The organism is Amycolatopsis nalaikhensis (genome assembly GCF_030264295.1).
Lineage (GTDB): Bacteria > Actinomycetota > Actinomycetes > Mycobacteriales > Pseudonocardiaceae > Amycolatopsis > Amycolatopsis nalaikhensis.
This window is the reverse complement of the sequence record NZ_CP127173.1, coordinates 4929507-5157284: the sequence shown is the minus strand read 5'-3', so window position 1 is coordinate 5157284 and position 227778 is coordinate 4929507. Positions and strand designations below refer to the sequence as shown.

The 227778-nt window shown below is 71.9% G+C and carries 207 protein-coding genes and 8 pseudogenes (2 of these 215 running past the window's edge); 90 read left to right on the top strand and 125 right to left on the bottom strand.

Annotation, left to right across the window (positions count from 1 at the left end):
• Both QP939_RS25505 and sigK read right to left on the bottom strand, forming a co-directional pair.
• Positions 1-72, bottom strand: the start of a protein-coding gene (locus QP939_RS25505; protein ID WP_285459358.1) for an anti-sigma factor. It extends 597 nt beyond the left edge of the window; 72 of the gene's 669 nt are visible here — the first part of the coding sequence; its start codon is at positions 70-72; its stop codon lies off the left edge, out of view.
• Complete coding sequence (sigK, locus tag QP939_RS25500; RefSeq protein WP_285459357.1) at positions 69-665, bottom strand: ECF RNA polymerase sigma factor SigK; 597 nt, start codon at positions 663-665, stop codon at positions 69-71. The genes QP939_RS25505 and sigK overlap by 4 nt, the downstream gene beginning before the upstream one ends.
• A 673-nt stretch (positions 666-1338) precedes the next feature.
• Between sigK and QP939_RS25495 the strand changes: the two genes are divergently transcribed.
• Together QP939_RS25495 and QP939_RS25490 are read left to right on the top strand one after the other, a co-directional pair.
• A complete protein-coding gene (locus tag QP939_RS25495; protein WP_285459355.1) occupies positions 1339-1752 on the top strand; it encodes an SsgA family sporulation/cell division regulator in 414 nt (137 codons plus the stop codon).
• 14 nt (positions 1753-1766) lie between these two features.
• Positions 1767-3149 (top strand): class I adenylate-forming enzyme family protein, encoded by a 1383-nt coding sequence (locus QP939_RS25490; RefSeq protein ID WP_285459354.1) that lies wholly within the window; start codon positions 1767-1769, stop codon positions 3147-3149.
• Here QP939_RS25490 and ilvD read toward each other — a convergent pair.
• Positions 3139-4830, bottom strand: coding sequence for a dihydroxy-acid dehydratase (gene ilvD / locus QP939_RS25485; RefSeq protein ID WP_285459353.1), 1692 nt, complete (start codon positions 4828-4830; stop codon positions 3139-3141). The genes QP939_RS25490 and ilvD overlap by 11 nt on opposite strands.
• A 115-nt stretch (positions 4831-4945) precedes the next feature.
• Between ilvD and QP939_RS25480 the strand changes: the two genes are divergently transcribed.
• Both QP939_RS25480 and QP939_RS25475 read left to right on the top strand, forming a co-directional pair.
• Positions 4946-6022 (top strand): NAD(P)H-dependent amine dehydrogenase family protein, encoded by a 1077-nt coding sequence (locus tag QP939_RS25480; protein ID WP_285459351.1) that lies wholly within the window; start codon positions 4946-4948, stop codon positions 6020-6022.
• Positions 6019-6504 (top strand): carboxymuconolactone decarboxylase family protein, encoded by a 486-nt coding sequence (locus tag QP939_RS25475; protein ID WP_285459349.1) that lies wholly within the window; start codon positions 6019-6021, stop codon positions 6502-6504. The genes QP939_RS25480 and QP939_RS25475 overlap by 4 nt, the downstream gene beginning before the upstream one ends.
• A 43-nt stretch (positions 6505-6547) precedes the next feature.
• On the opposite strand, the gene QP939_RS25470 is transcribed toward QP939_RS25475, so the two are convergent.
• Positions 6548-8092: a GMC oxidoreductase gene (locus QP939_RS25470; protein WP_285459348.1), complete on the bottom strand. Its 1545-nt coding sequence runs from the start codon at positions 8090-8092 to the stop codon at positions 6548-6550.
• Between the two features lie 208 nt (positions 8093-8300).
• Between QP939_RS25470 and QP939_RS25465 the strand changes: the two genes are divergently transcribed.
• The 5 genes from QP939_RS25465 (at position 8301) to QP939_RS25445 (ending at position 12475) form a co-directional block, all read left to right on the top strand.
• On the top strand, positions 8301-8666 hold the full coding sequence (locus QP939_RS25465; RefSeq protein ID WP_285459347.1) for an RNA-binding S4 domain-containing protein: 366 nt from the start codon (positions 8301-8303) through the stop codon (positions 8664-8666).
• A gap of 367 nt (positions 8667-9033) precedes the next feature.
• Positions 9034-10344, top strand: a complete 1311-nt coding sequence (dctA, locus tag QP939_RS25460; RefSeq protein WP_285459346.1) for a C4-dicarboxylate transporter DctA — start codon at positions 9034-9036, stop codon at positions 10342-10344.
• A 15-nt stretch (positions 10345-10359) separates the two neighbouring features.
• On the top strand, positions 10360-10863 hold the full coding sequence (locus QP939_RS25455; RefSeq protein WP_285459345.1) for a carboxymuconolactone decarboxylase family protein: 504 nt from the start codon (positions 10360-10362) through the stop codon (positions 10861-10863).
• Positions 10860-11660 carry an SDR family NAD(P)-dependent oxidoreductase gene (locus QP939_RS25450; RefSeq protein WP_285459344.1) on the top strand — a complete coding sequence of 267 codons (801 nt, stop codon included), beginning with the start codon at positions 10860-10862 and terminating at the stop codon, positions 11658-11660. The genes QP939_RS25455 and QP939_RS25450 overlap by 4 nt, the downstream gene beginning before the upstream one ends.
• A complete protein-coding gene (locus tag QP939_RS25445; RefSeq protein WP_285459343.1) occupies positions 11660-12475 on the top strand; it encodes an amidohydrolase family protein in 816 nt (271 codons plus the stop codon). Before QP939_RS25450 ends, QP939_RS25445 begins: the two co-directional genes overlap by 1 nt.
• Here QP939_RS25445 and QP939_RS25440 read toward each other — a convergent pair.
• Complete coding sequence (locus tag QP939_RS25440; protein WP_285459342.1) at positions 12472-13242, bottom strand: IclR family transcriptional regulator domain-containing protein; 771 nt, start codon at positions 13240-13242, stop codon at positions 12472-12474. The genes QP939_RS25445 and QP939_RS25440 overlap by 4 nt on opposite strands.
• Positions 13243-13283: 41 nt before the next feature.
• On the opposite strand from QP939_RS25440, the gene QP939_RS25435 reads away from it, so the two are divergent.
• The 3 genes from QP939_RS25435 to QP939_RS25425 all read left to right on the top strand — a co-directional run bounded on the left by QP939_RS25435 (position 13284) and on the right by QP939_RS25425 (position 14875).
• Positions 13284-13967: a hypothetical protein gene (locus tag QP939_RS25435; protein WP_285459341.1), complete on the top strand. Its 684-nt coding sequence runs from the start codon at positions 13284-13286 to the stop codon at positions 13965-13967.
• Between the two features lie 79 nt (positions 13968-14046).
• Positions 14047-14556, top strand: coding sequence for an RNA polymerase sigma factor ShbA (shbA, locus tag QP939_RS25430; RefSeq protein WP_285459340.1), 510 nt, complete (start codon positions 14047-14049; stop codon positions 14554-14556).
• A gap of 22 nt (positions 14557-14578) precedes the next feature.
• The gene (locus QP939_RS25425) at positions 14579-14875 is read left to right on the top strand and encodes a cupin domain-containing protein (RefSeq protein WP_285459339.1); all 297 of its coding nucleotides are present in this window, start codon (positions 14579-14581) and stop codon (positions 14873-14875) included.
• Between the two features lie 3 nt (positions 14876-14878).
• Here QP939_RS25425 and shbA (QP939_RS25420) read toward each other — a convergent pair whose 3' ends face one another.
• Together shbA (QP939_RS25420) and QP939_RS25415 are read right to left on the bottom strand one after the other, a co-directional pair.
• Positions 14879-15520: an RNA polymerase sigma factor ShbA gene (gene shbA, locus QP939_RS25420; protein ID WP_285459337.1), complete on the bottom strand. Its 642-nt coding sequence runs from the start codon at positions 15518-15520 to the stop codon at positions 14879-14881.
• A gap of 258 nt (positions 15521-15778) precedes the next feature.
• Complete coding sequence (locus tag QP939_RS25415) at positions 15779-16588, bottom strand: hypothetical protein (RefSeq protein WP_285459335.1); 810 nt, start codon at positions 16586-16588, stop codon at positions 15779-15781.
• A gap of 476 nt (positions 16589-17064) precedes the next feature.
• Here QP939_RS25415 and QP939_RS25410 point away from each other — a divergent pair, with 476 nt between their 5' ends.
• Positions 17065-17223, top strand: coding sequence for a hypothetical protein (locus QP939_RS25410; protein ID WP_285459334.1), 159 nt, complete (start codon positions 17065-17067; stop codon positions 17221-17223).
• A gap of 30 nt (positions 17224-17253) precedes the next feature.
• Entirely contained in the window at positions 17254-17487 is a 234-nt protein-coding gene (locus QP939_RS25405) for a hypothetical protein (RefSeq protein WP_285459333.1), read from the top strand.
• Here QP939_RS25405 and QP939_RS25400 read toward each other — a convergent pair.
• A complete protein-coding gene (locus tag QP939_RS25400) occupies positions 17484-18116 on the bottom strand; it encodes a TetR/AcrR family transcriptional regulator (protein ID WP_285459331.1) in 633 nt (210 codons plus the stop codon). The genes QP939_RS25405 and QP939_RS25400 overlap by 4 nt on opposite strands.
• Before the next feature lie 118 nt (positions 18117-18234).
• On the opposite strand from QP939_RS25400, the gene QP939_RS25395 reads away from it, so the two are divergent.
• On the top strand, positions 18235-19038 hold the full coding sequence (locus QP939_RS25395; RefSeq protein ID WP_285459329.1) for an SDR family NAD(P)-dependent oxidoreductase: 804 nt from the start codon (positions 18235-18237) through the stop codon (positions 19036-19038).
• On the opposite strand, the gene sigJ is transcribed toward QP939_RS25395, so the two are convergent.
• Entirely contained in the window at positions 18995-19879 is an 885-nt protein-coding gene (gene sigJ / locus QP939_RS25390) for an RNA polymerase sigma factor SigJ (RefSeq protein WP_285459327.1), read from the bottom strand. The two genes, QP939_RS25395 and sigJ, sit on opposite strands and share 44 nt — an antisense overlap.
• 134 nt (positions 19880-20013) lie before the next feature.
• On the opposite strand from sigJ, the gene QP939_RS25385 reads away from it, so the two are divergent.
• On the top strand, positions 20014-20499 hold the full coding sequence (locus QP939_RS25385) for a carboxymuconolactone decarboxylase family protein (protein ID WP_285459326.1): 486 nt from the start codon (positions 20014-20016) through the stop codon (positions 20497-20499).
• Here the strand turns inward: QP939_RS25385 and QP939_RS25380 are convergent.
• The gene (locus QP939_RS25380; RefSeq protein ID WP_285459325.1) at positions 20414-21274 is read right to left on the bottom strand and encodes an amidohydrolase family protein; all 861 of its coding nucleotides are present in this window, start codon (positions 21272-21274) and stop codon (positions 20414-20416) included. The two genes, QP939_RS25385 and QP939_RS25380, sit on opposite strands and share 86 nt — an antisense overlap.
• Positions 21275-21618: 344 nt before the next feature.
• Here QP939_RS25380 and QP939_RS25375 point away from each other — a divergent pair, with 344 nt between their 5' ends.
• From QP939_RS25375 to QP939_RS25360, 4 genes are all read left to right on the top strand, one after another.
• Positions 21619-22161: a hypothetical protein gene (locus QP939_RS25375; protein ID WP_285459324.1), complete on the top strand. Its 543-nt coding sequence runs from the start codon at positions 21619-21621 to the stop codon at positions 22159-22161.
• The gene (locus tag QP939_RS25370; protein WP_285459323.1) at positions 22070-22963 is read left to right on the top strand and encodes an ABC transporter ATP-binding protein; all 894 of its coding nucleotides are present in this window, start codon (positions 22070-22072) and stop codon (positions 22961-22963) included. The genes QP939_RS25375 and QP939_RS25370 overlap by 92 nt, the downstream gene beginning before the upstream one ends.
• Positions 22953-23771 carry a DUF2705 family protein gene (locus tag QP939_RS25365; protein ID WP_285459322.1) on the top strand — a complete coding sequence of 273 codons (819 nt, stop codon included), beginning with the start codon at positions 22953-22955 and terminating at the stop codon, positions 23769-23771. The genes QP939_RS25370 and QP939_RS25365 overlap by 11 nt, the downstream gene beginning before the upstream one ends.
• A gap of 126 nt (positions 23772-23897) precedes the next feature.
• Complete coding sequence (locus tag QP939_RS25360) at positions 23898-26207, top strand: putative bifunctional diguanylate cyclase/phosphodiesterase (protein ID WP_285459320.1); 2310 nt, start codon at positions 23898-23900, stop codon at positions 26205-26207.
• A gap of 43 nt (positions 26208-26250) precedes the next feature.
• Here the strand turns inward: QP939_RS25360 and QP939_RS25355 are convergent, their stop codons facing one another.
• The gene (locus QP939_RS25355; RefSeq protein WP_331663731.1) at positions 26251-27072 is read right to left on the bottom strand and encodes a cyclase family protein; all 822 of its coding nucleotides are present in this window, start codon (positions 27070-27072) and stop codon (positions 26251-26253) included.
• Positions 27073-27173: 101 nt separating this feature from the next.
• On the opposite strand from QP939_RS25355, the gene QP939_RS25350 reads away from it, so the two are divergent.
• The 3 genes from QP939_RS25350 to QP939_RS25340 all read left to right on the top strand — a co-directional run bounded on the left by QP939_RS25350 (position 27174) and on the right by QP939_RS25340 (position 29586).
• A complete protein-coding gene (locus tag QP939_RS25350; RefSeq protein ID WP_285459844.1) occupies positions 27174-27599 on the top strand; it encodes a DUF5709 domain-containing protein in 426 nt (141 codons plus the stop codon).
• 122 nt (positions 27600-27721) lie between these two features.
• Positions 27722-28522 (top strand): polysaccharide lyase, encoded by an 801-nt coding sequence (locus QP939_RS25345; RefSeq protein WP_285459318.1) that lies wholly within the window; start codon positions 27722-27724, stop codon positions 28520-28522.
• Between the two features lie 107 nt (positions 28523-28629).
• On the top strand, positions 28630-29586 hold the full coding sequence (locus QP939_RS25340) for a LuxR C-terminal-related transcriptional regulator (RefSeq protein ID WP_285459317.1): 957 nt from the start codon (positions 28630-28632) through the stop codon (positions 29584-29586).
• Between the two features lie 363 nt (positions 29587-29949).
• Here QP939_RS25340 and QP939_RS25335 read toward each other — a convergent pair whose 3' ends face one another.
• On the bottom strand, positions 29950-30120 hold the full coding sequence (locus QP939_RS25335) for a hypothetical protein (protein WP_285459315.1): 171 nt from the start codon (positions 30118-30120) through the stop codon (positions 29950-29952).
• Positions 30121-30292: 172 nt separating this feature from the next.
• A complete protein-coding gene (locus QP939_RS25330) occupies positions 30293-30661 on the bottom strand; it encodes a MerR family transcriptional regulator (protein ID WP_285459314.1) in 369 nt (122 codons plus the stop codon).
• Positions 30662-30715: 54 nt separating this feature from the next.
• Between QP939_RS25330 and QP939_RS25325 the strand changes: the two genes are divergently transcribed.
• The gene (locus QP939_RS25325) at positions 30716-31885 is read left to right on the top strand and encodes an MFS transporter (protein ID WP_285459313.1); all 1170 of its coding nucleotides are present in this window, start codon (positions 30716-30718) and stop codon (positions 31883-31885) included.
• Positions 31886-31931: 46 nt separating this feature from the next.
• Here QP939_RS25325 and QP939_RS25320 read toward each other — a convergent pair whose 3' ends face one another.
• Positions 31932-33128: a glycoside hydrolase family 18 protein gene (locus QP939_RS25320; RefSeq protein WP_285459311.1), complete on the bottom strand. Its 1197-nt coding sequence runs from the start codon at positions 33126-33128 to the stop codon at positions 31932-31934.
• Between the two features lie 157 nt (positions 33129-33285).
• Here QP939_RS25320 and QP939_RS25315 point away from each other — a divergent pair, with 157 nt between their 5' ends.
• Positions 33286-33678 (top strand): hypothetical protein, encoded by a 393-nt coding sequence (locus QP939_RS25315; RefSeq protein ID WP_285459310.1) that lies wholly within the window; start codon positions 33286-33288, stop codon positions 33676-33678.
• Here the strand turns inward: QP939_RS25315 and QP939_RS25310 are convergent.
• Both QP939_RS25310 and QP939_RS25305 read right to left on the bottom strand, forming a co-directional pair.
• Positions 33672-35012, bottom strand: coding sequence for a pyridoxal phosphate-dependent decarboxylase family protein (locus tag QP939_RS25310; RefSeq protein WP_285459843.1), 1341 nt, complete (start codon positions 35010-35012; stop codon positions 33672-33674). The two genes, QP939_RS25315 and QP939_RS25310, sit on opposite strands and share 7 nt — an antisense overlap.
• Positions 35005-35622 carry a YdeI/OmpD-associated family protein gene (locus QP939_RS25305; RefSeq protein ID WP_285459308.1) on the bottom strand — a complete coding sequence of 206 codons (618 nt, stop codon included), beginning with the start codon at positions 35620-35622 and terminating at the stop codon, positions 35005-35007. Before QP939_RS25305 ends, QP939_RS25310 begins: the two co-directional genes overlap by 8 nt.
• 85 nt (positions 35623-35707) lie before the next feature.
• Between QP939_RS25305 and QP939_RS25300 the strand changes: the two genes are divergently transcribed.
• On the top strand, positions 35708-36241 hold the full coding sequence (locus tag QP939_RS25300) for a GNAT family N-acetyltransferase (protein ID WP_285459307.1): 534 nt from the start codon (positions 35708-35710) through the stop codon (positions 36239-36241).
• Here QP939_RS25300 and QP939_RS25295 read toward each other — a convergent pair.
• Together QP939_RS25295 and QP939_RS25290 are read right to left on the bottom strand one after the other, a co-directional pair.
• Complete coding sequence (locus tag QP939_RS25295) at positions 36231-36698, bottom strand: nitroreductase family deazaflavin-dependent oxidoreductase (protein WP_285459842.1); 468 nt, start codon at positions 36696-36698, stop codon at positions 36231-36233. The genes QP939_RS25300 and QP939_RS25295 overlap by 11 nt on opposite strands.
• A 105-nt stretch (positions 36699-36803) precedes the next feature.
• A complete protein-coding gene (locus QP939_RS25290; protein ID WP_285459306.1) occupies positions 36804-38729 on the bottom strand; it encodes a glycosyl hydrolase family 28-related protein in 1926 nt (641 codons plus the stop codon).
• 144 nt (positions 38730-38873) lie between these two features.
• Here QP939_RS25290 and QP939_RS25285 point away from each other — a divergent pair, with 144 nt between their 5' ends.
• From QP939_RS25285 to QP939_RS25260, 6 genes are all read left to right on the top strand, one after another.
• Entirely contained in the window at positions 38874-39503 is a 630-nt protein-coding gene (locus QP939_RS25285; protein WP_285459305.1) for a class I SAM-dependent methyltransferase, read from the top strand.
• A 126-nt stretch (positions 39504-39629) separates the two neighbouring features.
• On the top strand, positions 39630-40769 hold the full coding sequence (locus tag QP939_RS25280) for a PucR family transcriptional regulator (RefSeq protein WP_285459304.1): 1140 nt from the start codon (positions 39630-39632) through the stop codon (positions 40767-40769).
• An 81-nt stretch (positions 40770-40850) separates the two neighbouring features.
• Positions 40851-41213, top strand: coding sequence for a hypothetical protein (locus tag QP939_RS25275; RefSeq protein WP_285459303.1), 363 nt, complete (start codon positions 40851-40853; stop codon positions 41211-41213).
• A gap of 52 nt (positions 41214-41265) precedes the next feature.
• The gene (locus QP939_RS25270; RefSeq protein ID WP_285459302.1) at positions 41266-41661 is read left to right on the top strand and encodes a hypothetical protein; all 396 of its coding nucleotides are present in this window, start codon (positions 41266-41268) and stop codon (positions 41659-41661) included.
• 31 nt (positions 41662-41692) lie between these two features.
• A complete protein-coding gene (locus tag QP939_RS25265; RefSeq protein ID WP_285459300.1) occupies positions 41693-42172 on the top strand; it encodes a DUF2975 domain-containing protein in 480 nt (159 codons plus the stop codon).
• Positions 42172-42384 (top strand): helix-turn-helix domain-containing protein, encoded by a 213-nt coding sequence (locus QP939_RS25260; protein WP_285459299.1) that lies wholly within the window; start codon positions 42172-42174, stop codon positions 42382-42384. Before QP939_RS25265 ends, QP939_RS25260 begins: the two co-directional genes overlap by 1 nt.
• Here the strand turns inward: QP939_RS25260 and QP939_RS25255 are convergent.
• Entirely contained in the window at positions 42381-42848 is a 468-nt protein-coding gene (locus QP939_RS25255) for a MarR family winged helix-turn-helix transcriptional regulator (RefSeq protein ID WP_285459298.1), read from the bottom strand. The genes QP939_RS25260 and QP939_RS25255 overlap by 4 nt on opposite strands.
• Positions 42849-42942: 94 nt before the next feature.
• Between QP939_RS25255 and QP939_RS25250 the strand changes: the two genes are divergently transcribed.
• Complete coding sequence (locus QP939_RS25250; protein ID WP_285459297.1) at positions 42943-43350, top strand: RidA family protein; 408 nt, start codon at positions 42943-42945, stop codon at positions 43348-43350.
• 157 nt (positions 43351-43507) lie between these two features.
• Here QP939_RS25250 and QP939_RS25245 read toward each other — a convergent pair whose 3' ends face one another.
• Positions 43508-44017 (bottom strand): hypothetical protein, encoded by a 510-nt coding sequence (locus tag QP939_RS25245; RefSeq protein ID WP_285459296.1) that lies wholly within the window; start codon positions 44015-44017, stop codon positions 43508-43510.
• A 254-nt stretch (positions 44018-44271) separates the two neighbouring features.
• Here QP939_RS25245 and pgfA point away from each other — a divergent pair, with 254 nt between their 5' ends.
• A complete protein-coding gene (gene pgfA / locus QP939_RS25240; RefSeq protein ID WP_285459295.1) occupies positions 44272-45342 on the top strand; it encodes a cell envelope lipid trafficking protein PgfA in 1071 nt (356 codons plus the stop codon).
• A gap of 1 nt (position 45343) precedes the next feature.
• Here pgfA and QP939_RS25235 read toward each other — a convergent pair whose 3' ends face one another.
• A complete protein-coding gene (locus tag QP939_RS25235) occupies positions 45344-46039 on the bottom strand; it encodes a class I SAM-dependent methyltransferase (RefSeq protein WP_285459294.1) in 696 nt (231 codons plus the stop codon).
• 137 nt (positions 46040-46176) lie between these two features.
• Between QP939_RS25235 and QP939_RS25230 the strand changes: the two genes are divergently transcribed.
• On the top strand, positions 46177-47331 hold the full coding sequence (locus QP939_RS25230; RefSeq protein WP_285459293.1) for a glycosyltransferase family 4 protein: 1155 nt from the start codon (positions 46177-46179) through the stop codon (positions 47329-47331).
• Here QP939_RS25230 and QP939_RS25225 read toward each other — a convergent pair.
• The 3 genes from QP939_RS25225 to QP939_RS25215 are packed head-to-tail and all read right to left on the bottom strand — an operon-like array spanning position 47298 to position 50269.
• On the bottom strand, positions 47298-48392 hold the full coding sequence (locus QP939_RS25225) for a hypothetical protein (protein ID WP_285459292.1): 1095 nt from the start codon (positions 48390-48392) through the stop codon (positions 47298-47300). The genes QP939_RS25230 and QP939_RS25225 overlap by 34 nt on opposite strands.
• A gap of 8 nt (positions 48393-48400) precedes the next feature.
• The gene (locus tag QP939_RS25220; protein WP_285459291.1) at positions 48401-48583 is read right to left on the bottom strand and encodes a hypothetical protein; all 183 of its coding nucleotides are present in this window, start codon (positions 48581-48583) and stop codon (positions 48401-48403) included.
• Between the two features lie 3 nt (positions 48584-48586).
• Positions 48587-50269: an MmpA family trehalose lipid delivery protein gene (locus QP939_RS25215; RefSeq protein ID WP_285459289.1), complete on the bottom strand. Its 1683-nt coding sequence runs from the start codon at positions 50267-50269 to the stop codon at positions 48587-48589.
• Between the two features lie 69 nt (positions 50270-50338).
• On the opposite strand from QP939_RS25215, the gene QP939_RS25210 reads away from it, so the two are divergent.
• The gene (locus QP939_RS25210; protein WP_285459288.1) at positions 50339-51544 is read left to right on the top strand and encodes a lipopolysaccharide biosynthesis protein; all 1206 of its coding nucleotides are present in this window, start codon (positions 50339-50341) and stop codon (positions 51542-51544) included.
• Positions 51545-51576: 32 nt separating this feature from the next.
• Here the strand turns inward: QP939_RS25210 and QP939_RS25205 are convergent, their stop codons facing one another.
• On the bottom strand, positions 51577-55569 hold the full coding sequence (locus tag QP939_RS25205; RefSeq protein ID WP_285459286.1) for an alpha-(1->3)-arabinofuranosyltransferase: 3993 nt from the start codon (positions 55567-55569) through the stop codon (positions 51577-51579).
• 107 nt (positions 55570-55676) lie between these two features.
• Here QP939_RS25205 and QP939_RS25200 point away from each other — a divergent pair, with 107 nt between their 5' ends.
• Complete coding sequence (locus tag QP939_RS25200) at positions 55677-56351, top strand: class I SAM-dependent methyltransferase (RefSeq protein ID WP_285459284.1); 675 nt, start codon at positions 55677-55679, stop codon at positions 56349-56351.
• Between the two features lie 40 nt (positions 56352-56391).
• Here the strand turns inward: QP939_RS25200 and QP939_RS25195 are convergent, their stop codons facing one another.
• Entirely contained in the window at positions 56392-58125 is a 1734-nt protein-coding gene (locus QP939_RS25195; protein ID WP_285459841.1) for a hypothetical protein, read from the bottom strand.
• An 11-nt stretch (positions 58126-58136) separates the two neighbouring features.
• Positions 58137-59717 (bottom strand): substrate-binding domain-containing protein, encoded by a 1581-nt coding sequence (locus QP939_RS25190; RefSeq protein ID WP_285459282.1) that lies wholly within the window; start codon positions 59715-59717, stop codon positions 58137-58139.
• A 261-nt stretch (positions 59718-59978) separates the two neighbouring features.
• Here QP939_RS25190 and QP939_RS25185 point away from each other — a divergent pair, with 261 nt between their 5' ends.
• Positions 59979-60779, top strand: coding sequence for a glycoside hydrolase family 25 domain-containing protein (locus QP939_RS25185; RefSeq protein WP_285459281.1), 801 nt, complete (start codon positions 59979-59981; stop codon positions 60777-60779).
• 41 nt (positions 60780-60820) lie between these two features.
• Positions 60821-61954 carry an IS701 family transposase gene (locus tag QP939_RS25180; RefSeq protein WP_285459280.1) on the top strand — a complete coding sequence of 378 codons (1134 nt, stop codon included), beginning with the start codon at positions 60821-60823 and terminating at the stop codon, positions 61952-61954.
• Positions 61955-62129: 175 nt separating this feature from the next.
• Here the strand turns inward: QP939_RS25180 and pdxR are convergent, their stop codons facing one another.
• Positions 62130-63512, bottom strand: a complete 1383-nt coding sequence (gene pdxR, locus QP939_RS25175) for a MocR-like pyridoxine biosynthesis transcription factor PdxR (protein WP_285459278.1) — start codon at positions 63510-63512, stop codon at positions 62130-62132.
• 47 nt (positions 63513-63559) lie between these two features.
• Between pdxR and QP939_RS25170 the strand changes: the two genes are divergently transcribed.
• Complete coding sequence (locus QP939_RS25170) at positions 63560-64015, top strand: carboxymuconolactone decarboxylase family protein (RefSeq protein ID WP_285459276.1); 456 nt, start codon at positions 63560-63562, stop codon at positions 64013-64015.
• Between the two features lie 91 nt (positions 64016-64106).
• On the opposite strand, the gene QP939_RS25165 is transcribed toward QP939_RS25170, so the two are convergent.
• Positions 64107-65564, bottom strand: coding sequence for an MFS transporter (locus QP939_RS25165; protein WP_285459274.1), 1458 nt, complete (start codon positions 65562-65564; stop codon positions 64107-64109).
• Between the two features lie 86 nt (positions 65565-65650).
• Between QP939_RS25165 and QP939_RS25160 the strand changes: the two genes are divergently transcribed.
• Positions 65651-66025, top strand: coding sequence for a MarR family winged helix-turn-helix transcriptional regulator (locus tag QP939_RS25160; protein ID WP_285459273.1), 375 nt, complete (start codon positions 65651-65653; stop codon positions 66023-66025).
• Between the two features lie 4 nt (positions 66026-66029).
• On the opposite strand, the gene QP939_RS25155 is transcribed toward QP939_RS25160, so the two are convergent.
• The gene (locus QP939_RS25155; protein ID WP_285459272.1) at positions 66030-67313 is read right to left on the bottom strand and encodes a S1C family serine protease; all 1284 of its coding nucleotides are present in this window, start codon (positions 67311-67313) and stop codon (positions 66030-66032) included.
• A 131-nt stretch (positions 67314-67444) separates the two neighbouring features.
• Here QP939_RS25155 and QP939_RS25150 point away from each other — a divergent pair, with 131 nt between their 5' ends.
• Positions 67445-67831 (top strand): hypothetical protein, encoded by a 387-nt coding sequence (locus QP939_RS25150; protein WP_285459270.1) that lies wholly within the window; start codon positions 67445-67447, stop codon positions 67829-67831.
• Between the two features lie 55 nt (positions 67832-67886).
• Here the strand turns inward: QP939_RS25150 and QP939_RS25145 are convergent, their stop codons facing one another.
• From QP939_RS25145 to glyA, 8 genes are all read right to left on the bottom strand, one after another.
• Positions 67887-68309 carry a hypothetical protein gene (locus QP939_RS25145; protein ID WP_285459268.1) on the bottom strand — a complete coding sequence of 141 codons (423 nt, stop codon included), beginning with the start codon at positions 68307-68309 and terminating at the stop codon, positions 67887-67889.
• A 90-nt stretch (positions 68310-68399) separates the two neighbouring features.
• Positions 68400-70826, bottom strand: a complete 2427-nt coding sequence (locus tag QP939_RS25140) for a GcvT family protein (protein WP_285459266.1) — start codon at positions 70824-70826, stop codon at positions 68400-68402.
• Between the two features lie 10 nt (positions 70827-70836).
• Positions 70837-71679 carry a formyltetrahydrofolate deformylase gene (purU, locus tag QP939_RS25135; protein WP_285459264.1) on the bottom strand — a complete coding sequence of 281 codons (843 nt, stop codon included), beginning with the start codon at positions 71677-71679 and terminating at the stop codon, positions 70837-70839.
• Positions 71676-72161 (bottom strand): sarcosine oxidase subunit gamma, encoded by a 486-nt coding sequence (locus QP939_RS25130; protein WP_285459263.1) that lies wholly within the window; start codon positions 72159-72161, stop codon positions 71676-71678. The genes purU and QP939_RS25130 overlap by 4 nt, the downstream gene beginning before the upstream one ends.
• Positions 72151-74745 (bottom strand): 2Fe-2S iron-sulfur cluster-binding protein, encoded by a 2595-nt coding sequence (locus QP939_RS25125; RefSeq protein WP_285459261.1) that lies wholly within the window; start codon positions 74743-74745, stop codon positions 72151-72153. The genes QP939_RS25130 and QP939_RS25125 overlap by 11 nt, the downstream gene beginning before the upstream one ends.
• Complete coding sequence (locus QP939_RS25120; protein ID WP_285459259.1) at positions 74742-75020, bottom strand: sarcosine oxidase subunit delta; 279 nt, start codon at positions 75018-75020, stop codon at positions 74742-74744. The genes QP939_RS25125 and QP939_RS25120 overlap by 4 nt, the downstream gene beginning before the upstream one ends.
• Before the next feature lie 9 nt (positions 75021-75029).
• On the bottom strand, positions 75030-76244 hold the full coding sequence (locus QP939_RS25115) for a sarcosine oxidase subunit beta family protein (protein WP_285459258.1): 1215 nt from the start codon (positions 76242-76244) through the stop codon (positions 75030-75032).
• The gene (gene glyA, locus QP939_RS25110; protein ID WP_285459257.1) at positions 76241-77497 is read right to left on the bottom strand and encodes a serine hydroxymethyltransferase; all 1257 of its coding nucleotides are present in this window, start codon (positions 77495-77497) and stop codon (positions 76241-76243) included. Before glyA ends, QP939_RS25115 begins: the two co-directional genes overlap by 4 nt.
• 57 nt (positions 77498-77554) lie before the next feature.
• Between glyA and QP939_RS25105 the strand changes: the two genes are divergently transcribed.
• Positions 77555-78202 (top strand): GntR family transcriptional regulator, encoded by a 648-nt coding sequence (locus QP939_RS25105; protein WP_285459255.1) that lies wholly within the window; start codon positions 77555-77557, stop codon positions 78200-78202.
• 48 nt (positions 78203-78250) lie between these two features.
• Here the strand turns inward: QP939_RS25105 and QP939_RS25100 are convergent, their stop codons facing one another.
• Entirely contained in the window at positions 78251-79369 is a 1119-nt protein-coding gene (locus QP939_RS25100) for an aromatic ring-hydroxylating oxygenase subunit alpha (protein ID WP_285459254.1), read from the bottom strand.
• Positions 79370-79495: 126 nt separating this feature from the next.
• Complete coding sequence (locus QP939_RS25095; RefSeq protein WP_285459253.1) at positions 79496-80074, bottom strand: TetR/AcrR family transcriptional regulator; 579 nt, start codon at positions 80072-80074, stop codon at positions 79496-79498.
• A gap of 91 nt (positions 80075-80165) precedes the next feature.
• Here QP939_RS25095 and QP939_RS25090 point away from each other — a divergent pair, with 91 nt between their 5' ends.
• From QP939_RS25090 to QP939_RS25070, 5 genes and pseudogenes are all read left to right on the top strand, one after another.
• On the top strand, positions 80166-81632 hold the full coding sequence (locus QP939_RS25090) for an aldehyde dehydrogenase family protein (RefSeq protein ID WP_285459252.1): 1467 nt from the start codon (positions 80166-80168) through the stop codon (positions 81630-81632).
• Between the two features lie 35 nt (positions 81633-81667).
• Positions 81668-83237 (top strand): annotated as a pseudogene (locus QP939_RS25085) (amino acid permease).
• 8 nt (positions 83238-83245) lie between these two features.
• A complete protein-coding gene (gene betA, locus QP939_RS25080; protein WP_285459250.1) occupies positions 83246-84913 on the top strand; it encodes a choline dehydrogenase in 1668 nt (555 codons plus the stop codon).
• 182 nt (positions 84914-85095) lie between these two features.
• On the top strand, positions 85096-85416 hold the full coding sequence (locus tag QP939_RS25075; protein WP_285459249.1) for a bifunctional 3-phenylpropionate/cinnamic acid dioxygenase ferredoxin subunit: 321 nt from the start codon (positions 85096-85098) through the stop codon (positions 85414-85416).
• Positions 85413-86552: an NAD(P)/FAD-dependent oxidoreductase gene (locus QP939_RS25070; RefSeq protein WP_285459248.1), complete on the top strand. Its 1140-nt coding sequence runs from the start codon at positions 85413-85415 to the stop codon at positions 86550-86552. The genes QP939_RS25075 and QP939_RS25070 overlap by 4 nt, the downstream gene beginning before the upstream one ends.
• A gap of 73 nt (positions 86553-86625) precedes the next feature.
• Here QP939_RS25070 and QP939_RS25065 read toward each other — a convergent pair whose 3' ends face one another.
• The 5 genes and pseudogenes from QP939_RS25065 to pdhA form a co-directional block, all read right to left on the bottom strand.
• The gene (locus QP939_RS25065) at positions 86626-87612 is read right to left on the bottom strand and encodes a coiled-coil domain-containing protein (RefSeq protein WP_285459247.1); all 987 of its coding nucleotides are present in this window, start codon (positions 87610-87612) and stop codon (positions 86626-86628) included.
• Positions 87609-88157, bottom strand: coding sequence for a hypothetical protein (locus tag QP939_RS25060; RefSeq protein ID WP_285459246.1), 549 nt, complete (start codon positions 88155-88157; stop codon positions 87609-87611). The genes QP939_RS25065 and QP939_RS25060 overlap by 4 nt, the downstream gene beginning before the upstream one ends.
• 55 nt (positions 88158-88212) lie before the next feature.
• On the bottom strand, positions 88213-89415 hold the full coding sequence (locus tag QP939_RS25055; RefSeq protein ID WP_285459245.1) for a dihydrolipoamide acetyltransferase family protein: 1203 nt from the start codon (positions 89413-89415) through the stop codon (positions 88213-88215).
• A complete protein-coding gene (locus QP939_RS25050) occupies positions 89408-90403 on the bottom strand; it encodes an alpha-ketoacid dehydrogenase subunit beta (RefSeq protein ID WP_285459244.1) in 996 nt (331 codons plus the stop codon). Before QP939_RS25050 ends, QP939_RS25055 begins: the two co-directional genes overlap by 8 nt.
• A pseudogene (gene pdhA / locus QP939_RS25045) lies at positions 90403-91474 on the bottom strand (pyruvate dehydrogenase (acetyl-transferring) E1 component subunit alpha). Before pdhA ends, QP939_RS25050 begins: the two are co-directional and overlap by 1 nt.
• Positions 91475-91599: 125 nt before the next feature.
• Between pdhA and QP939_RS25040 the strand changes: the two are divergent.
• The 3 genes from QP939_RS25040 (at position 91600) to QP939_RS25030 (ending at position 96953) form a co-directional block, all read left to right on the top strand.
• On the top strand, positions 91600-92070 hold the full coding sequence (locus QP939_RS25040; protein ID WP_352252723.1) for an Lrp/AsnC family transcriptional regulator: 471 nt from the start codon (positions 91600-91602) through the stop codon (positions 92068-92070).
• A 536-nt stretch (positions 92071-92606) separates the two neighbouring features.
• Entirely contained in the window at positions 92607-95204 is a 2598-nt protein-coding gene (locus QP939_RS25035) for a glycoside hydrolase family 3 protein (protein ID WP_285459840.1), read from the top strand.
• Between the two features lie 114 nt (positions 95205-95318).
• Complete coding sequence (locus QP939_RS25030) at positions 95319-96953, top strand: DUF885 domain-containing protein (RefSeq protein ID WP_285459242.1); 1635 nt, start codon at positions 95319-95321, stop codon at positions 96951-96953.
• On the opposite strand, the gene QP939_RS25025 is transcribed toward QP939_RS25030, so the two are convergent.
• The 3 genes from QP939_RS25025 to QP939_RS25015 all read right to left on the bottom strand — a co-directional run bounded on the left by QP939_RS25025 (position 96935) and on the right by QP939_RS25015 (position 99033).
• Complete coding sequence (locus tag QP939_RS25025; RefSeq protein WP_285459241.1) at positions 96935-97348, bottom strand: hypothetical protein; 414 nt, start codon at positions 97346-97348, stop codon at positions 96935-96937. The two genes, QP939_RS25030 and QP939_RS25025, sit on opposite strands and share 19 nt — an antisense overlap.
• An 8-nt stretch (positions 97349-97356) precedes the next feature.
• Positions 97357-97824: a hypothetical protein gene (locus QP939_RS25020; RefSeq protein ID WP_285459240.1), complete on the bottom strand. Its 468-nt coding sequence runs from the start codon at positions 97822-97824 to the stop codon at positions 97357-97359.
• Between the two features lie 90 nt (positions 97825-97914).
• A complete protein-coding gene (locus QP939_RS25015; RefSeq protein WP_285459239.1) occupies positions 97915-99033 on the bottom strand; it encodes a PucR family transcriptional regulator in 1119 nt (372 codons plus the stop codon).
• Positions 99034-99146: 113 nt separating this feature from the next.
• On the opposite strand from QP939_RS25015, the gene QP939_RS25010 reads away from it, so the two are divergent.
• On the top strand, positions 99147-100007 hold the full coding sequence (locus tag QP939_RS25010) for an esterase/lipase family protein (RefSeq protein WP_285459238.1): 861 nt from the start codon (positions 99147-99149) through the stop codon (positions 100005-100007).
• Between the two features lie 79 nt (positions 100008-100086).
• The gene (locus QP939_RS25005; RefSeq protein WP_285459237.1) at positions 100087-101283 is read left to right on the top strand and encodes an IS30 family transposase; all 1197 of its coding nucleotides are present in this window, start codon (positions 100087-100089) and stop codon (positions 101281-101283) included.
• Positions 101284-101313: 30 nt separating this feature from the next.
• On the opposite strand, the gene QP939_RS25000 is transcribed toward QP939_RS25005, so the two are convergent.
• Positions 101314-104448, bottom strand: coding sequence for a GH92 family glycosyl hydrolase (locus QP939_RS25000; RefSeq protein ID WP_285459236.1), 3135 nt, complete (start codon positions 104446-104448; stop codon positions 101314-101316).
• 155 nt (positions 104449-104603) lie between these two features.
• On the opposite strand from QP939_RS25000, the gene QP939_RS24995 reads away from it, so the two are divergent.
• Positions 104604-105299, top strand: a complete 696-nt coding sequence (locus QP939_RS24995; RefSeq protein ID WP_285459235.1) for a response regulator transcription factor — start codon at positions 104604-104606, stop codon at positions 105297-105299.
• On the top strand, positions 105289-107193 hold the full coding sequence (locus tag QP939_RS24990) for a sensor histidine kinase (protein ID WP_285459234.1): 1905 nt from the start codon (positions 105289-105291) through the stop codon (positions 107191-107193). The genes QP939_RS24995 and QP939_RS24990 overlap by 11 nt, the downstream gene beginning before the upstream one ends.
• Positions 107194-108939: 1746 nt before the next feature.
• Here QP939_RS24990 and QP939_RS24985 read toward each other — a convergent pair.
• The 7 genes and pseudogenes from QP939_RS24985 to QP939_RS24960 all read right to left on the bottom strand — a co-directional run bounded on the left by QP939_RS24985 (position 108940) and on the right by QP939_RS24960 (position 115797).
• Complete coding sequence (locus QP939_RS24985) at positions 108940-109767, bottom strand: carbohydrate ABC transporter permease (protein ID WP_285459233.1); 828 nt, start codon at positions 109765-109767, stop codon at positions 108940-108942.
• Entirely contained in the window at positions 109757-110641 is an 885-nt protein-coding gene (locus QP939_RS24980) for a carbohydrate ABC transporter permease (protein WP_285459232.1), read from the bottom strand. Before QP939_RS24980 ends, QP939_RS24985 begins: the two co-directional genes overlap by 11 nt.
• Entirely contained in the window at positions 110638-111930 is a 1293-nt protein-coding gene (locus QP939_RS24975; protein WP_285459231.1) for an ABC transporter substrate-binding protein, read from the bottom strand. Before QP939_RS24975 ends, QP939_RS24980 begins: the two co-directional genes overlap by 4 nt.
• A 72-nt stretch (positions 111931-112002) precedes the next feature.
• The gene (locus tag QP939_RS51860; RefSeq protein WP_352252720.1) at positions 112003-112296 is read right to left on the bottom strand and encodes a substrate-binding domain-containing protein; all 294 of its coding nucleotides are present in this window, start codon (positions 112294-112296) and stop codon (positions 112003-112005) included.
• Positions 112297-112405: 109 nt separating this feature from the next.
• Positions 112406-113059: pseudogene (locus QP939_RS51855) on the bottom strand (LacI family DNA-binding transcriptional regulator); the annotation flags it as partial.
• A 48-nt stretch (positions 113060-113107) separates the two neighbouring features.
• Positions 113108-114727, bottom strand: a complete 1620-nt coding sequence (locus tag QP939_RS24965; RefSeq protein WP_285459229.1) for an FAD-dependent oxidoreductase — start codon at positions 114725-114727, stop codon at positions 113108-113110.
• Between the two features lie 503 nt (positions 114728-115230).
• Positions 115231-115797: a TetR/AcrR family transcriptional regulator gene (locus tag QP939_RS24960; RefSeq protein ID WP_285459228.1), complete on the bottom strand. Its 567-nt coding sequence runs from the start codon at positions 115795-115797 to the stop codon at positions 115231-115233.
• 84 nt (positions 115798-115881) lie between these two features.
• Between QP939_RS24960 and QP939_RS24955 the strand changes: the two genes are divergently transcribed.
• The gene (locus QP939_RS24955) at positions 115882-117021 is read left to right on the top strand and encodes a YbfB/YjiJ family MFS transporter (RefSeq protein ID WP_285459227.1); all 1140 of its coding nucleotides are present in this window, start codon (positions 115882-115884) and stop codon (positions 117019-117021) included.
• Here the strand turns inward: QP939_RS24955 and QP939_RS24950 are convergent.
• The 8 genes from QP939_RS24950 to QP939_RS24915 all read right to left on the bottom strand — a co-directional run bounded on the left by QP939_RS24950 (position 116987) and on the right by QP939_RS24915 (position 125410).
• On the bottom strand, positions 116987-117931 hold the full coding sequence (locus tag QP939_RS24950; RefSeq protein ID WP_414641764.1) for an RNA polymerase subunit sigma-70: 945 nt from the start codon (positions 117929-117931) through the stop codon (positions 116987-116989). The genes QP939_RS24955 and QP939_RS24950 overlap by 35 nt on opposite strands.
• A gap of 4 nt (positions 117932-117935) precedes the next feature.
• Positions 117936-118532, bottom strand: coding sequence for a maleylpyruvate isomerase N-terminal domain-containing protein (locus QP939_RS24945; RefSeq protein WP_285459225.1), 597 nt, complete (start codon positions 118530-118532; stop codon positions 117936-117938).
• Positions 118516-119286, bottom strand: a complete 771-nt coding sequence (locus QP939_RS24940) for an isocitrate lyase/PEP mutase family protein (RefSeq protein WP_285459224.1) — start codon at positions 119284-119286, stop codon at positions 118516-118518. Before QP939_RS24940 ends, QP939_RS24945 begins: the two co-directional genes overlap by 17 nt.
• 3 nt (positions 119287-119289) lie before the next feature.
• The gene (locus QP939_RS24935; protein WP_285459223.1) at positions 119290-120630 is read right to left on the bottom strand and encodes an MFS transporter; all 1341 of its coding nucleotides are present in this window, start codon (positions 120628-120630) and stop codon (positions 119290-119292) included.
• 139 nt (positions 120631-120769) lie between these two features.
• On the bottom strand, positions 120770-121921 hold the full coding sequence (locus QP939_RS24930; protein WP_285459222.1) for a 4-hydroxybenzoate 3-monooxygenase: 1152 nt from the start codon (positions 121919-121921) through the stop codon (positions 120770-120772).
• 73 nt (positions 121922-121994) lie between these two features.
• On the bottom strand, positions 121995-122732 hold the full coding sequence (locus QP939_RS24925) for an IclR family transcriptional regulator (RefSeq protein WP_414641763.1): 738 nt from the start codon (positions 122730-122732) through the stop codon (positions 121995-121997).
• Between the two features lie 43 nt (positions 122733-122775).
• The gene (locus QP939_RS24920) at positions 122776-124542 is read right to left on the bottom strand and encodes a chitinase (protein WP_285459221.1); all 1767 of its coding nucleotides are present in this window, start codon (positions 124540-124542) and stop codon (positions 122776-122778) included.
• 313 nt (positions 124543-124855) lie between these two features.
• Positions 124856-125410, bottom strand: a complete 555-nt coding sequence (locus QP939_RS24915) for an AAA family ATPase (protein ID WP_285459220.1) — start codon at positions 125408-125410, stop codon at positions 124856-124858.
• Between the two features lie 289 nt (positions 125411-125699).
• Between QP939_RS24915 and QP939_RS24910 the strand changes: the two genes are divergently transcribed.
• The gene (locus QP939_RS24910) at positions 125700-126122 is read left to right on the top strand and encodes a hypothetical protein (RefSeq protein ID WP_285459219.1); all 423 of its coding nucleotides are present in this window, start codon (positions 125700-125702) and stop codon (positions 126120-126122) included.
• On the opposite strand, the gene QP939_RS24905 is transcribed toward QP939_RS24910, so the two are convergent.
• Both QP939_RS24905 and QP939_RS24900 read right to left on the bottom strand, forming a co-directional pair.
• Entirely contained in the window at positions 126100-127932 is a 1833-nt protein-coding gene (locus tag QP939_RS24905) for a serine/threonine-protein kinase (protein ID WP_285459218.1), read from the bottom strand. The genes QP939_RS24910 and QP939_RS24905 overlap by 23 nt on opposite strands.
• Positions 127929-128702, bottom strand: a complete 774-nt coding sequence (locus tag QP939_RS24900) for a hypothetical protein (protein ID WP_285459217.1) — start codon at positions 128700-128702, stop codon at positions 127929-127931. Before QP939_RS24900 ends, QP939_RS24905 begins: the two co-directional genes overlap by 4 nt.
• Before the next feature lie 273 nt (positions 128703-128975).
• On the opposite strand from QP939_RS24900, the gene QP939_RS24895 reads away from it, so the two are divergent.
• The 5 genes from QP939_RS24895 to QP939_RS24875 all read left to right on the top strand — a co-directional run bounded on the left by QP939_RS24895 (position 128976) and on the right by QP939_RS24875 (position 134737).
• A complete protein-coding gene (locus QP939_RS24895; protein WP_285459216.1) occupies positions 128976-129659 on the top strand; it encodes a hypothetical protein in 684 nt (227 codons plus the stop codon).
• 77 nt (positions 129660-129736) lie between these two features.
• Entirely contained in the window at positions 129737-130513 is a 777-nt protein-coding gene (locus tag QP939_RS24890) for an ArsR/SmtB family transcription factor (protein WP_285459215.1), read from the top strand.
• A 210-nt stretch (positions 130514-130723) separates the two neighbouring features.
• The gene (locus tag QP939_RS24885) at positions 130724-131881 is read left to right on the top strand and encodes an EfeM/EfeO family lipoprotein (RefSeq protein ID WP_352252717.1); all 1158 of its coding nucleotides are present in this window, start codon (positions 130724-130726) and stop codon (positions 131879-131881) included.
• Positions 131878-133077, top strand: coding sequence for a Dyp-type peroxidase (locus QP939_RS24880; protein WP_285459213.1), 1200 nt, complete (start codon positions 131878-131880; stop codon positions 133075-133077). The genes QP939_RS24885 and QP939_RS24880 overlap by 4 nt, the downstream gene beginning before the upstream one ends.
• Positions 133078-133114: 37 nt before the next feature.
• Complete coding sequence (locus QP939_RS24875) at positions 133115-134737, top strand: phospholipase C (protein ID WP_285459212.1); 1623 nt, start codon at positions 133115-133117, stop codon at positions 134735-134737.
• Between the two features lie 98 nt (positions 134738-134835).
• Here the strand turns inward: QP939_RS24875 and QP939_RS24870 are convergent, their stop codons facing one another.
• From QP939_RS24870 to QP939_RS24850, 5 genes are read right to left on the bottom strand one after another with little or no spacing between them, the layout of a single operon-like run.
• A complete protein-coding gene (locus tag QP939_RS24870; RefSeq protein WP_285459211.1) occupies positions 134836-135246 on the bottom strand; it encodes an ATP-binding protein in 411 nt (136 codons plus the stop codon).
• Positions 135243-135602 (bottom strand): STAS domain-containing protein, encoded by a 360-nt coding sequence (locus QP939_RS24865; protein WP_285459210.1) that lies wholly within the window; start codon positions 135600-135602, stop codon positions 135243-135245. Before QP939_RS24865 ends, QP939_RS24870 begins: the two co-directional genes overlap by 4 nt.
• 34 nt (positions 135603-135636) lie before the next feature.
• On the bottom strand, positions 135637-136071 hold the full coding sequence (locus QP939_RS24860) for a response regulator (RefSeq protein WP_285459209.1): 435 nt from the start codon (positions 136069-136071) through the stop codon (positions 135637-135639).
• Positions 136068-137588 carry a sensor histidine kinase gene (locus tag QP939_RS24855; protein WP_285459208.1) on the bottom strand — a complete coding sequence of 507 codons (1521 nt, stop codon included), beginning with the start codon at positions 137586-137588 and terminating at the stop codon, positions 136068-136070. Before QP939_RS24855 ends, QP939_RS24860 begins: the two co-directional genes overlap by 4 nt.
• Complete coding sequence (locus QP939_RS24850) at positions 137585-138781, bottom strand: PP2C family protein-serine/threonine phosphatase (RefSeq protein ID WP_285459207.1); 1197 nt, start codon at positions 138779-138781, stop codon at positions 137585-137587. The genes QP939_RS24855 and QP939_RS24850 overlap by 4 nt, the downstream gene beginning before the upstream one ends.
• Before the next feature lie 384 nt (positions 138782-139165).
• On the opposite strand from QP939_RS24850, the gene QP939_RS24845 reads away from it, so the two are divergent.
• A complete protein-coding gene (locus tag QP939_RS24845) occupies positions 139166-139561 on the top strand; it encodes a hypothetical protein (RefSeq protein ID WP_285459206.1) in 396 nt (131 codons plus the stop codon).
• Here QP939_RS24845 and QP939_RS24840 read toward each other — a convergent pair.
• The 12 genes from QP939_RS24840 to QP939_RS24785 all read right to left on the bottom strand — a co-directional run bounded on the left by QP939_RS24840 (position 139548) and on the right by QP939_RS24785 (position 151449).
• Positions 139548-140717 carry an RNA polymerase sigma factor gene (locus tag QP939_RS24840; RefSeq protein WP_331662635.1) on the bottom strand — a complete coding sequence of 390 codons (1170 nt, stop codon included), beginning with the start codon at positions 140715-140717 and terminating at the stop codon, positions 139548-139550. The genes QP939_RS24845 and QP939_RS24840 overlap by 14 nt on opposite strands.
• A gap of 50 nt (positions 140718-140767) precedes the next feature.
• Positions 140768-141106: a YciI family protein gene (locus QP939_RS24835; RefSeq protein ID WP_285459205.1), complete on the bottom strand. Its 339-nt coding sequence runs from the start codon at positions 141104-141106 to the stop codon at positions 140768-140770.
• Positions 141107-141142: 36 nt separating this feature from the next.
• On the bottom strand, positions 141143-142201 hold the full coding sequence (locus QP939_RS24830; RefSeq protein ID WP_285459204.1) for an MSMEG_0565 family glycosyltransferase: 1059 nt from the start codon (positions 142199-142201) through the stop codon (positions 141143-141145).
• The gene (locus QP939_RS24825) at positions 142201-143031 is read right to left on the bottom strand and encodes a carbon-nitrogen hydrolase family protein (RefSeq protein WP_285459203.1); all 831 of its coding nucleotides are present in this window, start codon (positions 143029-143031) and stop codon (positions 142201-142203) included. The genes QP939_RS24830 and QP939_RS24825 overlap by 1 nt, the downstream gene beginning before the upstream one ends.
• Positions 143032-143862 carry a carbon-nitrogen hydrolase family protein gene (locus QP939_RS24820; protein ID WP_285459202.1) on the bottom strand — a complete coding sequence of 277 codons (831 nt, stop codon included), beginning with the start codon at positions 143860-143862 and terminating at the stop codon, positions 143032-143034.
• The gene (locus QP939_RS24815; RefSeq protein ID WP_285459201.1) at positions 143859-145229 is read right to left on the bottom strand and encodes an MSMEG_0567/sll0787 family protein; all 1371 of its coding nucleotides are present in this window, start codon (positions 145227-145229) and stop codon (positions 143859-143861) included. Before QP939_RS24815 ends, QP939_RS24820 begins: the two co-directional genes overlap by 4 nt.
• 1 nt (position 145230) lies before the next feature.
• Positions 145231-146301, bottom strand: coding sequence for an MSMEG_0568 family radical SAM protein (locus tag QP939_RS24810; protein WP_285459200.1), 1071 nt, complete (start codon positions 146299-146301; stop codon positions 145231-145233).
• 8 nt (positions 146302-146309) lie between these two features.
• Entirely contained in the window at positions 146310-146822 is a 513-nt protein-coding gene (locus QP939_RS24805) for an MSMEG_0572/Sll0783 family nitrogen starvation response protein (protein ID WP_020638179.1), read from the bottom strand.
• Positions 146823-146826: 4 nt separating this feature from the next.
• Positions 146827-147663: an amidohydrolase family protein gene (locus QP939_RS24800; protein WP_285459199.1), complete on the bottom strand. Its 837-nt coding sequence runs from the start codon at positions 147661-147663 to the stop codon at positions 146827-146829.
• On the bottom strand, positions 147663-148982 hold the full coding sequence (locus QP939_RS24795; RefSeq protein WP_285459198.1) for an MSMEG_0569 family flavin-dependent oxidoreductase: 1320 nt from the start codon (positions 148980-148982) through the stop codon (positions 147663-147665). Before QP939_RS24795 ends, QP939_RS24800 begins: the two co-directional genes overlap by 1 nt.
• Before the next feature lie 98 nt (positions 148983-149080).
• The gene (locus QP939_RS24790; RefSeq protein ID WP_285459197.1) at positions 149081-150154 is read right to left on the bottom strand and encodes a DUF6801 domain-containing protein; all 1074 of its coding nucleotides are present in this window, start codon (positions 150152-150154) and stop codon (positions 149081-149083) included.
• A 65-nt stretch (positions 150155-150219) separates the two neighbouring features.
• On the bottom strand, positions 150220-151449 hold the full coding sequence (locus QP939_RS24785) for a DUF6801 domain-containing protein (RefSeq protein ID WP_285459196.1): 1230 nt from the start codon (positions 151447-151449) through the stop codon (positions 150220-150222).
• Positions 151450-151767: 318 nt separating this feature from the next.
• Here QP939_RS24785 and QP939_RS24780 point away from each other — a divergent pair, with 318 nt between their 5' ends.
• Together QP939_RS24780 and QP939_RS24775 are read left to right on the top strand one after the other, a co-directional pair.
• Positions 151768-152331 carry a hypothetical protein gene (locus QP939_RS24780; RefSeq protein WP_285459195.1) on the top strand — a complete coding sequence of 188 codons (564 nt, stop codon included), beginning with the start codon at positions 151768-151770 and terminating at the stop codon, positions 152329-152331.
• Positions 152328-153519: pseudogene (locus QP939_RS24775) on the top strand (lipase family protein). Before QP939_RS24780 ends, QP939_RS24775 begins: the two are co-directional and overlap by 4 nt.
• Here QP939_RS24775 and QP939_RS24770 read toward each other — a convergent pair.
• Entirely contained in the window at positions 153520-154098 is a 579-nt protein-coding gene (locus tag QP939_RS24770; protein ID WP_285459194.1) for a hypothetical protein, read from the bottom strand.
• Between the two features lie 39 nt (positions 154099-154137).
• Between QP939_RS24770 and QP939_RS24765 the strand changes: the two genes are divergently transcribed.
• Entirely contained in the window at positions 154138-154674 is a 537-nt protein-coding gene (locus QP939_RS24765; protein ID WP_285459193.1) for a GtrA family protein, read from the top strand.
• Positions 154675-154890: 216 nt separating this feature from the next.
• On the opposite strand, the gene QP939_RS24760 is transcribed toward QP939_RS24765, so the two are convergent.
• Positions 154891-156087, bottom strand: coding sequence for a PucR-like N-terminal domain-containing protein (locus QP939_RS24760; RefSeq protein ID WP_285459192.1), 1197 nt, complete (start codon positions 156085-156087; stop codon positions 154891-154893).
• Between the two features lie 191 nt (positions 156088-156278).
• On the opposite strand from QP939_RS24760, the gene QP939_RS24755 reads away from it, so the two are divergent.
• The 4 genes from QP939_RS24755 (at position 156279) to QP939_RS24740 (ending at position 161822) form a co-directional block, all read left to right on the top strand.
• Positions 156279-157490, top strand: a complete 1212-nt coding sequence (locus QP939_RS24755; RefSeq protein ID WP_285459191.1) for a PucR family transcriptional regulator — start codon at positions 156279-156281, stop codon at positions 157488-157490.
• Positions 157491-158104: 614 nt separating this feature from the next.
• Complete coding sequence (locus QP939_RS24750; RefSeq protein WP_285459190.1) at positions 158105-159028, top strand: alpha/beta fold hydrolase; 924 nt, start codon at positions 158105-158107, stop codon at positions 159026-159028.
• Between the two features lie 382 nt (positions 159029-159410).
• On the top strand, positions 159411-160601 hold the full coding sequence (locus QP939_RS24745; protein WP_285459837.1) for a PucR-like N-terminal domain-containing protein: 1191 nt from the start codon (positions 159411-159413) through the stop codon (positions 160599-160601).
• 27 nt (positions 160602-160628) lie between these two features.
• On the top strand, positions 160629-161822 hold the full coding sequence (locus QP939_RS24740; protein WP_285459189.1) for a PucR family transcriptional regulator: 1194 nt from the start codon (positions 160629-160631) through the stop codon (positions 161820-161822).
• 151 nt (positions 161823-161973) lie between these two features.
• Here QP939_RS24740 and QP939_RS24735 read toward each other — a convergent pair.
• The 17 genes and pseudogenes from QP939_RS24735 to QP939_RS24660 all read right to left on the bottom strand — a co-directional run.
• Positions 161974-162660, bottom strand: a pseudogene (locus QP939_RS24735) (alpha/beta hydrolase); the annotation flags it as partial.
• Complete coding sequence (locus QP939_RS24730) at positions 162657-164582, bottom strand: KR domain-containing protein (RefSeq protein WP_352252714.1); 1926 nt, start codon at positions 164580-164582, stop codon at positions 162657-162659. The pseudogene QP939_RS24735 and the gene QP939_RS24730, both read right to left, overlap by 4 nt.
• A 99-nt stretch (positions 164583-164681) precedes the next feature.
• Positions 164682-164882: pseudogene (locus tag QP939_RS51850) on the bottom strand (polyketide synthase dehydratase domain-containing protein); the annotation flags it as partial.
• Positions 164883-165192: 310 nt separating this feature from the next.
• A pseudogene (locus tag QP939_RS24725) lies at positions 165193-168051 on the bottom strand (beta-ketoacyl synthase N-terminal-like domain-containing protein); the annotation flags it as partial.
• Positions 168048-169460, bottom strand: a complete 1413-nt coding sequence (locus QP939_RS24720) for an AMP-binding protein (protein ID WP_285459187.1) — start codon at positions 169458-169460, stop codon at positions 168048-168050. The pseudogene QP939_RS24725 and the gene QP939_RS24720, both read right to left, overlap by 4 nt.
• Before the next feature lie 145 nt (positions 169461-169605).
• The gene (locus tag QP939_RS24715) at positions 169606-170058 is read right to left on the bottom strand and encodes a hypothetical protein (protein WP_285459186.1); all 453 of its coding nucleotides are present in this window, start codon (positions 170056-170058) and stop codon (positions 169606-169608) included.
• A gap of 161 nt (positions 170059-170219) precedes the next feature.
• Entirely contained in the window at positions 170220-170717 is a 498-nt protein-coding gene (locus tag QP939_RS24710) for an Rv1363c family protein (protein ID WP_285459185.1), read from the bottom strand.
• Complete coding sequence (locus QP939_RS24705) at positions 170714-171820, bottom strand: MlaD family protein (protein WP_285459184.1); 1107 nt, start codon at positions 171818-171820, stop codon at positions 170714-170716. The genes QP939_RS24710 and QP939_RS24705 overlap by 4 nt, the downstream gene beginning before the upstream one ends.
• Positions 171820-172791, bottom strand: a complete 972-nt coding sequence (locus QP939_RS24700; protein WP_285459183.1) for an MCE family protein — start codon at positions 172789-172791, stop codon at positions 171820-171822. Before QP939_RS24700 ends, QP939_RS24705 begins: the two co-directional genes overlap by 1 nt.
• Positions 172788-173786 (bottom strand): MCE family protein, encoded by a 999-nt coding sequence (locus QP939_RS24695; RefSeq protein WP_285459182.1) that lies wholly within the window; start codon positions 173784-173786, stop codon positions 172788-172790. The genes QP939_RS24700 and QP939_RS24695 overlap by 4 nt, the downstream gene beginning before the upstream one ends.
• Complete coding sequence (locus QP939_RS24690; RefSeq protein WP_285459181.1) at positions 173786-174796, bottom strand: MCE family protein; 1011 nt, start codon at positions 174794-174796, stop codon at positions 173786-173788. The genes QP939_RS24695 and QP939_RS24690 overlap by 1 nt, the downstream gene beginning before the upstream one ends.
• Positions 174793-175809, bottom strand: a complete 1017-nt coding sequence (locus tag QP939_RS24685) for an MCE family protein (protein WP_285459180.1) — start codon at positions 175807-175809, stop codon at positions 174793-174795. Before QP939_RS24685 ends, QP939_RS24690 begins: the two co-directional genes overlap by 4 nt.
• The gene (locus QP939_RS24680) at positions 175806-177011 is read right to left on the bottom strand and encodes an MCE family protein (RefSeq protein WP_285459179.1); all 1206 of its coding nucleotides are present in this window, start codon (positions 177009-177011) and stop codon (positions 175806-175808) included. The genes QP939_RS24685 and QP939_RS24680 overlap by 4 nt, the downstream gene beginning before the upstream one ends.
• Entirely contained in the window at positions 177008-177823 is an 816-nt protein-coding gene (locus tag QP939_RS24675) for an MlaE family ABC transporter permease (RefSeq protein ID WP_285459178.1), read from the bottom strand. Before QP939_RS24675 ends, QP939_RS24680 begins: the two co-directional genes overlap by 4 nt.
• Complete coding sequence (locus tag QP939_RS24670; RefSeq protein WP_285459177.1) at positions 177824-178618, bottom strand: MlaE family ABC transporter permease; 795 nt, start codon at positions 178616-178618, stop codon at positions 177824-177826.
• Complete coding sequence (locus tag QP939_RS24665) at positions 178615-179361, bottom strand: hypothetical protein (protein WP_285459176.1); 747 nt, start codon at positions 179359-179361, stop codon at positions 178615-178617. Before QP939_RS24665 ends, QP939_RS24670 begins: the two co-directional genes overlap by 4 nt.
• 115 nt (positions 179362-179476) lie before the next feature.
• Entirely contained in the window at positions 179477-181045 is a 1569-nt protein-coding gene (locus QP939_RS24660) for a DUF6801 domain-containing protein (protein ID WP_285459175.1), read from the bottom strand.
• 253 nt (positions 181046-181298) lie between these two features.
• Between QP939_RS24660 and QP939_RS24655 the strand changes: the two genes are divergently transcribed.
• Both QP939_RS24655 and QP939_RS24650 read left to right on the top strand, forming a co-directional pair.
• Positions 181299-182234 carry an ATP-binding cassette domain-containing protein gene (locus QP939_RS24655; RefSeq protein WP_285459174.1) on the top strand — a complete coding sequence of 312 codons (936 nt, stop codon included), beginning with the start codon at positions 181299-181301 and terminating at the stop codon, positions 182232-182234.
• Positions 182231-183064 carry an ABC transporter permease gene (locus QP939_RS24650; protein WP_285459173.1) on the top strand — a complete coding sequence of 278 codons (834 nt, stop codon included), beginning with the start codon at positions 182231-182233 and terminating at the stop codon, positions 183062-183064. Before QP939_RS24655 ends, QP939_RS24650 begins: the two co-directional genes overlap by 4 nt.
• A gap of 69 nt (positions 183065-183133) precedes the next feature.
• On the opposite strand, the gene QP939_RS24645 is transcribed toward QP939_RS24650, so the two are convergent.
• The 5 genes from QP939_RS24645 to QP939_RS24625 are packed head-to-tail and all read right to left on the bottom strand — an operon-like array spanning position 183134 to position 194889.
• Positions 183134-184246 carry a glycosyltransferase gene (locus QP939_RS24645; protein WP_285459172.1) on the bottom strand — a complete coding sequence of 371 codons (1113 nt, stop codon included), beginning with the start codon at positions 184244-184246 and terminating at the stop codon, positions 183134-183136.
• The gene (locus QP939_RS24640) at positions 184243-185019 is read right to left on the bottom strand and encodes an alpha/beta fold hydrolase (RefSeq protein WP_285459171.1); all 777 of its coding nucleotides are present in this window, start codon (positions 185017-185019) and stop codon (positions 184243-184245) included. The genes QP939_RS24645 and QP939_RS24640 overlap by 4 nt, the downstream gene beginning before the upstream one ends.
• Entirely contained in the window at positions 185007-185294 is a 288-nt protein-coding gene (locus QP939_RS24635) for an acyl carrier protein (protein ID WP_285459170.1), read from the bottom strand. Before QP939_RS24635 ends, QP939_RS24640 begins: the two co-directional genes overlap by 13 nt.
• Positions 185291-189136, bottom strand: a complete 3846-nt coding sequence (locus QP939_RS24630) for a beta-ketoacyl synthase N-terminal-like domain-containing protein (RefSeq protein ID WP_285459169.1) — start codon at positions 189134-189136, stop codon at positions 185291-185293. The genes QP939_RS24635 and QP939_RS24630 overlap by 4 nt, the downstream gene beginning before the upstream one ends.
• Positions 189133-194889 (bottom strand): type I polyketide synthase, encoded by a 5757-nt coding sequence (locus QP939_RS24625; RefSeq protein ID WP_285459168.1) that lies wholly within the window; start codon positions 194887-194889, stop codon positions 189133-189135. Before QP939_RS24625 ends, QP939_RS24630 begins: the two co-directional genes overlap by 4 nt.
• Positions 194890-195095: 206 nt before the next feature.
• Here QP939_RS24625 and QP939_RS24620 point away from each other — a divergent pair, with 206 nt between their 5' ends.
• Entirely contained in the window at positions 195096-195881 is a 786-nt protein-coding gene (locus QP939_RS24620; RefSeq protein WP_285459167.1) for an SDR family oxidoreductase, read from the top strand.
• A 1-nt stretch (position 195882) separates the two neighbouring features.
• Positions 195883-196848, top strand: a complete 966-nt coding sequence (locus QP939_RS24615) for an aldo/keto reductase (RefSeq protein WP_285459166.1) — start codon at positions 195883-195885, stop codon at positions 196846-196848.
• Here QP939_RS24615 and QP939_RS24610 read toward each other — a convergent pair.
• The 3 genes from QP939_RS24610 to QP939_RS24600 form a co-directional block, all read right to left on the bottom strand.
• Positions 196840-199449 carry a CHAT domain-containing protein gene (locus QP939_RS24610; RefSeq protein ID WP_285459165.1) on the bottom strand — a complete coding sequence of 870 codons (2610 nt, stop codon included), beginning with the start codon at positions 199447-199449 and terminating at the stop codon, positions 196840-196842. The genes QP939_RS24615 and QP939_RS24610 overlap by 9 nt on opposite strands.
• Positions 199450-199549: 100 nt before the next feature.
• Positions 199550-199696, bottom strand: coding sequence for a hypothetical protein (locus QP939_RS24605; RefSeq protein ID WP_285459164.1), 147 nt, complete (start codon positions 199694-199696; stop codon positions 199550-199552).
• 655 nt (positions 199697-200351) lie between these two features.
• Positions 200352-201482 carry a serine hydrolase domain-containing protein gene (locus QP939_RS24600; RefSeq protein WP_285459163.1) on the bottom strand — a complete coding sequence of 377 codons (1131 nt, stop codon included), beginning with the start codon at positions 201480-201482 and terminating at the stop codon, positions 200352-200354.
• A 101-nt stretch (positions 201483-201583) separates the two neighbouring features.
• On the opposite strand from QP939_RS24600, the gene QP939_RS24595 reads away from it, so the two are divergent.
• The 4 genes from QP939_RS24595 (at position 201584) to QP939_RS24580 (ending at position 204540) form a co-directional block, all read left to right on the top strand.
• Positions 201584-201985 (top strand): hypothetical protein, encoded by a 402-nt coding sequence (locus QP939_RS24595; protein ID WP_285459162.1) that lies wholly within the window; start codon positions 201584-201586, stop codon positions 201983-201985.
• Positions 201986-202016: 31 nt separating this feature from the next.
• The gene (locus QP939_RS24590) at positions 202017-202385 is read left to right on the top strand and encodes a VOC family protein (RefSeq protein WP_285459161.1); all 369 of its coding nucleotides are present in this window, start codon (positions 202017-202019) and stop codon (positions 202383-202385) included.
• A gap of 76 nt (positions 202386-202461) precedes the next feature.
• Entirely contained in the window at positions 202462-204129 is a 1668-nt protein-coding gene (locus QP939_RS24585; RefSeq protein WP_285459160.1) for a hypothetical protein, read from the top strand.
• A gap of 15 nt (positions 204130-204144) precedes the next feature.
• Entirely contained in the window at positions 204145-204540 is a 396-nt protein-coding gene (locus tag QP939_RS24580) for an NUDIX hydrolase (RefSeq protein ID WP_285459159.1), read from the top strand.
• Positions 204541-204639: 99 nt separating this feature from the next.
• Here QP939_RS24580 and QP939_RS24575 read toward each other — a convergent pair whose 3' ends face one another.
• The 3 genes from QP939_RS24575 to QP939_RS24565 form a co-directional block, all read right to left on the bottom strand.
• Positions 204640-205377 carry a dihydrofolate reductase family protein gene (locus QP939_RS24575; RefSeq protein WP_285459835.1) on the bottom strand — a complete coding sequence of 246 codons (738 nt, stop codon included), beginning with the start codon at positions 205375-205377 and terminating at the stop codon, positions 204640-204642.
• Complete coding sequence (locus QP939_RS24570) at positions 205374-205961, bottom strand: dihydropteroate synthase (protein ID WP_285459158.1); 588 nt, start codon at positions 205959-205961, stop codon at positions 205374-205376. Before QP939_RS24570 ends, QP939_RS24575 begins: the two co-directional genes overlap by 4 nt.
• A gap of 129 nt (positions 205962-206090) precedes the next feature.
• The gene (locus QP939_RS24565; RefSeq protein ID WP_285459157.1) at positions 206091-206390 is read right to left on the bottom strand and encodes a YciI family protein; all 300 of its coding nucleotides are present in this window, start codon (positions 206388-206390) and stop codon (positions 206091-206093) included.
• A 213-nt stretch (positions 206391-206603) separates the two neighbouring features.
• Here QP939_RS24565 and QP939_RS24560 point away from each other — a divergent pair, with 213 nt between their 5' ends.
• From QP939_RS24560 to QP939_RS24540, 5 genes are read left to right on the top strand one after another with little or no spacing between them, the layout of a single operon-like run.
• Entirely contained in the window at positions 206604-207512 is a 909-nt protein-coding gene (locus QP939_RS24560) for a hypothetical protein (RefSeq protein WP_285459156.1), read from the top strand.
• A gap of 20 nt (positions 207513-207532) precedes the next feature.
• Positions 207533-208726, top strand: a complete 1194-nt coding sequence (locus tag QP939_RS24555; protein WP_285459155.1) for a pyridoxal phosphate-dependent aminotransferase — start codon at positions 207533-207535, stop codon at positions 208724-208726.
• Between the two features lie 11 nt (positions 208727-208737).
• A complete protein-coding gene (locus QP939_RS24550) occupies positions 208738-209655 on the top strand; it encodes a phosphotransferase enzyme family protein (protein WP_285459154.1) in 918 nt (305 codons plus the stop codon).
• 28 nt (positions 209656-209683) lie between these two features.
• The gene (locus tag QP939_RS24545) at positions 209684-210373 is read left to right on the top strand and encodes a TetR/AcrR family transcriptional regulator (protein ID WP_285459153.1); all 690 of its coding nucleotides are present in this window, start codon (positions 209684-209686) and stop codon (positions 210371-210373) included.
• Positions 210374-210427: 54 nt separating this feature from the next.
• Entirely contained in the window at positions 210428-211270 is an 843-nt protein-coding gene (locus QP939_RS24540; RefSeq protein WP_285459152.1) for an LLM class F420-dependent oxidoreductase, read from the top strand.
• Here QP939_RS24540 and QP939_RS24535 read toward each other — a convergent pair whose 3' ends face one another.
• Both QP939_RS24535 and QP939_RS24530 read right to left on the bottom strand, forming a co-directional pair.
• A complete protein-coding gene (locus QP939_RS24535; RefSeq protein ID WP_285459834.1) occupies positions 211271-211987 on the bottom strand; it encodes a nitroreductase/quinone reductase family protein in 717 nt (238 codons plus the stop codon).
• A gap of 174 nt (positions 211988-212161) precedes the next feature.
• Positions 212162-212983, bottom strand: coding sequence for a hypothetical protein (locus QP939_RS24530; RefSeq protein WP_285459151.1), 822 nt, complete (start codon positions 212981-212983; stop codon positions 212162-212164).
• A 224-nt stretch (positions 212984-213207) separates the two neighbouring features.
• On the opposite strand from QP939_RS24530, the gene QP939_RS24525 reads away from it, so the two are divergent.
• The 3 genes from QP939_RS24525 (at position 213208) to QP939_RS24515 (ending at position 216442) form a co-directional block, all read left to right on the top strand.
• A complete protein-coding gene (locus QP939_RS24525) occupies positions 213208-214734 on the top strand; it encodes an AMP-binding protein (RefSeq protein ID WP_285459150.1) in 1527 nt (508 codons plus the stop codon).
• A 23-nt stretch (positions 214735-214757) separates the two neighbouring features.
• A complete protein-coding gene (locus tag QP939_RS24520) occupies positions 214758-215480 on the top strand; it encodes a hypothetical protein (RefSeq protein WP_285459149.1) in 723 nt (240 codons plus the stop codon).
• A 242-nt stretch (positions 215481-215722) separates the two neighbouring features.
• Positions 215723-216442 (top strand): hypothetical protein, encoded by a 720-nt coding sequence (locus QP939_RS24515; RefSeq protein WP_285459148.1) that lies wholly within the window; start codon positions 215723-215725, stop codon positions 216440-216442.
• A 2-nt stretch (positions 216443-216444) separates the two neighbouring features.
• Here the strand turns inward: QP939_RS24515 and QP939_RS24510 are convergent, their stop codons facing one another.
• The 8 genes and pseudogenes from QP939_RS24510 to QP939_RS24475 form a co-directional block, all read right to left on the bottom strand.
• On the bottom strand, positions 216445-217548 hold the full coding sequence (locus tag QP939_RS24510; protein WP_285459147.1) for an epoxide hydrolase family protein: 1104 nt from the start codon (positions 217546-217548) through the stop codon (positions 216445-216447).
• Positions 217545-218090, bottom strand: coding sequence for a dihydrofolate reductase family protein (locus tag QP939_RS24505; protein WP_285459146.1), 546 nt, complete (start codon positions 218088-218090; stop codon positions 217545-217547). The genes QP939_RS24510 and QP939_RS24505 overlap by 4 nt, the downstream gene beginning before the upstream one ends.
• Before the next feature lie 53 nt (positions 218091-218143).
• Positions 218144-220459 (bottom strand): molybdopterin-dependent oxidoreductase, encoded by a 2316-nt coding sequence (locus QP939_RS24500; protein WP_285459145.1) that lies wholly within the window; start codon positions 220457-220459, stop codon positions 218144-218146.
• Positions 220456-221481, bottom strand: coding sequence for an LLM class flavin-dependent oxidoreductase (locus tag QP939_RS24495; RefSeq protein WP_285459144.1), 1026 nt, complete (start codon positions 221479-221481; stop codon positions 220456-220458). The genes QP939_RS24500 and QP939_RS24495 overlap by 4 nt, the downstream gene beginning before the upstream one ends.
• Positions 221478-221970, bottom strand: a pseudogene (locus QP939_RS24490) (SRPBCC family protein). Before QP939_RS24490 ends, QP939_RS24495 begins: the two are co-directional and overlap by 4 nt.
• Before the next feature lie 68 nt (positions 221971-222038).
• The gene (locus QP939_RS24485; RefSeq protein WP_285459143.1) at positions 222039-222542 is read right to left on the bottom strand and encodes a winged helix-turn-helix transcriptional regulator; all 504 of its coding nucleotides are present in this window, start codon (positions 222540-222542) and stop codon (positions 222039-222041) included.
• A 32-nt stretch (positions 222543-222574) separates the two neighbouring features.
• On the bottom strand, positions 222575-223150 hold the full coding sequence (locus tag QP939_RS24480) for a GNAT family N-acetyltransferase (protein WP_285459142.1): 576 nt from the start codon (positions 223148-223150) through the stop codon (positions 222575-222577).
• Between the two features lie 9 nt (positions 223151-223159).
• Positions 223160-223549, bottom strand: a complete 390-nt coding sequence (locus tag QP939_RS24475; protein WP_285459141.1) for a cupin domain-containing protein — start codon at positions 223547-223549, stop codon at positions 223160-223162.
• A gap of 43 nt (positions 223550-223592) precedes the next feature.
• Between QP939_RS24475 and QP939_RS24470 the strand changes: the two genes are divergently transcribed.
• Positions 223593-224558 carry a GlxA family transcriptional regulator gene (locus QP939_RS24470; protein ID WP_285459140.1) on the top strand — a complete coding sequence of 322 codons (966 nt, stop codon included), beginning with the start codon at positions 223593-223595 and terminating at the stop codon, positions 224556-224558.
• Between the two features lie 104 nt (positions 224559-224662).
• On the opposite strand, the gene QP939_RS24465 is transcribed toward QP939_RS24470, so the two are convergent.
• Positions 224663-225256, bottom strand: a complete 594-nt coding sequence (locus QP939_RS24465; RefSeq protein WP_285459139.1) for a TetR/AcrR family transcriptional regulator — start codon at positions 225254-225256, stop codon at positions 224663-224665.
• Positions 225257-225343: 87 nt separating this feature from the next.
• Here QP939_RS24465 and QP939_RS24460 point away from each other — a divergent pair, with 87 nt between their 5' ends.
• The 3 genes from QP939_RS24460 (at position 225344) to QP939_RS24450 (ending at position 227530) form a co-directional block, all read left to right on the top strand.
• Complete coding sequence (locus QP939_RS24460; protein ID WP_285459138.1) at positions 225344-225790, top strand: GNAT family N-acetyltransferase; 447 nt, start codon at positions 225344-225346, stop codon at positions 225788-225790.
• A 40-nt stretch (positions 225791-225830) separates the two neighbouring features.
• Positions 225831-226898: an NHL repeat-containing protein gene (locus QP939_RS24455; RefSeq protein WP_285459137.1), complete on the top strand. Its 1068-nt coding sequence runs from the start codon at positions 225831-225833 to the stop codon at positions 226896-226898.
• 332 nt (positions 226899-227230) lie between these two features.
• Positions 227231-227530 (top strand): hypothetical protein, encoded by a 300-nt coding sequence (locus QP939_RS24450; protein ID WP_285459136.1) that lies wholly within the window; start codon positions 227231-227233, stop codon positions 227528-227530.
• On the opposite strand, the gene QP939_RS24445 is transcribed toward QP939_RS24450, so the two are convergent.
• Positions 227519-227778, bottom strand: the 3' portion of a protein-coding gene (locus tag QP939_RS24445) for an EamA family transporter (RefSeq protein ID WP_352252710.1). It continues 79 nt past the right edge of the window; the window shows 260 of its 339 coding nt (coding positions 80-339); its start codon lies beyond the right edge, outside the window — the gene reads right to left on this strand; the stop codon is at positions 227519-227521. The two genes, QP939_RS24450 and QP939_RS24445, sit on opposite strands and share 12 nt — an antisense overlap.

The window sequence follows — 227778 nt, the reverse complement described above, 5'->3', positions numbered from 1 at the left end:
CTCGGCCCGGTCCACATCGGACACGGCGTCGAGCGCGTAGGCCCCGGTGAGCATGTGCAGCTCGGCGGTCATCGGTCCACCCCCAGGCAGTCACGCAGCCGGATGAGGCCGTCGCGGATCCGGGTCTTGACGGTGCCCGGCGCGACTTTCAGCACCTCGGCCACTTCGGGGTAGGTGTAGCCGTTGTAGTAGGCGAGCACGATGGATTCGCGCTGCAGCTCGGTCAGTTCGCCGAGGCACTGCCGCACGCGCTGCTGGTCGAGACCGGCCAAAGTGGACTCGGTGACGTCGTCGAAGGGCCGCCGGACATCCATCCGGCCGGCCCGTTCTTCCCGGTCGAGAACGGCCTGGTGCGAGCGAACGCGGTCGACGGCCCGCCGGTGCGCGATGGTCAGCACCCACGAGAGGGCGCTCCCGCGTTCCGGGACGTACCGAGTGGCCTTGCGCCACACCTCCACCAGCACCTCCTGCGCGACTTCTTCGGCTTGGGCGTGGTTGCGCAGAACGCGAGTCACGAGGCCGAGAACGGGCCCGGCAATGAGGTCGTAGAGGGCTTCGAAGGCGGCCTCATCCCCGGCGGCGACGCGCGCCAACAGCTCTTCGGCGCTCGCCGCGGGAGCCGGTGCCGCCACCGGATGCAGCCGTAACCGCCCACGCTCACCCATGCCCGGACCCTCCACCTCACCCACCACGGTCTGCGAGGGATTCGCGGTCGCGGCGGAAGTGGACTGGTGCGCCCACCCGGACGGCGCAACTCCGGCGGCGGGACCCATCCGGGGGTGGGGCGGCTCCGAAAGCTCGGGACGGGTGCGGCACGTGTCGCGAATGAGTCATTGGGGACGGCAGGGGTCCCGAATGAGTCATTCGCGACGCCGGAGGCGGGCGGGCGGGGCGGCGAGGTGGGGCGGCGGGGCGCTGGCGGAGGAGGGCGGCGCACCGGCGGCAGTGCAGCGCGGCGGCGGCGGTGCAGCGGCGCGGGGCTGAGCGGGCGGGGCGGCCCCGCACCCGAGCGGCGGCGCGGGTGGGCTGCGCTGCCAGGCCCGCCGCAAGGTCGCGAATGAGTCATTGGCGACCTCTGGCGTCCCGAATGAGTCATTCGCGACGCCGGAGGCGGGCGGGGCGGAGGCGGGAGCGAGATCTGACAGCACGCAGCAGCCACCGTCACTGGTGCTTACCCTCCGTCAGCAAATTGCCCGTTCGGCCATGCTGACGGTGACCTCCGCCACTTCTTGATCACCCCTGCGTGTGAAAGTTTTTCGGATCGCTGGGCGTTGAACTCACCATGGGTTATCCCTTGAACAAGATCAATGTGACCGACGAGTAGCAAAGGGGCCATCCATGGCCGACCCGCACAGCGTGACCAGCGCCGGCATCGACTTCGCCCTGCGCACGTTCGGCGCCGGGCCGCGGCCGGTGCCCGCCGAACTGGAGTACGACACCCGCGATCCCTATGCCGTCGCCGTCGTGCTGCACGCCGGGGCCAGCGCCGTCCGGTGGCTCTTCGGGCGCGACCTGCTCGCCGACGGCCTCCTCGCCCGCTGCGGCGACGGTGACGTGCGCATCGGCCCCGGTGCCGATCCCGCCCTGGTCGTCGTCGAACTGAACTCGCCCGATGGTGCCGCCGTGCTCGAGGCGCCCGCCAAGGAGATCGCCGCCTTCCTCGACCGGACCTACGACGTCGTCCCCGCCGGGAGCGAGAGCGACTGGTTCGACTTCGACGAGGAACTGGCGAAACTGTCCTACCAGGACTGAGTACCGTCTCGGCGGTGAGCTTCTTCCTGAGCAAAGTGCTCGCCGCCCTGGACGCGGGTGGTGACCAGCCCCTCTTCCACCACGACGGCCGGGTCACCACCTTCCACGACGCCCGCGCACGCCTCCGCCGCCTGCACGGCGGCCTCGGTCGCACCGGGACCGTCGCGCTCGACCTGCGCAACCGGCCCGAGACCGTGCTCGTGCAGCTCGCCGCCCTGCTCCGCGGCGCGACCGTCCTGCTCGTCCCGGCTTCGGCGCCACACCGCGACCGGCTGGCCGCCGTCGACGCCGCGGGCGTCACCACCGTCGTCACCGACCGGCCCGGCGCCTGGCCCGGCCGCGACGTCCGCACCCTCGACGACCTCGACGGCGAGCCCGAGCCACTCGAACTGCCCGAAGCCGTCCGCCTGCTCTTCCCCACCGGTGGCACCACCGGCACCCCGAAGCTCATCCGCCACAGCGGCATCTACGACGGCATGGCCCACATCTTCACCCCGAGCCCCGGCAACCCCGGCGGCCCCAGACGCACCCTGCTCGTCGCCCCCATGACGCACATGACCGGCAACGCCACCGTCCTCGGCGCCCTCCTCCGGCGCGACACCGTCGTCCTGCACGACGGCTTCGACGCGAAAGCCGTCCTCGACGCGATCCAGGAACACCGGATCGACACGCTCTCGCTCACCCCGCCCCGGCTCGCCGCCGTCCTCGACCACCCCGCGCGGGAGAGCACTGCTCTCGAAAGTGTGCGGTCGCTCTCGCTCGGCGCCGCGCCCCTGCCACCACAGCGGCTCGCCCAGGCCCTCGACGCCTTCGGTCCCGTCGTCGGCCAGGGCTACGGCCTCACCGAAGCCCCGATGATCGCCAGCATCTCCGCCGCCGAACTCGTCGCGCGCCCGGAACTGCGCACCTCCGTCGGGCGGATCGTGCCCGGCATGGAAGCCCGCGTCGAAGACGGCGAAGTCCTCGTCCGCGGACTGTCCATGATGGACGGTTATCTCGGCGCGCCCCCGATCGGCGACGGCTGGCTCCGCACCGGCGACCTCGGCCGCTTCGACGACGACGGCTACCTCTACCTCCTCGACCGCGCCGACGACGTCGTCGTGGTCGGCGAGCACGGCACCAAGGTCCCCTCGACCGTCGTCGAACACGCCCTCGCGACGCACCCCGCCGTCACGAGCGCGGCCGTCTTCGGGCGCGACACCGAAGACGGACAGGAGTTGCACGCCGTCGTGGTCACCACCGCGGCGATCACCAGCGAAGAACTTCGCGAGCACGCCCGAAAAGCCTTCGGCCAGGACCACTACGTCCCGAGCGGCGTGGACTTCGTCGACGCGCTGCCGCTCACCGAGGTCGGCAAGGTCGACAAATGCGCGCTCAGAGCCGCCTTCAGCTCGTGACCGCGCCGTAGGACGACGACCGGACCAGCTTCGCGTACTTCCCCAGCACCCCTTCCGGGAACTTGTTCGGCAGCGGCTCCCAGCCTTCGCGGCGCCGGGCCAGCTCGGTCGCGTCGACCAGCAGGTCGATGCTGCGGCCCTTGATGTCGACGGCGATCCGGTCGCCGTCGCGGACGAACGCGATCGGCCCGCCGTCGACCGCCTCCGGCGCGACGTGGCCGATGCACAGCCCGGTCGTGCCGCCGGAGAACCGCCCGTCGGTCAGCAACAGGACGTCGCGGCCCAGCCCGGCGCCCTTGATCGCCGCCGTGATCGCGAGCATCTCGCGCATGCCCGGGCCGCCCTTGGGGCCCTCGTAGCGGATGACGACGACGTCGCCGGCCTGGATGCGGCCTTCGTTCAACGCCGCCATCGCCTCCTGCTCGCGCTCGAACACGCGCGCCGGGCCCTCGAAGTTCGCCGTGTCGAAGCCCGCGGACTTCACGACCGCGCCTTCGGGGGCGAGCGAACCGCGCAGGATGGTGATGCCGCCGGTCGGGTGCAGCGGGTTGTCGAGGCGCCGCAGCACTTCGCCGTCGATGGGATCCGGGTCCAGCTCGGCGAGGTTCTCCGCGACCGTGCGGCCGGTGACCGTCAGCGCGTCGCCGTGGATCAGGCCCTCGTCGAGCAGCGCCTTCATCAGCACCGGGATGCCGCCGTGGCGGTCGATGTCGTTCATGACGTACTTGCCGAACGGCTTCAGGTCGCCCAGGTGCGGGACGCGGTCGCCGACGCGGTTGAAGTCGTCGAGCGTCAAGGGAACCTTCGCCTCGTGCGCGATGGCCAGCAGGTGCAGCACGGCGTTCGTCGAGCCGCCGAGGGCCATCACGACGGTGATGGCGTTCTCGAACGCCTCGCGCGTGAGGATGTCGCGCGCGGTGATGCCGCGTTCGAGGAGCCCGACCACGGCTTCGCCGGACAGGTGCGCGTAGTGGTCGCGACGGCGGTCCGCGGACGGCGGCGCGGCCGACCCCGGCATGCTCATCCCCATCGCCTCGGCCGCCGACGCCATCGTGTTCGCCGTGTACATCCCGCCGCACGCGCCCTCACCAGGGCAGATGGCGCGTTCGATGCGGTCCATGTCGGCCTCCCGCAGCCGGCCCGCCCGGCACGCGCCGACCGCCTCGAAGGCGTCGATCAGCGTGACGTCCTTCTCGGTGCCGTCGGTGAGCTTCACCCAGCCGGGGGCGATCGTGCCCGCGTACAAGAACACCGACGCCAGGTCCAGCCGCGCCGCCGCCATCAGCATGCCCGGCAGGGACTTGTCGCAGCCGGCCAGCAGGATCGAGCCGTCGAGGCGCTCGGCCTGCATCACCGTCTCGACCGAGTCGGCGATGACCTCGCGGGACACCAGCGAGAAGTGCATCCCGTCGTGGCCCATCGAGATGCCGTCGGACACCGAGATCGTGCCGAACTGCAGCGGATAGCCGCCGCCGGCGTGCACGCCTTCCTTGGCCGCCTGCGCCAGCCGGTCCAGCGACAGGTTGCACGGCGTGATCTCGTTCCACGAGCTGGCCACGCCGATGATCGGCTTGGACCAGTCGCCGTCCCCCATCCCGACGGCGCGGAGCATGCCGCGGGCGGGCGCGGCCTCGATCCCGTCGGTCACCGTGCGGCTGCGGGGCTTCGGATCGATCGTCATCGCGGGCCCTCCGATACGACGTTCGGACGCACTGCATGCTACCCGGCTTCGCGCGGTCCGCTGGCCGGAACGAAAGCCTTCCCGCACCCGGGCGAACCGGCGAAAACTCGGCGAAATGATCGCCACAGTGGTGTGGGGCACGGGCAACGTCGGCCGTGCGGCAATCCGGGCCGTCGACGCCCACCCGGCGCTGAAGCTCTCCGCGGTGCTCGTCCACGACCCGGCGAAGGTCGGCAAGGACGCGGGCGCGCTCGCGGGTGTCGCAGACCTCGGCGTGACCGCGACCGACGACATCGAGTCCGTGCTGGCGGCGAGCCCGCGGGCGGTCGTCTACGCCGCCTCGGGCGACGTCCGGTTCGACGACGCCCTCGCCGACATCGTGCGCGCGGTCCGGGCGGGCGCGGTCGTCGTGACGCCGGCGCTCTACCCCCTCTACGACCAGCGCAACGCGCCGCCGGAACTGCGCGAGCCGGTGCTGAAGGCGATCGAGGACGGCGGCGGCTCGCTGTTCGTCTCCGGCGTCGACCCCGGCTGGGGCAACGACGTGCTGCCGCTGCTGATCAGCGGGCTAGGCACGGACGTCGACGCCATCCGCTGCCAGGAGATCTTCGACTACTCGACCTACGAGCAGCCCGACTCCGTCCGGTACCTGGTCGGGATGGGCCAGCCGATGGACTACGACCCGCCGATGCTGATGACCGGCGTGCCGTCGATGGTGTGGGGCGGGCAGGTCCGGCTGATCGCGCGCGGCCTCGGCGTCGAGGTGAGCGAGCTGCGCGAGACGCTCGACCGGCGTCCGCTCGAGGAAACCGTGTCCACGCGAACGATGGGTGAGTTCGAAAAGGGCACGCAGGGCGCGGTGCGGTTCGAGGTGCAGGGCATCGTCGACGGCGAACCCCGGATCGTCATCGAGCACGTCACGCGCATCCACCCGTCGTGCGCGCCGGACTGGCCGTCGCCGCCCAGCGGCGACGGCGCGCACCGCGTGATCATCGAAGGACGGCCGCGCATCGAGGTCACCGTCGAGGCCGACGACGAAGGCGAAAACCGGTCGGCGGGCGGCAACGCCACCGCCGTCGGACGGCTCGTCGGCGCCATCGACTGGCTGGCCGCCACGAAGCCCGGCCTCTACGACGCACTCGACGTCCCGCTGCGCCCGGCAGCCGGCAAGCTCGGAAGGAGGCGTCCGTGAACATCGACATCCCCGAGGGCAAGGACCCGATCGGGTACGTGTGGGGCGAACTGGTGCCCGGCATCGGGATCGCCGCGTCGCAGTTCTCGCTGGCGGTGTACGAGCACACCACGTTGGGGCTGCGCGAGTTCGAGGCCGCGCGGCTGCGGATCGCGCAGATCAACGGCTGCGTCTTCTGCCTGGACTGGCGCACCGAACGCGACGGCGTCAAGGTCGAGGCGGAGTTCGCGGACGCGGTGTCGGAGTGGCGCACGACGGACCGCTTCGACGAGCGCACGCGCCTCGCGGCCGAGTACGCCGAGCGGTACGCGCTGGACCACCACAACCTCGACGACGAGTTCTGGAAGCGGATGTCCGCCTGCTACAGCCAGCGGGAGATCGTCGAGCTGAGCATGAGCCTGGGCGCGTGGCTGGCGTTCGGGCGCCTCAACCACGTCTTGGGCCTGGACACGGTCTGCGTCCTGCCGTCCCACCGCTCGTGAGTGGAAAACAGTGTTCTAACACTGTTTTCCACTCACGAGGGCTTTAGAAGTCCGTGGCGATGATCTTTTCGATGTTGCGTTCGGCCAGGGCCGTGATCGTGACGAACGGGTTGACGCTCGTGTTGCCGGGGATCAGGGACCCGTCGATCGCGTACAGGCCCTGGTACCCGGCGAGCCTGCCGTAGTTGTCGGTCGCCTTGCCGAGGACCGCGCCGCCGAGCGGGTGGTAGGTGAGATGGTCACCCCAGATCTTGTACGTGCCGAACAGGTCGGTCCGGTAGATCGTGCCCTCCTTGGCGTTGATCTTGTCGAAGATGGACTTCGCCATGTCGATGGACGGCTGCTTCCACGCCGTCTGCCAGTTCAGGTCGACGCTCTGGGTCGCCGGGTTCCAGGTGAACTGCGCGCGGTTCGGGTTCTTCGTGATGGACAGGTAGAACGACGCCCACGTCTCGATCCCGGTCGGCAGCGGCGCGACCTCCGCGAACGCGCCGCCCGCGGCCCAGTTGTCGATGCCGCCGCACGGGATCGACGACTGGAGGCTGCCGGTCGGGTCCCAGATGTGGTTGGCGCGCCCGCACATCACGTTCCCGTTGTCGCCCCAGCCCTTCCCGACCTCGCCGTTGAGGTTGGGCAGCGCGCCGGTGGCCTTCAGCTTCACCAGCAGCTTGCTCGTGCCGACGCTGCCCGCGGCGAAGAACACCTTGTCCGCCGTCACCGACTTCGTCGCGGACACCGTGCCGCTCGTGGTGAGCTGTTCCAGCATGACGGTGTAGCCCCCGCCGGACGCGGGCGTCACAGACGTCACCCGGTGCAGCGGCGAGATGGTGACGCGGCCGGTCGCCGCGATCCGCGGCAGGTAGGTCTTCTGCAGGGACTTCTTGCCGTAGTTGTTGCCGTACAGGATTTCCCCGGCCAGCGCCGACCGCGGCACGGTGTTCGCCTGCTCCTGCTCCATGTAGCGCCAGTCGTAGACGTCCGGGACGAACACGAACGGGAACCCGGACCGCTGCGCGTGCTTCCGGCCGACCCGCGCGTACTGGTAGCACTCGGCGGTGTCGAACCAGCCGGGGTCGACGAGACCGACGCCGAGGCCGGCGTTCGCGCGCGGGTAGTAGGTGCTGTACATCTCGTCGGCGTTGACGGTCGGGAGGATCGAGCCGAAGTTCTCCCGCTTCGGCGTCACGGCCATGCCGCCGTTGACGAGCGACCCGCCGCCGACGCCGCGGCCCTGGTACACCGTGATCCCGCTGAACTCCTCCGCGTCGAGGATGCCGGTGTAGCGCGGGATGTCCTTGTCGATCGGGAAGCCGAGGAAGTTGGACAGCGGCTGCTTCGTCCTGGTGCGCAACCAGAACGAGCGCTGGTCGGGGCTGGTCGTGTTGGCGAAGATCTTGCCGTCGGCGCCGGGGGTGTCCCAGGCCATGCCCATTTCGACGAGGTGGACGTCGATCCCGGCTTCGGCGAGCCGCAGCGCGGCGACCGAGCCGCCGTAGCCGGAGCCGATGACGAGGGCGGGCACGCGAGCCGCGTCGGCGATGACGGGCGATGCCGCGGCGGCCCGTCCCCCGACGGCGGCCGCCGCCAAGATAGAACCGGTTCCAGCAATGAAGAGACGACGGGAAACAGCGCCAGAAGTTGTTCTCCACACGGGTTCGTCACTCATGTGATAGTCCTCACCGTTGAGGTATTTAGAACAAGTTATAGCGGGATGGTGTAGACAAGTCGATATATACCCACGAGTAACCTGCCGGGGTGGCGCGGGCGTGCCGCTGAATGGGCCATGATGGACGACTGTGGAGTCGACCCGAGTGGACCGCTGGCTCTGGGCGGTCCGGCTGACGAAGACGCGTCCGGACGCCGCGGCGGCGTGCCGGGGCGGACACGTGCGCGTGAACGACAAGCCGGCCAAGCCCGCGACGACGGTGGTACCGGGCGACGAAGTCCGCCTGCGCGTCGGCGGGACGACCAGGATCCTCGACGTGGTACGGGTGATCCAGAAACGCGTGGGCGCGGCGGACGCGGCCACGTGTTTTGTGGACCGGACACCCAAGCCGCCGCCGGAGTCGGTGATCCCGGTGGCGCGGCGGGACCGCGGGGCCGGTCGTCCGACCAAAAAGGAACGCCGGGTCTTGGACGCGTTGCGGCAGCAGGACCTCTGAGCGGCTGGGTGGGCTGAAGGGTCCTTTCCTGTCGTCAGATGCGAGGAAAGGGCCCTTCAGCGCATCAGATGGGATGAAGGTCCCCTTCAGCACGCGCAGGTGGAGTGGCAGACGTGGGCGCGGCTGGGCGCAGGCAGGCCGGGTGCAGGCGCAGCGGGACGCGCCGGGCGGGCCGCATGCGCGGGCGCGGCCAGGCCGGGTGCGGGCGGAGCGGAGCGCAGGCGCGGCCGACCCGAGCGGCACTTTCACGTGAAAGTGCCGGAGCGGGGCGAAGGCGGGCACGGGAGGGGTTGACGCGACACCGCCCTTCGCGCACGATGTGTTCGTCAGTCGCGCAAATGTACGTCAGACGAACACGGAGACGATGATGTCGACGGGATCGATCCTGCGCAGTGCCTTCACCACCAAGCTCTACGTCACCGTGCTGGTCGCCATCGTCCTCGGGGCGGCGCTCGGCTTCGCCGCTCCTGGGGTCGGTGCCTCTCTCCAGCCCGTCGGGACTGGGTTCATCGCGCTCATCCAGATGCTGATCGCGCCCGTCGTGTTCTGCACCATCGTCACCGGGATCGCCTCCGCCGGCGAACTCGCCAGCGTCGGGCGGGTCGGGGTCAAAGCCCTCGTCTACTTTGAGGTGCTGACCACGATCGCGCTGATCATCGGGCTGATCGTGATGGACCTGCTGCGCCCCGGCGACGGTATCCACGCCGATCCGGCCACGCTCAAGCTCTCCGGGAGCGCGCAGCAGTACGTCCAGACCGGGGAAAGCCAGCACTGGTACGACTTCCTCATCGACGTCATCCCGAAGACCGTCGTCAGCGCCTTCACCGAAGGCAACGTCCTGCAGGTGCTGCTGATCTCTATCCTCTTCGCGATCGCGCTGAAGGGGCTCGGTGAACGCGGTGCGCCGCTGCTGCGCGGGATCGAACGCGTCGGCGAGGCCACCTTCGGCATCGTGCGGCTGGTCATGTACCTGGCCCCGCTCGGCGCGTTCGGCGCGATGGCCTACACCACCGGCAAGTTCGGCGCGGCCACCCTGGCCAGCCTCGGCGGGGTCGTGCTGCTGTTCTGGGCCACCGGGATCCTGTTCTGCCTGCTCGTCTTCGGCGCGGTCGCCCGGCTCTGCGGGATCAGGATCCTCAAGCTGTACCGGTACTTCAAGGACGAGCTGCTGATCACCCTCGGCACCGCGAACTACGAGGTCGTGATGCCGCAGCTGATGAAGAAGCTGGAGAACCTGGGCTGCCCCAAGCGGATCGTCGGCCTGGTCGTGCCCTCCGGGTACGCCTTCAACGGCGACGGCGTCTGCCTCTACCTCGGCTTCGCCTCCCTCTACATCGCGCAGGCCTTCGACGTGCACCTCTCGCTGTGGCAGCAGATCGCGCTGCTCGCCGTCTTCATGATCACCTCCAAGGGCAGCGCCGGGGTGGCCGGGGCCGGGTTCGTCATCCTCGCCGCCACGCTCTCCACCACCGGCGTCGTCCCGGTCGCGGGCATCATGCTCGTGCTCGGCGTCGACCGGTTCCTCTCCACCATGCGCGGCCTCGTCAGCCTGTGCGGCCAGCTGCTCGGCAGCATCGTCGTGAGCCGCTGGGAAGGCGTGCTCGACCTCGCCCGCGCCCGCGCCGTGCTCGACCGGAAGACCCCCGCCACCGAACCCGCGAACCCCGTCGCGGTCTGAGAAGGGAGATCCACCTTGGCCAGGCTCGGCTACGTGACCGAAGGCGGCGACGTCGCCGACCGCATCCGCGCGCGGCGCGGTGGGCGGCTCACCCCGCTGGACGGCATGCTGCTGCACAGCCCGGCGCTCGCCGACGGCTGGAACAGCCTGCTCGGCGCGGTCCGCGGCGCCTCGACGCTGCCCGCGGACGTCCGCGAGCTCGCCGTCCTGCGGGTCGCCGAGCTCAACGGCGCGGCCTACGAATGGACCGCGCACGAGCCGGTCGCGCGGGCGGCGGGCCTGACCGACGGCCAGCTCGCGGCCCTGCGCGGTGGCGACCCGGCCGCGCTCGACGACCGGCAGCGCGCCGCGCTCGCCTACACCGACGCGATGACCGAGAAGATCACCGTCGAGCAGCCGGTCTTCGACGCCCTCGGCGCGCACTTCGACGAGCAGCAGATCGTCGAGCTGAGCGTGACGGTCGCCGCGTACAACATGGTTTCGCGCTTCCTCGTGGCCTTGGAGGTGGGCAAGGGATGACCGGACGGCTGGCGGGCAAGACCGCCCTGATCACCGGCGCCGGCAGCGTCGGCCCCGGCTGGGGGAACGGCCGCGCCGCCGCAGTGCTGTTCGCCCGCGAAGGTGCGAAGGTGTTCGCTGTGGACTTGAACCCGGACGCGCTGACCGAAACCGTCTCCGTGATCACGGACGAGGGTGGCACGGTCCGCACGCACCCGGCCGACGTCACCGACACCGCCTCGGTCGCCGACGCGGTCGGAGCGTGCCGGGACGCCTTCGGCCGGGTCGACGTCCTGGTGAACAACGTCGGCGGCTCGCGCCCCGGCGGCCCGGCCGAACTGTCCGAAGAGGACTGGACGGCCCAGCTGGACTACAACCTCACCAGCGTCTACCTCACCTGCCGCCACGTCATCCCGGTGATGCGGGAGCAGGGCGGCGGCGCGATCGTGAACACCGCGTCGACGTCCGGCCTCCGCTGGACCGGCTCGGCGCAGGCCGGGTACGCCTCGGCCAAGGCCGGGGTGATCCAGCTGTCCCGGGTGATCGCCGTGCAGCACGCGCCCGACGGGATCCGCGCGAACACCGTCGTCCCCGGGCAGCTGCACACGCCGATGGTCGAGGCCCGGCTGGCCACCCAACGCGAAGGCGGCGACGTCGACGCGCTGCTCGCCAAGCGCCAGGCCCGCATCCCGCTCGGCTTCATGGGCGACGGCCGCGACACCGCGTACGCCGCTCTGTTCCTGGCCTCCGACGAAGCCCGGTTCGTCACCGGGACCGAGATCGTCGTCGACGGCGGCATGACCGCGAGGTGTGACTGATGACCCCTGCCCTGCCCCCGGGCAGCTGCGACGCGCACTGCCACATCTTCGGGCCCACCGACGTCTTCCCGTACGCCGAAGGCCGGACCTTCACCCCGCCGGAAGCGCCGAAGGAAGATCTCCAGCGGCTGCACCGGAAGTTCGGCTTCGAGCGGGCGGTGATCGTCCAGTCCGCCTGCCACGGCACCGACCACTCGGCGATGCTGGACGCCCTCGCGAGCGGCGACTACCGCGGCGTCGCGCTCGTGACGCCGGAGACGCCCGACGCCGAGATCGCCCGGCTGCACGAAGCCGGGGTCCGCGGGGCGCGGCTGCACTTCCTGCCGCACCTCGGCCCAGCACCTTCGGCCGAGACGATCCGCGCGATCGTCGCCAAGATCGCGCCGTACGACTGGCACATCGCGCTGCACGTGGCCGGGAACGGCATCGCCGAGCACGAGGAAATGGTGCGGGGGCTCGGGCTGACCGTCGTGGTCGACCACATGGCCCGCGTCGATCTGCGCGCCGGGCTCGACAGCGAAGCGGTGACCGCGTTGCGGCGCCTGCTCGACAGCGGAGACGTGTGGGTGAAGCTGAGCGGCGCGGACCGGCTCGCGACCGCGCCGCCGTCCCTCGAAGACTCCGCCGCGCTGATGCGCCTGCTCGTGGACCACGCCCCCGAGCGCGTCGTGTGGGGCACCGACTTCCCGCACCCGAACACACACGGGTTCCTGCCGGACGACGGCGATCTCGTCGACGTGCTCGCGGAGTTCTCCGACGAAGAGCTGCGCCGGTTGCTGGTCGAAAACCCCGTCCGCTGCTTCGGGTTCGCCTAGTGCAGGCCCGCGATGTCCTTGGTGATCGCGTCCGCTGTCTCCAGCAGCCGGGGCACGAACTCCTCGCGCAGCTTCGCCACCGACACCCGCGCGGCGTTCGCGGAGACGTTGAGCGCGGCGATCACGCCACCGGCGGCGTTGCGGACCGGCGCCGCGGCCGAGCGGACGCCTTCCTCGCGTTCGCCGTCGACCAGCGCGTACCCCTGCTCGGCGACGCGCGCCAGCTCGGCCTCGAGCTTCGCGCGGTCGGTGATGGTGGTGGCGGTGAGCCGCTTCAGCTCCGTGGTGTCCAAATAGGACTCCAGTTCGGCCGGCGGCAGGGCGGCGAGGAGCACGCGGCCCATCGACGTCGGGTAGGCGGGCAGCCGCGAGCCGACGTTGAAGGTGATGGTCATCATCCGCGACGCGGGCACCCGGGCGACGTAGACGATCTCGCCGCCGTCGAGCGTGGCGAGCGAACTCGACTCCTTGACCTCGTCCGACAGCGCGCGCATGTGCGACTGGGCGTGCTCCCAGAACGGCAGCGCGGCCAGGTAGCCGTAGCCGAGCCGGAGCACGCGGGGGGTGAGCTGGAAGCGGCGGCCGTCGGTCTCGGCGAACCCGAGCCGCTCGAACGTCAGCAGGAGCCGGCGCGCGGTGGCGCGGGTCAGGCCGGTGGCCGCCGCCGCTTCGCTGACGCTCATCGCCGGTGCCTCACCCGAGAAGCTCTGCAGCAGCCGCAACGCTTTCTCGACCGAGTCGATGACGTCCGGGTCCTCGCGAGACACCACCCCTCCTTGCTTCCGCGTATGGGAAAGGACACTACCCGATGAGCGAAGGGCTACTGTTCGTGTTCGCCGAGCCGGGCGACGTGCCGGAGGCCGACTTCCACGACTGGTACGACCACGAGCACGCCCCGGCCCGCCTGCGGGTCCCCGGCATCCGCACCGGCTACCGCTACCGGGCCCTCGACGGCGTCGCGCCGGGCTGGCTGGCCTGGTACGAGCTCGACACCGACGCCCTGCGCGGCCCGGAGTACGCGGTGGCACGCCGCCGCAGCCCGCGCGAACAGGACGTCGTGCGGCGGCTCGCGACGCTCGACCGGCGGGTCTACGAGCTGGTCGACGACCACGGCGCCGCCCGCCCGGCGGCCCCCGTCGTCGTCTGCGTCGGCCTTTCGACGCCCGACGAGCCCGGCCTCGACGCCTGGTACCGCCAGGAGCACGTCCCGCTGCTGCACCGGCTCCCCGGCTGGTACCGCACCCGCCGCTACCGCCTCGCCGAGGGCGACGGGCCCGCGGTGCTGGCGTTCCACGAGATCTCCGGCGTCGACCTGTTCGCCACCCCGGAGTACCGGGAGGCGACCGGCACGCCGTGGCGCGAGGCGGTGATGAAGGACGTGACGCGGCGCGAGCGGCGGGTGTTCGGCCATCACTCGACCGTGGCGGTTCCTAGGTCATCCCGGGTTCCGGCCCCCGGATCGACGTCCGGGGCGGGCGCGCACCGCGGATAACCGGGAATCCGGGCGATCCCGGTCGGGGGCGGGCGAAAACGGGTACCTCCCGAGCCGGACCGCGTCGGGGAGGAAAGTCATGACCACGCAAGAAGCTCCGGAAAAGCTGCTGGCCGCCGCCAGACCGCTCGTGGTGCGGTACTGCCGCGCCCGGCTCGGGACCCGGCACAGCACCTGGGACTCGGCCGACGACGTCGCGCAGGACGTCTGCCTCGCGCTGCTCGAAGCGCTGCCGCGGCGGCCGCTCGAGCGGCCCTTCCCCAGCTTCGTCTGCGGCATCGCGCGGCACGAGGTCGCGTCCGCCCGCAAAGCCGCCGCGCGCCAGTGCGACGAGCCGGTCGCCGAACTGCCCGACGAGGTCGACTCCTCGATGGACCCCGAACTCCACGCGCTGCGGCGCGAGCTGGGCGAACGCATGGCGAAGCTGCTCCAGGTGCTGCCGGAGAAGCAGCGGGAGATCGTGGTGCTGCGGGTGGTCGTCGGGCTGTCCGCGGACGAGACCGCGGCCGCCGTCGGGTCGACGCCGGGCGCGGTCCGCGTCGCCCAGCACCGGGCCCTGTGCCAGCTGCGGAAGGTCGTCACGAGCTGACGGCCGGGACTACCCTGGCCGGATGAGCGGGAACTTCGAGGGGCGCGACGTCGGGTCCGGCATCTCGGTCATCCGCGAAAGCACCGACGTCGTCGGGTCCGGGCCGCGCCTGCACCGGCACCCGTACGCCGAAACGTTCGTCATCATCCGGGGCCGGGCCCGGTTCACCATCGGCGACACCGAACGCGACGGCGGCGCCGGCGACGTGCTGGTCGTCCCGGCCGGGGTGGCGCACAAGTTCGCCGTGCTCGGCCCCGGCGTCTACGAAGCCGTGCACATCCACGAAAGCGACCACTTCATCACCGAATGGCTGGAGTGACGCTCACAGCTCGCCGTCGCCGATCATGCCGCGCAGCTTCGTCAGCGCGCGGTACTGCGTGATGCGGACGTTGCCGGACGAAATGCCCAGCGCGTCGGCGGTCTCGTTCGCCGAGAGGCCGACGATGATCCGCAGCGACAGGATCTCCTGGTGCAGCGGCGGCAGCGACGCCAGCAGCTTGCCCAGCCGCGCGCCGAGGTCCATGCCGAGGACGTGGCTCTCCGGCTCGTTGCCGCCCAGCGGCCGGTCCGGCAGCTCCGGCACCGGCTTCGAGCGGTCCCGCGCCACCGAGCGGAAGGCGTCGGCGACCTTGTTCGCCGCGATGGCCCGCACGAGGTACAGGAACGAGCCGCCGCGGTCCTGGTAGTTGGGCAGCACCTTCAGCACGGCCAGGCACACTTCCTGGGCGACGTCGTCCGCCGAGAGGTAGGACAGGTCGCGCCCGCCCATCCGCGCCCGGCAGTAGCGCACGACGGTGGGCTTGATCAGCCGCAACAGCGCCTGCACCGCACCCGGGTCACCGGCGCGCGCGGCCGCCACCACCGGGTCCAGCCGCTCCTTGCTCAGCCTGCCGTCCGGGCGCGGCAGCTCCTCGAGCACGGCGTAGCCGTCCACCGGCTCCGCGATCTCCTGGACGATTCCCATGGCCGCTCCCACGATTCCGCTCCGACATATGGCGTAATCGAGGCGCTGACCAGCGACGTTGCAGAGTCCCACTTCTTGTCAAGCTATTGTCCGGTAACCGCGAACGGGCCGCCGGTGCCGGTCCGCGCCGGAAATGGGCCAAATAGTGGACAGCCCGCGCGGAACCGGTAGCGAAACGACGGCGGGCACCGATCCACCGCGCGAGACGTCACGCCGAGACCTGGGGACCCGGACCATGATCACCCACTGACCGCGCATTCACCCCGCGCCGGCGCACTGCCAGCGGATGCCGTAGGCGAAGCCGGGCGCGAGGTCCCGGAACCGGACGTGCACCTCGCCCGCGTCGTCGGTCGCCAGCTCGGCCCCGCGCGGCACCCGGTCGCGCGTGTCGCCCTGGAACGCCTTCTCCAGCCGCACGATCCGGTCGGGGACCCGGTCGCCGAAGCGGACGTGCAGGTCGAACTCGTCGCACGGGTGCCGCGGGACGCACACGTAGTGCGGGGCACGCAGGTTCGCCCGGAACCGCAGGCCGATGTCGTGCTTCTCGCCGCGGTGCAACGGTTCCGGCAACCGCAGCGACAACCCCACCCGGTCGCTCGACTCCATCGCCCGGCTCGCGAGCACCCCGCCGTGGAAAACGTCCACCACGAGCTCCGGATCGGCCACCGGTTCACCGGTCGCCGGCAACGTCAACGCCAAGTCCAGTTCGGCGATTTCGTCGGCGTCGGCGACCACCCGGCGGAATTCGAACGCCTCCGCCACCGGCTGATCCAGCGCGAGTGTCACCCGCAGTTCTTCGGTGTGCCAACTGCGGCTCGGATAGCGCGGCCGCGGATCCGGCCCCGCCGCGACCGCCAGTGCCGCGATCTGCTCGATTCCCTCGTCGATGCGCCGCCGCACCGTGCGGTCGTCGCGCTCGAGGGTGATCGCCGCCCAGTGGACGCGTTCCTGGTAGAAGGGCTTGCGCGCCTGCTCCACCAGCGCGAACGCGGCCAGCACCGCGATCTTCAGATCGTCCGGCAGCGAATCGGCGAGCGGGCGCAGCCGGTGCACGAGCTTACGCCGCATCACTATGGTGTCGTCATCTTCCGAAATGCCACAAGTGGCCCGCAAAGCGGGCCCGATGCGGCCCGCGAGCGGTGTCGTGAAAATTGCCCTCCCTTTGCGCAAAACCTTCAGCTCACCGACCACGTCCGCCGCAGTGGGGTGCACCGTCACTCCCCTCGCCGTCCACGCACGGGGATCACTATTGGTCAGCGTCACGGCCGCTGTCCAGTCGATCATGCGGCGGCAAACGGATCGTTATCCCGCGGTTTCCCGGCCCGCCGGGAAGGGAAACGGGAAACGCCTTGCCCGCCCGGCGGCGCGGCCGCATTCTCGGTGTGCCGCACTGAACCTTATTCTGGTCAGGTCGGCGCGACGGACCGCAGGCCGACCGCCGGCGGCGACTCTCGCGCCGGCCGACGGCAGAATAAGGTTCACCGATTCGGCGGCGAAAATCCCCGACCACGAGGTGGCCGCGTGCTGCCGTCGAAGGAGTCGAAATGAAGGTCATCTGTTCGTTTTCGCAGCTCCTGCGGGTGGGTTTCTGGCTGTCGGCGGTGGCCCTCGTGGCCGGCGTCGCGCTGGGCCAGCAGGGAGACCCCGCACCGGCCGAGCCGGGCACCCCGGTGGTCGCCGCGCACCAGGCGGACGTGCGGTGACGCTCGCCGGGGCGCCGTCACCCCGGCCGGGTGATCGTGACCAGCCTGTGGCCGCGCACCGGGTTCGCCACCGGTGCCCGCGGGTACTTGTTGATCATGAGCCCCAGGATGTGGCGCCTGCTGATCGCGGGGTCGCTGCGGCTGTTCCTGATCAGCGCCGTGCCGGCCGCGGCGCACCTTTCGGTGTTCGCCGGGCTGCTGGCGACGGTGATCGCGTTCGTCGTGCCGGCGCCGCAGACCCCGCACCAGCGGCTCGACCCCTAACCGGCGACGACGCGGGCGAGCACGGCCGGGACGTCCCGTTCGAGCTCGGCCGCGGCGGCCGCCACCCCGGCCAGGTGCCGTAGCAGCGCCTGCTGGAAAAGCCCGTCCAGCAGCGCGTACGCGACCGGCTGCGGCAAGGCGACCGGCTTGGCCGCCAGCTCCGCGTAGCGCGAAACGACGTGCTGGATCATTTCCTCGCGACGGCGGTCGATCTCGAGCACGTCGGCGCGGAAGGACTCCTCGAACAGGCTCTGGTTGCGCAGGTCGTACCAGAGGCGGTGCAGCTTGGCGTCCGCCCGCAGTGTCGCGGCCATGGCCGCGGCGAAGTCCCGTTCCAGCTCCTCCGCTGTTCCCGCGCGGGCGACGAGTTCGTCGTAGCGGGTGACGCAGACTTCTTCGAACCGCCGCACGCAGTGGGTCAGCAGGTCCACTTTGTCGGCGAAGTAGTAGTGCAGGACGCCGTGCGAAAAGTCCGAGTTCTGGGCGATCTCGCGCAGGCTGGTGCGCGCGTAGCCGAGCTCGGCCAGCGTCTGCAGCGCGGACTCGGCCAGCTGCGCCCGCCGCTGGTCGAACTTGTCGACCTGGCGGCGGGAGATCCGGTCCCGGGTCCGCTCTTTCGCCTCCGTCACGGGTCCAGTCTATCGGGCAGTTGACCAAGAAACCCTTGACGAGTGTCCAAGGAACGCTTGACGGCCGTCCAGTGACGGCCGATGCTGTGGCCCAGCCGTGTCGAGGAGGAGGGTTTCGATGGGCCGGTACGACCTGACCGGACGAGCCGCACTGGTCACCGGGGGCGCGCGGGGGCTCGGCGCCGGGATGGCCGAAGCACTGGCGCACGCGGGTGCCGCGGTGGTGATCGCCGACGTCCGGGAGGACCTGGGCCGCGCGACCGCCGACGCGCTGAAGGCGGACGGCGCGACCGCAGCGTTCGTCCGCCTCGACGTCACCGACGACGAGAACTGGGAGCGCGCCGTCGCGGCCACGATCGCCGAGCTCGGCGGACTGGACGTCGTGGTCAACAACGCCGGCGTCGAGATCTCCGGCCTGGTCGCCGACCTCGACCCGGCGGAGCTGCGGCGGATGTTCGACGTCAACGTCCTCGGCACCGCGCTCGGCATCAAGCACGCGTTTCGCGCGATGCGCCCGGGCGGCCCGGCGGGCCGGGGCGGCACCGTGGTGAACATCGCGTCGGTGGCGGCGACGATCGCGTTCCCCGGCATCGCGGGCTACTCCGCGACGAAGTCCGCGGTCGACCGGCTGACCAGGGTGGCGGCGATGGAAGCCGGGAAGCTCGGCTACGGCGTCCGCGTGAACTGCGTGTACCCGGGCCTGGTCCCGACGGAGATGGGCACCCGGCTGGCGGCCGACGTCGTCCGGCTCGGGCTGTTCCCGAGCGTCGAGGACGCGATCGGCGCGGTGGTCGGCCAGACCCCGGTGGGCCGCCTCGGCGAGGTCACCGACATGGCCGACGCCGTGGTGTTCCTGGCTTCGGACGCGGCCCGGTTCGTCACGGGTGCCGGGCTGCCGGTCGACGGCGGGATGGGGATGTGACCCACGCCCGGAGCTTCTCCGGGTTCCGCACCGCCCAGACGTTCCGGATCACGTCACCCACGACGTCGAAGGCCATGACGGTGATGACGACGCCGTCGCGGACGGCGACCAGGCCCGGCGCGCCGTTGACCAGGCGTTCCTCGATGTCCATGGCCGGGACGAGCTGGGTGATTTCGACGGCGTAGCGCGCGATCCGCGCGGCCCCGGTGATCGGCTCCGGCGCCGTGCTGACCAGGCCGCCCCCGTCGGCTGTCGCGGTCGCGTCGGGGTCGAGGAGACCGACCAGGCCTTCGATGTCGTTCGCCGCCCAGGCCCGCTTGAAGGCCCGGACGACGTCCGCGCTCCGGTCCCGGGGTGCCGGGGCGGACGGGACGCGCCGCCGCGCGGAGGACGCCAGCTGCCGAGCCGCGGCGGGCGAGCGGCCGAGGACGTCCGCCACCTCGGCGAAGGGGTAGCCGAAGACGTCGTGCAGGACGAAGGCCACCCGCTCGGCGGGAGTCATCGACTCGAGCACGACGAGGAAGGCCATGGTGACGGTTTCGTCGAGCGCGACGCGGTCGGCGGGATCGGTGAGCCCGGCCTCGTCGGGAACGGGCTCGGGCAGCCAGGAGCCGACATACCGTTCCCGCCGAGCCCGAGCGGAGCCGAGCAGATCGAGACAGATCCGGCTGGCGACGGTCGTCAGCCACGCACCGGGCGACTCGATCGCCGCGCGGCCGGGATCGGTGAGGGCGTACCAGCGGCCGTACGCCTCCTGGACGACGTCTTCGGCGTCGCTCAGCGAACCGAGCAGCCGGTAGGCGAGGCCGAGCAGCCGCGGCCGCTCGCTCAAGATGTCCACGGTTTCGGCCCCCTTGGTCGGTGTGCGTCACGGGTTCGACGAATCGTGGGGCGGGGTTGTGACAGCGGCGCCTCACATCCGGGCGGGCTGCGTCGTCGGGTGGGCGAGAAACCAATCCGAAGGAAGGAAGTCCCATGCCGGACACCCTCGAGTCGCGCCTGCCCGACCCCGCCGCGTTCTTCCCCGAGCTGGGCCAGGTCGCGGGGGCGTTGACCAAGGCAGTCATGAACGGCTCGCTCCCGCGGACGACCGTGCACCTGGTGCAGCTGCGCGTCGGGCAGCTCGTCGGCAACATCTACCACACCGTGCGGCAGACCGGACAACTCCGGCAGGCCGGGGAAACCGAGGACCGCATCACGGCGGTCGCTTCGTGGCGGGACGCGCCGTGTTTCACCGAGGCCGAGCGGGTCGCGTTGGAGCTGGCCGAGGCTGTGCTGACGCCGAATCCCTTGGGGGAGCGCGTTTCCGATGAGCTCTTCGCTCGGGCTGCCGCTCTTTACGACGACAAGGCCTTGTGGACGCTTGTTCTCGTGCTCAGCCAGATTTGCTTCTTCGTGCCGGTCGCGGTCGTCGCCAAGCCGATCCCCGGGGCGCCGTTGGGGAAGAACTACCGGAAGTAGGGCGGTCCCGCGCGGCCGCGAACCCGGCGGCCGCGCAGAACCACCGCCACCGGGTCGGCCAGCACCCCAAGTCGGCGTGCGGGTCCCGGTCGTAGACCACCGCGTCGGCCGGGGCGCCTCGCACCAACCCGGGTAACCCCAGGTACTCCCGCGCGCTCCACGAAGCCGCCGCCAGCGCCGCCTCCGGGTGGACTCCCGCGGCCGCCAGCGCGTGGATCTCCGCGGCGATTCCACCGTGGGGCAGGGAATCCGTGCCCGCCAGCAGCCGCACGCCCGCCTCCGCCGCGGCTGCCGCCAGTTCTCCGTGCACCTTCGCCCCGCTCAGGTACCACGTGCGGGCCGGGCTGTCCGGCTCCGCTTCCCGGCGCCCCAGGCCCGCGGTGATCACCGACAACGTCGGGGTCAGCGCCGTGCCCTGCTCGGCCATGCGCGCCAGCAGGCCCGGGTCGAGGCACATGCCGTGCTCGAGGCTGTCGACGCCCGCCGCGACCGCGGCCGCCCCGCCGTCGGGGTGCTGGCTGTGCACCGCCACCCGGCCGCCGACCGCGTGCACCTCCCGCACCACGGCCCGCAGCACGTCCACCGGCACCGCGGAATCCCCGACCCGCCAGTCCGCGATGACCTTCGCCCAGCCCGCCGCGGCCGCCTGCGCCGCCGCCGGCGCGGGCAGCTCACCGTGGTCGGCGCGGCGGCCCCAGCCGTCGAAGAACTGCCCGTGCCGCGCCAGCCACGGTCCCGCGGGTCGACGCGCACACGCATCCCGGCGCGGTGTCACCGGGAGAGCCGTTGGATCCCGCGCTGCTGCGGGAACAGCTGCACCAGCACGTCGACGCCGGGTCACGCTGATCCGCGCCCCCGACCTGCCGGGCGAGCGGGCCGGGTACCAGCCAGCCCTCGCCGACCAGCGAAGCACCCGGCACGGGGTCGGTCGTCCAGCGGTCGCCGTCGGCGTACAGGTCGGTGTACTCGCCGCTCGGCAGCGCATACCCCCGGATGCGGACGATCACGACACCGAACGTACCCGCGTACGCGCCCCGGCGTAGCCGCAAGTGCCGTCCTCCGCCGGACGACCGCGGCCCTTCCCGTCACCACCATGGGAGCCACCGGAAAGGAGGCACCATGACACTCAGGCCGCGGACCCGGAAGTGGGCACTGGTCGCGCACATCGTCTCGGCCGGGGCGTGGATCGGGCTCGACGTGACGCTCGGCATCCTCGTCTGCACCGCCCTGCTCACCGACGATCCCGCCGTCCGCTCCACCAGCCTCGGGGCGCTCGGCCTGTTCGCCGTCTGGCCGATGCTGGTCGCCGCCCTGCTCACCCTCGGCACCGGGGTCGTGCTCGGGCTCGGCAGCAAGTACGGCCTGGTGCGCTACTGGTGGGTGGCCGCGAAGCTGGCCGTCAACGTCCTGATGGCCGTGCTGATCCTCGTCGCCCTGCGGCCCGGGATCAACGTCGCCACCGAGGATCCCGACGGCCTGCTCTACCCCGTGATCGTCGCCCCCAGCCTGTTGCTGTTCGCCAGCGTCCTCTCGGTCTTCAAGCCGTGGGGCCGCGTCCGGAAGGAGCCCCATGACCCTGCCCGTCGAAACCACCGCACTGACCAAACGCTACGGAACGACCGCCGCGGTCGCGGACCTGAACCTGTCCGTGCGGGCCGGTGAGGTCTACGGCTTCCTCGGCCCCAACGGCGCCGGGAAGACGACCACCCTGCGGATGCTGCTCGGCCTGATCCGGCCGACCTCCGGCCGCGTACGGCTGCTCGGTGCCGAACCGGGGCCCGGCAGCCTCGCCCGCGTCGGCGCGCTCATCGAAGGCCCCGCCTTCTACCCCTACCTGTCCGGGCGGGCCAACCTGCGGATCCTCGCCGACCACGCCGGGGTCCGCCGGGAGCGGGTCGACGCCGTGCTCGACGTCGTCAGCCTCGCCGACCGCGCCAAAGACCGGTATTCCGCCTACTCCCTCGGCATGAAGCAACGCCTCGGGCTCGCCGCGGCCCTGCTCAAGGAGCCCGAACTCGTCGTGCTCGACGAGCCGACCAACGGCCTCGACCCGGCCGGCATGGCCGACATGCGCGTCACCCTCCGCAAGCTCGCCGCGGACGGCTGCACCGTGCTGCTGTCCAGCCACCTGCTCGCGGAGGTCGAGCAGATCTGCGACCGCGTCGGCGTGCTCGACCACGGCAGGCTCGTCACCGAAACCACCGTCGCGGACCTGCGCTCGGGCGGGGCGCTGCGCGTCGTCGCCGATCCGCTCGACCAAGCCCGCGAACACCTGCGCCGCCACTACGGCCACGTCCGCGACGACGGCGCCGCCCTCGAGCTCGACGTCGACCCCGGTGCGGCCGGGCGGATCAACGCCGAGCTGGTCGGCGCCGGGTTCACCGTCACCGAGCTGCGCTGGCACGAACCCGACCTGGAACAGACCTTCCTCGCCCTGACCGGAGGTGCTCCCCATGCTGCGTGACATCCGAGCCGAGCTGACCAAGCAGGTCCGCCGCCCGGCGAGCTGGCTGCTGCTGGCCGTCGCCGTCGTGCTGAGCCTGACCTTCGGCTACGCCGTCCCCTACGCCGGGCTGAGCGGCGCGGCGACCGGCCCGCCCGGTGCCGACCGCGGGCTCGCCGCGATGCTGCCGGACGCGTTCGTCGGCAGCGCGCTGGGCGGCCTGCCGATCTTCGTCGGCGCCCTCGCGCTGATCTTCGGCGTGCTGGTCGCGGGCAGCGAATACGGTTACGGCACGTGGAAGACGGTGCTCGTGCAGCACCCGTCCCGCGCCGCCGTCTACGGCGCGAAGCTCGTCACCGTCGCGGTGGCCGCGCTGGCCGTGGTCCTCGCGTTGTTCGCGGCGACGGCGGGCGCGAGCGCGCTCGTCGCGTCCCTGCAGGACCAGCCGCTGAGCTGGCCGCCGCTGACCGAGGTCCTGCGGGGGCTCGGCGCGGGCTGGCTCGTGACGACCATGTGGGGCACGCTCGGCGTCCTGCTGGCGATCGGGCTGCGCTCGGTCGCGCTGCCGATCGGGCTCGGCCTGGTCTGGCTGCTCGCGGTGCAGAACCTCCTCTCCTCAATCGCGGCGCCGCTGCTGGACTGGGTCGCGCAGCTGCAGAAGGGGCTGCCGGGGCCGAACGCGGGCGCGCTGGCCGCCGCGTTCGGGGCGCAGGCGCCCGGTGTCGAGCAGATCGTCGGATCCGGGCAGGCCACGGCCGTGCTGGCGGCGTACCTGGTGGGGTTCGGCGTGCTCGGCGGCTGGCTGCTGCACCGCCGCGACATCGCCTGACCGGTCGTGAGTGTTTAGGGCGGTTAGAACCGCCCTAAACACTCACGACCGGGCCGGGTGCGGTGCGCCCGCGGGTGGTCACTCGCGGTGTACTGTTTCCCGGTCCGAGCGACCCCGTGAGGTGCCATGACAGTGCGGCGGTACCCAGTGGCGGCCCTGCTCGTCGTCGCCACGGTGGCCCTGGTCGTGGTGAACGGCTTCGCGTTCTGGGGCGACACCTTCGCACTGTGGGTCGACGACGCGATGCAGCTGAGCGCCGGGGTGACCGCGGTCGTCTGCGGTGTCCTGGCCGCCCGCCGGGTCCGCGGGCACCAGCGCTGGTGGCGGACGCTGGTCGCGATCGGCATGACGGGCTGGTCGCTCGGCCAGTGCGTCTGGTCGTGGTACCAGCTGATCGACGGCCGCGGCCTGCCCTCGCCGTCGCTGGCCGACGTCGGCTACCTGAGCTTCCCGGTCTTCGCGCTCGCCGCGTTGTTCACCCTCGCCAGAGCGCGGATCCGGCCCGACCGCGAGCGCTGGCAGCCCGCGCAGTGGACGGCGCACTTCGGGATCGCGGTGGTGCTCGACGGCCTGGTCGTCACCGGCTCGCTGTTCATCCTCACCTGGACCGCCGCGCTCGGGCAGCTGGTCAGAGCCACCGCGCCGGACGCGCTCGCGTGGTCGGTCGCCATCGCCTACCCGCTCTCGGACCTGGTGGTGGTCGTCGTCGCGGTGCTCCTGGTGGTGTTCGACCGGGTCGACCGCCCGTACCGCGCGAACCTGCTGCTGCTCGCCGTCGGGATCGTCGCGCTGGCCTGCTCCGACAGCGTGTTCGCCTACCTGGTCAGCATCGGCGCGGAGAGCATGAAGCCGTGGGCGGACGCGGGGTTCGTGCTCGGGCCGCTGTTCATCGCGTTCGCGCTGCTGGTGACGCCTTCCTCGCGCCGGCGTGAGGAAATGGGCCAGGCCGTCGGGGTCGACTGGTGGCAGCTCGCGCTGCCGTATGTGCCGGTGACCGCGGTGGCGCTGCTGATCTCCGTGCAGCTGCTGGCCGGTGCCGGGCCGGACGCGGTCGAAGTGATCGTCGGCGTGCTGGTCGTGCTGCTGGTCCTCGCCCGGCAGCTGCTTTCCTTGCTGGACAACAGGTTGCTGCTGCGCCGGGTGTACGAGGGCCAGCAGCAGCTGACCCACCAGGCCTACCACGACCCGCTGACCGGGCTGGCCAACCGCGCCCTCTTCGCCGACCGGCTCGACCAGGCCGTCGAGAGCGCCGACGGGCAGCGGCCGCTCGTGCTGATCTTCGTCGACCTGGACGACTTCAAGGAGGTCAACGACCGGTTCGGGCACGCGGGCGGCGACCTCCTGCTGCACGCGGTCGCCCAGCGGCTGCAGAGCTGCGTGCGCGCGGGCGACACCGTGGCACGCCTGGGCGGCGACGAGTTCGCGATCCTCCTGGAGGGCGAGCTCGACGCCCCGCAGGCCGTCGCCGACCGGATCCAGGGCGCGCTGCGGCGGCCGTTCGCGGTGCACGGCACGCTCGTCCCGATCCGGGCGAGCATGGGCCTGGTGGTGCCGGACCCGGCCGAGCCGCTGGTCACCGCGGACGTGCTGCTCGGCCGCGCGGACACGTCGATGTACGCGGGCAAGCGGCTGGGCAAGGACACGACAGTGGTGTACCGCCCGTCCCAGGACGGCCCGCCCGACTTCCCGTCGGCGCTGCGCCGCGCGGACGGCGGCATCCCCGAAGGCTTCGGCCTGGTGTTCCAGCCGATCGTCCGGCTGCCCGGCGAAACCCCGGTGGCCGTCGAAGCCCTGGCCCGGTGGACCACGCGCGACGGCACGGCGGTGTCGCCCGAGACGTTCGTCCGCGCGGCCGAAGGCGCCGGGCTCGGCGCCGAGCTGGACGCGCTCGTGCTCGACCTGGCCTGCCGCGAGATCACCGCGGCCGGGCTGGACCTGACCGTGCACGTCAACGTCTGCGCGAGCCGCCTCGGGGCCGCCGCGCTGGAGCAGAGCGTCGCGGAGAGCCTCGCCCGCTACCGGCTGGCCCCGGAACGGCTCGTCGTCGAGATCACCGAGACCGTGCCGGTGCCGGACCTGACCGCGGGCGCGGCCGCGATCCGGCGCCTGCAGGACCTCGGCGTCCGGGTGGCGCTCGACGACTTCGGCGCCGGGTACAGCTCGCTGACCGTGCTGCACGCGCTGCCGGTCGACCTGATCAAGCTCGACCGCGCGCTCACGACGGGCGTCCAGCCGGAGCGGGACGCGGCGCTGTGCCGGTCGCTGGTCGGGCTGTGCGCGGAACTCGACCTGGCGGTCGTCGCCGAGGGCATCGAGACGGCCGAGCAGGCCGAGCTGGTCATCCGCGCGGGCTGCACCACGGCGCAGGGCTACCGCTTCGGCCGCCCGGCCCCACTCTCAACGCTCAGCCTCAACGGCGCGGCTTTGCGGTCGTGAGTGGCGATTAGGGTTCTAACCCGAATCGCCACTCACGACGGCGTCAGCCCAGGCCGGGTGGGAGGACGCCGAAGACCGTCGCCGTCGAACCCGCTCCCCTGCGGTTGATCGGGCCACCCGCCAGGACCCACGCGCCGGTCGTCGGCAGGGCCGCGAGGTTCGCCAGGATCTCCAGGCTGATCCGGTGCCGCCGGTACACCAGCTTGGACACCGTGTACGTCTCGTCGGTGCCGACGTCCGGGCTGAACGTGTCGGTGCCGGTGCCGCCGCGGCGGCCGAGCCGTCCGGTGTCGATGAGCCATTCGACCGCCGGGATCGAGAAGCCGGGCTGGTGCAGGACGCCGTCCGCGTCGGTGTTCGGGAACGCCGGGGTGCCCCACTTGGCGTCCCAGCCGGTCCAGAGCACGACGACGGCTTCGTCCGGGATCCGGCCGTGGGCGCGTTCCCACGCCTTGAGGTCGTCGACCGTCACCGCGTAGTCCGGGTTTCTCGCCGCCTTCGTTCTGATGTCGATCTTCACGGCGGGCCGGAACAGGTCCGCGGGGTCCATGTCGTCGGCGAGCGGCTCGCCGGTGTTGAAGTGCCCGGGCGCGCCCCAGTGCGTGCCGGTGTGTTCGCCCTCGCGGACGAACTGCAGGTAGTAGCCGTCGTCGGGGATGGTGGCGATGGTTTCCAGCTCGAAGGCCGGGTCGCCGGGGAAGACGTTGGTCGTCGCGGGGTCGTTGACGTGGGACAGGTTCACCAGCTTCAGCTGGTCGAGCCGCACCGGCGGCGTCGCCGTCGCGGCCTGCGCCGTCCGGCCGGACAGCGCCGCGCCGAACACCCCGGCCAGTCCCGCGGCCAGCACTCTGCGTCTCATCGGCATGGGGGATCACCTTTCACCGGAAACCGCCGCCCGTGCGGCGGCCTGCCCGGTGATATCACCCGGGCCGCGCGCGGCCAAGGAGTTGCGCGAGGATGACGGGCATGGACGACGACATCGAAGACCACGCCGACGAAGGCATCCTCGACCCCGAGGACACCCTGGACGACCGCGACGAGCTGGCGGAGGGCTACTCCCCGCCGGAACGCCCGCGGGGCACCGAAGAGTGGGGCACGACCGCGCGCGAGACCGCCGAGGGCGAGAGCTGGGAGCGCCGGCTCGCCCGCGAGGTCCCGGACCTGGCCGACGACCCCGCCGACGACGGCCTCGGCGACAGCGAGGACACCGACGGCGAGCTGATCGACGACGAGGTCGGCGACGTCCGCGCGGGCCGCCTGGTCGCCACGGACGAAGGCTTCGGCTCGGACACCGACGAAGAGCTGTACGCCTCCGACGCGGGCATCGACGGCGGCGCGGCGTCGGCCGAAGAAGCCGCCGTGCACGTGATCGACCCGTCGCGGAGGTGGTGAGGCTCGTTCACATCCTTGAACTTCCGCCAAGGACTTGAAAAAAGTTCACAACTGGCCCTATCTTCCTGAGCACGCCGCCGCCACGCACCGGGCACCGTCGCCCGCTGACGGAAGGAAGACGCATGCTCGCATCGCGGCTGCGCAGGTCAGTGCTCACCCTCGGCGTCGCCGCCGGGCTGCTGCTCCCGGGGACGGCCGACGCCGCACCGGAAGCCTCGTGGTCCGGCACCTTTTCCGGGTTCCCCTCCTCGTCGTGGCGCGGGGCGTGGGGCATCGACGGGAGCGGCGAGTTCGGCTTCGGCTCCACCATGTCGGCGAGCGGCGCCACGCTGGACGTCAAGTACGGCAAGGGTTCCTCGGCGCCGTCGTGCACGAACTGCCCGACCAAGGGCGGCGGGCAGTTCTACCAGGACCTCGGCAAGAACGGCCACGCCGACCTGACCAGGGCGACCACCCTGTACCTGAAGTACGACCTGCGCTTCCCGGCCGGCTTCGACTTCGGGAAGGGCGGGAAGCTGCCTGGCCTCTACGGCGGCAACCCCGGCGAGGCCAGCGGCGGCAACCACGGCAACGCGTGGTCCACGCGGTTCATGTTCCGGGGCGGCACCAAGGGCGAGGTGTACGTCTACACGCCGGCCGGTGACGGCTACGGCAAGGACATCGGGCTCGGCGCGTGGAACTTCGCGCCGGACGGCAAGACCCACACGATCCAGCAGTCGGTGAACCGCTCGACCGGGCAGCTGACCGTCTGGTACGACGGCAAGCAGGTGCTCTCGAGCAAGTCCGTGCCGGGCGTCGCGGGCATCCCGTTCAAGGGCGTGTTCTTCTCGACGTTCTTCGGCGGCCACGAGACGAGCTGGGGTCCCGGCCACGAGGAGCACGCGTACTTCTCGAACTTCGCCGTCAGCACGAGCAAGCTCTGAGCGTCCCCGCCTAACCCTTTCCGCCGGGCAGCGCGTGGGGGAGGTGGCAGAAGCGGCCAGTGTCCGGATCCGGCCGGAGCGGCCCGTGCTGCCGGGAGGGGACACGGATGCTGGAGGGTCTGCTGACACCCGGCGCGGGCGCGCTGTACGACACGATGGTGCGGACGGGGCCGTTGCCCCTGGACGACCCGCGGGCGGACAGCCCGGAGATGCGGGAGCTGCTCGACCGCGGGTTCGTCCGCCGCGACTACCGCGACGACCCGGTGATCGCGCCGATGGAGCCGGTCCGCGCGGTGGACCACGCGATCCTGGGCGCCCAGCAGCGCTTGCTGGAGCAGCAGCGCCAGATCGTCGCGGCGCGCCAGCAGCTCGACATGCTGCAGGCGGTGTACCGAGCGGCGAACGGCGCGGGCGGCGACTCGGCGGTGGAGGTGCTGACGGACCCGCGGCGCATCGGGTCGCTGTCGCTGGAGCTGTGCCTGTCCGCGCGCGAAGAGTTCCTGACGTTCACGACGAGGCACTTCAAGCGCAAGCCGGACGCGAGCACGGTGATGCGCCTGCCCGACGCGGTGACCGACCGCGGGGTGCGGCTGCGCAACATCTACGAGCGCGCGGCCCTGGAGTTCGACGGCGCGAAGGAGGTCGTCGACGCGAGCGTGGCGGCGGGCTGGACGATGCGGGTCGCCCCGGAGCTGCCGATGAAGATGGTGATCGCCGACCGCCATTCGGCACTGGTGCCCCTCGACCCGAGCGGAATGGAGGGAGCGGCGTTCATCCGCAGCCCGACGATCGTCGCGGCGCTGCGGATGCTGTTCGAGCTGGTGTGGAGCCAGGCGGCACCGGTCCACGACCCGTCGGCCCCGCCCCGGCACGGGCTCACCCCGACGCAGGCGAAGGTGCTGGATCTGCTGGCGACGGGCATGACGGACGGAGCGATCGCCCGGCACCTCGACGTGAGTGAGCGGACTGTTCGGCGGCATGTGCAGGGGTTGCTCGAGGCCTTGCAAGCGGACAACCGGGTGGCTGCGGTTTTCGCTGCCACCCGGTTGGGTTGGTTGGGGTGAGTTCGGGCCGCTGGGGCGGGTTGCGCGGTTGGGGCTGGCCGCGGCGCTGACTTCGGCAGCCCGGCACCCCCGCGCGGCTGGGGGCGCCGGACCACCGCTCGGGGCCAGGCCACGCCCGACCACAGCCGCTCCCCGGCCACCAGCCCTCGGCCACAACCGGCGGCCCCAGCGGCCAAGCGGCGATCCAGACCGCCGCTCCCGACCCCGCCCACGCAGCCACGCGGGCCGCAACCGCTCCCCCGCCACCAACCCACGGCCGCAACCGGCGGGCCCAGCGGCCGCGAGGGGCCGGACCACCACTCGCGGCTCCGGCCACGCGCCCACGCCCGATCCCCCAGCCACCAACCCGCGGCCGCCCCAGCGCTACTGCCAGTCGCAAGTCGAGCCCGTAGCCGTCCAGATCCACACGCACTCGGGCGGCTTGGGCTTCCCGATGGTCTCGCCACCCGAGACGTCCGCCGCGTGCGCCGGGGCCGTGGCCACCAGCACCGTGAAGATCGCCGCCACCAGGCCGGTCAACGTTCTCTTGATCATCGTTCGTCCTCCCACCAGTTGATCTCGCCTGGTCAACGTACGGTCGCGACGGCGAACAACGGCAGGGGCGGCTGCGGACAGCGTCCGGTTCCGGCCACCCCCCCGCGGCCGGTCGTGAGTGTTTAGGGCGGTTAGAACCGCCCTGAACACTCACGACCGGGGCGACCACGGGCTAGACCTTGTTGTACTCCCGGACCGCGTCCAGGTACTCCGAGATCGCGTCGCGGTTGCGCAGCAAGCACTCCGCCCGCCGCGTCATGCTCTCGCGCTCCTGCTCCAGCGTTGCGATCATCTCCGGGGTCGCGTCCGGGAAGTAGATCGCGCGGGGCTTGTCGAGGCACGGCAGGATCTGCTTGATGATCCGGGTCGGCAGCCCGGCGTCGAGGAGTCCGCGCACCTGGATCACCCGGTCGACCGTCGCCTCGTCGTAGTCGCGGTAGCCGTTCGGGCCGCGGGCCGCGATGATCAGGCCCTGCTCCTCGTAGTACCTGAGCAGGCGGCGGGCCGTGCCCGTGCGCTCCGCGAGTTCGCCGATCCGCATGTGCGCCACCTCACGTAGACCTTCACACTGATGTGAGGGTTCGAGCATAGCGACATGACGAGCACCGAAGTCCGCACCCGGACCCCCGCCCTCCTCGCCCTGACCACCGCCGCGTTCGTCACCGTGCTCACCGAGGCGCTGCCCGCCGGTGTGCTGCCCGGCATGAGCACCGGCCTCGGCGTCGGCGAATCCGCCGCCGGACAGGCCGTCACGGTCTACGCGCTCGGCACCGCCCTCACCGCGATCCCGCTCTCCGCGGCGACCGCGACCTGGCCCCGCAAACGCTTGCTGCTCACCGGGGTCGCCGGGTTCGCCGTCGCCAACACCGTCACCGCGCTCTCCGCGGACTACCCCCTGACGATGGCCGCCCGGTTCCTTGCCGGGGTCGCCGCCGGTGTCGTCTGGGCGCTGCTGGCCGGGTACGCCCGCCGTCTCGTCCCCGGTGACCAGGGCAAGGCCATCGCGATCGTGATGGCGGGCATCCCGCTCGCCCTGTCGCTCGGCATCCCCGCCGGGACGTTCCTCGGCGGCCTGCTCGGCTGGCGCTCGGCGTTCGGCGTCATGTCCGCGATCGCCGTCGTGCTCCTCGCGTGGATCACCGCGAAAGTCCCGGACCAGCCCGGGCAGACCGGCGGCCGGGTGCCGGTCCTGCGCACGCTTTCCGTGCCGGGTGTGCTCCCCGTGCTGGCCGTGACGCTCGTGTTCGTGCTCGCGCACACCGTGCTCTACACCTACGTCGCCGCGTTCCTCGGCCACGCCGGGATGGGCGACGCCGTGGACGTCGTCCTGCTGGTCTTCGGCGTCGCGTCGATGGCCGGGATCTGGGTCGTCGGCGCCCGCATCGACCGCGCACTGCGCACCTTGACCGTCCTCAGCACAATCCTGGTCGCCGTCGCCGCGACCATCCTCGCGACCGCGTCGGGCAGCCCGGTGCTGGTCTACGTCGCCGTGACGCTCTGGGGACTCGGCTGGGGCGGCGTCCCGACGCTCCTGCAGACCGCCGCGGGCAACGCGGGTGGCGCGGCGGCCGACAACGCCCAGGCCATGCTCGTCACGCTCTGGAACGCCGCCATGGCCGCGGGCGGGGTGGCCGGCGGCGTCCTGCTCGACGCGGCCGGGCCGACGTCCTTCCCCTGGACGCTGCTCCTGCTCCTGCTGCCGGTGCTCGCCGTGGTGCTCGGCGCTCGGCGGCACGGGTTTCCGACCCGCTCTCGAGTGTCCTGAGTGGACGAAGGGCCCGGGCGGGCTCGCGCCCGGGCCCTCCAGCTTTTCAGCAGCGGCCCGCGATGGCCCGCAGCAGTTCGGCGTTCGCGGTGTCGCCCGACAGCTCCCAGGCGAACACGCCGCCGAGGCCCTGCGACTTCGCGTAGCCGGCCTTGGCCGACGCCGTCTCGGGCGTGTCGTAGCTCCACCACTGCGAGCCGCACTTCGCGTACGCTGTGCCCGCGACCTTCCCGTTCGCGGGACACGTCGTCTTCAGGACCTTGTAGTCCTCGACGCCCGCTTCGTACGTGCCCGGCGCGGGCCCGGTCGCCGTGCCGCCCGGCTGCTTCCGCGTGACGCCGTCCCAGCCGCGGCCGTAGAACCCGAGGCCCAGCAACATCTTCGCCGACGGCACACCCTGGCGCCGCAGCTTCTGGACGGCGGCGTCGGCGTAGTACCCGGCGGCCGGGATGCCCGGGTAGGCGCGCAACGGCGAGTGCGGCGCGGTCGGCCCGGTCGGGCTGGCGCCCGCGACGAAGTAGTCGTACGTCATCACGTTGTACCAATCGAGGTACCGGCTCGCCGTGCCGTACTCGGTGGCGTCGATCTTGCCGCCGTTCGAGCCGTCCGCGGTGATCGCGGCGGTGACGAGCTGCCGGTGCCCGAACTTCGCGCGCAACGCCTTGACCAGCTCCGTGAACGCCTTCGGCCCGCTGGTGTCGCAGGTGGCGCCGCAGGCGTTCGGGTACTCCCAGTCGATGTCGATGCCGTCGAAGACGCCCGCCCAGCGCGGGTCGTTGACCAGGTTGTAGCAGGACTCGGCGAACGCGGCGGGGTTCTTCGCCGCCTCCGTGAAGCCCGCCGACCAGGTCCAGCCGCCGAACGACCACAGCACCTTCAGCTTCGGGTGCAGCTTCTTGAGCTGGCGGATCTGGTTGAAGCTGCCGTGCAGGGCGCCGGGTTCGGTGCTGTCGGCCTGGCCGTTGACGCTCATCGTGGCGTCGTAGGGCATGTCGTGGTCGGCCCACGGGTCGCCGACCGCGCATCCCCCGCCGGTGACGTTGCCGAACGCGTAGTTGATGTGGGTCAGCTTCGCCGCCGACCCGGACGTCTCGATGTCCTTGACGTGGTAGTTGCGGGCGTAGACGTCCCAGTCGGCGAAGTACGCCATCACCTTGCCCGGCGCCGGTCCGGCTTCCGCGGGCGGCGCGACGACGGACGCGCCGGCCAGCGCGAGCGCGGCGGCGGCGAGGCTCTTTCTCATGCGGTGCACGGAACTTCCCTTCGGCGGACCGGCCGGGCGGACGCGCCTGAGGCTAACAGGTCCAGACCACTGCGGACCAGAGCGAATCGTTGCGGTCAAAGGGTTTCCCGATGGCCCCGCAGCCGGGTGCGGATTCACGGCGTGGCATGATCCCCCGATGAGCGAGTTCGGCTGCGCCCGCTGCTGCGGCGAAGACGCCCTGACCGCGCTGGCCTACTGCACGACCCGCCTGCGCGAGACCCACCGCCTGGTGGAGCGGTCGCACTTCGGCGTCTCGCTGCGCGAATGCCCGGAATGCGCGCAGGCGTTCGTCGCGATCTTCACCGAGTTCGTGGACTGGACCGGCGGCGAGGACGCGCAGTTCTTCGACGTCGTCCCGCTCACCCCCGCCGAGGTGACCTCGTTGGCGGCGCAGGGTTCCGGCGTCGACCTGGTGAAGCTGGGCGCGCTCGGCAGCGCGCGGCGGCGGCTGGCGTCGGACTGGCCGACCGGCGGCGAGAAGACGATCGCGTGGCGGTCCGGCCCGCTGTCGGTGCGCGAAGGCTACTGACCGGCGAGCCGGAGGATCGCCGCGGCCGAGCGGTCGACGTCGGCTTCGGTCGTGGTCCAGTTCGAGACGGAGATCCGCAGGTAGCGACGGCCGCGCCAGGTGGTGCCGCCGAGCCAGCAGGTGCCGTCGCGCTGGACCGCGGCGGCGATCGCGTCCGTCCGGGCGTCGTCGCCGAAGGACACGAGCACCTGGTTCAGGACGACGTCGTTGGCGATCTCGGCGCCGCCTTCGGCCAGGATCCGCGCGAAGCGACGAGCCAGGCGGCAGCAGCGGTCGACGAGCTCGGCGACGCCGTCGCGACCCAGCTCGCGCAACGCGGCCCAGACCGCGAAGCCGCGGGCGCGGCGCGACGACTCCAGCGTCAGGTCGCCCATGCCGGACACCTCGCCGGCGCCGGTCAGGTAGGCCGCGCGGTAGGCGATCGTCTCGGCGTGGACCTCCGGGCGCGAGCAGAAGACGAACCCGGAGTCGTAGGGGACGTTGAGCCACTTGTGGCCGTCGCAGGCCCAGGAGTCGGCCAGCTCGACACCGTCGAGCAGCGCCCGGGTGGCGGGGTTGGCCGCGGCCCAGAGCCCGAACGCGCCGTCGACGTGGATCCAGGCGTTCTTCGCGGCCGCGCGGGCGGCCCTGAAGTCGTCGCAGGCGCCGGTGTTCACGTTCCCCGCCTGCAGGCAGACGATGGTGGGTCCGTCGACTTTGGCCGCGAGGTCGTCGACGTCGATGGCGCCGTCCGGCTTCGCGCGCACCGGTACGACCGCCCGCGTGCCGAACCCGAGCAGCCGCAGGGCGCGGTCGATCGTGGCGTGCCGCTCCTCGCTCGCGACGACGCGGACGCGCGGGGCCCCGGCGAGGCCGTCGCGCTCGACGTCCCAGCCCGCTTCGGCCAGCACGTGGTGCCGCGCGGCGGCGAGGCCGACGGTGTTCGCCGCCTGCCCGCCGGTGACGAACCCGGCGGACGCGGTGGCGGGCAGGCCGAGCAACTCCTTGAGCCAGGAGCCTGCGGTCTCCTCGGCGGCGGCCGCGGCCGGGGAGAGGACGGCGTTGAACGCGTTCTGGTCCCACCCGGCGGCGAGGACGTCGGCGGCGGTGGCGGCGGGCAGCGCACCCCCGATGACGAAGCCGAAGAACCGCGGCCCGGCGGTGGCGACCAGGCCGGGCTCGGCCGCGCGGGCGAGTTCTTCGAGGACGGTGGCCGGCGGGGTCGGCTCGTCGCGGAGCTGCCCGAAGCCCGCGCGCAGGGCGGCAAGGTCGACGGGCCGGGCGACCGGGCGGTCACCGAGGCCGGTCCGGTGCTCGGCGGCCAGCTCGGCGGCGCGGGCCAGGAGATCACGCAGTTCGTCCACGCCCCGACTGTAGGCCGGACCGCGGCGGGCGCTGATCCGCGCAGCGGTTGTCCCTGGCAAGCTCGACCGTCGTCGCGATCCGGCGGGCGCGGGCCTCGGGGCGTTTGGCCTTCGCGATCCACTCCAGGATCGCCCGCCGCGCCGACGGCGGGAAGTTCGCGAAGTGCCCGGCCGCGGCGGCGTCCGCGTCGAGGGCGCGCCGCAGGTCGGGCGGGACGACGCCGTCCTGCGCCTCGGCCAGCGCGTCCCAGGTGCCCGTCCGGCGGGCCAGGTCCACCACCGTCTGCCCGGCCGGGGTCATCAGCCCGGCCGCCGTCAGCCGCGCCACCCGCTCGCGGTTCACCCGGCTCCAGGTGCTCTTCGGGTTCCGCGGGGTGAAGCACAGGTAGGTGCTCGACGCGTCGCGCCGCAGCGCCTTGCTGTCGATCCACCCGAAGCACAGCGCGTGCTCCATCGCCTCGTGCACGAGCACCCCCGGCACGTCCGCGCCGCGGCGGCGGACCACCAGCCACACCGCCCGCTCGCGGGGGTTGGCCAGCCACTCGCGCCACTGGGCCACCGACGTGACTTCGACCACCGGCAGACCGTCCAGAATCTCCATGGCCCCATCGTCCGGGGTGAAGTGATCACCTTCTGAGTACTTTGCCGGGGGAACAAGCGCGGCCCGCGCGGCGTAGCTTCTCGTTATGGAGACTGCGCTCAGCACCGACCGGCTCGTGATCCGGGACTGGACGGTCGACGACGCCGAAGCCGCCTTCGCCATCTACGGCGCCGAGGACGTCACCCACTGGCTCACCCCGGCCATGGACCGCGTCGGCGACGTCGGGGCCATGCGTGCGGTCCTGCACGCCTGGCAGGAGGCGCAGCCGAACCTGCCGCCGCCGCGGGGGCGGTGGGCCGTCGAACGCAAGGAAGACGGCGTCGTGATCGGCGGCCTCGGCATCCGGCTGCTGCCGCCGTTCGAAGAGGACCTCGAGCTCAGCTGGCAGCTCAGCCCCGGCGCCTGGGGCAAGGGGTACGCCTCGGAAGCGGCCACCGCGCTCATCGAGTGGGCCTTCACGCAGGACACCGAGGAGCTCTTCGCCGTCGCGCGGCCGAACAACACGCGGGCCATCGCGGTGGCCAAGCGGCTCGGCATGCAGTGGGTCGGCGAGACCGACAAGTACTACAACCTGCGGCTGCAGGTGTACCGGATCCGGCACACCGACCTCATCGACTGACCGGCTCCAGCAGGAAGACGCGGATCTCGCGGTGCTCGGCCCGCACGGCGTAACGGTCGTACGCGGGCCAGTACTCGGCGACCGCGTCCCACATCTCCTGGCGCTCGTCCCCGGCCAGGAGCCGCCCGGTGACCTCGATCGTCCGGCCGCCGATGGCGACCGTGGCGGCCGGGTGGGCCAGGAGGTTCGCCGACCACGCCGGGTGCGCTTCGCCGCCCCAGTTCGAGCCGATCACGACGTACCCGCCGCCGCGCTCGACGTAGAGCAGCGGCACCTGGCGGGGCTCGCCGCTGCGACGGCCGATCGTCGTCAGCAGCAGCGTGCGCAGCCCGACCGCCGCGCCGACGCCGACACGGCCGCCGCTGATCCGCAGCAGCACCCGGTCGGCGGGCACGAGCGCCCGCCCGAGCACCGCGAACGCCCTGCTCTTGCCGAACCCCGCGAAGACACCGCGCAAACCAGCCACGGCGAAACCCTAGCGCCCCCGGCCCACCACCGCGGTCGTGAGTGTTTAGGGCGGTTAGAACCGCCCTGAACACTCACGACCGGTCACGGCGAGCGGTCACCATCCGGATGGCGCCGGGGGCGGCACGACCGGCGGCCGGTCGTCGCAGGTGATCGTGTTCGGCAGCAGCCACGGTGCGAGCCAGCCGTCGTTGCCGCCGAGGTCGGTCAGCGAGAACTCCGACCCGGTCGGCGGGAAGGTGAACGAGCCGCAATTGTTGACGCCGACCGAGCCGACGTTGCGGGCGGCGACGTTCCGGAACGACGCCGACCCCGCCGAGCGCGCGCTGAGCACGGACGTCCCGGTGCCGTCGACGCGCAGGTCGGCGAACTTCAGCCCGCTGATCGAGTACTTGTCCTTCACGGGGAAGTCGCTGACGAGCATGATCGCGTTGTAGGTGTTGTCCAGGAAGTGGTCGCCGGTCACCTCGATGTCGGCGGCGATGTCCCGCTCCAGCGCGTAGAACCAGATCGCGCCGAGCCCGATCTTCCAGTTCAGCTCGAACGTGCCCGCCCGCACGGTCGTGTTGTCCGCGATCCGCAGGGTCCCGGCGAACGGCTCGGCGCCGAACCGCGAGCCGACCTGGATCGCGCTGCCTTCGCGGATCGGGTCGGCGACGAGGTTCCCCGAGACCGTGTTGTCCGCGCCGCCGTAGAGCGCGATGCCGTTGGCCAGCACCGGCGTCTGGATCGTGTTGCGGCTGAACGTGTTCCGCGTGTCCTGCGACTTCTCCGACCACATGGCGAGGCCGTCGTCGCCGGTGTTGCGGATGAAGTTGTTCGCCACCACCGAGTCCGTGACGCCGGTGTGGAAGTTGAGGCCGTCGGCGATCTGGTCGGCGATGACGTTGTTCGTGATCCGCGTGTTCCGCATCGGCCCGTCGAACCACAGGCCGACCTTCGTGTGGTGCAGGTACAGGGAGTCCACAGTGGAGTCACTGAGCGCCCCGCCGATCGCGTTGACCTGGTCGGTGTCGACGCGCTCCCGGACGTCGCCTTCGATCGCGAAGCCGGACAGGTGGACGTCGTGGCTGCCGCCGTCGGCCGCGTCCTTGCCGTACAAGCCGACGCCGTGGCCCTTGACGGTCGTGTACCAGCTCCCGGCGCCCTCGATGGTGACGTCGTCGACGATGACGTGCCGGTTGACCTGATAGGTGCCCGGCGGCACGTAGACCTTCAGGTGCGCGCGGCGCGCGAAGGCGATCGCGCGGTCGAGGGCGTCGGCCGAGTCGCGGCGGCCGGTCGGGTCCGCGCCGAAGAGCACCGCGTTGGCCGCGAAGGGAACAACCCGCGGCGGCGTGACCTGTTCGGAGTCGAGCAGGTCGACGACGGTCCAGGCCGCGCCCGCCGACGCGGTGAGCCGCACCTTGTCCCCCGCCCGGTACGAGCGGCCGAGCAGGAGCCGCTGCTCGTCGTAGAAGTGGCTGGGACGGAACGGCTTTTCGATCACCGGAGCCGGAGTGGTCGCCGCGGGCACGCACGAGCACTCGGTGATCCACCAGTCCGGGTGCAGCAGGTCCGCCTCGGGGTCGTTGGTGAACGGGTACTGGTTGTACAGCCAGGAGTACTGCGAGGTCAGCGTCATCCGCTGCCGGTGCGCGCCGTTGACGGTGACGTCGAGTGGCGCCGTGATCCCGCCGCCGCGCGGGGCGTCCGGGATGCTGTAGCGGACGGTGATCGCGCTCGCCGCGGCGGGCAGCGTGAACTCGACGTACTGGCCCGGCGTCAGCTTGACCGCGCGCCGTCCGGACGCTTCCGACGGCAGCGTGTAGGCCGTGCGGTCCGGGCCGATCACGACGCCGTCGGTGCGGGCGTTCTCGGCTTCCTGCTCGAGCAATCCGACGTCGGCGCCCCGCCCGGCGACGAGGGCCGGGTCGAGCGCGGCCCGGGTCACGATCGGCCGGTCGGCGGCGGCCGCCGGAGCGGCCACGGAGACGAGGGCGGTGACCGCGACGAGCGCGGCTCCGAAGGTGCGTCGCGACATCGAGCCTCGTTTCGCCGGAGGGACTGCGGCGGAACCCTAAGCCACGCTCGCGGATCAGACAAGACATTGCTCTGGTTTTGCAAGTTTGCGTCGATTCCTTGCAGTCAGCCCTGGTGGCCGGTCGCCTCTGGCAAAGTCCGGACCATGACCCGTCCCGAATCCGCCGCCGAGGTCTTCGACGCGCTCGGCAAGGACTACGAACACGCGTTCCGCACGGCGACCGCGCAGCGGGCCGCGCTCACCGACCTGCTCGCGGACCTGCCACCGGAGGCGAAGGTGCTCGACCTCGGGTCGGGCACCGGGCGGCCGACGGCGGAGCTGCTGGCCGCGGGCGGCCACGACGTGACGGGCTACGACGTCGCGCCGAAGATGGTCGAGATCGCGCGGGAGCAGGTGCCCGCCGCCCGGTTCGAGCTGGGCGACATGCGCGAACTCGCCTTCGACGACGGCACGTGGGACGCGGTCACGGCGTTCTTCTCGATGCTGCAGCTCCCCCGCGCGGAGCAGGAGACGATGATCGGCCGGATCGCCGGGTGGCTGAAGCCCGGCGGCCTGCTGGTGTTCGCCACCGTGCCCGCCGACGTCGACGGCGTCGACATCGTGTTCATGGGTCACCCGGTCCGCGCGAGCAGCTTCACGGCGTCCGCGTTGGCCGACCGTCTGCGAGCCGCCGGGCTGGAGGTCGTGCGCGAGGCGCAGGCCGAGTTCGTACCCGACCACCCCGGCGCGAACCCCGAGCCGCACGTCCACCTCACCGCGCGCAAGCCTTCGTGAGTCGATCGTGGCGTGAACCGCTGACGTGAATTTTGCTCAACTTCGTGCGTGTTCAGGGCCGGGGACCCGAGCTAAAGTGAGGAATGGGCATCGAAGCTCTGGCCAGGCCGGTACCTCGCGAGCACCGTGCAGCTCGTCCGCGAGATGCTGGCCAGACTGCCGGAGTTCGCCGACCGCCTCGCGCGGCTGCTCAGCGAAGAGGACGAGTTCTACCGCCAGGTCGACGACGCCGCGCCCGACGAGCTGCGCCAGGTCTGCCGCGCCAACCTCGAACGCGCGCTCACCGCACTCGCCGAAGGCCGCGGCCTCGCCCTCGACGCCGCCCGCAAGACCGGGCTCGTCCAAGCGCGCCAGGGCATCCCGCTGCCCGCCGTGCTGCGCGCGTTCCGGATCGGCGGCACCTTCGTCTACGAAGCACTGCTGGAGCTGGCCGGTCCGGAGTTCCTCAACCCGACGCGGACCATCGAGATCAACTCCTACGTCTGGAAGGCGATCGACCTCTACTCCGATGCCCTGACCACGGCGTACGAGGAGGTCGCGGCCGAGCCGTCGCACGCGAACGCGCGACTGCTCGACGACCTCCTGCGCGGGCGGCTCACCAGCCAGGCCGAGATGGAGACCGCCGCCAGGGAGCTGGGCTTGCCCACCGCCGGGATGTTCGTCGCCGTCGTCACCGAGCGCGTCGAGCCGGACGAGCACGACACCGTCGAGGCGCTGCTGCGGGCGCGCCGGTGGCGGTCGGCGTTCCGGCCCGGCGGCGAGGCCGGCCTGGTCGCGATCGACCGGATCGAGGACGTGCGGCGGCTGCGTGAAGTGCTCGGCTCGCTGCCGATCGCGGCCGGGATGAGCCGTCCGTTCAGCGGCTTCCCCGACGTGCCGGACGCGCTGCACCGGGCGCGGATCGCCCGCCGCTCACTGCCGTCGGCGACCGCGGGCGTCGTCGTGTTCGGGGACTCGCCGGTGACGACGCTGGTCGCCGCCGCACCCGGGATGGCCCGCGACGTCGTGCGCTCGGCGCTGGCCGCGGTGCTCGCGCTGCCCGGCGCGGAACGCAAGGTCCTGCTCGACACGCTGCTCGCGTGGTTCGCCGGCCACGGCTCGGCGAAGGAAGCCGCGGACCGGCTGTTCGTGCACCCCAACACCGTTCGCTACCGGCTGCGCCGCGTGCAGGACTTGACCAAGCGCGACCTGACCGACCCGGTCGACATCGGCGAGCTGTACGTCGCGCTCGAGTCCGTCCGGCTGGACCCCGAACCGGGCGAGTGACCCCCACACCGGCGAAGCTCGGTTGACCCGCGGCCGGGGTGTCCACCTCCACTGTGGACGCACACCGACCGAGGAGGGGTCATGCGGAAAGTACTGACCGGGGCCGTCGTCTGCGTGCTCGCGGCCGTGTCGCTGAGCGGGACCGCCGAAGCCGCACCGGTTTTCGCGCCACCCGCGGCCGACGGCTGCGGCGGCACCAGCTACGCCCCGCCCGGCGGTGCGTGGGGCGCGGTGTCGCAGTCGAGCTGCGGGCTGGCCGGCTCGCCCGGCCTGAAGATCCGCTACACCTACACGTCCCGCTCCGACGCGAGCCCGATCCACGCCTCGGCCAAGCACTACACCACGGCGGAGGGGACGAACCCGGGCCCGGAGCGGTGGACCGAGTTCGGCGCCGGGACGCGCGGCGACAGCGGCTTGCTGCCGTGGGCAATTCGCTGGCGATGAAGGCGATCAAGTTCCAGTCGATCAACGTGCTCGGCGCGATCGTCGACTGGTCGTGAGCCGGGCGTGGGCCTGGGTCCCGGTGCTGCTCGCCACCGCGTGCGGTGCGCAGGCGGCACCGGGACCCGTGGAAACGGCGGTGCGCGAATACGTCGCCCTGCGCAATGCTGGTGATCTGCGCGGCCTGCTCGGCAAGTCGTGCGGCGCGCTGTACACGTCGACGAGCAGGCTCCTCGCGGAGAGTCCCGACCGCCGGCGCGAGGTGACCGAGTCGATGCGCGCGCACCCGGTCGACGTCGAGTCCGTCGTCGTCGAGACGTCCGGCGACCACGACTTCGGGGCGACGCTGACCGGCTCCGCGCGGACTCCCGACGGCCGGCGGTCGGCCAGTCAGCACGTCGAGGTCCGGCGGTACCGCGACGGGTACCGCGTCTGCGCGTTGACCTATTGACTTTCGATAGATATCCAGCGATAGTCGACGCATGTTGACCGAGAAGCTGGCTGTCGCCGCGCTCAGAGTGTTCCTCGTGGTGCTGTTCGGCATCCTCGTCGTGTTCCAGACGCTCTCGCTGCCGGGCGGGATCGCCTACCACACGCAGCAGAACCCACACGACGCGAACCTGCGCTGGCCGCTGACCGCCATCGCGGTGTTCCTCGTGCTGTGCGTCGAGGTGGTGGTCGTCGCCACCTGGAAGCTGCTGACGCTGGTCAAGAAGGACCGCATCTTCACCACGGCGTCCCTGAAGTGGGTCGACCTGATCGTCTGGACCATCGCGGCCGCGTGGCTGGTGTTCGTCGGCATGCTGCTGTTCGTCGGCTTCAACGCGGACGACCCGGGGATGCCGATGCTGCTGTTCCTGGTGACGGTCGGGATCACCGTGCTGGGCCTGCTGATGGTGGTGATGCGCGCCCTGCTGCGACAGGCCACCGCGCTGCGGTCGGACATGGAAGCGGTCATCTGATGCCGATCGTCGTGCGCATCGACGTCGAACTGGCCAAGCGGAAGATGAGCGTCGGGGAGTTCGCCGAGAAGGTCGGGCTGACTCCGGCCAACGTCGCCGTGCTGAAGAACGGGCGCGCGAAGGCGGTGCGGTTCAGCACGCTGGAGGCGATGTGCCGGGTGCTCGGCTGCCAGCCCGGCGACCTGCTCGAGTTCACCGAGGACGAGGTCTAGGCGAGATCGGCGGGCCGCACGCGCAGCTTGGCGGCGATGCGGGCGAGCGCCTGCTGGTCGGCCGCGGTGAGCGGGTCGAGAACCTGCCGCACGGTGCGCAGGTGCGTCGGCGCGGCGGCCTCGACGACGTCGAAACCGGCATCGGTCAAGGCGACCAGCGTGTAGCGGCCGTCGTCGGGGTCGGGCGAGCGCTCGACCCAGCCCCGCTGCTCGAACTTCTTGACCACGTTGGACAGTCGCGAGAGGGAACCGTTGGCCAGGAAGGCCAGCTCGCTCATCCGCAGGCGGCGGTCCGGCGCTTCCGAGACGTGGCTCAGGGCCAGGTATTCGAAGAGGGTCAGGCCGGCTTCGTGCTGCAGCGGCGCCTCCAGCCGTCCCGGGAGCAGCAGGACGAGCGAGACCAGCCCGGTCCAGGCTTCCTTTTCCGCCGGGTTGAGCCATCGGGGCTCGTCGGTGGTGGCCATGGCGGCACCCTACCCGGCGGTCGATGACTTCACGCTTGAAGTAAATCCGTGCTAGGTTGACTTCAAGCGTGAAGTCAATCGAAGGGATTCACCCGTGCCTCAGTTCTTCGTCACCCCCGGCTACGGCCCCCGCCACCTCGAGGCCCTGCACTACAGCCAGGCGGTCCGGCTCGGCGACCGCGTGGAGATTTCGGGCCAGGGCGGCTGGGACGACGACACCGTCTTCCCGGACTCGCTCGAAGAGGAGATCGTGCGGGCGTTCGACAACGTCGAGCGGACACTGGCGACGGCCGGTGCGACGTGGGCCGACGTGGTCTCGGTGGACTCGTTCCACGTCCCCACCGCAGAGGACACCATCGGCGACGACCACACCAGGGTGATGGTCGAGCAGTTCCGCAAGAGGATGGGCGACCAAGCGCCGATCTGGACCCAGCTGGGGGTGGCGGCACTGGGTGCGCCGGGGATGCGGGTCGAGATCCGGGTGACCGCAGTCGTGGGCTGAGCCGCGGCGGTTGGGGTCTCGGCCGCGGCGAGATGCGGGCAGGCGGCGCCTTCAGCCAAGCCGCGCCGACCTCAACCCAGCTCCGCCGCCCCGGCCGCGCCGCAACCCGCGCGACCGCAGCCCCGCCGCGCTGGGAATGCACGTCAAGCCCCCTGAGCTAAGCCGCGTCAGCCTCCACCAACCTTGCCAACTCCAACACCGTTCCCTCGAAGCCGGGACCGGCGGTGAGCGCCACCGTGAGCGGACCCCCGCGCCGGTCCGTGCCCACCGGGAGCGTCACTGCCGTCCCCGTCCACTGAGGACGGTCCACTCCGGCCGACACCACCACGTCCGTGTGCGGCATTCGGCTTCGGCGGCCGCCCGCGTCGAGGTCGAGCACCACGTTGCCGTGCAACGAAAGCAGCGCCGCCACGTCGGCCACCGCGTCGCGCAGCTCACGGTCCGCGATCGAGTCCGAATGTGCGCCTATCGCCGCCTTCGACCGGGCGCCGCCCAGGCGGGGGACGATCGCCGCCAGGTCTCCGCGCGTGCATTCGAGCACCCGGATGCCCGGCACGCCGGCCATCGGGTCGGTGAGGCTGATCCCGGCACTCGCGGCCGCCGCCACGATCCGGGCCCGCCAGCTCGCGGTGGCCGCGATGGCGACCGGCGAAGGGTGCTGCGACAAAAGGAAAACTCTCCTTGACGACTCCGGCGCGGCGGTCGAGGACCGTCCGATGGTGGGCCCGTGCCCGTTGTGCCCGGGAACAAACTTGTTTGGTCGCTTGGTCCGAACGGCGGCGCACATGCGACCTTCCGGTGGCACCCGGTGTCTGTGACCGCCGGTCACACTTTGACGTGCGCCGTGGCGCGGGCCACTATCCGGGCACCTGATTACCGCCGGGTAATTTGCGTGTCGACGAAGACGACCCAGGAGGACCGTTGCGACGAGCTTTCGGCCTGATCTTGCTGGCACTGGGCGTTTTCGCGATCGCGGGGGCGGTGCTCCTCCCCACCTACGTCTACCCGAAGCTCGCCAAGGTGCCCCTCGACCAGGACTCGACGTCGGTGCTCGAAGGCACCGCGAGCAAGGTCCTCGCCGTGACCGACAACGGTTCCGGCCCGGTCTCGGCCATCCGGGAGAACGCGAAGCTGACCGCGACCGCGCGCGTGCAGGCGAACTTCGCCGCGCCGGAGATGCACCAGGACACCGACTACGCGGTCTGGCTGCTGGCGGTGCAGGTCACCGACGACGCCGACGGCACCGTGCTCAGCGCGAGCAAGCGGCAGGTCTGCTTCGACCGGCGCACCGCCGAAGGCTACGAGCCGCACGGCGAGTCCGACCCGAAGTGCGACACCAGGAGCAGCTACGTCACCGAGCTGAAGGACAAGGCCGAAAAGGACGGTCAGAAGCCGCCCGAGACCAACGACTACAAGGCGCAGCCCGGGCTGAACTTCAAGTTCCCGTTCGGCACCGAGCAGAAGGACTACCGGGTCTACGACGACAACACCGGCGCGGCGGTCATCGCCCGCTACGCCGGCACCGAGACGGTGAACGGGATCGAGACCTACAAGTTCGTCCAGGACATCCCCGACACGAAGGTGGCCGAAAAGGACGTGCCCGGCACGCTCGTCGGCTCCGACCAGGCGACCCTCAAGGCCGACCTCTACTACCGCGGCGTCAACACGATGTGGGTCGAGCCGGTCACCGGGATCGAGGTGAAGCAGCAGCAACAGCAGCACCAGGAGCTGCGCGTCGGCACCACCGGCAGCACGACGGTCGTGTTCGACGGGACGCTCGCCTACAACGGCAAGACGATCTCGCAGATGGTGGACCAGATCAACGCGAACAAGGGCAAGCTGGAGTTCCTGTCGAGCACCGGCCCGCTCTGGCTCGGGATCGGTGGTGGCGTGCTGATCGTCGCCGCGGTCGTGCTGCTGGCCCGCCGCCGTCGCGCCGAGCCGCCCGCCCCGCCGCAGCGACGGCGGGTGCCCGTCGGCGCGGGCCGCTGAATCACCTCCGCCGCAACACCAGGACCAGATTCCAGGACGCTATTTCCCGGAGACCGGGAACCCGCACGATCCACATCGCCCAGCTCGGGTGATAACGCGGGTATCCGGCGACCAGATCGGCGAGCGGCGTCGTCTTCGCCCAGCGAAGCGCGGCGCCGACCGAAACCGGGAACAGGCTTTCCCCGAATTTGTTCTTCGGCTGCTTCCCGAGTTTCCTGGCGTACCGCTGACGCGCGTAGTAGCCGCCGAGGAAATGCCACGGCGCGGTCTCGTGGCCACCCCACGGCGAATACCACGGCGTGAACGACGCGAAAACCGTGCCGCCGGGCTTGGTCACCCGGCACATCTCGTCGAGCATCACCCACGGCTCGGCGACGTGTTCGAGCACGTTCGACGAGTAGCAGATGTCCACGGAACCGCTGCGCACGGGCAGTTCCGTGCCGCTGGCGCGGATCATGTTCTCCCCCGGCTCGCCCCGCGCGGACAGCTCGCCGACGTCCGGGTCGAGGCCGAGGTAGACCGCGCCGGCCGCGCGGAAGGCGTCGGAGAAATAGCCGGGACCGCCACCGACGTCGAGCACCGTTCGGCCGGACAGCGGAGTGTGCGCCGCCAATTGCCGGACCGAATCGGCGGCCAACGCGGAATAGAAGCCGTCCGGGTCGGTCTGCTCGGAGAGGAACGTGCGGAAGAGCGTCACGGAACGGCCGAGCGTGGCCCGGTGCCGCTGATCGAGAACCGGATTACCTACCATTGAACCGTCGCTTTCCGGAATACGTTCATCTACTGTGTACGCACCAGTAACCTAGCACCGTCGCCACAGGTTGGGATAACTCGATGGAACGTCCTCGTGTGCTTCTCGTCAACTGGCGCGACACCGGCCACCCCGAAGGCGGCGGGTCGGAGCGGTACGTCGAGCGGATGGCCGAAGGCCTGGCGAAAGCGGGCTACCGGGTCGAGATCCAGTGCGCCGCCTACCCGGGCGCGACCGCGGGCGAGTGGCGCGACGGCGTCCGCTACCGGCGCCGCGGCAACAAGTTCGGCGTGTACGCGCACGCGTTGCGCGCGATCCGCCGGGCCCGCGCCGACCTCGTCGTCGACGTGCAGAACGGCATGCCGTTCTTCGCCCGGCTCGTCGCCGCCTGTCCGGTGCTGGTGCTCGTGCACCACGTCCACAAGGAACAGTGGATCAGCGCGCTCGGCGAGGCGCTGGGCCGGGTCGGCTGGTGGATCGAGTCGCGGCTGGCGCCGTGGCTGTTCCGGAAGTGCCGGTACGTCACGGTTTCCGAGGTCACCAAGGCCGAGCTGGCCGGGCTGGGCGTCGAGCGCTCGCGGGTGACCGTGGTGCCGAACGGCCTCGACGCGCCCCCGGCGTGCGCGTCCGGCCGCGACCCCGCGCCGACGCTGGTCGCGGTGAGCAGGCTGGTGCCGCACAAGCGGATCGAGCACGCGATCGACGTCGTCGCGCGGCTGGCGCGGCGCTGGCCGGAGCTGCGGCTCGAGGTCGTCGGCCAGGGCCCGTGGGAGGAGGTGCTGCGCGCGCACGCGGCTTCGCGTGGGGTCGCCGACCGCGTCGTCCTGCACGGCTGGGTCGACGAGCAGGCCAAGCACGAGGTCCTCGCGCGGTCGTGGCTGCACCTGTGCCCGTCGGTGAAGGAGGGCTGGGGCATCGTCATCATGGAGGCCGCGGCGCACGGCGTGCCGTCGGTGGCCTACCGTGCGGCGGGCGGCGTGGCGGAATCCATTGTGGAGGGCCGCACGGGCCTGCTCGCCGACGACTTCGACGACTTCGCCACCCAGGTCGACGGCCTCCTCGCCGACGGATTGCGGCGCGCGGAGATGGGCTTGGCCGGGGCCGAGCGGGCCGGGCGGTTCAGCTGGGACGTCAGCGTGGGGCAGTTCGCGTCGCTGGTCCGGGACGTCTCCGGGCGGCCCGAGCCGCGGCCGCGGGTGCTGAGTCAGGTGGCGCGCGGCGCGGTGCTGGCGTCGTGAACCGCGTCGCCGAACGCGTCGAGCAGGCGAGCCGCGGCGGGCGCGTCGAAGTCCCGGCGGCGGGCCCGCACGGTCAGGGTCGTGACGGCGCCGGTGGTCGCCGCACCGAACGCGACGCCGGACCGGCCGCTCGCCGCCGGGTAGAACGCCAGTGAGCGCACGGTGTCCCCGGTGGACACGACGCCGAGGTTCGACACGAGGAACGTCGAACCGAGGCGGCTCGCCAGCAGCCGGGTGCCCAGCCGGGCGAGCCTGCTGCTGCGGGCCGGGAAGTCCGGTTCCGGAGCCTGGGCGGCCAGTACCGCGGCGACGTCCACGCCGGGGCGGAGTCGCAGGCGGAAGAAGGCGCTGTTGTGTACGGGTTCCGGCGCGGCGCCCGAGCGCCACGACGCGCCCAGCGCGGCGACGACGCGAGCTGTGCGGGTGTTGTGGGTGTGGTTCCAGCGTTCGGTGGCCTGGGCGGCGGCTGCGACGAACCCCGCGGCGCTCAGGCGCAGGCGCGGCTCGTGCCGGGCGGCGAAGACATCCCCGGCGGCCGGTGTGCTCCGGGCGCCGTGCGCGGGGGTGGCTGCCGCGCGACCCCTGTCCGGAGCGATCCGCCCCGGGGGCGCGAAAAGCGCCTCAGCGAGCCGCTGGAGGGCGGACAAGGCAAAGGGTTTCCCACCCGCGCGAGCGCCGATCCCGCGCGCCGCCGAGGAAACCGGGACGTCGAGGAGGATTCCGAGCAGCGCCAGCAACCCCAGGCCGTCGAGAGCGCCGTGGTGCGCCGCGACCAGCAACGTGCGTTCGCCGATCGCGACGCGCACCAACGGCGCCGTACGCTCGTAAGGCGTGGAAGCGAAACGGTCCCGGACCGCGGGCAGGTCGTCCGTCACCTCGATTTCGGGCACGGGACCGAGGTGCGGGTACTGCTGGACGGCGGCCGCCAGTCGCGTCCGGAGCTTCTCCGGGTCCGGCGGGGCCGCGTGGAGTTCCGCTTCGAGGAGGATGCTCCAGGAAACGGTGGGGTCGCCGTAGAGCCCGACGACGCGGTGCGCGTGGTCGGCGGCGAGCTGCGTCATCCGGCGCGTCAGCGGTTCCCGTACAGCTTGGCCGGGTGGTCGGCGGGGTTGTACTTGACCTGTGCGTTGAGCTTTTCCTGCACCTGGGCGGAACTGTCCGGATCGGCACCCTTGGTGAGGGCGAAGCCCGCTCCGGTCGCCAGTCCACCGCCGATGACGACGGCGGCGACCACGCCGATGACCGTGCCCACGTGTCACTCCTTCCGCGGCGGGGAAATCCTGCCGCGGCCCAATGTACGCATCGGTAACATGCGGCACAACAGTGCGACGCACAGCAACCCCAGCGCTACTCCGTTCGCCACGACGACCGGCGTCCACGCGATCGCTTTCACCGCGGGCACACCCGGAGTCCGGTACAGCGTCAGCCACTCACCCGCCCACACCTTCGTCGCGCCGGCGAGCAACCGCGGGTCGACGTCGCCGGGTGTCCCGTGCTCGACGAGGATCCAGCCGATGCCCGCCGCGGTCAGCTCCGCCGCGGACGTCGCGGCGCGGACGTCGCCGATCCGCGGGTCCTCCCCGGCGATGCGTTCGGTGCCGACGCGCAGGGTGTCGTCCAGCAGCACCGGTTTCGGGAGGAACCGCGGCGCCGGGTCGAGCTGCGTGCGGTCGTCGTTCCAGGCGAATCCGCGGAAGGCCGACAGCGGCAGCGCCAAGACGTCGCCCGGGCGGTCACCGAGCACTTCGGACACCGCCTGCCAGTCGGCGGGGTACCGCGCGGTGCCGAGCCGTCCCCAGCCACCCCACGCCAGATCCGGCATCGTCAGCAACGGGAACACGACGGCCGCGGCGGTGAGTGCGGCACGTCCTTGAACGCTTCGCAGCTTCGACGCGGCGAGCTCGATGCCGAGCGCGAACCCCAGCGCGAGCGGCAACGCCCACCACGCCACCCACTTCTGGGCGTCCCGCAGCAGCCCGGCGCCGGGCACGTGCCGGATCGCCGCGGTCAGCAGCGCCTCCCCGCCCGGCAACGTCGCCAGGGAAGCCAGCAGCACACCGGCGACGCCGAGGAGGATCAGCGCCCGCGCCGGTGCCGTCCCCCAGCGCGCGGCGAGCTGGCGGACCCCGGCCACGGCGACCGCGACGGCCACGAGCACCAGCACCGGGACCAGCGGCATGGACCGGCTGCCGGGCACCGTTTCGGCGTTCCAGATGCCGCCGAGGCCGAGCACGCTGAGCACCGCCGGGCCCCAGCTTTCCGCGCGGGCGCTGAACGCCGTGACCCCGGCCGGGTCGGACAACGTGCTGCCCGCGTTGAGGAACGTCGGCACCAGCCACGGCAGGTTGAGCAGGATCGCGATGGCGCCGGTCTGCGTCAGCCGCCGCGGGCCGGCCGCGACGACCATGACGACAGCCGCGAGCACCCCGCCCGGCGGCGTCAAGACGGCCGGGGCGCAGGCGAGCACCAGCCGTGGCACGGCTTTCGGTTCCCGGTTCCGCACGGCGAGTCCGGCCCGGACGATCCACGGCAGGCACGCATACGTCAGCAGCAACGGCCAGTGCCCGATGAACAACCGCTCGGCGACGTACGGCGTCCAGGCGTACGCGGTCGCGGCGACGAGCCGGGTGCCGAGCTGTTCGGTCGGGACGAGCCGCCCCGCGCCCAACGCGGCCCCGAAGATCGCCAGCAGCACTACGATTTTCTGGACGATGTCGCCGGGCACCACGGTGGTCGCGACGGCGACCGCGGCGTCGGCCGGGACCGACCGCGGCAGCACGCTGCCCAGCCCGACGGCGTCCGGCACGAGGTACTGCCGCGGCGCGAACACCATGTCGTAGCTCAGCACGAACCCGCGGCCGAGCAACGGCCCGCAGACGGCGAACGCCAGCGCGGCGGACAGCACGGGGAGCGCGAGCCGCCTGCCTGGTGCCTCCACGGCCCTTCCTTTCCGTTGCCCGCGCGATTAGTGTCCCGGTCATTACCCGCCGGTAATGGGAGCCCGCCGTTGAGCGTAGACACCGAAGTCCCCGCCCGGACCGGCAACCGGGTCGCGGCGATCCTCGTCTCGCTCGCGCTCGCGGGCAACAACGCGGCCAGTTACGTGCTGAGCTTGGCGGCCGCGCGGGTCCTCGCGCCCGGCGCGTTCGGGGAGCTGAGCTCTCTGCTGGCGGTGCTGGTGATCGGCGTCGTCCCGGCGATGGGCCTGCAGACGGTGGTGGCCTTGCGGGTCGCGCGCTCGCCTTCGCTTTCCCGTGGTTCGCTGTTCGCGCTCGGCTTGGTGACGAGCGGGATCGTCGCGGCGGCGGCGTTGACGCTCAGCCCGTTGCTGGTGCTCCTGCTGCACCTGGGTTCGCTGGCCCCGGCGCTGCTGGTGACCGCCGCACTCGGGCCGTTGACGCTGCTCGGCTTGTTCCACGGGCTGCTGCAGGGCGCCCACCGGTTCGCGACGCTGGCCGGGCTGATCGCGCTGGAAGGCGTCGGCAAGGTCGGCGGTTCCCTGGTGGGGCTGGTGGTGGCGAGGACACCGACCGGCGCGCTGGCCGGGACGGCGATCGGCTCGCTGGTGGTCGTCGTGGCGGGCTGGCAGATCTGCGGCCGCCCGCGGCCGCGCTGGGCCGACCGCCACGGCGGCGACGTGCTCCACACGGCGCAGGCGATGCTGGCGCTGGTGCTGCTGGTGAACCTCGACCTGGTGCTGGCGCGGCACACGCTCCCGGCGGCCGACGCCGGCGAGTACGCGCTCGGCGCGATCGTCACGAAGATCGCGTACTGGCTGCCGCAGGCGGTGGGCGTGCTGGTGCTGCCGCGGTTCGCCGCTTCCGCCGGACGGCGGCGGGTTCTGCCGCTGGCGCTGGCGGTGTGCGCATGCCTGGACGCCGTCGTGCTGCTGGTTTCGGTGGTGCTGGGGCCTTCGCTGCTCGCCGTGATCGGCGGATCGCGTTACGCCGGAAGCACGATGCCGGTGTGGCCGTTCGCGCTGGCGGGCTCGATGCTCGCGCTGGTGCAGATCCTGTTGTACGCCCGGCTGGCCGACGGCGACCGCCGGGTGACGCTGCTGATGTGGACGGCGGTGGTCGTCGAGGCGGTGCTGATCACGACGTGGCTGCACGGTTCGGCGGCCCAGGTGGTCGCGGTCGCGGCCTGCTGCGCGGGCGGGCTGGCGGTGGCGGGCGCGGCGTTGGAACTGCGGTCGCGCACCCGGTCGTCGTGAGTGGAAAACAGTGTTAGAACACTGTTTTCCACTCACGACCCTGGGGCGAGCGGCTTCTTGGGGGTGAACCAGTCCACGCACGTCGCCACCATCGCGGCCGCCGCCAGGAGCAACGCCGCCTGCGTCAGCGGGCCGTACGCCCACTCCTGGCCGTGACCCAGGATCCGGCCCGTCACCGACACCCCGGCCGCCACGACCATGCCGCCGAACGTCAAGTACCGCGGCGCCCGCTCGGAGAACTGGCGCGCCAGCAGGCACGCGATCAGCAGCACCACCGGCAGCATCCCGCCCAGCGCCACCAGCAGCCCGATCAGCACCACCGGCACCGCGGCCCCGCCCGGGGCCACCGCGAACGGCCGCCGCCGGGCGGGCCACGCCACACCCACCAGCAGCAGGAGCACCGCCACCGCGCCGATCAGCAGGAAAGCCCGGTACCGCGAGTCCGGTTCGAACGACAGGGACACCTCGCCGCCCGCGCCCGCCGGGACGATCCACGCCTGCTGCCAGCCGTCGACGCGGGTGCGGGCCAGCTCGCGACCGTCCAAAGTGGCCACCCAGCCCGCGTTCGCGTTCTCCGGCACCGCCAGCACCGACTCCGGGCCCGGCGCCACCGTCACCGTCCGCGACGCCGCGTCCCACTCGCCCACCTGGACCGCGCGGTGCACCGGCGGCGAAACCTCCCCCACCGGGCGCAGCCACAGATCCTGCACCACGAACGCGTCCGACCGGTCCGTCCGCAGCTCGTGCCCGCCGGCCGGGAGCGCGATGCCGCCCTCCGAGTCGCGGCACATCCCCAGTTCCAGCGGCCGGTGCGCGGTGATGTCCGACAGCGTGCCCCGCACCGACGTCCGGTAGTCGAGGCCGTCGAGGTGGACGTTCGGGCCCGACCCGCACGGCACGGTGAACGCCGGATCCGGGCCCGGCAGCAGCCCCGGCGTCCCGGACAGTTCCAGGCTGCCGATGCCGACCACCGCGCGCGCCGCCGGATCGTCGTCGTCGCCCGGCAGGACGATCCGCAGCTGGTCGGTGTCCAGGGGTTCGAACGACGCTGAGCCGCCCGCGTCGAGCCGCACCGACCGCGTCCCGGACTTCCCCACCAGTTCCACCTGCCTGGGTGCCCGCGCGCCGCTCGACGGCGAAACCCCGATGTGCAGCCCGGAAATCCGCTTCGGTCCGGTCCAGCCGAGGGTCAGGGTCGGCCGGAGGTCGGTGACGTCGGGACGCCACGTCGTGCCCGCGTCGCCGTCCACGGCAGCGAACCCGCCCGCCGCCGGGTCGCCGCCCAGCTGCGACGTCGACGCGACCGTCACCCCCGGCAACGACACCGGGTTCCGGCCGCCACCCGCGGGCAGCACCGAACCGCCGACCAGGAACGTGCCCTCCGCGGGCGTGCTGAAGAGCCGCCGGATGCCGTCGGGTTCTTCGCCGTCGCGGGCGGCGGAAGCGTCGCAGCGCACGGCGTCGCCGGTGCGCAGGCACGCGTACCGCGGCTGCGCCCCGCGCGTGAACGCGAAGCCCGGCGCCGGTCCGGCGGGCAGGTCCGCGGGCACTTCCAGGGCACGCTGCGGTTCGGTGCCGGGGATCTTCAGCTCGGCGATGCCGACGTTCCCGTCCTGCCGCCCGACCACCAGCGACAGCAACGTGATCCGCACCTTGCGCGTCACCCCGGCGGCGACCGTGTAGTCGTGCGGTCCGGCGCCGCGGATCACCTGCTGCTCGACCGAGCCGTTGTCGGTGGTGATCCGGATCCGGGTCGGCGGCCAGCCCACGCGGATGTCGTCCACCATCTGCAGGTCCACGGAGTTGACCAGCCGCGGGGTGTCCAGCTCCACCTCGAGCCACTGGCCGATCGGCCCGGTGAACGACGACGAGTGCCACGCCGTGCGCGGATCGCCGTCGATCGCGGCGAACGGCTGGTGGCCGGGGTCGGACCCGCCGAACGCGTCGGCGAAGGACGCCGCCGTCGACGCCGTCACCGCGCGGATGCCCCGGTAGGCGGCCACGGTCTGGTGCTCCTGGCCGGGGAACGGCAGCACGTCGCCCGCGGCGCGTTGCTGGCGGTAGGCCTCGCCCGCGGTCAGCGTCTGGCTGAGGTTGTCCCGCACGCCGCCGACGTTGCGTTCGGCGCGGCGCAGGCCGTCGGTGACCAGCCGGGGCCCGCCGGGCGAGCCGCCGTCGCCGGTCAGCACGGTCGGCGTCGAGGGGTCCAGCTGGCCGGAGTCGAGCAGCGGCAGCAGGTTCTCCGGGCCTCCGCTGACCGTCGGGACGTCCTTTGTGGACGTCGCGGTGGCGAGCGGCACCGGCCGCTTCACCTCGTAGATCTCCAGGGGCCCGAACTCCGCGGCCTTGGCGATGCCCGGCGACCCGGCCAGCCCGGCCCGCAGGGTCGCGATCGGCGGCGCGGCGGTCCGCTCGCGGTCGATGTCGTTGCGCAGCAGCAGGAACCGGTAACCGGACCGGGCGAGCAGCGCGGCCAGCCCGGCGTCGCCGCGGCCGTCGGCCAATGCCGCGTCGACCGAGTCCATCAGCCGCGTGTTGCCTTCGGACCCGAGCGGCACCTGGTTGCGCACCGCCCACGGACTGCGTGCGATCGCCTGCGCGGGCTCGTCGACCGTGCGGCCCCAGTCGTACTCGCCGAAACCCGTGGCGGGCAGCAGCAGCGTCCGCGCGTTCGGATCGGCCTTGGCGACGTAGCCCATCGCGTCGTGCCAGTAGCCGGGAACCTCGTCCCAGCCCGGGCCGGACCGCAGGTTCAGCAGCCACGCGGGCGCGGCCATCACCAGGACCAGCAGCAACCCCAGCGCGGGCCGCAGGAACCGGCGCGACGACTTCACCGGGCTCGAAATGCCGTGCACGAACGCGAGCATCAGCGGCAGCCGCAGCACGGGTTCGAACTTGTGGACGTTGCGCAGCGGGGCCAGCGGCCCGTCGAGCAGGTGCCGGACCTGCTCGGCGAGCGGGCTGTCGAGCGTGCCGACGTACCCGATGGTCAGCAGCGTCAGCCCGGTGAGCACGCCGAGCACGAGGAACCGACGTTCGGGCAGGCCGCGCCGGGTCAAGCCGAACAGGCCGATCCCGGCGACGAGCCCGGTGGCGAGCATCAGCACCGGGTTGTCGATCAGCGACCAGCCGCCGGGCCACCACGGCGTGCCCTGCACGACGTAGGCGACCCACTGGTTCGTCCCGCGCAGCACCTCGAACAACGACATCGGCGCGGTCGTGTTCGTCGCGGACTCGATGTAGTCCAGGAACGGCAGGCTGTATTCGCCGAGCAGCAGCAACGGCAGGATCCACCACAGCGTCGCGCCGACGACGAAGACCGCCCACCAGACCACCAGCCGGACGTGCTCGCGCGTCCACCGCCGCGTCAGCAACCAGAGTCCCGGCAGGACGAGCGCCATCACGACCATCGCGCCGTTGACCCCGCCCATGCACAGCACGGCGACGGCGGACAGCCCGGCCGCGCGCCGCGGCGAGCCGATCGCCCCGGCGCGCACCAGCGGCACGAGCACCCACGGCAGCAGCACGGCGGGCAGCATCTCCGCGGACAGGCCGCCGATCTCGGTGAGCATGCGCGGCGCGAGCGCGTAACCCAGCGCCCCGATCAGCCGCGTGCGCTCGGTGCCGAGCTTCATCGCCCGGGCCAGCAGCAGCGCGCCGCCGAACGCGGCCGACAGCAGGATCGCGCCCCACAGCCGTTGCGCGATCCACGCGGGCACGCCGACCGCCTGGCACAGCGCGAAGAACGGGCCCATCGGGAAGAGGTAGCCGTACGCCTGGTTCTGCAGCTCCCCCGCGGTCGCCTCCGGGTTCCACAGGTGCAGCGCGCGGCCGAGGAAGGCGAGCGGGTCGACGGCGAGGTCGAGCTTCGTGTCGAACGTCGTCTTGCCCGGCATCTGGAGGAAGGACACCACGGTCAGCGCCAGCACGATCCACGTGCTCGGGCGGCGGAAGAACGCGCCCTTCCCGACGCGCCCGGAGGGTGGGGCGTCGTCCCGGGCTCGTTCGCGGGCCGTGGTTACCATCCGGTAGATACTAGGCCGAAACCTGGCTACCATGTGCCGACAGTTTTGCTGGAGGCAGAGTCCCGACTTCAGGCAGGTGCGCCATCTCGTTCGAAGACGCCTGGGCCTTGGCCGAGCCGGTCAAGGGCTGGATGACGCGTGCGCAGGGTGAAGCGCTGTGGAACGCCGTGTGCCGCCTGGAGAAGGGCGACGTCGTCCTGGAAATCGGCAGCCACCAGGGCAGATCCACGATCGTCCTCGGCGCGGCGGCCCGCACGGTGGGTGCCGCGGTGATCGCCGTCGACCCCTTCGTGGACGGCCGGTTGTTCGGCGGATCGCCGACGCGGCAGCTGTTCGAGCGCAACATCCGCCAGGCCGGGCTGGACGACGTCGTCGAGCTCGTCGCCGGTTACAGCACGGAACTGCGCCCTGACTGGGACCGCCCGATACACCTGCTTTACATCGACGGCAAGCACGACTACTGGACCTACACCGACGACCTCCGCTGGTCGGCGCACCTGCCACCCGGTGCGGAAATCCTGGTCCACGACTGCTTTTCCTCGATCGGCGTCACGCTCGGCACGATCGCGAAGGTCCTCTTCGGACGCCGCTACACCTATGTGGACCGGGCGACGTCGCTGGCGCGGTTCCGGCTGGCGGCGCCGTCCGCGGCGGACCGGCTGCGCGTGCTGGCGCAGCTGCCGTGGTTCCTGCGCAACGTCGGGATCAAGGTGCTGCTGCGCCTGCGGCTGCGGCCGCTGGCCCGCCTGGTCGGCCACGACAGCCCGTACGACCCCTACTGATGTCGTGAGTGTTTAGGGCGGTTCTAACCGCCCTAAACACTCACGACATCGGTTGGCCGACCTCGATCTTGGCGACGCACACCGGGGCGCCGGGGCTCGAGAGCCGGACGGCGATGCTGTCGAAGAGGCCGTCGACCGGCAGGTACAGCGAGTGCAGCCCGGCCTGGAACCACACCGGCGTCCGGTCGACCAGGCCTTCGCCACCGTCCGAAGTGTAGTAATCCACCTTGAGCAGGTGCCTGCCGAGGACGGCCGTGTCGAGCGGGATGCGCGACGGCGTCTCGCCGATCGCGTAGCCGCAGCCCGGCACCGGGCCGGGCACCCCGCGCGAAACCGGGTCCACGCCGGTGATCCGGTGCGGGGTGCCCGTCGCGTCGAGCTGGTGCATCCGGCTCGTCGGCTGGTCGAAGTGCGTGCCGGGCAGCAGGCCGACCACCCGGGACGCGCGGGAGTCCGCCCCGAACCATTCGTGGACGACGTCCGAGGGCACGAACGTGTCGAAGAAAACGAGGTCCGGATCCGCCGCGACGGCCGCCCGCACATTTGCGACGTACTGCCCGGAATGCTCGAACCGCAGCGCCGGGGAAAGCCGCGAGAATCCCACCGCCGAACTCGCGAGCAAAAGCACGCACGCGATTACCGCGATCGGCCGTTCCCGCTTTCCGCCGGATGGCGCAACTTCCGCGCGCGGCAGGAACGCGAACGCCCCGCACAGGGCGGCCACGAGCGCGAGATCGGCGACGTACCGCGGGTCGTCGCCCGCGGCCGGGCCGACTTCGCGCAGCCGGGTCAGCGTGAGCAGGCCGACGTCCACCGCGAACAGGGCGGCGAGCAGCAGCCAGGCAGCCCACGCCCGACGGCCGCCGACGCGCACTCCGGCGACCACCACGACCACCGCAGCCACCACGAGCGCGACGACGACGAGGAACGGCGGTGGCGCCCAGGTCGCGCCCGCCCCGGCGCCGGACCACGGCCCGCCGACCAGTCCCGGCAGCAGGGTGTCACCGAGCATCCGGCCGGTCAGGTCCGCGACCGTCCCGGCCGACAACGGCGACGCGCCGGTGCCGACCTGGCTCGTCGTCAAGACCAGGAACCCCACCACGAACCCGGCCAGCAGGACGGCGTGCCCGGCCCAGTAGCGGACGTGGTCGCGAAGGGACTGTCCGAGCAGGACGGTCACCCCGGCCAGCAGCACCGGGATCAGCGCCGCCTTCTCGTAGAACGCGAGCCCGAAGAGCGTCCAGGCGAAGACACCGAGCCACCACCGGCCGCCGTCGGCCAGGTAGCGGACGTGCGCGTGCACCGCTCCCGCCGCGGCCAGCACCACCGGCACGAGCTGGCTTCCGAACGACCACCACAGCGTCGGGACCAGCAGCAACGTCGACGCCGTGAACACGGTGAACGGCACCAGGATCGCCCAGCGGCGGCCGAAGCAGCGCACCAGGAAACACCAGAACAGCACCATCGCGAGGACCCGCATCACCAGCAGTGGCGCCATCAACAGCGCGAAGTTCAGCGGCGCCCACCACGTCAGCACGGCGGCGAGGAAGAACCCGCCGGGCTGCAGGTGCCCGTGGTAGTCCTGGAACAGGAACGCGGGGTCGAACGGCCCGGCCGCGGCCGCCCGGTAGGTGACCACGAAGTCGTCCTGCGCGAAACTCCCGTGCAGCGCGGCCCAGGCGTGCAGCGCGAACGGCACCACACCCGCCACGAAGGCCGCGAGCACCACCGCGGACGGTCTTCGCAGCGTGCGCGGCTTTTCGAGCTCGACCAGCACCGGCGTCCTCAATTCTTGCAAGCGGGCGGCTGGCACATGAGCTTGCTCAGTGCCTGGTAGAAGACGTCGGAGATCTTGCGCGGGTCCGGCGTCGTGAAGGACGCGCCGCCGGTGGCGGCCGAAACCTGCCGCAGCTCGCTCGCGTCGATGTCCGGGCCGATGCCGATCCCGATCACCGGCAACGGTTTCCGCGGGTCCTGCAGCCGGGACAGCTCGGCGAGCAGGCCGGGCAGCCCGACCGAGTCGCTGTCCTCGTTGCGGCCGTCGGTGAGCACCACGACGACGTTGATCCGGCCGAGCTGCCAGCTCTGCCGGGCGTTCTGGTAGGCGGCGAGGATCGAGTCGTACAGCCCGGTCGCGCCCCCGGGTTTCGGCTTGACGGCCTGCAGCGTCGCCAAGCCGCCCGCGGCGAGCTGGTCGCTGATCGACCGCATCGGCAGGATCTCCCGGTAGTCCTTGGCGCCGTCGAGCCGGGTGGAGAACAGCCACAGGCCGAGCTCGGTCGTCGGCTTGAACAGCCCGAGCCCCTGCGTCGCGGCGTCGATCGTGAGCGCCATCCGGCTGCGGCCGGTGCCGGGCACGGTGGCGGCCATCGAGCCGGAGACGTCGAGCAGCACCTGGACGCGGGCGCTGAGGTTCGCGCCGGCCCACGCCTGGAGCACGCCGTACATCGCTTCGGGCGCGGGTGGCCCGGTGGGCCGTGGCGCGGGGTTCGTGCGGGTGTCCGCCGCCCGGTCGCCGAGCAGCTGCCCGGCCGGCGTGCGGAACCCGGCGTCGCCGAAGGCTTTCGTGGCGGTCTGGTCGAGCAGCAGCCGCAGGAACCGCTCGGCCGCCGCCCGGGAGGCCTCGGACGCGCGCGGCAGCACGACGTACGGGTAGTCGAAGCTCGGCACGCCCGCGGCCGGGTACGCGGCGACGAGCTTGCGGGCCAGCACGGACTGCTCGGACGCGGGCGACGCGGGGAACGGCCGCGGCACCGCCGAAAGCTTGCGGATCTCTTCGGTGAACGCCGCGGCCGGGTCGGGCGCGTCCTTGGTGAGCTGCTGCAGGCCGAGCAGCGCGGCGATGCCCGCCGGGTCGCGCCGCGGATCGGGCAACCCGACCGGGCTTTCCGCGAGAACGTCCGCCCAGGACGGCGACTTCGCGGGCCAGCCCGCGCGCTTCGCGACGTCTTCGGTCAGGGCCAGCACCACGGGCGAACTCGCCACGGACTGGCCGGATTCGGGCAGGTTCCACGCGCCGCCGTCGCGCGCCTGCAGCAGCCAGGTGCTCGACTCCGGCACCCAGACGTCGGGGCCGTTCGCGCCGTTGGCTTCGAGCGCCGCCGCCGTGGCGCTCGAAGCGCTCGCGGTGACTTCGACGGTGTAGCAGTCCGGCTCCGGGACGGTCCGGGCCAGCGCGGTGAGCACCGGCGCGAGGTCCGGTGCGGCCGTGATGCGCACCGGCGTCGTCGTGTCGCAGCCACCGGCGGCCAGGCGGTCGCGCAGGTAGTCCACGCCCGCCCAGGCGAGCAGGGCGACCACGAGCAGCACGCTCAGGACGACGACCGGCGCGTCGATGCGCCGGGTCCGCGCCGGGTGTGCCGCCATGCACGTCCCTTCCTTCGTGAAGTCCTGGCAGCTTGCCAGCCGGGTGAGCGGGAAGCCAGCCCCGATCGCGGAAAGTCACCACGAGCTCGTAAACGGGCGGTGAAGGAATTGCACCGTGCGGCCATTTTGGTGAAGGACAAGAACTGCGTAACGTTTTCGGCTTGACGTCCGTCCCACGTGGGTATCAGCACGATGGCGGATCGCGGAGACGATTTCGCCGTCCCCGAAACGGCGATACGGCACCGAACGGAGACGCAACCCGTGCGCACGATGTACGACGCGGTCACGGCCGCGAACATCCCCGCCGACGCGCAGATGGTCGCGGGCTACATCGACAAGATCAAACTGGAACCGTGGTCGGCCGCGGACTGGGCGCGCTTCCCCCGCGCGGTCAAGGTCACCATCGTCAAGAAGGCGAGCACGAACGACGGGCACGTGCTGGACGTCGAACCCGGCGACGCCACGCCGGCCGAGGCGCCGGGCTGGGTCCGGATGCGCCGCGCGGCCGGCGCGGACCCGACGATCTACTGCAACCTCTCGACCTGGCCCTCGGTGCGGTCGGCGTTCTCCTCCGCCGGCGTCGCCGAGCCGCACTACTGGATCGCCCACTACAACGGGGATCCCGCCATCCCCGACGGCGCGGTCGCCAAGCAGTACCGCGGGAACGTCGCCCCCGGCTACGACGTCTCGTCCGTCGTCGACTACTGGCCGGGAGTGGACGGCACCGGATCCGCCTCGACTGGAGTGGAGATCATGGAACGCATCACGGTCACCCCGCCGAACGCCGACCAGAACGCGGTGCGGGTCTTCCTGTCCGGCAGCCCGGGCGCGGCGGTCGTCATCCGGCCCCGGCTCGGCGGTGACGGCATCTCGAAACCCATGTGGGTCGGCGACATCTACGCGTGGGGCAACGACCGCCAGGGCATCGGCCACAACCCGGCGCAGACGGCGGGCTACAACGCGAAGCTGACGTCGCACCGCCGGTACGACCTGCCGGGCGCGGTGTGGGCCGACATCAACTACAGCGCGGCCGAACCGTTCGAGATCGACATCGTGGGTTAGTACTGCAACGGCACTCGGGTGACGTGTGATAGATCATCCTGGTGGTGGTCGATGTGGTGCTGGATCAGCTGGATCGGGTGCATGAGCGGATCGCGGGCCGGTTCACCCGGTCGGAGCCGCGGGGCCGGGCGCGGGAGTACATGTCCGGGCTGGTCGCCGGGTTGGAGCGGAAGAACGGCTGGACGTTGGCCGAGCAAGCCGGCGAGATGTCCCCGGACGGCATGCAACGGCTCTTGCGGTGGGCGGATTGGGACATCGACGGAGTTCGCGATGACGTTCGGGACTACGTGATCGAGCATCTCGGTGAGCCAACTGGGGTGCTGATCGTGGACGACACTGGGTTCCTGAAGAAAGGTGTGCGCTCGGCGGGGGTGCAGCGGCAGTACTCCGGGACCGCCGGGCGGATCGAGAACTGCCAGATCGGCACGTTCCTGGCGTATGCCTCCGAGCGTGGGCACGCGCTGATCGACCGTGCGCTGTATCTGCCCGAGCCCTGGATCGCCGACCCTGCTCGGTGTCGGCGGGCCGGGATCCCCGACGGAACCGAGTTCCAGACGAAACCCCGACAGGCGATGGGGATGCTGGCGCGGGCGTTCGCCGCGGGTGTGCCGTTCTCGTGGATCACCGCCGATGAGGCCTACGGGCAGGTCAAGTACCTGCGGACGTGGCTGGAGGAACACGACGCTGCGCATGTGCTGGCCACCAAGGTCAACGACCTGCTCGACACCACCGGCGGCGCCGAGGCGAGGGCGGATGAGCTGATCGCGGACCTGCCCGCACGGTCGTGGCGGCGGCTGTCGGTCGGCGCTGGTGCGCACGGGCCACGCGAGTACGACTGGGCGCGGATCCCGCTCGGGACCGGCTGGCGGGCCGGGCGCGGGCACTGGCTGCTCGCCCGCCGCTCACTCTCGGACTCGACCGAGATCGCCTACTACGTCTGCTACGGGCCGCGGCGCTCGACCCTGCTGGACCTGGCCTGGATCGCCGGGACCCGCTGGCGGATCGAGGAATGCTTCCAGCAGGCCAAGAACGAAGCCGGACTCGATCACTACCAGGTCCGGTCCTGGCGAGCCTGGTATGCCCACATCACGCTGTCGATGCTGGCCCACGCCTGGCTCGCCGTCTCCCGATCCCTGGCCATAAAAGGGGAATCGGTGTCAGCGAACCAGGCATGATCGGATACACGCTACCGGAGATCCGGCGCCTGCTGACCAGACTCGTCCTGCGTGTCACCGACGCCGCCGAGCACGTCTGGGCCTGGTCACGCTTCCGCCGCCGACGGCAACACCAAGCCCGCCTCAGCCATTACAAACGACGCGGCTACCCACTCACCTGACTGCCGTTGCAGTATTAGGGCAGGGCGCGGCACAGCGCTTCGACCGCCGCGGCGTAGGCGTGGTCGGGTGGGGTCGCGTAGCCGACCACCAGGCCGTCCATTGTGGACATCGTGCTCGCCGGGTGCCGGAATGCGGCCAGCCCGTCCAGCGCGAGTCCCTGCCACGCCGCGGCCTTCAGCGCGGACTTCTCCGTTCCCGGCGGCAGGCGCAGCACGGCGTGCAGCCCGGCGGCGATGCCGGTCGGCACGACGTGCGGCGCGTGTTCGGCGAGCGCCGCCACCAAGACGTCGCGACGGCGTCGGTAGCGCAAGCGCATGCGGCGGATGTGCCGGTCGTAGGCGCCGGACGTGACGAACTCGGCCAGCGTGAGCTGGTCGAGCGCGCTCGCCCACGCCTCGCGCTCCCCCTTCACCGCCAGCACGGCGTCGACGAGACGCTCCGGCAGCACCAGCCACCCGAGCCGCAGCGCGGGTGAGAGGCTCTTGCTCACCGAACCGACGTAGACGACGTGCTCGGGGTCGAGCCCCTGCACCGCGCCGACCGGCTTGCGGTCGTAGCGGAACTCGCCGTCGTAGTCGTCCTCGATCAGCAGGCCGCCCGTCGCGCGGACGTGGTCGACGACGAGCGTGCGGCGGTCGTGGTGCAGCGGGCCGCCGGTCGGGAACTGGTGCGCGGGCGTGAGCAGCGCGGTCGGCACGGTGAGGTCTTCGACGCGGGCGCCTTTTTCGTCCAGGGCAAGGGGAATCGTGCGCACCCCGGCCGTGTCGAAGATCCCGCGGTGGAACGCGAGGCCGTACGCCTCGACGGCGAGCGGGCCGGGCAGGACGGCCGGGAACAACAGCCGCAGCGCGTGCGCGAACCCGGAGCAGACGACGATCCGCTCCGGCGACGTCCGCACGCCGCGCGCCCGCGCGAGGTAGGCGGCCAGTGCTTCCCGCAGTTCGGGGCGGCCGCGGGGATCACCGGGCCCGAAGGCGTCGTGCGGCGCGGTGGTCAGCGCCCGGCGTGCGGCGGCGAGCCATTCCGCGCGCGGGAACGACGTCGCGTCCGGCTGGCCTTGCCTGAGGTTGTGCCGCGGTTTCGGCGCGCCCGGGACTTTCTTCGGTATCCGGCTCGGCTCGAGGGGCTCGGCGCGGTCGGCGACGCGGGTGCCGGAGCCCTGCACGGCGGTGAGCCAGCCCTCGGCGACCAGCTCGGCGTAGGCGTCGGCGACGGTGTTGCGCGCGAGCCTGAGGTCGATGGCCAGTGCGCGGTAGGGCGGCAGCCGCGTGCCGGGAGCGAGCCGCCCGGTGCGGACGGCGTCGCGCAGGGCCGTGATGAGCGCGGCCCGCCTGCCCCCGGTGGCCGCCAGCTCGAGGTGCAGGTCGACTCCGGAATTGACCCACTTTTCCGGCACGAGAATGCACCCTACACGCGGGTCAACCGGGCCGTAGCGTTCCGGTCATGACGAACTCCCGCATCACCTTCGCCAAGACCGCCCCGAAGGCCTTCAAGTCCCTGATCGGCTTCGACGCCGCCGCCCGCGCCGGGCTGGACCCCGCGCTGGTCGAGCTGGTGCAGATCCGCGCGTCGCAGCTCAACCGCTGCGCGTACTGCCTGCACATGCACACCTCGGACGCCCGCAAGGCGGGTGAAAGCGAGGAGCGGCTGCACCTGGTCGCCGTCTGGGCCGAGGCTTCGCACTTCTTCAGCGCGAAGGAGCAGGCGGCGCTGGCGCTGACCGAAGCCGTCACCTCGATCTCGGGTGGCGTGCCCGACGATGTCTACGCCCGGGCGGCCGCCGAATTCACCGAAGAAGAACTGGGCCAACTGCTCGCGCTGATCTTCGCGATCAACACGTGGAACCGCATCGCGATCAGCACGGCCAAGGTGCCGGGCACGGACGAGCGCGCGGCCTGAAGCGCCCCAATGTGGCCTTCGGTGCGTCAGACGCACCCAAGGCGGCCTTCGGTGCGTCAGACGCAACCAAGGCCGCCTTGGGGCGCTTGGGTCAGTCGGCGATGACCGCCAGCTCCGGCTCCGGGACCGGCGCCTCGGCCGGGCGACGGCGGGCCACCAGGCCGCTGATCGCGATCAGCAGGCCCAGCACCGCGATGCCGGTGACCACGCTCAACGCCGGGGTCAGGCCGGTGAGCAGTGCGGCCGACGAGGCTTCACGGCCGCCGTTGGCGGTCAGGACCGCCGTCACCACCGCCAGCCCGATCGCGCCGCCCACCTGCAGGGACGTGTTCAACAGACCGCCCGCGAGGCCCTGCTCGTCGTCCGCGATCCCGGCCGTCGCCTGGATGTTGAGCGACGAGAACGCCAGCGTGAAGCCGATGCCGAGCAGGATCATGCTGGGCAGCACATATCCCGCGTAGCCCGAGTGCTCGTCGATCCGCAGGAACAGCGCGTACCCGAGGACGTGCGCGACGACGCCGGCGAAGATCGTGCGCGGCGTGCCGACGCGGTCGATCAGCGGCTCGATGCGCGGCGAGCCGAACGCCACGATCAGCGCCGCGGGCAGGAAGCCGAGCGCCGTCTGCAGCGCCGACCAGCCGAGGACCCGCTGCAGATAGAGCATCACGACGAACTGGAACCCGATGTACGCGCCGAAGAACAGCGCGCCGCCGAGGTTGGCGCGGGCCAGCGGGCCCGAACGCAGGATGCCCAGCCGCAGCAACGGGTGGCTGCTGCGCTTTTCGATGACGACGAACGTCACGAGCAGGGCGAGCGCGACGACGAACGTGATCAGCGTGCGCGGCGCGGCCCAGCCGATCTCGGGTGCCTCGACGACGCCGAACACCAGCAGCAGCGAACCGGCGGCGCCGGTGATGGCGCCCGGGAAGTCGTAGCCGCGGCCGCCCTCCGCGCGGTAGGCCGGGATCAGCTTCCACGCCGCGACCAGTGCGACCAGGGCGATCGGCGCGGGGAGCAGGAACGTCCAGCGCCAGCCGACCTCGGTCAGCAGGCCGGAGAACACGAGCCCGGCGGAGTACCCGCTGGCGCCGAACACGGCGAAGATGCTGATCGCCTTGTTGCGGGCCGGGCCCTCCTGGAACGTCGTGGTGATGATGGACAGCGCGGCCGGCGCGGTGAAGGCGGCGGCCAGGCCCTTGATGAAGCGGCTCGCGATGAGCAGGGCACCGTCGTCGACGAGCCCGCCGAGCAGCGAGGCCAGCGCGAACACGGCGACGGCGACGAGGAACACCCGGCGGCGGCCGAGCAGGTCGGCGGTGCGGCCGCCGAGCAGCAGCAGCCCGCCGTAGCCCAGCACGTACCCGCTGACGACCCATTGCAGCGCGTTGGTGGACAGGCCGAGGTCGGCCTGGATGGCGGGGAGCGCGACCCCGACCATCGACACGTCGAGCGCGTCGAGACCGATGACGATCGAAACGGTGAGCAGGACACCCCAGAGACGTGCGTCCCACCGGGTTGAAGTGGTGGACAAGTACGCGGAAGAGCTCATGTCGGCGACAGTACATGCACGCGCATCTAATGTCGATGCATTTAATGCGTTTGCATCTGATGTCTGTGCATGTTAAGGTGCTCGCCGTGAGCGACGTCGCTGAGCAAGGCCTGGTGCAGGAGTGGCACGAGCTGCTGGCGCGCTACTCGGCTGTGTTCAGCAAGCTTGAGTGCCGCCTGCAGGAGCGCCACGGGATCGGCGCGAACGAGTTCGAGGCACTGGAACGGGTCGCCACCGGCGACGCCAAGTGCCGCTCGGCCGACCTCACCGAAGCCATCCACCTCAGCCAGAGCGCGACGTCCCGGCTGGTCGCCCGGCTGGAGAAGGAAGGCCTGGTCGAGCGCGCGCTCTGCGAAGTCGACCGGCGCGGCATCTTCGTCACGCTGACCGAGGCCGGCCGGGAACGCTACCTCGCGGCGAAGCAGACACACCGCGAAGTGCTCAACGAAGTGCTTCGCTGAGGCGTCAGCCCACCGGGCCCTCGACGGCCTTCACCTGAACCTGCCGCTGCGCGCCGGACGCGTTCGTCACGGTCATCGTCAGCCGGTCGCCCGGGTGGTGGGTGTCCATCACGTTCGTCAACGCCGTCGCCGAGTCGACCGGCGTGCCGTCGATGGCCGTGATGACGTCGCCCGCCGCCAGGCCCGCCTGCTCGGCCGGGCCGCCCGGGACCACCTCGCGGATCCGCGCGCCCTGGCCGTCCGACACCGAGACGCCGATGAACGCCGTCTTGCCGATGTGGATCTTGTCCGTCGCCGTGCCCGCGACGATCTTGTGCGCGATGTCGACGGCCTGGTTGATCGGGATCGCGAAGCCCTGTCCCACCCCGCCGCTGCGGCGGCCGTTGAGCTGGTAACCGGTCGACGCCGCCGTGTCGACGCCGATGACCTGCGCGTTCGCGTTGACGAGCGGGCCGCCGGAGTCGCCGGACTCGATGTTCGCGCGGACCTGGATCAGCCCGGTCAGCTGCTCGGACGAGCCGCTGGACTCGTCGGACGCGGTGATCGACTGGTCGAGCGCCGCCACCGTGCCCGGCGCCGGCACCGGGTCGCCGCCGCGGCCGCCGGCGTTGCCGAGGCCGAGGATCTGGTCGCCGACCTTGACCGTCGACGAGTCGCCGATGGTGGCCGTCGGCAACCCGGAGGCGCCCTGGAGCCGCAGGACCGCGATGTCCTCGCTGCGGTCGTAGCCGACGACGGACGCCTTGTAGGTGTCCCCGGTGCCGATGCTGGTCACCTTGATGCTGGTCGCCCCGGCGACGACGTGGTTGTTCGTCAGCACCTCGCCGTCCGGGGTCAGCACGATCCCGGTGCCCGCGGCGGCCGCGCCCTGCAGGCCCAGCTCGGTGGTGATGTTGACGATGGCCGGGTTCACCTTGGCGGACACGGCATCGACGTCGAGCACGGTCTGCGACGCGCTGGGCTGCCCGGAGAAGCCGAAGTTCTGGTTGCCACCCGCGGCCGGGCCGATCGAGCCGGAGATCAGGTGCCCGATCCCGAGCCCGGCGACCACGGCCAGCGCGATCGCGACGACGGCGACGGTCAGCGCGCGAAAGGGGTGCCGCTTGCGCGGCGGCGGCTGGTAGGCGGGCGGCGGGTAGCCGTAGCCGTAGTAGCCATGAGGCTGCCCCTCATGGCCGTAGGGCTGCTGGCCGGGGATCGGCTGGGTGTAGGGGTGCTGGTAGTAGCCCTGCCCGTAGCCGTACGGGTACTCGCCGCCGCCCTGCGGTCCTCGGTCGTACTCGTTCATGCACAGCTCCAGCCCTCGACAAGCCTCCGGCTCTCCCAGGAAACGCCTGGTTCCTGAGAATTTCCTGGCGCCCTTCCATGGACTTGCTGTGGATGTACCCGTTCGACGGGCCTGCCGATACTTTCATGGCTATGAAGCACGTCACCGTTCTTCTCGCCGCTCTGCTGGCCGCGGGCTGCTCCACCAGCGGGACGCCTTCGCCCGCGCCGTCGACGTCGGCCTCCCCCGCGGGTGAGCCGCACCGGCTGGTCTTCGACGTGACGGGCACGGCGACCATCACCACGCTGACCTGCACCATCGACGGCAAGACGACCGAGGAGAAGAACGTGAAGCTGCCGTGGAGCCGCACGTTCAGCTTCCCGTCACACACGGGCAAGCACGTGTACGACCTGGTCATCAAGTACACGAACGGCGACGTCACCGCGACGGCCGAGATCGACGGCCAGCCGTGGGGCAGCAGCCGGGGCAGCGGCGAGGGCCCGTCGACGCAGTCCCTCAACGGCGACTTCAGCGACTGACGTTCCCCCGCGGCCTGTCGTGAGTGTTTAGGGCGGTTAGAACCGCCCTGAACACTCACGACAAGGTGACCACCACGTCGCGGATCGCCGTGGTCAGGCGGTTCGCGCGCGTCGTCACCGCCGCTACTTCGGGTGGGGTGGGCGCGCCCGAGTGGACCTCGATGCTCAGACCGGCCGTTGTCGCCGCGGCTCGGGCCGCCTCGGCCGCCGCCGCCAGGTCCGTCGCCACCAGCGCGTCCGGCCGGACCCCTTCCGCCAGGTCCAGCACCCGGGCCGCCGCCGTGATCACCTCCGCCGCCGGGCCGCACGCCTGCCGACGCGCCTCCGCCGACGCTCCACCGGGCGACCGGCGGGCCCGGGCCAGGACGGCCGCCGCGTGGGCCTCCTTCTCCGCCAAGCGCAACGCGTGCATGCTCAACGCCTCGGCTTCGTGCCCGTCGGCCCCCGCCCGGCCGACCAGCGACGCCGCTTGCGCCACGTGCAACGCCGCCGTCGCGCCGCCGCCCGGGACGACTCCGACGCCAGCGACCTCAGGTACTGGCTCATGATCTGGTCACGCATCACGCACTCACCGCCGGATCCGTTCCATGCCGGGGTCGACCAGGGGCTCTTCGGCCACCGTGGCCGCGACCCGGCGGCCGAAGTACTCGATCTCCACCCCGGTGCCGACCTCCGCCGACGCCGGGAGCCACGCGTACGCGATCGGCCGCCCGACCGTGTACCCGTACGCCGCGCTCGTGACGTAGCCCGCCGCGGCCCCGTCGACGAACACCGGTTCCTTGCCCAGCACCACCGTGCGGCCGTCGTCGATCGTCAGGCACCGCAGCCGCCGGGTCGGTGTCCGGCCTTCCAGTGCTTCCCGGCCCAGGAACGGCCCCTTCGCCGGGCGCACGGCGAACCCGACCCCGGCCTCGTACGGGTCGTGCTCGGTCGTCATGTCGGTGCCCCACAACCGGTAGCCCTTCTCCAGCCGCAGGCTGTTGAAGGCCGCGCGCCCGGCCGCGATCACGCCGAGCGGCTGCCCGGCCGCCCACAGCGCGTCCCACAGCCGCAGGCCGTTGTCCGCGCTGGTGTAGATCTCCCAGCCCAGTTCGCCCACATAGGACAGTCGCATCGCGACCACCGGCACCCCGGCGATCCGCGCGCGCCGCGCCCGGAAGTACTTGAGGCCCTGGTGCGAAAAGTCCTCGTGCGACAGCGGCTGCACGAGGTCCCGCGCCAGCGGACCCCACACGCCGACGCAGCACGTCCCACCGGTGATGTCCCGGACCTGAACGCCGGGCGGCGCGTGCTTGACGAAGTGGTCGACGTCGATGTTCCCGTTGATCCCGACCTGGAACACCTCCGGCTCCAGCCGCGCCACCGTGACGTCACTGCGCACGCCGCCGGCGTTGTCGAGCATCAGCGTGTAGGTCACCGACCCGACGGACTTGTCCAGCTGGTTCGTCGTCAGCGACTGCAGGAACTCCAGCGACCCCGGTCCGCTGATCTCCACGCGCTTCAACGGCGTCATGTCGTACAGCGCGACGCCGTTGCGGGTGTGCCACGCCTCGGCCGCCGCGATCGGCGAGTGGAACTGCGCCGACCACGCGTCGCGCGCGGGAGGCAGCCAGTCGTGCGGGAGCTTCTTCAGCAACGGCGCGTTCGCCTCGAACCAGTGCGGCCGCTCCCAGCCGCCCGCCTCGAGGAACACCGCGCCCAGTTCGCGCTGCCGGGCGTGGAACGGCGTCACGCGCAGGTCGCGCGGGGACAGCTTGGGCTGCAACGGGTGCAGGATGTCGTAGACCTCGACGAAGTTCTGCTGCGCCGTCTCGTGCACGTACGACGGCGCGAGCTGGACCTCTTCGAACCGGTGGACGTCGATCTCGTGGGTGTCCACTTCGGAATGGCCGTCGACGAGCAGCTCGGCGACGGCCTTGGCGATGCCCGCCGAGTGCGTCACCCAGATCGCCTCGGCGAGCCAGAAGCCGCGGACGTCGGCCGACTCGCCGATCAGCGACTGGCCGTCCGGGGTGAACGAGAAGATCCCGTTGAAGCCCTCCTCGACCTTCGTCTGCCGCAACGCGGGCAGCAGCAGCTGGCTCTCCTCCCACGACGGTGCGAAGTCGTCCTCGGTGAAGGGCAGCATCGACGGCATCGCCGTCTCCGTCACCGTGGGATCCAATGTGGACTCCTCGACCGGCATCGGCCGGTGCGCGTAGGAGCCGATGCCCAGCCGGTCGACGTGCTCGCGGAAGTACAGGTCCTGGTCCTGGTGCCGCAGGATCGGCAGGCTCGCCTCCACCGCCTCGGTGTTGCGCCCCACCAGTTCCGCCACCTGCCCGGTCTTCGCGTACTGGTGCGCGAGCGGCAGCAGCGGCACGTCCATGCCGACCATCGCGCCGATCTCGCGGCCCCAGAACCCGGCACACGACACGACGACGTCAGCCGGGAAGTCACCCTGGTCGGTCCGGACGCCGGTGACGCGCCCGCCGTCCTGCAGGACGTCGGTCACACGCGTGCCGCCGACGAACCGCGCACCCCGTTCACCGGCGCGGGAAATCAGCACCTCGACGGCCTTCGCGGCCCGCGCGAGCCCGTCGGTCGGGACGTGCAGCGCACCGAAGATCCGCGAACCGTCCAGCAGCGGCCAGCGGCGGACGCACTCGTCGGGGCCGATGAGAGAACCTTCGACACCCCATGAAGTCGCCCAGCCGCGCTTGCGCTTGAGGTCCTCCCACCGGGCCGGGGTGGTGGCCACCTCCATGCCGCCCACCTGGAGGAAGCAGTCCAGGCTCCGGAGCTTCTCGACGGTGTACCGCGCGAAGTCCGTCATCGCCTTGGACGCGTTGGTCTGGAACACCAGCCCGGGCGCGTGGGACGTGGACCCGCCGGTGCGCGGCAGCGGGCCCCGGTCGAGCACGGTGACGTCGGACCAGCCGCGGGCGGTCAGCTCGTCGGCCAGGTTCGCGCCGACGATGCCGGCGCCGATGATCACGACACGCGGAGCGGTCATGGCGAGACTCCTAACGGAAGACGACAGTGCTGTTGCCGTTGAGCAGGACGCGGCGTTCGCAGTGCCAGCGGACCGCGCGGGACAGGGCCAGCGCCTCGGCGTCGCGGCCGACGGTCACCAGCTCGCGCGGCGAGTACGTGTGGTCGACCCGCTGGACCTCCTGCTCGATGATCGGGCCCTCGTCGAGGTCGGGCGTGACGTAGTGCGCGGTCGCGCCGACGTACTTGACGCCGCGGTCGTAGGCCTGGTGGTAGGGCTTGGCGCCCTTGAACCCGGGCAGGAACGAGTGGTGGATGTTGATCGCGCGGCCTTCGAGCTTCTGGCACAGCTCGTTGGACAGCACCTGCATGTACCGCGCGAGCACGACCAAGTCCACTTCGTACTCGCCGACCAGGTCCAGCAGCCGCTGTTCGGCCTCCGGTTTCGTGTCCGGGGTGACCGGGACGTGCACGAACGGCACCCCGGCGGCCTCGGCCATCGGCCGCAGGTCCTCGTGGTTGGACACGACCACGGCGATCTCGGCGCCGAGCCCGCCCGCGCGCCAGCGGAAGAGCAGGTCGTTGAGGCAGTGCCCGAACTTCGAGACCATGACGAGGATCCGCGGCGGCGTCCCGTCGGAGAACGAGAACTCCATGCCGAAGTCCCCGGCCACCGGGGCGAACGCGCGGGTCAGGTCGTCCACAGTGGTCTCTTCGGCGCGGGTGAACGACGTGCGCAGGAACAGCGAGCCGCGGACGTCGTCGTCGAACTGCTGGTGCTCGACGATGTCGCAGCCCTGCCCGACGAGGAACGTCGTGACGGCGTGCACGATCCCGGCGCGTTCCGGGCACTTGAGCGTCAGGGTGAAGGTCACGAGACGTACTCCAAGCTCGCGTCGGCCAGCCAGGCCCGGAAGTAGTCCGAAAAGGACTGGCGGACGAGGATCGTGAAGCCCTCTTCCCGCACCATCAGCACGATCCCGGTGCGCGCCAGCAAGGTCTGCACGCAGGTACCGGGCGGCGACACCGCCGGGTCGAGGTCGATCGAGCACCCGTGCGCGAGAACGTCGGCGGCGTGCGCCCCGGTCAACCGGAAGACGTTGCGCTGCGCCGAGACGTCCACCACCGCCAAGACGGAGCTTTCACGTGAAAGCTCGGCCTCCAGGTCGGAGCTTTCACGTGAAAGCTCGGGTCCGAGGACGAGGTATTCGTCCGGGCCCATCCACAGCACGTCGACGCCGTGGCCGCTGGTGAACGTGCACGGGCCGGGCAGGGCGACGCCGAGGAGCGAGTCGCCCTCGCGGAGGCGGACGGTGAGCTGGGTGCGGAACGGTTCTTCGACCGCGTCAACCGTCACGGCGGGCTCCTTCCTTGTCGAAGAGCACGGATTCGGTCACGGTCACCGGGACGACCTGGTCCCCGACCGGCACGTACAGCGTCTCGCCGACCCGCTCGCGGCCGGACCGCACCAAGGCGAGGGCGAAGGTCCGGCCGAGGGCCGCGCTGTGGTAGCTGGAGGTGACGTGGCCGAGCATCCGCACCGGCGGTTCCGGCACGACCTCGGACTCGATGAGCTGGGACCCTTCCGGCAGCAGCACCGACGGGTCCATCGGCAGCAACCCGACCAGCTGCTTGCGGTCGGGCCGGGTGTTCTCGGCGCGGGCGAACGAGCGCTTGCCGATGAAGTCGGCTTTCTTCTTCGACACCGCCCAGGACATGCCGAGGTCGTGCGGGGTGACCGTGCCGTCGGTGTCCTGGCCGATGATCGGGTAGCCCTTCTCGGCGCGCAGGACGTGCATGGTCTCGGTGCCGTACGGCGTGGCGCCCTGGTCCACGACGGCCTGCCAGACCGCGGGCCCGTGCCACGACGGGACGTTGATCTCGTAGGCCAGTTCGCCGGAGAAGCTGATCCGGCAGACGCGCGCGGCGATCCCGGCGACTTCGGCGTCCTGCCAGGTCATGAACCCGAAGGCCTCGTTCGAGACGTCCAGGCCCGGCGCCAGGCGACCGAGGACTTCCCGCGACCGCGGGCCGACCAGCGGGATCGTGGCCCAGTGCTCGGTCACCGACGTGGCGAACACCTGAAGGTGCGGCCACTCGGTCTGCAGCCACTCCTCCATCCACTCGAGGACCATCGCCGCGTTGCCGGTCGTGGTGGTGACCAGGAACCGGTTCTCGGCGACGCGGATGACCGTGCCGTCGTCGATCACCATGCCGTCGACGCCGCACATCACGCCGTAGCGGATCCGGCCGACCTTCAGCGTGCTCATCATGTTCGTGTAGAGCATGTCGAGGAACCAGCCGGCGTCCGGGCCCTGGACGTCGATCTTGCCCAGGGTGGACCCGTCCATGACCGCGACGTCGTTGCGCGCCGCGCGGCATTCGCGCAGGACGGCGTCGTGCATCGACTCGCCGGGCCGCGGGTAGTACCACGGCCGCTTCCACTGGCCGACGTTCTCGAACTCGGCGCCGTGCTCGACGTGCCACGGGTGGATCGTCGTGACGCGCACGGGATCGTGCAGCTCACCGCGGTTCCGCCCGGCCAGCGCGGCGAACGCCACCGGCGTGTACGGCGGCCGGAACGTCGTCGGGCGCCGGGACGCCAAGTCGACCCCGAGGGCCTCCGCGGTGATCCCGGCCGCGAGCATGCCGGACGTCTTGCCCTGGTCGTGCGCGGTGCCGATGGTCGTGTAGCGCTTGACGTGCTCCAGCGAGCGCAGCCCGGCGCCGGTCGCGCGCAGGACGTCCGACACGGTCGCGTCGCGCTGCTGGTCCACGAACCGGGTGTCCACTTCGGACTCTGGTGCGGGCACCTGCCAGAGCACCTTGGTCTGCGGCAGGCCTTCGCCCGCGGCCGCGCCCACGACGGTCACGTTCGGCAGGGCCCCGTCCGGGACGTACGCGCCCAGTGCGGCGTCGTACCGGAGGGTGCCGCGGGCCTGGCTGTAGAGGTGCACGGCCGGGTTCCAGCCGCCGGACACGAGCAGCAGGTCGCACTCGACGCGCACGCCCTCGGTCTCCCCCAAGGGCGCGACGTGCACGGCCGTGAGGTGCGAGTCGCCGTCGGTGCCGAAGACCCCGCTGCCGGTGCGGACTTCGATGCCGCGGCTGTCGGGCACCTCGTCCCGGGCGTCGATGACCATCGCGATCTCGGCGCCCGCCTCGGCGAGGTCGAAGGCGGCTTCGTACGCGGAGTCGTTGGTGGTGAACACGACCACCCGCCGGCCGGCGAGGACGCCGTAGCGGTTCAAGTAGGTGCGGGCGGCCGAGGCGAGCATGATGCCGGGGCGGTCGTTGTCCGGGAACACGATCGGCCGCTCGTGGGCGCCGGTGGCGATCACGATCCGCTTCGCCCGGATCCGCCAGACCCGCTGCCGCGAGATCCGTTCGGGTGCGGCGGGCTCACCACGGCGTTCCAGGGCGAGCACGAACCCGTCGTCGTAGATGCCGAACGCCGTCGTGCGCGAGAGGAGCCGGACGCCCTCGGGAGCTTCGGCGTCGGGCTGGTCGTCGACGAGCAGCACCCGGCCGGAGGCGGCGGCCGCGGCGGCGCGTCCGGCGGGACCGGCGCCGATGACCAGGACGTCACAGTGGGCGTGCTTGGTGTCGTAGCGCGCCGGGTCGGGCTCGGCGGCCAGGCGACCCTGGCCACGCAGGCCGCGGGCCGCCAGACCGTCGTACAGCTCGACGGTGGTGGCGCTCAGCATCGGCTCGGGGAAGGGCTTTTCGATCTGCACCAGGGCGTTCGAGTCCTCGACCCCGGCGGCGACGATGCCGCGTGGCCTGCCGTACTTGATGCTGGTCGCGACCTGGTGGATGCCGTTGGCCAGCAACGCGGACGCCAGGGTGTCGCCGAGGAAGCCGGTCAGCTCGCGGCCGTCGAAGGTGAACTTGAGCGGGACGCCGCGGTCGACACGGCCGCGGTCGGGCAGTCGGGTCATGAGATCACCGGCCTGGGCTCGTCGAGGCGGTAGACCGCCAGGAAGTCGTGGGTACGGGTGTCGCGGACGGCGTTGAACCAGCGGCGGCAGCCCGCGGCGTGGCTCCACCGCTCGGCGAACGGCCCGCTCGGGTTGTCGCGGAAGAAGACGAACTTCGCCCACTCCTCATCGGACAGTGCCGACGGGTCGGTGGGGTAGGCGACGTGGGCTTGGCCGCCGTAGTGGAACTCGGCTTCCTCGCGTGGCCCGCACCAGGGGCAGGGGATCAGCTGCATCAAACGCTCCTAGTGTGCGACGGCGGCGGCGCCGTGCTCGTCGACGAGGGCGCCGGTGGTGAACCGGTCGAGGGCGAAGGGCTCGGCGTACTCGTGCGGCTTCCCGCGGGCGATGGTCGCCGCGAAGACGTCGCCGACACCCGGCGTGGCCTTGAAGCCGCCGGTGCCCCAGCCGCAGTTGAGGAAGAGGTTCTCCACCGGGGTCAGCCCGATGATCGGCGAGGCGTCGGGGCTCGTGTCGACGATCCCCGCCCACGTCCGCAGCAGGTGCGCCCGCGCGAACACCGGGAACAGCTCCAGCGCGGCCGCCATCTGCTGTTCGATGATGTGGAACGAGCCGCGCTGGCCATAGCCGTGGTAGCTGTCGATGCCCGCGCCCATCACGAGTTCGCCCTTGTGCGCCTGGGAAACGTAGACGTGCACGGCGTTCGACATGACGACCGTCGGGTGGATCGGTTCCAGCAGCTCCGACACCAGCGCCTGCAGCGGGTGCGACGTCAGCGGCAGGTCGAGCCCGACCATGCGGGCCAGCACCGACGTGTGCCCGGCCGCGCACAGCGCGACCTTCCCGGCGGCGATCCGGCCCCGCGACGTCTCGACGCCGGTGACGCGGTCGTCCACTGTGGAGATGCCGGTGACCTCGCAGTTCTGGATGAGGTCGACGCCCATTTCGTGCGCGGCGCGGGCGAAGCCCCAGGCCACGTAGTCGTGCTTCGCGATGCCCGCGCGCGGCTGGAAGGTCGCGCCGAGCACCGGGTACCGGACGTCCGGCGAGGTGTTGACGATCGGGCAGATCTCCTTGACGCCGTCGGCGTCGACCCATTCGGCGTCGATGCCGTTGAGCTTGTTGGCCTCGACGCGGCGGACGCTGTCGCGGACGTCCTGCAGGCTGTGCGCCAGGTTGAGCACCCCGCGCTGGCTGAACAGGATCGGGTAGCCGAGGTCCTCCTCCAGGCCTTCCCACAGCTTGAGGGAGTGCTCGTAGATGCCGGAGCTCTCGTCCCAGAGGTAGTTGGACCGGATGATCGTCGTGTTGCGGGCCATGTTGCCGCCCGCGAGCCAGCCCTTCTCGAGCACGGCGACGTTCGTGATGCCGTGCACCTTGGCCAGGTAGTACGCGGTGGCGAGGCCGTGCCCGCCGCCGCCGACCACGACGACGTCGTAGCTCTTCTTCGGCTCCGGGTTGTCCCAGAGGAAGTCCGGGTGCTCCGGCAGGTCGGTCATCGGGTCTCTCCCAGGTGCGGGTACAGCGGGAACGCTTCGGCGAGCGCGGTGACGCGGGCGTGCAGCTTCTCGACGTCGTAGCCGGGCCGGAGCGCCTCGGCGATGACGTCGGCGGCCTCGCGGAACTCAGCGTCGCCGAACCCGCGGGTGGCCAGCGCCGGCGTGCCGATGCGCAGGCCGGACGTCACCATCGGCGGGCGCGGGTCGAACGGCACGGCGTTGCGGTTGACCGTGATCCCGACTTCGTGCAGCCGGTCCTCGGCCTGCTTGCCGTCCAGCTCGGAGTCGCGCAGGTCGGCGAGCACGAGGTGGACGTCGGTGCCGCCGGTCAGCACGGAGATGTCGTCTTCCACGAGGAGCCGTTCGGCCAGGAGCTTCGCGCCGCGCAGCGTGCGCTGCTGGCGTTCGACGAACGCGGGCTCGCCCGCCATCTTGAACGCGACGGCCTTGGCGGCGATGACGTGCTCCAGCGGACCACCCTGCTGACCGGGGAACACCGCCGAGTTGACCTTCTTGGCCAGCGCCGGGTCGTTCGTCAGCACGACGCCGCCGCGCGGGCCGCCGAGGGTCTTGTGCGTGGTGGTCGTCGTGACGTGCGCGTGCGGCACCGGCGAGGGGTGCAGGCCCGCGGCGACCAGCCCGGCGAAGTGGGCCATGTCGACCATCAGGTACGCGCCCACCTCGTCGGCGATCGCGCGGAAGCGGGCGAAGTCCAGCTGCCGCGGGTAGGCCGACCACCCGGCGATGATCACCTTCGGCCGGTGCTCCTTCGCCAGCCGTTCCACCTCGGCCATGTCGACGCGGTAGTCCTTTTCGGACACTTCGTACGCGGCGACGTCGTAGAGCAGGCCGGAGAAGTTGATCCGCATGCCGTGCGTCAGGTGGCCGCCGTGGGCCAGCGAGAGGCCGAGGATCTTGTCGCCGGGCTTGAGCAGCGCGGCCATCGCCGCCGCGTTCGCCTGCGCGCCGGAGTGCGGCTGGACGTTGGCGAACTCCGCGCCGAAGAGCGCCTTGACGCGGTCGATGGCGAGTTGTTCGAGGACGTCGACGTGCTCGCAGCCGCCGTAGTAGCGACGGCCCGGGTAGCCCTCGGCGTACTTGTTCGTGAGCACCGAGCCCTGGGCCTGGAGCACGGAGACCGGGGCGAAGTTCTCGGAGGCGATCATCTCGAGCGTCGACTGCTGCCGGTGCACCTCCGCGCCGATCGCCTCGGCGACCACCGGGTCGTAGTCGGCCAGGGAGTGATTGAGCATCGCGAACCCTTCGTGGTCGACTTCTGATATATCAATCGTCGATGTAGGCTAAGCGCCATGCACCCGCAGGTCAATCCCCCGTCGCTGGCGGAACAGGCGTACCGCTTCGTCCGTGATCGCCTGGTCATGCTCGACATCCGGCCGGGCTCCCCCATCAACGAAGAGGAGCTCGGCAGCGAACTCGGCATGGGCCGCACGCCGATCCGCGAAGCGCTGAAGCGTCTCGAATCCGAGCGGCTGGTCGTCGCCTACCCGCGGCGCGGGACGTTCGCCACCGACGTCAACATCTCCGACCTCGCGCACATCTCCGAGGTGCGGCGGGCGCTGGAGCCGATGGCGACGGCCGCCGCGGCCGAACGCGCGACCGCGGCCGACCGGGCGGTGCTGACCGAGCTGCGCGCACAGCTCGACGCCGGGGTCCCGAGCGGGGACAACGCCGAGCTGCTGCGCACCGACCTCGCCCTGCACCGGGCGATCTACCGGTGCGTGCACAACCCGTTCCTCGAAGACACGCTGATCCGGTACGACAACCTGGCCACCCGGATCTGGTGCGTGTTCGTGCCTCGGCTGTCGGGGATGGCCGGCCACGTCGACGAGCACGTCCCGCTCCTCACCGCGATCATCGAGGGCGACGCCGAGAAGGCCGCCGCGTTGACGCATGCGCACGTCACCGGCTTCGAGGCCGCCATCCGCGCGTTGATCTGAGCTCACCTCGTCGTGAGTGTTCAGGGCGGTTAGAACCGCCCTAAACACTCACGACAGGCGCGCGCGGACCCAGTCGTGGAACGCGCCGATGTGGTGCTCGCTGGGCACCAGCACGCCGCCGTTGGCGTACGAGCGCGAGTCCATCGCCAGCTGGCAGCGTTCGCACGCCTCGAAGTCCTGCAGGTTGACGCGGTGGAACAGCTCGACCGACCGCGACAGGTCGCGCCCCGACTCGACCACCTCCGGCAGGTACAGCCAGTCACAGCGCACCAGCGTCCGGTCCGGGGCCAGCGGGAACATCCGGTGGAAGATCACGTGGTCCGGAACGAGGTTGACGAAGACACCCGGCTTGACGGTGATCGCGTAGTACTTGCGGTCCTGGGCTTCGGTGACGCCGGGGAGCCGGTCGACGCCTTCGCTGCCGTCGACGGTGAAGCCCTTGATCTCGCCGCCGAACTCGGCGCCGTGGCCGACGTAGTACTGCGCGGCGTAGCCGTCGGCGAACTCCGGGAGCACCTCGGTGAGCTCCGGGTGGATCGTCGCGCAGTGGTAGCACTCCATGAAGTTCTCGATGATCTGCTTCCAGTTCGCCTTCACGTCGTACTCGATGCGCTTGCCCAGCGCGAGGCCGTCGATGCCGTAGGCGTCGATCTCGGTCGGGCCGCCGAGCCGTTCGGTGACCGCGCCGATCACGGTGTCTTCGAACGACGGCGGTTCGTCGGCCAGGCACACCCAGGCGTAGCCGAGCCATTCACGCAGGTGGAGCCGGGTGAGACCGAACTCGGTGCGGTCGACGTCCGGCATGCCGGTGAGGTTCGGCGCGGCGATGAGCTTGCCGTCCAGCCCGTACGTCCAGGCGTGGTACGGGCACTGGAACGACCGCTTGACCGTCCCGCTCTCGGCCGTGCAGAGCCGGGCGCCGCGGTGGCGGCAGACGTTGAGGAACGCGTTGAGCCGGCCGTCCCGCCCGCGTGAGACCAGGACGCTCTCCTTGCCGATCTGCACGGTCTCGAACGACCCGGGGGTCGGCAGGTCGGCGCTGCGCACGGCGCAGAACCAGTCCGCCTCGAAGATCTTCGCCTGCTCCAGCGCGAAGATCGCCGGGTCGGTGTAGGAGGAGCCGGGCAGCGTGGCGAGCAGGCTCGGCGGGAGATCGATTGCGGTCACCGGCGTGGTCCTCTCCGCGGATCAGTTCGGGAGTTGCGCAGAACGCGTCTTGTTGCTCACTCCGGAACAGAGTGACTGCCGCCACGCACGGCTGTCAACCCGCGTTTTCCCGTTCCCGCAAAGAGATCAGGCCGCGGGGCCGTCGATCGCCCGCCGGAACAGTGTTTCGATCTCCGCGCGGGTCGGTCGCGGGTCGGCCAGGGCCGCCTGCATCAGCAGGCCGCAGAACAAGCCCGCCAGCAGGCGGCCGGTGAGCGGGTCCGTCCGCAACCCGAAGAACTCGATCAGGGCTTCGTCCCAGGCCGCGCTCGCCTTGCGCAGTGCGGGCCGGTGCAGGGCCGCGACGTAGAGGTCGTACTCGACGACGGTGTCGCGGTACTGCTCGTTGATGTAGCCCATCACCAGTTCGGCGAGCGCCGCGGCGAAGTCGGCGTCCGGCGGGAGCGCCGCCTCCCACTCCTTCAGCGCGTGGACGTTCCGCTCGGCGGCCTCGTGCAAGGCGACCTCCAGCAGGTCGTCCAGCGTCGCGAAGTGGTAGGTCGTCGAGCCGAGCGGCACGTCGGCCTGCGCGGCGACGGCCCGGTGCGTGAGCCCGTCGATCCCGCGCTGGGCGACGACCTCGATCGCCGCCCGGGCGATCCGCGCCCGGCGTTCCGGGTCGTTCGGACCCCGGCGCCGCGTCGCGCCGGGTTCGCTCTTCGCCATCGAACCCCCTTGTGGACATCTGTACATGTTTCGCGTACAAATGTACGCACTCTTGACGCCAAGCAGCCACTACCGATCCGGGAAGGGCCGCATGAAGGACCTCCACATCGACGGGATCTGGGCGGACGCGACCGCCGGAACGCACTCCGACGTGCTGAACCCCGCCACCGGCGAAGTCATCGAGACCGTCGCCGAGGCGGGTCGCGAGGAGGTCGACGCCGCCGTGCACGCGGCCCGCCGGGCGTTCGACGACGGCCCGTGGCGGCGGACCACCGCCACCGAACGCGCCACCCTGCTCCGCAAGACGGCCGACCTGCTGGTCCGCGACCGCGAGGAGCTGGCCCGCACGGAAAGCCTCGACACCGGCAAGACGCTGGGCGAGGGCCGCATCGACATCGACGACGTGACGAACGTCTTCCGCTACTACGCCGACCTCGCCGACAAGGACGCCGGACGCCTGGTCGACGCGGGCAGCGCGACCGTGGTCAGCCGGATCGTGCACGAACCGGTCGGCGTCTGCGCGCTGATCGCGCCGTGGAACTACCCGCTGCTGCAGATGTCCTGGAAGGTCGCGCCCGCGCTGGCCGCGGGCAACACCGTCGTGCTCAAGCCCAGCGAGGTCACGCCGCTGACCACGATCAAGCTCGTCGCCCTGCTGGAAGAGGCGGGCACGCCACCCGGCGTCGTCAACCTCCTGCTCGGGCCGGGCCACGTCGGCGCGGCGATGGTCGAGCACCCGGCCGTCGACCTGGTCTCCTTCACCGGCGGCTACGCGACCGGCGAGAAGATCATGACCGCCGCCGCCAAGGGCGTCCGCCGCGTCGCGCTGGAACTCGGCGGCAAGAACCCGAACGTGGTCTTCGCCGACGCCGACTACGACACCGCATTGGACTACGCGCTGATGGCCGCGTTCGTCCATTCGGGACAGGTCTGCTCGGCGGGCGCGCGCTTGATCGTCCAGGATGGGATCCATGACCGGTTCGTCGCGGACCTCGCCGCGCGCGCCGACAAGATCCGCGTCGGCGACGGCCTGGATCCCGAGACCGAGACGGGTCCGCTCGTTTCGGCGCAGCACCGCGCCAAAGTCGAGGGGTACATCGAAAGCGCTCTCAAGGAGGGCGCGAAACTGCGCGCGGGCGGCAAGCGGCCGGAAGGACCGCGGTACGAAAACGGGTTCTTCCTGCGCCCGACGGTGTTTTCCGACTGCACCAGGGACATGGCGGTCGTCCGGGAAGAGGTCTTCGGCCCGGTCGTCACCGTCGAACGCTTCACCACCGAGGCCGAAGCGATCGAGCTGGCCAACGACACCGAGTACGGGCTCGCCGGAGCCGTGTGGACGTCGGACGCGTCCCGCGCCCAGCGGGTCGCCGGGGCCCTGCGCCACGGCACCGTGTGGATCAACGACTACCACCCCTACCTGCCGCAGGCGGAGTGGGGCGGGTTCGGGAAGTCCGGCATCGGCCGCGAGCTCGGACCGTCCGGGCTCGCGGAGTACCAGGAGAGCAAGCACGTCTACCAGAACATCGATCCCGTTCCGCAGCACTGGTTCAAAGGCTGATCCGTCTCCCCCACCCACCACGTGAGGACGTTGCCATGACCACCCAGGAAAAGCCGGCGGGCGGGGGGCCTGCTGCCGACGACTCGTCCGAACTCGAAAAGTTCGGCTACCGCCAGGCAGCTCGAGCGCTCGCTCGGGTCGTTCTCCAGCTTCGCCGCCGGGTTCAGCTACATCTCCATCCTGACCGGCGTGTTCCAGCTCTTCTTCTTCGGCTTCGGGTCGGGCGGCCCGGCCTTCATCTGGACCTGGCCGCTGGTCTTCCTCGGCCAGCTGTGCGTCGCCCTGTGCTTCGCCGAACTGGCCGGGCAGTTCCCGCTCGCCGGCTCGGTTTACCAGTGGGCCAAGCAGATCGCGAAGCCCGCGACGTCGTGGCTGGCCGGCTGGATCATGATCATCGGCGCGATCGTGACGGCGGCGGCCGTCGCGGTCGCCTACCAGATCATCCTGCCGCAGGTGTCGACCGCCTTCCAGATCGTCGGCAGCGACTCCGACGCCGGCCTGACGTCGACCCCCGGCGGCGCGCGGAACGCCATCATCCTGGCGCTCGTGCTCGTCGTGTTCGCCACGATCGTGAACATCATCGGCGTCAAGCTGATGGCGAAGATCAACAACTTCGGCGTCGCGGTGGAGCTCGGCGCGAGCATCCTGCTCGTGATCGCGCTCGCCATCCACATCAAGCGCGGCCCCGGCCTGGTCTTCGACACCGCGGGCACGGGCGAGGGACACTCGTTCGGGTATCTCGGGGCGTTCCTGGTGGCGTCGCTCATGAGCGCGTACGTCTTCTACGGCTTCGACACCGCGGGCTCGCTGGCCGAGGAGACCACCCAGCCGCGGCGGCACGCGCCCCGCGCGATCATCCGGGCGATCAGCGCCGCCTTCATCGTCGGCGGGCTGATCATGCTGTTCGGCATGATGGCCGTCGGCAACCTCGGCGCCGAGGAGCTCAGCACGTCCGGCATGCCGTACCTGCTGAAGAGCACGCTCGGCGAAGGCCTCGGCGACGCGTTCCTGATCTGCTCGGCGATCGCGATCACGGTGTGCTGCCTGGCCGTGCAGACCGCGGCCATCCGGATGACCTGGGCGATGGCCCGCGACGGCAGGCTGCCGTTCAGCCGCGCGATGTCGAAGGTGTCGCCGCGGTCGAAGACGCCGGTCCTGCCCGCGCTGCTCACCGGCGGCCTCACCGTCGTGGTGCTGCTGATCAACCTCGGCAACCAGCGGGCGTTCTTCATCCTCACCTCGACCGCGATCATCCTGTTCTACATCCCCTACCTGATGGTCACCGGCCCGATGCTGGTGCGCCGCCTGCGCGGGCACTGGCCGCGCCCCGAGCACGGGCCGTACTTCAAGCTCGGCCGCTGGGGCACGCTGGTGAACCTGGTCGCCGTGCTCTACGGCGCCGGGATGACGGTCAACCTGATCTGGCCGCGCGCCGAGGTCTACGGCGAAGACCACTGGTACTTCCAGTGGGGCGCGGTGATCGTCACCGGGCTGATCGTCGTCGTCGGTGCGATCATGCTCTACGTCCGGCGCCGCACCTGGGGTTCGTCGCACACGAGCCCCGAACACATGCCCGACAACGCCCCGGACACCTTGCCCGGCTAGGAGGCCTGATGAGTTCCGAAACCTACGACTTCGTCATCGTCGGCGGTGGCTCGGCGGGCTGCGCGCTGGCGAACCGGCTCTCGGCCGACCCCGCGAACAAGGTCCTCGTGCTGGAGGCGGGCCGGTCGGACTACAAGTGGGACGTCTTCATCCACATGCCGGCCGCGCTGACCTTCCCGATCGGGTCGAAGTTCTACGACTGGGGTTACCGCAGCGAACCCGAGCCGCACATGAACCGCCGTCGCATCTACCACGCGCGCGGCAAGGTGCTCGGCGGGTCGTCCAGCATCAACGGGATGATCTTCCAGCGCGGCAACCCGATGGACTACGAGCGCTGGGCCGGCGACCCAGGGATGTCCACTTGGGACTACGCGCACTGCCTGCCGTACTTCCAGCGCATGGAAAACTGCCTCGCCGACGCGCCCGACGGGCAGTGGCGCGGCCACGACGGGCCGCTCGAACTCGAGCGCGGCCCGGCGTCCAACCCGTTGTTCACCGCCTTCTTCGACGCGGCCGAGCAGGCGGGCTACCCACGCACCGACGACGTCAACGGCTACCGGCAGGAAGGCTTCGCGCCCTTCGACCGGAACGTCCGGAAAGGACGGCGGCTGTCCGCCGCGGGCGCGTACCTGCACCCGGTGATGAACCGGCCCAACCTCACGGTGAAGACGCACGCGTTCGTGTCGCAGATCCTCTTCGACGGCACGCGCGCGGTCGGCGTCGAGTTCGCGCAGGGCCGGAGCGTGCCGGAAGAGGTGTACGGCAAGGAGATCATCCTCTGCGGCGGCGCGATCAACACCCCGCAGCTGCTGCAGCTCTCCGGCGTCGGCAACGCCGCCGAGCTGGAGAAGCTCGGCATCGACGTCGTCAAGGACCTGCCGGGCGTCGGCGAGAACCTGCAGGACCACCTGGAGGTGTACATCCAGTACGCCTGCAAGCAGCCGGTGTCGATGCAGCCGTCGCTGGCCAAGTGGAAGCGGCCCTACATCGGCGCGCAGTGGCTGTTCCTGCGGTCCGGGCCGGCCGCGACCAACCACTTCGAGGGCGGCGGGTTCGTCCGGTCCAACGACGAGGTGAAGTACCCGAACCTGATGTTCCACTTCCTGCCGGTGGCGATCCGCTACGACGGGTCGGCGCCCACGGAAGGCCACGGCTACCAGGTGCACGTCGGCCCGATGTACGCCGACACCCGCGGCTCGATCAAGATCACCTCGACCGACCCGCGGCAGCACCCGGCGATCAGGTTCAACTACCTGTCCACGGAGAACGACCGCCGGGAGTGGGTCGAGGCCGTGCGGGTGGCGCGGAAGATCCTCAACCAGCCCGCGCTGGACCCGTACAACGGTGGCGAGATCTCGCCGGGGCCCTCGGTCGAGACGGACGAGGAGATCCTCGACTGGGTCGCCAAGGACGCCGAGACCGCGCTGCACCCGTCGTGCACGGCCAAGATGGGCGTGGACGAGAAGTCCGTCGTCGACCCGCAGACGATGCGGGTGCACGGCACCGAGGGCCTGCGCGTCGTCGACGCGTCGGTCATGCCCTACATCCCCAACGGCAACATCTACGCGCCGGTGATGATGACCGCCGAGAAGGCCGCCGACCTCATCCTGGGCAACACCCCGCTGGACCCGATCAAGCTGCCGTTCTACCGGCACGGCGAAGCCGCCGCGAAGTAGTCCGGACGCCGCCAGGCCCGTACCGCCATCCCCGGTACGGGCCTTCGGTGTGCCCGCGTTCTCCGTTACCGGGTAACGAAAACTACCCGGGCGTACCTCTTGACGGCGTCTCCCGGGGGATTCAGACTTTGTTGCGTATCACAGTTGATGTTCCCCCATGCGCAACACTATTCGGAGGCGTCATGATTCGCGCGTGTACGGTGGACGAGCTGCCCCCCGGTGAGTCGGTCCGGATCCCCGGGACTCCCGCCATCGCGGTGTTCCGCACCGAGGAGGGCGAGCTGTACGCCATCGACGACACGTGCACCCACCAGGACGCCTCCCTGGCCGACGGCTGGCTCGAAGGCTGCTTCGTCGAGTGCCCGCTGCACGCGGCGCTGTTCGACCTGCGCACGGGCATGCCGACCTGCCTGCCGGCGAAGGACCCGGTGCGCACGTACGCGGTGGTCGTCGACGAGGGCGTCATCTACGTGCGGGACGCGGCGAGCGAGGACGCCGCGTGAAGCGGATCGCGGTCGTCGGCGCGTCGCTGGCCGGGGTCCGCGCGGCACAGGAGCTGCGCGCGCAGGGCTACGACGGCGGCATCGTGCTGATCGGCGAAGAACGGCACCTGCCCTACGACCGGCCGCCGCTGTCGAAGGCGTTCCTGGCCGGGACGGCGTCCGCCGCTTCGCTGGAGCTGCTCGACGCCGGTGACCTGGCGTCGCTGGCCCTGGACTTCCGGCTCGGCGTCCGCGCGACGGCGCTCGAGCCCGCCAACCGCCGGGTGGTGCTGTCGGACGGCACTTCGGTGCACGCGGACGGCGTCGTGATCGCCACCGGCGGCCGCGCGCGCACGCTGCCGGGCTTCGAAGCGGCCCGCACGCTGCGGACGGTCGACGACGCGCTGGCGCTGCGGTCTTCGCTGGTGCCGGGCGCGCGGGTGGTGGTGGTCGGGGCGGGGTTCATCGGGGCCGAGGTGGCCTCGACGTGCCGTTCGCTGGGGCTGGACGTCGTGGTCCTGGAGGCGCTGGCCGCGCCGATGGAGCCGGTGCTGGGCCCGGAGCTGGCGGCGGTGTGCGCCCGGCTGCACGCGGACCACGGAACGGACCTGCGGTGCGGCGTCTCGGCGGCGGGCATGGAGGAGGCGGGCGTCCGGCTGGCCGACGGGTCTCTGGTCCCGGCCGACGTGGTCGTGGTCGGAGTGGGGATGACTCCGGCGACCGAGTGGCTGGCGGGCTCGGGCCTGACGGTCGGCGACGGCGTCCACACGGACGCGGGGCTGGTCACTTCGCTGCCGTCCGTGGTCGCCGTGGGCGACGTGGCCCGCTACGGCGGACGGCGGCACGAGCACTGGACGAACGCGTCGGAGCAGGCCCCGGTCGCGGTGGCGAACCTGCTGGCCGGGCGGACGTCGCGGACGTACACGCCGAGCGGGTACGTCTGGTCGGACCAGTACTCGGGCAGGCTGCAGCTGGCGGGCCACCCGCGCCCGGACGACACGCTGACGTTCGTCGACGGCGACCCGTCGTCGGCGTCGTTCGTGGCGACCTGGCAACGGGACGGCGAGACGGTGGGCGTGTTCGCGCTGAACAACGCGAAGCAGTTCAACCGCCTCCGCCGCCAGGCCCTGCGCCGCCCGGCCGCCCTCCCCACCTGACGTGCGGTACGCGTCGTGAGTGTTTAGGGCGGTTCTAACCGCCCTAAACACTCACGACGACGGCACCACGCGGCTACAGGGAGAGCTGGTCGAGGTCGGATTCCAACCGGGCTCGCCAGGTCCAGCGGCGTTCCGTCGTGTCCGCGTCCTCCGGTGCCGGGGGACCCAGCGGCAGCGCCTGGTCCGTGACCCCGAACGTCACCCGGTACGCCAGCACCGAAGCCGCCGTGCGGATCCACGCGTCGCCCGATGTCCCCGACGGTGGTGAGACGCCCAGTGCGTTGCCGAACCACGTCGGCAGCAGCGCGTTCGAGCCCAGCGCGTCGGTGATCCGGGTCCGCAGCCGCACCTGCAGGTCGTGCCACGCGCGCTCGGCGCGTTCCAGCTGGGGCACCACCCGCGCCTCGACCGCGTCGGCCTCGCGCAACGCCAGCTTCGCCTGCTCCGCCGCCTCGACCGCCGCCGGGATCTCCTCGTCCAGCAGCGTCCGGCGACGCGTCGTCAGCGCGCGCAGCTCCGGCTCCGCGTCGCCGCGGGCGCGGGACGCCCGGTCCGTCGACGCCAGCACCTCGATGACGTCCAGCAGGTCGCGGTCACACTGCGCGTGCGCGGCCCGCACCGACTCCAGGCGCGTGATCTCCTCCTCGTAGCGGGCGCGCTGCTCCTTCGTGACGAGCTCCTTGTGCAGGTCGTCCCACCGCGCCGCTTCCGCCGCCAACGCGCGCGTCTCCGCGCCGACGTCGTCGAGGTTCACCTGCGGCACGCCGTCGGACACGCGCACCGCGCGCTCCAGCGCCTGGACCTGCTGCTGCAGCCGTTCCAGCCGTCGGCCGAGCAGGTCGATCCGGTCCTCCTGCCGGTTCGTGCCGCCGCTCTCGAGCCGCTCGGTCAGGTCGGCGACGTCCTGGCGCAGGCGGTCGTCGGTCTCCTCGACGGCCGCGCGCAGCCCGTCGACCGCCGCGAACAGCTCGTCGAGGTCGCGCCGCGTCGTGTCGACCGGCTCCGGGTACTCCTGCGTGAACTCCGGGTCGTCGCCGTAGGTCGCGTAGCCGTGGCTCACGGGATCCGGCTTTCCCGCCACAGCAGCGCGAGCGTCCCCGCCACCCCCAGCGCGGTCAGGATCGTGGCGACGACCGCCGCGGGCGACGGCACCAGCGCGACGACCAGCAGCCCGGCCGTCACACTGCCCGCCCACGCCGCCCGCGTCCGCTCGCGGATGACGTCGCCGACCCGGCGGACCGGCGCGAAGCCGATCCACAGACCCGCCGCGAACAACGGCACGAGCGCGAGCAGCCACACCGGCGAGAGCACCTCGAACAGCACCAGCGCCGCGGCGACCAGCGGCACCAGCACCGGCGCGGCCGCGAACCAGACGACCGCGCGCTGCGTCGCCGCGTGCCGGGACTCGAGTTCGGCGTTCGCGAGGCGGTGCTTCGCCTCGTCGAACGCCACCTCGGCGTCGAGCAGCCGGTGCGCCGTCGCGACGAGCTCGTCCATCGCCTCGACGTCGGCGGGCGGGGTCGCCAGCCCGGCCCGCAGGTCCTGCTTGAGCCGGCCCACGCGGGCTTCCGCCTGGTCCCGGTCGTGCTGGGCTGGAGTCGTCACGCGAACACTTTAAGTGCCACGACCGTCACAACCGGCCAATGCGGCCGGTGAGTCGTTACAGGTCGCCCAGTGCCGTGACCGGCGCTTCGACGCAGTCCGCGACGAACCGGAGGAACCCGCCCGCGGTGCCGCCGTCGCAGACGCGGTGGTCGAAGGCCAGCGTCAGCTCGCAGACCTTCCGCGCCACGACGGCGCCGTCGACGATCCACGGCCGGTCGATGATCCGGCCGATGCCGAGGATCGCGGCCTCGGGGTGGTTGATGATCGCGGCCGAGCCGTCGACGCCGAAGACGCCGTAGTTGTTCACCGTGAACGTGCCGCCGGTGAGGTCCGCGGGCGCCAGCTTGCCCTCGCGCGCGGTGCGGGCGCGCTCGCCGATCGCCGCCGACAGGTCGCGGGTGGACAGCTCCCCCGCGTCCCGCACGACCGGCACGACGAGCCCACGGTCGGTCTGCGCGGCGAACCCGAGGTGGATCCGGTCGAGCAGGACGATCTCGCCGCCCTCGACGCGCGAGTTCAGCTCGGGGTACTTCTTCAGCCCGGCGACGGCGAACCGCGCGATCAGCCCGAGCAGGCTGACCGGCCGGTCGGTCTTGGCGTTCAGCGCCGCGCGGGCGGCGACCAGCTCGGTCGCGTCGACGTCCACCCACACGGTGGCTTCGGGGATCTCGCGCCGCGACGTCGTGAGCTTGTCCGCGACGGCCTTGCGGACCCCGGTGAGCGGGATCCTCCGGCCGTCCTTCGGCTTCGCCAGGACGGCTTCGACGTCGGCGCGGCGGATGATGCCGTCGGCGCCGGACGGGGTGACCGTCGCGAGGTCGATCCCGTTGTCGGCGGCCAGTTTCCGGACGAACGGCGAGATCACGCCGGGCGCCGCGGCCTTCGGCTGCTGTTGTTGTTGCTGTTGCTGTTGCGGCGCGGGCGTTTCGACCCGCCGCACGCGCTTGCGCCGGGTCGTGGGCGCGGTGCCGTAGCCGATGAGGACGTTGCCGCTGCCCGCCGACGTCGTGACGCCCGGTTCGGCGAACCCGCCGACGCTCAGCAGCGGCGCGCCGACCGGCAGCAGCTGCCCGGGCTCGCCGTGCAACGCCGACACCACCCCGGCGAAGGGCACGGGCACCTCGACGGCGGCCTTCGCCGTCTCGACCTCGACGACGATCTGGTCGACCTTGACCGTGTCGCCGACGTTCACGTGCCAGTTGAGGATGGCCGCCTCGGTCAGGCCTTCGCCGAGGTCGGGGAGCAGGAAGTCAGGCACCGGCCACCACCGGGGTGTCGTGCCACTGCAGGCGCGCGATCGTGTCGAGGATCCGGTCGACGTCGGGCAGCGTGTGGCGCTCCAGCTTCGGCGCCGGGTAGGGGATGTCGAGCCCGGTCACCCGCAGCACGGGCGCGTGCAGCTGGTGGAAGCACTGCTCGGTGACGCGCGCGACGACTTCGGCGCCGTACCCGCCGAACCCGGCGGCCTCGTGGACCACGACGGCCCGCCCGGTGCGCCGCACGGACGCGGTCACGGTCTCGTCGTCGAACGGGCTCAAGGAACGCAGGTCGACGACCTCGACGTCCCAGCCTTCGTCCTTCGCGGCCTCGGCGGTCTCCATGGCGGTGGCCACCATCGGGCCGTAGGCGATGAGAGTGACGTCCTTGCCGTGGCGGCGGACCACGGCCTTGTCCATGGCCGGGCCGCGGCGGGTGAAGCTCACCTCTTCGCCGGACCAGTAGCGGACCTTCGGTTCGAGGAAGATCACCGGGTCCGGCGACTCGATGGCGTCGCGCAGCAGGTCGTAGGCGTCCTGCGCGGTGCCCGGCGTGACGACGCGCAGGCCCGGCGTGTGGGTGTAGTAGACCTCGCTGGAGTCGCAGTGGTGCTCGACGCCGCCGATGCCCCCGGCGTAGGGAATACGAATCACCATCGGCAGCTCGAGCGCGCCCCGGGTACGGTTGCGCAGCTTCGCGACGTGCGAGGTGATCTGCTCGAACGCGGGGTACGCGAAGGCGTCGAACTGCATCTCGACGACCGGACGGAACCCGCCCATCGCCATCCCGACGGCGAACCCGACGATGCCCGACTCGGCCAGTGGTGTGTCGAAGCAGCGGTCCTCGCCGAAGTCGGCGGTGATGCCGTCGGTGACGCGGAAGACGCCGCCGAGCGCGCCGACGTCCTCGCCGAAGACGAGGACGTTGTCGTCCTCCTTGAGCGCGTCGCGCAGGGCCGCGTTGAGCGCCTGCGCCATCGTGGTCGTCATCAGGCCTCCAGCTCGGCTTTCAGGGTCGCGCGCTGGGCTTCCAGCTGGCGGGTCGGGACGGCGTAGACGTGGTCGAACAGGGACATCGGGTCGAGCTCCGGCTCGGCGTTGAGGGTGTCGCGGACGGTCTGGGCGAACTCCTCGGCCTCGGCGTGGCAGAAGCTCGATTTCGTTGGCTGTGAGGTCGTTCGCGAGGTAGGTCTCGAGCCGTCGCAACGGGTCGGCTTCGCGCCACTTCGCGACTTCGTCGGCGTCTCGGTAGCGGGTGGCGTCGTCGGCATTTGTGTGGGCGTCGATGCGGTAGGTGTGGGCCTCGACGAGCACCGGGCCGTGGCCCTCGCGAGCGTGTTTCACGGCGTCGTCGAGGACGGCGAGGACGGCGACGGCGTCGTTGCCGTCGACCTGCTCGGAGCGCATGCCGTAGCCGATGCCCTTGTACGCCAAGGCGGGCGCGGCGCTCTGCTTCTCGAAGGGGACGGAGATGGCGTAGCGGTTGTTCTGCACGAAGAACACGACGGGCGCCTTGAAGACGGCGGCGAAGTTGAGGGCTTCGTGGAAGTCGCCTTCGCTGGTGGCGCCGTCCCCGATGAGCGCGAGCGCGACGGCGTCTTCACCGCGTCGCTGCATGGCGTGGGCGAGACCGGCGGCGTGCAGGGTCTGCGTCGCGAGCGGAGTGCACTGGGGCGCAACGCGGGTTTCGGCGGGGTTGTAGCCACAGTGCGCGTCGCCGCGAAGCAGCGTCAGCACTTCGCCGGGCTTCAGACCGCGCGCGACGAGGGCGACGGAGTCGCGGTAGGTGGGGAAGAGCCAGTCCTGCTCCTGGAGCGCGAGCGCGGCGGCGACCTGGCAGGCCTCCTGGCCGGCGCTGGAGGGGTAGACGGCGAGGCGGCCCTGCTTGGTGAGGGCGGTCGCCTGCACGTCGAACCGGCGGCCGAGGACCATCATTCGGTAGGCGGCCTTGAGCCGGTCCCGGGCGGGTTCGACGTAGGCGCCGTGCTGGTCGACGGGGGTCCCGTCCTCGGCGACGAACCGCACCGGCGACGCGGACGGCAGCAGGGTATCCACGGACACCACCTCTCGCAGACATATGATGCTGAGATGGTGGTTCTTGCGGCTCTTCTGTTCAAGGGTTCGACGAAATGAGCGACAAACGGCCTCCGGCGAGATCTTCCGAGGACCAAACGTCCATCGGCGCCCTGGCGCACGCGGCGCTTCCCGGACGAACGGCCCTCGACGAGGTAGACCGGGCGATGCTGGCGGAGCTGTCGGCGGACGGAAGGCTGGCGGTCCGGGCGTTGGCGGAGAAGCTGCACATATCGCGCACGAACGCGTACGCCCGCTTGGAGCGGTTGATGGCGGAGGGGGTGATCACGGGGTTCGGGGCGCGGATCGACCCACGCCGGGCCGGGCTGGGGACGTCGGCGTACATCATGGTGACGGTGGAGCAGACGTCCTGGCGGACCATGGCCACGGATCTGCACGCGATCCCGTATGTCGATCACGTGGCTTTGGTGGGCGGGGACTTCGACATCCTGCTGCTGGTGCGGACGCCGGACAACCAGACGCTGCGGGACGTCGTGCTGGAGCGGCTGCAGGCCTTGGAGGGGGTGCGGTCGACGCGGACCTGGCTCATCTTCGAGGAACTGCCGGGCTCGGTGCTGAGCTGACCCGGGTTCAGTCGAAGTCGTCGTCCTCGGGCGCGGCTTCCGCAGCGAGCTTGAAGTCCGTCAGCACAACGCCACCGAGGTCGAGGTCGGCCCAGAAGCGGTCTCGCTCCGCCTCGACCGGGGCGAGGAGCCCGGTGAGGATCCGGTGCGCGGGCCCCGAGTTGCTCGACCGCCTAGCCGAGGATTGTCTGGTCCGACGGCAGCCCTCGTCTACCGCCGCCTCCCTCCCACGATCGCAGCTTTTCCGGCGCCGCCCCGACGTTCGCCCGGTCGGCCGAGCTGACCCGCGGGGCAAAACCCTTGCCCGCAAGCACCCTTGCCGCCGTCACCGGCGTCAGCTAAGCAAGACAGCACGTGACCCCGTCGCCGGGCGAGTCTTATTTTATGTCGAGAAATAACTACCCCGAAACCTATTGACGCCGCCCGCTCGCCCGGTGAGGATCGGCCGGTCCGCCGTTCATCGCAGAATGGACCAGACCATGGCCAGAAGATCCCGCGCGTGGTCACGTGCGCGCCGAAGTTCGCTCGTCACCCTGATGAGCCTGAGCCTGCTCGGCGGGATCGCGCAGGCGATTCCGGCCCAGGCCGCCGAGCCGTCGGCGCAACCCGTGATCGGGCAGCCCGCCAAGGACAAGAACGGCTGCGCCAAGATCGAACCGAGCCTGCCGACCCTCGCGGACTGGCCCAAGGTCGACAGCCGGTTCAAGGGGAAGGCCGGTGACGAAGCGCGGATCGCCAAGATCCTCGCCGGCATGACGCTCGAAGAAAAAGTCGGGCAGATGACGCAGCCCGAGATCACCTCGATCACCCCCGACGAGGTCCGCCAGTACGCCATCGGCTCCGTCCTCAACGGCGGTGGCGCGTGGCCCGGCGGCAACAAGCACGCCACCCAGCAGGACTGGCTGAACCTCGCCGACGCCTACTGGAACGCCTCGAAGACCAGCCGCACGAAGATCCCCGTCATCTGGGGCATCGACGCCGTGCACGGCAACAACAACGTCTACGGCGCCACCGTCTTCCCGCACAACATCGGGCTCGGCGCCGCGCACGACCCCTGCCTCGTCCGCGACGTCGCCGCCGCGACCGCGCGGCAGATCCGCGCCACCGGCCAGGACTGGGCCTTCTCGCCCACCCTCGCCGTCGTGCAGGACGACCGGTGGGGCCGCACCTACGAAGGCTTCTCCGAGGACCCGCGCATCACCCGCGCCTACGGCTTCGAGGCCATCAACGGCCTCCAGGACGGCTCGACCAAGCGCATCGGCGGCGACGGCGTCATCGCCACCGCCAAGCACTTCATCGGCGACGGCGGCACCCTCAAGGGCCAGGACCAGGGCGTCAACCCCTCCTCCGAAGCCGACATGATCAACATCCACGGCCAGGGCTACTACGGCGCACTCGCCGCCGGCACCCAGACCGTGATGGTGTCGTTCAACAGCTGGACCAACGCCGACCTCGGCATCAACGAGGGCAAGCTGCACGGCAGCGACAAGGCGCTGAACCAGATCCTCAAGGGCAAGATGGGCTTCGACGGCCTCGTCGTGTCCGACTGGAACGGCATCGGCCAGGTCCCCGGCTGCACGAACTCCTCGTGCCCGCAGGCGATCAACGCCGGCATCGACATCGTGATGGTGCCCGCCGACTGGAAGGCGTTCATCACCAACACGATCGCGCAGGTGCAGAACGGGCAGATCCCGATGGCGCGGATCGACGACGCCGTCACCCGCATCCTGCGCGTCAAGCTGCGTGACGGGCTGTTCGAGGCCCAGGCGCCGTCGGACCGCTCCTTCGCCGAGTCCGGCGAGGCGCTGACCGACCACCAGCTCGCCCGCGCCGCCGCGCGCGAGTCGCAGGTGCTGCTCAAGAACAACGGCAACGTGCTGCCGCTGAAGCCGAAGGCCAAGGTCCTGGTGGTCGGCAAGAGCGCCGACAGCATCCAGAACCAGACCGGCGGCTGGACGCTGAGCTGGCAGGGCACCGGCAACACCAACGCCGACTTCCCGAACGCCACCTCGATCCTCGCCGGGCTCAAGCAGGACCTCGGCGACGCGAACGTCACCTTCGACGAGAAGGGCGACGTCGACCCGAAGGGCTTCGACGCGGTCATCGCCGTCATCGGCGAGACGCCGTACGCCGAGGGCGTCGGCGACCTGACCCGCAAGACGCTGGAGGCCGCGAAGCTCTACCCCGAGGACCTGGCCGTGCTGGACAAGGTCAGCGGCAAGGGCACCCCGGTCGTCACCGTGTACGTCGGCGGCCGCCCGCTGTACATGAACAAGGAGATCAACCGCTCCGACGCGTTCGTGGCGGCCTGGCTGCCCGGCACCGAGGGCGGCGGCGTCGCGGACCTGATGGTCCGGGGCAAGGACGTCAACGGCGGCTACACGGCCACGCTGTCGTACTCGTGGCCGAAGAGCGCGTGCCAGTCGCCGCTCAACCCGTGGTCGCCCGACTACGACCCGCTGTTCAAGCTCGGCTACGGCCTCAAGACCGGCCAGCGCGTCACCATCGGCCAGCTCGACGAGACCCCCGGGCCCGCGTCGTGCACCTCGACCGGCGGCGGCGGGACGGCGACCGAGGACCTGTCGATCTACGACCGCACCGACGTCGCGCCGTACAAGAGCTTCATCGGCTCGGCGGAGAACTGGGGCGGCACCGAGATCGGCCCCGACGGCACCGCCGCGCACAGCGAGATCAACGTCGTCCCGACCGACGTGAACGTGCAGGGTGACGGCCTGAAGACGACCTGGACGGGCACCGGCCCGGCCCAGATCTACCTCCAGAACCCGGCGGGCACGAACGACCTGCGCAGCTACCTCAACGCCGACGGCGCCCTGGAGTTCGACACGATCGTGCAGCAGGCGCCGACCAACCGGACGGTGGTCAGCATGCACTGCGTCTACCCGTGCTTCTCCGAGGTGAACGCGACGAAGCTGTTCACCGACCTGGCGGGCCAGGGCAAGACGACGGTCAAGATCCCGTTGTCCTGCTTCAACAACGGGCTGGACTTCGAGAACATCAACACCCCGTTCCTGGTCTACACCGACGGGCCCTTCCAGGCGTCGTTCGCGAACGTGCGCTGGGTGCCCCAGGGCGCGAAAGATCCCGACGCGAGACCCTGTTCGAGTTTGACCTGACGCGTTGCCTCTGAAGGCCACCATCAGAGCACCTGGTGCCCTGATGGTGGCCTTCAGCGTCTTTCGAAGCCGCTTCCCTGGATCGCGGCCGCGGAACGCCGCCAAGATGGGGTGATGAGCACCGACTCCGCCACCGCGCTCGCCGACGAGTTCCTCGACGTCATCGCCACCTGGGTCCCGCTCGAAGCCACCTTCGCCGGCATCCCCGGCCACGACGCCGAACTGCCCGACCCGAGCGAAGCCGGCCACGAACGGCTGCGCGCGCGGGCCGCCGACGTCCTGGCGCGGGCGCGGGCCTCGGACGACGCCGACCGTGTCACGCTCGGGGTCGTCGCGCAGCAGGCGGAGGCGATGCTCGCCCAGCTCGACGCGCGGGTCGTCGAGTTCACCCTGGCCGATCCGATGTTCGCGACGGCGATGAGCCATCTGGCCTTCCTGCCGCAGCTGACGCCGTCCGGCGAGCGGGCGGAAGAGGACTTCCTGACGCGGCTGGCCGCGCTCCCGGAGTTTTACGCATCACTCGCGCGGCGCCAGGGCGCGGGCCTGCGCGCGGGCCGGACCCCGGTCGACCGGATGGCGGCCACCGCGATCGCGTTCGTGGACCGGTTCCTGGCGCAGGAGCGGCCGTTCCCGCAACAGCTGGCCGGCGACCGGCTCGACCGGCTGGTGGCCGACGTCGTCCGGCCCGCGCTGGCCCGCTACCGCGAATTCCTCGCCACCGAGGTGGCCGGCCGCGGCAGGCCCGACGACCAGCCAGGGCTCTGCTGGCTCGAAGACGGCGAAGCGCACTACGCGGCTCTCGCCCGCGCGCACACGACCACCGACCACAGCCCGGCGGAGCTGCACCAGCTGGGCCTCGACGTGCTCGCCCGGCTCGAGGACGAATACGCCGACCTGGGCGGCCGCGTGTTCGGGCTGACCGACCCGGCGCAGGTCCGCCGGCGGCTGCGGACCGACGAAAACCTCCGCTGGCGAGACGCCGAGGAGATGCTCGAGACGGCCCGCGCCGCCGTCGCGCGCGCGACGGCCGCCGCCCCGGCGTGGTTCCCGCGCACGCCGTCGGCCGAGTGCGTGGTCCGGCCGGTCCCGGAGGCGGAGGCACCGGTCGCCGCCCCGGCGTACTACATGCCACCGGCCCTCGACGGCTCGCGACCGGGCGTCTACTACACGAACACGCACGAGGTGCGCACGCGCGACCGGTTCATCGCCGAGACCGTGGCGTTCCACGAAGCCGTGCCCGGGCACCACTTCGCGGATTCGCTGGCGCAGGAGCTGACGGAGCTGCCGCAGCTGCGCCGGATCGCGCCGGTGACCGCGTACAGCGAGGGCTGGGGGCTCTACAGCGAGCGCCTGGCCGACGAGATGGGCTTGTTCTCCGACGACCTGATGCGGCTGGGCATGGTGGCCGAGGACTCGGTCCGCGCGGCCCGCCTGGTGGTCGACACGGGCCTGCACGCGCTGCGCTGGTCGCGGGAGCAGTGCGTCGAGTTCCTCCGCACCCGGACGGTGCTGAGCGAGGTCGAGGTCCAGACGGAAACCGACCGCTACATCGAGAGTCCTGGGCAGGCCTTGGCGTACATGACGGGACGGCTGGAGATCCTGCGCCTGCGCCGGTTCGCCGAGGAGCGGTTGGGGAGTCGGTTTGACATCAAGGAGTTCCACGGCGTCGTGCTCGGCGGTGGGCCGCTGCCGCTGAACGTGCTGGACGAGGTCGTGCGGGCCTGGGTCGATCAGTGCTGCCTGCCGTAGGACTTCTGGCACGGGTAGCCGTCGTTCGTGGCCGACCAGCTCGCGGGGTAGCCGTTCTGCGCCCACGCCGCGTAGGCCTGCGCGTAGCTGTAGCCGCGCGCGTACAGCCACTGGCACGGCGTCTGGCCCGCCGCCGGGGTGATGGTGATCCACGGCTGGGCGTTGATCCAGCCCGGCTGCGCGTACCACTGGCCGGCAGGGCCCTTCGGCGCGACGTAAACGGTTTGCGGCGGCGGCACGACGACGGTCTGCGGCGGCGCGACCGTGACGGTCGGCGTGCTGGGCGCGGTCACCGTCGCCGTGGCCGGAGCCTGGGCGGGCACCGTGCGCGGCAGCCCGCACGCGGAGGCGGCGAGCACGGCCGCGAGGGACGCGACTGTCCATAGTGTACGCATACTGAGCCTCATTTCGTCCTGGCCATGTGACTGCCGACGATGACGCCGCCGGAAACCGTGTACGTGCCGGAAAACACCCGCGTACTCCCGTCCGTCTGCGCGGCCGACAGCACGACGTACACGGTGCTCCCCCGAACGTCCGTAACAGTCAGCGTGTCCCAAGCCGTAGTCGCGAACCCGTTGACGTACTTGGCATATCCCCCACCTCCGGCGATGCGGCTGCCGCCAAGGGACCACGCCGTAGCGAAGTCCCGGCGGTTCAGCGCGTCGTAATACGCGACCACCGTGCGCGCCTCCGCCGTGTCCCCCGGCGCCACGTACGCCGGTGGTGGCACGTAAACCGGCTGGGGCACCACGATCGTCGTCGGGGTGGGGGCGGCCGGGGTCACCGCGACCGGCACTGGTACGCCCACCACCGGCGTGCCGCACGCGGCCGCGCTCACCAGGACCACGATCGCGACGAGAGCTGCTTTCACGGCCGACCACCTCCGCCCTCCCGAATCGGGCGGCGACCGGAAACCGCACGGATCCCGGGGGATCGCGACGCAAGCGTTATCCCGTGGGATTCACCCGTGCTGCCGGGTGATGTCGTAAGCCGTCATCGCGGCGGCCAGGTGGCGGGCGTCCGACGGCCGCGTCGCGTCGTAGCCGGTGATCAGCTGGATGCGGCCGAGGCGGTACGTCAGCGTGTTGCGGTGGATGTTCAACGCCGTCGCCGCTTCGCCGCGGTTGTAGCCCGACGTGACGAACGCCCGCAGCGCGTCGATCAGGTGCGGGTGCTCCTCCAACGGCTCGAGCACGGCGGCGAGCGCCTCCCGCGCCGGGCCCGGGCGGGCCAGCTGGTACTCGATCGCCAGGTCGGCGAGCCGGTAGAGCCGGGGCGGGCGCCGCAGGTTTTCCGCCAGCGCGAGGATTTCCACGGCTTGGGCGTGCGCCGCCGGGATGTCCGCGTGGCTCACCGCACGGACCGCCGCCGCGGTGCACGGGCGGCCGCAGACCCGGTCGACCCGCGCCGCCACCGCGTCCGCTTCGGACTCCGGTGGCACCAGCAGCACTCCGCCGTCGCCCTTGAACGTCACCAGCACGCCCGGCTGGCCGTCCAAATCGGACCGGACGGCGCGGAAGAGGTCCGTCGCCGCGCGGGCACCCGAAGACGCGGGCAGCGTCGGCAGGTGGAACACGACGACGTCGTAGCTCTCCGCCAGCTCGCGCCGCCGCACCGGCCGCCCGGCGAGGAGGTTCGCCACGAGGTGCTGGCGGTCCTCCCGCCGCTCCCAGTCGAGGTCGTCGCGCTCCCGCAGGTACGCCTCGGCCACGCGCGGCATCACCTCGCCGAGGAAGTCCAGCATCCGCGCGCCGAGCGGCGCGCGGTCACCCTCGACGCGCTCCCACGCGACCGCGGCGGCCAGCGGGTAGATCTTCAGGACGGCCTCCAGCGGCAGCCCGTCCCTGGCCCGCTCGGCACCCCACGCGATCGGCAGCGCGAGCTCGTCCGCGGTGGGCCGCCGCCCCTCGGCGACCGTCGTCAGGAACAGCTCGAACACCGCCCGCGCGTTGGCGACCAGGTCGCCTTCCAGCACGGTCGCCGGCAGCAGCCGGTACGCCGGGATCTCGGCGGCGCACCGGCTCATCATCGCGGCCGCGATCTCCCCGGACCGCGGGAACAGCGCGTCGACGGCATCCATCCCCGCATTGTCGCCGTGCACAAACGGCTGCGGCAAGTTTCTGCGCGTTTTGCCAGCAGACAGCCTTGATCGCGAGGCGCATGCTGTGCAGACCAACCAGAAAGGACTTCGCAATGGCGCGGGGAACGAAACGATGGCTGGCCGCGATCGGCCTGGCGGCGGCGCTGGTCACGAGCGCGGCGGTGCCGGCGCAGGCGGCGTCCGGGGGCAACAACGACTTCGCGTGCCGCCCGAGCGCCGCGCACCCGAACCCGGTCGTGCTGCTCCACGGCACGTTCGCCACCTACTACGAGGACCTCAACTTCCTGCAGGCCGACCTGGCCGCCCGCGGCTACTGCACGTTCTCGCTGACCTACGGCGCCTACCCGCAGTTCCCGCTCGTCGGCGGGCTCAAGCCGGTCGCGGAGTCGTCGCTGGAGATCAAGGCGTTCGTCGAGAAGGTGCGCGCGGCCACCGGCGCGGCGAAGGTCGACGTCGTCGGGCACTCCGAGGGCGGGCTCCAGGCCATCTACCTGGCCAAGATGCAGGGCATCCAGAGCGAGATCGGCAAGGTGGTCGGGATCGCCCCGCCGACGCACGGCGCCGACGCGTCCGGGCTGCTGACGCTGGCCTACACGCTGCTGGGCAAGAGCACGTGGGACACGATCGTCAAGACGATCGGCCTGCCGATCTTCGCCGACGAGCTGGACGGTGGCGCGGCGATCGTCGCGCTCAACACCGGCCCGGTCGCCCAGCCCGGCATCGCCTACACGATCATCACCTCGCGCTACGACGAACTGGTGACCCCGACGGAGACGTCGTTCATCCGCGAGCCCGGCGTGGCGAACCAGTACGTCCAGGACTTCTGCCCGAACGACCCGGTGGGCCACATCGGCGAGGCCTACGACCTCAACGTCTGGCACCTGGTCCGCAACGCCCTCGACCCGGCGAACGCCACCCCGATCAAGCTCTGCGCGGTCGGCTCTCCCGGCTGACGCCTCGTGAGTGTTTAGGGCGGTTAGAACCGCTTGGGTTCTAGCGGTCGTTGCAACACCTGACCTGAGAGGTGTTGCCATGACCGAAAACGATCGCCGTCGGTGGCTGTCCCGCGACGTCCGGGTGGCATTCTGGGACCAGATCCGAGCAGGGCTGCCCGTAGAACACGCCGCGAGGGCCGCGGGCGTGTCGCCGGCCAGCGGAAGACGACTGTTCGAGCAGGCTGGAGGCGTGATCACCAACGCGCCGACAGCCTGCTCGAGCCGCTATCTCTCGCTGGCCGAGCGGGAGGAGATCATGGTCCTGCACGCCCAGGACGTGCCACGGGCGGAGATCGCGCGGCGGCTGGGCCGCCACCGGTCCACCATCGGGCGGGAACTGGACCGCAACAGCACCGGAGGTGGACGCTATCGGGCCAGCAGCGCCCAGCACACCGCCGAGCAACGCGCGAAACGACCGAAACCCGCGAAACTGGCCACCGACCCGGTCCTGCACGACCGTGTCCAGCAGGACCTGACCGCGCGGTGGTCGCCCGAGCAGATCGCTGCCAGGCTGAAACGGGACTTCCCCGACCAGCCGAGGATGCACGTGACCCACGAAACGATCTACCAGGCCATCTACGTCCAAGGCCGCGGTGCGCTGCGCCGGGAGCTGGCCGCGTGCCTGCGCACCGGACGCGCGATCCGCAAGCCCCATCGCACCCCCGACGGGCGCCGCACCCGCCAGGGCAGGATCGCCGGGATGGTCCCGATCTCCGAGCGGCCCGCCGAGGCCGCCGACCGGGCCGTCCCAGGGCACTGGGAAGGCGACCTGATCGTCGGCAAGGACGGCCGCTCGGTGATCGGGACCCTGGTCGAGCGCAGCACCCGGTTCTGCCTGCTGCTGCACCTGCCCGGCGGCAAAGACGCCGCCGCGGTCGCCGAGGCGATGATCACCGTCATCCGGGGGTTGCCGCAGGAGCTGCGCCGGTCGCTGGCCTGGGATCAGGGCACCGAGATGGCCCAGCATGCCCGGATCACGAGGGCCACCGACATGGCGATCTACTTCTGTGATCCGCATTCGCCCTGGCAGCGGGGGTCGAACGAGAACACCAACGGGCTGCTGCGGCAGTACTTCCCCACAGGCACCGATCTGTCGGTGCACACCCCTGCTGACCTGGCGAAAGTCGCTGCCGAGCTCAACGGCCGTCCGCGCAAGACGCTCGGCTGGGACACCCCAGCCGAGCGCCTCGCGCTGCTACTGTCCACACAGGACCCTGTTGCGACGACCGCTTGAAACCACCCCGCCCTAAACACTCACGAGCGGCTACGCGAGGCCGATGGCGAACACGTGGAGGTTCGGGTCCGCGGGCAGCGTCACCGAGGCGATGTGCTTTCCGGGTGGGGCGTCGAACGGGGTCGTCGCGTAGATCGACGCTCCCCCGCCCGGGCCGCCCGGCTGGTTGCGGTGGTCCGTGCGGGCCACCAGCGTGTTGCCGAACACCGGGTCCGTGCCGCCGCCGGGGAACACCCAGTCGCCGAACGACAGGTCCGCCTGGCCCGTCGTGCCGTCGGTGAACGTCACCGTCGCCGTGGCCCGGTGGTCGCCGTTCGACGCCGTGCCGATGAACGACAGCCGGGTGCCCGACACCGTGATCGCCTGCCCCGACGGGACGGCGTTGTCCGGTCGTCCGGCGGGCGCCGCGGGCCAGGTGAACGTCGTGCCCACGGCCTGGGCGGTCTGGCCGCCGACCAGGCCCGCCGCCGCCAGCGCCTGCCGGGACAGGCTGTTCCCGGCGCCGTCGATGTCGGCCGACCCGGCGTCGCCGTCGTCGGAGATGCCGACGTTCGAATACGCCGCCGCGAGACCGTCCTTCGGCGCGACCAGCACGATCACCGACGACGCCACCGACGTCGTCCCGCCGCGGACGGTCACCGGCACCTGGTAGTAGCCCTCGGGTGTCCCGGCGGCCACCGACACGCCCAGTTTCACCGTGCCGCCGCCGGTCCGGTCGTCGAGCCGCAGCTGCGGAGGTCCGGACACGACCAGACCGGCCGGCGCCTGCGCGGAGACGTCGAGCACGCGATCGTGCCCGCCGAGCCGCTGCCCGGCGACCGTGACCTCCCCGGAGCCGCCCGGCTCGACGACGACCTGGTTGCCCACGGAAGCCAGGAACGGCCTCTCGTTGTCCCGATAGGACGGTGGTGCCGAGTCCGCCGCCCACCGCGTGTCCGGAGTGGACACCAGCGAGAAGTCCAGCCGTCCGCCGTCGCGGACGACACCGGACGGCAGGGACGTCCGGTTCCAGTCGCGGCCGTTCAGCGACAGCGAGTGGACGTACGTCGCCGGGGCCTTCGGGGCACGGATGTCCAGCGTCCGCCCGGAAGGCAGCGACAGCACCGCCCGTTCGAACAGCGGGCTGTGCACGACCAGGTCCGGCGTGCCCGGCGTCGCCGGGTAGATGCCGAGCGCGGCCCAGACGTACCACGACGACTGCGCGCCGAGGTCGTCGTTGCCCGGCTCGCCGTCCGGCGTCGCGCTGAACAGCGTCGTCGCGATCTCGCGGACCACCTGCTGCGTCTTCCACGGCAGCCCGACGTGGTTGTACAGCCACGGGACGCCGAAGTCCGGCTCGTTGCCCGCCCACATGTACGGCTCGTTCGGGCCCACGTTCAGCTTCTGGAAGAACGTGTCCAGCCGGGACGCCACCGCCGCGGGCCCGCCCATCGCCGTCACCAGACCGGCCGGGTCCTGCGGCACCAGCCAGGTGTACTGGGCGGCGTTGCCCTCGTCGAAGCCGTCCTGGCCGAACTTGCCGGGCGGCGGCGGCACGTACGCCGGACCGTCCGGGAAGCGCCCGTCCTGCGCGCGCGGCTGGACGTACCCGGTCAGCGGGTTGAACAGGTTCTGCCAGTTCTGCCCGCGTTTCGTGAACTCCCGGGCGACGTCGCGGTCGCCGATGCCGTCGGCGAACCGCGCGATGGCGAAGTCGTCGATCGCCCATTCCAGGGTGATCGACGCGCCGACGCGGGCGTGGTCACCGCGCGAGGCGTCGTTGTTCGGCAGGTATCCGCGGGCGACGTAGTCGGCGATGCCCCGGCGTTCCTGGTACGCGCCGGGCGTCCCGTCGACCGACGTCGCCCCCTTGACCAGGTACTTCAGCGCGGTCTTGACGTCGAAGTCGCGCGCCCCGAAGGCGTACAGGTTCGAGATCAGCGCGACCGAGCTGTCCCCGGTCATCTGGCCGGTGTAGTCGTTCGCCATCGGCCAGCGCGGCCACCAGCCGCCCTGTACGGCGTCGTTAATCAGCGACTGCGCCATGTCGCTCGCTTCCTTCGGGAAGAGCATGGCGTGCAGCGGCGCGAGCGAGCGGTAGGTGTCCCAGTCGGAGAAGTTGGCGTATTGGTGCCGCCCCGCGGGCAACGTCCGAATCTGGTCGTCGAAGCCGATGTAGCGCCCGTCGGCGTCGTCGAAGGTGTTGGGGTGCATCAGCGAGTGGTACAGCGCGGTGTAGAACGTCTTGAGCTGCGCGGGATCCCGTCCGGCGACGCGGATCTTGCCGAGCGCTTCCGACCACTTGTCCCGGGTGGACTTCCGGACCGCGGCGAAGTCCCAGCCCGGGGCCTCCGCGGCCATGTTGGCCTTCGCGCCGTCGACGCCCACATAGGACATCGACACCTTCGCGTGCACGGTCCCGGACGCGAAGGTCAGGTACGCGCCCGCCTTCGGCGACTCGACGCCGTCGGAGCCCGGCTGAACCGACGAGCCGTCCCACGTGCCGTGCGCCGTGAACGGCTGGTCGAAGGTGATGGCGTAGTAGACGGTGTACTTGTTGGGCTTGCCGCAGAAACCGCCGGTGGACGCCGAGCCGCTGACCTCGCGGTCGCCGGTGATCTTCAGGTCCGCGTGGGAGTTCCCGGCCAGGCTGGCGCCGCCCTTGACGAGCACCTGCGGGGTCGCTCCGGCCGGATAGGTGAACGTCGCGAGTCCGGTGCGGGTGGTCGCGGTCAGCTCGGCCCGGACGTTCGAGTCGGTGAGCGTCACGGCGTAGTAGCCGGGCTCGGCCCGCTCGTCGTCGTGGCTGAAGTGCTCGACGCGGTTCCAGGGCGCCGCTCCGACGTCTCCGGCGACCGGCAGGATCGGCACGTCGCCGAACGCGGTGCAGCCGACCGACGCGTGGTCGAGGCTGAAGCCCCGGATCTGGTCGGAGTGGTACTGGTAGCCGGCGTACGCGCCCTGGGTGTCCGGCGAGAACTGCATCATCCCGAACGGCGTCGCGGGCCCGGGGAAGTTGTTGATCTCCCCCACCGAGCTGCCGCCGCGACCGGTCCCGATCAGCGGGTCGACGTACGCCGCCGGGTCGCCGACCAGCGGTGACATCGTTGTCGGAGCCGCCGAAGCGACCGCGGGCGCCCCGATCACCGCCGTCGCGACCACCGCCGCCAAGAACTTCGACCGCACCGGGAGCCTCCGATCGCCGCTGACCTGTCATCCGACCTTTGCCCGTACCCGGGCTCCCGGTCAACACTTTGACAAAGACCTGGCTCGTGCGCGGAGGTGTGAAGATCCGGTCAGGATCGCGTGCCATCGGTGTCAGGACGCCTAACCTCGACGCCGTGTGCGCACGTGTACTGGTCGCCGAGGACGACGAAAAGCAGGCCGAGGTGCTCCGGCTCTACCTCGAGAGCGAGGGCCACACCGTGGTGCTGGCCCCGGACGGCCGGGCGGCGCTCGACGAAGCCCGCCGCGAGCGTCCCGACCTGCTGGTCCTGGACGTGATGATGCCGAAGGTCGACGGCCTCGACGTCTGCCGGATCCTGCGCGGCGAGTCGGACGTCGCGGTGCTGATGCTCACCGCCCGCGCGACCGAAGACGACCTGCTGCTCGGCCTCGACCTCGGCGCCGACGACTACCTGACCAAGCCGTACAGCCCGCGCGAGCTGATGGCGCGGGTCCGCACGCTGCTGCGGCGCACGGCGTCCCGGCGCGAACCACCCGACACGGCGTTGCGCGCCGGCGGCCTGCGGCTCGACCCGGTCCGGCACGAGGTGTCGGTCGACGGCCGCGCGGTGGAGACGACCCCGGGTGAGTTCCAGCTGCTGGAGACGCTGATCCGGCAGCCGGGGCGGGTGTTCACCCGGCGCCAGCTGCTGGAGCTGACCCGCGGCGACGACCGGTTCGTCAGCACCCGCATCATCGACGTCCACGTGCTCAACCTGCGCAAGAAGCTCGAGCCGGACCCGCAGAAGCCCACTTACCTGCGGACCGTCTTCGGCGTGGGATACAAGCTGACGGCGGACGATGACGCGTAGCTTCCCGCGGCGGCGCAGTCTCGTCGTCCGGCTCACCGCCGTCTCGCTGCTGATCGCGCTGGTCTCGATCGCGGCGACGGCGTGGCTCGCCGTGCAGACCACCACCCGCGCCATCCAGCAGGAACAGGGGCAGGCGCTCTCCGGGGACGCGACCATCTACACCGAGCTGATCGGCTTCGCCGCGGCTGATCACTCGTGGGACCGGGTCGGCCCGAAACTGCGGTCGCTGTCGGACCAGACCGGCCGCCGGATCGTGCTGACCACCCTCGACCGGCGCGTCCTCGGCGACTCCGGGGGCGCGCCGGTCACCCTGCCGGTGAAGGCGACGGCGTCGGTCGACCCGCTGCACGTCGACCCGGTGCTGCTGCCGCAGGCCGGGACCAGCGGCATCGACCCGCGCGCCGCGGGCCCGTTCCGGCTGCCCGCGCCGGAGCGCAGCGAACTCACCACGCTGGCCGAGAAGGCGGCCGCCTGCCTCACCTCCGTCGGTTTCCCCAGCCAGGTGCGGCCCGCGGCGAGCGGGCGGCCCCAGCTGACCGGGCTCGACCCGATCGCCGCCCGCTACTTCGCGGCCAAGTGCGGGATCTACGAGCTGGCCGTGCCGACGCCGACCGAGCAGGCCGCGCTCGACAGCCTCGAAGCGGCCGTGAACCGCTGCCTGCAGGCGCAAGGCGCCGAGCCGGTCAAGCTGGGCCTCGACTTCGAAGCGCTCGGCGGCGCCGACCAGGAACCCAGCCGCGCCTGCGTCGACTCGGCCCGCCGCGAGCAGCTCACGCCGTACGTCGCGCCGCCCGCGCTGCTGTTCACCCTCGGCCCCGGCGGGTCGCAGCTGCCGACGTTCACGCTGTCGCGGGAGAACCTGACCCGCATCCTCGCGGTGACCGGCGCCGTGCTGGTGCTGGCCGTCGCGATCACCGTGCTGGTCGCCACCCGGCTTTCCCGGCCGCTGCGGGCGCTGACCGAAGCCGCGGAGCAGGATCGCCCGGCGCCGGTGAAGTCGCGCGACGAGGTCGGGTACCTCGCCACCGCGTTCAACGACCTCACCGCGCGGCGGGAACGCATCGAGGAGCAGCGCAAGGCGATGGTCAGCGACATCGCCCACGAGCTGCGCAACCCGCTCAACGTCATCCGCGGCCGGCTGGAGGCCGCCGAGGACGGGCACCTGCCGTTCGACCGGGCCCTGACCGCGTCGCTGCTCGAAGAAACCGTGCTGCTGCAGCACATCGTCGACGACCTGCAGGACCTCGCCGCCGCCGACGCTGGGCAGCTGCGCCTGCACCCCGAGCCGCTGGACGCCGCCGAGCTGGCCGGCCACGTCGCCGCCGCGCACGCCGACCGCGCCGCCGCGGCGGGCGTCACGCTCACCGTCGAAGCCACCGGCTCGAACGACCTCGAAGCCGACCCGGTGCGGCTGCGCCAGATCGTCGGCAACCTCGTGACGAACGCGATCCGGCACACCCCGGCGGGCGGCCGCGTGACGATCGACGTCTCGTCCACAGTGGACGCGGTGACGCTCGCCGTGGCGGACACCGGCACCGGGATCGCCGCCGCGGACCTGCCGCACGTGTTCGACCGGTTCTGGCGGGCCGAGAAGTCCCGCAACCGCCAGACCGGCGGCAGCGGGCTCGGCCTCGCCATCGTGCGGCACCTCGTGCGGGCCCACGGCGGCACGGTCACCGTCGAGTCCGAAGTGGACGCCGGATCGACGTTCACCGTCCGGCTACCGAAGGCGGATGGCGGTGGTGAGGGTGCCGGGGTGCGGGACGCGCAGGACGTGCAGCCGCCGGGCGCCGTCGCGGAGGAAGGTGACTTCCGTGGCGGTGACGGTCGCGGCGAGGACCGTCCCCCAGTCGATCGTGATCGTCGTGCCGCCGCGGCGGATCGTCAGCCCTGACGCGGTCGCCCGCGCGTTCGCGCCGTGGGTCACCGGCGTGCCGTCGGCGAACCGCACGTCGTCGCCCGGGTGCAGGACCAGCGGGACCTGCTCGGTGAGCGGCGTCGTGCCCCGGACCGCGCGGGTCACGGTGTCGCGCGTGATGGTCAGGTCGGTCCGGACCCGGCTGTCCAGGCCGTACCGGACGACGACCGGCGCCGAGCCGGGCACCTTCCGGCTCCCGTCCCACGCGCGGTCCCCGATGGCGAACGCGGCGTCCAGGGTGCCGCGGGCGTCGGGGCTGCCGGTGGGCAGCACGCTGGCCCAGCACTGGGTGTCGTCCTGCTGGGAGTGCACGACCATCCCCGCCCGCGGGTGCCACAGCAGGCCCTGCGCGCCCCGGACGTAGGTCGACGGCCGCGTCCCCCAGAACCCGGCGAGGTACAGCTGCGGGCGCCGGACATAGAGGTAGGTCTGGTTCAGTTCGTCGTCCCGGCGCTGCACGGCGAAGTCGCTCGAACGCAGGTACGGCAACTGCCGGATCGAGGCCTGCTTTTCGCCGTGCGATGGGAAAGCCTCGCCGCAGGAGACGTGCGCGAGGATGCGCGGGGAGGTGTCCTGTTTGGCCGGTCCGATCGCCGGGCCGGGCGTGGCCGCCCACTGCCGCCGCGTTTCGGCGCGGTCCTCGCGGGTGGTGAAGAACGCGGCCAGGTCCGGGACCTCCGGCACGAACAGCGAGCCGAGGTTGGTCCGGTCCGGGTCCGGGATCACGTCGTCGTAGTAGGACACGTGCGTGCGGCTCGACGTCGCGACGTAGGTCAGCGAGCCCGAGCCGTCCGGCTCGCGGACGACGTTGTAGCCGAACCAGTCCGCGAACTTCCGGGCCATCGCGACGACCGTGCGGTCGCGCGTGAGCGCGTAGATCTCGGCCAGCTCCGGGAGCATCACCTCGAAGTTGTAGTTGATGTCCATGCCGGTCGGCTCGTAGAAGAACCCCGCCGGGCTCTGGCCGTTCGCCGCGAGGAACTCGATCCGGTCGCGCAGCTGCCGGTTCAGCGCCGCGTCCGGGTTGAGCTTCAAGGCCAGCTGCGCCGACGACAAGCCGGACGCGTTCTGGTTGGCGTACTCGACCGGGTGCGCCCAGATCGGGTTGGCCGGGTTCAGGAACCATGTCATGCCCTGGTGCAGCGAGGCTTCGATTTCGGTCCGCCGTGCCGGAAGCGCGTCGACCTGCCGCAGGTTGGCGAGCGTCTTCGCCAGGTACCCCATGCCGAACCCGGTGGCCGCCTTGGACTTCTCGGTGATCGAGTACTCCGGGAACGAACCGTCAGCGTGCTGCAGGTTCAGGTAGTGCGCAAGGGCGGCGTCGAGCCGGTTCCGCAGGGCGGTGTCCGAAAAGTACGGGTTCCACGGCCGCCGGTTCGCGAGGAACCAGCTCAGTGTGTAGACGTGCTCCTGGACGCGGGCGTTGTACGGCTGGCTCGGCATCCGCCACCAGCCGCCGCCGAAGAACCCCACCGTAGCCGGATCGGTGGTTATGACATCGTTGACCATGCCCGCCAAGATCGCGAGGTAGGGCGCGAACCGCTGCTCCAACGGCGCGAAGAGCCGCCGCTCCGGGGCCCCGGGCGGGAGCGGGGCGAGCGGCGGGAACGGCCCCGCGGGTGGCGGCACGGCGGCGGTCGCCGCGGCCGTGCCTGCGAGGCTGAGTACAGCGGCGGCGGTGGCTCCGCCGAGGAAGGTTCTGCGGTTGATCACGACTGCCTCCTAGCCTTTGAGGCCGCTCTGGGCGAGCCCTTCGACGAACTGGCGTTGCGCGATGATGAACACGACCAGGACCGGGACGACCGTGGTGGTCGCGGCGGCGAGCTGGACGTTCCAGAGGTGGCCGCCGTAGACGTCGACGTACTGCGTCAACGCCACCGGCAGCGTGAACATGCTCTTGTCGGTCAGGTAGACCAGCGGTTCCAGGAAGAAGTTCCACGTGGTGAGGAACGTGAAGATGGCGACCGCGGCCAGCGCGGGCTTGGCGATCGGCAGGGCGACACGCCGGTAGAGCCCGAACCGCGACAGGCCGTCGAGCCGGCCCGCCTCCTCGAGCTCGCCGGGGATCGTGATGAAGAACTGGCGCATCACGAAGGTCGCCAGCACACTGGGCGCGCCGAAGATCGGCACGACGATCAGCGGCCAGTGCGTGTTGGTCAGGCCGAGGTCGTCGACCAGCCGGAACAGCGGGATGATCGTGACCTCGCTCGGCACCATCAGCCCGATGAGGATCACTGCGAAGAGCTTCTCGCCGCGGAACCGGATGCGGGCGAACGCGTACCCGGCGAGGGAGGAGAAGAACATCGTGCCGAGCGTGACGAGCACGGCGATGTAGAGGCTGTTGAAGTACTGCTGCGCCAAGGGGAAGTCGGTGAACGCGGCTTTGTAGTTCTCCCACTGCGGCTGGTTCGGGAACAGCTTCGGCGGGTACGCGAGCACCTCGTTGGCGGGGAGCAGGGACGCCGTGATCATCCACCACGTGGGGAACACGAACGGCACCGCCAGCACGACCATCACCGCGTAGCACGCGATCTTGGCCCTACGACTCATGGAACACCCACCGCTTCCGCATCCGCCACTGCAGCAGCGTGAGCACGAGGATGACGAGGAACAGCACGACGGCCAGCGCGGAGCCGTAGCCGAGGTCGTGGTTGGCGAAAGCCTGCTGGTAGAAGTAGAACACCAGCACGTTGGTGCTGTCGGCGGGCCCGCCGAGGGTGAGCACCTGGATCTGCGCGAACACCTGCAGCGCGCCGGCGACGGTGATGATCGCGGTGAGCAGCGTCGTCGGGCTGATCATCGGCAGGATCACCGACCGGAACCGCCGCCACGGCCCGGCACCGTCCAATTGCGACGCCTCCATGAGGGACGCCGGAATGCCCTGCAGCGCCGCGAGGAACAGCACCATGTTGAGGCCGACGTTCTTCAGCACCTGCACGACGATCACCGACAGCATCGCGGTGCCGTTGCCGCGCAGCCAGTTCGGGCCGTCGACGCCGATGGTCTGCAGCAGCGCGTTGATGCCGCCGTTGTCCTGCAGGAGGAAGTTCCAGACGATCGTCCACGCGACGAGCGTGATGACGACCGGCGAAAAGAAGATCGTCCGGAACACCGTGGTGCCGCGCAGCTTCAGGTTGAGCAGCAACGCCAGCGACAGCGCGAGGGTCAGGTTGAGCACGACCAGGCCGACGCAGAAGATCGCCGTGGCACGGGCGACCTTCGGCGCGGTCGGGTCGTCGAAGAGCTTCGCGTAGTTGTCCGCACCGGCGAACGTCGACGTCCCGGCGAGGAGGTTGACGTCCTGGAAGCTGTACCAGACCACCGCGGCCAGCGGCGCGACCACGAAGGCGAGGAAGCCGAGCGCCTGCGGGGCGACGAAGAGCCACCCCGCCAGCTCGTCCCGCCGCCGCGAACTGAGCGTCACTGGTTCAGCGCGGGGTCGATGGCCTGGCACACCCCGGCGAGCGCGGCGGGCACGTTCGCGTCCGGCTTCCACATCGGGTCCAAAGCGGACTGGACGAGCGACGCGATCCGCGCGCTGCCGGTGTGCGACGGCAGCACGGCGCCGGTCTTGATGCCGTTGACGACGACGTTCTGCAGCTGTTCCTGGCTGAACAGCGGGTTCGCCTTGGCCAGGGTGGCCGCGTTGAGCAGGCTGTCGCGGGCGGGCGGGAAGTACTGGCCGAGCTTGGCCGAGTTGGCCGGGTTGGTGAAGAACGCGAGGAAGTCCGCGGCGGCCTTGGCGTGCTTGCCCTTCACCGGCACGCCGATCCCGGCCTGGCCGATGACCTGCGCGTTCGCCTTCGGCCCGGCGGGCAGCGGCACGATGCCCCACTCGAACGGCTTGGCCTTCAACAGCCCGGCCCGGCTGATCTGCGCGATCGTCAGCCCGGCTTCCCCGGCGAAGAAGTCCGCCGTGGTGCCCGGTCCGGGCAGCGCCTTGTCGGTGAAGATCGCCTGGTGCAGGAACGTCATCGCGGACGTCATCTCCGGCGAGGCGAAGCCGCACGTCTTGCCGTCCGGGCCCCAGGCGTCGGCGCCGAAGCCGCGCCAGACCGAGGCGAGCAGCACCCACTGCTTGTACTCGAACTCGCGGATGACCAGGCCCGCCTTGCCGGTGTCCTTCGCGGCGACCTGGGTGGCGATCCGCCTGGCGGCGTCCCAAGTCCACTGTCCACTCGCGAGCAGCTGGTCCGGTGTCTCGGTGATCCCGGCCTGGGTCAACAGGTTCTTGTTGTAGAACATGCCGAACGGCGACGTCGAGAAGGGGTAGGCGTACAGGCCGTCGTCCTTGGTCCACAGCTTCGTCGCGGACGGGACCAGCTCGCCCGCGTTGTACCCGGCGGTCGCGGTGAGCGTGGGCTTCAGGTCGGTGAGGGCGCCGGACTGGACGAAGTCCGGGGCGTCGCGTTCCAGGATCCACGCGAGGTCGGGCGGGTTGCCGCCGGAGAGCTGCGTGGTGAGCGCGGCCGAGTAGGCGCTCGTGTCGCCGGGGATGACGTCGAACTTGACCGACGCGACCTCCGGGTGGGCCTTGCGGTACTCGGCGGCGATGGAGTCGAAGAGGGCCAGCTGGTTCTTGTCCGTCGTCCAGACCGTCATGCGCAGCGCGACGTTCGTGTCGTCACCGGCGCCACCGGAGCAGGCGGTGGCGCCCAGCGCGACCGCGGACAACGCCGCGGCGGCGAGCAGCCGGGTTCTGCGGTAGGCCACAGTGCCTCCTGGTTATTCGAATTAGCAGGGACGGTAAGCGTCACCCGCAGTGCTGTCAACCGGCCTTCGGCCTCAGCGTGAGTACTTTGTGGAGGGTGTCGCCGTGGTGGCGCCCTCGTGGATCTTGCACGGCAGCAGCAGCTGCCGGGGCTTCGGGTTCTTGAGCAACCCGACCAGGACGCGCACCGCGTGCACCCCCATTTCGTGGCGCGGGATCCGGAACATCGACCAGTCCGTGGCCGTGCTCGGCACCGCGTGCGCCTGGGGCTGCTGCGACGGGTCGGCGTCGCCCAGCACCACGATGGAGAGATCTTCCGGCACACCGAGCCCGACGTCGTGCGCGCACGCCAGGATCGCGTCGGCCATCGCCGAGCTTCTCGACGAGCAACGCCGTGACGCCTTCGTCGCGCACCTGCCGCAGCGCGATCGCCGGGTCCTCCTCGAGGAACACCAGCGGCGTCCGGCGGTGCTTGCGCGCGGCGGCTTCGTACCCCGCGCGGCGGTCGAGCGTCGGCTCGTTCTCCTCGGTCACGCTGAGCAGCCCGATCCGGCGGTGCCCGAGCGCCCACAGCCGTTCGTGGACCTCACGGGTGGCCGCGACGTAGTCGGCGCCGACGTAGCTGATCGGCCCGGTCGGCGACTCGCGGCGGCCGACGAACACGAACGGGAACTGCTCCTCGACGAGCTGCGCGAGCTCCTGCGGGTCGTTGTGCCGCCCGAGCAGGATCGAGCCGTCGGCGATGCGGAGCCGGTTCGTGCCGTGGTCGTAGATCCGGCGGCGCCCGTCGCGGCGGCCACCGCTGGTGAACAGCAGCAGGTCGAAGCCCTGTGCTTCGGCCTCCTCCTCGATGCCGAGCAGGAACGGCCGGTAGAAGTCGGCCACCCCGGACGGGAACACCGACTCGTAGGTGAACACGCCCAGGATCTGGTTGGACCCGCCGCGCAGGCGACGGCCCATGATGTCCACGGTGTACCCCGTGGTGCGCAGCACCTGCTGCACGCGCTCGCGGGTCTCGGGGGTGATGCGCAGGCTGTCGGAGCCGTTGAGGACCATGGACACGACGGCCTGCGAGACGCCGGCCAGGCGTGCCACCTGGGCCTGCGTGACCCGGCCCGAACCCGCCGTCATCCGTGGCTCCCTCCCGCGCATTTCCGTCGCACTCTACCGGCCGCACGGTCAGTACCCCCGCACTTCCGGCCACTGGCGTTCCACCCCGGCGGCGTCCAGCACGCGCGCGAAGTCGTCGAAGAGCCGCGTGTCTTCCCGCACGGCGCGGGGTTCGACGCCCTCGCTCACGGCGTACGCGGCGAGCAGCCCGGCGACCTCGCCGACGTTCCACTCGACCGGGTGCAGCCGGAAGCAGCCGTTCGTGATGTGCGTGGTGCCGATGTTCTTGCCGGCGGGCAGCAGGTTGCCCGTCCGGACGGGCAGCAGCGCGCCGAGCGGGATTTCGTAGGGCACGCTGGCGACGTCGATGTAGTTGTGCCCGCCGGTGGAGGGGTGCAGGTCGATCCGGTAGCTCCCGACCCCGACGGCGTCGTCCCGCCGCACCCGGCCGTCGACGCCGAGGATCTCGGCCGAGACGTCGTGTTCGGTGACGGTGGTGACGGCCTTGATGCGCCGCGCTTCCCGGACGTAGGCGGACTTCGCGAGGCCGTCTTCGGTGCCGGTGACGTCGGGGCGCAGCTTCAGGCCGGGGAAGCCGGTGCCGCCGTCGGCCCGCGGAGCTTCGGTCTGCAGCCAGTACAGGACGGACAGGCTCAGCTGCTTGGCTTCGCGGTGCGCGGTTTCGACGTCGGCTTCGGTGGTGTGGCCGGGGATCGTGAGGGCGGGCTTGAGCCAGTAGTCGTTGAGCGGCCAGTTGACGAGGGTGATGTCGGAGTCGAAGGCGCCGTCGGTGTGCAGGTTCCGGGCGAGGATGCGGCGGAAGGTCCACAGTTCCTTGTCCCCGGCGTCGGCGCTCTGGTCGGCGCTCACGGCGAGGGGGTCGCCGGGCGGGTTCGGGACGAAGGTGCGTTTGACGGGCTCCAGCGTCCGCGGGTCGGGGGCGACGAAGCCGAGGAGCGGGCCGGGCCAGAAGTCGGGCTGGTAGTCGCGCCAGAAGCCGTACATCTCGGGCCGGTCGATGACGTGGTGCTCGCCCTCGTGGTGGGAAACGGCGAAGCAATACGTAATACCTTGCAGATCGGCCGGGGCGGCTTCCGCTGGGGCGTGGGGTTCGCCGTGTTCTGCTTGGGATTCGGCCCCGGTGACGTGTTCGGTGCCGGTGAGCGGGAGGAGGTCGCCGTTCTCGGTGGCGTCGAGGACGTACTGGGCCTTGACGGTGACGCGTTCACCGGTGCTTTCGAGAGTGATCGCATCGACGCGGTCGCCGGTGGTGTGCGCCGCGACGGGACGGTGGTTCGGCAGAAGGTGAATCCGCCCGGCGGCGACGTGCGGGGCGAGCATGGCATCGATGACGGCCTTGGCGACGCGCGGTTCGTGGCAGAGTTTGCTGACGCGCCCCGCCCCGGGGTTGAGCTCGGGGTGTTTCGCGGCCTCGGCCCGCAGGGGGTAGTGGCGGCGGTAGTGGTCGCGGATGCCCGCGCGGAGTTCGCGGTAGGTGCGGGTGGACCCGAAGCGTTCGATCCAGGGGTTTTCATCGGGCGGCACGGCTTGGGCGGTGAGCTGCCCGCCGAGCCAGTCGGTCTCTTCGCTGAGCACGACGCGCCGCCCGAGCTTGGCGGCGGCCAGCGCGGCGGCGACCCCGCCGAGTCCCCCGCCGACCACCAGGATTTCGGTGTCCAGTTCCGTCATGAAGCCATCCCGCCCGCCGTGATAATTCGAATTACTACGCGGGTATGGTGCGCGGCGGGAGGCTGGCGAGTCAAGAGACAGAAGTGGACAACGTGGGCAGGGCGGGCCAGGCGGCACGGTGTGAGTCCGCAGTGGACATTGCGGCGGGGCGCGAGAGGCGCGCTGCCGGGCGGCATCGCGATCGGCAAGGAGCCAAGCTTGGCCGCCCCGGGCCGCTCGCCCGCAGCAATCACCGCTCGGGCCCGCCGCGCGCGATCGGCGGTGCGGGCGGTCTCCCGCGGCAACCACGGGCCGGGCCAGCCGCGCGCACCAACCCGGCACCCGCCGTGCCCGCGATCAGCCGCCGCTCGGCAGCCAACCATTGTGCCCGGGCCCAGCCGCGCACACCAATCCGGCACCCGCCGCCGCCCGCGCTCAGCCGCCGCAGCGACCGCCGCCTGGCAGCCAACCACCCTGCCCGGGCCAGCCGCGCGCACCAACCCGGCACCCGCCGCCGCCCGCGATCACTCCGCGGCGATCAGCGCCTCCGCCATCCTCCTGGCCGTCCGGAACGGCGCCGCGTCCTGTGCGACCACCGACTGAACCGCCGCCCCCTCGAGCAGCAGCATCAGCTCATCCGCGAGCCCATCCGCCCGCTCAACCCCAGCCCGCCCCAGCTGCGCCCCCAAATACCCCCGCAGGGCCGTCTTGTGGTGCCGGACCACCTCGCGCACCGGATCAGCCGGGTCCGGAAACTCCGAAGTCGCGTTGAGGAACGCGCACCCCCGGTACCCATCCCGGGACAACCAAGCCTCATACGCGTCGAACACCGCCAGCACCCGCCCCAGCGGATCCGCGTGCGAGGCCGTGATCTCGTCGATCTGCTCCTGCCACCGCCGGTCACGCTCCCGCAAGTAAGCGACCACGAGCCGGCTCTTGGACCCGAAGTTCCTGTAAAGAGCCGCCTTGGTCACCCCCGCCGCCGCGGCGACCGTGTCCACTCCGACCACGTGGATTCCGTCGCGGTAGAACAGCGTCGACGCCGCTTCGAGCACCTTCCCCCGCGCGTCACCCGGGCGAGTCCGAGCCATCTCCATACCTCTCAGTCTGCCGCTCTACCTGCACCAACCCTACCACTGCTTGACAACAAACAGACAGGTCTGTCTGATGGTGGCATGGCGACCCACACGGAACAAACCGCCCCGTGGTGGCCCCTCGCCGCGGTCGGCGCGGGCGTCATCGCCCTCTGCTACGGCTTCGCGCGCTATGCCTACGGCCTCTTCGTGCCCCGCTTCACCGAGACCTTCGGCCTCAGTACCGCCGCCGTCGGGGTGCTCGGCGGTGTCTCGACCGCCGGTTACGGCGTCGGATTGCTGCTCGCCCCGAAGGTCTCGGCACATTCGGCGCGCGGCACCGTCCTGCTCGCCGGGACCGCCGCCACCACCGGGCTCGCGCTCATGGCCCTCGCCCCGGACGTCGTCGTGTTCGGTGCGGGCATCGCCGTCGCCGGCGGGAGCGCCGGGCTCGTTTCGCCCGGGGTTGCCCAGCTCATCGGCGAGACCGTCGGTGACGGCGGCCAAGCCCGCGCGCAGACCTGGGCCAACACCGGTACCGGCCTCGGGCTCGCCGCGTCGGCGTTCACGCCGCTCGTCGCCTTCGGCTGGCCCGTCATCTGGGCGGCCTTCGCCGGGCTCGGCGTGGCCATGACGCTCGTCGCGTGGCGAACCCTGCCGCGTACTCAGCCCGCCGAAGCGGCCCTCGGCAAAACCCCGGGCCTGACGCCGCTCGTGCTCAACTCCGTCCTCATCGGAGTGACGAGCGCTCCCTATTGGACGTTCTCCAGCTCCCGGCTCACCGAAGCGGGCCTGGGCCCGGCCGCCGCGACCTGGTGCTGGTTCACCATCGGCGTCGGCGGCCTGCTCGGCGGACTCGCGGGCCGCGTCGCCGAACGCATCGGCCTTCCCGCCGCCAACCTCACGACGTGGACGCTCGCCGCCGCCGGGATCGCCTTGCTGGCCCTGCCGAACCCCGGGCTGGGCGGAGCACTCGTCTCCAGCGCGCTCTTCGGCTGCACGTACATGGCGTTGACCGGCCTCTGCATCGTCTGGGCCGCCCGCGTGTCCCCCGCGCGACCCGCTCGCGGCGTCACCTGGTCCTTCGTCGGGCTCGGCGTCGGCCAGACCGCCGCCGCCCCGTTGGCCGGGGCGGCCGCTTCCGCCATCGGGCTGGGGCCGGTGTTCGGACTGACCGGTCTGTTCGCGCTGCTCGCCTGGGCTCAGCTCATCCCAGCCGCGCGGGCAGTCCCGCGGCCGTGACCAGCCCCGGACCGGGGAACTTGACCGCGCGCGAGAAGCGCCGCCCGGCCGCCGTGAACACCCAGAGGCTGTCGGCACGCAGGACGCCCGCCGCGTCCGGGCGGTAGCTGCCCGCCGCGGGCTGGCCGTTCGCTCGCGTGGGCAGCAAGCGGAACTTGACGCCGAACGCGTTCCGCTCCAGGAACGGCAGGCACACGCGCACCCCCTTGAACCACACGGGATGCGGCACGGCTTCCAGGCTGAAGTCGTCGTGGATGACCGCCCGCAGCGCGGTGGTGTCCGCGGCCTCGAACGCCGCGACGTAGCGGTCGAGGAGCTCCCGTTCGAAGTCCGCGTCCGGCGGCTCGACGTCGAGGTCCAGCTCGTCGAGCCGCTGCCGGGCCCGCTGCAGCAGGCTCTTCACCGCGGGCACGCTCACGCCGAGCGTCTCCGCGATCTCGGCGGCCGACCACGAAAGGACCTCCCGGAGCAGGAACGCCGCCCGCTGCCGAGCCGGCAGGTGCTGCAGTGCCGCGACCAACGCCAGCCGCACCGACTCGCGCCGGACGACCACCTCGCCCGGGTCGTCGAGCACCGCGTCGGGCAGCGGTTCCAGCCACGCCAGCGAGTCGTCGCCGAAGATCCGGGCGTCCGGGTCGCTCGCCGGGGCGCCGAGCCCGGCGGGCAGCACCCGGCGGCTGCGGTGCTTCAGCTCGGTGAGGCACGTGTTCGTCGCGATCCGGTACAGCCACGTCTTGAGCGACGAGCGCCCTTCGAAGGCGTCGACCCCACGCGCGGCCCGCAAGTACGTCTCCTGGACGGCGTCTTCGGCGTCCTGGTAGGAGCCGGTCATCCGGTAGCAGTGGGCGACGAGCGCGGGGCGGAGCGAGTCGAACTCGTCCCGAAGCCGCACGTCCCCCACCAGTGACATCGCCTCAGCAGGCACCGCGCCCTCCCCGCTCCGTGGATCCGGTCTCTCCATTGGACACCGCCCGCCGGGAAAAGGAATCGGTCCGCGCCGGATCGCGTCCCACCGCCGCGAGCAGGCGCTCGGCGGCCGGTCGCCCCGGCGGCAGGGCGACCGGCCCGGCGAACAGGCCGCGCCGGTCGCCGAGCACCAGCGGCAGCTCGGGCAGCAGCGCGACGGCGACGTCGTCCGGGAGCGACCGCCCGCCGACGTCCCAGCCGTGCACGGCCGCCTCGATCGCCCCCACGACGAGCACCTGGTGGCAGCGCAGCGGGAGGCCGTCGACCGCGATCGACCGGCGGCTTCGCGCGTGGCGGGCCGCGGCGAGCAGGGCGGCCGCCGCCCCGGCGAGGTCACCGGGCGCGGCGGCCGGGTCCCGCACGGCACCCGCGGTCAGCGACGCGGCCAGGCAGCGCAGCGACCACGTCAGGTGCGCCAGCGCGTCGGCCACGGTCCACCCGGCGCACGCCGACGGGCGCCCGAGGTCGGCGACGCCGAGCCGCCCCGCCGACGCGACCGCGTAGTCCAGGGCTCCGGCGAGCACCTCCTCATCGGCCCGCGCCACCGGGCTCCTCCCGGCGCAGGGCCTCGAGGGCGTCCCGCATCCCGGCGAACCCGGCCCGGTAGAAGCGCGGCCCGAAGGACACCCGGGCCACGCCCGAGTCCGCCAGCGCGGCCAAGCCCAAGGACGGGTTGGTGTTGCCGTTGACCGGCCCGCCGACTTCGGTGACGACGCGCGCGAGGACGTCGCCCGGCGCCCCGATCGGGTAGACGCAGTCCGCGCCCGCCTCCCGGTAGCGGCGGCCGCGCCGGACCGCCTCGGCCGCCCGGTCCGCCTCGGGCACCCCGGCGGACGGCAGGAACACGTCGATCCGCGCGTTGACCACGAGCGGGACGCCGGATGCGTCGGCGGCCGCGCGCACCTCGGCGAGCCAGTCCGCGTGCGCCGCCGCGTCCGCGAGTCCCCCGGCCCGGTGGTCGGTGTCCTCGAGGTTGCAGCCCGCGGCCCCGGCTTCGACGAGCCGGTCCACCAGCTCACGCGGCTTCAGGCCGTAGCCCGCTTCGGCGTCCACGGTCACCGGGACGGGCACGGTACGGGCGATCCGCGCGGCCGCCGCGAACATCTCCGCCCACGGCGCCGCTTCGCCGTCCTGGTGCCCGAGCACGTCGGCCACCGCCGCGCTGGACGTCGCCACGACCGGGAACCCGGCCTCGACGACGAGTTCGGCGCTGGGCTCGTCCCAGGCGTTCGGCAGCACGAGCAGCTTTCCGGCGTGCAGTTCGCGCAGCAGGTCGGCGTGGGCTTTCAGGTCCGTCATGACTCAGTTCTCCTTCGATTCGCGACGCGGGATGAAACAACCGGCCAGCACGCCGAGCGCGGCGAGGGCGGCACTGACGACGACGGCGACCGTGAAGCCGCCGGCGAAGGCCTCGCGCGACGCGTAGCTGCCGCCCAGCGAGAAGCCGACGACCAGGACGGCGACGCCGAAAGCCCCGCCGAGCTGCCGCATCGCGCTGAAGGCGCCGGAGGCCTTGCCGATGAACCGCGGCTCGGCCGAGGTCAGCACCGCGCTCTGCGCGGCGGGCAGGCACAGCGCGATGCCCGTCCCGGACAGCACGAGCGGCGCGGCGATCGCCCAGTACGAGATCGACGGACCGGCGACGACCGCGATCCACGCCATGGCCAGCCCGTGCAGGCCCAGCCCGGCCACGATGAACGGCCGCTCGCCGAACCGGCCGACCAGCCGCCCGGCCAGCTGCGGGACGACGGCGGTGGTCAGCCCCCACGGCACCAGCCCGAGCCCGGCGGCGAGCGGCCCGTACCCGAGCCCCGCCTGCAGGAACTGGGCCATGAAGAAGCCGACGCCCAGCGCGGAACCCCAGTGGAAGAAGATGACGGCGTTCCCGGCGGAGAACCGGCGGGAGCGGAACAGCCGGAGCGGGAGCATCGGGTGCGCCGCCCGCCGTTGCCAGCCGAGGAACGCGCCGAGCGCCACCAGCCCGGCCACGAGCGGTCCCGCGACGCCGACCCAGCCCGCGGTGCCGACCTGGGCGAGTCCCCACACGACGCCGAACGAACCGGCGCCGACGAGCACCAGGCCGGGCCAGTCGATGGCGCGGTCGGGTCCGTGGCTCTCGTCGATCCGGGTCAGCGCGAGGACGACCAGGACGACGCCGACGGGGACGTTGATCCAGAAGATCCACGGCCAGGAGATGCCCGCGACGACAGCGCCGCCCAGGAGCGGCCCGAGCGGCACGGCCACCCCGCTCACGCTCGCGAAGACGCCGAGCGCCTTGGGCCGGAGCGCGGGCGGGAAAGCCGCACCCAGCAGGGCCAAGGCGAGCGGCATGACGAACGCGGCCCCGGCGCCCTGCAGCACCCGGCCCGCGACCAAGGTGCCGATGTCCGGAGCGAGGGCGCAGACCGCCGAGGCGAGCGCGAACACCGTCACCCCGCCCGCGAACACCCGCCGCCGTCCCCACCGGTCGCCGGCCGCCGCGGCGGTCATCAGCAGGACGGCGAAGCTCAGGCCGTAGGCGTTCACGGTCCATTCGAGCTCGGTGACCGACGCCCCGAGATCGGCCTTGATCGCGGTCAGCGCGGTCGCGACGACCAGCGCGTCGAGCACGACCATCAGCGAAGCGACCGCGGTGATCGCCAAGACCCATCTTCGCTGCGCTGTTCCAGTTTCCGGTACCGCCGGGGTGGGCGGGGTTTCGACGCGCACTCGGGACTCCTCGCGGCTCGGTTCGATGTCCTACCCAGTCATGGACATCGCGCGAGCCGGAAAGGAATCGGCGCTACAGCGGCAGCCCCGCGTAGTTGTGCGCCAGCTCGGTCATCGCCGCGGTCGAGGTCACCGTGCGGTGGAGCTGGGCGAGCTGGAGCTGCGCGTCGAAGTCGTCGCCGTGGCGGTGCAGCATCGACGTCATCCACCACGAGAAGTGCGTGCAGCGCCAGACCCGGCGCAACGCCGTCTCCGAGTACGCGTCGGCGAGCTCGTCGTTCCCGCGCAGCGACGCCGTCAACGCGGCCGCCAGCAGCGAAACATCGGCGACGGCCAGGTTGAGCCCCTTCGCCCCGGTCGGCGGCACGATGTGCGCGGCGTCCCCGGCCAGGTAGAGGTTCCCGTGCCGCATCGGCGTCGCGACGAAGCTGCGCATCGGCAGCACGCTCTTCTCGGTGATCGGGCCGGTTTCGAGGGTCCAGCCGTCGACGCCCAGCCGCTCGGACAGCGCCGTCCAGATCCGGTCGTCGCTCCACCGCGCGATGTCTTCGTCGGGCGTCACCTGCAGGTAGAAGCGGCTGACCCGCGGCGAACGCATGCTGTGCATCGCGAACCCGTCCGGGTGCCAGGCGTAGATCAGCTCGTCCGTGGACGGCGCGACGTCGGCCAAGACGCCGAGCCAGGCGAACGGGTACGTTCGTTCCCAGACCTTCGGGTCCGGAATGGACGCCCGGCTCGGGCCGTGGAAACCGTCGCAGCCGACGACGACGTCGGCGTCGATCCGCCGCGGCGTGCCGTCACTGTCCACAAAGGTCACGTACGGCTTGCCGGTGACGTCGTGCACCGCGACGTCGGCCGCCGAGTAGTGGGCCGGGCGGCCCGCCTTCTCCCGCGCCGCCATCAGGTCCTTGGTCACCTCGGTCTGCCCGTAGACGGTGACCGACCGGCCGATCAGGTCGGCGAAGTCGATGTGGTGCCGGTTCCCGGGCCACTGCAAGTGGATGCCGCGGTGCTCCATGCCCTCGACGTCGAGGCGGTCGCCGAGGCCGACCCGCCGCAGCAGCTCGACCGTGCCCGCCTCGAGGATGCCCGCGCGGATGCGGGCCTGGACGTACTCCGCCGTCTGCCGTTCGACCAGCACCGAGTCGATGCCGTCGAGGCCGAGCAGGTGGGACAGCAGCAGCCCGGCCGGGCCGGCGCCGATGATGACGACCTGGGTGCGCACTGGCGAACGTCCTTTCCCGCGAGGAAGCCCGAGCATCTCCCGGCGGGTCCGGCATGGACTACGACATTCTCATTCAGTGAGAGAGTGTCCGTGAGATTCCGCGCGCCGCCGCCCGCAGCGCCGGGATCTGGGCTCGCGCGTTCCGGTCGTTGGGCACGATGACCGACAGCGCCGCGACGACCCGGTCACCCGGCCCCCGCAGCGGCACGGCGATCCCCGTGGTCTCTTCGTCGATGAAGCCCGCGCAGAACGCGTAGCCGTCCCGCCGCACGTCGGCGAGGAAGCGCCGCAGCCGCGCCGGGTCGGTCAACGTGGTCCGGCGGAACGCCCCGAGGGGACCCGCGAGCACCTGTTCCTGCAGTTCAGCGGGTGCGTGGGCGAGCAGGACCAGGCCGGACGACGACGCGTGCAGCGGCAGCCGCCCCGCCACCCGCGTCACGTTCACGACCGCGCCGGGCGCCGAGAGCCGCTCGACGAACAGCACTTCGCGGTCCTCGAGCACGGCCAGCTGCGTGTGGTGCCCGACGACGGCGTGCAGGTCCTCCATGAAGGGCAGCGCCGCCTCGCGCAGCCCGAGCGTCGGCGACGCGCGCGAAGCGAGCTCCCACAAGCGGACGCCCACGCGAATCCGCCGATCGGGGTCCCGCTGCAGCCAGCCGTGTCCGACCAGCTCGTCGACCAGCCGCGACGCCGTCGCGACGTGCAGGCCGGCCCGGCGCGCGATGTCGGTGACCCGCAGCGCCGGAGTGTCCGGCCCGAAGGTCTCGTAGATGCGGACGACGCGCGTCAGCACGGAGTCGCGTTTCACCACGTCAGGCAGTGTGCCCCACCGCGGCGGGGCACACCGCCCGGCGTCACGGAAGCGAGTTCAGGAACGGCTCGTGGCTGTTCTGGAACTCCCAGTTGTAGTACTTGTCCCAGTTGATCGACCACGTCATCAGCCCGCGCAGGGCGGGAGAAGTGCCGCCGCGCAGCGTGTACGAGCCGCAGCCAGTGCCCTTGACCAGGCAGTTCACCGCCGTCTGGACGTCGGCCGGTGAGGTGTAGCCGTTGCCGGCGGAGACCGCGGCGGGCAGCCCGATCGCGATCTGGTCCGGGCGCAGACCGGGGAAGAACTGGCCGGTGTTCGCCACGCTGAACCCGGCCTTGAGCATGTCGGTCATCGCGATGTGGAAGTCCGCGCCGCCCATGGTGTGGTACTGGTTGTCCAGGCCCATGACCGGGCCGGAGTTGTAGTCCTGGACGTGCAGCACGGTGAGCGAGTCGCGCAGGGCGTGGATGACGGGCAGGTAGGCGCCGGTCCGCGCGTCGCCGGTGCCGGAGCCGCCGTAGAACTGGTAGCCGACCTGCACGAAGAAGGTCTCCGGCGCCATCGTCAGCACGAACCCGGTGCCGTACTTGGCTTTCAGGGTCTTCAGCGCCGAGATCAGGTTGACGATGACCGGCGTGGTCGGGTTGCGGAAGTCGGTGTCGCCGGGGTTGAGCGAGAGGGAGTGGCCCTCGAAGTCGATGTCGAGGCCGTCGAGGCCGTACTTGTCGATGATGGCGGAGACGGAGCTGACGAATTTGTCCCGCGCGGCGGTGGTGGTGAGCTGGACCTGGCCGTTCTGCCCGCCGATGGAGATGACGACCTTCTTGCCCTGCGCTTGTTTCGCCTTGATGGCGGCGATGAAGTCGGCGTCGCTCTCGACGTTCGGGCACTCGCTGACGGGGCAGCGGGTGAAGCGGATGTCCCCGGAGGTGACGGAGGTGGGTTCCCCGAAGGCGAGATCGACGATGTCCCAGGCGGCGGGGACGTCGGCCATCCGGACGTAGCCGGAGCCGTTGGCGAAGCTGGCGTGCAGGTAGCCGACGAGGGCGTGCTTGGGCAGGCCGGTGTCTACGCAGCCGCTGGTGCTCCCGGTGGCGGCGGCGCTCTTGGGCGACTCCCCGGCTCCGTTGTAGGCGGCGACGGAGTAACTGTGGGTGGTGCAGGCGGTGAGGCCGCCGATGGTGGCGCTGGTGCCGGTCGCTTGCGCGACGACGGTGTTGCCTTCGTAGACCCGGTACCCGGTGACGGTGCCCGCACTCGCGCCCCAGCTGAGGGTGAGGGAGTTGGCCGTGGCGGCGGTGATGTGCGGGGTGCCGGGAGCGGCGGGCGTGCCGGGGGTGCTGCCACCGGGGCCGTCGAGGACGACGTCGTCGGCGTAGTAGGTGCCCGCGCCGTACCAGCCGTGGAGGTAGAGCTGGGCGGAGGTCTGGTTGCCGGTGGTGAAGGTGAGCTGCAGCTGGTTGTAGGCGCTCGAGTTGCCGGACCAGGTCGAGGGGCCGCCGGTGATGCCGAGGTAGACGGGGTTCCCGCGCACCCAGGCGGAGACCGTGTAGGTGGTGTTCGGCTGCACGGACAGGGTCTGCGAGCACTGGGCGTAATCAGCACCGACGGGCGTCCCGGCGAGGGCATAGCTGCCGCCGCGGACGGGGGTGCTGACGGTGGTCGCGTTGGCGCAGGTCCAGCCGGACAGGGAACCGGCCTCGAAGCCGGGGTTGGCGAGGAGGTTGGCCGCTTGCGCCGGACCGGCGGTGAGGCCGGAAAGGGTGAGTGCGAAGGCGGCTAGGGCTACGGAGAGTCTGGAACGCCTCATCGGGTCCTCCAGTCGGGGAGATGCACTTATTGTCTAGACCAATATGTAAAATGTCCAGACCAACTGGAGGGTCGGGCGGCGCTTCGCGGCCGCGCAGCCCGGACGACCCAAGCGCGGCGGGGCGGCAGCCCGGGTACGCGTGGCGGCGAGGTCTTGAATGAGTCATTCAGGACCTCCGAAGACCTGAATGAGTCATTCAAGACGCGCGCGACCCCCGCACCCCGCCGGGCCGAGGCGGGCTGAAGGGCCCTTTCCTGTCATGTGATGAGACGAAAGTCCCCTTCAGCACGCCCGCACCCGAGGCTCGGCGTCGTCAGCAGCCCGCCAGCAACTTCGTCACCAGCCGCGTCCGGCTCGCCCTCGACCGGCTGATCACCTGCACGCTGTGCCACCCCGCCGGAACCCGCTCGGCGAGCAGCTCCGCCCGCCACTTGCCCACCCGCCGGACGTGCCGCGCGAACGACCGCGGCCGCACCAACCGCCCCCGGCTGCGTTGCCCGGCCAGCGCCTGCTCCGCCGTCACGTCCAGGAACAGCAACCGCACCGGGCGGCCGCTCACCGCTCCGACCAATGCCAGCAACGCCCGGGTCGAGGAGCGCGTCGACGGCTCGTGGACCACGATCGGCCCTTCGGCCGCCAGCGCCCGCCCGACGATCCGGAGCCGGTGCCACGCGTGCACCACCGGCCTGTAGCAGCGGTACGGCACCGCCGGGACCACCGCCCCCAGCCGTTCGCGGACCTGGTCCGAATCGAGCACCGGCAGTCCCGTCGCGGCGTGGCGGAGCATGGTCGTCTTGCCCGCTCCAGGCAGGCCCGCCACGACGAGCATGTCGCGTGGCCCGAGTTCGATGACAGTGGGCTCGCTCATGCCCGCCCAACGTCCCGTCGATGGTAATGGTTCCTTTACCTTGGCGTCACGGACCGTGACGGGCACGGGAGGTGACCGCCGCAAGCCACCCGTGCGGTGAACACCACCCGGCGGGAGCAGCCGTTCTCACGTCGCGTGCCCGCGGTCACCCGATCGCCTGAAAACCCATGCGCGACAAGGCATTCGACGACCGGAACCGCTTCGGGTGAAGATCGCGCGCACCCCTTCCCGGCGTCCGGAAATTCCCTATCTTCTGAAAGGGACGCACGGCTAGAACAGGGGAAACGACATGACCCAGTCGCTGGAACTCCCGGTACAGGAATTCTGTCTCGATTGGACGCTCACCGGCGACGAAGGCGGCCGGGTCGGCATCACCCTCTCCGGGCAGGTGTCGTTGCTGGACAACAACCGGTTCTACAAGATCGACGGCGTCGTCTACGTCACGGAGGGTGACGCCGACATCCGCGCGGTCGGCAACCCCCGGATCTCCGTCCGCCGCAACGGCGTCGAGAAGAGCGGGCGCCAGTGGGGCTGGGAGATGTGCTCGGCCCGCAAGAGCCTCGGCGCGCTGAACACGATGGAGGGCTACTTCGTCCGCACCGGGTACTGGGCGCCCGCCGACCGCGCGATCCAGCTGAGCCTCTGCGCCGAACAAGGGTGGAGCCGGCGCAAGAGCTATAGCCCGCACGTCACCGTCCGGATGGTCGACTGACCACAGTGGACGCCCGCCGTCGCGCGGCGGCGACGACGAACCCGGCCGCGACGGCCCCCGCCACGGCACACCCGGCCCCGAACCCGGGCGACGGCTCGTGCACACGCAACACCGAAACGCACAGCCACACCGCCGCGCCGAAGAGCAGGCCGAGCACGGGGCCGCCGACCGTCGCGCCCCGCCAGCGGTGGCCGTTGCGGATGGTCCGGAGCCCGGATTCGAGGTAGGCCAAGGCGAACAGCGCCAAGATGAGGGTGCCCGCGCCCATCGCGCTCGCGAGCGGGTGCTGGCTGGTCAGCAGGGTGAAGGTCTGGGTGACGGGCCCGGTCTGCACGGTCGCGGTGACGGCGCCGCCGACGATCCACCGCGCCAACGCCGGCAGGGTGAGCTGGGCGGTGAAGCCGTTGCCGTCGGGTTTCGCGTCGGTCGCCGCCGAGCCGAGCGGGATCCCGGCCGCGGACAGCGAGATCGCGACCCGCCCGGGGTTCCCGGGCCCGGTCAGGATGAGCGGCTTGCTGAGATCGACCTCGACGGGCGCCGACACGGGAGCGGCCCCGAGGTTCAGAGTGGGCGACGCCTCGTGCGGCAGCCGAGCCGGGTTGAGCAGAGCGAGGACGACGAGCACGACGACGGCGGCCGCGGCGGCCAGCCGCAGCCCGATGACGGCGGCTTGAGAGCCGGTCCTCGCGGAGTCGCCGCCAGGTGTGGGATCGGCGGGCCACGCGGGGCCGCTCGAGTCGGCGCTCGGCGGGAAACCGGCGCGATCACCACCCCACGGGGCACCAGGGGCCCCGGCGGCACCTTGCGTGAACCCGTTCGGCTCGGCCGGACTCGCCACGAGCGTCGCGTTCGGGCCCGAGTGTCGCTGCACCGGCCGGGTCCGCTCGTCCACCACCGGCACCGTCGCCGCGTTCAGGCCCGCGATCACCCTTGGCGTCAAGTGCAGCACCGGTACCCCGGACCGCTCCAGCCACCCGGCCCCGTACACCGCCGTCGCCGCCGCGGACAGGTCCGCCGCGAACGACTCCGCCTCCCTGTATCTCGACTCCAGCTCCCGTGCCAGGCTGCGCATGATCACGCCGGCGATCGGCATCGGGACACCCGATATCGGGCGCGGGTCGGTGAACATGTGCTGGCGCATCATGCTGATCGCGCCGCGCGTGTTGTCGAACGGCAGCTCTCCCGACAGCAGCTCGTACAGCACCGTGCCCGCCGCGTACACGTCCGCCGCCGGGCTGAGCGCGTTGCCCATCGCCTGCTCCGGTGCGATGTACGCCGGTGTTCCCAGGATCTCGCCGCCGTGCGTCACCAGCGTCGCGCCCTCGCTGATCACCCGTGCGATGCCGAAGTCGGCCACCTTCACCACGCCCTGCGTGCTGAACAGCAGGTTCCTCGGCTTGACGTCGAGGTGCAGCACCCCCGCCCGGTGCGCCGCGTGCAACCCCGCCAGCATCGCCAGCCCGATCGCGCACGCCTGCTCGCCGCTGACCCCTTCGCCGTGGAAGCGGCTGTGGACCGTCCCGCCGTCGAGGCGTTCCATCACCAGCAGGTGCTCGCGGCCCGTGCGGACGTAGTCGTACACCGGGACGATGTGCGGGTGGTCGAGGCTCGCCAGCACCCGCGCCTCCCGGTCGAACAGCTCGCTGCTCGCCGTGTGGTTGAGGACGTCCCAGGGCAGCTGCTTGATCGCGACGCTGCGCCCCAGCGTCCGGTGCACCCCGGCGAACACCACTCCCATGCCGCCTTCGCCGATCTCCGCCCCGATCTCGTACTGCGGCAGGGCGGCGACCAGCTCGGCCGGTGCGCTCATCGGGTGAGTTCCCGCGCGGACAGCCGGACGGTCGTGTCGTCGGCGGGCGGCGGGGCCGGGTGCGGCGTCAGGTAGCCGAGCAGGAACGCGATCGCCGCCGCGCCCAGCACCACCGGGATCTCGATCGCCGGCTCCGGCGGCACCAGCCGCAGCACCGACAGCGTGATCACGGCGACCAGCCCGGTGCCGAACCCGGCCGGCAGGAACCGCAGGCCGCGGCGCCAGCGGTTCGGCGCCAGCCGGTGGCGGGCCAGCGCGAGCAACGCCGTCAGCCAGGCCAGCACCGTGAGCACGAGCATCGCCAGGCCGAACACGCCGTACACCGACCAGAAGGACCCGCGCACGTCGGCGACCGTCGACGCCTCACCCAGCGTGCCGCGTTGCGCGTCCAGCAGCTCGACCGACGACGGCAGCAGCCCCGTCGCCTGTCCGGCCAGGTCGCCGAGGTCGAGCACGAACGTCCGGGTGATCGTGCCCCTGGCCGGCACTTCGAACGGCGCCGTCGTGTCGTAGGCGAAGAACGTCAGCGCGAGGGCGACGCCGGAGAGCCGCACGCTGCGGACCTTCACCGGCGCGGTGCCGGGGTTCGTGGCCACGACGCGCAGCTCGACCTGCCTCGCCGGGTCGATCGGGACGGTGGCGTCTTCGACCGCCTGCCCGTCGATCGACACCTGCACGCCGAGCGAGGCGGACTCCGCCGAGGCGGGCGGGGCGCCGAACAGCACCGCGCACAAACCCAACGCAACCCCCGCCGCGATGACACGTCCCATTGGGCATCCCCTACTTGCGTAATCCGACTGGTCCGGAATGCTACAGCGAGCACACTCCGGGGAGGACGTCCAATGCGGTTCGTGGTTCGGTTGTTTTTCGGCGCCGTGGCCGGAACGTTGCTGCTGATCGCCACCGCGAACAGTGCCAACGCACAATACACATCTTCGGTTGGTTTGAAACCGTCGAGTGGCAAGGCCGGGAGTTCCTTCACCATTTCCTGGAATTTCTACCCGTGCAAAGGACCGGTCACCTTTTCCTGGAACGGGACGCCGATGTGGTCGGCGAACGCCGACCTCCAGAACACCTCCGGCACCGTCGCCGCCACCGTGCCCGCGGGCGCCCAGCCCGGCACCTACCCGGTCACCGGCACGTGCACCAACGCCCGCACCGGCGGACCGCTCAGCGCGGGCAGCCGGTTCAGCGTGACCGCCACGCCCACCACCACACCCCCGCCGCCGGTGACCACCACCCCGCCCCCGCCGGTGACCACCCGGCCGACCCGGCCCGGCACCACCACGACCCCGCCGACCACCACGTCCACCCCGCCGACGACCACGACCACGCCGCCGACGTCGACCACGCCCGGCACCTCCACCCCCACCACGACCAGCACTGAGCCGAAGCCCGGCGAGCTGGTGCTCGACCGGCCGAGCATCCAGCCCGGCGAGACGCTGTCGGCGTCCGGTAAGGGCTGCGAGCCGAGCCGGATGGTCACGCTCACCGCCGACGGCGCCGAAGTCGGCTCCGCCTACACCGACAGCACCGGGGCCTTCACCGCGCCGGTCGAGTTCACCCGGATCGAGGCCGGGCGGCACACCGTCGTCGCCGAGTGCGGAGTGCGGCTGACCGGCGCCGTCGACCAGGTCGTGACGCGCTCGTCCGGCGGGCAGACCGGGACGCTGGTCATCCTCGTGTTCTTCGTCCTCGCGGGCATCACCGTCATCCGCTTCCGCTGACCCCGGTTGACATGCAACCGTCCGGCTGCCTATCGTGAAAAGGCAGTCAGACGGCTGCATGTCAACGGAAGGGCGCGATGGACGAGGCGTTCAAGGCACTGGCCGACCCCAGCCGCCGCCTGCTGCTGGACGCGCTCAACGAGCGCAACGGCCAGACCCTGCGCGAACTGTGCGCGGGCCTGGACATGACCCGCCAGTCGGTGAGCAAGCACCTGGCCGTCCTGGAGGCGGCCGGGCTGGTCACGACGACCTGGCGCGGCCGCGAAAAGCTGCACTACCTCGACGCCGCCCCGATCAACGCGATCGCGGAGCGCTGGATGACCCGCTACGACCGCAGGCGGGCCGGCGCGCTGGCCGACCTCAAACGAGCACTGGAGTCCGCACCGATGAACGAATTCGCCTACACCACCTACATCAACACCACGCCGGAACGGCTCTGGCAAGCGCTTACCGAACCGGAATTCACCAAGCAGTACTGGGGTGTCGCGTTCGAAACCGACTGGAAAAAGGGCTCGCCGATGGTCTGGTCGGAAAACGGCGCGAAAACGACCGACCCCGGCCAGGTCGTTCTCGAATCGGACCCGTACCGCCGTCTCTCCTACACGTGGCACACGTTCACGTCCGAATGGGCGAAAAGCTCCGGGGTCGACGAGGAAACGCTCGCGAAACTGCGTCAGGAAAGCCGCACGAAGGTGACGTTCACCTTGGAGCCGCACGGCGAACTGGTGAAGCTCACCGTGCTGCACGACGGCTTCGACCCGGACAGCACGGTCCTCGCGATGTGCAGCCAGGGCTGGCCCGCGCTGCTGTCCAGCCTCAAGACGCTCCTGGAGACCGGCGTCCCCCTTCCGTGATCACGACGTTTCGGACCAAGCTTCCGAACCAGACAGATCTGGCACAGGTAAACGTCTGAATCCTCCCCCTTTCGTGTTCGCCCGGCTGAAGTCCCGGTGAATTCCCTCCTTCCGGCGCCATCCGATGCGGTTTTGCGGGCGTTAGGCTCGCATAATCCGTGACCGGGAATGGTCCGATCGAGTGACGGGAGAGCAGGCGTGCCGGGGTCAGTGCGTACCCGCTGGATCGTGGCGGCCGTGGTCGTGGCCGCCGCGGCGGGAGCCGTCGTCGCGTTCCGGCCCGAGAGTGCCGACGCCCAGGACCCCGAGATCGCCGTGTCGCGCTCGGCGTGCGGCACCGGCTGGACGGACCCGAAACCCGGGCCGCAGACCTTCCGCCTCCACAACGTCGGCTCGGTGACCGCCGAGGTCGACCTGATCGACCCGGCGACCGGCGTGATCTACGGCGAGGTCGAAGGCCTCGGCCCGGCGACCACCCGGCCGCTGCAGGTCAACCTGGGCAACGGCGGTTACGCGTTCCGCTGCCTGCCCGAAGACGCGGGCGCGATCGTCGGGCCGACGGTGCGGCTCAGCGGCGGCGCCGAGCGGAGCGGCCCGGGGGTCGCGCCGGTGACGCACAACGACCTGCTCGGCCCGCTCAAGACCTACCAGCAGCACGTCACCGCGGGCCTGGGCGAGCTGGTCGCGAACACCGGCGCGCTGAAGACCGCCGTCCACGGCGGCGACCGAGCGGCGAGCCAGGCGGCCTGGCTGACCGCGCACCTGACGTACGAACGCCTCGGCGCCGCCTACGACGCGTTCGGCGACTCCGACGGCGCGCTCAACGGCACCGCCGACGGTCTCCCCGGCGGCACCGCCGACCCCGGCTTCACCGGCTTCCACCGGCTCGAACAGGGCCTCTGGCACGGCGAGGACCTCGGCGCGCTCGCCGCCGTCGCCGACCGGCTGGACACCGACGCCCGCGCGCTCCAGCAGTCCTTCGGCGAGAGCCAGGTCGACGGCAACGACCTCGGCCTGCGCGCGCACGAGATCATGGAGAACACCCTGCAGTTCGAGCTCACCGGCCGCACCGACTACGGCAGCGGCACGAACCTGGCCACCGCCCGCGCCAACCTCGACGGCACCCGCGCGGTGCTCGACGTCCTGCGCCCGCTGCTGGTCCCGCGCTACCCGGATCTGTCCAAGGTGGACACCTGGCTGGCGCGCACGCAGTCCGCTTTGGACTCCGCGCACCGCGCCGACGGCAGCTGGACTCCGCTGGACCAGCTGTCGCGAAAGGACCGGCAGAAGCTGAACGCCGACGTCGGCGAGCTGACCGAGCTGCTGGCCCCGATCGCCGCGATCGCCGAACCGAGGAGGGTCTCGTGAGCGACCTGCCGCGCCGTTCGTTCCTGCGCCGGGCCGCGGTGGGCGCCGGGCTGACCGTCGCCGCCGGGGCCGGGCTCGGCGCGTCGGCCGCCGTCACCGACAGCACGTCGCCCGTGCCGTTCCACGGCCGGAACCAGGCCGCCATCCTGCGGAACCCGCCGACGCAGACCGTCGTCGCGTCGTTCGACGTCGTCGCCGAGTCGAAGGCCGAGCTGACCGACCTCTTCCGCGCGATCACCGACCGGGCCCGGTTCCTCACGGGTGGCGGCGCACCCGCCGCGCTCGGCATCACGGCCCCGCCCGCGGACTCCGGCGTGCTCGGCCCGGTGGTGCCGGGCGGCGACCTCGGCGTGATCCTCGGGGTCGGCGCGTCGCTGTTCGACGACCGGTACGGCCTGGCGAACCGCAAGCCCGCCAAGCTGAAGCCGATGACGACGTTCCCGGACGACGCGCTGGACCCCGCGCAGTGCCACGGCGACGTGAGCCTGACCCTCTCGGCGAACTCGACCGACACCGTGCTGCACGCGCTGCGCGACATCGCCCGCGCGACCCGCGGCGGCATGCAGCCGCGGTGGAAGATCAGCGGGTTCAGCTCGCCGCCGCGGCCGTCCGGCACGCCGCGCAACCTCATGGGGTTCAAGGACGGCACGGCCAACCCCACCGGGTCCGATCTGGACAGTCTGGTGTGGACGAACGGCGGTGGCGAGCCCGCGTGGACCACCGGCGGCAGCTACCAGGTGATCCGGCTGATCCGGATGCTCGTCGAGTTCTGGGACCGGGTTTCGCTGGCCGAGCAGGAGAACATGTTCGGCCGCCGCCGCGACACCGGCGCCCCGCTCGACGGCACCGCGGAGACCGACGTCCCGAACTACGCCGACGACCCGATCGGCACCGTGATCCCGCTGACCAGCCACATCCGCAAGGCCAACCCGCGCACGCCGGAGACCGACCGCAGCCGGCTGCTGCGCCGCGCGGTGAACTACGACCGCGGCGTCGACAGCAACGGCAACCTGGACATGGGCCTGGTGTTCGTCTGCTACCAGCAGGACCTCGAGCGCCAGTTCGAAGCGGTCCAGACGCGGCTGGCCGGCGAACCCCTGACCGACTACATCTCCCCGTTCGGCGGCGGCTACTTCTTCGCGCTGCCGGGCGTCACCGGCCCGGACGACCACTTCGGGCGCTCCCTGCTCACCTGACTGTCGCACCCCACCACCACCACGAAAGGAATCCCCTGTGGACAAGAGAATCCGCCGACGACGGCGTGGCCTGATCGGGGCCGGGGCGCTCGCCTCGGTGGCCGTGCTGGCCGTCGCCACCGGTTCCGCGGCGGGCACGGCGGACGCCCAGCCCCTGAACGTGTTCCCCGCCCACTGGATCCCGACCGCGACGCCGATCAAGCACGTCGTGGTCATCTTCGGCGAGAACATCTCGTTCGACCACTACTTCGGCACGTACCCGAACGCGGCGAACACCGACGGCACGCCGTTCACCGCCGCGCACGGCACCCCGAAGGTCAACGGCCTCGACAAGAAGCTGCTGACCGACAACCCGAACGCGTACAACCCGAAGCGGCTCTCGCCCCAGCAAGCGCTTACCTGCGACCAGAACCACAACTACGGCGCCGAGCAGGCCGCGTTCAACGGCGGCAAGATGGACAAGTTCGTCGAGAAGACCGAGACGGACAAGTGCACCGGTCAGCCGGTCCTGTTCGGTGAGCCCGGCCTGGTGATGGACTACTTCGACGGCAACACCGTCACCGGCATGTGGAACTACGCGCAGCACTACGCGATGAGCGACAACTCGTTCAACACGGTGTTCGGCCCGTCGAGCCCCGGCGCGATCAACCTGATCTCGGGCAACACCCACGGCGTCCAGGCGGTCGACCCGGTGACGCACGAGCCGGTCAGCGACGCCTACGCCGTGCAGTCGCCGGACGAGAACGGCATCGGCACGATGATCAACGACCCGGACCCGGCGTGGGACGACTGCTCGGGCAAGAACCACACGAGCAAGGACAACCTCGCCACGATGCACGGCCGCAACATCGGCGACCTGCTCAACCAGCGCCACGTGACGTGGGGCTGGTTCCAGGGCGGCTTCCGCCCGACCGGCGAGGCCAACGGCTACGCGGTCTGCGGCCAGACACACACCAACATCGGCGGCAACGCGGTCGTCGACTACAGCCCGCACCACGAGCCGTTCCAGTACTACCCGTCGACGGCGAACCCGAAGCACCTCGCGCCGTCGTCGGTGCAGGCGATCGGCCAGACCGACCGCGCGAACCACCAGTACGACATCACCGACTTCAACGACTCGCTGAAGGCCGGCTCGATGCCCGCGGTGAGCTTCCTGAAGGCGCCGGAGTACCAGGACGGCCACGCGGGTTACTCGGACCCGCTGGACGAGCAGCAGTTCGTCGTGAACGAGATCAACGCGATCCAGCAGTCGCCGGAGTGGAAGTCGACGGCGATCGTCCTGGCCTACGACGACTCCGACGGCTGGTACGACCACCAGAAGTCGCCGATCGTCAACGGCTCGCACGACGCGTCGCAGGACCAGGCGGTGTGCACGGCGAAGCCGACGACGATGGGCGGCTACGCGGACCGCTGCGGCTACGGCCCGCGCCTGCCGCTGCTGGTGGTTTCGCCGTACAGCAAGGTGAACCACGTCGACCACTCGCTGACCGACCAGACCTCGGTGCTGAAGTTCATCGAGGACAACTGGTTCGCCGGCCGCATCGGCGACTCGTCGTTCGACACCAGGGCGGGCTCGCTGACGGGCATGTTCGACTTCTGGTCACCGAGGGCGAAGAAGGTCGTCCTCGACCCGAAGACCGGCGCGGTGGTCCAGGGCTAGCGCCCCAAGCGCCCCAATGTGGCCTTGGTTGCGTCTGACGCACCCAAGGCGGCCTTCGGTGCGTCAGACGCACCGAAGGCCACATTGGGGCGCTTTGGTCAGGGGCGGGCCGCCGGGGTCAGGTCCCAGGCCAGCGTCACCACCGTGCCCGAGTCGCCCGACTCGATGTCCGCCCGGTCCGCGCTCGCCCGCAGCAGCAGCAATCCGCGGCCCCGCAACGAAACCGGACGAGGGTCGAGCGCCGGGGTCCGCCACCGGCCGCGGTCGCTGATCACCACCTCCACCCGGTCCGGCAGCAGCTTCGCGTCCAGGTCGACCAGGCCCGCTTCCTCGTACGCGTGGTCGGCCACGTTCGCCAACGCCTCGTAACTGGCCAGCACGATGTCCTGGGCCCGCGCCGCGTCGACGCCCACTGCCCGCACCCACGCCGTCAGGTCGTGGCGCAACGCCCGGAGCGTGTCCGGGGCGGCGAGCACGCCGTGGCGGTGGAACTCCTCGGGGGCCGTCACGGGCGGAGCGCTTCGTCGACCGTCGCGTGGATGCCGATCCACGTGTCGAGCCCCGTCGTCTTCAGCGGTCCCGACGTCACCGCCGCGACGCTCACCACCCGGAGCGCGCCGGCCGCCAGCCTGCGGTGCGCCGCCGCGAGCACCTGCAGGCCCGCCGAGCAGAAGAACGTCACCTCGCGCAGGTCGACCACCAGCGTGCGCGGCCGGTCGGCCAGCACCGCGTCGACGACGTCTTCGAACTCCGGCGCGCTCAGCAGGTCGATCTCACCCGCCACGCGCAGTACCGCCGCCCCGTCGCGCCAGTCGAGCGAGACCGTCAGCTCGGCGGCGGGCAGATCCCGCGAGGAAGACGTCACGGCCCCCTATCGTGCCCCACTCCCCGCCGGACGGCTACCGGTGCGGCAGCTTCACCACGGTGAGCCAGAAGTCGTCGATCTTCCGGACCACCTCGACGAACTTCTCGAAGTCGACCGGCTTGGTGACGTAGGCGTTGGCGTGCAGGTCGTAGCTGCGCGCGATGTCCTCCTCGGCCTCCGACGTCGTCAGCACGACCACCGGGATCGTCCGCAGGTCCGGGTCCCGCTTGATCTCGCCGAGCACCTCGCGGCCGTCCTTGCGGGGCAGGTTGAGGTCGAGCAGGATCAGCCCCGGCCGCGGCGCGGTCCTGAACCGGCCCTTCCGGTTCAGGAACTCGAGCGCCTCGACGCCGTCGCTCGCGACGTGCAGGGCGTTGCGGATCTTCTGGTGCTCGAACGCCTCGCGCGTCATCAGCACGTCGCCGGGGTCGTCCTCGACGAGCAGGATGTCGATCGGGCCGGGCGTCATGCGTCCCCATTATCCGGGTTCGCGGGGACGGCGAAGCGGAACGTCGTCCGGTCGGCCTCGGTGTCGAGCCAGATCCGGCCGCCGTGGTACTCGACGATCCGGCGGCACATCGCCAGCCCGATGCCGGTGCCCGGGTACGCGGTGCGGGTGTGGAGCCGCTGGAACAGCGCGAAGATCCGCTCGGCGTACTCCGGGTCGATGCCGATCCCGTTGTCCGACACCGAAAACACCCAGTCGTCGCCGTCGCGCTCCGCGGTGACCCGCACCTCCGGCGGGGTTTCGCCCCGGAACTTCAGGGCGTTGCCGATCAGGTTCTGGAACACGGCCGTCATCAGCACCGGCTCGACGCGCACCGCGGGCAGCTCGCCCCGGTCGACCTTGCCGCCGCTCAGCGACAGGGCGACCTCGAGGTTCGCGAGGGCGGCGTCGACGAGCTCGCCCGCGTCGGTGACGACGTGCTCGCCGGGCTTGCGGCCGACCCGGGAGAACGCCAGGAGGTCGTTGATCAGGTCCTGCATCCGCTTCGCGCCGTCGACGGCGTACTCGATGTACTGCTCGCCGCGCTCGTCGAGCAGGCCCTGGTAACGCCGCTGGAGGAGCTGGCAGAAGCTGGCCACCTTTCGCAGCGGCTCCTGCAGGTCGTGCGAAGCGACGTACGCGAACTGCTCCAGGTCGGCGTTCGACCGCTCCAGCTCGCGGGTCCGCTTGTCGAGCATGGCGTGCGCGCGTTCGAGCTCGGCGACCTCGTCGAGGATGCGCCGGCGCATCGCGTCGACGTCGGCGCCGAGCTGGGCGATCTCGCGCGGCCCGCTCCCGCGCACCGGGCGGTGGATGTCCTCGCCGGCGACCTGCCGGACCTCGCCGGCCAGCCGCAGGATCGGCCGGGTGATCACCTGCCGCAGCCCGAGCAGCAGGACCGCGAACAGCAGCACCGCCAGTACGGCCACGGCGACGAGCAACGCGGTCAGCACGCTCGCCGCGGTGTCGAGTTCGGCCCGGCCGGTTTCGCGGATCTCGGCGAGGTGGTCGAGCTGCGTGGCGAGCGCCGCCCGGACGGCGTCGAACAGCATCCGCCCGCGCTCGACCTGGGCCGGGGTGACCGGCGGCGCGCCGGGGGCGAGGGTCGGCGCGGCCTCGGCCTGCCACGCCGCGGCCGCCCGGACCACCGCGTCGAGGTCGGCGCCGATCCCGGTGCCGGGCACCGCCCCGGCCTGCCGCAGCTGCGCGACGGCGTCGGCCTGCGCGCGGAGGCCGTCGGTGTAGGGGGCGAGGAACTCCGGCCGCCGCCCGAGCTGGTAGCCGCGAACCCCGCTTTCCTGGTTCAGCAGCGCGGTGGACAGCTGGAGGGCGGCCAGCCGCTGCGGACCGATGACGTCGAGCAGGCGGTTGCGGGCGTCGGTGAGGTTGCTCAGCGCGATCCCGCCGCCGGCCAGCGCGGCGAGCAGCAGCACCGCGCCGCCGATCGCGAACAGGGCGAACCAGCGGCCGATCGGCCGGCCGGGCGCGTCAGCGCTCATCGGCGAAGCTCCCGGGGGTCGTGGCTGAGCAGGGTTAGGGCGACGTCGTCGTCGAGCGGGCCGGAGTTGAGCCGTTCGGCGCGGGCGATCAGCTCGTCGAGCAGGGCCGTGCCGTCGAGCCCGGCCCGGTGCCGGAGGTCGAGGACCAGCTCGGCCATCCGCTCGTGGCCCAGCCGTTCGGACCCGGCGCCGACGCGGCCCTCGAACACGCCGTCGGTGTAGAGCAGCAGTGACCAGCCCGGTTCGAGCGGCACGTCGAGGGCTTCCCACTTCGCGCCGTCGACGACGCCAAGCGGCACGCCGAGACGCTCACCGGAGAGCAGGTGCCCGTCGCCGGGGGTGAGCAGCAGCGGCGGCAGGTGCCCGGCCAGCGACAGGCGCAGCGACCGCCGGTCCGGCGCGACGACGACCATGCAGACGGTGGCGAACAGCGGCTCGATCCGCTCGAGCACCAGGACCCGCTCGACCGTGCTCAGCACGTCCGCCATCGGCATGCCCGCCATGACGAGCGAGCGCCACGCGATGCGCAGCGCGACGCCGAGCGCGGCCTCGTCCGGGCCGTGGCCGCAGACGTCGCCGATCATCATCTGGACGGTGCCGTCGGCGAGTTCGACGGCGTCGTAGAAGTCGCCGCCGAGCAGCGAGCCGTTGCGGCCGGGGCGGTAGCGGGAGGTCAGGTCGAGGTGCGGGTCGCGCAGCAGCGGGCTGGGCAGCAGCCCGCGTTCGAGCCGGGCGTTCTCCCTGGCCAGCAGCTGCTGCTGGAGGAACTGCTGTTCGACCTGTTCGGCGCGTTTGCGTTCCCGGGCGAAGCGCAGCGCTTTCACCAGCAGCGGGCCGTCCACCTGGTCCTTGACGAGGTAGTCCTGCGCGCCGGCGGCGACCGCGGCGACGCCGGTGGCCTGGTCGTGCTGCCCGGTCAGGACCACGACCGCGACGCCGGGGGCGTGCTGGGCGAGCCGGGTCAGCCCGGTGAGCCCCATCGCGTCGGGCAGCTGCAGGTCGAGCACGACGCAGTCGGCGGTGAGCGGGACGGCCAGCGCGGCGGCGAGCGTCTCGACGCGTTCGAGCGCGAACGGCACGGACGTGTCGGCCAGCATCTCCTCGACCAGCAGCGCGTCACCGTCGTCGTCCTCGACCAGCAGCACGCGCAGGCGGGCACCGGCCTCCCACGATGAGTCCTGCGCGGCGGTCACCGGCGTCTCCCGTTCGGCTGCCCTCGAGCCAGCACATCCAGACGATCACCCTAGCGGCCCCGGCAGCGGCCGCCTACCGCCGCGAAACCGGTCCCACCGAGGTAGCGCTTTATAGCACTCCGGTGTGACACCGGGCGGGTAACGGTTCGGCGCACATCCGTGCCGGAACCGGGCGGACCCGGCATATGGTGCGCCCATGTCCGAGACGCAGGGGGCGGCGGCGAGGGACTTCCGCCGGGACCTTCACCCGAGACCCACCCCTACGGCCGGTTTCCGGCCGCGCCGCCATGGGCTTCCACGACGTCCCGCGTCGAGCGGCCGGCACCGGTCCGGAAGGCCGCCTTCGCCTGGTGGGGCGCGGTCGCGTGCTGGGTTCTCGGCTCGGTGCTCAGCCAGGCGCTGGACGGGAACCTCATCCGGTTCACGTCGTACCGGTCGGAGCGGGCGGGCGACGGCACCGTGCTGACCACGACGACGGTCGCCCCGCTCCCCGTCGGGGTCGCGGTGTTCACGTTCCTGCTGCTGGGCGGGCTGTGGGCGCTGCTGGTCTTCGGCATGTACCACGGTGCCTCCTGGGCACGCGCTCTGCTGGCGGTCTTCGCCGTGCTGGGCACCTTCGTCGTGGTGGGGCAGCTGATCGGGCTCGCGGCCCAGGACGAGATGAACGGCGGCGACCTCGCGCATCTGGTGTTCTTCCTGGCGACGCTGGTGCTGACGATCGCGGGCTGGGTCCTGATGTACCGGGACGGCGCGAAGCCGTACCTCGTCAAGCGCCGCTGAGGCGCGCCGCGAGGAACTCCTGCTCGACGGCGTTGTCGCTCAACGCGAGCGCGGCGCGGTAGGACTCGGCCGCTTCGGCGTCGCGGCCGAGGCGGTGCAGCAGGTCCGCCTTGGTGGCCGGCAGGTACCGGTAGCCGGCCAGCCTGCGGTCGCCCTCGAGCCGGGCGATCTCCTCGAGCGCGGCCGCGGGACCGTCCACCATGGACACCGCGACCGCGCGGTTGAGCGCCACCACCGGCGACGGCCACAGCCGCAGCAGCACGTCGTAGAGGGTCAGAATCTGCGCCCAGTCCGTCTCGGCGTAGCTCGGCGCCTGCGCGTGCAGGGCGGCGATCGCGGCCTGGACGGCGAACCGCCCCGGCGGGCCGCCCTTCAGCGCCTCGACGACGAGCCGGTCGGCCTCGGCGACCAGCGCGGTGTCCCAGCGGGACCGGTCCTGCTCTTCCAGGCGCAGCAGCCGCCCGGCCCCGTCGGTACGGGTGGCGCGACGGGCCTGGTGGACCAGCAGGAGGGCCAGCAGCCCGGCGACCTCGGTGTCGGCGGGCAGCAGGGCGCGCAGCAGCCGCGCCAGGTCGAGCGCGCGCCCGGTCAGCTCGTCGCGCACCAGGTCGTCGCCGGAGGCCGCGGTGTGCCCGGCCGAGAAGAGCAGGTGGACGACGGTCAGCACGACCGAAACCCGCGCGGGCAGGTCTTCGGCCGACGGCACCGCGTACGGGATCCGCGCGGCGGCGATCTTCTTCTTGGCACGGGTGATGCGGGCGGCCATCGTCGGCTCGGGCACCAGGAAGGCGTGCGCGATGTCGGCCGTCGCGACGCCGCAGACCAGCCGCAGCGTGAGCGCGATCTGGGCTTCCTGCGCGAGCGCGGGGTGGCAGCAGGTGAAGACGAGCCGGAGCCGGTCGTCGGGGATCGGCCCGGCGGGTTCGGGCGGCTCGGCGGTGTCCGGCTCGACGAGCAGCGGCAGCTTGCGCCGCAGCACTTCCCGGTGCCGGACGCCGTTGAGCGCGGTCCGGCGCGCGACCGTGGTCAGCCACGCGCCGGGCCGCTCGGGGACACCGTCGGCCGCCCAGCGCGTCAAGGCTTGGAGGTAGGCGTCCTGGACGGCTTCCTCGGCCTCGTCGAGGTCGCGGGTGACCCGCACCGTCGCGGCGAGCACGGCGGCCCACTCGCGACGGTGCGCTTCGGCGACGGCGTCGGCGGCGGTGGTCAGTCCGGCACCACCTGGAAGTCGACCAGCGGCCGCACCTCGACACCGCCTTCGACGATCGGCGTCAGCTTCGCGCAGGCCAGGGCGTGGTCGAGGTCGCGTGCCTCCAGGAGGTAGACCCCGGCCAGCACCTCCTTGGTCTCGACGAACGGCCCGTCGGTGACCAGGTCACCCCGCACGGCGGTCGCGGTTTCGTTCGGCTGCAGGGCCAGGCCCGCGGTGACCTTCCCGCCGAGCTCGGCGATCCGGTCCGGCAGGCCGATGTGCCGGTCCATGATCTCCTTCGGCAGCTCCTCGGCGGGCACCCGCTCGTAGATCAGCACTGCGTACTGCGCCATGTCCATTCCTCCCGAGTCGTGTCCTTTCCTACTCCGTCACGCGGGGAACGGCGAAATCGACAACGACCGGTAGAAGTCGCGGTGCGCGCGAGCGGCCGCGGCCCACGTGTAGCGCCGGGCCAGTGCCCGCCCCGGTTCCGGGTCGGCACCGCCGAGCGCGGCCCGCAGCTCGCGCGCGAAGCCGGGCGGGTCCGCGGCGAACCGCGCGGCCCCGCCGAAGACCTCCCGCAGCACCGGCAGGTCGCGGGTCACGACCGGCACCCCGGCGGCCAGGGCCTCCATCGCGGCCAGCCCGAAGCCCTCCTTCGTGGACGGGAAGGCGAACACCGCCGCCGACGCGACCAGCGACGGCAGCTCGTCGTGCGCGACCGGCCCCAGCACGACCGGCTCGACACCCAGCTCGGCAGCGCGTTTCTCCCAGCGCGTGCGGTAGTCGCGGTAGTCGAAGAGCGTCTCGCCGCCCGCGATGAACAGCCGCAGGTCCGGCTCGGCCAGCAGCGCGTACGCCTCGAGGAGGTCGAGCGAGCCCTTCCGCGGCTCGATCCCGCCGACGGCGAGCACGTACCGGCCCCGCTCGGTCGTGCGCGACGCGGTCGCGAAGCGGTCGTAGTCGACGCCGTTGGGGATGACCGCCGCCTCGATGCCCCAGCCGTCGCGGACCTCCGCCGCCACCGACGCCGAGACGCAGATGTGCGCGTACGGCCGGACGATCGCGCGTTCGTGGCAGGCGGCCAGCTCGGGCGTGGTGAAGGTGTCGAGGTGGTGGATCGTGCGGACGCAGGCGTCGACGGCGTTGGCGCTGATGCAGTCCTGCGCGTGCACGACGTCGTAGGCGTCCGGGGTGAACGCCGCCCGCAGCACGGCGATCGACCGCAGGATCCGCTCGCCGACGCCTTCGCCGGGCACGTCCGGGAACGGGACGACCGCCAGCCGCACGCGCGGGTCGACGGGCCGGAAGAACCCCGCGTCGCCACCCCGTCCGAGCGTCCACACGGTGACGTCCTCGCCGAGGTCCGCCAGCGCCTCGGCCAGCGCCAGGGTGTGCACGACCCCGCCGCGGGGCTTGGTGGAGTAGCTCAGCAGGGCGATCCGCATCAGGCCTCCCGGTAGACCTCGGGTTTCCGTTCCCCCAGGTGGTGCAGCACGCGGCGGGCGTTCGCGAGCTCCTGCTCGACCTCCAGCTCGGCGACCGCGATCCCGGCCTTCGACCAGGTCCGCGCCAGGATCTCCCCGCCGGGGCCGACGACCTTGGCCTGGCCGAGGAACCGCATCCCGCCCATCGCGCCGGTCTGGTTGGACGAGACGAGCACGACCTGGTTCTCCGCCGCCCGCGCCTGGTCGTAGAGGTCGAACAGCCGCGACTGGCGGTCCTGCGCCATCCGGGGCGCGCGGTTGGTGATGCTGGTCGGCCAGGCGCTCAGGCAGGCGACGATGTCGGCGCCGTCGAGCGCGAGCGACCGGGCCGACTCGGGGAACGTCTTGTCGTAGTCGATCAGCATGCCCAGCCGCCCGACCGGCGTGTCGAACGCGGCGAACCGGTCACCCGGCGCGTAGGCGACGCTCTCCCCCGGCGGCTGGTGCACCTTGCGGTGCCGGCCGAGCACGCCGTCGCCGGTGACGCACACCGCGGAGTTGTAGCGCCGCGGGCCGTCGGCCTCGCAGTAGCCCACGCAGACGACCATCTCCCCGGCGAGCGAGGCGATGGTCTTCAGCTGCGCGCAGTCCGGGTCGAGCGCCGGGGGCAGCGCGTCCGGGTCCGGGTGGCGCAGGTCGGCGAGGTACCCGCCGAGGGCCGCGTCCGGCAGCACCAGCAGCGCGACGCCGGACGAGCGCGCGTGGTCGATCAGCGTCGCGATGCGCTGGAGGTCGAAGTCGAGGTCGCGGCCGAAGTGCGCGGCCACGGCGGCGATCCGGGTCTGCCCCATTCACGGGACACTAACGGGGTAGGCGTCGGGCCGTCGGTCGGCCAGGTGCCCCATCGACCGCCGGGCCGTGGCCAGTGCCCGCCGGACGTCGAGTTCGGCGATCGCCACGCCCTCGCCGACGCCGGTGTCGGCGAGGACCTCGCCGCCGGGGTCGACGACCTTGGCGCTGGCGACGAACCGCAGGTCGCCGAAGGTGCCGGACTGGTTGGCCGAGAGCCAGACGATCTGGTTCTCCAGCGCACGGGCCCGGTCGAACAGGTCGAACCGGCGTTTCCAGCGGTCCTGCTCGAGATCGGGCGCCGCGTTGGTGCGGCTGCCGGGCCAGGCACTCATGCAGACGACGATCTCGGCGCCGTCCAGCGCCAGGGCCCGCGCGGATTCGGGGAACGCCTTGTCGTAGCAGATGAGCATGCCCAGCCGCCCGACCGGCGTGTCGAACGCGGCGAACCCCCGCCCCGCGCCGTAGCTGGCGTTCTCGGCCAGGGGCTGGTGCACCTTGCGGTGGTGGCCGAGGACGCCGTCGCCGGTGACGCACACCGCGGAGTTGTAGCGGCGGCCGTCGGCGATCTCGCAGTAGCCGGCCGTGACCACGAGGTCGCCCGCCAAGGCGGCCAGCCGCCGCACCTCCGGACCGTCGACGGTCAGCGCGGGCGGGCCCTCTGCGCCGCCGTCGAGGTTGGCGAGGTAGCCGCCGAGCGCGGCCTCGGGCAGTGCCAGCAGCCGCACCCCCTCGGCCTTCGCCTCGCCGATCAGCTTTTCGATGCGGGCGAAGTCGGCTTCGAGGTCGCGGTCGAACGGCGCGGCGACCGCGGCCATCCTCAGTGTCGTCATGAGTTCCCCAATCCGGTGACGCCGCCGTCGATGGCGGTCGTCCGTTCGCCGTCGGGCCAGCGCAACGTGACGCCGGTGCCGGCCACCAGCTCGCCGCAGGCCGCGGTGACCGCGGGCCCGGCGGGCGCCGGGGCACCGGCGGTCAGCATCGCGAAGCCCGGGAAGCAGGTCAGCCAGTCCCCTGTGGACGCTCCCCGCGGCCGTGGCACCTTGTCGACGTCGAGCACTGCGCCGCAGCCGGACGCCTCGGCGAGCATGCCGAGCGTTCCGGCGATCCCGGCCATCGAGACGTCCTTGGCCGCGGCCGGTCTCGCCTTCGCCACCGAGCCGAGCAGTTCGCGCAGTTCGGGCGTGCGGCGGAAGCTCGTCGAGTCCCATTGCCGCCCGGTGTACCCGGGCCGCCAGCCGCCGCCGAGGTCGGCGGTGAGCCAGACCCGCTGCCCGGGCCGCCCACCGCCGCCGGGCACGGGGTCGGTGGTCCGGCCCAGCGCGGTGACCGACAGCGAAGCCGGGACGCCGAACTGGGTGTGCCCGCCGAGCACCGGCACGCCGTAAGCCTCGCTCGCCTTCCGCAGTCCACTGAGGACACGGGCGGCGAAGGACGCGTCCCGGGCGCCGAGCGCGTCGAGCAGTCCCGTCGGCGTGGCGCCCATCGCCGCCAGGTCGTTGAGGTTGACCAGCACCGAGCACCAGCCCGCCCATTCCGGATCGCGCTCGACCATGGCCGGGATGATCGCGTCGCAGGCCGCGACGACGTCGGTGCCGGGCAGCGGGACGCCGTCGTCGCCGACGAAGCCGGGTACGCCGGTCAGCCCGCGCAGCAACGGCCCCAGCGCGGCCTTCGCCGACCGGGCCAGCGCGGCGATCCGGCCGATCGGCCAGCGCATCAGCACATGGTCGTGACCGGCGACCGTCACGGGCCGCACGCGCTGCCAGCCGAGCCGGGTGAACAGCTTTTCAGTGCGGGTCTGCACGGTCGCTTCGAACCGCAGCGCGCCTTCGGCCTCGGCCCGGGCGCAAGCCGCGCGGACCAGCGCCGAGCCGATGCCGGGTGGCGAACCGGGCGCGACGACCAAGCGCCCGCCCCGCCACCAGCCGAGGTCGGGCCCGTCGGTGGCCGGGCCGAGCCGGACCCCGCCGAGCACGTCTCCGGCGGTGTCCCGCGCGACCAGCACGATCGTGCGCGGGTCGGTGTCGTGGTCGTCGAGGTCGTGCCCGGTGAACAGCCCTTGCCGCGCCACGAAAGCCTCGTGGCGCAACGCGCGGTAGGCCGTCAGTCCACTGTGGCCTGCTTCTTCGATGTGGAACGCCGGGCGGGCGGCGACGCTGCGGACGTCACCGAGCAGGGCGAGGATGTCGTGGTCCACGTCAGCCTCCCGCCGCGCTGAGCAGCCCGCAGGCACCGCACGCGGCGCACCCGGCCTCCTGGTCGGCGCCGGTCATCCCGGCGGCCCGCAGCAGCGCCGCGACCCGGCTCGTGACGTCGGCGACCAGTGACGGTGGAGGCGCGGTGGCGCCGTCGCGGCGGGCCAGGGTGCCGAGCATCGGCCGCATCGGGACGACGAACGGGTAGACGCCCATGTCGATGAGCCGTCCGGCGCCTTCGACCAGGTCGTCCGGGTGCTCGCCGAGCCCGATCAGCAGGTACGTCGAGACGCGGTTGCGGCCGAACACCCGGACCGCCTCCGCCCACGCGGCCTCGTACTCGGCCAGCGGCACGGTCGACTTCCCCGGCATCCAGCGCCGCCGGACGTCGTCGTCGAGCGACTCGACGTGGATGCCGATCGACGTCGCCCCGGCGTCCCGCAGTTCGGTGAGCACGCCGAGGTCGCCGGGTGGTTCGATCTGCACCTGGATCGGCAGGCCCGGCACGGCGTCGAGCACCGCCCGGACGCACCGGACGAGGTGCCGGGCACCGCGGTCCGGCCCGGCCGTGGTGCCGGTCGTCATCACCATCTGCCGGACGCCGTCGAGGCGCACCGCGGCTTCGGCGACCTCCGCGAGCTGCTGCGGCGTCTTCGCGGCCACCGTGGACCCGGCCCGCAGCGACTCCTCGATGGTGCAGAACCGGCAGCGCTGGTCCTCGACGTACCGGACGCACGTCTGCACGACGGTCGTCGCGAGGACGTCCTTGCCGTGCAGCAGCGCGATCTTCCGGTACGGCACTCCGTCCGATGTGGACAGGTCGTAGAACCGCGGCCGCGCCACCGGGGTCACGCTCAGGCCGAGGTCGACCGTCCCGCGGTGGATCCGGCCGTCGCGGACCTCGTACGGGCTGTCGTCGTTCAGCGGCAGCGTGGCGTTGGCACCGTCGACGACCAGGTGGCCGTCGTCGCTCGGCCCGGCGCCTTTGCTGCGCTGCACGGGTGCGTCCACCCGCACTCCGCGGACGGCGATGTCGGCGCGGGTGTCCAGATCTTCTTCGATGCCAACGCGCACAGCCGCTCCTAGAACATGTAGGTGGAGTTGATGATGGCGCCCTTGCGCGCGTAGTGGATCAGCGCGTCCTGGACGTCGAGGGGGTGCGTCGGGATGACGCCCTCGATGAGGTCCTCTTCGCGCGCGCCGTGCAGCGACAGCCCGAACCGGCAGCAGTAGGCCTTGCCGCCCTCGGAGATGAACGTCTTGAGCTGGTCGTTGATGTTCAGCTCGCCCGGGAAAGCGGCGTTGCCGGTGGTCGGGAAGCCGCGGGTGGCCAGGCAGTTCAGCGAACCCGGGCCGTAGAAGTAGATCGCCGCCTCGAAGCCCTTCCGCAGCGCGCGGGTCGCCTGCAGGATCGCCACGAAGCTCACCGACGACTCGTGCGCGATGCCGTGCACGAGCGTGAAGTAGCTCTGGCCCGGTTCGGCCTGGTAGTCCGGGAAGACCTTGGTCCCGCCGTAGATGTTGGACCCCTGCGGCAGCGACGGGTGCGGGATCTCGTCGAGGCTGGTCTTCTCGGTTTCGGTCAGCTCTGCCATCGGTCTATTTCCCTTTCTTCGGTCCGTACAGCACGTCGAACGTGCCGCGGAAAACCAGGTCGGCGAGCTCGCCGTCGCCGGCCGCGGCGGCCAGCTTGGCGAGTTCGCCCTCGTGATCGCCCCACGGCTGGTCGGAGGCGAACAGCACGCGGTCGTGGCCGATGCCCCGCCGCGAGATCTCGTCGACGAGCCAGCGCGGGGTGAAGCCGATCGCCCACGACAGGTCCGTGTAGACCTGCTTGCCGGCGGCGATCCAGTCGAAGAAGCGGCCGCCGACGAGCTTGATGTGCCCGCTCATGCCGCCGCCGAAGTGGACGAGGTGCAGCTTGACGTCGTCGGCGTAGGTGTCGACGAGCTTGCCCACCTCGTCGATGTCCGAAGCCGCGCCCGGCGAGGTGTGGACGTGCACGACGAGGTCGTGCTCCCGCGCGGTGGCGAAGATCCGGTCCAGCTGCGGCTCGCAGGCGGGATCGGACGCCCGGCCGCCCAGCAGGAAGCTGAGCTTCAAAGCCCGCACACCGTCTTCGCCCGCCAGCTTCAGGGCCGCTTCGGTCCGGTCGGCGTCTTCGGCGCGCGGGGACACCCAGAGCGCGGCGCTGATCCGGTCGTCCTTCGCCGCCGCCTCGACGCAGAGTTCGTTGAAGGAGAACGCGATCGCCGGGTCGGGCACGCCGTAGTTCGGGATCACCAGTGCGCGTTCGGTGCCCTCACGGTCCAAATCGGACAGCAGCTCGCCGATCGTCGCGCGGCTGCCGATCGCGGGCGCGACCGGCGGCCCGTCGTAGAACGGGTACGCCGGGAGCACGCCCAGGTGCCGGTGGGCGTCGTTGGTCCACCTCATCAGGCCACCGTCCGCGGCGCGACCCAGTCGTCGTCGGCGGGGTAGGTACTCACCGGTGTGCCGGAGATCCACCGGACGTCCCCGCGGCCGCCGCCGGTGATCCGCCGGGTCAGGTACTCGGCGTCCGCGGCGACCCCGCAGAAGCGGCCGGAGCCCCAGGTGTGCTGCCACGGCAGGCCGAGGAAGTACAGGCCGGGACAGCTGGTCACGCCGCGGTGGTGGGTGGGATAGCCCTTGCCGTCGAAGACGGGGACGTCGATCCAGCGGTGGTCGCGGCCGAACCCGGTGCTCCAGACGACGACGGAAAGCGCTTCCGCGTCGAGGGTGCGCGGCCCGTCCGGCGGCTGCCACACCGGCTGGTAACGCGGTTCCCGCGGCGCCGCGATCCCGCGCTGCGCGATGAAGGCGTCGATCGAGTCCTTGATGCCTTCGGACACGGCGTCGGCGGCGTCGAGGTTGCGGCGCAGGTCGTCCGCGAAGCCCAGCTGTCCACTTCGGACGGTGTCGAGCCGGCCGTAGAGCTGCATCCCGTCCGCGGCGAACGCGCGCAGGTCGATGTCATGTCCGCCGTCGCGGCCGGTGACGTAGTGGTTGGCCCGGAACCGCACGGCGTCCGCGTCGGCGAACTCGTCGATCCCCCGGGCGTAGTAGCCCATCTCGTCGAGCCAGGCGACGACGTCGCGGCCCCGGTAGCGCCGGGCCACCCGCGGCGCCGACCCGACGGCCAGGTGCACCCGGCGCCCGGCCAGGTGCAGGTCCTCGGCGATCTGGCAGCCGGACTGCCCGGTGCCGACGACGAGCACGTCGCCGTCGGGCAGCTGAGCGGGGTTGCGGTACTCGGCCGAGTGCAGCTGCACGACGTGCTCGGGCAGCCGTTCGGCCAGCCGCGGCTTCAGCGGCACCTGGTACGGGCCGGTGGCCAGCACGACGTGGTCGGCGGTCAGCTCGCCGGCCGAGGTGGTGAGCCGGAACCCGCCGCCGGGCAGCTGCCGCAGCCGCGTCGCCTCGACGCCCTCGTGGAGCGGGACGTCGAACGCCCGCACGTAGGCCTCGAGGTAGGCGACGATCTCGTCCCGGACCATGAACCCGTCGGGATCGTCGCCCGCGTAGGGGAACCCGGGCAGCCGGCATTGCCAGTTCGGTGTCACCAGGCAGAAGCTGTCCCAGCGGCGGGTCCGCCATTCGTGCCCCGCGCGCTCGCGTTCGAGCACCAGGTGCCCGACCCCGGCGGCGGTCAGGCAGTGGGACATCGAGAGTCCCGCCTGGCCGCCGCCGACCACGATCACCGGCCGGTGCAGGCCGTCGAGCTGGAAGTCCATGCCGATCAGTGCACCGGCGAACGATTTCCGGACCGTTTCCCCCGGAACACCGGCGTGTTACCAGAACTCCGTGGAGTAACGCTTCTCCCCGCGTGCGGTTAACCTCGGCGCGCGGCGAGAGTCAGCGCGAACGCGTTGCCCTCTCCCTGGAACAACGAGCTCAAGTACGCGGTGAACGTGCCGCACCCGGTCAGCGGCGGGATCGTGTACGTCCCCGACACCGGGCCGCCCGTGGCCGCCGTGAAGCCGCTGCCCGTGCGCAGGTCCACCGGGATCGGCGCGCTCGCCCGGCACGTCGCGTCGGCGACGGGCAGCCCGAACAGCGTCGCCTGGGGCACCGCCAGCGCGAGCTTCGCGTGCGCGACGAACCCGCCGCCGTCCGGTTCGACCGCCTGCGGGCCGTCCGGGGTGAACCGCAGGTCCGCCGTGCCCGGCACGAACCCGAACACCTTGAACTCCGTCCGCGCCGGGTCGAACGACGGCGTGAGCTCCCGGCCGACCGTGACCGACCCGGTCACCGGCGGTGCGACCCCCAGCGCCCGCACCGTCGTCGACCCGGTGACGTCGTAGGTGACCGACGACTGCGTCCCGCCCAGGTCGAAGCTCAGCAGCACCGGGTCCTGGCCCGGGTCGAGCGTGCAGTCCGAAGTGAACGAGCCCAGCCCGGTGAAGGAGCCGTCGGCCTTCTTCGGCGTCAGCCGGGTGCTGAAGTCCCCGATCGTCAGCGTCGTCTTGCCCGCGTTCGGCAGCTGGACCGGCGGCACCGAGCCGGTCGCCGGGGTGGTGAACGCCCCCGACGGCGGCACCGCCGTCTTCGCCACCGCCATCGGCAGGCTCAGCGGCAGCGTCAGCGAGCCGTTGGCCAGCGTCACCCCTGCGGACGCCGTCCCTTCGATGCTCGCCGCGCCGACCAGGGCCAGGCCGCGCGTGGACTTGTCCGGCACGGTCACCGAGACCGCGAGATCCGAGGTGGTGAACGTGCCGCCCGGCGCCGACGGCACGTCGAACGACGCCTTGATCTCCACGTCCAGCTTCTGCAGCCCGATCAACGGGAACGGGCACGTGTAGCTGAGCTTCCTGTCCACCGGCGTCGACGCCCACGCGGGCGTGGCGACGGCGAACGCGGCGAGGCAGGCGAGGCCCGCCGCGAGCAACGACCGGGCTTTCGGCACGGGCTTTCCTCTCCGTGGCATGGCACCGGCCCCCGCCGCGGCGCGACGGGGGCCGGCAGATCGGGTCACTTCTTGGCGAGGTTCAGTTCCAGCGTGTTGCCGTCGCTCTTGGCGAACGCGCTGATGATGTCGTTGAACGAGCCGCAGTTCTGCAGCGCGGACAGCGAGTAGGTGCCGGAGAGCTTGCCGCCCTTGAGCAGGTCGAAGTCGGGGCCGGTGGTCATCTCGCTGGTCGACGGGCTGACCGTGCCGCACTTCGGGTCGGTGCTGATCGGGATGCCGAACAGGTTGACCGTGGTGAGGAACGTGTCGAACTTGATGTGCGCCTTGAAGCCGGTGCCCACCAGCTCACCGGTCTGCGGGCCGTTCTGCACGACCTTGACGTCCGAGCTGCCCTGCACGAAGCCGAAGAGCTTGAAGTCGGTGTGCGTCGGGTTCAGCTGCAGGTTCCCGGTGAACGTCTTGGCCGACAGGTTGACGTCGGCGTCGAACGAGCCGGTGATCGGCGCCGTGCTGCCGAGCGTCTTCAGCGCGGTCTGGCCGGTGATGCCGAAGGAGTACTTGATGCCACCACCGGGCGGGGTCGTGGTGGGCGGGGTCATCGTCGGCGGCGTCGTGGTCGGGGGTGTCGTCGTCGGCGGGGTGGTGACCGGCGGGGTCGTCGTGCCGCCACCGCCGTTGATGGTGATCGTGGCGAGGGTGTTGTTCTGGCCGCTGTCCTGCGTGCAGGGCGCGTCGATGGTGCCGTCCGGCGTGATGCCGGTGACCGAGCCGTCGGCCTTGCGCGGGGTGACCTTGAGGTTCAGGTCACCGACGGTGATCTTCGCCTGGCCGGCCTGGGTGAACGTCAGCGACGGCGTCTTGCCCGCCGCGTTGATGCTCATCTCGCCCGACGCCGGGATGTTCGTCTTGTCCAGCGTGATCGGGACGTTGACCGGCAGGTTGAGGCCCGGCGCGGCCACGGTCGCGGCGGCCGCCGCGGTGCCCTCGAGCGTCGTGGCACCGATCAGGCTCAGCCCGCTGACGGTGTCGGCGTTGATGGTGGACACGGCCTTGATGTCGAACGCGCCGGTCGGCTGCCCGGTGTTCACCGTGGTCGGCAGGTCGGTGTTGATCACCACCTTCAGCGACTGCGACCCGACCAGCGGGAAGGTGCAGTGGTAGTTCAGCGTCAGCGAGATCGGGTCCGCGGCGCTGGTCTGCGCCCCGGCGACCAGTGCGGTGGCGACCAGCCCCACCGCGCCCGCGGCCGCGACCGCCGCGACCGTCTTCTTCTTGCCTCTTGGGTGACTCACGATGGTCCTTCCGTGTATCAACAGTGATACGAAACGGCGCGCGTTTCTTGGAAATCGCGACCGGCCCGTAAGCTAACGAGCGCGACTGGTGCCGATCAAGGGCTTTCGGTAAAAAGGCCACACGGACCCGGCAAATTGTCACCCGAGCACGTCGCCCGGCACGGGTTCCTAGCAGGGTGAGGCAGGTTTCCCCAGTACAGGGTCGTCTCCGAAGCGCTGACGGGCGTGACAAATCCACTCCGCGGAATGTTGACGCACGTGCCAACCCGCCATTCTCTCCTTGCCCGTGCGCAACCGTGCTGCGTAGCCTCGAAACTCATGAAAAGAATGCACAGCGCGGCGCTCGCGATGTCGGCGGCCGCGCTTCTGTCGTGCGCCGCCTGCTCTTCCGACGCGCCGGCCGACCCCGGCAGGCACGCCGACCCCGCGGCACTGGCCTGGGTCGACAAGGTGTGCACCGGGGTGGCCGCGGGCTCGGCGAAGCTCTCCCAGCCGCCGGCCGTCGACAGCGCCGACCCGGTGAAGACGCGGGCCGCGATGGTCGACTTCCTGGGCAAGCTCGGCTCCGCCCTCGACGACATGGCGGGCGGCATCCGCACCGCGGGCGTTCCGCCCGTCCCGGATGGACAGTCCGTTGTGGACAAGGCGACCGGCAACCTCACCGAGACCAGGACCAAGGTCGGCGAGACGAAGACCAAGATGGAGCAGGCGAAGGTGACCGACGACGCCAGCCTGCGCAAGGTCATCTCCGAAGCCGACGCCACCATGGGGCAGCTCACCAACCCCGAAGGCCCGATCAAGGAGCTCAAGGCGAACCCCGAGCTGGACCTGGCCTTCAGCGAGTCCGCGACCTGCAAGCGCGTCTACGGGACCGGCTCGTGACGGCCCGCCGCGTGCTCGCCGTGTTCGTGGCGCTGGTGCTCGCGACCGCGTTCACGCCCGTGGCTTCGGCGGCCCCGGCGGCCGGGACCGGCCCGTTCGACGATTCGTTCTACACCCCGCCGTCCCCGCTGCCGGCGGGCAAACCGGGTGACGTGATCCGCTGGCGGACGTCGAACGCGGGGCCGCGCAAGGCATCGGTCGACGCGTGGCAGGTGATGTACCTGTCCACGAACGCGCTCGGGCAGCCCGACGCGGTCACCGGCACCGTGCTCGTGCCGAAGAACGCGAACCGGGCCACGGCGCCGATCGTCTCGTTCGCGCCCGGCACGCACGGGCCCGCGTTCGCCTGCACGCCGTCGAAGATGATCGACATCGGCGCCTTCTACGAGCAGCCCGGTCTCGACGACCTGCTCGACGCGGGATACGCCGTATCGGTCCCGGACTACGAGGGCTACCAGAGCGCGCCGAAGACGACGTACGTGGTGGGCCGCTCCGAAGGCCCGGCCGTGATCGACGGGGTCCGCGCGGCCCAGCGCCTCACCGCCGCCGGACTGTCTTCGACGTCGAAGATCGTCTTCCGCGGCTACTCCCAGGGCGGCGGCGCCGCGGCCTGGGCGGGCGAGCAGCAGCCGACGTACGCGCCGGAGCTGAACCTCGTCGGGATCGCCGCGGGCGGCGTGCCCGCGGACCTGGTGCAGGTGACACTGCAGCTCGACGGCAAGTTCGGCTTCGGCGTCTTCGCCTACGCGCTGCTCGGGCTCGACCAGGCCTACCCGGAGCTGCAGCTCGACTCGTTCCTGAGCGACAACGGCCGCGCGAAGCTCGCCGAAATGAAGCAGAGCGCGTGCACGTTCGAGCTGCTCACGACGTACGCGAACCAGAAGATCGCGGACTGACACGACCGGTCCCGGCTACATCAAGCCGGCGTGGGTGGCGCGGCTGACCGAGAACAAGCTCGGCGGCAGCCCGCCGAAGGTGCCGGTGTTCCTCTACCACGCGACCGGCGACCAGCTGGTGCAGTTCGCGCAGGCCGACACGCTGCACAAGACGTACTGCGCGGCCGGCGTGGCGGAGACGTGGAAGACCTACGACACCGACCACATCACGCTCGTCTACACCGGCAACGCCGACGTCCTGGCCTTCGTGAAGGACCGGATCGCCGGGGTGCCGGCGACGGCGAGCTGCTGATCAGCGGTTGCGGCCGTGGCCGTGCTCCTGCCACGAGCTGATCACCGAGCTGACGTACTCGCGCCACTGGTCCTCCGGCGGCGCCGACGTCGCGGGGCGCGCGGGCTTGCGCCCCGCGGCGGCCGGCGCGCTGGTGGTCCGGACCGGCGAGTCGTGCACCTCGGCGGTGAGCGGCGGCGGAGCCTGGCTGGCGCTCATCGTCTCGACGGGTTCACTGGAGGTCGGCGGCGCCGAGGCGGTGGCCCCGGGCGGCGGCACGGGCGTCCCGCCGACCTGGTGCGGCTGGAGCAGCACGACGGCGGCCAGCCCGAGCGCGACGGCCGCGCCCGCACCGAGGACGTAGGGCTTCGCCCGCCGCGAGGGGTCGGCGGGCGGGGCGTCCTGGGCGCGTTCGTCCGGCTCGTCGTCGGCCGCCAGCTCGGCGTCGAGGATGGCCAGCGGGTCGGGGCGGGGTTCGGCGGCCGGTTCCTCGGCGAGCTTGCGGTCGAGTTCACCGCGGATGACCAGCGGCCTCGTCTCCGAGAGGTTCACCAGTTCGGCGACCGAGGGGATCTCGCCCTCACCGCCCGTGCGTGCCATCGAAAGACCTCCACCCTGTCGGCGTCACCTGGAGGAACCATGCCCGAGCCGCGAGAGCTGCTCCGCTTCGCCGTCGTCGGCCTGGCCGCGTACGGGGTCACCCTACTGGGCGACTACAGCCTGAAGCTCACCGTGTTGCGGGAGAAACCGGTAACGGCTCTTTTCATCGCCACGGTCGCCTCGACGGCGTTCGCTTATCTGCTCTCCCGGCGCTGGTCGTTCGCGTCGCGCGGGGGTCATCGGCGGGTGCGGGAGGCGACCCTGTTCTTCGCCGTCAACGCCGGTGCCGTGGCGGTGAATCTCGTTCCGCCGCTCGTCTCTCGGTATGTGCTGCACCTGGCTGAACCGTACGTGGGGTATGTCGCTCAGGAGGTCGCCGACTTCGTGTCCGGGATGGTGCTCGGGACTCTGTCGGGGACCGCCTTTCGGTGGTTCGGTTACCGGCGGTGGGTCTTTCCCCGGTCGGCTCCGCCGGTTCGCGTCGCCGACGCCGTTTCTCCCCTTGTTCTCCCCGAGCCGAACGCCGGATTGTTCAACGGTCCTGGCACCGCGTCAAGGCGGGAAAGCGTGCCTTGACCCGGCGCCAGGACCGCTGAGGCGGCTGCGTATCGGTTCGGGGGTGGGGGCTGCTCGGTTGTCTCCGGACTCCCTTTCGGTGCCGGTTTGGCCTCCGGCGCCCTCGCCTTTCGTTGGGCGGGGCAAGCGCCCCAATGTGGCCTTCGGTGCGTCAGACGCACCCAAGGCGGCCTTCGTTGCGTCTCACGCACCCAAGGCCGCCTTGGGGCGCTTTGCTCAGTCTCCGTTCGGCAGGGCTCTCTCTGCCAGCAATGCCAGCTCCAGCCTCAGTCTCTCCGCCGGGTCGTCCAGCTTCTCTCCGAACAACTCCGCCAGCTTCTTCAACCTCGCCCGGATCGTCTGCGGGTGCAGGTCCAGCAACCTTCCCAGCTCCGGCGCGCTCCCCCGGGTCTGGACCAGCGCCAGCAACGTCTCCGCCAGCTGCTCTCGCCGCCGTCCCGTCAGGCCCGCCAATGGCTCCAACGTCGTCGCCGCCAGTTGGGTCACCAGGAACTCGTCCGCCAGCAACAACAGCGTTGTCACGTGGTCTCGGCACCACACCACCGGGCCCGGGGCGTCCAGCAGCCCCCTCGCCGACAAGTCCAGCGCTCGCCTCGCCACCCGGAACGATTCAGGGGCCGAGGACAGCGGCACCAACGGTCCCACCGCCGCCGTCCAGCCTGCCGGTAACTTCGCCAACCCCGTCAAGTCCGTGTCCGGCGCCGGGGTCAGCGCCGCCGATGGGTCTCCCGATGGGTCCGCCGGGACGTGCTCGGGCAACAACCCCGGTGGGAACTCCGGTGCTCCCGGCAACGCCCGGAACGCCACCGCCGCCACCCGCGGCGGCAACGCCAAGCCCGATGCCGCCACCAGACCGTCCACTTCGGCCGGTGTGCGGCCGTCGATCAACGCTCGCAGCAGGCGGCGGTGACGCTCGCCCGTTCCCGACATCGCCGCTTCGGCCGCGCTGTAGCCCTCCGCCACCGCCGCCATCGATGTCTCGACGTCGGCGAACATGCCCTCCGCCGCTCCGTACAGGACGTCGCCGGACAAGCCCGCTTCCCGGGCGATGTCCGCTATCCAGCGCCACGTCACCCGGCTCGACACCCGCACCGCCGCCTGCACCGCTTCGCGGCTCAGGCCATTGTGGAACGCCTCACGTCCGTGAGCGCGGAACTCCGCCAGCCGGTCCGCCTGCCACATCGCCGGCGTGCCCACGCGGTCGATGTCGCGCTCGATCCCGCGCCGCGTCAGCTCGATCGCCACCGCGCGGCCCGGGTCCTCCCCGAAACTCCGGGAATATTCCGGGATCTCGGCGGCGATGCCGTCCACGCAGGCCCGCGCGATCTCCGGGATCCGCGGGCGCACCACGTCGCCGAGCTCGTGGGGCAGCCGGGCCCAGACCGAGCCGTCGGAAGCAGGAGAACCGCGCATGGGGAATTCGGTCCTCCACCGGATTAATCGACACTCGGAAATAGCCCCCACCATCTGACACGGAGCGTAGGACGCCCACCCGTCCGTGTCAAAAGGACGTGATCGCGTCACTCTTTCCGGGAACACCTCGTTGATTTCCGTGACACATCCGTCCGATACGCTCTGCCCACACCGGACACCGAGGGGGATTCGTGGTCGAGTACCGCAGCTTCCGCCTGCTGGCCTCGCTGCCGCGCGCGCTGGGCGCGGGCCTGCGCCCGCACGTCGGGCACGCCGCGGCCTCGATGATCCAGGAGGTCCAGCGCACGGTCCCGGCCTACGGCCAGCCGCTCAAGGGCGTCTTCGGCAAGGTCCTGGTCAAGAGCGTCGAGTACGCCGTGCAGCACTGCATCGACTCGATGGGCGAGCCGGGCCTGTCGCACGAGCACTGGGTCGAGTTCTACCGCGGCCGCGGGCGGATCGAGTTCACCGAGGGCCGCAACCTCGACGCCCTGCAGGACAGCGCCACCATCGGGGCCAGGGTCGCCTGGCGGGCGATGCACCCCGGGGTGGTCGCCGCCGGGGTCGACCCGGCCGTCATCTCGGTCGCCGCGGAGGCCATCTTCGCCTACGTCGACGAGCTGTGCGCCACCGCGATCGAGGGCTACCAGCAGGCGCAGGCCGAGGCGGAGGGCGCCGTCCCGGTGCGCCGGCGGCGGCTGCTGGAGCTGATCGTCCAGGGTCCCGAAGGCGCCGCGACCAGCATTGCCGGGCTCGCCGGCGGCGCGGGCTGGCCGCTGCCGGAGACGGCCGCGATGGTCGCCCTCGAACGCGGCCCCGACGCCGCGGACTTCCCCGCCGACCTGCTCGGCGACGGCGTCCTGGCCGACCTCGACGGGCCCGAGCCGCACCTGCTGACCCGCGACCCCGACGCCGACCTGGCCCCGCTGGCGGCCAAGCTCGACGGCTGGCGGGCGGCGGTGTCGCCGACGGTGCCGCTGGCGGACGCCCCGGCCGCGCTGCGCACCGCCCGGCGCGCGCTGCAGCTGTCCGGCCCGGAGGTGCCGGGCCCGATCATCTGGTGCCGCGACCACCTGGCGACACTCTGGCTGCTCGCCGAGGACTTCCTGGCCGCCGAGCTGGCCCGGCAGAGCCTGGACCCGTTCGCCTCGCTGAGTGAGAAGCAGCGCGAACGGCTCAGCGAGACACTGCTGGCCTGGCTGGAGACGCGCGGCGGAGCACCGGAGATCGCCCAGCGGCTCGGCGTGCACCCGCAGACGGTCCGCAACAGGCTGCGCCAGCTGGAGGAGCTGTTCGGCGACCGCCTCAAGGACGCCGACGACCGCCTCGGCATGCAGCTGGCGCTGAGGGCGCAGCGGCTCATGCGCGCGCACCGGCCTGCGGACGGTGACCGCGAGCGTTGAGGGCGCGCCGGGCGGCACCCGCTGCCCCGCCATGCCAAGGACTCTCGCTGCTCAGCGGCTCACGTTGAGCCTGCCTGCCCGGCGTGCGGAGATCGCAGCGGTTCGAGGGCGAGCAACACCCGCCACCACAGCACGCCACCGGCCCGCCGCTGGTCAGCGCCCCTAGGCGCGCCCGACGATCGGCCCCGGAAGGCGCGCCCGCAACCCCGGCGTGCGACCAACCTCAGCCGCTCACCCGCACACCCGCCCGCGGACCATGACCACGAGCCCCGACCACCCGCTCAAGCGCCCGCACCGGCATCGGCAGCACCCGCCGCCAAGGCCGACGATCTGGCCTGCGCCGCGGCAGGGCCTGGCCCGGTGTGGCGAAATGGAAACTCGCGCGGCAGGACATCAGCGCGTCCGGTGCGTCATTGCGGCCATGTCCGAGGAATACCCGGATACCGGCGGAATGTCGATGCGCATTCACACCCCTTCGGAAAAACCCGCACGCGCGGCCACCTTTTCGGGACCGTTGTTGTCATGCTTGTCCCGGATTCGGCGACGGTGGTGTTCGCCACACCGGGCGCGAGTAGTCGGATGGCCTATTTTCGGATTCGCGAGAAAGGCCGCCGATGACACTCGAGACCTACACCCTCACCCTGCACGGCCGCCGCCTGCGGCTGCACGAGCACCTGCCCGACTCGGGCGCCGATGACGAAGCGATCGTGCTGCTGCACGGGATCGCGGGCAGCGCCGAAACCTGGCGGCCCGTGCTGGAACGGTGCGCGCCCTTCGGCCGTCGCGTGCTCGCCTTCGACCTTCCCGGCCACGGTCATTCGGACGCCCCGCGCGCGGATTACGGCCTCGGCGCCCAAGCGAGCACCGTGCGGGACGTGCTGGCCGTGTCCGGCGTGCGGCACGCGACCGTCGTCGGGCATTCGCTCGGCGGTGGCATCGCGATGCAGTTCGCCTACCAGTTCCCGGAAATGTGCGACCGGCTCGTGCTGGTCGCCAGTGCCGGGCTCGGCACGGAGGTCAGCCCCGTGCTGCGCGCCGCCGCCCTGCCCGGTGCGCCGCTCGTGCTCGCGTGTGCGGTGAACCGCGTGACGCTCGCGGTCGCGAAGGCCGCCGCGCGACTGCTCGGCAGGTCGTTGAAAACTGAAACACGAGAGCTGGCCAGGCATTTCGGCTCGCTGGCCGATCCCGCGCGGCGGCGCGCGTTCCTGGTCATCGCGCGGTCCCTGATGGACCTGCGCGGGCAGCGCGCGAGCGCCGTGGAGAAGCTCTACCTGGCCGAACAGGTGCCGACGCTGCTGGTCTGGGGTGCGCGCGACCCGCTCATCCCCGTGACACACGGGCGGCGGACGGCGGAACTGCTGCCGGACAGCCGCTTGACCGTGCTGGAAAACGTGAAACACTTTCCGCACGTGGCCGACCCGGACGGGTTCTGCCTGCTGCTGAAGGACTTCGTCACCGGCACCGAGCCCGCGCGGCTGACCCTCGACGACGTCGTCGCCCGGCTCACGGCCCTGAATCCGGTGCGCGAACGCCTCTGAAAAAGTTGTCATCCGCGCACCATCCCGGCCAGGCGGAAGTGTCACCTCCCATCGCGCCGTTCCACCCGTTCGGGTGTAGTCCGGACGGGTTACCGCAAAGTCAGCGGAGAACCCGTTGACACTGCGGTTCGCGCGAAATTATGTTGCCTGAGCCACAAAATCCGGACCGGCTTCGACGACGAAGAGGCCGGTTTTGTTGCCAGCAAGGATAAAACACATGACCGACGTGGACACCGGGTTCGCCACCCCCGCACTGCGGACGGGACGGCCTGCCCCCGGCGAGCGCTCTTCCGGACCGGCCTACCGGCAGCAGTCCGTGTCGGCCGACCGGCCCCGGCCTGCCTACCCACCCTCACCGCGGACCCCGGCGGAACCCCGGCCCGTGCGCGCTTCCGGCGCCATCGGGCTGTGGGCGTCGCTGCCCCGCGAGCTGGCGATCCGCTTCAAGCCGCGGGTCGACCCGCTGGCCCGCGCCATCCTGCAGGAGGTGCAGCGGGCGGTGCCCGAGTACCGCCAGCCGCTCGAAGGCGCGTTCGGGCACATCATCACGCAGGGTGTGCGGCAGTCGATCATCCAGTGCCTCGACAGTGTCGGCACCCCCGGTGCCGTGCCGCTCGAGACGTGGACGACCGTGTTCCGCAACCTCGGCAAGATCGAGTTCAACGAGGGCCGCAGCCTGGACTGCCTGCAGACCGCCTACCGGGTCGGCGGGCGGGTCGCGTGGCGGCACATCTCGGAGTTCGGCCAGGCCGCCGGCGTCTCCGCGGACACGCTCTGCACCAGCGCCGAGGCGATCTTCGCCTACGTCGACGAGATCTCCGCGCTGTCCATCGAGGGCTACACGGCGGCGCAGACCCGCGCCGCCGGCACCCGGGCGCGCCGCCGGAGACGGCTGCTCGAACTGCTGCTCGCCGACCCCCCGTCCGCGCCGCAGACCATCACCGCCCAAGCCGCCACCGCGCAGTGGCCGCTGCCGGCCGAGGTCACCGTCGTCGCCCTCGAACCCCGCGCCGACCAGCACAGCCTCGCCGCGCCGGACCTGCACTCCGACGTCCTCGTCGACCTCGAGGGCGGCGAGCCGTGCCTGGTCACCGGCGACCCGGCCAAGCACCTGAAGAACCTCACCGAGCGGCTGCAGGGCTGGCGCGCGGTGATCGGCCCGACCGTGCGGCTCACCGACGCGCCGCGCTCGCTGCTGTGGGCGCGCCGGACGCTGAAGCTCGTCCAGCGCGGGGTGCTGCCGGACGCGCCGGTGACCCGCTGCACCGACCACCTCTCCACGCTGTGGCTGCTCGCCGACGAATTCCTCGTCCGCGAGCTGTGTTCGCGCAGCCTGGAACCGTTCAAGGACCTCACCCCGAAGCAGCGGGCGCGCCTCGGCGAGACGCTGCTGATCTGGCTCCAGTCCCGCGGCAGCGCCCCCGAGATCGCGAAGAAGCTCAAGGTGCACCCGCAGACCGTGCGGTACCGCATGCACCAGCTCATCGACCTGTTCGGCGACCGGCTCAACAACGCCGACGACCGGCTCGACATGGAGATCGCGCTGCGGGCGGAGGCCCTGCTCGGCTCCTGACTCCCTCAAAGACGAGGTGGGGTTTCCGTGACGGGACCGTCCGGCGAAACGACCTTCGGACCGATGCTCGGCGGCGACGGACGGCCGGGACAGCTGTGGGCCATGCTCCCCCGCGAGCTGGCCGCGGTGTTCCGGCCGCGGATGCTCGACGTCGCCGACGAAGTGCTGCGGGAGATCCAGCGGACCATCCCGGACTACGCGCGGCCGCTCGACGGCGCCTTCGGCAAGGCGCTGCGGGCGGGCGTGCAGGCGGCGATCCTGCAGTTCATCGACCGGATCGCGGCGTCCGGCCCGCTGCCGGACGAGCGCCGGAAGGTGTTCGTCGGGCTCGGTGTGCACGAACTCGCGCAGGGCCGCAACCTCGACGTCCTGCAGGCGGCCTACCGCGTCGGCGCGCGCGTGACGTGGCGGCGGATGGCCGAGGTGGGGACGCGGGCGGGCGTGCCGTCGGCGACGTTGTGCCTGCTCGCCGAGGCCATCTTCGCCTACATCGACGAGCTGTCCGCGTTGTCGATCGAAGGGCACGCGGCGGCGCAGGCGCGCGCGGCGGGCGCGCTGGAACGGCGTCGCCGCCGGTTGCTGGACCTGCTGCTGGCGGACCCGCCGTCGCCGTCGCGCACGGTGCAGGAAGCCGCCGCGGCGGCGGAGTGGCCGTTGCCGCACAGGCTGGTCGCGGTGGCTCTCGACGGCCCGGCCGACGTCTCGGGCCTGGACGCGCTGGAGGACCTCGAAGACGGGACGCCGCGGCTGCTGCTGCCCGCGCCGTCGGACCGGGCTCCGCTCACCGCGGCCCTGGCCGGGCACCGGGCCGCGGTCGGGCCGCCGGTCCCGCCGCGGCAGGCGGGCCGGTCGCTGGCGACGGCGCAGGAGGCGTTGCGGCTGGTGCCGGACGTCCTCCCGGACGAGCCGCTGACCTGGTGCGAAGACCACCTCGCGACGCTGTGGCTGCGCAAGGAGCCGTTCCTCGCCGCGGAGGTGACCCGGCGCCGCCTCGGCCCGCTGACCGCGTTGACGCCGAAGCAGTACAACCGCCTGGCGGGGACGTTGCTGGCGTGGCTGGAGACGTGCGGCAACGTCCGCGAGGTCGCCGACCGGCTGGCGATCCACCCGCAGACGGTCCGCGCCCGGGCCCAGGAGCTGGAGGCCCTCTTCGCGGACAGCCTGCGGGATCCGGACGACCGCTTCGAGATGATCCTCGCCCTGCGGGCGACGCTCACCTGACCCATCGAACGCGCGGTCGCCCACCGGACGCGGGCTGAAGGGGACGTTCAGTGCATGTGATGCGACGAACGTCCCCTTCAGCTCATGTGATGCGAGGAAAGTCCCCTTCAGCGCACGAGGCCGAGGGACGCCGACAGCAGCGGCCAGGCCCGTACGGGTTGCGGGCCGACCACAGCCACGGCGTCGAATACTGGTTGCCCCACAACGCGTAGAAGCTCAGACCCTCGCGCAGCAGGATGCCCTGGATCACTTCGGGCACGCCGAACTGCAGCGTGTTCGGGACGCCGCTGAACGACGCCGCCGCGCGGAACATCCCCGGGTGGCGGAACGCGTACGCCAGCGCCCCGTAGCCGCCGATCGACAGGCCCGCCACCGCGCGCGTGGTGCCCGCGCGGTAGCCGCGTTCGAGCAGCTGCGGCAGCTCCACCGTGTGGAAGGTCTCCCAGTCCGGCTTCGTGCTCAGCCCGAAGTTCCACCACTGCGAATACATCCCGGCGCGGCCGTCGCTCGGCATCACGACCATGACGTCCTGGTCCGCGGTGAACGCCTTGACGTCGGTGAAGTAGTCCCAGGACTGGTAGTCCTTGTCCTCGCAGCAGCCGTGCAGCAGGTACAGCACCGGCCAGGTCCGCGACGGCTCCTGAGCGTACGACCGCGGCAGCAGGACCCGCACCGGCGCGGTCGTGCCCAGCGCCGGGGACGAGATCGTCAGGTCCAGGGTCCGCTCGTCGACGCGGTTCTCGGCGGTGACGCGGGCGCCGTCGTCGGCCGACGCCGTGCTCACCCCGCCCAGCGTCGCGGCGATCAGCAGCACGACCAGTGCCACGGCTCTCTTCACGGCTCCTCCAGGGTCGACACGGGGGTGGCGCCGGGACTCGGGTGCCCGGCCAGCTCGGCCGCGAGGCGCCGGGCCAGCGCCTCGGCGTCCTCCGGCACGACTTCGACGTGCAGGTCGGCGCAGCACGCGGCCCAGCCGAGCGCGGCGTCGTCCTCGGCGTGGAACAGCACGACGCGGCCCGGGTACGGCGGCATCGGTGTCGCGGGCGGGGTCGCGTCCACGAGCACTACGACGTCGACGCGCTCGCCGAGCGCGGTCAGCCGCACCGCGACCTCGAAGGCGAGCAGTCCGCCGCCGAGGCGATAGGGCCCGGTCGGCTGGACCGTCCGCAGGAGTTCGACGCACCGCTCCGGGCCGAGGGGCTCGAAGCCGTAGCAGGGGACGGTCAGGTGTTCCACCAGCGCGACGTGCCCGGCGGACGGGAAGAGCAGCACCGGCGTGCCCTCGCCTTCCCGCAGCACCCGCGGGGCCGCACGCACCGGCTCGGCCGGGCTCGTCACGTACTCGGCCAGGTCGTCCAGGTCGGCGCCGCGCAGCAGCAGCGGCACCGGCAGCGCGACGCCGAACTCGCGCTCGACCGCGGCCCGCGCGCGCGTCGCCGTCAAGGAGTCGAGGCCCAGCTCGACCAGCGGCACGTCGGGGGCGACCGCGCCGGGCGGGCAGCCCAGCAGCCCGGCGAAGAGGACGGCCAGCCGCTCGTGCGGGGTGCCACCGGCCGGTGACGGCTGCACGTCCGCCTGGAGGGCCGAGAAGAACGGCCGACGCGGGAGGAGCCCGGCCGCGCGGCCGACGTCGAGGCGCGCGATCCCGACCGACGGCAGGTCTGACGCGAGCACCGCGGGCAGGGCGTCGAGGCCTTCCGCGACCGGCATCGAGTCCAGCACGGGGTCCGCCGTCCACGCGCCCCAGTGCACCGTCGTCGCGGGCAGGCCCCGGGACCGCCGCCACCGCGCGAACGCCTCCAGCCAGGCGTCCGCCGTCGCGACGGCGGTCCGTCCCGGCGAACCGAACAACGCCGCCGCCGACGCGTACGTCAGCCACCAGTCCGGTGGCGAGTCGGCGGTCGCCTCGTGCAGCCGCCGCGCGCCGAGCACCTTCGGCCGCCAGGTGGCTTCGACGTCGTCGCCGGCCGCGGCCGCGTGGACGATCCCGCGCAACGGCAAGCCGTCCGCGGTCGCGGCGGCGACCAGCCGGTCCGCGACTCCGGCCTCGGCGATGTCCCCGGCGACCACCACGACGTCCACTCCGGACAGCCGGACGTCGCCCCCACGACGTCCACAGAGGACTATCCGGGTGGCGCCGTGCTCGGCCAGCCAGCGCGCGGTGGCCAGGCCCAGTGCGCCGAACCCGCCGGTGACGACGTAGGCGCCTGGCCCGGTCGCGACGCCGTCGACCAGCGGCACGCGGGCCAGCCTCGCCGCGTACCGGACGCCGCGGCGCCAGCGCACCTCGTCGTCGGGCGCGTCCGCACGCAGTTCCCGCGCCAGAACGTCCACATCGGACCGCGCGTCGAAGTCGACGAGGCTCGCCCGCAGGCCCGGCCGGTCGAAGGCGAGCACCCGCACGAGCCCGCGCACGAACGCCAGCCCCGGCTCGCCACCGGACTGCGCGACCAGGTGGAGCCGGACGCCGTCGCCGAGGCGGGCGACCACCGACAGCACCGCACGCAGCAGGTCACGGGCGTCCTCCGGGTCGTGGTAGGCGTGCGGTGCCCCGGTGAGGAACACGACGCCGCGCACCGGCCGGTCGGCGAGGAGCCCGGGCAGCTCGTCGAGGTCGTCCTGCGGCAGGGAAAGCGCCTCGTCGCCGGCTTCGGCGAGGGCCAGCGCCAACGCCACGGCCCGGCCGAGCGCGACCGGGTGCTCGTCGGTGAGCAGCAGCCACGAGCCCGGCTCCCCGGGCGGACCGGGCGGCAGCGGCACCTCGGGCCAGCTCGTCCCGAACGCGCGGGCGGCGAGCGGGACGCCGGTGAGTGCCTCGAAGCGGACGTCGCCGAAGTCGGCCACGACCGCGCCGTCCGCGTCGAGCAGCTGGACCACGCCGCCGGTGCGCGCGGCCTCGCACCGGATGCCCCGGCGCGGGTCGCCGAGCAGCCGGACCCGGCCGAACCCGGCCGGCAGACGGGCTTCCGCCGCGTCGCCGGGCAGGACGGCGGCGAGCGCGCGCAGGCAGTTGTCGGCCAGGACCGGGTGAAGCACATAGCCCGGCGGGGCGGGCGACACCGACGCGGAGACGCGACCGTCGGCGATCCGGACCGAGTGCAGGCCGCGGAACTCCGGCCCCTCGATCGTCGCGTCCACTTCGGACAGAGCAGGCGGTGCGGGGTCGGTGTCGGCCGACACCCACGCCGTCGCGTGCCGCACCCAGCCCGCCCCGGCTTTGGCCCGCACGACCGCGGTGCCGTCCGCCCGGACTTCCGTGCTCAGCAGGGTTTCCCCGGTGACGGCGAGCAGCCGGTGGACCGCCAGGCCGTCGACCCGGACGCGGTCGGTGCCGAGCAGCTCGCGGGCGCCCGCGAGGAAGAAGCTCGAGGTACCCGGTCGCCGGGAACACCGGGACGTCGTGCACCCGGTGCTCGCCGAGCCACGCGGGCGCGTCCGGCGCGATCGCCGCCTGCCACAGGTGCCTGCCCTCCTCCGGCACCTCGACGCGGGTGCCGAGCAGCGGGTGGCCGAGCGCCGGGCGCGGCGGCCGGAAGCTGCGGTGGTCCCACGGCGGCGGGGGCAGGTCGAGCACCGGCGCTTCCGGGTACCGCCGGTCGAGCACCGCCGGGTACCCGGCGACGTGCAGCTCGGCCAGCGAACGCGCGTAAGCGTTTTCTTCGTGCTCTCGACGGCTCAACGTCGCCAGCGTCCGCACCGCCACCCCGGCCGCCGCGGCGGTCCGTTCGACGGCCGCGAGCGCGATCGGGTGCGGGGAAACCTCGACGAACCAGCGGTGCCCGTCGGCGATCGCGGCGGCGACCGCCTGGGCGAACCGGACCGGCCCGGCCGCGGCGGCCGCCCAGTGGTCCGCGTCGAAGGCGGGCACGGCGCGCGGGTCGTCGAGCGCGCTCGAGTAGCAGGTCGTCGCCGGTGGCCGCGGCTCGCCGAGTCCGGCGCGGAACCGGGCGGCGTCGACCGGGGTGCAACGCCACGCCGCGACCCGCTGACCGTCCACTTCGGACAGAACCACGGCGATGTCTTCGGCGCGCCCGCTGACCGTGCAGTGCGTCGGCGAGTCGTACGCCACGACCGTGACGTCCGGGAACCGTGCGGACACCTCGGCCGCGGACAGCTCGACGACCGCCGTCGCACCTTCGGACCGTTCCGCCAGCCCTTCCGCCCAGCCGATCACGATGTCGAGCCCGGTCGCGACGTCCAGGGCGCCCGCGACGACCGCCGCGGCGACCTCGCCCGTCGAGTGGCCGAGCACCGCGGCGGGCTCGACGCCGTGGGCCCGCCACCACGCCGCGAGGGCGACCTGCGTGCCGAACAGCACCACGGCCGGATCACCGCAGTTCGCCTGCCGCCCCCGCAACGCGGCCCGCAGCGAGAACCCGGCTTTGGCCAGGAAAACCGGTTCCAGCTCGGCCACCGCGGCCCGGAACTCCGGCTCGGCGCTCAGCAGCCGCCGTCCCAGCACCGGCCACGGCGAACCGCACCCGGAGAAGACGAAGACCGGGCGCGGCAGCTCGCGCCCGGCCGTGCCCCGCACGACGTCCGCCGTGGTCCCGCCATCGGCCACGGCCCGCAAGCCCGCGGTCAAAGCGGCGCGGGACGCGGTGACGACGGCGGCCCGCAGCGGCAGCGGCTCCCGGCGCCGGGCGAGCGCCGCGGCCAGGTCACCCGGCGCGGTGGCCCGGCCGGGCCCGGCGAGCCAGTCCGCGAGGTCGCCCGCCCGGCGGCGCAACGCGGTCTCCGATTTGGCCGACACCGTGAACACCTGCGGCCTGCCGTTCCACCGCGACGCCGGCGCGGCCGGTTCGAGGGGCCTCGGCCACTCTTCGAGCACGACGTGCGCGTTGGTCCCGCCGGCGCCGAACGCCGAGACGCCGGCGCGCGCGGTGCCGCCGTAGCGGGGCCAGTCCACCGCCCGGTCCACCACGGTCAGCCTGCTGAAGTCGATGCGCGGGCTCGGCTCGGCGAAGTGCAGCGACGGCGGGATCCGGTCGTGCCAGAGCGCCAGCACCACCTTGACCAGGCCGAGGATCCCGGCGGCGCCTTCGAGGTGACCGAAGCCGGTCTTGGCCGAGCCGAGCAGCAGCGGCCGCCGCGGGTCGCGGTGGCGGCCGAGCACGACGTCGAGGGCCTGCGCTTCGACCGCGTCCGCCAGCGGTGTCCCGGTGCCGTGCGCCTCGACGTAGTCCACAGTGGCGGGATCGGAGCCCGCGACGGCGTGCGCGTCGGCCAGCACCTGCTGCTGCGCCGCCGGGCCGGTGGCACGGCCGTCCGAGCCGACCGCGCTGCCCCGGACGACGGCCAGCACGCGGTCGCCGTCGCGGCGGGCGTCGGCGAGCCGCTTCAGGACCACGACACCGCAGCCCTCGCCGGGCACGATGCCGTCGGCGGCCGCGGCGAACGCCTTCGTCCGGCCGTCCGGGGCGAACGCGGCGGCCACCGGCGGCGCGAGCAGCAGGTGGACGCCGGTGGCCAGCGCCAGGTCCGCCTCCCCCGCGGTCAGCGCGCGCACCGCGTGGTGGACGGCGACCAGCGCCGCCGAGTCCGCGGTGTCCACGACCAAGCTCGGCCCCCGCAGGTCGAACCGGTCCGACACCCGGTTCGCGATCATCGACGCCGACCCGGAAGACACGTACTCCACGGCCGAAACGCCCGCGAACACACCGGTGCGGGTGCCGCGCAGCGTGCCGGGGGCGATCCCGGCGTGTTCGAGCGCGGCCCACGTCGTCTCGAGGACGATCCGCTGCCGCGGGTCCATGGCCGCGGCTTCGGCCGCGCCGATCCCGAAGAAAGCGGCGTCGAACCCGGCGACGTCGGTGAGGAACGCGCCGTGCCGGGGTCCCTCGGCCCACGGGCGGCGGTCGGCGGGCACGGCACCGACCACGTCCGCGCCGGCCAGAAGGGCACGCCACAGCTCGCCGGGTGAGGAGATCCCGCCGGGCAGGCGGCAGCCGAGGCCGATCACCGCGACCGGGTCACCGGCCCGGGGCCGCGGCCCGGCGGCCGCGAGCGCCTCGGCCAGCGCCGCGATCGACGGGTACCGCCGGAGCAGGCCGAAGTCGGGTTCGCGGCCGAGCAGCTCCCCCAGCTCGGCCGCGATCACGGCCGCGTCCCGCGAGGAAAGTCCCAGTTCGGCGAGCGGGACACCCGCCTCGACCACCTCCACCGGAAGCCCGGCGAGCCCGGCGATCCGCTCGGCGAGCCAGCGGCGGAGCCGTTCGGGGTCGTTCACCGCGAGCCGTCCAGCAGACCGGCGGCGAACCGGTCCCGGCACCGCGCCCGCTCCGGCGGCCGCCCGCCCGGCGGCACCACGACGACTCGGTGCGGGACGAGCTCGTGCGCGGCCGACACCGCGGCCCGGACGGCCCGTTCGACCTCCCCGCGAGCCGGTGGGACGACGCCGTCGGCCAGCTCGGCCACGATCACGGCCTGCGCGTCGCCGACACTGAAGGCGGTCGCCGAACCCACCGCCGGGTGCGCCTCGGCCGCCGTCGCCTCGAGGTCGCCCGGGTGGTGCCCGGCCACGAGGTCCGCGCACCGGCCGGTGACGTGCAGCTCGCCCGATTCGTCGAGGAAGCCGAGGTCGCCGGAGCGCAGCCACCACCGCGGCTCGTCGTCGCCGGTGATCAGGGCGCAGAAGACGTGAGCCGACTCCTCGGGCCGCTGCCAGTAGCCACGGGCGATGTTCGGTCCGCTGATCCAGATTTCGCCGGGTTCGCCGTCGGGCACGCGCCGCCCACCGGGGTCGACGATCGCGATCCGCTGCCCGGCGGGGACGCCCGCCGCGGTGACCACAGCCGTCGCCTCGGCCAGGACGTGACACACCCGCCGCGCGTCGGACGGTAACGCGCCCAGAAGCCGGGCCAGGTCCGGATCGGTGTCGGCCACCAAGGTGCCGATGTCGCGCAGCGCCGGGTCCGCAAGCAGGCGGGCGGGCTCGGCCAGGAGGTCCCGCCGGTCGACGAGCACCGCGGACCGCCCGGAGACGATCGGCACGGCGATGGCGAGCAGCAGCCCGAGCGGATCGGTCGGCGGCAGCCAGCTCAGGACCGTCCGCCCCTGCAGCACGGCGGCCGTCTGCCGGGCGTTGGCCACCACGTTGGCGTGCGTGACCATCACCCCGGCCGGGTACTGCAGGTAGGCGACGTCCTCGGCGGCCACCGGGTCCTCGGTGAAACCCGGCGCGTCCTCGACGGCGTCGACGGCCAGCACCCGGTGCCCACACGTGTCCAAAGTAGACAGAAAACGGCGGGTGGCGGCCACGGTGTCCGCCGTCGCCAGCACGATCACGGGCCCGGCGTCGGCGATGGCCGCCGGGCTCCGCGGGGGCAGCGGGATCGCGACCAGGCCGGCCCGGACCACGGCGAGCACCGCGACGACGTGGTCGGCGGACGGCGCGATGAGCACCGCCGCCCGCTGCCCCGGCTCGGTGACCTGCCGCAGCGCCGCGGCCACCGCGGTGACCCGGCGGTCCAGTTCCGCCCAGGTGAGCGTGGTCGCCGCGGCGGCGCGGAAGCCGAACCAGGTCAGCGCCACCCGGTCGCCGTCGGCCGCCGCGCGGGCGGTCAGGAGTGTCGACAGCGTGGTGGCGCCGGTACCGGCGACGTGCCAGCCGCCGACCCGTTCAGAACTCGTGAGCATGGATTCCTCGCGCATTTCTCGCGGCGGACCGGTGATTCACCGTATTTCCCGCCGAGAATCCCTGTCAACGAATCGCAGAATGCGCGGAAATACTTTGTCATTCCGCTCACTGCGCGCTCGGCGGCGGCTGTTGTCACGGTGACAATCACGCGGCGGACATCCCGGTGACGCGCCACTTCCCGGCCACGCGCTCGGCGGTGACGCTCAATTGAGCGGCGCCGGTGCTGCGCTGCCCGTCGCCTCTCGTGCCGGTCTGGTCGAGGAAGACGAGCAGCGCCGCGCGGTCGCCGTCGAGCAGTTTCACGCCGGAGGCGACGGCGGTCGAAGCGACCACGAGTTTCTGGTCGGCGGCGAGCTTCCGGACCTGGCCGAAGAGCTGGTCGTACTGGGCGAGCGCGGGGCCGCTGAGGAGGTCTTTCGCCGCCCGTTCGTTCTTCGCCGGATCGTCGTAGCGGTAGGAGAAGAGCGTGCCGAGCGCGGCGCTGACCTGCTTCCCGGCTTCCGCGGTGCCCGCGACGTCGGAAAGCGCGGTGTTGTGCGCGACGACGGCGTTGGTGCCGCGCGCTTCGAGGGTGAACCACACGGCGAGAGCGGTCATCAGAAGGGCGACCACCCCGAGCCCCACTTTGAGCTGGGGTCGGCTGGTGGTCGTGAGTGGCGATTCGGGTTCTAACCCCAATCGCCACTCACGAGGGTCTTGGGAGTCGGCGTCGTGGTGGCGGCCCGCGACCTTCACCGAGCGCTTCTTCGTCGCTGCCTTCACGGTGTCTCCCCCGTCGGGACCTGGCCCAGCCCGGTGACCCGCCAGCCGTCGGGCCCGCGGGTGAGGTCGGCCTGGAACCGGTTGCGTTTCGTCACGGCGTCGCCGCCTTCGGGTGTCACGACCAGCTCGACCGACGCGATCAGCTTCGCCGTGCCCGCGCCGGTGTCCACTTCGGTCACCGCGGCGTCGGTCACCTTGCCGGTGGTGACGGTCTTCGCCTGCGCGATCCGGTCGAGGCTGCCCTGGCGGTCGGCGGCCAGCTCGTCGTGCAGCGGGCCGCCCGAGAGGTCCAGCCAGTGCTGGTACCCGGGCGCGGCCTGCCGGTAGTCCAAAGTGGTCAGTCCGGCGACCGCGGTCCGGCCCGCGGCCAGCGCGTCCTCCCGGACCACCGCGCGCGCGACGCCGTCGTCGTGCGCCGCCTGCCACCAGGTGAACCCGGACCACCCGGCCGCCGCCGTCGCCACGATCGTGGCCACCCACAGCAAAATCCTCACGGCCGTCCTCCCGGTGCGTTCTGCGAGCCCCGCACGTTCGTCGGGTCGCCCTTCGGCAGCGCACACCGCGCGGCCGTGTTGAAGGGGCGGGTCGAGGTGTCCAGGCCGTTGCGGTAGGGCGTCGTGTACCCCGTCGTGCACGGCGGCGGGTCGAAGAACGTCAGCGACAGCCCGAAGTGCGCGCCGTCCGGCCGGACCACCGCGCTGCCCGCGGCGACCGCCTCGGGTGCGGTGATCAGCAGCTGGCGGAGGCCGTCCTGACGGGCCTCGAGGACGTCCGCGGTGGTCAGCAGGTTCGCCAGCAGCACGCCCAGCTGCGGCCCGGAGTCGCGGATCAGCGCGCCGACCTCGTTCGCCGCCGCCGGGACCGCCGGGATCAGGGTGCGCAGGTCGCCGTCGGACTGCTTCAGCGTCGACGCCAGCAGCTTCGCGTTGGCACCGAACGACCGGATCGCGTCGGCCTGCTGCACCTGGGTGTCGAGCACGGTGTGCGCGTCGGTGACGAACCGGGTCAGCGGCGCGACGTGCGCGCTGGCCGCCTGCACGAACTCGATGCCGCGGCCGACGAGCTGGTCGAGGGCCGGGCCGGCGTCGGACGTCGCGTTGTACAGCTCGTCGACGACCGTGCGCAGTGCGGGCTTCGGCACGGAGTTGGCGAACGAGTCCACTGTCGACAAGACGACGTCCACCGGCAGCGGGATCCTCGTGTCGGCCTGGGTGAGCACCGAGCCGTCGTGCAGTTTCGGCCCGCCGTCGGTGCGCGGGCGCAGGTCGACGTACTGCTCGCCGACGGCCGACCGGTCGGCGACGACGGCCTCGGTGTCGGCCGGGACGGGCGCGGTGCCGGAGTCGATCTCGAGGTCGGCCTCCATGCCGGCGGGCGTGAGCCGCAGCTCGCCGACGCGGCCGATCGGCACGCCTCGGTAGGTGACCTCGGCGTTGGTGAAGATGCCGCCGCCGGTCGGGAACTGGGCTTTCACGGTGTAGCCGCGGTCGAAGAAGACCTTGTCGAGGCCCGCGTAGGTGGCGCCGACGTAGGCGACGCCGACGACCGCGATGACGACGAAGATCGTCACCTGCACGCGCACGAACCGGGTCAGCATCAGTGGCCCACCTTCAGGAACCCGTTGAGGTAGTCCCCGCGGATCGTGTCGAGCGCGGCGTCCGGGAACGGGAAGGTGAAGATCATCTCCATCGCCTTCGGCAGCTTGTCCCCGGAGTCGGCCAGCCTCCGCAGCAGCGGTTCCAGCGCACGCAGGTCGGCGACCAGGTCGTCCTTGCTCTTGTGCAGGGTGTCGACGGCGACCGAGGTCAGCCCGTCGAGCGACTTGAGCATCCCGACCAGCGCCTCCCGCTGCTGGTTGAGGACACCGATGCCGGGCGTCAGGCCGTTGAGCGTCGTGGTGATCTGGTCGGTGTGCGCGTTCAGCGTCTCCGCCAGCTTGTTGACGCTCTCGATGGCGCGGGTGATCTCGGTCCGGTGCTCGTCGAGCCCCCGCACGAAGGTGTCCAAACTGGACAGCAGGCTGCGGGCGGCGGTCTCGCGACCGCCGAGGGCGTCGTTCAGCTCGTGGCTGATGTTCTGGACCTGCGCGACGCCACCGCCGTTGAGCAGCAGCGAAAGGGCACCGAAGACCTCCTCGATCTCCGGCGTCAGGGTCGACCGGTCCAGCGGGATGTCCGCGCCGTCGAGCAGGCGCCCCGACGGCGTCGCGTCGTCCGGCGGGGCCAGCTCGACGAACTTCTCGCCGAGGATGCTGGCCTGCCGCAGCCGGGCGACCGCGTTGCCCGGCAGGTCGACGTCGCCGTTGAGCAGCAGGTCGACGATCGCGCTGTGCCCGTCGGGCGCCAGCTCCACCTTGACGACCTGCCCGACCGGGACGTCGTTGACCTTGACCCCGGACTGCGGCACCAGGTCGAGCACGTTGGTGAAGCGCACGGTGACGTGGATCGGGTGGTCGCCGAGGGCGGCGCCGCCGGGCAGCGGGATGTCGTAGACGCTGACCCCGCGCCCGCAGCCGGTGGTGACCAGCGCGAGCGTCACGACCGCGGCGAGCTTGACCATGGCCTTCATTTCGGCTCCGGGAACTCGAGGAGGTTGCCGCGGCCGTCGATGGTCCCGTTGGCCTTGTCGTAGGCACCCAGCAGGTTCGTCAGGGCGTTCGGGGCCGCGTCGAGGGCTTCGGCGAGGGAGTCCTTCTGGTTCACCAGCACCTTCGTGACGTCGGCGAGCTTGTCCACATCGGACTGCACCTTGCCGCGGTTGTCCTTGATGAACCCCTGCACGACGCTCAGCGCCTGGGTCAGCTCGGTCAGGGCGCCGGAGAACTGGTCGCGCTGGTCGGCCAGGACCTTGCTCAGCGAGGCGATCTGCGAGATGGCCTGCTTGACCTGGCCGTCGTTGGCGGCGAGCATCGCGGTGAACTTGCTGATGTTGTCGATGGAGCCGAAGAAGTCGTCCTTCGAGTCGCTGGCCGCGCGGGCGAACTCGCCGAGGTTCTTGATCGCCGTCCCGATCGTCTGCCCGTTGCCGCTGAGGTACTCGGCCGACTTCGTCAGCACGTCGCTGACCGCGCCGTCCTTGTTGGCCCCCTTCGGCCCGAGCGCCCCCATCAGCTGGTTGAGGCTGGTCAGCAGCTCGTCGACCTCGACCGGGGTGGCCGTGCGCTCGCGCGGGATCGTCGCGCCGTCGGCCAGCTCCGGGCCGCCGCGGTAGACGGGCGTGAGCTGCACGTACCGGTCGGCGACCAGGCTCGGCGTGATCACGACGGCCCCGGCGTCGGCGGGCAGCTGCACACCGGGCTTGAGCGTCATGGTCACCTTGACGTCGGTGCCGTTGGGTTCCACTTCGGACACGGACCCGATGGCGACGCCGAGCACGCGCACGTCCGAGTTCGGGTAGATGCCGACGGCGGCGGTGAAGTACGCGGTCAACGTGCGGTCCCGGGGCGCGGCCAGCACCGGCCACACCGCCGTGACCAGCAGCGCGGCCACGACGCCGAGGGTCAGCGCCCGCAGCCGGGTCCGGCGTTTGGCCCGGGCCCCGAGGTCGATGAGCTGGTGCGCCATCAGCGTCCCCCGTTCTTCGGCGGCAGGCAGCTGCCCGGCGTGCTGCCGGTGGGGATGAGCCCGCAGATGTAGGTGTCGATCCACCGGCCGTTGCCGACGGCGTTGCCGAGCAGCCGGTAGAACGGGCCGGCCAGGCGCAGGCTGTCCTCCAGCTTCCCCTGGTTCCGCTGCAGCACGGTCGCGACGCGGTCGAGCTGGTCGAGCGCCGGGCCGAGCGTCTTCTGGTTCTCCGCGACCAGCCCGCGCAGCTGGATCGAGAGGTTCTTGATGCCGCTGAACAGCTGCGCGATCGCGTCCTTGCGGGCGTTCAGCTCGGTGAGCAGCGTGTTGCCGTCGCGGATCAGGGCTTGGATCTGGTCCGAGCGTTCACCGAGCGTCTTGGCCACCTGGTTGGTGTTCTGGAACAGCTTGACCAGCTCGTCGTCGCGGGACGCAAGCGTTTGCGACAGGGCGGCGATGCCGTCGAAGGCCGTCTTGACGTCGCTGGGTGCCGACGCGCCGAGCGTGTCGGACAGCACCCGGAACGCCTGCGCGAGCTGGTCGGTGTCGATCGCCCCGACCGTGCCCGCCAGGTCGTTGAAGACGTCGGTGACGTCGTAGGGCGAGCTCGTGCGCTCGGCCGGGATCGGCTGGTCCGGGTTCAGCTCGCCGTTGCCGACGGGGTCGAGCACGAGGTTCTTCTGGCCGAGCAGCGTCTTGATCTTGATGGCCGCGGTGGTCCGGTTGCCCACCCAGGTGTCCTTGACCCGGAACAGCACCTCGACGTGGTCCCCGGCGAGCCGCACGTCGGTGACCTCGCCGACCTTCACCCCGGCGACGCGGACCTCGTCGTTCGGCTTCAGCCCGGCCGCTTCGTGGAACTCGGCCTTGTAGGTGGTGCCGCCGCCGATGAGCGGCAGGTCGTCGGAGAAGAACGTCGCGCTGCCGATCAACGCCATGACCAGGGCGGTCACCGCGCCGACGACGATCGGGTTGCGGGACCGGAACGGCTTGATGCGGGGCGGTTTCACCGGCACCTCGCCGCGGTGACGGGGATGCCCGGCGGAGGGCCGCCCGGGGCCGGTTTCGCGTCGGTCTCCACCGAGCACAGGTAGAAGTTCGCCCACGAGCCGTAGGAGAAGAGCGTGCCGATGCGGTCGAGCTTCTTCGGCAGGTTGTCGATGAACTGCTGGAACACCGGCGTGTTGTCGGCCAGGTTCTTCGACAGGTCGCCGAGCGCGGTGATGCTGTCCTTGAGCGGCTGCCGCCCCTGGTCCAGCAGCCCGGCGGTGGCCGTGGTCAGCTCGCCGAGCCCGCCGATGGCCTGCCCGATCGGCTTCGCGTCCGCGGCGAGGCCGGTGACCAGCTGCGCGGTCGTGTCGACGAGCGCGTCGAACTGGTCGCCCTGTGCGTTCACGGTGTCGAGCACGGTGTTGAGGTTGCCGATCACCTGGCCGATGACGGCGTCCTTGCCGGCCAGGGTCGAAGTCAGCGACGCGGTGTGCCGCAGCAGGCTTTCGATCGTGCTGCCCTCCCCTTGCAGGACCTGGATGATCTCGAACGACAGCTGGTTGACGTCGTTGGGCGACAGCGCCTGGAAGAGCGGCTTGAAGCCGTTGAACAACGCGGTGAGGTCGAGCGCGGGTTTCGTGCGCTCCAAGGGGATCTCCGCGCCCTCGGCCAGCGTCGGCGAGGTGTCGGTGGCCCCGGGGTCGACCGAGAGGTAGCGCTGCCCGACCAGGTTGCGGTAGCGGATGGTGACCGAGGCCGACGCGGTGAGCCGGTGCGTGCGGTCGACCGAGAAGGCGACGTCGGCGAGGCGGTGCTCGACCACGCGCACCGAGTCGACCTGGCCGATCCGGACCCCGGCCATGCGGACCTCGTCGCCGGGGTTGACCGACGTCGCGTCGGTGAACCGCGCGGTGTAGCCGATCGTCGCGCCGACACTGGAGTTCGCGATCGTGATGGCGAGCACCCCCGTCGCGACCGCGGTGACCAGGAAGAAGATGAGCCCCTTGACGGCGGGGCCGACGACGCTCCTCATCGGACGGTCACCTCCGTTCCCCGCAGCGCCGGGCCGACCAGGACGCTGCTCCAGTCCGGCACGGCACCCAGTGCGGGCTTGAGGATTTCGGCGACGAGCTGCCGTTCGCCCGGGGAGTTCGCCGGGCCGAGGTCGCCGTCGGTGGCGAACGCGGCGCCCGCGGACGCAGCCCCGCCGCCGTAGCACTTCGGGCCGCCGGTGGCGTCGAACCGCGGGGTGTCGCGGCCGGGGACGTACTTCTCGCGCGGGTCCTGCACGGTGATGGTCACGTGCAGGCCCGGCTCGTTCGTGCCCTTGCCGAGCGCCTTCTCCATCAGCGGCTTGAGCCGGTTGACCGCGTCGAACAGGCACGGGAACTCCGGCGAGTACCGGGAAAGCAGCTCGAGCGACGGACGGCTTTCGGCCGAGACGCCGATGATGTTGTCCTTGTTCTTCCGCAGGAAGTCGTTCAGGTGCCCGGTGGCACTCGTGACACTCGTGTAGAGGTTGTCGAGGTCCGCGCGGGTGTCCACAATGGTCTTCGCCGTGGTCGAGAGGTCGGTCAGCGCCTGGAGGATGTCCGGTGCGGCCCCGGTGTAGACGTCGGCCGCGTTGGCCAGGCCGGTGATGTCTGCCTTGAACTGCGGCATCAGCGGGTTCACCTGGGCGAGCAGGTCCTGCAGCTTGACGATGCTGTCGCCGATCGGCGTCCCGCGGTTGTCGAGGGCCTGGGAGATGGCGCCGAGCGAGCTGTTCAGCTTCTGCGGCTGGACCGCGCGCAGCAGCGGCAGCAGGTCGCCGAGCACGCGTTCCAGCTCGATGGCGTTGGCCGAGTGGTCCTGCCCGATGACGTCGCCCGCGCGCAGCGACCCGCGGGGCTGGCCGGGCAGCACGAGGTTGACGTACCGCTCGCCGAAGACCGTCTTGGGCAGCAGCCGGGCGGAGACGTTCCCGGGCAGCAGGCCGATCTTCGCCGGGTCGAGCGCCAGGTCGATCTCGGCGCCCGCCCGGGTGCTGCGCACCGCCCTGACCTCGCCGAACGGCACGCCCTTGACCTTCACCTCGGCCGTCGGGGCGAGCTGGTTGCCGACCCGGTCGGTCCGCAGCGTCACCAGCTCGGCGTCGTCGAAGTCCTTGTCGTAGATCGCCACCGCGAGGTACCCGAGCAGGACGAGCACCCCGAGGAAGGCGACCCCGGCGAGCTGCGTGCGGAAGCGGCTCATCCGGACACCTTGACCGTGGTCGTCGCGCCCCAGATCGCCAGGGAGAGGAACAGGTCGAGCACGCTGATCAGCACGATCGATGTCCGCACCGCGCGGCCGACCGCGACCCCGACGCCGGCCGGGCCGCCGCTGGCCCGGTAGCCGTAGAAGCAGTGCGTCAGGATCACGCCGACGCTGAACACGAGCACCTTGCCGAACGACCACAGCACGTCACCCGGCGGCAGGAACAGCGTGAAGTAGTGGTCGTAGGTGCCACCGGACTGGCCGAAGAAGACGACCGTGGTCAGCCGCGAGCCGAGGTAGGAGATCAGCAGCCCGATCACGTACAGCGGGATGATCGCCACGAACCCGGCGACGATCCGGGTGGTGACCAGGTACGGCATGCTCCGCACGGCCATCACCTCGAGCGCGTCGATCTCCTCGGAGATCCGCATCGCGCCCAGCTGCGCGGTGAAGCCACTGCCCACAGTGGACGAAAGGGCGAGCCCGGCGACCAGCGGGGCGATCTCGCGCGTGTTGAAGTACGCGGTCAGGAAGCCCGTCATCGCCGAGATGTTGATCTGGTTCAGCGCGCTGAAGCCCTGCAGGCCCACGGTGACGCCGGTGAACACGCACAGCCCGACCATCACGCCGATCGTGCCGCCGATCACCGCGAGCGCGCCGCTGCCGAACGTCACCTCGGCCAGCAGCCGCACCACTTCGCGGGAGTAGCGGGTCACCGCGAGCGGCACGGCCGCCAGCGCGCGGACGTAGAACAGCAGCTGGTCGCCGAGGTCGAACAGCCGGTCGCCGGGTTTGCCGAGGATGGCCACTCAGGTTCCCTTCGCCGGGACGAGCTGCAGGTACAGCGCGGTCAGCACGGTGTTGACGAAGAACAGCAGCAGGAAGGTGATGACGACGGACTGGTTGACGACGTCGCCGACGCCCTTCGGCCCGCCCTTCGGGTTCAGCCCGCGGTAGGACGCGACGACCCCGGCGAGGTAGCCGAAGATGACGGCTTTGATCGAGCTGACGACGAGGTCGGGCAGCTGTGCGAGAGCGTTGAAGCTGGCCAGGTACGCGCCGGGCGTGCCGCCCTGGACGATCACGTTGAAGAAGTAGCCGCCGAGCACGCCGACCACGCTGACCAGGCCGTTGAGCAGCACGGACACCGCGACGGCGGCCTGCACGCGCGGCACGATCAGGCGGTGGATCGGCGAGACGCCGAGCACCTCCATCGCGTCGATCTCCTCGCGGATGCTGCGCGCGCCGAGGTCCGCGCAGATCGCGCTGCCTCCCGCACCGGCGATGATCAGCGTCGTGACGATCGGGCTGGCCTGCTGCACGACGGCGAGCACGCTCGCCGCGCCGTTGAACTGCTGGGCACCGATCTGGCTGGTGAGCGAGCCGAGCTGCAGCGAGATCACCGCGCCGAACGGGATGGACACCAGGATCGCGGGCGTGATGGACACGCTGGCGATGAACCAGAACTGCTGGATGAACTCCCGCACCTGGTACGGGCGGCGGAGCATGGCGAGGATGATGTCGATCCCCATCGCGCACATCCGGCCGAACTCGCGCAGTCCGTTCGCGGCCCGCCGCGGGGCTTCGCTGAGCAGCGTCGTCATGACTGCTTGCACCCGGTGCTGAAGCAGCGCAGCGTGAGGTTCGAGACGAACGTGTTGCCCGGCCCCGAAACCAGGCCGGTGAGCAGCCGGCTCACGTCCTCGTGCCCGACGCACCCGGTGAACGGCGGCGTGGTGAACGTCGACGTCACCTTCACCGGCGGGGCGGGCAGCGAAATCGGCACCAGGGCCTTGATGGTGACCGACGCGGGCTGGGCCGTCCGGCAGTTCGGCCCGACGTCGAGGCTCTTGCCGTCCACCTTCGCGTCCGAAAGCTTGATGAACACCTTCGCCGTGACGTCCGTGTCGGCGCAGATGTTCGTCTGCGTGGCCTTGCAGCCTGTGTCCTTGCCGGTGTGCACGGTGGCCGTGCCGGTGGCATCGCCGTCCGGGATGATCTCGACCCGGCCGGTGGTGCCCATGATCCGGAACGCGACGAAGTAGCCGTTCGTCGGCGGGATGTTCAGCTTGCCGGTGATCGGCACGGTGTTGCTGAGGCCGCCCAGCGCGCCGTCGAAGGTGCCCGGCGGGAAGGCGATGTCGGACCCGAGCTTGGCCACGTGGCTCGTCGTCGGCTGCTGCGCGTCCCCGAGGGTGAAGCCGAAGGGGATCTGCGTGGCCGCGGCTTGCGGCTGCGACTGGGGCACGTTTTGGTCAGGCCCAGTCTCGCCCGGCGCGGCTTGCGCGGCGCCGAGCGAGAACGCGGCCAGTACCAGCACGAGTGGCAGCGAAAACCGGGTCAGCATCCGAAAATCCTCATCATCGAGGGAACGATCCTTTCCGACGCTACTGACGGTTCTCGTTGTGCCACAAGGGTTTTCGAATTCTTGTCACGCGGGTCTGCGTTTCCGCGCGACCACTTCACTTCTTGGTGAGGGTCACTTCCAGCTTGTTGCCGGGGCCGGAGGTGATGGCGCTGATCAGCCCGGTCAGGAAGCCGCACCCGCTGAACCGCGGGATGGCGTACGTCGCGGTCAGCGTGCCGCCCTTGAGCGGGTCGAACCCGGGCGCCGAGACGAGCGGGATGTCGGCGGGCTTCGTCGTGTGGCACGAGGTCGAGCAGAGGATCGGGAACCCGAACACGCGGACCGTGGTCAGGTGGATGTCGACCTTCGCGTTCGCCTTGACCGCGCCGCCGGTGAGCGTGCCGTCGATGCTGCCGACCTGGTCGAGCCGCACCGTCGCCGACGCGGGGATGAACCCGAAGACGCGGAAGTCCACACTCGACTTCGGCAGCTTGAGCTGGGCGCCGAACTTGCCGGACGCGGCGTCGAGCTTGGCGTCGAGGGTGCCCGGGCCGAGCGGCAGCGTGGCGTGCAGCTGCTTGAGGACCGACTTGCCCTTGACCGAGTACTGGACCTCGACGCCGGTCGGTGGCGTGGTGGTCGTCGGCGTGGTCGGCTCGGTCGTTGGAGTCGTCGGCTCGGTGGTCGGGGTCGTCGGCTCCGTCGTCGGCGTGGTCGGTTCCGTCGTCGGGGTCGTCGGCTCCGTGGTGGGAGTCGTCGGTTCCGTGGTCGGAGTCGTCGGCTCGGTCGTCGGAGTCGTGGGGTCCGTCGTGGGAGTCGTCGGCTCAGTGGTCGGAGTCGTGGGCTCCGTGGTGGGAGTCGTCGGCTCGGTCGTCGGAGTGGTCGGTTCCGTCGTCGGAGTCGTCGGTTCCGTCGTCGGAGTGGTCGGCTCGGTAGTCGGAGTCGTGGGCTCCGTCGTCGGCGTCGTCGGCTCGGTCGTCGGAGTGGTCGGCTCAGTGGTCGGCGTCGTCGGCTCCGTGGTGGGCGTGGTCGGGGTCGTCGGCGTGGTCGGCGTCGTGGTGCCGCCCGCCGGCTTGATCTCGAACGTGCCCAGCTGCTGGTTCTGGCCCGGGACGGCGACGCAGTCCGAGGTGAACGTGCCGAGGTCGGTCGGCTGGCCGTCCGCGGTGCGCGGGGTCATCGTGGTGCTGAAGTTGCCGACGGTCACCGACGCGGTGCCCGGGCTCGGGAACGTCACCGCCGGCGCCTTCCCGCTACTCTTGACGTGGAACGCGCCCGACGGCGGCACCGGCGTCGACGGGATGGTCAGCGGCAGGTTCAGGTTCAGCGTCTTGTCGACGGGGTACTTGAGCGTCGCCGCGGCCTTCGCCGAACCGTCCAAAGAGGTCGCGCCGACCAGCGCCAGCCCCTCGGTCGCGGTCTCCGGCACGGTGACGTCGACGTCGAAGGTGATCGGCGTCGACGCGGCGCCCGCGACGGCGTTGTCGGGCAGGTTCGTATCGATCTTCACCGACAGGACCTGGTCGCCGATCAACGGGAACGGGCAGTTGTAGTTCAGGGTCAGGCTCACGGGCGCGGCCTGCGTCGGCCCGGCCCCGACGAGCGCGACGGTCGCCGCGACCCCCGCGACCGTCGCCGCGGCCAGGCCGTAGGCGGGCTTTCTCGACTTCCACGAAAATCTCACGGCTCGTCACCTCGGGGAATGGGGGAATTTCCAGGAAAACTACCGCCGCGATTCGACCCGAACAAGCGGCCTCGAATTCTTTGTCACCCGCGGTGGATCGCCGTCCTCGCGAACGGTCATGCAGGTCAGCCCTTGTCACGTGCGGACGATCGGCGGTCGCGAAAATTGTCACGCGCGCGGCGGGTGGTCACGATCTTCTTGCCCGCGCGACCCGCGTCCCGTTACCTTTTCCCGGGCAGGGAAAGGAGCGGCCATGAACCAGCCGGTCATCGCCGTGACGGACCTCGCGAAACAGTACGGCGAAGTCACCGCGCTCGCCGGGATCAGCCTCACCGTCGCCCGCGGCGAGGTCTTGGCGGTCCTCGGCCACAACGGCGCCGGGAAGACCACGCTGATCGACATCCTCAGCACGCGCGTCCGGCCGAGTGCGGGCACCGCCCGGGTCTGCGGCTACGACGTCGTGCACCGCGGCCGCGCGGTCCGCCGCCGGATCGGGGTGACCGGGCAGTTCGCCGCGGTCGACGACGCCTTGTCCGGCCGCGGCAACCTCGTGCTGATCGCCCGGCTGCTGGGCGCGAAGCCGCGGCAGGCGCAGGCGCGGGCGGCCGAGCTGATCGCGTCGTTCGGCCTCGAGGACGCGGCCGACCGCCCGGCGGGCACGTACTCCGGCGGCATGCGGCGGCGGCTGGACCTGGCCGCGGGGCTCGTCGGCGCGCCGCAGGTGCTGTTCCTCGACGAGCCGACGACCGGGCTCGACCCGGTGAGCCGGTCCGGGCTGTGGGCCGTCGTCGAAGAGCTCGCGGCGCGCGGCACGACCGTCGTGCTGACGACGCAGTACCTCGAGGAGGCCGACCGGCTGGCCGACCACGTCGTCGTCCTCGGCTTCGGGCACATCACGGTGTCCGGGACGCCGGCGCAGCTCAAGGCGCGGCTGGGCAACCGGACGGCGACGCTGACGTTCGGCACCGAACTGGCGTTGCGCCGCGCGGTGGACGCGTTGGCGCGCTTGGGGATGTCGGCGGGCCGGACCGGATTGGTCCTCGCGGTGCCGTTGACCGGGCCGGGCGACATCCCGGTGCTGGTGCGCGCGCTCGACGCGGCGGGCGCGCCGCTGCGGGACCTGACGGTCACCGAGCCGACGCTCGACGACGTCTACCTGTCCCTGCACCGGACGGCGGTGGGCTGGTGACGCAGGCACGGCACCGCGCGGCCGTGGCCGCACTCGGGGACCCGGCGGCCTGGCCGGAATCCGGCTTCTGGACGCAGGTCCGGGTGCTGGCGGCGCGGTCGTTGCGCACGGCGTTCGGCGACCGGCGGCTGGTCTTCTTCGGACTGGTGCAGCCGGTGGTGCTGCTGTTGTTGTTCAGCCAGGTGTTCAGCGGCGTCGGCGCGTTGCCGGGGGTCGCGGCGTACCAGGGTTACGTGAACTTCCTGGTACCGGCGACGCTGGTGAACATCGCGATGACGACGGCGATGAGTTCGGGAGCGGGCCTGCTGGCGGAGATCTACGGCGGGTTCACCGGACGTCTCCGGTGTCTGCCGATTTCGTTGTTCTCGGTGCTGTTCGCCCGCACGCTGTCGGACTCGGCCCGGCTCGGCGTCCAGCTGGTAGTGACGGCTTTGGCGAGCGTGGTGTTCCTGGGGTTCCGCCCGGCGGGCGGGGCGCTCGGTCTCGGGTCGGCGCTGGTGCTGACGATGGTGGTCGGCTGGTGCCTGAGCTGGGTGTTCGTGGCGATCACGACGTGGCTGCGCAAGGCCGAGACCCTGCAGGCGGCGTCGTTCGTGGTGATGTTCCCGCTGATGTTCTCCTCGAGCGCGTACATGCCGCTGGACACGATGCCGACGTGGGTCCGCGCGGTCTCGGCGGTGAACCCGCTGACGTACGCGATCGACGCGACCCGGGCGCTGGCGCTGGCCCGGCCGCTGGGCTGGTCGTTGGCGGCGGCGCTGGCGATCGCGGCGGTGGCCGCGGTGGCGGGCAGCACGCTGGCGGCCCGCACGTTCCGCAACCGCGGCTGAAGGGGACTTTCAGTGCATGTGGTGAGCTGAAGGGGACTTTCCTCGCATCAGATGCGATGAACGTCCCCTTCAGCCCAGCGCTTCCAGGTGGGTTGCCGCCTCTTCCGCGCCACCCGCCGCCGAGAACGACGCGCGGATGCGGGCCGCGCCTTCCGCGTACGCCGGGGCCGCCTCGATCGCCTTGCGGATGTCCGCCGCCTTCGCGCGGTCGAACCGCAGGCGCACGCCCGCCCCCGCCGTGACCACCTGCTGGGCCAGCATCGACTGGTCGTCGCGGATCGGCGCGACCGCCAGCGGCACCCCCGCCGCCAGCGCTTCGCACACCGTGTTGTGCCCGCCGTGGCACACCACCACCGAGGCGTGCGCGAACACCGCCACCTGCGGGATCCGCCGCACCACCTCGACACTTTCACTGATCAAGTGCCCACCGGGGTCGACGACCAGGCCCTGCACGGCAGGCATCCCGGCCAGCGCGTCGACGCTCTCCGCCAGGAACCGCGTCCCGGCCGAAGCGTTCGACGTCCCCAGCGTCACCACGACCAGCGGCCGTCCGTCCGAACCGGACCACTCACCCGAGGCCGAAGCCGGAGGCAGCGCCGGGCCGACATACGACACCGGCACCGCCAGCCGCGACTCGCCCGCCAGCGCCTGGGTCGTGAACGCCAGCACCAGGTGCGGCGAGAACCGCAGGTCGCCGAGCAGCACGCCGTGCCTGGCGCGCAATCCCGCCTGCAACGCGGAAACCCACGACGCGATCTTCGGCAACGACCCCAGCGGGTCGGCCAGCTCGGTCGACGTCGACGCCGACGTCGCCCACGGCAACCCGCACCGCGCCGCCACCAACGCTCCCGCCATCGCCTGCTGGTCCGCGACGACCACGTCCGGCTCGAAGGCGTCGACCGCCGCTGCCACCCCCGGCACCATCGCGTCGGCCAACGGCACCAGGTACGACTCCCACAGGTACTTCAGCGCGGCGAATCCCCGCAGCTCCGGTGGCCGCAACGCCAACGCGAACGGCCCGGAGTCCCCGGCCGGGAAAACGTGCCCGGAGACCAATGTGGACACCTCCGGCTCGGGACCGCACCAAGCCACGGCATGTCCGCGCGCCGACAGCTCCGAAGCCACCGCGCGCAACGGCGCCACGTGCCCGGCCAGCGGCGGGACGACCAGCAGGAACCTCACGCCGCGTGCCGTTCGATCCACTTGAGCACCAGCTCGCGCACCTCCCGGTGCTGCTCCACCAGCACCGAATGCCCCTGCCCCTCGAACACGTGCAGCTCCCCGTTCGGCAGCAGCGACGTCAGGGCTTCGAGGTCGTCGGCCTGGTAGCCGTGACTGCCCAAAATGGACAGGACCGGGCACGCGATCGCCGCCACCTGCTCCCAGGTGAGCAACGGCCCGAGCGGCACCTCCTCGGCCATCTTCGTCGACGTGATCCGCTCGGCCGCCATCCGCGCGAGCCGCCGGTGGTGGGCGCTGAAGTTCGCCTCGATCCAGTCGAAGCTCTCCTCCACCTGCAGGAACTTCACGGTGTGCGCGAGGATCTGGCTCATCTTCTCGGCCCACACATCGGTCGCGGGCTCGGATTCGATGCACACGATGCTGCGCACCCGGTCCGGGTTGGCCACGGCGTAGCTGTAGGCGAGCGTGCCGCCGAAGCTGTTGCCCACCAGGTGCACCGGCCGGTCGACGCCCAGTTGGCGCAGCAGGTCGTCGAGGTCGGCGACGAAGTCCCCGAGCGTGTAGCCGCGCTCCGGGCGCTCGGTCTTGCCGTGCCCACGCAGGTCGTAGCTGATCACGTCGACGCCCGCGGCCGCGACCGGCGGCGCCAGCGTGAGGTAGAAGCTCGCCAGGCTGTCCGTGCCCATGCCGTGCAGGAACACCACGGTCTCGGTGCCGCCGGCGGGCACGAGCTGCACGTTGGTGCGCAGCCCGTTGACGGTCATCGTAGGCACGTGCGCTCCCCCACGAACCGCGCGATGTCGCCGACGGTCAGCCCGATGACGTCGTCGAGGTCCTTCTCCGCCAGGTACTCGGCGAGGTTGACCTCCGCGCCGAAGTGCTCGGCGAGGATGCTCGCGAAGGTCACCAGGTCGATGCTCTCCAGCTGCAGGTCTTCGTGGAACGTCGTGTCCGGGGTGATCTCGACGCCGAGCACCTCGGTGTCGCCGACGAGCTCGGCGAGCAGTTCGGCGACGATGTCGAAGACGGACGCGGGGGCGGTGGTCATGGCTGGCTCCTGAGTTCGGCGGTGGCGGTTTCCCCGGTCAGCTCGACGGCGACGGCGAGCGCGGGCAGCACCCGGCCGTGGCGGCCGGAGATCGTGCCGTCGTCGTGCACGCGGATCTCCGCCGGGTAGACCGGCTCGGCCAGGTGTGCGCGGACGGCGTCCTTCGCCGCGATGCGCCGCAGCAGCCAGCCGCGCTGCCGCAGCGGCGGCACGGCGGCGAACTCGGCGCGCTCGGCGGCGCTGAGGTAGATCCCGGCGTAGATGTCCCGGGCGGCGACGGTCGGCCAGCGGTCGGTGACCGTGACGCGGCCGTCGTCGTGGCGCTCGGCCAGCAGGTGCCGGTCGGGGAAGGCGTACACGCGGTGGGCGGCGCGGTCGCAGGGGAACCGGACGTCGCGCCAGCCCTCGATGCCCGCGAGCACCCGCCCGTCCCGGACCAGCTCGGCGTCCATCTCGAGCACGTCCGGCCGCGGCAGGCGGACCCGCACCAGGCACTCGAGCCGCGTCCCCGGCTCGGGTTCCGGGCCGTACCAGGTGAGCCCGCCGATCGAGCGCGGGAAGGCGAGCAGGCCGTCGGACCGGGTGGCCATCAGCCAGCAGCCGAGGAGCTGGCCGACGTTGTCCAGCAGGCCGCCGGGCGCGGACGGCACCACCAGCTCGCCGCGGATGTGCTGCTCGCCGAGGCCGGTCAGCCGGGCCAGGCCCTGGTAGGCCGGGCCGTGGAACATCTCTCGCCGCGCGTAGATCTCGGCCGCGGTCAGCGGTGGCGTGGTCTCCGGCCCGGGTGGCGCGGTCGGCGACGGCGGCGGTCCGAAACCGCCCAGCTCGACGGTCATCAGCGCGTACGGCCCGATTTCGACGGTCACCCGGTCGCCCTCGCGGCTCATCGACACCGGCACCCGCTGGGCGGGCGACGCGATCAGCCAGCGGCTGAACACCGCGTCCCGCACCGCGACGGCCTTCGTGCCCGGCCAGGTGCGTTCGGCGGCGCGGCAGGCGAGGTCCACGAGCGTCGTCGCCGGGACCACCGGCCGGAAGTCGGACTCGTCGGGCCAGCCGTCGCGTTGCCGGAAGAACCGGTGGTCGCGCAGGTACGGCATCGCCGCGAGCGATACGTCCACAGTGGACTCGGTACGCCGGCGCGCGGCCGCCGCGACGACGTCGGCCGCGCTCCGCCGGGTTTCGGTGAGCAGCGCGGTGAACTCGGCGACGATCGCGTCCGGCACCCCGGCGGGCAGCTCGGGCAGCGGTTCGGTATCCAGCAGGCCGCAAGCCGATTCGCCCAGTGACAGCAGGGCGTTGCCTGTGTTGAGCCGGATCCGTTTCGGTTCCAGGGCGGCGAAGTCGGGGTCGCCGCCCTCGGTCCACAACGCGGTCGCGACGCGGTGAAGCTGCGCGAGCCCGGCGCGCGTGCCGGACGCGGCCGCGACCACCAGGTGCCGCCGCTCGCCGAGGGTGTCGGTGACGAACGAGCCGAGCTGGCCCGCGCCGACCTGCACGAACGCCCGGAACCCCGCCTCGTGCAGGGCTTCGGTGAGCTCGCGGAACCGGACCGGGCGCAGCAGGTGGTCCAGGTAGAGCGCGCGGACCTCGGCCGCGGCCGCCGGGTACGGCCGGGTGGTCGTCGCCGACCACACCGGCAGCGCGGGTGCGCGCAGGTCCAGTTCGGCGACGAGCCGGGCGAACGGCGCCAGGTGGGGTCGCATCAGCGGCGTGTGGAACCCGGACCGGAACGGCAGCGTCCTGGCGACGATCCCGAGGCCGCGGCAGGTGGCGGCGAACCCGGCGACGGCGTCGGGCGGCCCGCACACGATGGTCTGCTTGGCCGCGTTCTCGTGGGAGATCACGAGCTCGCCGGTGAGCAGCTCCGCCACCCGCGCGGCCGGGCAGCCGAGCACGAGGTAGTCCGCTTCGGGCAGCGTGAACCCCTCCGGCCAGTACCGTTCCAGCAGGTCCGGCTCCGCGCGGTACATCCCGGCGGCCTGCATCGCGGTCCACTCGCCGACGCTGTGCCCGGCGAGCGCGTCCGGCCGGATCGCCAGCCTCCGCAGGGCTTGGTCGAGCAGGAGCCCGGTCGCCGACACGCTCGTCGCGCGCGCGGGCACGGTCGCCGTCGACCACTGTGGACGGTCGAGCCCGAAGTGCCGGGCGACGTCGTCGAGGCGCGGCTCGGCGTCGGCTTCCAGGCCGGGGTACAGGAACACGGTCTTGCCACCCCGCAGCAGCGGGTCGACGCCGCACCAGACGTCGGCGCCGCCGTGCCACGACCGGCCCTCGGCGGCGACCTTGGCGATCACCTTGCGGGCGGTGGCGAGCTTGCGGTCGTCGGGGCCGACGATCCCGATCCGGCACGGGCCGGCACCGACGTCGGCGCCAGGCCGGTCGAGCCGGTCCAGCAGTTCCTCAGGGGTCGTCGCGGCCAGGCGCAGCACGCGTTCCGGCTCGTCGACGCGCACCCGCCGCTTCGGCGCCGGGTCCCCGGCTTCGAGCACGACGTGCGCGTTCACCCCGCCGAACCCGAACGCGTTGACCGCGGCCACCCGGGGCAGCACGCCCCACGGCTCGGCCTCGGCCAGCACCCGGAAGCGGGTCTTGTCCAGCAACGGGTTCGGGTCGGCGCAGTGCAGGGTCGGCGGCAGCACGCCGTGGTGCAGCGCGAGGGCCACCTTGACCAGCCCGGCGACCCCGGCGGTCGGCAGCGTGTGCCCGATCATCGACTTGACCGAGCCGATCACCGCGCGCGGCCCGTCGGCCTGGCCGAAGACGTCGGCGACGGTGGTCAGCTCGGCCGCGTCCCCGGCGGGGGTGGCGGTGCCGTGGGCTTCGAGGAGGCTGATCCGGGTGGGGTCGAGACCGTCCCAGGCCCGGCGCAGGGCCAGGGTCTGCCCGGCCACCGACGGGCTGAGCAGGCCTGCGCCCCGGCCGTCGCTCGACGTGCCGCTGCCGCGGACCACGGCGTACACGCGGTCGCCGTCGCGCCGGGCGTCGGCCAGCCGCTTCAGCACGACGACCGCGGTGCCCTCGCCGATCAGCATGCCGTCGGCGGCACGCGAGAGCGGGCTGATCCGCTGGCTCGGCGACAGCGCGCCGAGCTGGGTGAACAGCGACCAGAGCGTGTCGTCCTGCGTCTGGTGCACGCCCCCGGCCAGTACGACGTCGCAGCGGTTCCGAGTGAGCTCCGAGATCGCCTGGTCGACCGCGACCAGCGAAGACGCGCATGCGGCGTCCACTGTGTACGCCGGGCCGCCGAGGTCGAGGCGGTTGGCGACGCGGGCCGCGGCGAGGTTCGGCACCAGCCCGGCGGCGGTCTCCGGCCGGAACTCGCCGAGCGGCTCCAGCAACGCCGTCCGGAGCCGGTCGAGCACCTCCGGCCCGGCCGCGGGCAGCAGCTCGCCGACCGTGCGGGTGATCTGCCGGACCGTGCGGACCCGCTGGTCGAAGCCCTGCAGGCCGGGTGAGAGGTAGCCACCGCGGCCGAGCACGACGCCGATCCGCTCCGGGTCGCCGAGCCTGCCGAGGCCGCCGGCGTCGTCGACCGCCGCCGCGGCGACGGCGAGCGCGGTCAGCTGGTCCGGCTCGGTGCCCGCGAGCGACGTCGGCGGCACGCCGTGGGCGACCGGGTCGAAGTCGAGGGTATCGGCGGTGAAGCCGCCGCGGCGGCCGTGCGTCCGGTCCGGGCCGGTGCCGTCGTGGCCGTGGAAGGCGGGGTCGCGGCGGTGCGGCGGGACGTCGGTGACGGCGTCGGTGCCCTCGACGAGGTTCCGCCAGTACTGGTCCACTGTGGACGCGCCGGGCAGGAACACGCCCATGCCGACGACGGCCACCGGCTGCTGCTGGCTCACCACAGCGACGCCGTGTAGAGCACCGCGCGGTCCGTGCCGTAGGCGAGCTCGCGCAGCAGGGCCGCGGTGCCCTCGCCGGGGTCGAGCAGGCCGACGTCGCGACGTTCGTACTCGCGCGCCAGCTCCGGCGACACCATGCCGCCGTGGTCGCCGCCGGGCGCCCACGGTCCCCAGTGGACGGTCACCGCGCGGCCGCGCCAGCTCGTGCCCAGCGCCTCCAGCGCGTCGTTCGCCGCGGCGTAGTCCGTCTGCCCGCGGTTGCCGAGCACCGCGGCGATGCTGCCGAAGAACGCCAGGAACCCCGGCTCGGCGCCGTGCTCCTCAAGCGCGGCGAGCAGGGCCAGCGTACCGTCCACTTTGGTCTCGTAGACGGTCCGGAACGACGCCTCGTCCTTGTCCGCCATCAGCTTGTCGTCGATCACCCCGGCGGCGAAGACGACCCCGTCGATCCGGCCGAGGTCCTTCACCAGGTGGTGCACGGCGTCGGCGTCGCGAACGTCCAGCGCCCGGTACTGGGGCACGCCGCCCGCGGCGCGGACCTCGTCGAGGGTCCGGCCGATCTCGCGCTGGGCCAGCATGGTCTTCACCCGGCGTTCGATGTCGGCGACCGAACCCCCGCGCCCGGCCAGCACCGCGCGCATCGCGGCGGGGTCGGCGGGCAGGTCGTCCGGCTCGCCCGGCCACGGCGTGCGTCCCGCCAGTTCGATCCGGCAGCCGGCCGCGGCGAGCGCGACCGCCGTGCGCGCGGTGATCCCGCGGGCCCCGCCGAGCAGCAGCACCACCGAGTCCGGGCCCAGGCCCAGCGCGGCCAGTTCGCCACCGCCGGGACCGGCGCCGGAGTAGGCGATCGACGGGAGGTCGGCGGGTTTCGGTTCGATCGTGAAGCGGCCGCCGTCGTCGTGGCCGACCACCGAAGGGCCGTCGCTGAGGGCCTCGTCGACCAGGACCTTCGCGACGTCCTGCGTCACCTCGACCAGCCGCGTGACGCCCTCGCGCTCGAGCGCGGCCGACCGCACCAGGCCGCGGAGCCCGGCCGTACCCGGCTCGGCCGCCACCAGCACGGTCCCGCTCAAGCCCTTGAGCCGCGCGAACACGTCCGGGACGTCGAGACCGGCGGCCAGGACGACGGTGATGTCCGCGGCGCCCGCGACGATCTCCGCCCCGGCGCCGGTGAACGCGGCGCGCACGGCGTCGTCGTCGCCGAGCACCGCCACGGACTTGCCGCGCAGCCGCTCGGGGTCCGGGTCGAGCGGCACCGGCACCCGTTCGAGCCGGTACCGGGTGGGCGCGGTGGCCGCGGGTGCCGGGTTCAGCCAGCTCTCCAGGTGCGCGGTCAGCGCGTTCGCCGTGCGGTCGCGGCTGAGCTGGTCCGTGCGGTCGTCGGCGGGCAGGCCCAGCCGCGACAGCAGCGTGCCCGCGATCTCCGTGCGCTTGATCGAGTCGATCGACAGGTCGGCCTCGAGGTCGAGGTCGCCGGCGATCATCTCGGCCGGGTAGCCGGTGCGCTCGCTGATCACGCCGATCACCGTGCCGAGCACGTCGGCCTCGGCTTCCGGTTCCGGTTCGGGCTGCGGCGCGGGTTCTTCGACCACCACCACGGGCGCGGGGGCGGCCACGGGCACCGGGGCGGGCGCGCTGCCCAGGTAGCCGAGCATGACCTCTCGCTGCGCCGCGACGAGTTCTCGGGTGGTGCGCAGGAAGTCGACGATCGCCTGGTCGCGGCCGGGGGCGGGCTGGGTCATGGCGGTACTCCGGATTCTGCGTGCCGGGGGCAGGGCGGGGGCCTCGGCGCCGGGCGCGCGGGCGGACCGCCCGTCGACGGCCCAGGCGGTGGGGGACGGTTCGGGACGCGGGGGCCGCGTCAGGCGCTCGGTGCGGACGTCGACGCCCGCCTCGGCGAGCCGCGCCAACGCGGCCAGGAAGCCGTTCAGGTCGGGCCCGCAGGCGACGACGGTGTGCGGGCGCTCGCCGAGGATCTCCGCGACCAACCGGGACAGCACCCGGCCGGGGCCGACCTCGACGAACGTCCGCGCGCCCGCCGCGTACATCGCCTCGACCTCGTCGAGGAACCGCACCGGCGCGCCGATCTGCGCCGCGAGCTCGCCGCGGACGTCGGCGTCGTACGGCCGGGCCGAGCGGTTCGACCACACCGGCAACCGCGGCTCCACAATGGACTCCTGCGCGAGTTCCGCCGCGAAGGCGTCACCCGCGGCGGCGACCAGCGGGCTGTGGAACGCGCACGCCACCGGGATCCGCTTGGCCGCGATCCCGGTCTCGCGCAGCCGCCGGATCGCGCGTTCGACCGCGGGCACCGGTCCGGACAGGACGACCTGCTCGGGCGCGTTGTGGTTGGCCACCACGACGTCCGGGCCGATCAGGGTCGGCGTGAGGGCGTCGCGCGGCGCCTTGACCGCGGCCATCGTGCCGGGCTCGGCGACGTCGGCGATCGCCTTCGCCCGCGCCCGGCTCAGCCGCAGCAGGGTTTCCGCGTCGAAGGCACCCGCGACCGACAGGGCGACCAGCTCGCCGTAGCTGTGCCCGGCCAGGAAGTCCGGGCGGACACCGACCTGGTCCAGCAGCCGCGCGACCGCTGTCTCGACCAAGCCGAGCGCGGGCTGCGCGACGCGGGTGTCGGTCAGCGCCGCTTCCTGGGCCGCGACGGCGTCGGCGTCGAAAGCCCGGGGAGGGAACGCTTTCTCCGCGACGTCCGGGGCGAGCCGGAGCAGGTCGGCCAGCTCGGGGAAGTGTACGAACAGCTCGGCGAGCATGCCGGGGCGCTGGCTGCCCTGACCGGGGAAGAGGAACGCGATCTTGCCCGGGTCGGCGTCCGCGCGCCGGATCTCCTTCAGCGTCTGTTCGGCTTCCGCGGGCCAGTCACGCGGGCCGTGCCGCCGGTCCGGGGCGACCGGCCCGGCGGCGAGCACGGCGTGGAAGTTGGTGCCGCCGAAGCCGAACGCGCTCACCCCGGCCAGCCGGGCCGGGTCCGCCCACGGCCGCGCGGCGGTGGTGAAGGTGAACGGGCTGGCCGCCGGGTCCCAGGCCGCGTTGGGCTTGGCCAGTTGCAGGGTCGGCGGGACGACCTCGTGCCACAGGGCCAGGGCGGCCTTGATCAGCCCGGCCAGCCCGGCCGCGCACTTCGTGTGGCCGATCTGGCTCTTCACCGAGCCGAGCACGCAGCTGCCCGGCTCGGCACCGGCGTCGGTGAAGAACCCGGTCAGGGTGCGCAGTTCGGTCGCGTCGCCGACCACCGTGCCGGTGCCGTGCGCCTCCACCAGCCCGACGTCCACAGGGGACACTCCCGCGTCGCGGTAAGCGCGTTCGAGCGCGCGGTGCTGGCCTTCGGGGCGGGGTGCGGTCAGGCCGAGCGCCTTGCCGTCGCTGGCCGCGCCGACGCCCTTGACCACGGCGTAGATCCGGTCGCCGTCGCGCTCGGCGTCGGAGAGGCGCTTGAGCACCAGGCAGGCGACGCCTTCGCCGAGCGCGATCCCGTCGGCGGCCGCGTCGAACGGGCGGCAGCGGCCGGTCGGCGACAGCGCGCCCGCCGAGGTGAACATCAGGTAGTCGTGGATGCCGTTGTGCAGGTCGACGGCGCCGCAGAGGACCAGCTCGCTCGTCCCGGCCCGCAGCTCCTTGGTGGCGAGGTCGAGCGCGGCCAGCGACGAGCCGCAGGCGGCGTCGACCGTGTAGTTCGCGCCGCCGAGGTCGAGCCGGTTGGCGATCCGGCCCGAGATGACGTTGGCGAGCGTGCCGGGGAAGGTGTCCTCGGTGGGTGCGGGCAGCTGGGCCAGGAGTTCGGGCGGCACTTCGTCGAGGTAGCCGTCCAAAAGGGACCGCAGGGTGCCCGCGTTGGCGAGGTCGCCGCCCGCCTCCGCGCCGAACACGACGCTCGTGCGTTCGCGGTCGAACGGCCGCTCGGCGTACCCGGCGTCGGCCAGCGCGCGGCGCGCGGTCTCCAGCGACACGAGCTGCGCCGGGTCGATGGCCCCCATCGCCGACGGCGGGATGCCGTAGTCGAGCGGGTCGACGGCCACCGGCGGCAGGAACCCGCCCCACTTCGACGTGGACTGTCCGAAGTAGACCGCCGGGTCCCAGCGCTCCGGCGGCACCTCGGTGACGGCGTCCTCGCCGCGCAGGATGTTCGACCAGAACGCTTCCAGGTCGGGCGCGCCCGGGAAGGTACAGGCCATGCCGATGACGGCGATGTCCTGCGAGTCCGCGTCCGCTGTGGGTTCCGCTGGGCGCCTGAACGTCCGCCCCGACGTGACTTCACGGTGCAGCTCGGCGATCGTGGTCCGGCGGTCGCGCAGCACGGCGACCTCACCAGCCATGTACATGCCTTCGGCGAGCTGGGTTTCCGCGTCGAGCGGCGCCCCGTCACGTCGGACGCCCTTGCTCGCGACGCGCAGACGTCCGGTGTTCAGTTCCTCGAGCCGTTGCCAGGCTTCCTGCGCGGGCAGGTCGTGAAGACTCGCCTTGACCTGCTCGAACTCCGTCGTGTACGGGCTGGGCAGGCACCGCGTGCGGTGACCCGGCGCGGTTTCGAGGGTGACGGTCGAGTCGGCGGCGAGCGCGCGCTCCTGGAACAGGCCGCTGATCGCGCCGTGCGTCACGGCCTCCTCGGTGAACAGGTACGCGGTGCCCATCAGGAGGCCGACGGCGTCGAGCGGCGCCGCCATCGCGCGGACCACCGCGGCCGAGCGAGCGTCGTGGATCCCGCCCGCGAACAGCACTTCGACGTCCTTCGCCGCGCCGAGCACGGCCAGTTGTTCTTCCCACAGCTCGAAACTCGACCGCGGGCCGACGTGCCCACCGCATTCCGCGCCCTCGAAGACGAACCGGCGGACCCCGGCGTCGAGGTACTGGCCGAGCAGGACCGGCGACGGCACGTGGAGGAACGTCGCGATGCCCTCGACTTCGAGGGCCTTGGCCTGTCCCGGTTTCCCGCCCGCGACGAGCACGCACCGCGGCCGGGCGGCCCGGATCGCGGCGAGCTGCTCGGCGCGCAGGTCGTCGGGGACGAAGCCGAGGATGCCCGCGCCCCACGGCCGGTCGCCGAGGCGCTCGGCGGTGCGCGTGAGCAGCTCGGTGGTCCGCGCGCCGGTCGCCGTGGCCACCGCGACGAACGGGAAGCCGCCCGCCTCGGCGACCGCGGCCGCGAAGCCCGGCTGGTCGCTCACGCGCGTCATCGGGCCCTGGATCACCGGCAGGGCGCTGCCGAGCGTCCGGCAGAGCCGGTCGGACGGCGTCGGGGTGGGCACCTCGGCCCCGACGATCCGGCGCGTGATCTCTTCGGCGTCCACAGAGGACTGCACGACCACCCCGGCCGCACCCCCGGCGAGAGCGCCGACCGCCGTCCGCGGCCCGGCCACGGTGCCCCACACCAGGACGTCGAAGGCGTTGAGAAGTTGTTGCAGCAGCACGAAGTCGCTCAGCTCACCGCCGCGCGCCACGAGACCCAGCGCGCCGCCGCGGACCGCCTCGGCGGCGGTTTCGGCGTCGGCGACTTCGGCGAGCGCCCCCGCCCAAGGAGCCGTCGTGCGGACGGCGAAGGCCGCACCCTCGGGCAGCGGGCCGTTCGTGCGGACGCCGTAGGGCACCCGGACCCGGGCGGCGACCAGGCGCAAGTCCGCCGGATCGGCGCCGTCGAGCACGCCGAGACCACCGCCGCGGGCGGTCGCGGCGACCGCGTCGGGGTCGCCGAAGTGGAGGCACCGCAGCCGTCGAGCGTGCGACGGCGGGACGAGCTCGGCCATCGGCGGACCTCCTGTGCGCGGGGTGGGGCGATCATCAGAAATAACGCACCCGGCCAGTGAAACGCAATACTCGTGCTAATGTACGAAACCGTGGAACACGGCACGATCATGGGTCTGACCAGCACTTTTATCACCCGCGTCGCAATCGGGAAAAGCAATTCCCGCACGCACGTGACAATTTGCCGCCGAAAAAACCTGGAGCCCGCGTGGAACTGACCGGACGAGTGGTCGTGCTGACCGGCGCGGCGCACGGGATCGGGGCGGCGATGGCCCGCCGCTTCGCCGCGGAGGGCGCGGCGGGGGTGGTCGTGTCCGACGTCGACACCGCGGGCGCCTCGCGGGTGGCCGCGGAGATCACGGCGGGCGGCGGCCGGGCCGCGGCCGCGGCCGCCGACGCGACGTCCAAAAAGGACCTGAAGGCCCTGGTCGCGACGGCCCGCACCGAGTTCGGCCCGGTGGACCTGTTCTGCGCCAATGCGGGCGCCGCGTTCGGCACGGGCGTGCACGCGGCGGACGAGCAGTGGGCGAAGTCGTGGGAGCTGAACGTGATGCAGCACGTCCACGCGGCGCAGGTGGTGCTGCCGTCGATGCTCGCCCGCGGCGAAGGGTATCTGCTGCTGACGGCGTCGGCGGCCGGGTTGCTGGGCACCCCGGGCGACGCACCGTACTCGGTGACGAAGCACGCGGCGGTGGGCCTCGCGGAGTGGCTGGCGATCACGTACCGGCCGCGCGGGGTGCGGGTGAGCGCGCTGTGCCCGCTCGGAGTGCGAACGGCCCTGCTCGAGCCGGGCATCGCGGCGGGCCACCCGGCGGCACTGGCCATCGCGGCGGCGGCCCCGCTGCTCGAACCGGAGGACGTCGCCGAGGCGGTGGTCCACGGGCTCGGCAAGGAGGAGTTCCTGATCCTGCCGCACGAGTCGGTGCGGGAGACGTTCGCCCGCAAGGCCCGCGCGGTGGACGCGTGGATCGACGAGATGGCCGTGGGAGGCTGACGTGGAATACCGCAGGCTCGGCCAAAGCGGCCTCGCCGTGAGCGAAATCGCCTACGGCAACTGGCTTACGCACGGCGCCCCCGGCTGCGTCGAAGCCGCACTGGACGCCGGGGTCACGACCTTCCACACCGCCGCGGCCTGGGACGGCGGCGCGGCCGAAGAAGCCTACGGCGCGGCCTTCGCCGGACTTCGCCGCGACGACCTAGTCCTGTGCACCGGCGTCTTCTGGCCGGAAGGACCCGGGCCGAACGACGCCGGGCTGAGCCGCAAGCACGTGATCGCGTCGCTCGACGGGTCGCTGAAGCGGCTGCGCACCGACTACGTCGACGTCTACCAGCTGCTGCGCTTCGACTACCGGACGCCGGTCGCCGAGACCTTCCTCGCGCTCTCGGACCTGGTGCGCCAGGGGAAGATCCGGTACGTCGGCACGTCGGAGTGGACGGCCGAGCAGCTGCTGCAAGCCCATGCGGCCGCGGACAAGTACGACGTCCCGCTGATCTCGAACCAGCCGCACTACTCGATGCTGTGGCGGGTCGCCGAGGCGCAGGTCATGCCGGTCGGCGAGCGGATCGGCGTCGGCCAGTTCGCGTCGCTGCCGCTCGCGCAGGGCGTGCTGACCGGCAAGTACCACGACGGGCGCATCCCGGCGGGCTCGCGCGCCGCCGGCCCGGCCCACGCCCGGCCGCTGCTGATGCCGGAACTGCTGGAGCGCGTGGAAATGCTGCGCGGCGTCGCCGACGAAGCCGGGCTGACGATGGCCCAGCTCGCCCTGGCGTGGACACTCCAGCACCAGACCGTCGCCGCCGCCGTGGTCGGCGCCAGCACGCCGGACCAGGTCACCGAGAACGCCAAGGCCGCCGGGGTCCGGCTGGACCTCGACGTGCTGACCCGCGTCGACCACCTGCTGGGCAGCTTCGTCCAGACCGACCCGCGGCTCGTCTGGTCGCCCCCGGCCTTCTCAGCCTGAGCCGAGGCAGACGAACGGCCGCCGGAACGGGTCGACGGCGATCGCGTCGGCCAGCGCCAGCGCCGGGCTGTCCCGGACGGCCAGCGCGCGGTAGTAGTCGTCCATCGCCGCCGCCGAGGCCAGGTCGCCGACGCGGGACAGCGGGGCGATCACCGTCCGCGAACCGCTGGCCAGCAGGGCGCTGGCGAACCCGAGCGCTTCGTCGCCCGGCCGGATCCGGTTGAGCGCGAGCTCGCACGCGGCGAAGACGACCTGCCGCGGCGGCTGCCGCAGGCCCGCCATCTCGTGGCCGAACAACGCGCCGTCGGCGAGTTCGAGCCGGGAGAACAGCGCGTTCTCCGGCTCGTGCGCGCCGTGGGCGGCGAAGTGCGCGAGCTTCGCGCCGTCCATCGCGCGCAGCACGGACTTCACGGTCGCCTTGGCGCCGGTCATGGTCGTCGCGGTGCGGTAGTGCGTGGTCAGCTTCTCCAGCTCACCGCGCGCCCCGGCCAGGCCCGGCCCGCGGACCAGCACGATCTTGCGCGCCCGCGGCGACTTCGCCAGCTCGGCGGCGAGCCACGCCGTCGCCGACGGCGCGACGACCGTGGGCCGTCCCCGCAGGCCCGGCAGCACTCCCCACGGCACGGCGTAGAGCGGCCCGGTCGGGACGATCACCAGCTCGCGGTCGCCGATGGTCTCGGCCAGCGGCCGGATCAGCTGGGCGTCGAGCTTGTCGGCCTGCTTGCGCGCCGAGGCCATGACGACCTCGGCGAGCCGCTCCGGCAGGTTGTCCGGCGCGAGGGCGTCGAGGTCGACGTTGAGCACGCGCGCGGACTCGGCGGCGGCGCCGGCGGACCCGAGCCGCACCAGCTTGCACTCGCCCCCGGCGACGACGACGGCGACCAGCTCGTCCCCGGAGGCGGCGAAGCTGACCATGGCCCGGTCCCCGAGCCGCTCGACGACCTCGTGCAGCCCGGCCACCGGCCGCGGCCGTCCCCAGCGCCCAGTGTGCCAGCCGAGCCGCTGGGCTTCGCGGAGCCGTTCGTTGTACTTCGCGCGCAGCCCGGCGATCGGGTGGCCGTCGTGCTGGGCCTCCTGGATGGCCTGGCCGAGGCCCCGCACCTCGGCGACGCGCGCGGCGAGCTCCGGATCGGTCCCGGCGGACAGCGGTTCGTAGCGGTAGGTCTGCGCCCGCGTCCGCTCGAGCCAGACGAACAGGCGCCGGGCGTCGTTGCGTTCGAGCACGAGCTTGACGGCGAGATCGGCGAGTTCCTGGCCGTGCAGGGCGGTCCCGGAGACGAGGTCGAGCCCGCCCATCCGGTCCCGGACGGCGTCGAGCTCGGTCAGGCCGGACCGGATCTCGGTGAGCGCCTTGGCCCGGCTCCCCTGCGCGACGGCGAGCTCGGCCCGGCACAGGCGCCGCAGCATCCGGTAGTCGATCGGGGTGAGCTGCCCGGGACGCGGGACCTTGGCGAGGGTTTCGACGGCGCGGTTGAGGTTGCCGCGCCGGATGTCGAGCCGGACGGCGAGCATCCGCGCGGTGGCGGCCTGGTCGGTCAGCCGGGGCAGCTGCATCTTCTCCGCGGCCCGCAGGGCCCGCGTCGGCAGGCCGCCGGGCACGACGCCGCCGCGCAGGGCGTCCCGCGTGTCGGCCTTGAGGCCGATGACCATGGCGTTCGCCAGGCAGGTCTGGCACCCCACCCGCTGCAGCCGGCGGCGCGCGGCCGCCGCGGTCTCCCGGGCGAGGTCGAGGTCGTCGGTCATCAACGCGGCCGTGGCGCGGTGCAGTTCCACGGTCGCCAGCTCGCGGGCGACGCTGACGTCCTTCTCCATCATCACGCGCACCTCGTCGAGGTGGTCGCTGGCCTCGTCGGCCAGGCCGGCGGCGAGCAGCGCCTGCGCCTGTTCCCGCCCCAGCACCGCGGGCGGGTCCATGCCGATGGTGCGGTAGGTCCGCTCGCTCTCCTCGAACAGCCGCAGCGCCTCCGGCACGTCACCGGTCCGCAGCGCGAGGGTGCCCAGGTTGCGCCGGACGTCCCCGGCGAGCGCGTGGAGCTCGTACTTCTCGGCGAGCTCGACCGCCCGGCGGAGGTCGTCGCGGGCCTGGCCGACGTTGCCGAGCAGGGTGTGCACCCAGCCCCGGGACGACAGGCTCAGCACGTAGGTGCCCATGAGCGAGCCGGGGTCCTCGGCGTGCGCCAGGCGGAACTCCTTGTGCTCGAGCGCCGCTTCGAAGTACTTGAGGCTGTCCTCGTTGCGCCCGACCGACTTCAGCCGCATGGCGTAGTTGTGGTTCAGGGCGCCGCTCAGCTCGGCGTGCAGCAGGGGCTCTTCGACGGCGCTGATGAGCAGCCGGACGTCGTCGAGCCCGGCGAGGCCCGCGGCGACGTCACCGCTGATCTCCGACCGGAGGGCCACCAGCAGGCTCGACAGGCGGATCCGCGCGACCAGCCAGTCGGTCCGGTGCTCCTCGGCGACGGGGTGGACCGCGTCGAGGAGGGCCATGCCTCGCTTGAGCAAGCGGACGCCCTCGTGGAAGCGCGCCACGCAGGAAGCGTCGGAGGCTGCTTGCTGGAGCGCTCGGACCCTCTCGATGGCCTCGACCGGGTCCAGGTTTGTCACAGGCACTCTCCTATGACAGCACAGTCCGTAGCAGAAAGAAGCCCGCCTACCGGCGAAAGATCGGCAGGCGGGCGATCACGAATCGGTCAAGCTCCGGGTCCTACTCGTAGCAGCTGGCGCTGCACTCGATGTGGACCGGGTGGTCCTTGTGGACCTTGCCGTTCTCGTCGGTCCATTCGACGACGGGGGCCGGCTCCTCGGTCGGCTCCGGAGTCTCTTCGGGCTTGGTGTCCGTGGGCGTCGACATGGTCGATCTCCTCTCCCCTGGGGATCTACACGGGGACGCGGCCGTGACGGTGAGTCCCCCTCTCGCGGGGCCCTCTCCCCGCGAACGGCCCAATGGTTGCACAACGGAGCATTGATCGGGAGGGTTTTCGCTACGGAAAGTCAGGCCAGCCTCGATGAACAGGCCAAACGTTCCGGCTGGACCGTCCTAACGGGTGAAGTCTGTAACGGCGTCCACTCCGGACGTGCACGCATGCCCGTGCGGAGTGCCGTGGTCCGCCGGACACGGCCCGGGTGCTCGGCTGCGTGCAGCGAGCCGCCCGGCGCACGCCGCTCGCGACCGGGTCGCCACGTGGTCCCGGGCCCGACGGTGCCCGCCTGGGCCGGAACCGCCGCCCCCGCGACCGAGCCGCCCGGCGCACGCCACCCGGTGCCGACCGGGTCGCCACGTGGTCCCGCCACCGGTGGTCCCGCCGGACACGGAACGGCCGGAACCGCGCCGCCGCGACCGGACCGCCTGGCGCACGTGGCTCGGCGCCGACCGGCACGGGGTCCGGCCGACCGGCTCACCGGCCGGTCAGGCCAGCTCGTGCCTCCGGGGGGAGGGCGCTCGTGCCTCCGGGGAGAGCGGCAGGTCCGCGCCCGGCGGACCGCCCCCATTCGTCCTTTGTGGACCGTCAGGCCGTCGCGGCCGCGTGGACCGCGCGGATCAGGCGGGCGTTCTCCGGCGCCGCCCCGCCGGGGAAGGCGAAGCGGCGGCGGTTGTAGCCGTACGCCAGCCCGCTGCGGGGGTCCGCGAAAGCCTGGGACCCGGCCGCGCCGCTGTGGCCGAACGCGCCCTGCCCGAGCACCGGGTACTCGTCCGACACGACCGCGAAGCCCAGGCCGAACGCGTTGTGCTTGCGGGTCGACAGGTCGTAGCCGATGGAGTGGACCTGCGCGAACTCCGCCGCCGTCGCCGGGCTCAGCAGCCCGCCGATCGCCGCCGCGTACATCCCGGCCAGCCCGCGTGCCGACGCCACCCCGCCGACCGACGCCGGGCTCAGCTGCCGGACCACTTCGAGGTTCGGCAGCTCCCACAGCTCCGGCGCCTTCGGATGGTTGCGGTTGAACGCGATGCCGGTGAGGCTGTCCGGCCCGGTCGCGTTCGCCTCCAGCTCGGCCAGCTGCTCCGGCGTCGGCAGCATCGGCAGCGTGGTCAGGAACCGCGGCTCCAGCTCCTCCGGCAACCCCAGGTAGAAGTCCAGGCCGAACGGCTGCCGGACGCGCTCCTCGAAGTGCTCCTGGATGCTGCGGCCGGTGACGCGCCGGACGACCTCGCCGGTCAGCGCGCCGATCACCAGCGCGTGGTAGCCGAACGCCGTGCCGGGCCGCCAGTACGGGCGCTGCGGGGCGAGCCGCTCGGCGATCACGCGGTCGTCGGCGATCTCCTCGGCCGTGAACCCGCCGTCGGCGCCCACGACCCCGGCCCGGTGCGCGAGCAGGTCCCGCAGCGTGACGGCGTCCTTGCCCGCGGCGCCGAACTCCGGCCAGTAGTGCGCGACGCGCTGGTCGAGGTCGAGCACGCCGTCCTGGACCAGCAGCGCGACCACCAGGTGCGCGGCACCCTTCGTCGAGGAGAAGACGCCGGTCAGCGAGTCGGCGGTCAGCTCCGGGCCGGTCCACAGGTCGACGACCCGCTCCCCGTCGAGGTGCGCGACGAGCTGAGCGGCGTAGTCACCACCCTCGGCGGCCGCGACGGCGGCGAACTCGGCTCGGACGGACTCGAACCCGGCGGCGACGGTCCCCTGGATGTGCTCGGACGACATGGCGGCTCCCTCAGTGCTCTCAACGCCTGTGCCACGGTGCAACCCCGGTGGCGCCGCGGTATTCCGGTAACGCCCGGCCTCCCGGAGTTGATGTTCCCGGCATGGGGGCACCGGAGTTCGACGCGGAGGAAACCACCCGGCCCGGCCGTGGCCTGGCGATCGCGGCGCGCGCGATCGGCGCGTCCGGCCTGACGCTGGCCGTCGCGACCTGGGCGGCTTGGCTGGTCGTCCGGCCGCCGATCGTGACGGCCTGGGCGTACTCCTGGGTGACGCAGGCGTTCGTGCTGGTGCTCGGCGCCCTGTGGTTCGCCCTGCTGCCGATCGGCGTGCTGGGCCTGGTCTTCGGCGTCAGCGCGGGCTCGCGCGGCCCCGGCCGGGCCGGGGTCACCCTCGCCGTGCTGACGCTGCTGCTCGCCTTCTCGGGTGCCGCCGTCTTCGCGACGACGTCGTGGCGGCACGTCGGCCCGCCCGTCGCCTACTTCGACACCCAGACCGCCCGGTAGAACCCGCCGTCCGGTGGGTAATCCCCGGATCATGAAGCTGACCTCCACCGTGCTCGGCACGCCCGAACCGCGGGCCCTCGCCGAGTTCTACTCGAAGCTGCTCGGCTGGCCCATCCGCACCGACGAGCCGGAGTGGGTGACCCTGCGCCCCGACGACGGCAGCGCCGGCCTGTCCTTCCAGCTCGAGACCGACCACATCCCACCCGTCTGGCCGCCCGCCGGCGGTGCGCAGCAGATGCAGCTGCACCTGGACATCGAGGTCGACGACCTGGCCGCGGCGACGGCGGTCGCCACCGCCGCGGGGGCCGTCGTCGCGGACTACCAGCCGCAGGACGACGTCCGCGTCTGCTTCGACCCCGCCGGGCATCCCTTCTGCTTCTGGACCCGTTCCACGACGTGACGCCCCGCGTTCGGTCGGTCACCGGATCCGCTATGTTCGCTTGAGGTCCTGTTGCCGGCGAACGGAGTTGAGTCCCGTGGGGGTGCACCGGATCTGGCACCACGGACTGGTCCCCACCGAAGGCAAGCGCCCGCTGGACGCCTTGCGCAGCAGGCTGATCACCCGGCAGCGGCAGCACGACGACTACACCGTCAGCGATCTCGGCTCGACCGACGACGGCGGGTCGCGCCGCTGCGACCTGAAGTTCGCGTGGACCGGCGCGGAAAACCGTTACTCCGTTCAGGTATTGCTGTCCCTGTGCTACCACGCCGGGGAGGACCGGGTGGCGTGGCTGCTCGCCGCCGCGTGCACGCGCCCGTGGCGCAGTTGCTACGAAGCACCCGCGCAACGCATCGGGCTTGAGGAACTCGGCGCGAGCGGCAGCGACGAAATCCCCATCGAGGCCCCGGTGCTGGCGATGCGGGGCTGGTCTCGCGAAGAGTGCGACCGCGTCGCGGACCTGCTCGGCGAGGCCTTGGTGGCGCCGTGGCGGACGTCGGCCGTGCTGGTGCTCACGGAGCCGCCGACCGTGCCGGTGGCGGGCTGGCCCGGCCTGGTCAACGTCTTCGACGTCGACGACCGCTTCCGCCGCACCCTCAACCGGCACCTCCCGCTCGGCTGCGCCGTCCCGCTCGGCGCGCGGCTGTACGTGCCGCCGTGCGACCAGCTGCCGGACTTCGTCGAAACCGCCAGCCCGGTTTCCGGCGAGGCGCTCCAGGGCGCGATCACCCGGCTCATCCAGACGCGCGGCCGCACGCCGCTGCCGGAGGAGTGGGCGGACGTGCCGAGCGTGCGGGCTTGGTACGACGCGGATCCGTTCGCTTCGCCTGAGCGGGAACCCGACGCCGAGCTCGTCGAGAAGCTCGGCCGCGCCGAACGCGAGCTGGCCGAGGCGCGGGGCGTGATCACGATCCTGCGCAAGAAGGCGAAGGCGGCCACCGAACAGCGGGATCGCCACGCCGAGGAGGTGAAGGCGCTCCGCTGCCGTCTCGAAGAGCTGTCGGTGGTCGACGTCGCTTGCCTGCGTACTCAGCTCGCGCGGCTGCACGAAGAAGTCGACGACTACGCGCGCGCGTTCGAGGAAACCGAAGCCGAACGCGACGAACTGAGGCGCGTCAACGGATTGCTGGCCGGCACGCTGGCCCGCTACCACGACGCGGCCGACGACGTCGCCGCCACCGAGTGCCCGCCGGAGGAGTTCCCGAGCTTCGCGGAGCTGATCGGCGCGGCCGAGTCGCTCGAGCACCTGGCGATCACGGCCGACCCGGCCCCGGCCGCGATCCTCGACCACCACCCGAAAGCCGCCGCCTGGCGCCGGAAGGCGTGGGACGCGCTGCGCACCCTGGACGCGTACGCGGGCGCGCGGACGACGTTGCTCGACGCGGGCCAGGACCCGGGCCCCGAGCTGTCGGACGTGCTCGCGTTCGCCCGCACCGGCCAGCCGGGTTCGCTGATCAGCGCGAACATCATCGCGCTGGCCGAGTCGGACACGGTGACCACGAACGAACGGCTCCGCCAGGCGCGCACGTTCCGCGTCGACCCGCAGACGAACCCGGCGGGCCGCGACTACTTCGGCGCGCACATCGCCTTGGAGCGCTTCAAATCCCCGGCGCCGCGCCTGCACTTCCTCGACGACACCGACCGCACGGGCACGGTGTACGTCGGCTACCTGGGCGCCCACCTGCCGACGTCGAAGACCAACTGAGCGAGAATCGCGCGCATGACGGAGATCGCGCGCAAAGACCTCGCCTACTGCTGGATCGCGCGCGGCGACGAGGTGCTGTTCCTCCGCCGCGGCCCCGGCGTGTTCCGCGCGGGCCACTGGGAGCTGCCCGGCGGCACCGTGGAACCGGGCGAGCCGGTCGAAGCCGCGGCCGTCCGCGAAGTGGCCGAGGAAACCGGGTTGCGCGTGCGCGTGACCGGCGAACTCTCCCGCGATTCGTGGCCGGACATCGCCGGACGGCCGATGGAGATCCACGCTTTCGTTTACACCGCAACGGAAGACGGCCGCGACGACGTCGTGCTCAACCCCGAGGAACACGACGGCTTCGCCTGGCTGAGCCCGGCGGACGCCGTCCGGCTCGACCTGGCGGCGCACTTCCGCCGGTTGCTCTAGCGCCACCCGGGCCGAGCGCCCCAATGTGGCCTTGGTTGCGTCTCACGCACCGAAGGCCGCCTTGGTTGCGTCTGACGCACCGAAGGCCACATTGGGGCGCTAGCAGGGAGTCAGGTACCGCAGCAGGATGCTCGCGCCGTCGGTGAGCACCGAAGCCAGCTCCAACTCGGCCGGGTCGATCGCGGCGCCGACCGCCGCACGGCTCGACGAGCCCGCCACCAGGAACGGCGCCACCGTCAACCGGAACTCGTCGACGACGCCCGCCGCGGCCAGCGAGCCGAACAGGTGAGGGCCGCCTTCGCAGTCGATGCGGCCCAGCCCCTCCGCCACCAGCGTCGAAACCACCAGTTCGGCCGCCACCTCGGCCTCGCCCGTGACGAACACCCGCGCGCCGTTAGCCGCCCACGCTTCGCGCAGGGACTCCGGGGCCGCCGCGCACGTGAAGACGAGCGTCGGGACCGCCGCCTTCGTGATCACCGGAGCGTCCGGCGGCAGCGAGCGGCCCGTCGTCACCACCGCGACCGGCGCGATCGGGTCCAGCCCGAACCGGTGCCGGCGCTCCGCCGTGCGCTCGTCGGGGCGCAGGCCCTCGAAGCCCTCCGCCATCGCCGTGCCCGCGCCGACCAGCACGACGTCGGCCAGGTCGTTGCCCAGCCGGTAGACGATCCGGTCGGCCGGGGTCGACAGGCCGCCCGACCGGCCGTCGACCGTGATCGCGCCGTCCGTGCTCGACACGAAGTTCACCGCGAGCCACTTCGGGTCGGCCGGGTACCGGTAGAGCTGCTCGAGGTCGTGGTCGTCCAGACCGCGCTCGACCGGCCAGATCTGCCGGATCACTCCCATCGGACCGCCTTCGCCGGCGGGCGCGTGCCCGCGATGCTGGCCGCCATCTCGGCCACGTGCCGCGTCTCGCGCACGTGGGTGGTCCGGATGACCGCGGCCCCGGCCGACGCCGCGAGCGCGGCCAGCGCCAGGCCCGCCGGGCTCCCGTCCCCGGCCACCTCGACCAGGACGGGGACGTCGTCCGGCAGCGACGCGGCCGCCGGGACCACCCGGAGGACGCCCTCGGCGGGCACCCCGCGCGCGACCGCGCCGGACACGTCGGAAGCGGCGTACCCGGCGCCGAAGCGGGCCGCGACGTCCACGAGGTCGGCGCGCGCGAGGATCAGGTCGGCGCCCGCCTCGCAGCAGGCGGCCGCCACGTCGGCGTCCTCGGTGTCGACACCGATGACGAGGTCGGGAAAGGTTTCGCGCGTCCACGCGACCAGGGGTTCGACGCCGGATCCGGCGAAACCCACGAGGTCGGCGCCGTCGGCGACGGCGGTGCGCACGGCGTCACGGGACGGCGGGAGCGCGGCCAGCACCAGTGCGTGGTCCCTGCTCGACCGGCGGCCCCGGAAGACGAGGTCGGGGGTGTTCATCGGCTCTCCCTGCTGGACGTCCGTGCGTTCGCGATCATAGGCGAGCGCCGCCCGAGCGGGTGAGCGTTCCGTTCTTCGCCGGCAGGTGGCGGGGCATCGTCGCCGGGCCACCCGGCCGTGGCGGACTCCTCAGGAGGCGATGGCCTCGTTGATCGCCAGCAGCTCCTGAGCGGTGCGCGTGGCGGTGAACTCGATGACTTCGTAGCGGGCGAGCCGCTGGACGACGAACGGGTCGCTGGCGAGCACGGCGTCGAGCTTGCCGCGCAGGCACGAGCGCGTCAGGATCACCTGGTCGGCGGCGCCGGTACCTTTTCCGGAAAGGAGGAAGAAGCCCTTCGCGAATTGTTTGCGCACCCAGTCCGAATGGTCCGGGAGCGCGTAGTCGACTTCTGTTTCGGGTGCTGTGTGGGTCAGCAGTGCGATGTACATGATTCGATGGTAGGACGCCGGAGACCACCGCGCATCCGCCTGCCGAGTGGCGCCGGACACCGTTTTCGGCAATATCCGGGTCAAGAAAACCAAGAATTCTTTACACTCCCTTTTTCCAAATTCTTCCGCATTGCCGTACGCCCGCTGTCGTACGCCGTGGTGTCGACGCCGGGCCGACGCGGTGACCCGGGTCCGCGGGCGACACTTCGGGCCATGAACGCACTGACCCGGATCTGGCAGGACGGCAGGCGCGCCGAGCGGATCGCCTACGCCGTCGGCGCGGTGCTCTTCCTGAGCGGCGTCGCGCACGCGATCGTGCTCATCGCCACCGGCGGCTCGTGGCTCGGCCCGCTGTCGATGCGCAAGGCCGTTACCTTCGGCCTGTCGTTCGGGCTGACGCTGGCGTCGGTCGCCTGGGCGACGTCGTTCCTCACCGTCCGCCCGCGGCTGCGCACCACCCTGCTCGGCGCGTTCACGGCGGCGAGCGTCGCCGAGGTCGTGCTGGTCAGCACGCAGGCGTGGCGCGGGGTGCCGTCGCACTTCAACTTCGAGACGCCGTTCGACAACGCCGTGTCGATGACGCTCGCCGCGGGAGGCGGGGTGATCATCCTGACCGTCATCGGGTTCACCGCCGCCGCGCTGGTCGAGCCCGGGCCCGACGCGCCGAGCCTGCGCCTGGCCGTCCGCGCCGGGCTGGTCGTGCTGCTGGTCGCGCTGGCCACGGGCGCGGTGATGATCGGCCGCGGCGTGGTCGCGGCCCGCGGTGGCGACCCGCAGCTGGCCTACACGACGGCGGGTGCGCTCAAGCCCCTGCACGCGGTCGCGATGCACGCGATCCTCGTGCTGCCCGCGCTGGCCTGGGTGCTGCGGTTCACCCGCTGGCCCGAGGCGCACCGGCTGCGCGTCGTGCGCGTCGCGGTGGCCGCCGACCTGGTCCTCACCGCCGTGATCGGCGTCGAGTCGTTCACCGGCGTCGACCCGCTGGCCGCGCCGCTTCCGGTGCTGGCCGTGTCCGCGCTGGCCGCGGCGGTGCTCGCGGGCACCGGGCTCTACGCCCTGTCCGGCATTGAACCGGGCTCCCGGTTCGCACGTGTCCCGGGTGGGAAGGCAAGGGGCCGGTAAGCGGCGGACGGAGACCACGCGTGCGGCACGGTATGACCACCAGCGGCCTTTTCCAGCAGAGCGCGGCCCACAGCCCGTCGTTCTTCGCCGTGGCCAGGGCGATGGGGCAGCACGCGGACGACCTCGCGGACTTCTGCATCCCCTGCAACCCGTACTTCCCCACCGAAGAGATGTTCGGCGAGCTGGAACGCAACCTCCGCACGATCCTCAAGTTCTACCCGAGCGACGCGGGCGCGATCACCGCGCAGCTGGCGAGCGTGCTGCGGCTCAACCCGTCGACGATTTCCCTCGCCAACGGTTCGACCGAGCTGATCACGTGGATCGACCGGCTGCTGGTCGATTCCAGCGTCGCCGTGCCGATCCCGACGTTCGGCCGCTGGACCGACCAGCCACTGGAAACCGGCAAGCGCGTCGACATGTTCCCGCTCAAGGAATCGGGCACCTTCGAGCTGCACGTGGACGAATACGTCGAGTTCATCAAGCGCCGCGGCTCCCGGGTCGCGGTGCTGTGCAACCCGAACAACCCCGACGGCGGCTACCTGCCGCGCCGCGAGGTGATCCGGTTCATGGACGCGCTCGAAGATCTCGACCTGGTGGTGATCGACGAGTCCTTCATCGATTTCGTCGAGGTCGAGCGGGACCCGTCGGTGGCGGCCGAAGCCGTCGTGCGGCCGAACGTCGTCGTGCTCAAGAGCCTCGGCAAGAACTTCGGGCTGCACGGGATCCGGTTCGGCTACCAGGTGTCCAACCCCGCGTTGACGCGCAAGCTGTCGGCCGCGCTGCCGAAGTGGAACCTGAACTCGCTCGCCGAGACCGTGATCTTCATGCTCGCCGAGCACCGCGCGGAGTACGAGGAAAGCCTGAAGAAGCTCGCGCTGGACCGGTTCATGATGAACTCGCAGCTGAACCAGTTCCCGGAGCTGACGGTGTTCCCGTCGCAGGCGAACTTCCTGCTCGTCAAGCTGCCGGGCTCGGTCGACGGCGCCGAGCTGTGCGACTACCTGCTCGCCGAGCACCACCTGCTGGTGCGCCAGTGCGGCAACAAGATCGGCATGACCAGCCAGTTCATGCGCTTCGGGGTGCGGCCGGACACCGAGGTCGAGCGGCTGGTCGAGGGCCTGCGCGGGGTCGAGCGCCTCGGCGGCGGGCGGCATTCGACGCCGGCCATCGAGCTGGTTTCGCATTCCCGCGAGCCGGAACGGTCGATCAGCTGAGCACCTGGGCGATGGCGGATTTTTCGGCGAACACCCGGCCGTTCGCCGAGCTCGACCGCGCCGGTCGCACGCGCCGCCTGCGCCGCCTCGCCGAAACCGCGTTGACCGCCTACGCCGTGCCGGTCGCGCGGCTGACGCCGCTGGGCCGCGGAGCCAACACGACGTTCCGCGTCGACGGCGCGGACGGGCACCGGTACGTGCTGCGCGTGCAGCGGCCGGACGGCCCGGACGTCTCGCGGGTGCGGTCGGAGATGCGGTGGCTGGCCGCGCTGGGCCGCGACACCGACCTCGTCGTCCCGCGGCCGGTGCCGACGCGCGAACGCGACCTGGTGACCGTCGTCGCCGACCCGGCGGTGCCGGAACCGCGCACCTGCGTGCTCTGCCACTGGGTCGAGGGCCGGTTCGTCGACGAGCGCCTCCGCGCGCCGCAGCTGTACGCCGTCGGCGCGTTCACCGCGCGGCTGCAGCTGCACGGTTCGCGGATGTCCGGCTTGGACCGCGGCCGGGTCGACGACCTCACCGACTTCGGCCGCGCCCAGGTGGACGGCTTCTCCGACGCCGTGGTCGAGCGCGCGGTCGCCGCGGCGGACGGTGACCCGCGGGTCCGCGCCGCCCTCGAGCGGGTCCGCGCGGTGCGGGCCGAACTGGGGTGCGGCCCCGACGTGTTCGGCCTGGTGCACGGCGACCTGCACCAGGAGAACTACCTGTTCCACCGGGGTGGCGTGCGGGCGACCGGCTTCGACGCCTGCGGGTTCGGGCACCACGCCTACGACCTCGCGGTGACGCTGGACGCGCTGGGGCCCCGGCCCGCGCTGCGGGAAGCCTTGCTGGACGGCTACCGCTCGGTGCGCCCGGGCACGGCGACAACCGACCCGACGGTGCTGGCCGCCTTCATCGGGCTCCGGCGGGTCCAGCGACGGCTGCGCTGACGCTACACAGCGTCGTTACAATTGCTACATGGCCGGACGATCGAGCAACGCCACCAGCACCCGCGACCGCCTCCTGCTGGCGGCCGGGCAGCTCCTGCACGAAGCCGACGGCGGCCCGGTGTCGACGCGGGCGATCTGCGAGCGCGCCGGCGTCCAGGCCCCCACGCTCTACCACCACTTCGGCAGCAAGCAGGGCCTGCTCGACGCGGTCGTGAACTACGGCTTCACGCAGTACGTGCAAGCACCTTCGGCCGAGGGCGACCCGGTGGACCGGATCCGCGCGGGCTGGGACCGGCACGTCGAGTACGGCTTGGCGCACCCCGCGTTCTACGTGCTGCTCTACGGCCAGATCGAACCCGGCGTGCCGTGCAACCTGACGTCCAGCGCGGAGGCGCTGCTGCTGGAGCTGTTCACGCCACTTGCGCGCGACGGACGGCTGCGCGTCGAGGCGGCGGAGGCCGCACGACAGTTCGCGGCGGCGAACAGCGGCGTCACGCTGAGCCTGATCGCCCAGCCGGAAGAGAGCCGCGACCTGGCGATGTCCGCGCAGGTCCGGGAGTCCGTGCTGGCCGGGCTGCTCGCCGAACCCCCGGCCGCGGGCTCGTCCGTCGGCACGCTCGCGGTCGCTTTGTCGACCGCGCTGACCGACGATGTCGACGCGCTCACGACGACCGAGCGCCAGATGCTGCGGGAATGGCTGCACCGCCTGGCCGCCTGACCGTCGCTACATTTGCTACATTGAGATCTGTAACCAATGTAGTGGAGGTGGCTCATGCGGCTCGGCACGTTCGGCGTGTTCCTGGCCCCGCACCGCGACGACGTGACGCGCAAGGCGCACGCCGTCGCGGCCGACAAGCTCGGGTACGGCACGGTCTGGTTCGGCACCGGCTCGACGTCGATCGGCGACCTCGCGTTCGTCGAGGACGTGCTCGCCTCGACCGAGCGGATCACCGTGGCGACGGCGATCGTCAACATGTGGTCCGACGACCCGGAGCCCCTCGCCGAGTCCTACCACCGGCTGGCGGGCCGGTACGGAAAGCGCTTGCTGCTCGGCATCGGCGTCGGGCACCCGGAGTCGGTCGCGGGGTACCGCAGCCCGTACGCGAAGATCGTCGACTACCTCGACCGCCTCGACGCGGCGGGCGTCCCGGCGGAAGCCCGGGTCCTGGCCGCGCTCGGCGACCGCGTGCTGAAGCTGGCCGCCGAGCGCACCGCGGGCGCGCACCCGTACCTGGTCCCGGTCGGGCACACGCGCCGCGCGCGCTCGGTGCTCGGCCCCGGCAAGCTGCTGGCGCCCGAGCAGAAGGTGGTCCTCGACACCGACCCGGCGGCCGCCCGCGCGATCGGCAGGCCGTTCGTCGAGACGCCGTACCTCAGCCTGAGCAACTACGTGAACAACCTGCTGCGCACCGGGTACACCGAAGCCGACGTGGCCGGCAGCGGCAGTGACCGGCTGATCGACGACCTCGTCCTGCACGGCACGCCGGAGGTGGTCGCGAAGGGCCTGCGGTCCCATGTGGACGCTGGTGCCGACCACGTCGCGGTGCAGGTGCTCGGCCCGTCACCGGACGTGGAGGCGGAGAACCACCGGCAGCTGGCCGAAGTGCTGCTGTGATCAGCCGGGAGCCGGGTACAGCGCGTTCAACGCGGTGACGATCGTCTTTTCCTCGTAGGCGAAGTGACTGTCCAAAGCGGACGCGAGCCGGTCGAGTTCTTCCGCCAGCCGCACGGGATCGGACTCCTCGTCGACGAGCCGTTGGATCTCTTCCTGCAGCCGCGCGACGACGACGTGTTCCTCGCCCAGCTTCGTCAACGCGGGCGCGAGGGCCGGGAACCGCTCGGCCAGCGCGGGGAAGAGCGCCGAGCTCTCGCCGGTGTGGTGCCGGATGAGGGCCGCGCAGAAGCCGGGGCACCGCGTGCTCAGCTGCTTCGGGCTGCCTTCGCGCAGTTCCCGCAGCTGGGCGCGCAGCCAGTCGTGGACTTCGGCGAGCCAGTCACCCATGCGGCGGCCGTCGTCGAGCCGGTGCAGCTCGACGACGGGCAGCACCCGGGTGGTCCGGGCCTGGTAGTCGCCGAACCCCGGTTCCCGCTCGACGACCGCGGCGAAGAGGGCGTCGCGGTCGGGCGGGAGCGCGGCCAGCGCGTCGAAGGTCTCGGTGTCGGTTTCCACGGTGACCAGCGGATCGTGGCGGATGTTGTGGTACCAGGCGGGATGCTTCGGCGAACCCATCGCCGAGGCGACGACGACCAGGCGGCCGCCGATGTCGAGGGCTCCCAGGGGAACCCGGTGCTTCCGGCCCGTGCGGGCGCCGGTGGTGGTGAGCGCGATCAAGCTCAATGATGTCCTTTCCGATGTGGAGTCATCGGAGGCCGCGAGCCGACACGAAAGGGCGCACTGGAGGCACAACCGTTCCTGGACAAGGAAACGTGTCGATCTCAGGGGGCTGAGTAGCCACTACCTCCGTGCGTAGGCCCATCCGGGGCGCATCGCCACCGTAGCACGGGATCAGGGCGCGGCGTCAGCGGCTTTCCGCGCGGCTTGGTCGATGCGGTCGAAGGTTTCCTTCGCATCCTTGAACTCCGCGGTGGCGCGCTCGGCGCGTTCCTCGGCTTCGGCCAAGCGGGTGCGCAGGTCTTCGACGCGGGCGGTCGCCTGCTCGGCGGCGCGTTCGGTGCGCACGAGATCGCGTTCGGCGACGGCGCGTTCCTTGGCCAGCTCGGCGGCTTCCTTGCGCAGGCGCTCGCGTTCGGCGCGGGCTTCGGCGCGTTCGCGTTCCTCGCGCTTGTGGTCCCGCTTCGGCCGCGCGGGTTCGGCCTTGTCGACGAGCTTCTGCGGCCGCTTACCGGAGGTGGCGGGCGGCACGCTGGCGGCGAGGGTGAACCACTGGTCGGTGTCCTGGTGGGCGACGGAGGTGAGCCGCCCGGCCACGGCGAGCGCGGCGACGTCCGGATCGGCGGCGACGGCCTCGAGGGTCGCCTCGACCTCCCGCGACACGGAGTCGCTCATGGACGGCAGCCCGTGCATGATCTGCCGCACCAGCTCCCCGCGCCGCCGGGTGAGGGCCCGGAGGTCGTCGCCGGCCAGGCGGGTGTGGGCGTCGCGCAGCTCATCCCCGAGTTCGGCGAGTTCTCGGAGCTGGTCGGGGTCGTCCCTGGCCAGCCGGTTGACGATGGCGGCGGCGGTGGTGGGCTTCCGCAGCTCCTTGATCTTGGCGGCGAGGTCGGCGTCGCCCTCGGCCTTGGCGGCCTTGGCCGCGGCGTTGCGCGCGCTGATGAACTCCGCGAGGTCACCCCCGTAGAGCTCGCCGGCCACCGTGTCGAAGTCCATCGCCTCCAGCGAACCACATCGGACTGGTGCGAGCACCTCACGACAGGCCCTCCCGGCGCGGGCTGAAGGGGACGTTCAGTGCATCTGATGCGACGAAAGCGCCCTTCAGCTCATCAGATGCCAGCAACGTCCCCTTCAGCCCAGCTCGGCCGCGCGCCACATCGGACTGGTGCGAGCACCTCCCAGGCGTCATCATCGGGACGGGGACGACGAAGGGATGGCGCGTGTTCTTCGATCTGGGTGTCCGGGACTTCCTCGACCGCGCGGAGACGGTGTACCCGGACCGCGTCGCGGTGGTCGACGAGCCGAACCAGCCCGCGCCGAGCTGGGGCTCGCTCACCTACCGGGAGGTCGCCCGCCGCGCGCGGGCGCAGGCCGCCAACCTCGATGCCCTCGGCGTACCCGTCGGCGGGCGGGTCGCCATCGTGTCGCACAACGCCGCCCGGCTGCTCGTCTCCTTCTTCGGCGTCTCCGGCTGGGGGCGGATCCTCGTGCCGGTCAACTTCCGGCTCGCCGCCGCCGAGGTCAAGTACATCGTGGAGCACTCCGGTGCCGACGTGCTGATCGTCGACCCCGAGCTCGAACACCTCCTCGACACCGTCACCGCCAAGCACGTCTTCGTCCTCGGCCGCGACGACGACGCCGTCTGGGGCGGGGACGGCCAACCTCGGCCGTGGGACGGCGACGAGTCCGCCACCGCGACCATCAACTACACCTCCGGCACCACCGCGCGGCCCAAGGGCGTGCAGCTCACCCACCGCAACATCTGGCTGAACGCCGCCGTCTTCGGGCTGCACACCACCTTGAGCGACAACGACGTCCTGCTGCACACCCTGCCGATGTTCCACTGCAACGGCTGGGGCATGCCGTACGCCGTGACCGGACTCGGCGGGCGGCACATCGTGCTGCGGAAGGTCGACGGCACCGAGATCCTGCGCCGCATCGACGAGCACGGCGTGACCATCCTCTGCGCCGCGCCCGCGGTCGTCACCGCGGCCCTCGACGGCGCCGCGACCTGGGACGGCGAGATCCCGGGCCGCGACCGCGTCCGGATCGTCGTGGCCGGCGCGCCGCCGCCGACGCGCACCATCGAACGCGTGCGCGCCGAGCTGGGCTGGGAGTTCATCCAGATCTACGGGCTCACCGAGACCGCGCCGCTGCTGACCGTCAACCGGATGCGCAGCGAGTGGGCCGACCTCGACCCGCACGAGCAGGCCCGGCTCCTCGGCCGCGCCGGGACGCCCGCGCTGGGCGTGCGCATCGCCGTCGACACCGACGGCGAGGTCCTCGCCCAGTCGAACCACAACCTCGACGGCTACTGGGAGAACCCCGAGGAGACCGCCCGCGTCCAGGAGGGCAACTGGTTCCACACCGGCGACGGCGGCTCGTTCGAAGACGGCTACCTCACGATCGCGGACCGCAAGAAGGACGTGATCATCTCCGGCGGCGAGAACGTGTCGTCGATCGAGGTGGAGGACGCGCTCAACTCGCACCCGGCGGTCCGCGAAGCCGCGGTGATCGGCATCCCGGACGAGAAGTGGGGCGAGCTGGTGACGGCCCTGGTCGTCACGGACGGCAGCGACGTCACCGCCGACGAGCTGATCAAGCACTGCCGCGAGTACCTGGCGGGCTACAAGTGCCCGAAGCGGGTCGAGTTCCTCGACGAGCTGCCCCGCACGGCCACCGGGAAGATCCAGAAGTTCAAGCTGCGCGAGCCGTTCTGGAAAGGCCAGTCCCGGCAGGTCAACTGACCGCGGCGGCTAGGCTGCCGAGCATGGGGGTCCCCGGGTGGTGGCAGCGGGTGGCGGCGGTGAGCGAGCACCTCGCCGCGGTGGAGCCGCCTCAGCGAAACGAGCACGGCTTCGGTCCCGACGCGCAGTTCTACCTGCGGCTCGGCGAGCTGGCTCGGGCCTTCGCCGCCGAGGTCGGTGACGCCGAACGAGGCCGCGTCCTGGCGGTGTTCGACGATCTGCTCGGCGACGAGACCGAACCACACCGCCGCGCGATCGCCTTGACGTTCCTGTGGCCGCTCGCCCGGCAGCCGCGTCTCGCCGGACTCGGCGACCGGGTGCGGCGCGAGCTGGACCTGATCGCCGGGTACCGGCCGGCCAGGGCCGCGGAGTCCGGGCCGGACCTCGCGCGGCTGGCCCGGGCCGAACTGGAGCGCTGCGGCCTGCCCGCGACGGTCGTCCCCCGCGGCACCAGCCCGGCACCGACCGGAGTCGTGCTGTCGGTCAGCACCGAAGAACCCGCCGGGGTCTTCCTGGAGTGGAACCCCCTCGACAGCTACTCGGACCGGTACCAGGCCCTCGCCGAGGACCGCCCCGGCAGCGGGAACCTGCGCGACTACGTGGACGACGTCCGGGACCTCGCCGCGCGGGCGGCGCTGGACGTGCTCGCCGCGGCCGGGTTCCGGACCGAGGTCCGCTACGACTTCCTGTACGGCCGCTCGCGCGTCTGCCGCGTGCTCGGCCCGCCGGAACTCCCCTTCGACTGAGCGGCGGAACCCGTGACGGCCAACGAAGTCCCGGTGTGGTGGGACGCGCTGCTGGCGGCGAGCGAGCACCTCGCCGAGTTCGACGCCGAGCAGGTGCGGAGCTGGCGCGAGCGCTGTGCGTCCGACATCCCGCCGGACGAAGAGCTCCTCCCGAACGCGAGCTGCCACGCGGGATACGGGTCATTTCGCTGGGCCGCGAGTTCGGGTCGAACCCGGACATCGGCACCGCGGAACGCCTTCGCGTGCTGGCCGTGCTCGACGACGTGCTCGGCGGCCCCGGCGATCCGGACCGGCACAGCGTGATCCGCATGTTCCTGCACCCGGCGCTCGACCTCGACGGGCTGCGAGAGCTGTGGCCGTCGCTCGGCACGCGCGTCCGCCGCGTGTGCGCCGTGCTGTTCACGTCCTGGCCTGCGGGCCCGCCCGAGTGGATGACCGCCGACGCCGCCTGGCCCCCGGCCCTGGTCGCGCGGATCCGCGCCGAAGGCCGCGACGCGCCGGGTGAGCCGCTCGTGACCGATCCGCTCGTCGTCGACCGGCTGGTGGATCCCGGGCAGCTCGTCACCTTCGCGCCGCCGGAGGCGATCGCGGCGTGGAGCGACCTGGCCGGGCAGGTCCACGCGGAACTGACGCGCGTGGGCATCGGCGCGACCCTCGAAACGCGGCTCTTCGATCCCACACCCGGCATCCACATCACCATGAGCACCGCGCACCCGCCCTACGGTGTCGCGCTCGAGTGGCACAACGCGTTGGAGAACGTGAGGCAGTACCGAGACGACCTGCTCGCCCAGAACCGGACCGAGCTGTTGTCCTACTCGATCGAGGCGCACGAGATCATGGTGCGGGCCGCGCTGGACGTGCTGGCCGCGGCCGGGTTCCGGACGACGGTCCACTACTACTTCCCGCACGACCGCGGCTGCGTGTACCGGGTGCTCGCGCCACCGGAGCACCCGATCCGCTGAGGTCACACCAGCCGGAAGAAGGTCCGCACCTCCTCGGCGAACAGCTCCGGCTGCTCGTAGGCCGCGAAGTGGCCACCGCGGTCCAGCTCGTTCCAGTACCGGATGTCCGGGTACCGCGTCGCCGCCCACCGCCGCGACGGCCGCGGCATCTCCTTGGGGAAGATCGAACAGCCGGTCGGCACGTCCACGGTGTCGTCGGTCGCCTCGGAGAACCACTTCTGGACCTGGCGGATGCTCTCCCAGTACAGCCGCGCCGACGACGCCGCCGTGCCGGTCAGCCAGTACAGCGTGACGTCGTCCAGCAGCTGGTCGCGCGTGAACGGGAAGCCGTCCGACCAGGCGTGGAACTTCTCGACCAGCCAGCCGCACAGGCCGACCGGCGAGTCGACGAGCGCGTAGCCGATGGTCTGCGGCCGGGTCGACTGCAGCACCGAGTACCCGTCCTCCCAGCGCCGCGCGTGCTCCAACGCGTCCAGCGCGGCCTGCTCGGCGGGCGTCAGGTCGCCGAACGTCGCCGGGTCCGGCGCCGCGATCGGCGGGTTCAGGTGGATGCCGGCCAGGTGCGCCGCGTCCTGCTGGGCCAGCGACGTCGTGATCGACGTCCCCCAGTCACCGCCTTGGGCGCCGTAGCGCGAGTAGCCCAGGCGAGCCATCAGGACGGCCCACGCGGCCGCGATCCGCTCGATGCCCCAGCCCGGCGCCGACGGCTTGTCGCTGAAGCCGTACCCCGGCAGCGACGGGATCACCAGGTGGAACTCCTCGGCCAGCGGCTCGATCACCGCCCCGAACTCGAGGAACGAGCCGGGCCAGCCGTGCGTGAGCAGCAGCGGCAGCGCGTCGTCCCGCGGCGAACGGACGTGCAGGAAGTGGATGCCCAGGCCGTCGATCTCGGTGCGGTACTGCGGAAAAGCGTTGAACCGCGCCTCCGTGGCGCGCCAGTCGTAGTCCGTCGCCCAGTACTCGCACAGCTCCCGCAGGTACTCCAGCGGTGTGCCCTGGCTCCAGTCGGGCACCGGCTCGGTTTCGGGCCAGCGCGTGCCGCGCAGCCGGGCCCGCAGGTCGTCGAGGTCCGCCTCGGGCACCTCGATCCGGAACGGCGTGATCACGCCGGGACGTAGGTCAGCTGGACGACGCCGTTGCCGAACGTCGCCGACTTCTTCAGCACCAACGGGAAGCCCGCGCCCTCTTCCGGGAACAGCCGCTTCCCGCGGCCGACGACGACCGGGTACAGCAGCAGGTTCAGCTCGTCGACCAGGCCTTCGGACAGCAGCCAGCGCACCGCCGTCGTGCTGCCGCTGGTCATGATGTCGCCGCCGGGCTCGACTTTCAGCGCGCGGACGGCCTCGGCCGGGTCGCCGGTCAGCAGCGTCGAGTTGTGCCAGGTGACCTCGGACAACGTCGAGGACAGCACGTACTTGCGCACGTTGTTCATGAACTCGGCGCCTTCGTCGTCCTCGACGGTGCGGCCGGGCCACGCCTCCGCGAAACCTTCGTAGGTGACGCGCCCGAGCAGCATCGCGTCGGCCGCGGCCATCCCGGCGCCGACGGCCTGCCCGATTTCGTCGGTCCAGTAGCGCAACGACCACTTGTCGGGCGCCTCGACCACGCCGTCGAGCGAGATGAACAGGTTCGAAACGATCTTGCGCATGGGCCCCCTTTTCGGTCGAGGGTTCCCACTATCGCTCAAAGGTCCGCGAAACGCTAAGACCGTCCACTCGCGACGGTCTCGCGCACGCGCGCGCTGTCCGCCTCGGCTCGCTCCCGCTCCTCGTCCGTCGCGGGCTCCAGCCGCGCCGGGACGTCCTTGTGGTGCGGGGTGCCCGCGATCGGGTCGCGGTCCCGCGCGTCGGTGAGCAGGTTGATCCGCGGGCCGCTGACCACGCGGCGGCCGTGGGCGTCCGGGTGCGCCATGCCGTAGCCGTGCGGCAGCGCGAGCTGGCCCGGCCGCAGCCCGGGATCGGCCTCGGCGCGGACGACGACCCGCCCGGACGGCGTCACCACCGCGACCCAGTCACCCGGCTCGGCCCCGATCGCCGCCAGCTCTTCGGGACGCGCCCGCAGCGCGCCGTCCGGGTCGGTGCGGCGCCAGCGCGGGTCACGCAGGATCTGGTTCGCGTTGTGCGCCCGACGCTGGCCGTTGACCAGCGAAAACGGGTACGCCGGGTCGGGCCGCTCGGCGGCCGGGTCGAGCGAGCCCAGCCAGTCGAGCAGCTCCGGCACGGCCAGCCGGACGCGCTCGCGGCGCAGCAGGCTCCACACCTCGTCCTGCTCGTGCGCCGAGAACGGCGTCGGCCCGGCCAGGATCCGCTCGAACAGCTCCTCCCCGAGCGCCGGGCCGGTGGCGGAAGTGCCCAGCGCGCGCTGGACGGGCACGGTCATCGTCTTCGCCGCGCGGTGGCAGCCCGCCCACAGCGGCGCGATCGACGCCGCGCCGCCGGGCAGTGTCTCGCCCAGCGTCCGGTACAGCAGCACGGGCAGGATCGCCGCCCGCTCCGGCATCGCCTCGACCAGCGCGCCGATCCCGGCCTGCAGCTGCGCGCGCGGCCCGGCGGCCAGCTCCGCGAGAACGTCGGACGGCGGCAGCACGCCGAGCGCGTCGAACAGCCGCGTGTAGATCTCGGCCTCGACGAGCGTGCCCGGCAGCGGGTCCAACAGCGGCGGCCGCAGCTGGAAGTAGTTCGTCGGCCACTCGAAGGTGAAGAGCGTGAACTCCCACTTCTCGTGCTGGGAAGCCGCGGGCAGCACGTAGTCCGCGAGCGCGGCCGTCTCGGTGTAGGCGACGTCGACGACCACGGTCAGCTCGGCCTCCCGGAGCGCGCGCTCGACGTCCCGCGTCCCCGCGAACGTGTTGGCCGGGTTCGACGACTCGACCCACACCGCGCGGACCCGGTTCGGGTGGTCGGCGAGGACCTCCTCGGCCAGGGTGTTCGCCGGCAGCAGGCCGCCGATGTACTCGAAGCCGGTGATCTCGGAGCGCTGCCCGGTCGTGGTGCCCCACAGGGGCAGCAGCCACGAGTGCGGGTTGTTCGTGCCACGCCGGCCGAAATGGCCGGTGAGCAGGTAGAGCAGTTTTTCGAGGTAGCTGTTGAGCGTCGAGTGCCGTCCCTGCTGGATGCCCAGCTCGACGCGCACGGTCATGGCCTCCGCCGCGAGGATCAGCTCGACCGCGCGCTCGACGTCCACACGGGACACTTCGGCGTGCGCGATCCACTCGTCCACCGGCACTTTCGCCAGCACGGCGGCGACCTCGTCGAAGCCCTCGGTCCGCGTGGCCAGGAACTCCTCGTCCGCGCCACCGCGTTCGAGCAGCAGCGCGAGGATCGCGCCCAGCAGGTAGGCGTCGGTGCCCGGCCGCAGCGGCAGGTGCAGGTCGGCCATCTCCGCGGTCTCGGTGCGCCGCGGGTCGATCACGATCATCCGGCGCGCGGGGTCGTTCTTGAGCGTGTTGAGCGCGTGGCGGGCGTTGCTGAACCCGTGCGCCTGCCACGGGTTGCAGCCGAGCACGACGAGCAGGTCGCAGTGCTCGACGTCCTCGGCGGTGTGCACGATCGTCGAGCCGAACAGCTGCCCGTTGACCCAGAAGTCGCCGGTCTTCTCCTGCGACAGCGCGTTGAAGTGCCGGGTCGAGTTCATCCACTTCAGCAGCGACGCGCCGTACGCGCCGCCGGAGTGGTTGCCCTGGCCCCCGCCGCCGACGTAGGCGAACGAGCCGGGCCGCCCGGCCGCGGTGTCGGCGTCGCGGATCGCGTGCAGCTTCGCGGCGATCTCGGTGAGCGCGGTCTCCCAGTCGATGGGCTCGTGGGTGCCGTCGGGACGACGCCGCAGCGGCGTGGTGAGGCGGTCGTCGTGGTCGCCGTACCAGGTCAGGCGCTGCGCCTTCTGGCAGAGGTAGCCGCCGGAGCGCGGGTGGGCCTTGTCGCCGCGGACGCGGGTGATCTTCCGGCCGTCGAGCCGCACCTCCAGCCCGCAGTTGAGGTAGCAGAGGCTGCACGCGGTGCGGTGCCACTCGCCGGTCATATCAGCTCCAATGCGCGGCCGAGCGTCGCGAGACGCGCGTCGAGGGTTTCGCCTGCGGGGTACAGCCGGACGGTGTCGATCCCGGCGTCGCGCCAGACGCGCAGCCGGGCCCGGACCATCTCTTCGGTGCCGATCAGCGTGGTGCCCAGCACCATCTCGTCGGTGACCAGCGCGGTGGCGCCGTCGCGGTCCCCGGCCTGCCAGCGGTCGCGGACCTCGGCGGCGACGTCCGCCCAGCCCTGGCGGCTGTAGGCGTCGTTGTAGAAGTTCGTGCTGGCCGAGCCCATGCCGCCGAGGCTGAAGGCGAGTTCCTTCTTGCGGCTGCCGACCAGCGCGCGCAGCTCGTCTTCGTTGTCCGCGAAGGCGACTTCGGCGCCCTGGCAGACGTCGATGTCCCCGCGCGTGCGTCCGGCCTTCGCGAGCCCGGCGTCGAGGTGGGTGAAGTACGCGTCGGCGCCTTCGGGGACGAAGCTGGTGCCGAGCCAGCCGTCCGCGACTTCGCCGGTGAGTTCGAGGAGCTTCGGTGAGAGCGTCGCGAGGTAGATCGGAATGTCCGGGTTCGGCGCGGTGGACAGCCGCATCGGCCGCGCCTCGCCGGGCAACGGGATCTCGAACGCCTTGCCGGAGAAGGAAATCTTCTCCCCCGCGAACGCCTGGCGGATGATCTCGACGGTCTCGCGCATGCGCGTCAACGGCTTCGCGAACGGGACGCCGTGCAGGCCCTCGATCACCTGCGGGCCGGACGGGCCGAGGCCGAGCGCGAACCGGCCGCCGGAGAGGTCGGCCAGCGTCAGCGCGGCCTGCGCGATGGCGACCGGCGTGCGCGTCCCGAGCTGGATGATCCCGGAGCCGAGCCGGATCCGGTCGGTGCGGGCGGCGAGGTAGCCGAGCGCGGACGGCGCGTCGGAGCCCCAGGCTTCGGCGACCCAGCAGACGTCGAGACCGAGCTTTTCCGCCTCCAGCACGAAGTCCAGCGTCGTGCGCGTGTCCGTGGAGAACTCAACGGTGGTCGCGGTCTTCATCGGCCCTCGATCCGCTCCTTGATCGCGGCGAGGTTGCCGGTCATCGCGGTCTCGAACTCCCGCAGCCGGACGAAGACGATCTTCTGTTCCTTCTCCGGCATCCGGTCGATGGCGAACGACAGTCCGGACCGCCCCGGGCCCATCTGCATCCACTGCGACAGGCGCGTGCCGCCGTTGTCGGGCTCGAGGGTGAACTTCCAGATCGCGCTCGGTTCGGCCGGGTCCGCGACGGCCCAGGCGAACACACGTGGCGCCTCGCATTCGACGACGTACGACGTCGTCTCCCACTCGCCGAACGCGTCGTGCTTGCTCCGGCCGAGGAACTTACGGCCTTCCTCGCACCACTCGACGGACTGGAGCTTCCGGGCTCAGCTCGGGCATCAGCGAGATGTCCGAGACGACCGGCCAGACGTCCTCGGGAGCGGCGTCGATCCAGGTCGAGACCTCGGCCGTCGGCTTGTCCGCGTACCGCGCGCCGGTCCACTCCATCGTGGTCGCCACCCCTCTCATAGGCCGTTGACCACGATAGTTGCGTAGATAGACCTACGCTGTCAACGTCACTCCTGCGCCGCGAACCGCGCTTCGACGTCCGGGCGGTGCGCCAGCCGGGGCGGGAATCCGGGGCCGCGGCGCATCCGCGTGTCGGCCGGCGTCATCGGCTCGCCGCAGTCGGCGCAGACGATCTCGGCGTGCGTGTCGTGCCCGCAGGCGAGGTGGTGCACGGTGATCGGCGGCCCGGCTTCGGTGGCCAGCCACTTGTCGCCCCAGCGGGTCATCGCGAGCAGCACGGGGTAGAAGTCGCGGCCCTTTTCGGTGAGCACGTAGTCGTAGCGCACCGGCTCGGTCTGGTAGGCGACCTTCTCCAGCAACCCCTCGTCGACCAGCCGCTTGAGCCGGTCGGCGAGGGTGTTGCGCGCGATGCCGAGCGCCTGCTGGAACTCGTCGAAGCGGCGGACGCCGTAGAAGGCGTCGCGGAGCACGAGCGGGGTCCACCAGTCGCCGAGCAGGTCCATGGTGCGCGCGATCGAGCACGGCCACTGCGCGAACGATGTCCGTTTCATGCGGCCGAGAGTACGCCGTTTCGGAGAAGGACTCAGCAGGTCAACCGCATGACGACCCGCCGCGCGGTCGGACGGCTGACCTCGGTGTACCCGGCGTCGGCGAAGATCCCGGTGGTGCCGACGAACAGCTCGCCGGGCCAGGCGACCTTCCGCCCGGGCTCGACGGCGATCGGGTAGCCCTCGACCGCGCGGGCGCCCCGCTCGCGGGCGAAGTCCGCGGCCGCCTTCGCCAGCGCGGCGCTCACCCCGCGACGCCGGAAGCCCGCGCGGGTGACGAAGCACGTCACGGCCCAGACGCCGTCGTCGTCCGGGTCTTCGTCGCGGCCGTCCCAGACCACGCGGCTGGCGCGCAGGCGGCGGTAGGCCGTGCGCGGTTCGACCGCGCACCACCCGGCGGGCTCGCCGTCGAGGAAGGCGACGAGCCCGGTCGCGTGGTCGGCGGTCTGTTCGCGGAACCGCTCGGCGCGCTCCCCCGGGGTGCTCGACCGCCACTGCGCGGGCGTTTCCTTGAAGAACTGGCACCGGCACCGGGCGGGGTCCCCGCGGTCGCCGAAGATCGCCTGCAGGTCCGCCCAGGACGCCTGGTCCACCGGGACGACAGTCAGCATGCCCCGACGTTAGACCAGGTGGCCGGTGGTGACGTCGACATGGTCGGGCACCTGGTCGTGCGCGTCGCCGACGGTGAGCGTTCCCGCGGGTTCGACCAGCAGCACGCTCGCGCCCGCCTTCGAAGACGGCTTGTGGAACGTGCCCTTCGGCACGACGAAGACCTGTCCCCGGGTGAGCGTGACGACGCGCTCCTCCGGGTCGCGCAGGCCGATTTCGATCTCGCCGTCGAGGACGAGGAAGAACTCGTCGGTGTTTTCGTGGACGTGCCAGACGTGCTCGCCGGCGAACTTCGCCAGGCGGATGTCGTAGTCGTTGACGCGGGTGACGATCCGCGGGCTCCAGGCGGCGTCGAAGCTCGCCAGGACTTCGGTCAGGTCGATCGGGTTCATGCCGTTCATCCTCGGCCTGGTGTTCCCCGGCGACGAGTGCTAGGAATCGCACATGCCGCAAGAATTCTCGCACCGGGTCGTGGCGATCGTGACGGCCGAGTCGAACCCGTTCGAGATGGGCGTCGCGACGGAGCTGTTCGGGTTGCGGCGGCCCGAGCTGAACCGCCCGTGGTACGACTTCGCGCTCTGCTCGGTGACACCGGACGTGCGGATGAACCTGGGGATGTTCACGTTGTCCGGGGTGGCCGGGATCGAGGCGGCGGACACGGCGGACACGCTGATCGTCCCGGCCCGGCCGAACACGGGAGTGCCGACGGACCCGGCGATCCTGACGGCGATCCGCCGGGCGGCGGCCCGGGGAGCCCGGCTGGTGAGCTTCTGCACGGGTGCGTTCGCCCTGGCGGAGGCGGGCGTGCTCGACGGCAAGCGCGCGACGACGCACTGGCAGTGGGCACCGGAGTTCGCGGCCCGCTTCCCGGCGGTGCGCTGGGAGCCGGACGTGCTGTTCATCGACGAGGGCGACGTGCTGACGGCGGCGGGCAGCGCGGCGTCACTCGACCTGGGGCTCTACCTGATCCAGCGCGACCACGGCGCGGAGGTGGTCAACGCGGTCAGCAGGCGCCTGGTGTTCACCGGCCACCGCGACGGCGGCCAGCGGCAGTTCATCGCCCGCCCGGTGCCGTCGGTGCCGGACACGTCGCTGGCGCCGGTGCTGGCGTGGGCCCTGTCCCACCTGGACGAGCCGTTGACGGTGGCCGACTTGGCCGCGCGCGCTTCGACGAGCCCGGCGACGCTGCACCGCAAGTTCCGCGCGGAGCTGGGGACGACGCCGCTGGCGTGGCTCACCACGGAGAGGGTGACGCTGGCGTGCCGCCTGATCGAGCGCGGCGAGCTGCGGCTGGACCGGGTGGCGGCGGCGAGCGGCTTCGGCACGGCGGCGAACTTGCGCGCCCAGCTGCGGCGGCACACGGGGCTCAGCCCGAGCGCCTACCGGCGCCGCTTCGGCCCCGCGGCCTGAACTCGCCTCGCCGCGCGCTGAAGGGGACTTTCCTCGCATGTGACGGGAGGAAAGTCCCCTTCAGCGCATCAGATGCGACGAACGTCCCCTTCAGCACACCGGCCTCAAGCCCGCGCCAGCCCCAGCTCGGTGAGCGCCTTGGCCAGGGCCTCCTGCTGCACCTTCGCCGGGTAAGCCACCGGATCGGCCGCGGCCAGCACGTTGAACCCCTCGGCCAACGCCACCAGGCTCTTCGTCGCCTGCTCGAGCCGCGCATCCGTCCATTCCGGACGGCAGGCGGCGATCAGCCGCCGGACGCGAGCCAAGAACGAGTGGTTCGCCACCCGGTGCCGCTCGGCCAGATCCGGGTCCGCCAAGGCCGCCGCCAGGAACCCCACCCAAACCCGGGACTCCTCGTAATGCCCGTGCGGCAGATCGATCGCGCACCCCAGCACCGCGTCCAGCGCCTCGAAGGCGTCCGCACTCGCGGCTTCAGCGGCGTCGGCCCGGACCGCGGTGCGCTCGTACAGCAAGTCGCGCGCGTGCAGCAACAACGCCTTCTTCGTCGGAAAAGCGTGCATCACGAGACCCGTCGTGCACCCGGCCCGCTCCGCGACCGCGCGCAACGTCAGCCCCGGCAGGCCGTCCTCGGCCAGCACCTGCCAGGTCGCGTTCGACAGCAGCTCGCGCTGCGCCCCCACGTCGCGCTGTCTCGGCACGAAACCTCCTTTGCGGGAAGCGTAACAGATGCTACGGTAACAACCGTTACGGAACGGGGGTACCACCTGATGATCGACTGCACCTTCGTGATCGACCCGGTGAGCTGGGATGATCCCGACGCCGTCCGCCTGCGCGACGCCCAGCGCACCGAACTCGACGCCCGCTACGGCACCGACAACCACGAACCGGGCGAGGTACCGACCGCCGATACCGTCCCGGTCTTCCTCGTCGCACGGGACGCTGACGGCACCGCCATCGGCTGCGGCGGCCTCCGGCTGCTCGAACCGGGCTCGGGCGAGATCAAGCGCATGTACGTGGCGCCGTCGAGCCGAGGCACCGGCGTCGCCACCGCCCTGCTGCGCGCGCTCGAGGACCACGCGCGACGCCTCGGCCTCACCCGCCTCCTGCTCGAGACGGGCACCGGCCAACCGGATGCGATCCGCTTCTACCAGCGCGAAGGCTACGAACCGATCGAGGCGTACGGGCCATACGTCGGCGAGACGATCTCCCGCTGCTTCGCCCGCGACCTCTGAGCCATCGGCTTTCCGATGTCCGGCCCAGCTTGAGCTATTGGTGACGGGCCCGCACCGGGCCTACCGTCGACGGCACGGCGATCTGGGGTTCTTTTCGCCGTTCCGACCCAAGACGGAGTTTCCCCTGCGCATCAAGCTGATCGGTGCCGTGCTGGCCACGGCCGCCGCCTTCGCCCTCACCGCCGAGCCCGCGCGGGCGGCGTCGAGGCTCATCCCCCTCGACGCCGCCGCCGGGCAGCAGCCGGAGAACATCGCACTGGAGCCCGACGGCTCCGCTGACCTCACCTTCGCCTGGACCGGCGAGATCGGCCGCGTCACCCAGGACGGCCGGGTGCGCGTCCTCGCCCGGATCCCGGTGCCCGCCGACGGCGACGTCCCGGTGGTGCACCGGAAGCTGTTCCTCGGCGGCATCGTCCGGGCCCCGGGCGGCGACCTCTACGTCGCCGTCTCGACCGGCACCGCCGCGACCGGCCTCTACCGCGTGCGGCCCGGCGCCGCGCCGGTCAAGGTCGCTTCGCTGCCGCCGTCCGGGTTCCAGAACGGCGTCGCGCGCGACCCGGCTTCCGGCGACGTCTTCGTCGCCGACTCGTTCGGCTCGGCGGTCTGGCGCGTCGAGCCGCGCACCGGGCGCGTCACCGCCTTCGCCGCCGGTGCGCTCCTCGCCCCGGTGAACGGCTTCGGCGCCAACGGGATCAAGGTCCACGACGGCGCGGTCTGGGTGTCCAATCTGGACCGCGGCACCCTGGTGCGGTTCCCGCTCGCCGGCGGGCCCGGCCGGGACGTCGCGACCGGACTCGGTCCCGTCGACGACTTCGCCTTCCGCGGCAACACGGTTGTCGCGGCGATCAACCAGGACAACCGGGTCGTGACGATCGGCCGCGACGGCACCCGCACCATCCTGTCCACTTCGGACGGACTGGCCAACCCGACGGCGGTCGCCGTCCGCGGCGACACGGTGTTCGTCACGGACGGCGCCTACTTCGGGGGTTCGCCGAACCTGCTTCAGGCGACGCTCGCCGCGAACACGTGCGGCGTCACCGCCACGACCTCCTTGCCCGCGGTCAGCGGGACGGAGTTCGCGAACACCCGGTACGGCACGGCCGGGTAGGCCGAGGAGACTCACTCACGCTCGGTACCCACCCGGTCACGCGTGATCGTCCTCTGTGAACTCACGTGCCCGTGTTCAGGTGAACACCGGCACGTGCATCCGCACGCGGATCCTGCACGCGGCATCCGCATCGACGTTCACGCGGAAACGGTTGCTGGGAAACAGAACCCACGCTATGTTGGCCACGCCCCGACGGGACCGCCATCGGCCACCGGGGCGCACGCTGCTCGGCGGGAGCGGGGAGGCCACCGCGCGAGAGAGCGTTTTCCGGACGGTAGGGGTCACCGCCGGCGCAGGAGGGAAGCAGTGCCTTGGTGTTCCGGGGAACGGTCATGGCCGACCGGGTGACCGAGCCGTACCTGGTCGCCCAGCACGACATCGCGGGTGAGCTGCGGCGCGGCCGGTGGTGCGTCTACCTGCACGAATGGCTCGGCGACGAGCACGACCTGGCGACCTGGCAGGCCCAGGTGGCGAGCCACGCCGCCCGGTCCGGCGTCGAGGTGTGCTTCGTCGAGATCCCGCGCAAGGACATGACGCTGGTGGCGAACGTCCGCGCGCTGCCGAGCTTCGAGCAGGTCACCGAGTCGGTGGCGGCGCTGGAGCACTACCGGGACCGCCGCTCAGCCGAGTGAGACGAGGGCGATGGCCGCCCCGGCACCGAGCAGGCCGGCCACTTGGGCGCGGTTGAGCCGTTCCCGCAGGAAGACGAGCGCGAGCAGCACCGGAACGGCGGGGTAGAGCGCGGCGAGCACGGCGGCGACGGCGAGGATCTGCTGCTGCGCGGCGAGCAGGTAGAGAACGGTGGCGGCGCTGCCGCAGGCCCCGGCGAAGACGGCGGGCCCGACCAGCCGCGAAGGCAACCGCCACGGCGCGCGCGTCG

Bases quoted from the DNA above. Each gene is read 5' to 3' on its own strand.
- QP939_RS25350 (WP_285459844.1), top strand. From the start codon at position 27,174: ATGGACGACGACATCGAAGACCACGCCGACGAAGGCATCCTCGACCCC.
- QP939_RS25105 (WP_285459255.1), top strand. From the start codon at position 77,555: ATGCACCCGCAGGTCAATCCCCCGTCGCTGGCGGAACAGGCGTACCGC.
- QP939_RS25450 (WP_285459344.1), top strand. From the start codon at position 10,860: ATGACCGGACGGCTGGCGGGCAAGACCGCCCTGATCACCGGCGCCGGC.
- QP939_RS24855 (WP_285459208.1), bottom strand. From the start codon at position 137,588: ATGAGCGCTGACGCGCCCGGCCGGCCGATCGGCCGCTGGTTCGCCCTG.
- QP939_RS24625 (WP_285459168.1), bottom strand. From the start codon at position 194,889: ATGGCCGAGCTCGTCCCGCCGTCGCACGCTCGACGGCTGCGGTGCCTC.
- QP939_RS25355 (WP_331663731.1), bottom strand. From the start codon at position 27,072: ATGCCGATGAGACGCAGAGTGCTGGCCGCGGGACTGGCCGGGGTGTTC.
- QP939_RS24950 (WP_414641764.1), bottom strand. From the start codon at position 117,931: ATGTCACTGGTGGGGGACGTGCGGCTTCGGGACGAGTTCGACTCGCTC.
- QP939_RS24715 (WP_285459186.1), bottom strand. From the start codon at position 170,058: ATGACCGCTCTCGCCGTGTGGTTCACCCTCGAAGCGCGCGGCACCAAC.
- QP939_RS25050 (WP_285459244.1), bottom strand. From the start codon at position 90,403: ATGACGACCACGATGGCGCAGGCGCTCAACGCGGCCCTGCGCGACGCG.
- QP939_RS25230 (WP_285459293.1), top strand. From the start codon at position 46,177: ATGGAACGTCCTCGTGTGCTTCTCGTCAACTGGCGCGACACCGGCCAC.
- QP939_RS25300 (WP_285459307.1), top strand. From the start codon at position 35,708: ATGGAGACTGCGCTCAGCACCGACCGGCTCGTGATCCGGGACTGGACG.
- QP939_RS24890 (WP_285459215.1), top strand. From the start codon at position 129,737: ATGGACGAGGCGTTCAAGGCACTGGCCGACCCCAGCCGCCGCCTGCTG.
- QP939_RS24905 (WP_285459218.1), bottom strand. From the start codon at position 127,932: ATGAGCGCACCGGCCGAGCTGGTCGCCGCCCTGCCGCAGTACGAGATC.
- QP939_RS25315 (WP_285459310.1), top strand. From the start codon at position 33,286: ATGAGCGAGTTCGGCTGCGCCCGCTGCTGCGGCGAAGACGCCCTGACC.
- QP939_RS24895 (WP_285459216.1), top strand. From the start codon at position 128,976: ATGTGGTCGGCGAACGCCGACCTCCAGAACACCTCCGGCACCGTCGCC.
- QP939_RS24500 (WP_285459145.1), bottom strand. From the start codon at position 220,459: ATGACCGGCGAGTGGCACCGCACCGCGTGCAGCCTCTGCTACCTCAAC.
- QP939_RS24480 (WP_285459142.1), bottom strand. From the start codon at position 223,150: ATGCTGACTGTCGTCCCGGTGGACCAGGCGTCCTGGGCGGACCTGCAG.
- QP939_RS25495 (WP_285459355.1), top strand. From the start codon at position 1,339: ATGGCCGACCCGCACAGCGTGACCAGCGCCGGCATCGACTTCGCCCTG.
- QP939_RS24820 (WP_285459202.1), bottom strand. From the start codon at position 143,862: ATGACGACACTGAGGATGGCCGCGGTCGCCGCGCCGTTCGACCGCGAC.
- QP939_RS25120 (WP_285459259.1), bottom strand. From the start codon at position 75,020: ATGCAGCTGATCCCCTGCCCCTGGTGCGGGCCACGCGAGGAAGCCGAG.
- QP939_RS24680 (WP_285459179.1), bottom strand. From the start codon at position 177,011: ATGAGCCGCTTCCGCACGCAGCTCGCCGGGGTCGCCTTCCTCGGGGTG.
- QP939_RS24795 (WP_285459198.1), bottom strand. From the start codon at position 148,982: ATGGACTTCCAGCTCGACGGCCTGCACCGGCCGGTGATCGTGGTCGGC.
- QP939_RS25165 (WP_285459274.1), bottom strand. From the start codon at position 65,564: ATGAGCTCTTCCGCGTACTTGTCCACCACTTCAACCCGGTGGGACGCA.
- QP939_RS25115 (WP_285459258.1), bottom strand. From the start codon at position 76,244: ATGACCGACCTGCCGGAGCACCCGGACTTCCTCTGGGACAACCCGGAG.
- QP939_RS25260 (WP_285459299.1), top strand. From the start codon at position 42,172: ATGCCGATCGTCGTGCGCATCGACGTCGAACTGGCCAAGCGGAAGATG.
- QP939_RS24780 (WP_285459195.1), top strand. From the start codon at position 151,768: ATGAAAAGAATGCACAGCGCGGCGCTCGCGATGTCGGCGGCCGCGCTT.
- QP939_RS24590 (WP_285459161.1), top strand. From the start codon at position 202,017: ATGAAGCTGACCTCCACCGTGCTCGGCACGCCCGAACCGCGGGCCCTC.
- QP939_RS24540 (WP_285459152.1), top strand. From the start codon at position 210,428: ATGCGGCTCGGCACGTTCGGCGTGTTCCTGGCCCCGCACCGCGACGAC.
- QP939_RS24990 (WP_285459234.1), top strand. From the start codon at position 105,289: ATGACGCGTAGCTTCCCGCGGCGGCGCAGTCTCGTCGTCCGGCTCACC.
- QP939_RS24800 (WP_285459199.1), bottom strand. From the start codon at position 147,663: ATGAGGTGGACCAACGACGCCCACCGGCACCTGGGCGTGCTCCCGGCG.
- QP939_RS25365 (WP_285459322.1), top strand. From the start codon at position 22,953: ATGCTGCGTGACATCCGAGCCGAGCTGACCAAGCAGGTCCGCCGCCCG.
- QP939_RS25320 (WP_285459311.1), bottom strand. From the start codon at position 33,128: ATGAGAAAGAGCCTCGCCGCCGCCGCGCTCGCGCTGGCCGGCGCGTCC.
- QP939_RS24450 (WP_285459136.1), top strand. From the start codon at position 227,231: ATGGCCGACCGGGTGACCGAGCCGTACCTGGTCGCCCAGCACGACATC.
- QP939_RS24545 (WP_285459153.1), top strand. From the start codon at position 209,684: ATGGCCGGACGATCGAGCAACGCCACCAGCACCCGCGACCGCCTCCTG.
- QP939_RS24860 (WP_285459209.1), bottom strand. From the start codon at position 136,071: ATGACGCCCGGCCCGATCGACATCCTGCTCGTCGAGGACGACCCCGGC.
- QP939_RS25290 (WP_285459306.1), bottom strand. From the start codon at position 38,729: ATGTCGCGACGCACCTTCGGAGCCGCGCTCGTCGCGGTCACCGCCCTC.
- QP939_RS25225 (WP_285459292.1), bottom strand. From the start codon at position 48,392: ATGACGCAGCTCGCCGCCGACCACGCGCACCGCGTCGTCGGGCTCTAC.
- QP939_RS25255 (WP_285459298.1), bottom strand. From the start codon at position 42,848: ATGGCCACCACCGACGAGCCCCGATGGCTCAACCCGGCGGAAAAGGAA.
- QP939_RS25265 (WP_285459300.1), top strand. From the start codon at position 41,693: ATGTTGACCGAGAAGCTGGCTGTCGCCGCGCTCAGAGTGTTCCTCGTG.
- QP939_RS25015 (WP_285459239.1), bottom strand. From the start codon at position 99,033: ATGGATGCCGTCGACGCGCTGTTCCCGCGGTCCGGGGAGATCGCGGCC.
- QP939_RS25025 (WP_285459241.1), bottom strand. From the start codon at position 97,348: ATGCGTACACTATGGACAGTCGCGTCCCTCGCGGCCGTGCTCGCCGCC.
- QP939_RS25090 (WP_285459252.1), top strand. From the start codon at position 80,166: ATGAAGGACCTCCACATCGACGGGATCTGGGCGGACGCGACCGCCGGA.
- dctA (WP_285459346.1), top strand. From the start codon at position 9,034: ATGTCGACGGGATCGATCCTGCGCAGTGCCTTCACCACCAAGCTCTAC.
- QP939_RS25010 (WP_285459238.1), top strand. From the start codon at position 99,147: ATGGCGCGGGGAACGAAACGATGGCTGGCCGCGATCGGCCTGGCGGCG.
- QP939_RS25410 (WP_285459334.1), top strand. From the start codon at position 17,065: ATGAAGGTCATCTGTTCGTTTTCGCAGCTCCTGCGGGTGGGTTTCTGG.
- QP939_RS24960 (WP_285459228.1), bottom strand. From the start codon at position 115,797: ATGGCTCGGACTCGCCCGGGTGACGCGCGGGGGAAGGTGCTCGAAGCG.
- QP939_RS24825 (WP_285459203.1), bottom strand. From the start codon at position 143,031: ATGGGGCAGACCCGGATCGCCGCCGTGGCCGCGCACTTCGGCCGCGAC.
- QP939_RS24965 (WP_285459229.1), bottom strand. From the start codon at position 114,727: ATGACGGAACTGGACACCGAAATCCTGGTGGTCGGCGGGGGACTCGGC.
- QP939_RS25035 (WP_285459840.1), top strand. From the start codon at position 92,607: ATGAGCCTGAGCCTGCTCGGCGGGATCGCGCAGGCGATTCCGGCCCAG.
- shbA (WP_285459340.1), top strand. From the start codon at position 14,047: ATGACCACGCAAGAAGCTCCGGAAAAGCTGCTGGCCGCCGCCAGACCG.
- sigK (WP_285459357.1), bottom strand. From the start codon at position 665: ATGGGTGAGCGTGGGCGGTTACGGCTGCATCCGGTGGCGGCACCGGCT.
- QP939_RS25170 (WP_285459276.1), top strand. From the start codon at position 63,560: ATGACGAACTCCCGCATCACCTTCGCCAAGACCGCCCCGAAGGCCTTC.
- betA (WP_285459250.1), top strand. From the start codon at position 83,246: ATGAGTTCCGAAACCTACGACTTCGTCATCGTCGGCGGTGGCTCGGCG.
- QP939_RS24635 (WP_285459170.1), bottom strand. From the start codon at position 185,294: ATGACCACCGCCCCCGCGTCCGTCTTCGACATCGTCGCCGAACTGCTC.
- QP939_RS24475 (WP_285459141.1), bottom strand. From the start codon at position 223,549: ATGAACGGCATGAACCCGATCGACCTGACCGAAGTCCTGGCGAGCTTC.
- QP939_RS24685 (WP_285459180.1), bottom strand. From the start codon at position 175,809: ATGAGGAGCGTCGTCGGCCCCGCCGTCAAGGGGCTCATCTTCTTCCTG.
- QP939_RS25415 (WP_285459335.1), bottom strand. From the start codon at position 16,588: ATGCGGCGTAAGCTCGTGCACCGGCTGCGCCCGCTCGCCGATTCGCTG.
- QP939_RS25140 (WP_285459266.1), bottom strand. From the start codon at position 70,826: ATGACCGCTCCGCGTGTCGTGATCATCGGCGCCGGCATCGTCGGCGCG.
- QP939_RS24760 (WP_285459192.1), bottom strand. From the start codon at position 156,087: ATGCGCGGTTCTCCTGCTTCCGACGGCTCGGTCTGGGCCCGGCTGCCC.
- QP939_RS24830 (WP_285459204.1), bottom strand. From the start codon at position 142,201: ATGCGGATCGCCCTGCTGAGCTACTCCACCAAGCCCCGCGGCGGGGTC.
- QP939_RS24955 (WP_285459227.1), top strand. From the start codon at position 115,882: ATGGCGACCCACACGGAACAAACCGCCCCGTGGTGGCCCCTCGCCGCG.
- QP939_RS24665 (WP_285459176.1), bottom strand. From the start codon at position 179,361: ATGCTGACCCGGTTTTCGCTGCCACTCGTGCTGGTACTGGCCGCGTTC.
- QP939_RS25325 (WP_285459313.1), top strand. From the start codon at position 30,716: ATGACGAGCACCGAAGTCCGCACCCGGACCCCCGCCCTCCTCGCCCTG.
- QP939_RS25385 (WP_285459326.1), top strand. From the start codon at position 20,014: ATGCCGGACACCCTCGAGTCGCGCCTGCCCGACCCCGCCGCGTTCTTC.
- QP939_RS24570 (WP_285459158.1), bottom strand. From the start codon at position 205,961: ATGAACACCCCCGACCTCGTCTTCCGGGGCCGCCGGTCGAGCAGGGAC.
- QP939_RS24835 (WP_285459205.1), bottom strand. From the start codon at position 141,106: ATGGCGCAGTACGCAGTGCTGATCTACGAGCGGGTGCCCGCCGAGGAG.
- QP939_RS25155 (WP_285459272.1), bottom strand. From the start codon at position 67,313: ATGAACGAGTACGACCGAGGACCGCAGGGCGGCGGCGAGTACCCGTAC.
- QP939_RS25190 (WP_285459282.1), bottom strand. From the start codon at position 59,717: ATGGCGGCACACCCGGCGCGGACCCGGCGCATCGACGCGCCGGTCGTC.
- QP939_RS25005 (WP_285459237.1), top strand. From the start codon at position 100,087: ATGACCGAAAACGATCGCCGTCGGTGGCTGTCCCGCGACGTCCGGGTG.
- QP939_RS25340 (WP_285459317.1), top strand. From the start codon at position 28,630: ATGCTGGAGGGTCTGCTGACACCCGGCGCGGGCGCGCTGTACGACACG.
- QP939_RS25395 (WP_285459329.1), top strand. From the start codon at position 18,235: ATGGGCCGGTACGACCTGACCGGACGAGCCGCACTGGTCACCGGGGGC.
- QP939_RS25095 (WP_285459253.1), bottom strand. From the start codon at position 80,074: ATGGCGAAGAGCGAACCCGGCGCGACGCGGCGCCGGGGTCCGAACGAC.
- QP939_RS25445 (WP_285459343.1), top strand. From the start codon at position 11,660: ATGACCCCTGCCCTGCCCCCGGGCAGCTGCGACGCGCACTGCCACATC.
- QP939_RS24695 (WP_285459182.1), bottom strand. From the start codon at position 173,786: ATGGCGCACCAGCTCATCGACCTCGGGGCCCGGGCCAAACGCCGGACC.
- ilvD (WP_285459353.1), bottom strand. From the start codon at position 4,830: ATGACGATCGATCCGAAGCCCCGCAGCCGCACGGTGACCGACGGGATC.
- QP939_RS24985 (WP_285459233.1), bottom strand. From the start codon at position 109,767: ATGAGTCGTAGGGCCAAGATCGCGTGCTACGCGGTGATGGTCGTGCTG.
- QP939_RS24495 (WP_285459144.1), bottom strand. From the start codon at position 221,481: ATGAAGACCGCGACCACCGTTGAGTTCTCCACGGACACGCGCACGACG.
- QP939_RS24655 (WP_285459174.1), top strand. From the start codon at position 181,299: ATGAACCAGCCGGTCATCGCCGTGACGGACCTCGCGAAACAGTACGGC.
- QP939_RS24765 (WP_285459193.1), top strand. From the start codon at position 154,138: ATGCCCGAGCCGCGAGAGCTGCTCCGCTTCGCCGTCGTCGGCCTGGCC.
- QP939_RS24550 (WP_285459154.1), top strand. From the start codon at position 208,738: ATGGCGGATTTTTCGGCGAACACCCGGCCGTTCGCCGAGCTCGACCGC.
- QP939_RS25030 (WP_285459242.1), top strand. From the start codon at position 95,319: ATGAGCACCGACTCCGCCACCGCGCTCGCCGACGAGTTCCTCGACGTC.
- QP939_RS24805 (WP_020638179.1), bottom strand. From the start codon at position 146,822: ATGGCAGAGCTGACCGAAACCGAGAAGACCAGCCTCGACGAGATCCCG.
- QP939_RS24910 (WP_285459219.1), top strand. From the start codon at position 125,700: ATGACCCAGTCGCTGGAACTCCCGGTACAGGAATTCTGTCTCGATTGG.
- QP939_RS24605 (WP_285459164.1), bottom strand. From the start codon at position 199,696: ATGTCGACGCCCACGGACACCAAGCCCGAAGAGACTCCGGAGCCGACC.
- QP939_RS25075 (WP_285459249.1), top strand. From the start codon at position 85,096: ATGATTCGCGCGTGTACGGTGGACGAGCTGCCCCCCGGTGAGTCGGTC.
- QP939_RS24700 (WP_285459183.1), bottom strand. From the start codon at position 172,791: ATGAAGGCCATGGTCAAGCTCGCCGCGGTCGTGACGCTCGCGCTGGTC.
- QP939_RS24770 (WP_285459194.1), bottom strand. From the start codon at position 154,098: ATGGCACGCACGGGCGGTGAGGGCGAGATCCCCTCGGTCGCCGAACTG.
- QP939_RS24915 (WP_285459220.1), bottom strand. From the start codon at position 125,410: ATGAGCGAGCCCACTGTCATCGAACTCGGGCCACGCGACATGCTCGTC.
- QP939_RS24600 (WP_285459163.1), bottom strand. From the start codon at position 201,482: ATGTCGTCCGAGCACATCCAGGGGACCGTCGCCGCCGGGTTCGAGTCC.
- QP939_RS24705 (WP_285459184.1), bottom strand. From the start codon at position 171,820: ATGCTGACCCGGTTCGTGCGCGTGCAGGTGACGATCTTCGTCGTCATC.
- QP939_RS25345 (WP_285459318.1), top strand. From the start codon at position 27,722: ATGCTCGCATCGCGGCTGCGCAGGTCAGTGCTCACCCTCGGCGTCGCC.
- QP939_RS24530 (WP_285459151.1), bottom strand. From the start codon at position 212,983: ATGGACTTCGACACGGTGGCCGGCGAGCTCTACGGGGGTGACCTCGCG.
- QP939_RS25425 (WP_285459339.1), top strand. From the start codon at position 14,579: ATGAGCGGGAACTTCGAGGGGCGCGACGTCGGGTCCGGCATCTCGGTC.
- shbA (WP_285459337.1), bottom strand. From the start codon at position 15,520: ATGGGAATCGTCCAGGAGATCGCGGAGCCGGTGGACGGCTACGCCGTG.
- QP939_RS24900 (WP_285459217.1), bottom strand. From the start codon at position 128,702: ATGGGACGTGTCATCGCGGCGGGGGTTGCGTTGGGTTTGTGCGCGGTG.
- QP939_RS24670 (WP_285459177.1), bottom strand. From the start codon at position 178,618: ATGACGACGCTGCTCAGCGAAGCCCCGCGGCGGGCCGCGAACGGACTG.
- QP939_RS24470 (WP_285459140.1), top strand. From the start codon at position 223,593: ATGCCGCAAGAATTCTCGCACCGGGTCGTGGCGATCGTGACGGCCGAG.
- QP939_RS24520 (WP_285459149.1), top strand. From the start codon at position 214,758: ATGGGGGTCCCCGGGTGGTGGCAGCGGGTGGCGGCGGTGAGCGAGCAC.
- QP939_RS25370 (WP_285459323.1), top strand. From the start codon at position 22,070: ATGACCCTGCCCGTCGAAACCACCGCACTGACCAAACGCTACGGAACG.
- QP939_RS25330 (WP_285459314.1), bottom strand. From the start codon at position 30,661: ATGCGGATCGGCGAACTCGCGGAGCGCACGGGCACGGCCCGCCGCCTG.
- QP939_RS25275 (WP_285459303.1), top strand. From the start codon at position 40,851: ATGCGGAAAGTACTGACCGGGGCCGTCGTCTGCGTGCTCGCGGCCGTG.
- QP939_RS25375 (WP_285459324.1), top strand. From the start codon at position 21,619: ATGACACTCAGGCCGCGGACCCGGAAGTGGGCACTGGTCGCGCACATC.
- QP939_RS24595 (WP_285459162.1), top strand. From the start codon at position 201,584: ATGGGGGCACCGGAGTTCGACGCGGAGGAAACCACCCGGCCCGGCCGT.
- QP939_RS25285 (WP_285459305.1), top strand. From the start codon at position 38,874: ATGACCCGTCCCGAATCCGCCGCCGAGGTCTTCGACGCGCTCGGCAAG.
- QP939_RS25435 (WP_285459341.1), top strand. From the start codon at position 13,284: ATGAGCGAAGGGCTACTGTTCGTGTTCGCCGAGCCGGGCGACGTGCCG.
- QP939_RS25150 (WP_285459270.1), top strand. From the start codon at position 67,445: ATGAAGCACGTCACCGTTCTTCTCGCCGCTCTGCTGGCCGCGGGCTGC.
- QP939_RS24565 (WP_285459157.1), bottom strand. From the start codon at position 206,390: ATGTACATCGCACTGCTGACCCACACAGCACCCGAAACAGAAGTCGAC.
- QP939_RS25205 (WP_285459286.1), bottom strand. From the start codon at position 55,569: ATGGTAACCACGGCCCGCGAACGAGCCCGGGACGACGCCCCACCCTCC.
- QP939_RS25305 (WP_285459308.1), bottom strand. From the start codon at position 35,622: ATGGAGATTCTGGACGGTCTGCCGGTGGTCGAAGTCACGTCGGTGGCC.
- QP939_RS25480 (WP_285459351.1), top strand. From the start codon at position 4,946: ATGATCGCCACAGTGGTGTGGGGCACGGGCAACGTCGGCCGTGCGGCA.
- QP939_RS25360 (WP_285459320.1), top strand. From the start codon at position 23,898: ATGACAGTGCGGCGGTACCCAGTGGCGGCCCTGCTCGTCGTCGCCACG.
- glyA (WP_285459257.1), bottom strand. From the start codon at position 77,497: ATGCTCAATCACTCCCTGGCCGACTACGACCCGGTGGTCGCCGAGGCG.
- QP939_RS51860 (WP_352252720.1), bottom strand. From the start codon at position 112,296: ATGGCCGACGCGATCCTGGCGTGCGCGCACGACGTCGGGCTCGGTGTG.
- QP939_RS24750 (WP_285459190.1), top strand. From the start codon at position 158,105: ATGACACTCGAGACCTACACCCTCACCCTGCACGGCCGCCGCCTGCGG.
- QP939_RS24485 (WP_285459143.1), bottom strand. From the start codon at position 222,542: ATGAAACGGACATCGTTCGCGCAGTGGCCGTGCTCGATCGCGCGCACC.
- QP939_RS25335 (WP_285459315.1), bottom strand. From the start codon at position 30,120: ATGATCAAGAGAACGTTGACCGGCCTGGTGGCGGCGATCTTCACGGTG.
- QP939_RS24505 (WP_285459146.1), bottom strand. From the start codon at position 218,090: ATGCGCAAGATCGTTTCGAACCTGTTCATCTCGCTCGACGGCGTGGTC.
- QP939_RS24720 (WP_285459187.1), bottom strand. From the start codon at position 169,460: ATGCTCACGAGTTCTGAACGGGTCGGCGGCTGGCACGTCGCCGGTACC.
- QP939_RS24940 (WP_285459224.1), bottom strand. From the start codon at position 119,286: ATGACGGACCTGAAAGCCCACGCCGACCTGCTGCGCGAACTGCACGCC.
- QP939_RS25125 (WP_285459261.1), bottom strand. From the start codon at position 74,745: ATGACCCGACTGCCCGACCGCGGCCGTGTCGACCGCGGCGTCCCGCTC.
- QP939_RS24920 (WP_285459221.1), bottom strand. From the start codon at position 124,542: ATGAGGCGTTCCAGACTCTCCGTAGCCCTAGCCGCCTTCGCACTCACC.
- QP939_RS24560 (WP_285459156.1), top strand. From the start codon at position 206,604: ATGAACGCACTGACCCGGATCTGGCAGGACGGCAGGCGCGCCGAGCGG.
- QP939_RS24580 (WP_285459159.1), top strand. From the start codon at position 204,145: ATGACGGAGATCGCGCGCAAAGACCTCGCCTACTGCTGGATCGCGCGC.